General features: G+C 55.1%; 191 protein-coding genes, 1 pseudogene and 2 riboswitches (1 of these 194 only partly in view). Of the genes and pseudogenes, 130 read left to right on the forward strand and 62 right to left on the reverse strand.

Annotated features, from left to right (window positions below):
* Positions 1 to 348: 348 nt before the first annotated feature.
* From N909_RS0117490 to N909_RS24875, 18 genes are all read left to right on the forward strand, one after another.
* Positions 349 to 591: a hypothetical protein gene (locus N909_RS0117490; RefSeq protein WP_029917429.1), complete on the forward strand. Its 243-nt coding sequence runs from the start codon at positions 349 to 351 to the stop codon at positions 589 to 591.
* Between the two features lie 155 nt (positions 592 to 746).
* Positions 747 to 2,003: an HlyC/CorC family transporter gene (locus tag N909_RS0117495; RefSeq protein ID WP_029917430.1), complete on the forward strand. Its 1,257-nt coding sequence runs from the start codon at positions 747 to 749 to the stop codon at positions 2,001 to 2,003.
* A 661-nt stretch (positions 2,004 to 2,664) separates the two neighbouring features.
* Positions 2,665 to 3,108 (forward strand): division/cell wall cluster transcriptional repressor MraZ, encoded by a 444-nt coding sequence (gene mraZ / locus N909_RS0117505; RefSeq protein WP_036684112.1) that lies wholly within the window; start codon positions 2,665 to 2,667, stop codon positions 3,106 to 3,108.
* Between the two features lie 2 nt (positions 3,109 to 3,110).
* A complete protein-coding gene (gene rsmH, locus N909_RS0117510) occupies positions 3,111 to 4,052 on the forward strand; it encodes a 16S rRNA (cytosine(1402)-N(4))-methyltransferase RsmH (protein WP_029917433.1) in 942 nt (313 codons plus the stop codon).
* A gap of 38 nt (positions 4,053 to 4,090) precedes the next feature.
* Entirely contained in the window at positions 4,091 to 4,408 is a 318-nt protein-coding gene (ftsL, locus tag N909_RS0117515) for a cell division protein FtsL (RefSeq protein ID WP_162179138.1), read from the forward strand.
* 1 nt (position 4,409) lies between these two features.
* Entirely contained in the window at positions 4,410 to 6,365 is a 1,956-nt protein-coding gene (locus N909_RS0117520; protein WP_029917435.1) for a penicillin-binding protein, read from the forward strand.
* Between the two features lie 28 nt (positions 6,366 to 6,393).
* Positions 6,394 to 7,911 (forward strand): UDP-N-acetylmuramoyl-L-alanyl-D-glutamate--2,6-diaminopimelate ligase, encoded by a 1,518-nt coding sequence (locus tag N909_RS0117525; protein ID WP_029917436.1) that lies wholly within the window; start codon positions 6,394 to 6,396, stop codon positions 7,909 to 7,911.
* A gap of 1 nt (position 7,912) precedes the next feature.
* Positions 7,913 to 9,307, forward strand: a complete 1,395-nt coding sequence (locus N909_RS0117530) for a UDP-N-acetylmuramoyl-tripeptide--D-alanyl-D-alanine ligase (protein ID WP_029917437.1) — start codon at positions 7,913 to 7,915, stop codon at positions 9,305 to 9,307.
* A 3-nt stretch (positions 9,308 to 9,310) separates the two neighbouring features.
* Positions 9,311 to 10,387: a phospho-N-acetylmuramoyl-pentapeptide-transferase gene (mraY, locus tag N909_RS0117535; protein ID WP_029917438.1), complete on the forward strand. Its 1,077-nt coding sequence runs from the start codon at positions 9,311 to 9,313 to the stop codon at positions 10,385 to 10,387.
* Positions 10,384 to 11,745, forward strand: coding sequence for a UDP-N-acetylmuramoyl-L-alanine--D-glutamate ligase (gene murD / locus N909_RS0117540; RefSeq protein ID WP_029917439.1), 1,362 nt, complete (start codon positions 10,384 to 10,386; stop codon positions 11,743 to 11,745). Before mraY ends, murD begins: the two co-directional genes overlap by 4 nt.
* Positions 11,742 to 12,845 carry a putative lipid II flippase FtsW gene (gene ftsW, locus N909_RS0117545; protein ID WP_029917440.1) on the forward strand — a complete coding sequence of 368 codons (1,104 nt, stop codon included), beginning with the start codon at positions 11,742 to 11,744 and terminating at the stop codon, positions 12,843 to 12,845. The genes murD and ftsW overlap by 4 nt, the downstream gene beginning before the upstream one ends.
* Positions 12,842 to 13,918: an undecaprenyldiphospho-muramoylpentapeptide beta-N-acetylglucosaminyltransferase gene (murG, locus tag N909_RS0117550; RefSeq protein WP_029917441.1), complete on the forward strand. Its 1,077-nt coding sequence runs from the start codon at positions 12,842 to 12,844 to the stop codon at positions 13,916 to 13,918. Before ftsW ends, murG begins: the two co-directional genes overlap by 4 nt.
* Before the next feature lie 15 nt (positions 13,919 to 13,933).
* Positions 13,934 to 15,322: a UDP-N-acetylmuramate--L-alanine ligase gene (murC, locus tag N909_RS0117555; RefSeq protein ID WP_029917442.1), complete on the forward strand. Its 1,389-nt coding sequence runs from the start codon at positions 13,934 to 13,936 to the stop codon at positions 15,320 to 15,322.
* Positions 15,315 to 16,250, forward strand: coding sequence for a D-alanine--D-alanine ligase (locus N909_RS0117560; protein ID WP_245613630.1), 936 nt, complete (start codon positions 15,315 to 15,317; stop codon positions 16,248 to 16,250). Before murC ends, N909_RS0117560 begins: the two co-directional genes overlap by 8 nt.
* An 11-nt stretch (positions 16,251 to 16,261) precedes the next feature.
* Positions 16,262 to 17,110: a cell division protein FtsQ/DivIB gene (locus tag N909_RS0117565; protein ID WP_029917444.1), complete on the forward strand. Its 849-nt coding sequence runs from the start codon at positions 16,262 to 16,264 to the stop codon at positions 17,108 to 17,110.
* A gap of 15 nt (positions 17,111 to 17,125) precedes the next feature.
* Positions 17,126 to 18,355, forward strand: a complete 1,230-nt coding sequence (gene ftsA / locus N909_RS0117570; RefSeq protein WP_029917445.1) for a cell division protein FtsA — start codon at positions 17,126 to 17,128, stop codon at positions 18,353 to 18,355.
* A gap of 143 nt (positions 18,356 to 18,498) precedes the next feature.
* Positions 18,499 to 19,683 (forward strand): cell division protein FtsZ, encoded by a 1,185-nt coding sequence (gene ftsZ, locus N909_RS0117575; protein ID WP_029917446.1) that lies wholly within the window; start codon positions 18,499 to 18,501, stop codon positions 19,681 to 19,683.
* Between the two features lie 331 nt (positions 19,684 to 20,014).
* The gene (locus tag N909_RS24875) at positions 20,015 to 22,633 is read left to right on the forward strand and encodes a response regulator (RefSeq protein ID WP_051689924.1); all 2,619 of its coding nucleotides are present in this window, start codon (positions 20,015 to 20,017) and stop codon (positions 22,631 to 22,633) included.
* Positions 22,634 to 22,639: 6 nt separating this feature from the next.
* On the opposite strand, the gene pdxH is transcribed toward N909_RS24875, so the two are convergent.
* Entirely contained in the window at positions 22,640 to 23,260 is a 621-nt protein-coding gene (gene pdxH / locus N909_RS0117585) for a pyridoxamine 5'-phosphate oxidase (protein ID WP_029917448.1), read from the reverse strand.
* A gap of 397 nt (positions 23,261 to 23,657) precedes the next feature.
* Positions 23,658 to 24,008, reverse strand: a complete 351-nt coding sequence (locus tag N909_RS0117590) for a cupin domain-containing protein (RefSeq protein ID WP_084167802.1) — start codon at positions 24,006 to 24,008, stop codon at positions 23,658 to 23,660.
* Positions 24,009 to 24,252: 244 nt separating this feature from the next.
* Between N909_RS0117590 and N909_RS0117595 the strand changes: the two genes are divergently transcribed.
* Positions 24,253 to 24,981, forward strand: coding sequence for a hypothetical protein (locus N909_RS0117595; protein WP_029917450.1), 729 nt, complete (start codon positions 24,253 to 24,255; stop codon positions 24,979 to 24,981).
* A gap of 9 nt (positions 24,982 to 24,990) precedes the next feature.
* Here the strand turns inward: N909_RS0117595 and N909_RS0117600 are convergent, their stop codons facing one another.
* From N909_RS0117600 to N909_RS0117620, 5 genes are all read right to left on the reverse strand, one after another.
* Positions 24,991 to 26,982, reverse strand: coding sequence for a CHASE2 domain-containing protein (locus N909_RS0117600; RefSeq protein WP_051689925.1), 1,992 nt, complete (start codon positions 26,980 to 26,982; stop codon positions 24,991 to 24,993).
* Positions 26,983 to 26,992: 10 nt separating this feature from the next.
* Positions 26,993 to 27,580 (reverse strand): OmpA family protein, encoded by a 588-nt coding sequence (locus N909_RS0117605; RefSeq protein WP_051689926.1) that lies wholly within the window; start codon positions 27,578 to 27,580, stop codon positions 26,993 to 26,995.
* A gap of 8 nt (positions 27,581 to 27,588) precedes the next feature.
* Positions 27,589 to 28,020: a FecR family protein gene (locus N909_RS0117610; RefSeq protein ID WP_051689927.1), complete on the reverse strand. Its 432-nt coding sequence runs from the start codon at positions 28,018 to 28,020 to the stop codon at positions 27,589 to 27,591.
* Positions 28,021 to 28,355: 335 nt separating this feature from the next.
* The gene (locus N909_RS0117615; protein WP_029917454.1) at positions 28,356 to 28,832 is read right to left on the reverse strand and encodes a ribonuclease HI; all 477 of its coding nucleotides are present in this window, start codon (positions 28,830 to 28,832) and stop codon (positions 28,356 to 28,358) included.
* Between the two features lie 3 nt (positions 28,833 to 28,835).
* Positions 28,836 to 29,081 (reverse strand): VF530 family protein, encoded by a 246-nt coding sequence (locus N909_RS0117620; protein WP_029917455.1) that lies wholly within the window; start codon positions 29,079 to 29,081, stop codon positions 28,836 to 28,838.
* A gap of 209 nt (positions 29,082 to 29,290) precedes the next feature.
* On the opposite strand from N909_RS0117620, the gene N909_RS0117625 reads away from it, so the two are divergent.
* The 4 genes from N909_RS0117625 to N909_RS0117640 all read left to right on the forward strand — a co-directional run bounded on the left by N909_RS0117625 (position 29,291) and on the right by N909_RS0117640 (position 35,469).
* On the forward strand, positions 29,291 to 31,237 hold the full coding sequence (locus N909_RS0117625) for an FAD-dependent oxidoreductase (protein ID WP_029917456.1): 1,947 nt from the start codon (positions 29,291 to 29,293) through the stop codon (positions 31,235 to 31,237).
* 116 nt (positions 31,238 to 31,353) lie between these two features.
* Positions 31,354 to 31,842, forward strand: a complete 489-nt coding sequence (locus N909_RS0117630) for a MarR family winged helix-turn-helix transcriptional regulator (protein WP_051689928.1) — start codon at positions 31,354 to 31,356, stop codon at positions 31,840 to 31,842.
* The gene (locus N909_RS0117635) at positions 31,839 to 33,608 is read left to right on the forward strand and encodes an ABC transporter ATP-binding protein (RefSeq protein WP_029917458.1); all 1,770 of its coding nucleotides are present in this window, start codon (positions 31,839 to 31,841) and stop codon (positions 33,606 to 33,608) included. Before N909_RS0117630 ends, N909_RS0117635 begins: the two co-directional genes overlap by 4 nt.
* Positions 33,601 to 35,469 carry an ABC transporter ATP-binding protein gene (locus tag N909_RS0117640; protein WP_063336438.1) on the forward strand — a complete coding sequence of 623 codons (1,869 nt, stop codon included), beginning with the start codon at positions 33,601 to 33,603 and terminating at the stop codon, positions 35,467 to 35,469. Before N909_RS0117635 ends, N909_RS0117640 begins: the two co-directional genes overlap by 8 nt.
* Here the strand turns inward: N909_RS0117640 and N909_RS0117645 are convergent.
* The 4 genes from N909_RS0117645 to N909_RS0117660 all read right to left on the reverse strand — a co-directional run bounded on the left by N909_RS0117645 (position 35,466) and on the right by N909_RS0117660 (position 38,239).
* Positions 35,466 to 35,738 (reverse strand): hypothetical protein, encoded by a 273-nt coding sequence (locus N909_RS0117645; RefSeq protein ID WP_155006001.1) that lies wholly within the window; start codon positions 35,736 to 35,738, stop codon positions 35,466 to 35,468. The genes N909_RS0117640 and N909_RS0117645 overlap by 4 nt on opposite strands.
* Positions 35,739 to 36,488: 750 nt before the next feature.
* On the reverse strand, positions 36,489 to 36,836 hold the full coding sequence (locus N909_RS24025; protein WP_051689929.1) for a hypothetical protein: 348 nt from the start codon (positions 36,834 to 36,836) through the stop codon (positions 36,489 to 36,491).
* Positions 36,833 to 37,192 carry a hypothetical protein gene (locus N909_RS0117655; RefSeq protein ID WP_029917462.1) on the reverse strand — a complete coding sequence of 120 codons (360 nt, stop codon included), beginning with the start codon at positions 37,190 to 37,192 and terminating at the stop codon, positions 36,833 to 36,835. Before N909_RS0117655 ends, N909_RS24025 begins: the two co-directional genes overlap by 4 nt.
* Before the next feature lie 195 nt (positions 37,193 to 37,387).
* Entirely contained in the window at positions 37,388 to 38,239 is an 852-nt protein-coding gene (locus N909_RS0117660) for an SDR family oxidoreductase (RefSeq protein WP_029917463.1), read from the reverse strand.
* Between the two features lie 704 nt (positions 38,240 to 38,943).
* Between N909_RS0117660 and N909_RS0117665 the strand changes: the two genes are divergently transcribed.
* The 6 genes from N909_RS0117665 to N909_RS0117690 all read left to right on the forward strand — a co-directional run bounded on the left by N909_RS0117665 (position 38,944) and on the right by N909_RS0117690 (position 49,623).
* On the forward strand, positions 38,944 to 40,146 hold the full coding sequence (locus tag N909_RS0117665) for a permease (protein ID WP_029917464.1): 1,203 nt from the start codon (positions 38,944 to 38,946) through the stop codon (positions 40,144 to 40,146).
* Between the two features lie 155 nt (positions 40,147 to 40,301).
* Positions 40,302 to 42,524 (forward strand): hybrid sensor histidine kinase/response regulator, encoded by a 2,223-nt coding sequence (locus N909_RS0117670; RefSeq protein WP_051689930.1) that lies wholly within the window; start codon positions 40,302 to 40,304, stop codon positions 42,522 to 42,524.
* 459 nt (positions 42,525 to 42,983) lie between these two features.
* Positions 42,984 to 44,516, forward strand: coding sequence for a DUF2235 domain-containing protein (locus N909_RS0117675; RefSeq protein ID WP_029917466.1), 1,533 nt, complete (start codon positions 42,984 to 42,986; stop codon positions 44,514 to 44,516).
* Between the two features lie 32 nt (positions 44,517 to 44,548).
* Entirely contained in the window at positions 44,549 to 44,794 is a 246-nt protein-coding gene (locus tag N909_RS0117680) for an endonuclease (RefSeq protein ID WP_029917467.1), read from the forward strand.
* Between the two features lie 104 nt (positions 44,795 to 44,898).
* Entirely contained in the window at positions 44,899 to 47,760 is a 2,862-nt protein-coding gene (locus N909_RS0117685; RefSeq protein WP_029917468.1) for a tetratricopeptide repeat protein, read from the forward strand.
* 513 nt (positions 47,761 to 48,273) lie between these two features.
* Entirely contained in the window at positions 48,274 to 49,623 is a 1,350-nt protein-coding gene (locus N909_RS0117690; protein WP_029917469.1) for a hypothetical protein, read from the forward strand.
* 507 nt (positions 49,624 to 50,130) lie between these two features.
* Here the strand turns inward: N909_RS0117690 and N909_RS24030 are convergent.
* The 11 genes from N909_RS24030 to N909_RS0117750 form a co-directional block, all read right to left on the reverse strand.
* Positions 50,131 to 51,492 (reverse strand): HAMP domain-containing sensor histidine kinase, encoded by a 1,362-nt coding sequence (locus tag N909_RS24030; protein WP_051689931.1) that lies wholly within the window; start codon positions 51,490 to 51,492, stop codon positions 50,131 to 50,133.
* The gene (locus tag N909_RS0117700; RefSeq protein ID WP_029917471.1) at positions 51,489 to 52,196 is read right to left on the reverse strand and encodes a response regulator; all 708 of its coding nucleotides are present in this window, start codon (positions 52,194 to 52,196) and stop codon (positions 51,489 to 51,491) included. Before N909_RS0117700 ends, N909_RS24030 begins: the two co-directional genes overlap by 4 nt.
* Positions 52,186 to 52,467 carry a hypothetical protein gene (locus N909_RS0117705; protein ID WP_051689932.1) on the reverse strand — a complete coding sequence of 94 codons (282 nt, stop codon included), beginning with the start codon at positions 52,465 to 52,467 and terminating at the stop codon, positions 52,186 to 52,188. The genes N909_RS0117700 and N909_RS0117705 overlap by 11 nt, the downstream gene beginning before the upstream one ends.
* A gap of 4 nt (positions 52,468 to 52,471) precedes the next feature.
* On the reverse strand, positions 52,472 to 52,852 hold the full coding sequence (locus tag N909_RS0117710) for a PAS domain-containing protein (RefSeq protein WP_029917473.1): 381 nt from the start codon (positions 52,850 to 52,852) through the stop codon (positions 52,472 to 52,474).
* A 4-nt stretch (positions 52,853 to 52,856) separates the two neighbouring features.
* Positions 52,857 to 53,318, reverse strand: coding sequence for a DUF1499 domain-containing protein (locus N909_RS0117715; protein WP_084167806.1), 462 nt, complete (start codon positions 53,316 to 53,318; stop codon positions 52,857 to 52,859).
* 36 nt (positions 53,319 to 53,354) lie between these two features.
* On the reverse strand, positions 53,355 to 53,801 hold the full coding sequence (locus tag N909_RS0117720; protein WP_029917475.1) for a Spy/CpxP family protein refolding chaperone: 447 nt from the start codon (positions 53,799 to 53,801) through the stop codon (positions 53,355 to 53,357).
* Positions 53,802 to 54,242: 441 nt separating this feature from the next.
* Positions 54,243 to 55,148, reverse strand: coding sequence for a hypothetical protein (locus tag N909_RS0117725; RefSeq protein WP_155006002.1), 906 nt, complete (start codon positions 55,146 to 55,148; stop codon positions 54,243 to 54,245).
* 65 nt (positions 55,149 to 55,213) lie between these two features.
* Entirely contained in the window at positions 55,214 to 56,233 is a 1,020-nt protein-coding gene (locus tag N909_RS0117730; RefSeq protein ID WP_029917477.1) for a PKD domain-containing protein, read from the reverse strand.
* Positions 56,234 to 56,439: 206 nt separating this feature from the next.
* Positions 56,440 to 57,138: a site-2 protease family protein gene (locus tag N909_RS0117735; protein WP_029917478.1), complete on the reverse strand. Its 699-nt coding sequence runs from the start codon at positions 57,136 to 57,138 to the stop codon at positions 56,440 to 56,442.
* A gap of 386 nt (positions 57,139 to 57,524) precedes the next feature.
* Positions 57,525 to 58,121, reverse strand: coding sequence for a hypothetical protein (locus tag N909_RS0117740; protein WP_155006003.1), 597 nt, complete (start codon positions 58,119 to 58,121; stop codon positions 57,525 to 57,527).
* A 469-nt stretch (positions 58,122 to 58,590) separates the two neighbouring features.
* Complete coding sequence (locus N909_RS0117750) at positions 58,591 to 59,376, reverse strand: IclR family transcriptional regulator (RefSeq protein ID WP_029917480.1); 786 nt, start codon at positions 59,374 to 59,376, stop codon at positions 58,591 to 58,593.
* 242 nt (positions 59,377 to 59,618) lie between these two features.
* Here N909_RS0117750 and N909_RS0117755 point away from each other — a divergent pair, with 242 nt between their 5' ends.
* From N909_RS0117755 to N909_RS0117790, 8 genes are all read left to right on the forward strand, one after another.
* Positions 59,619 to 60,899 carry an aconitase X gene (locus tag N909_RS0117755; RefSeq protein WP_051689933.1) on the forward strand — a complete coding sequence of 427 codons (1,281 nt, stop codon included), beginning with the start codon at positions 59,619 to 59,621 and terminating at the stop codon, positions 60,897 to 60,899.
* Positions 60,899 to 61,312: an aconitase X swivel domain-containing protein gene (locus N909_RS0117760; protein WP_162179139.1), complete on the forward strand. Its 414-nt coding sequence runs from the start codon at positions 60,899 to 60,901 to the stop codon at positions 61,310 to 61,312. Before N909_RS0117755 ends, N909_RS0117760 begins: the two co-directional genes overlap by 1 nt.
* A gap of 62 nt (positions 61,313 to 61,374) precedes the next feature.
* Complete coding sequence (locus N909_RS0117765) at positions 61,375 to 62,304, forward strand: ketopantoate reductase family protein (protein WP_029917483.1); 930 nt, start codon at positions 61,375 to 61,377, stop codon at positions 62,302 to 62,304.
* Positions 62,305 to 62,318: 14 nt separating this feature from the next.
* Positions 62,319 to 62,657: a cupin domain-containing protein gene (locus tag N909_RS0117770; protein ID WP_051689934.1), complete on the forward strand. Its 339-nt coding sequence runs from the start codon at positions 62,319 to 62,321 to the stop codon at positions 62,655 to 62,657.
* Between the two features lie 24 nt (positions 62,658 to 62,681).
* A complete protein-coding gene (locus N909_RS0117775; RefSeq protein ID WP_029917485.1) occupies positions 62,682 to 63,131 on the forward strand; it encodes a type II 3-dehydroquinate dehydratase in 450 nt (149 codons plus the stop codon).
* A gap of 36 nt (positions 63,132 to 63,167) precedes the next feature.
* The gene (locus N909_RS0117780; RefSeq protein ID WP_029917486.1) at positions 63,168 to 64,226 is read left to right on the forward strand and encodes a Gfo/Idh/MocA family protein; all 1,059 of its coding nucleotides are present in this window, start codon (positions 63,168 to 63,170) and stop codon (positions 64,224 to 64,226) included.
* Positions 64,227 to 64,688: 462 nt separating this feature from the next.
* Positions 64,689 to 65,705, forward strand: coding sequence for a TRAP transporter substrate-binding protein (locus tag N909_RS0117785; RefSeq protein WP_029917487.1), 1,017 nt, complete (start codon positions 64,689 to 64,691; stop codon positions 65,703 to 65,705).
* Positions 65,706 to 66,130: 425 nt separating this feature from the next.
* Positions 66,131 to 67,516: a metallophosphoesterase family protein gene (locus tag N909_RS0117790; RefSeq protein ID WP_029917488.1), complete on the forward strand. Its 1,386-nt coding sequence runs from the start codon at positions 66,131 to 66,133 to the stop codon at positions 67,514 to 67,516.
* A gap of 69 nt (positions 67,517 to 67,585) precedes the next feature.
* On the opposite strand, the gene N909_RS0117795 is transcribed toward N909_RS0117790, so the two are convergent.
* The 8 genes from N909_RS0117795 to coxB form a co-directional block, all read right to left on the reverse strand.
* A complete protein-coding gene (locus N909_RS0117795; RefSeq protein WP_051689935.1) occupies positions 67,586 to 69,544 on the reverse strand; it encodes a hybrid sensor histidine kinase/response regulator in 1,959 nt (652 codons plus the stop codon).
* A gap of 624 nt (positions 69,545 to 70,168) precedes the next feature.
* On the reverse strand, positions 70,169 to 71,560 hold the full coding sequence (locus N909_RS0117810; RefSeq protein ID WP_029917490.1) for a cytochrome b N-terminal domain-containing protein: 1,392 nt from the start codon (positions 71,558 to 71,560) through the stop codon (positions 70,169 to 70,171).
* A 29-nt stretch (positions 71,561 to 71,589) separates the two neighbouring features.
* Entirely contained in the window at positions 71,590 to 72,099 is a 510-nt protein-coding gene (locus N909_RS0117815) for a QcrA and Rieske domain-containing protein (protein ID WP_029917491.1), read from the reverse strand.
* Complete coding sequence (locus tag N909_RS24035) at positions 72,096 to 72,344, reverse strand: hypothetical protein (protein WP_036684118.1); 249 nt, start codon at positions 72,342 to 72,344, stop codon at positions 72,096 to 72,098. Before N909_RS24035 ends, N909_RS0117815 begins: the two co-directional genes overlap by 4 nt.
* Before the next feature lie 18 nt (positions 72,345 to 72,362).
* Positions 72,363 to 73,172, reverse strand: a complete 810-nt coding sequence (locus tag N909_RS0117825) for a cytochrome c oxidase assembly protein (RefSeq protein ID WP_051689936.1) — start codon at positions 73,170 to 73,172, stop codon at positions 72,363 to 72,365.
* On the reverse strand, positions 73,169 to 73,723 hold the full coding sequence (locus N909_RS0117830) for a cytochrome c oxidase subunit 3 (protein WP_029917493.1): 555 nt from the start codon (positions 73,721 to 73,723) through the stop codon (positions 73,169 to 73,171). The genes N909_RS0117825 and N909_RS0117830 overlap by 4 nt, the downstream gene beginning before the upstream one ends.
* The gene (gene ctaD / locus N909_RS0117835; protein WP_211253993.1) at positions 73,720 to 75,408 is read right to left on the reverse strand and encodes a cytochrome c oxidase subunit I; all 1,689 of its coding nucleotides are present in this window, start codon (positions 75,406 to 75,408) and stop codon (positions 73,720 to 73,722) included. The genes N909_RS0117830 and ctaD overlap by 4 nt, the downstream gene beginning before the upstream one ends.
* Positions 75,405 to 76,337 (reverse strand): cytochrome c oxidase subunit II, encoded by a 933-nt coding sequence (coxB, locus tag N909_RS0117840; RefSeq protein WP_029917495.1) that lies wholly within the window; start codon positions 76,335 to 76,337, stop codon positions 75,405 to 75,407. Before coxB ends, ctaD begins: the two co-directional genes overlap by 4 nt.
* A gap of 783 nt (positions 76,338 to 77,120) precedes the next feature.
* Between coxB and N909_RS0117845 the strand changes: the two genes are divergently transcribed.
* From N909_RS0117845 to N909_RS24040, 4 genes are all read left to right on the forward strand, one after another.
* Positions 77,121 to 78,116: an aldo/keto reductase gene (locus N909_RS0117845; protein WP_029917496.1), complete on the forward strand. Its 996-nt coding sequence runs from the start codon at positions 77,121 to 77,123 to the stop codon at positions 78,114 to 78,116.
* A gap of 249 nt (positions 78,117 to 78,365) precedes the next feature.
* Complete coding sequence (locus tag N909_RS0117850; protein WP_029917497.1) at positions 78,366 to 78,782, forward strand: bacteriohemerythrin; 417 nt, start codon at positions 78,366 to 78,368, stop codon at positions 78,780 to 78,782.
* 58 nt (positions 78,783 to 78,840) lie between these two features.
* Positions 78,841 to 79,941: a sensor domain-containing diguanylate cyclase gene (locus tag N909_RS0117855; RefSeq protein ID WP_029917498.1), complete on the forward strand. Its 1,101-nt coding sequence runs from the start codon at positions 78,841 to 78,843 to the stop codon at positions 79,939 to 79,941.
* A 329-nt stretch (positions 79,942 to 80,270) separates the two neighbouring features.
* Positions 80,271 to 82,382 carry an immunoglobulin-like domain-containing protein gene (locus N909_RS24040; protein ID WP_211253994.1) on the forward strand — a complete coding sequence of 704 codons (2,112 nt, stop codon included), beginning with the start codon at positions 80,271 to 80,273 and terminating at the stop codon, positions 82,380 to 82,382.
* Between the two features lie 15 nt (positions 82,383 to 82,397).
* Here the strand turns inward: N909_RS24040 and N909_RS0117865 are convergent, their stop codons facing one another.
* Both N909_RS0117865 and N909_RS0117870 read right to left on the reverse strand, forming a co-directional pair.
* Positions 82,398 to 82,991, reverse strand: a complete 594-nt coding sequence (locus N909_RS0117865) for a class I SAM-dependent methyltransferase (RefSeq protein WP_063336453.1) — start codon at positions 82,989 to 82,991, stop codon at positions 82,398 to 82,400.
* Between the two features lie 271 nt (positions 82,992 to 83,262).
* On the reverse strand, positions 83,263 to 85,584 hold the full coding sequence (locus N909_RS0117870; protein ID WP_084167810.1) for a methyl-accepting chemotaxis protein: 2,322 nt from the start codon (positions 85,582 to 85,584) through the stop codon (positions 83,263 to 83,265).
* Positions 85,585 to 86,242: 658 nt separating this feature from the next.
* On the opposite strand from N909_RS0117870, the gene ilvB reads away from it, so the two are divergent.
* The 4 genes from ilvB to N909_RS0117890 all read left to right on the forward strand — a co-directional run bounded on the left by ilvB (position 86,243) and on the right by N909_RS0117890 (position 92,823).
* Positions 86,243 to 88,015 (forward strand): biosynthetic-type acetolactate synthase large subunit, encoded by a 1,773-nt coding sequence (gene ilvB, locus N909_RS0117875; RefSeq protein ID WP_029917501.1) that lies wholly within the window; start codon positions 86,243 to 86,245, stop codon positions 88,013 to 88,015.
* On the forward strand, positions 88,012 to 88,482 hold the full coding sequence (gene ilvN, locus N909_RS0117880; protein WP_029917502.1) for an acetolactate synthase small subunit: 471 nt from the start codon (positions 88,012 to 88,014) through the stop codon (positions 88,480 to 88,482). Before ilvB ends, ilvN begins: the two co-directional genes overlap by 4 nt.
* Before the next feature lie 67 nt (positions 88,483 to 88,549).
* Entirely contained in the window at positions 88,550 to 90,253 is a 1,704-nt protein-coding gene (gene ilvD / locus N909_RS0117885; protein ID WP_029917503.1) for a dihydroxy-acid dehydratase, read from the forward strand.
* Positions 90,254 to 90,525: 272 nt separating this feature from the next.
* A complete protein-coding gene (locus N909_RS0117890; protein WP_029917504.1) occupies positions 90,526 to 92,823 on the forward strand; it encodes an ATP-binding response regulator in 2,298 nt (765 codons plus the stop codon).
* A gap of 51 nt (positions 92,824 to 92,874) precedes the next feature.
* Here N909_RS0117890 and metC read toward each other — a convergent pair whose 3' ends face one another.
* Complete coding sequence (gene metC / locus N909_RS0117895; protein ID WP_029917505.1) at positions 92,875 to 94,041, reverse strand: cystathionine beta-lyase; 1,167 nt, start codon at positions 94,039 to 94,041, stop codon at positions 92,875 to 92,877.
* A gap of 605 nt (positions 94,042 to 94,646) precedes the next feature.
* Between metC and N909_RS0117900 the strand changes: the two genes are divergently transcribed.
* Complete coding sequence (locus N909_RS0117900) at positions 94,647 to 95,720, forward strand: peptidase M42 (protein ID WP_029917506.1); 1,074 nt, start codon at positions 94,647 to 94,649, stop codon at positions 95,718 to 95,720.
* Positions 95,721 to 95,757: 37 nt separating this feature from the next.
* Positions 95,758 to 96,108: a DMT family protein gene (locus N909_RS0117905; protein WP_029917507.1), complete on the forward strand. Its 351-nt coding sequence runs from the start codon at positions 95,758 to 95,760 to the stop codon at positions 96,106 to 96,108.
* Positions 96,109 to 96,139: 31 nt separating this feature from the next.
* Here N909_RS0117905 and N909_RS0117910 read toward each other — a convergent pair whose 3' ends face one another.
* The 5 genes from N909_RS0117910 to N909_RS0117930 form a co-directional block, all read right to left on the reverse strand.
* Entirely contained in the window at positions 96,140 to 96,358 is a 219-nt protein-coding gene (locus N909_RS0117910; RefSeq protein ID WP_029917508.1) for a hypothetical protein, read from the reverse strand.
* Between the two features lie 176 nt (positions 96,359 to 96,534).
* On the reverse strand, positions 96,535 to 97,446 hold the full coding sequence (locus tag N909_RS0117915; protein ID WP_029917509.1) for a patatin-like phospholipase family protein: 912 nt from the start codon (positions 97,444 to 97,446) through the stop codon (positions 96,535 to 96,537).
* A gap of 94 nt (positions 97,447 to 97,540) precedes the next feature.
* Positions 97,541 to 98,269, reverse strand: a complete 729-nt coding sequence (locus tag N909_RS0117920; RefSeq protein WP_029917510.1) for a TerC family protein — start codon at positions 98,267 to 98,269, stop codon at positions 97,541 to 97,543.
* A 315-nt stretch (positions 98,270 to 98,584) separates the two neighbouring features.
* Positions 98,585 to 98,866 (reverse strand): peptidylprolyl isomerase, encoded by a 282-nt coding sequence (locus N909_RS0117925; protein ID WP_029917511.1) that lies wholly within the window; start codon positions 98,864 to 98,866, stop codon positions 98,585 to 98,587.
* A gap of 98 nt (positions 98,867 to 98,964) precedes the next feature.
* Positions 98,965 to 100,179, reverse strand: a complete 1,215-nt coding sequence (locus N909_RS0117930) for a BaiN/RdsA family NAD(P)/FAD-dependent oxidoreductase (RefSeq protein WP_029917512.1) — start codon at positions 100,177 to 100,179, stop codon at positions 98,965 to 98,967.
* Between the two features lie 177 nt (positions 100,180 to 100,356).
* On the opposite strand from N909_RS0117930, the gene N909_RS0117935 reads away from it, so the two are divergent.
* On the forward strand, positions 100,357 to 100,836 hold the full coding sequence (locus tag N909_RS0117935; RefSeq protein ID WP_029917513.1) for a YchJ family protein: 480 nt from the start codon (positions 100,357 to 100,359) through the stop codon (positions 100,834 to 100,836).
* A 233-nt stretch (positions 100,837 to 101,069) separates the two neighbouring features.
* Complete coding sequence (locus N909_RS0117940; protein ID WP_029917514.1) at positions 101,070 to 101,264, forward strand: hypothetical protein; 195 nt, start codon at positions 101,070 to 101,072, stop codon at positions 101,262 to 101,264.
* A 65-nt stretch (positions 101,265 to 101,329) separates the two neighbouring features.
* On the opposite strand, the gene N909_RS0117945 is transcribed toward N909_RS0117940, so the two are convergent.
* Together N909_RS0117945 and N909_RS0117950 are read right to left on the reverse strand one after the other, a co-directional pair.
* Positions 101,330 to 102,814: a DUF2779 domain-containing protein gene (locus tag N909_RS0117945; RefSeq protein WP_029917515.1), complete on the reverse strand. Its 1,485-nt coding sequence runs from the start codon at positions 102,812 to 102,814 to the stop codon at positions 101,330 to 101,332.
* A 120-nt stretch (positions 102,815 to 102,934) separates the two neighbouring features.
* Positions 102,935 to 103,858, reverse strand: coding sequence for a LysR family transcriptional regulator (locus N909_RS0117950; RefSeq protein ID WP_051689939.1), 924 nt, complete (start codon positions 103,856 to 103,858; stop codon positions 102,935 to 102,937).
* Between the two features lie 107 nt (positions 103,859 to 103,965).
* Between N909_RS0117950 and N909_RS0117955 the strand changes: the two genes are divergently transcribed.
* Positions 103,966 to 104,979 (forward strand): NAD(P)H-dependent amine dehydrogenase family protein, encoded by a 1,014-nt coding sequence (locus tag N909_RS0117955; protein ID WP_029917517.1) that lies wholly within the window; start codon positions 103,966 to 103,968, stop codon positions 104,977 to 104,979.
* A gap of 84 nt (positions 104,980 to 105,063) precedes the next feature.
* On the opposite strand, the gene N909_RS0117960 is transcribed toward N909_RS0117955, so the two are convergent.
* From N909_RS0117960 to leuC, 3 genes are read right to left on the reverse strand one after another with little or no spacing between them, the layout of a single operon-like run.
* Positions 105,064 to 107,913: an FAD-binding and (Fe-S)-binding domain-containing protein gene (locus N909_RS0117960; RefSeq protein WP_029917518.1), complete on the reverse strand. Its 2,850-nt coding sequence runs from the start codon at positions 107,911 to 107,913 to the stop codon at positions 105,064 to 105,066.
* 30 nt (positions 107,914 to 107,943) lie between these two features.
* On the reverse strand, positions 107,944 to 108,585 hold the full coding sequence (gene leuD, locus N909_RS0117965) for a 3-isopropylmalate dehydratase small subunit (RefSeq protein WP_029917519.1): 642 nt from the start codon (positions 108,583 to 108,585) through the stop codon (positions 107,944 to 107,946).
* Positions 108,585 to 109,994 (reverse strand): 3-isopropylmalate dehydratase large subunit, encoded by a 1,410-nt coding sequence (leuC, locus tag N909_RS0117970; protein WP_029917520.1) that lies wholly within the window; start codon positions 109,992 to 109,994, stop codon positions 108,585 to 108,587. The genes leuD and leuC overlap by 1 nt, the downstream gene beginning before the upstream one ends.
* 192 nt (positions 109,995 to 110,186) lie before the next feature.
* On the opposite strand from leuC, the gene fabI reads away from it, so the two are divergent.
* From fabI to N909_RS0118010, 8 genes are all read left to right on the forward strand, one after another.
* Positions 110,187 to 110,954 (forward strand): enoyl-ACP reductase FabI, encoded by a 768-nt coding sequence (fabI, locus tag N909_RS0117975; RefSeq protein WP_029917521.1) that lies wholly within the window; start codon positions 110,187 to 110,189, stop codon positions 110,952 to 110,954.
* Positions 110,955 to 111,080: 126 nt separating this feature from the next.
* Positions 111,081 to 112,742, forward strand: a complete 1,662-nt coding sequence (gene hflX / locus N909_RS0117980) for a GTPase HflX (protein ID WP_029917522.1) — start codon at positions 111,081 to 111,083, stop codon at positions 112,740 to 112,742.
* A 68-nt stretch (positions 112,743 to 112,810) separates the two neighbouring features.
* Complete coding sequence (locus N909_RS0117985) at positions 112,811 to 114,448, forward strand: LysM peptidoglycan-binding domain-containing protein (protein WP_051689940.1); 1,638 nt, start codon at positions 112,811 to 112,813, stop codon at positions 114,446 to 114,448.
* A 128-nt stretch (positions 114,449 to 114,576) separates the two neighbouring features.
* Entirely contained in the window at positions 114,577 to 115,302 is a 726-nt protein-coding gene (locus N909_RS0117990; protein ID WP_029917524.1) for a tetratricopeptide repeat protein, read from the forward strand.
* 5 nt (positions 115,303 to 115,307) lie between these two features.
* Complete coding sequence (locus N909_RS0117995; protein WP_029917525.1) at positions 115,308 to 115,997, forward strand: Smr/MutS family protein; 690 nt, start codon at positions 115,308 to 115,310, stop codon at positions 115,995 to 115,997.
* Positions 115,998 to 116,130: 133 nt separating this feature from the next.
* Positions 116,131 to 116,622, forward strand: coding sequence for a hypothetical protein (locus N909_RS24880; RefSeq protein ID WP_051689941.1), 492 nt, complete (start codon positions 116,131 to 116,133; stop codon positions 116,620 to 116,622).
* Between the two features lie 534 nt (positions 116,623 to 117,156).
* Positions 117,157 to 118,116: a cysteine synthase A gene (gene cysK / locus N909_RS0118005; protein WP_029917527.1), complete on the forward strand. Its 960-nt coding sequence runs from the start codon at positions 117,157 to 117,159 to the stop codon at positions 118,114 to 118,116.
* A gap of 127 nt (positions 118,117 to 118,243) precedes the next feature.
* Complete coding sequence (locus N909_RS0118010; protein WP_029917528.1) at positions 118,244 to 120,046, forward strand: dynamin family protein; 1,803 nt, start codon at positions 118,244 to 118,246, stop codon at positions 120,044 to 120,046.
* 181 nt (positions 120,047 to 120,227) lie between these two features.
* Here the strand turns inward: N909_RS0118010 and N909_RS25795 are convergent, their stop codons facing one another.
* Both N909_RS25795 and N909_RS0118020 read right to left on the reverse strand, forming a co-directional pair.
* Positions 120,228 to 120,398: a hypothetical protein gene (locus N909_RS25795; RefSeq protein WP_155006005.1), complete on the reverse strand. Its 171-nt coding sequence runs from the start codon at positions 120,396 to 120,398 to the stop codon at positions 120,228 to 120,230.
* A 222-nt stretch (positions 120,399 to 120,620) separates the two neighbouring features.
* Entirely contained in the window at positions 120,621 to 123,344 is a 2,724-nt protein-coding gene (locus tag N909_RS0118020) for an Rne/Rng family ribonuclease (protein WP_063336440.1), read from the reverse strand.
* Between the two features lie 516 nt (positions 123,345 to 123,860).
* Here N909_RS0118020 and N909_RS0118025 point away from each other — a divergent pair.
* The 15 genes from N909_RS0118025 (at position 123,861) to N909_RS0118095 (ending at position 143,244) form a co-directional block, all read left to right on the forward strand.
* Positions 123,861 to 125,144: a TolC family protein gene (locus N909_RS0118025; RefSeq protein WP_029917530.1), complete on the forward strand. Its 1,284-nt coding sequence runs from the start codon at positions 123,861 to 123,863 to the stop codon at positions 125,142 to 125,144.
* Between the two features lie 6 nt (positions 125,145 to 125,150).
* Positions 125,151 to 126,659, forward strand: a complete 1,509-nt coding sequence (locus tag N909_RS0118030) for an efflux RND transporter periplasmic adaptor subunit (protein ID WP_051689943.1) — start codon at positions 125,151 to 125,153, stop codon at positions 126,657 to 126,659.
* 82 nt (positions 126,660 to 126,741) lie between these two features.
* A complete protein-coding gene (locus N909_RS0118035; protein ID WP_029917532.1) occupies positions 126,742 to 130,020 on the forward strand; it encodes an efflux RND transporter permease subunit in 3,279 nt (1,092 codons plus the stop codon).
* Positions 130,021 to 130,159: 139 nt separating this feature from the next.
* Positions 130,160 to 130,636: a hypothetical protein gene (locus N909_RS24885; RefSeq protein ID WP_051689944.1), complete on the forward strand. Its 477-nt coding sequence runs from the start codon at positions 130,160 to 130,162 to the stop codon at positions 130,634 to 130,636.
* Between the two features lie 212 nt (positions 130,637 to 130,848).
* On the forward strand, positions 130,849 to 131,544 hold the full coding sequence (locus tag N909_RS0118045; RefSeq protein WP_029917534.1) for a cytidylate kinase-like family protein: 696 nt from the start codon (positions 130,849 to 130,851) through the stop codon (positions 131,542 to 131,544).
* Positions 131,545 to 131,940: 396 nt separating this feature from the next.
* On the forward strand, positions 131,941 to 133,863 hold the full coding sequence (locus tag N909_RS0118050; protein ID WP_029917535.1) for an ABC-F family ATP-binding cassette domain-containing protein: 1,923 nt from the start codon (positions 131,941 to 131,943) through the stop codon (positions 133,861 to 133,863).
* 224 nt (positions 133,864 to 134,087) lie between these two features.
* On the forward strand, positions 134,088 to 135,053 hold the full coding sequence (locus tag N909_RS0118055) for a DUF4388 domain-containing protein (RefSeq protein WP_029917536.1): 966 nt from the start codon (positions 134,088 to 134,090) through the stop codon (positions 135,051 to 135,053).
* A gap of 216 nt (positions 135,054 to 135,269) precedes the next feature.
* Positions 135,270 to 136,376, forward strand: a complete 1,107-nt coding sequence (locus N909_RS0118060; RefSeq protein WP_425415857.1) for a branched-chain amino acid ABC transporter substrate-binding protein — start codon at positions 135,270 to 135,272, stop codon at positions 136,374 to 136,376.
* Between the two features lie 176 nt (positions 136,377 to 136,552).
* A complete protein-coding gene (locus N909_RS0118065) occupies positions 136,553 to 137,455 on the forward strand; it encodes a branched-chain amino acid ABC transporter permease (RefSeq protein ID WP_029917538.1) in 903 nt (300 codons plus the stop codon).
* Positions 137,456 to 137,469: 14 nt separating this feature from the next.
* Positions 137,470 to 138,903: an ABC transporter permease subunit gene (locus N909_RS0118070; protein ID WP_425415858.1), complete on the forward strand. Its 1,434-nt coding sequence runs from the start codon at positions 137,470 to 137,472 to the stop codon at positions 138,901 to 138,903.
* Positions 138,896 to 139,696, forward strand: coding sequence for an ABC transporter ATP-binding protein (locus tag N909_RS0118075; RefSeq protein ID WP_029917540.1), 801 nt, complete (start codon positions 138,896 to 138,898; stop codon positions 139,694 to 139,696). The genes N909_RS0118070 and N909_RS0118075 overlap by 8 nt, the downstream gene beginning before the upstream one ends.
* Complete coding sequence (locus N909_RS0118080; protein ID WP_029917541.1) at positions 139,689 to 140,396, forward strand: ABC transporter ATP-binding protein; 708 nt, start codon at positions 139,689 to 139,691, stop codon at positions 140,394 to 140,396. Before N909_RS0118075 ends, N909_RS0118080 begins: the two co-directional genes overlap by 8 nt.
* Positions 140,397 to 140,589: 193 nt before the next feature.
* Entirely contained in the window at positions 140,590 to 141,915 is a 1,326-nt protein-coding gene (locus N909_RS0118085; RefSeq protein ID WP_029917542.1) for a sensor domain-containing diguanylate cyclase, read from the forward strand.
* Entirely contained in the window at positions 141,912 to 142,328 is a 417-nt protein-coding gene (locus N909_RS0118090; RefSeq protein WP_029917543.1) for a hypothetical protein, read from the forward strand. The genes N909_RS0118085 and N909_RS0118090 overlap by 4 nt, the downstream gene beginning before the upstream one ends.
* Positions 142,303 to 143,244, forward strand: a complete 942-nt coding sequence (locus N909_RS0118095; protein WP_211253995.1) for a DMT family transporter — start codon at positions 142,303 to 142,305, stop codon at positions 143,242 to 143,244. Before N909_RS0118090 ends, N909_RS0118095 begins: the two co-directional genes overlap by 26 nt.
* Positions 143,245 to 143,301: 57 nt before the next feature.
* On the opposite strand, the gene N909_RS0118100 is transcribed toward N909_RS0118095, so the two are convergent.
* The 3 genes from N909_RS0118100 to N909_RS26505 form a co-directional block, all read right to left on the reverse strand.
* Positions 143,302 to 145,455 (reverse strand): 3'-5' exonuclease, encoded by a 2,154-nt coding sequence (locus N909_RS0118100; RefSeq protein ID WP_051689946.1) that lies wholly within the window; start codon positions 145,453 to 145,455, stop codon positions 143,302 to 143,304.
* Between the two features lie 482 nt (positions 145,456 to 145,937).
* Positions 145,938 to 146,819: a phosphoribosylaminoimidazolesuccinocarboxamide synthase gene (locus N909_RS0118105; RefSeq protein WP_029917546.1), complete on the reverse strand. Its 882-nt coding sequence runs from the start codon at positions 146,817 to 146,819 to the stop codon at positions 145,938 to 145,940.
* On the reverse strand, positions 146,816 to 148,774 hold the full coding sequence (locus N909_RS26505) for a SurA N-terminal domain-containing protein (RefSeq protein ID WP_029917547.1): 1,959 nt from the start codon (positions 148,772 to 148,774) through the stop codon (positions 146,816 to 146,818). The genes N909_RS0118105 and N909_RS26505 overlap by 4 nt, the downstream gene beginning before the upstream one ends.
* A gap of 203 nt (positions 148,775 to 148,977) precedes the next feature.
* Between N909_RS26505 and N909_RS0118115 the strand changes: the two genes are divergently transcribed.
* The 5 genes from N909_RS0118115 to rodA all read left to right on the forward strand — a co-directional run bounded on the left by N909_RS0118115 (position 148,978) and on the right by rodA (position 154,452).
* Positions 148,978 to 150,027 (forward strand): rod shape-determining protein, encoded by a 1,050-nt coding sequence (locus tag N909_RS0118115; protein WP_029917548.1) that lies wholly within the window; start codon positions 148,978 to 148,980, stop codon positions 150,025 to 150,027.
* Positions 150,028 to 150,150: 123 nt separating this feature from the next.
* Positions 150,151 to 150,969 (forward strand): rod shape-determining protein MreC, encoded by an 819-nt coding sequence (gene mreC / locus N909_RS0118120; protein WP_029917549.1) that lies wholly within the window; start codon positions 150,151 to 150,153, stop codon positions 150,967 to 150,969.
* Complete coding sequence (gene mreD, locus N909_RS0118125) at positions 150,966 to 151,502, forward strand: rod shape-determining protein MreD (RefSeq protein WP_029917550.1); 537 nt, start codon at positions 150,966 to 150,968, stop codon at positions 151,500 to 151,502. The genes mreC and mreD overlap by 4 nt, the downstream gene beginning before the upstream one ends.
* On the forward strand, positions 151,492 to 153,351 hold the full coding sequence (gene mrdA / locus N909_RS0118130) for a penicillin-binding protein 2 (RefSeq protein ID WP_029917551.1): 1,860 nt from the start codon (positions 151,492 to 151,494) through the stop codon (positions 153,349 to 153,351). The genes mreD and mrdA overlap by 11 nt, the downstream gene beginning before the upstream one ends.
* A 3-nt stretch (positions 153,352 to 153,354) precedes the next feature.
* On the forward strand, positions 153,355 to 154,452 hold the full coding sequence (gene rodA, locus N909_RS0118135; RefSeq protein ID WP_029917552.1) for a rod shape-determining protein RodA: 1,098 nt from the start codon (positions 153,355 to 153,357) through the stop codon (positions 154,450 to 154,452).
* Between the two features lie 34 nt (positions 154,453 to 154,486).
* On the opposite strand, the gene N909_RS0118140 is transcribed toward rodA, so the two are convergent.
* On the reverse strand, positions 154,487 to 155,800 hold the full coding sequence (locus N909_RS0118140) for a replication-associated recombination protein A (protein WP_029917553.1): 1,314 nt from the start codon (positions 155,798 to 155,800) through the stop codon (positions 154,487 to 154,489).
* A 185-nt stretch (positions 155,801 to 155,985) separates the two neighbouring features.
* On the opposite strand from N909_RS0118140, the gene N909_RS0118145 reads away from it, so the two are divergent.
* From N909_RS0118145 to N909_RS0118195, 11 genes are all read left to right on the forward strand, one after another.
* A complete protein-coding gene (locus N909_RS0118145) occupies positions 155,986 to 156,840 on the forward strand; it encodes an NAD(+)/NADH kinase (protein ID WP_029917554.1) in 855 nt (284 codons plus the stop codon).
* A gap of 98 nt (positions 156,841 to 156,938) precedes the next feature.
* Positions 156,939 to 158,615, forward strand: a complete 1,677-nt coding sequence (gene recN, locus N909_RS0118150; protein ID WP_029917555.1) for a DNA repair protein RecN — start codon at positions 156,939 to 156,941, stop codon at positions 158,613 to 158,615.
* A gap of 26 nt (positions 158,616 to 158,641) precedes the next feature.
* Positions 158,642 to 159,097 carry an N-acetyltransferase gene (locus N909_RS0118155; RefSeq protein ID WP_029917556.1) on the forward strand — a complete coding sequence of 152 codons (456 nt, stop codon included), beginning with the start codon at positions 158,642 to 158,644 and terminating at the stop codon, positions 159,095 to 159,097.
* Positions 159,098 to 159,151: 54 nt separating this feature from the next.
* Entirely contained in the window at positions 159,152 to 159,535 is a 384-nt protein-coding gene (locus tag N909_RS0118160) for a hypothetical protein (protein ID WP_029917557.1), read from the forward strand.
* A gap of 3 nt (positions 159,536 to 159,538) precedes the next feature.
* Positions 159,539 to 160,405, forward strand: coding sequence for a M23 family metallopeptidase (locus N909_RS26080; RefSeq protein WP_051689947.1), 867 nt, complete (start codon positions 159,539 to 159,541; stop codon positions 160,403 to 160,405).
* Positions 160,406 to 160,689: 284 nt separating this feature from the next.
* Positions 160,690 to 163,380, forward strand: coding sequence for a preprotein translocase subunit SecA (gene secA / locus N909_RS0118170; RefSeq protein WP_029917559.1), 2,691 nt, complete (start codon positions 160,690 to 160,692; stop codon positions 163,378 to 163,380).
* 28 nt (positions 163,381 to 163,408) lie between these two features.
* The gene (locus N909_RS0118175; RefSeq protein WP_029917560.1) at positions 163,409 to 165,124 is read left to right on the forward strand and encodes a response regulator; all 1,716 of its coding nucleotides are present in this window, start codon (positions 163,409 to 163,411) and stop codon (positions 165,122 to 165,124) included.
* Positions 165,117 to 166,304: a bifunctional glutamate N-acetyltransferase/amino-acid acetyltransferase ArgJ gene (gene argJ, locus N909_RS0118180; RefSeq protein ID WP_029917561.1), complete on the forward strand. Its 1,188-nt coding sequence runs from the start codon at positions 165,117 to 165,119 to the stop codon at positions 166,302 to 166,304. The genes N909_RS0118175 and argJ overlap by 8 nt, the downstream gene beginning before the upstream one ends.
* Entirely contained in the window at positions 166,304 to 166,975 is a 672-nt protein-coding gene (deoC, locus tag N909_RS0118185; protein WP_029917562.1) for a deoxyribose-phosphate aldolase, read from the forward strand. The genes argJ and deoC overlap by 1 nt, the downstream gene beginning before the upstream one ends.
* Positions 166,968 to 168,137, forward strand: coding sequence for a phosphopentomutase (locus N909_RS0118190; protein ID WP_029917563.1), 1,170 nt, complete (start codon positions 166,968 to 166,970; stop codon positions 168,135 to 168,137). Before deoC ends, N909_RS0118190 begins: the two co-directional genes overlap by 8 nt.
* 41 nt (positions 168,138 to 168,178) lie before the next feature.
* Complete coding sequence (locus N909_RS0118195) at positions 168,179 to 168,565, forward strand: DUF2914 domain-containing protein (RefSeq protein WP_029917564.1); 387 nt, start codon at positions 168,179 to 168,181, stop codon at positions 168,563 to 168,565.
* Positions 168,566 to 168,677: 112 nt separating this feature from the next.
* Here the strand turns inward: N909_RS0118195 and N909_RS0118200 are convergent, their stop codons facing one another.
* Positions 168,678 to 169,100 carry a Ros/MucR family transcriptional regulator gene (locus N909_RS0118200; RefSeq protein WP_029917565.1) on the reverse strand — a complete coding sequence of 141 codons (423 nt, stop codon included), beginning with the start codon at positions 169,098 to 169,100 and terminating at the stop codon, positions 168,678 to 168,680.
* 214 nt (positions 169,101 to 169,314) lie between these two features.
* Between N909_RS0118200 and N909_RS0118205 the strand changes: the two genes are divergently transcribed.
* From N909_RS0118205 to N909_RS0118240, 8 genes are all read left to right on the forward strand, one after another.
* Positions 169,315 to 170,355, forward strand: a complete 1,041-nt coding sequence (locus N909_RS0118205) for a deoxyguanosinetriphosphate triphosphohydrolase (protein ID WP_029917566.1) — start codon at positions 169,315 to 169,317, stop codon at positions 170,353 to 170,355.
* A 179-nt stretch (positions 170,356 to 170,534) separates the two neighbouring features.
* Complete coding sequence (locus tag N909_RS0118210) at positions 170,535 to 170,987, forward strand: chemotaxis protein CheW (protein WP_029917567.1); 453 nt, start codon at positions 170,535 to 170,537, stop codon at positions 170,985 to 170,987.
* Entirely contained in the window at positions 170,984 to 171,445 is a 462-nt protein-coding gene (locus tag N909_RS0118215) for a chemotaxis protein CheW (protein ID WP_029917568.1), read from the forward strand. Before N909_RS0118210 ends, N909_RS0118215 begins: the two co-directional genes overlap by 4 nt.
* On the forward strand, positions 171,442 to 173,265 hold the full coding sequence (locus N909_RS24890) for a response regulator (RefSeq protein ID WP_029917569.1): 1,824 nt from the start codon (positions 171,442 to 171,444) through the stop codon (positions 173,263 to 173,265). The genes N909_RS0118215 and N909_RS24890 overlap by 4 nt, the downstream gene beginning before the upstream one ends.
* 141 nt (positions 173,266 to 173,406) lie before the next feature.
* A complete protein-coding gene (locus N909_RS0118225; protein ID WP_029917570.1) occupies positions 173,407 to 176,064 on the forward strand; it encodes a valine--tRNA ligase in 2,658 nt (885 codons plus the stop codon).
* Positions 176,065 to 176,458: 394 nt separating this feature from the next.
* A complete protein-coding gene (locus N909_RS0118230) occupies positions 176,459 to 177,133 on the forward strand; it encodes a succinate dehydrogenase cytochrome b subunit (protein WP_029917571.1) in 675 nt (224 codons plus the stop codon).
* A gap of 10 nt (positions 177,134 to 177,143) precedes the next feature.
* Positions 177,144 to 179,060, forward strand: a complete 1,917-nt coding sequence (locus N909_RS0118235) for a fumarate reductase/succinate dehydrogenase flavoprotein subunit (protein WP_029917572.1) — start codon at positions 177,144 to 177,146, stop codon at positions 179,058 to 179,060.
* Positions 179,060 to 179,812 carry a succinate dehydrogenase/fumarate reductase iron-sulfur subunit gene (locus N909_RS0118240; protein WP_029917573.1) on the forward strand — a complete coding sequence of 251 codons (753 nt, stop codon included), beginning with the start codon at positions 179,060 to 179,062 and terminating at the stop codon, positions 179,810 to 179,812. Before N909_RS0118235 ends, N909_RS0118240 begins: the two co-directional genes overlap by 1 nt.
* A 113-nt stretch (positions 179,813 to 179,925) precedes the next feature.
* Here the strand turns inward: N909_RS0118240 and N909_RS0118245 are convergent, their stop codons facing one another.
* Both N909_RS0118245 and N909_RS0118250 read right to left on the reverse strand, forming a co-directional pair.
* Positions 179,926 to 180,522 carry a 50S ribosomal protein L11 methyltransferase gene (locus tag N909_RS0118245; RefSeq protein WP_051689948.1) on the reverse strand — a complete coding sequence of 199 codons (597 nt, stop codon included), beginning with the start codon at positions 180,520 to 180,522 and terminating at the stop codon, positions 179,926 to 179,928.
* Between the two features lie 11 nt (positions 180,523 to 180,533).
* Entirely contained in the window at positions 180,534 to 181,475 is a 942-nt protein-coding gene (locus N909_RS0118250) for an AEC family transporter (RefSeq protein ID WP_029917575.1), read from the reverse strand.
* Positions 181,476 to 181,837: 362 nt separating this feature from the next.
* Here N909_RS0118250 and N909_RS0118255 point away from each other — a divergent pair, with 362 nt between their 5' ends.
* From N909_RS0118255 to N909_RS0118310, 11 genes are all read left to right on the forward strand, one after another.
* Positions 181,838 to 182,947: a sensor histidine kinase gene (locus tag N909_RS0118255; RefSeq protein ID WP_029917576.1), complete on the forward strand. Its 1,110-nt coding sequence runs from the start codon at positions 181,838 to 181,840 to the stop codon at positions 182,945 to 182,947.
* Positions 182,948 to 182,973: 26 nt separating this feature from the next.
* Complete coding sequence (locus N909_RS0118260; protein WP_029917577.1) at positions 182,974 to 184,317, forward strand: sigma-54-dependent transcriptional regulator; 1,344 nt, start codon at positions 182,974 to 182,976, stop codon at positions 184,315 to 184,317.
* An 18-nt stretch (positions 184,318 to 184,335) separates the two neighbouring features.
* Positions 184,336 to 185,643: a trypsin-like peptidase domain-containing protein gene (locus N909_RS0118265; RefSeq protein WP_029917578.1), complete on the forward strand. Its 1,308-nt coding sequence runs from the start codon at positions 184,336 to 184,338 to the stop codon at positions 185,641 to 185,643.
* 29 nt (positions 185,644 to 185,672) lie between these two features.
* Positions 185,673 to 186,239 (forward strand): TlpA disulfide reductase family protein, encoded by a 567-nt coding sequence (locus N909_RS0118270; RefSeq protein WP_051689949.1) that lies wholly within the window; start codon positions 185,673 to 185,675, stop codon positions 186,237 to 186,239.
* 6 nt (positions 186,240 to 186,245) lie between these two features.
* The gene (locus N909_RS0118275) at positions 186,246 to 186,998 is read left to right on the forward strand and encodes a cytochrome c biogenesis CcdA family protein (protein WP_029917580.1); all 753 of its coding nucleotides are present in this window, start codon (positions 186,246 to 186,248) and stop codon (positions 186,996 to 186,998) included.
* Positions 186,999 to 187,088: 90 nt separating this feature from the next.
* The gene (locus tag N909_RS0118280; protein WP_029917581.1) at positions 187,089 to 187,526 is read left to right on the forward strand and encodes a Fur family transcriptional regulator; all 438 of its coding nucleotides are present in this window, start codon (positions 187,089 to 187,091) and stop codon (positions 187,524 to 187,526) included.
* Positions 187,527 to 187,569: 43 nt separating this feature from the next.
* Positions 187,570 to 189,531 (forward strand): ferrous iron transport protein B, encoded by a 1,962-nt coding sequence (gene feoB / locus N909_RS0118285; protein WP_029917582.1) that lies wholly within the window; start codon positions 187,570 to 187,572, stop codon positions 189,529 to 189,531.
* Positions 189,532 to 189,711: 180 nt separating this feature from the next.
* Positions 189,712 to 190,365: a metal-dependent transcriptional regulator gene (locus N909_RS0118295; RefSeq protein ID WP_029917583.1), complete on the forward strand. Its 654-nt coding sequence runs from the start codon at positions 189,712 to 189,714 to the stop codon at positions 190,363 to 190,365.
* A 66-nt stretch (positions 190,366 to 190,431) separates the two neighbouring features.
* Positions 190,432 to 190,998, forward strand: a complete 567-nt coding sequence (locus N909_RS0118300; RefSeq protein ID WP_029917584.1) for a DNA-3-methyladenine glycosylase I — start codon at positions 190,432 to 190,434, stop codon at positions 190,996 to 190,998.
* A gap of 24 nt (positions 190,999 to 191,022) precedes the next feature.
* The gene (locus tag N909_RS0118305; RefSeq protein WP_051689950.1) at positions 191,023 to 191,640 is read left to right on the forward strand and encodes a dienelactone hydrolase family protein; all 618 of its coding nucleotides are present in this window, start codon (positions 191,023 to 191,025) and stop codon (positions 191,638 to 191,640) included.
* A 185-nt stretch (positions 191,641 to 191,825) separates the two neighbouring features.
* Positions 191,826 to 192,365: a DUF3750 domain-containing protein gene (locus N909_RS0118310; RefSeq protein ID WP_029917586.1), complete on the forward strand. Its 540-nt coding sequence runs from the start codon at positions 191,826 to 191,828 to the stop codon at positions 192,363 to 192,365.
* Positions 192,366 to 192,562: 197 nt separating this feature from the next.
* Here N909_RS0118310 and N909_RS0118315 read toward each other — a convergent pair whose 3' ends face one another.
* On the reverse strand, positions 192,563 to 193,840 hold the full coding sequence (locus N909_RS0118315) for a hypothetical protein (RefSeq protein ID WP_029917587.1): 1,278 nt from the start codon (positions 193,838 to 193,840) through the stop codon (positions 192,563 to 192,565).
* 490 nt (positions 193,841 to 194,330) lie between these two features.
* Between N909_RS0118315 and prfB the strand changes: the two genes are divergently transcribed.
* The 3 genes from prfB to guaA all read left to right on the forward strand — a co-directional run bounded on the left by prfB (position 194,331) and on the right by guaA (position 198,585).
* A protein-coding gene (gene prfB, locus N909_RS0118320; protein ID WP_245613633.1) for a peptide chain release factor 2 occupies positions 194,331 to 195,426 on the forward strand; the annotation gives its coding sequence in 2 pieces (ribosomal slippage) (positions 194,331 to 194,399 and positions 194,401 to 195,426; 1,095 coding nt in all).
* Positions 195,427 to 195,551: 125 nt separating this feature from the next.
* The gene (gene guaB / locus N909_RS0118325; protein WP_029917589.1) at positions 195,552 to 197,021 is read left to right on the forward strand and encodes an IMP dehydrogenase; all 1,470 of its coding nucleotides are present in this window, start codon (positions 195,552 to 195,554) and stop codon (positions 197,019 to 197,021) included.
* Between the two features lie 4 nt (positions 197,022 to 197,025).
* Positions 197,026 to 198,585 (forward strand): glutamine-hydrolyzing GMP synthase, encoded by a 1,560-nt coding sequence (gene guaA, locus N909_RS0118330; protein ID WP_029917590.1) that lies wholly within the window; start codon positions 197,026 to 197,028, stop codon positions 198,583 to 198,585.
* Between the two features lie 162 nt (positions 198,586 to 198,747).
* Here the strand turns inward: guaA and N909_RS0118335 are convergent, their stop codons facing one another.
* Complete coding sequence (locus N909_RS0118335) at positions 198,748 to 200,538, reverse strand: methyl-accepting chemotaxis protein (protein ID WP_029917591.1); 1,791 nt, start codon at positions 200,536 to 200,538, stop codon at positions 198,748 to 198,750.
* Between the two features lie 217 nt (positions 200,539 to 200,755).
* Here N909_RS0118335 and N909_RS0118340 point away from each other — a divergent pair, with 217 nt between their 5' ends.
* The 5 genes from N909_RS0118340 (at position 200,756) to N909_RS0118360 (ending at position 204,536) form a co-directional block, all read left to right on the forward strand.
* Positions 200,756 to 201,262, forward strand: a complete 507-nt coding sequence (locus N909_RS0118340) for a nitrous oxide reductase accessory protein NosL (protein WP_029917592.1) — start codon at positions 200,756 to 200,758, stop codon at positions 201,260 to 201,262.
* 31 nt (positions 201,263 to 201,293) lie between these two features.
* Positions 201,294 to 201,614 (forward strand): hypothetical protein, encoded by a 321-nt coding sequence (locus tag N909_RS0118345; RefSeq protein ID WP_063336441.1) that lies wholly within the window; start codon positions 201,294 to 201,296, stop codon positions 201,612 to 201,614.
* Positions 201,615 to 201,685: 71 nt separating this feature from the next.
* Positions 201,686 to 202,843: an ABC transporter permease gene (locus N909_RS0118350; RefSeq protein ID WP_029917594.1), complete on the forward strand. Its 1,158-nt coding sequence runs from the start codon at positions 201,686 to 201,688 to the stop codon at positions 202,841 to 202,843.
* The gene (locus N909_RS0118355; RefSeq protein ID WP_155006008.1) at positions 202,843 to 203,532 is read left to right on the forward strand and encodes an ABC transporter ATP-binding protein; all 690 of its coding nucleotides are present in this window, start codon (positions 202,843 to 202,845) and stop codon (positions 203,530 to 203,532) included. Before N909_RS0118350 ends, N909_RS0118355 begins: the two co-directional genes overlap by 1 nt.
* The gene (locus N909_RS0118360; protein ID WP_029917596.1) at positions 203,529 to 204,536 is read left to right on the forward strand and encodes a hypothetical protein; all 1,008 of its coding nucleotides are present in this window, start codon (positions 203,529 to 203,531) and stop codon (positions 204,534 to 204,536) included. The genes N909_RS0118355 and N909_RS0118360 overlap by 4 nt, the downstream gene beginning before the upstream one ends.
* 66 nt (positions 204,537 to 204,602) lie before the next feature.
* Here N909_RS0118360 and N909_RS0118365 read toward each other — a convergent pair whose 3' ends face one another.
* Positions 204,603 to 204,989 carry a YajD family HNH nuclease gene (locus tag N909_RS0118365; protein ID WP_051689951.1) on the reverse strand — a complete coding sequence of 129 codons (387 nt, stop codon included), beginning with the start codon at positions 204,987 to 204,989 and terminating at the stop codon, positions 204,603 to 204,605.
* A 386-nt stretch (positions 204,990 to 205,375) separates the two neighbouring features.
* Between N909_RS0118365 and N909_RS0118375 the strand changes: the two genes are divergently transcribed.
* The gene (locus tag N909_RS0118375; protein WP_029917598.1) at positions 205,376 to 205,918 is read left to right on the forward strand and encodes a hypothetical protein; all 543 of its coding nucleotides are present in this window, start codon (positions 205,376 to 205,378) and stop codon (positions 205,916 to 205,918) included.
* Between the two features lie 107 nt (positions 205,919 to 206,025).
* Here N909_RS0118375 and N909_RS0118380 read toward each other — a convergent pair whose 3' ends face one another.
* The gene (locus tag N909_RS0118380; RefSeq protein ID WP_029917599.1) at positions 206,026 to 207,546 is read right to left on the reverse strand and encodes an acyl-CoA dehydrogenase family protein; all 1,521 of its coding nucleotides are present in this window, start codon (positions 207,544 to 207,546) and stop codon (positions 206,026 to 206,028) included.
* A gap of 341 nt (positions 207,547 to 207,887) precedes the next feature.
* The gene (gene ilvC, locus N909_RS0118385) at positions 207,888 to 209,360 is read right to left on the reverse strand and encodes a ketol-acid reductoisomerase (protein ID WP_029917600.1); all 1,473 of its coding nucleotides are present in this window, start codon (positions 209,358 to 209,360) and stop codon (positions 207,888 to 207,890) included.
* A 159-nt stretch (positions 209,361 to 209,519) separates the two neighbouring features.
* Here ilvC and ilvY point away from each other — a divergent pair, with 159 nt between their 5' ends.
* Positions 209,520 to 210,410 (forward strand): HTH-type transcriptional activator IlvY, encoded by an 891-nt coding sequence (gene ilvY, locus N909_RS0118390; protein ID WP_029917601.1) that lies wholly within the window; start codon positions 209,520 to 209,522, stop codon positions 210,408 to 210,410.
* Between the two features lie 19 nt (positions 210,411 to 210,429).
* On the opposite strand, the pseudogene N909_RS26590 reads toward ilvY, so the two are convergent.
* A pseudogene (locus N909_RS26590) lies at positions 210,430 to 210,612 on the reverse strand (Rdx family protein); the annotation flags it as partial.
* Between the two features lie 56 nt (positions 210,613 to 210,668).
* A complete protein-coding gene (locus N909_RS0118400; RefSeq protein WP_245613634.1) occupies positions 210,669 to 211,340 on the reverse strand; it encodes a 3'-5' exonuclease in 672 nt (223 codons plus the stop codon).
* Positions 211,341 to 211,545: 205 nt separating this feature from the next.
* Here N909_RS0118400 and N909_RS0118405 point away from each other — a divergent pair, with 205 nt between their 5' ends.
* The 5 genes from N909_RS0118405 to N909_RS24895 all read left to right on the forward strand — a co-directional run bounded on the left by N909_RS0118405 (position 211,546) and on the right by N909_RS24895 (position 218,728).
* Positions 211,546 to 212,556: a helix-turn-helix transcriptional regulator gene (locus tag N909_RS0118405; RefSeq protein WP_029917603.1), complete on the forward strand. Its 1,011-nt coding sequence runs from the start codon at positions 211,546 to 211,548 to the stop codon at positions 212,554 to 212,556.
* Between the two features lie 69 nt (positions 212,557 to 212,625).
* Positions 212,626 to 213,003, forward strand: a complete 378-nt coding sequence (locus N909_RS0118410; RefSeq protein ID WP_029917604.1) for a hypothetical protein — start codon at positions 212,626 to 212,628, stop codon at positions 213,001 to 213,003.
* 42 nt (positions 213,004 to 213,045) lie between these two features.
* Entirely contained in the window at positions 213,046 to 213,630 is a 585-nt protein-coding gene (locus tag N909_RS0118415) for a Maf family protein (protein WP_029917605.1), read from the forward strand.
* A gap of 101 nt (positions 213,631 to 213,731) precedes the next feature.
* Positions 213,732 to 213,812, forward strand: a riboswitch (cyclic di-GMP riboswitch).
* A gap of 147 nt (positions 213,813 to 213,959) precedes the next feature.
* A riboswitch (cyclic di-GMP riboswitch) is annotated at positions 213,960 to 214,039 on the forward strand.
* A gap of 116 nt (positions 214,040 to 214,155) precedes the next feature.
* Complete coding sequence (locus N909_RS0118425; RefSeq protein ID WP_029917607.1) at positions 214,156 to 217,452, forward strand: putative Ig domain-containing protein; 3,297 nt, start codon at positions 214,156 to 214,158, stop codon at positions 217,450 to 217,452.
* A 16-nt stretch (positions 217,453 to 217,468) separates the two neighbouring features.
* Positions 217,469 to 218,728, forward strand: a complete 1,260-nt coding sequence (locus N909_RS24895; RefSeq protein WP_051689953.1) for an Ig-like domain-containing domain — start codon at positions 217,469 to 217,471, stop codon at positions 218,726 to 218,728.
* 59 nt (positions 218,729 to 218,787) lie between these two features.
* On the opposite strand, the gene N909_RS0118435 is transcribed toward N909_RS24895, so the two are convergent.
* The 3 genes from N909_RS0118435 to N909_RS25805 form a co-directional block, all read right to left on the reverse strand.
* A complete protein-coding gene (locus tag N909_RS0118435; RefSeq protein WP_029917609.1) occupies positions 218,788 to 220,092 on the reverse strand; it encodes a DUF3422 family protein in 1,305 nt (434 codons plus the stop codon).
* A gap of 76 nt (positions 220,093 to 220,168) precedes the next feature.
* Positions 220,169 to 221,206, reverse strand: a complete 1,038-nt coding sequence (locus N909_RS0118440; RefSeq protein WP_029917610.1) for a GMP reductase — start codon at positions 221,204 to 221,206, stop codon at positions 220,169 to 220,171.
* Positions 221,207 to 221,313: 107 nt separating this feature from the next.
* A complete protein-coding gene (locus tag N909_RS25805; protein WP_155006009.1) occupies positions 221,314 to 221,460 on the reverse strand; it encodes a hypothetical protein in 147 nt (48 codons plus the stop codon).
* 54 nt (positions 221,461 to 221,514) lie between these two features.
* Between N909_RS25805 and dnaE the strand changes: the two genes are divergently transcribed.
* From dnaE to N909_RS0118475, 7 genes are all read left to right on the forward strand, one after another.
* Entirely contained in the window at positions 221,515 to 224,985 is a 3,471-nt protein-coding gene (gene dnaE, locus N909_RS0118445; protein WP_029917611.1) for a DNA polymerase III subunit alpha, read from the forward strand.
* Positions 224,986 to 225,118: 133 nt separating this feature from the next.
* Positions 225,119 to 226,081 carry an acetyl-CoA carboxylase carboxyl transferase subunit alpha gene (accA, locus tag N909_RS0118450; protein ID WP_029917612.1) on the forward strand — a complete coding sequence of 321 codons (963 nt, stop codon included), beginning with the start codon at positions 225,119 to 225,121 and terminating at the stop codon, positions 226,079 to 226,081.
* A gap of 5 nt (positions 226,082 to 226,086) precedes the next feature.
* Positions 226,087 to 226,851, forward strand: coding sequence for a septal ring lytic transglycosylase RlpA family protein (locus N909_RS0118455; RefSeq protein ID WP_029917613.1), 765 nt, complete (start codon positions 226,087 to 226,089; stop codon positions 226,849 to 226,851).
* A 313-nt stretch (positions 226,852 to 227,164) separates the two neighbouring features.
* Positions 227,165 to 227,365 (forward strand): cold-shock protein, encoded by a 201-nt coding sequence (locus N909_RS0118460; RefSeq protein ID WP_029917614.1) that lies wholly within the window; start codon positions 227,165 to 227,167, stop codon positions 227,363 to 227,365.
* A gap of 212 nt (positions 227,366 to 227,577) precedes the next feature.
* Complete coding sequence (locus tag N909_RS0118465; protein WP_029917615.1) at positions 227,578 to 228,519, forward strand: AAA family ATPase; 942 nt, start codon at positions 227,578 to 227,580, stop codon at positions 228,517 to 228,519.
* Positions 228,520 to 228,539: 20 nt separating this feature from the next.
* Positions 228,540 to 229,391 carry a DUF58 domain-containing protein gene (locus N909_RS0118470; protein WP_051689954.1) on the forward strand — a complete coding sequence of 284 codons (852 nt, stop codon included), beginning with the start codon at positions 228,540 to 228,542 and terminating at the stop codon, positions 229,389 to 229,391.
* Positions 229,366 to 230,686, forward strand: the 5' portion of a protein-coding gene (locus N909_RS0118475) for a transglutaminase TgpA family protein (RefSeq protein ID WP_029917617.1). Its footprint extends 587 nt past the window's final position; 1,321 of the gene's 1,908 nt are visible here — the first part of the coding sequence; the start codon lies at positions 229,366 to 229,368; its stop codon lies off the right edge, out of view. The genes N909_RS0118470 and N909_RS0118475 overlap by 26 nt, the downstream gene beginning before the upstream one ends.

The raw sequence follows: 230,686 nt of genomic DNA on the forward strand, positions 1-230,686 counted from the left end.
GCGCCATTGCTGGGCTCGGCTATTTGGGCAGGGATGGGAACGGAAGCGTTAGCATCTCCGATGAATTGCTATGTGGAGCACAAATCGGCGCAGCATGAGCCCCTGACAAAATCAAGCCTTTTGACGGGGCGACAAGCTGTGGGGAAGGTTGATGCGACAGCTCTGCGTAGGTGGCTTGGGTATGCCTTTATCCGTTGCCGATGATGTTGTTCGTCAAGTACCGGATACTGTCCCATTCACCCAGCGCCCCACCAATCCCGCAGCCCCTGCCTCCGCCGATACGAGAAGCCCGCTTCTCGTTCAGGCGCATTCGACGACGGTCCGGCCAGCAGCGGCCAGGATCCGTGCGTGAATGCTACGCTGACCAACCCTGCCGAAACACCAGTGACCAACACAAACATAGCCGGCTTCCGGAACAAACGAAATTCCCGAGAAATTAAAAAGGCCATTTTTTGCTTCCTTTTTGTTGGCCTGGACAAAAAGGAAGGCGGCAGCGGGGCCGCGACTTTGATTTTACTGGTGATATTGCAAGTCCACATAGCAAGAAAACTCAAAGTTGTCGCATGTCAATTTCCAGCTTTCTTTTGCTGAAAAAAGAAAAAACCGAAAGTCTTCAAAAACTTCCACTTTTATGAGAATTGCGCTAAACTTCGCCCCACTTGTGATGTTTTTGCTATGCTTTATTTCATGCTGAAAAATCAGCAAATATGTCGTTCATTGGACATGGATAAATTCCCGGGGGAAGGATGACTCAAGAAACAACCTGGAGGCTGCTGGCTCTGCTGGCATTATTGTGTTTTTCCGGATTTTTCTCCGGTTCTGAAACTGCACTGCTTGCTCTTGATAAACTGCGGGTTCGTTTTCTCCAGCAAAAGGAATACCCCGGAGCCGATAAGCTTGCCAAACTGCTGGATAACCCGGATCGCCTGCTCAGCGGGATTCTGGTTGGCAACAACCTGGTCAATATTGCCGCTTCGGTCATTGCCACCGGGCTGTTTGTTACCTGGTTCGGGGACAATGGGGAACTGTTGACCGTGTTGATCCTGACGCCGGTGTTGTTGATTTTTTCCGAGGTCTGCCCCAAAACCTATTCCGCCCAATATCCGGAAAAGGTGTCCTTTATTGTTCTCAACCCGATTCGTTTGCTCATCTGGGTTCTGGCCCCGATCATTTTTGTGGTCTCATCCCTGTCACGACTGCTGACCAGCTTTATGCGCAACAGTAACCCGGAGAGCCTGTCGGTATCGGAGGACGAGATTCGGGCCATGATTCAGGTCGGAGAAGAGTCGGGGGTGGTCGCGGCCGAACAGCGGCGGATGCTGCACGGCATTTTCGACCTTTCCGAAACCCGGGTTCGTGACGTCATGATCCCGCGAACCGAGGTGGTCGGCATCGACATCTCCGGCAATTTTCAGGAAGTCCTCGCCATTGTCCGTGACGCTCGCCATTCCCGCTTTCCGGTTTACAGCGAAAGCCTCGACAGTATTGTCGGGGTGGTGCATTCCAAGGATATTCTCAGTTATGTCGGCCAGACCGAGCAATTTTCTCTTAAAGACCTGTGCCGCGCGCCCTATTATGTTCCGGAGTCGAAACGGATCGCGGTTCTGTTACAGAGCTTTCGGAAAAAACGTGAGCATCTGGCCATTGTCGTGGATGAATATGGCGGCGTTGAAGGACTCGTGACTTTGGAAGATGTGGTGGAGGAGATCGTCGGCGAAATTCATGATGAGTACGACGTTGCCGAAGTCGATTTCAGGGAGCTGGGCAAAGGTCACTACCTGCTCGATGCCTCCATGCCGCTGCGTGAGGTGAACAAACGCTTTAACCTGAACCTTCCGGAAGAACATGTGACCACCCTGGCCGGCCATCTGTTGCAGATTATGGGGAAAATCCCGGTCGAGGGGGACTCCTGTGAAGAGGGGACCCTGCTGTTTAGGGTGAGAAGGATGGAAGATCGGCGGATTGAAGAGGTTGAAATGCTGATTTCCGATGCCAAAGTCTAGTGTCCCGTACGGCTAGTTCTCTATCCCAATTCCGGTCATTTTTGCCGCTGTCTACGTTCTGCCTTCTCGGCTTAGCCCCAGCTAGGCCTGCGGCGGCACGCCTTGACAGCAACAAAAATGACTCAAAATTAATTCAAATAACTAACCAAACGGGACACTAGCGGCCCGTTGAAGGGCCGGTTGCAGGACCCCGGTTAGCGCGATGGCCGCGCTTTTCCCTTTGTGAAATGAAATGTTGAACGAACTTTTTTTGACGAAACAAGCAGACCCGCACCCGTTACAGCCTTGTCTCAGCCGGTCGGTCCGTTTGCTGATCGTGTCCGCCCTGGATTTTCTCGTTCCCGTTATAAAGACGTTCGCTTTCGCTGCTCTCACAACAATCGGGAGTAAGGCATTTCCGGCCGCCGGCATATTCTCCCACAGGCTTACGTTCCTCAAATAACCCCTCTATTGTTTCTTGGCCTGTTCTCATTTCCTTATAAATATTGGATAGTTCTGAGAAAGACCCCGGCTACGCTCTGTTCGGTATGGACAAGTCCTTGTGATATCATGTTTTTTCCGCTCTGAAAGATTATCCCAGGCGAGTGTTTCCCCTTGACAGTCCTTGACCGGCCAGCTATATTTTTTCAAACTGGTGTCAAACAGTGTCAATGGGTGTCATATGAAGTTCTCCGGTGAATATAATGTCAGTATCGACTTGAAGGGCAGGATCAGTGTTCCTGCTTCCTTCAGGGAAGAACTGCGTGACACCTATGCCAGCGACGGCCTGTTCGTGACGAAGTATAAAAACGGCTTGGTCGCGTATCCACCGAAGCGCTGGGACGAAATTTGCGCCAAAGTTTTTGCCATGGAGCCGGGGCCTTTGCGCGAGGCGAATCTGCGCAATCGGATTGCCCCTGCCAAAGAATGCACTTTCAATGCTCAGGGGAGGATTCAGATCCCCCAATCCCTGCGTGAACATGCCGGGCTGGATAAGGATGTCGTGGTTATCGGCATGTTTGAAAAAATTGAAATATGGAGTCAGCAGGCCCACGCCCAGATTGCCGCAGCGTCCGAAGCGCTGTTGGATGAGGACGCGCAAGGGCAGGCGGATCTGGGCTTTTAACTATGGCTGATAGCGATTTCGGTCACCTCTCAGTCATGCCGGCCGAAGTCCTGCACTGGTTGCAACCCCAAGTTGACGGCTGCTATCTGGATGGGACCCTGGGCGGAGCAGGGCATTCCCGCTTGATTCTGGAAGCAGCCGCCGGCATCCGCCTGATCGGTCTGGATCGTGACCCTGCTGCATTAGCCGAAGCTGCACGGGTGCTTGAGCCGTTTGCCGGCCAGATCAGTTTGCACCATGCGACCTATGATCAAGCCGGTGCGGTTCTGCAGCAGCTCGGGATCGCGGCGCTGGATGGCATGCTGCTCGACCTGGGGGTCTCCTCCTATCAGCTGGATACGCCGGAACGTGGGTTCTCCTTTCGTTTCGATGCTCCGCTGGATATGCGGATGGACCCGACCTGCGGTAAAACCGCGGCCGATGTCATCAACCAGGCGGAGGAAGCTGAGCTGGTCCAGATCTTTTTTGCTTATGGCGAAGAGCGGTTCAGTCGGCGTATCGCCGGGGCCATTGTCCGTCGTCGGCAACAGGAACCATTGACCCGTACCAGCGAATTGGCCGAGCTGGTCCGCAATGTGGTGCCGGGAGGTCGCAAGCCGAGCCGGATTCATCCGGCAACACGAGTTTTCCAGGCTTTGCGGATTTTTGTCAATGATGAATTGGGGCAGGTCGAGCGTGGTCTGGAAGCGGGGATTGAACTCCTGAAACCGGGCGGGCGGCTGGTTGTGATCAGTTTTCATTCCCTGGAAGACCGGATTGTCAAAAGACTGTTCCGGGACAAGGCAAAAGGCTGCATCTGCCCGCCGCGGTTGCCGGTTTGCCAATGCAATAAGACGCCTGAGGTAAAGGTTTTGACCCGCAAGGGGATCAAGGCCCAAGAGGAAGAAATTGAAATCAATGCCCGCTCGCGAAGTGCAGTTTTAAGAGCGATTGAACGTTGCTGATCACCCCACGGGGTCAGTTTATGGAAAAGGGGGTCAGAATGCCACAGGCACTGCCACAATCAGTTGTCAGAATAAACGATTTTTCTTTTCAGCGGCCTCGGCTGTTTCCGGTCTTTGTGGCCATCGTCCTGGTGTCACTGCTGGCCTTGTTGTTTGTCTGGTCGAGAATTCATGCCATCAATCTTGAATACGATATCTCCAGTCTGGAACGGGACATTCGGGCGCAACAGCAGCAGATCAAGGAATTGAGGCTGGAAACCGCCTTTTTATCAAGAGACGAACGGATCGAAAAACTGGCGCGAACCAAATTGGGCCTGCGCTATCCAGCTCCCGGGCAGGTCATCAGGGTCGAATGATATGGCGTTGACGGAAAGTGGAATTCAGCTGCGCATCCGCATTTTTGGGGTGGCATTTATCCTGGCATTCCTGGTGATTGCCGGGCGCGCCTGTTTTCTGCAGATCGTCCATGCCCCGGAACTTCAAGAACGGGCCGAACAACAACGTCAACAGGTGGTCAAACTGGCGCCGGAGCGGGGGAGCATTTATGATCGCAACGGCGATCCCCTGGCGGTGAGCCTGGCTGCCGAGTCGCTCTATGCCGATCCCAAGCTGGTCAAGAATCCGCAGGAGACGGCTACCAAGCTGGCCAAGCTGTTGGACAGTAACGAATCGGAACTGGTTCGACTGCTGTCGGAAAAGAAACGTTTTGTCTGGTTGCAGCGCAAATTGGATCCGCAGCTGGCCAAGCAGGTCCGGGAGCTGAAACTGGCCGGACTGCATTTTGTTCCGGAGCGCAAGCGTTATTACCCGCAGGCGAGTACTGCAGCGCACGTTCTTGGTTTTACCGGGCTGGATCCGAAAGGGCTTGAGGGGATCGAGCTTGAATACGATGGCGTGCTGCAGGGGGAGCCGGGCATGCTGGTCTCCTCCCGCGATGCCCGTGGTCGCGGCCTGGCTTCGGAAGGGCAGCTGGTGCAGGGCGGGAAGCCCGGCAATAACCTGTTTCTGACCCTCGACCGTTCCCTGCAGTTTGTGGCCGAAAAGGAGTTGGACCGGGCGGTGCGCGAATCCGGAGCGATCGGCGGAACCGTGATTATGCTCGAGCCGGCCAGCGGCAGGATTCTGGCCCTGGCGAGCCAGCCTGACTACAACCCCAATATGCCGGGGAAGTATCGCCCTGCAGCCCGGCGTAATCGGGCTGTTTGCGATGTTTTCGAGCCCGGCTCCGCGTTTAAGCCGATTATCCTGGCCAGCGCTCTGGAAGAGGGGGTGATTCATCCCGGGCAGCAGATTTATTGTGAAAAAGGGCGTTATTCGGTCGGCGGGAAAATTATCCGTGACCACAACAAAAGGTATACCAACCTGACCATTGAAAAAATTCTCAAGGTCAGCAGCAATATCGGCTTTGCCAAAATCGGCAAGGCCCTGGAACGGGAGCGGGCCTATTCTTATATCCGTGATTTCGGTTTCGGGGAACCAACCGGCGTCGATCTGCCCGGCGAGGTTAGCGGCCTGTTGAAAAAGCCGTCACGCTGGTTCGAAATCGACCTGGCGGCGATTTCTTTCGGTCAGGCGATCAGCGTCACTCCGATTCAGCTGGCGGCGGCCACCGCGGCGATTGCCAACGGTGGCCTGTTGATGAAGCCGTATCTAGTGGAAAAGATTACCGATGCCGATGGCCAGGTGATCCGCCAGCAGCTGCCGGAAGTGCGGCGGCGGGTGATTTCGGAAGAGACCGCCCGTGAAGTGCGCAGGATGATGGTGAGCGTGACCGAGCCCGGCGGGACCGGGACCAGGGCGGCGATTCCCGGCTACGAAGTCGCCGGCAAAACCGGCACGGCCCAAAAGGTCGACCCGGTTGCCGGTGGCTATTCCATCGATAAGAGCGTCTCTTCCTTTATCGGCTTTGTCCCGGCGGATAATCCGGCGATTGTCATGCTGGTCTCGGTCGACGAGCCGAAAGGGACCGATTACGGTGGCGTCATTGCCGCCCCGGTATTTGCGCATATCGCCAGCCAGGCTTTGAACCACCTCAATGTCTTGCCGAAGGGGTCGGTAGAGAATCTGGCTCAGGGCGAGCAGGATGTGGAGCCGCTGCCCGATCTTGCGCCGCTGCTGCCGGATGTCGCCGATAATGACGGACTACGGATGCCGAACTTTTACGGCATGAGCTATCGGCAGGTTCTGCGAACCATGGCCGAACTGAAACTGAATTTGAAATTATCCGGGAGCGGGCAGGCCGTCAATCAGTTCCCCGCACCCGGTAAAACCATCCCGTACGGGAAAGAAGCCTGGGTCAAGTTTGGGGCCTGAGCCAGAGAACCATCGACAAGGACAGCATATGACTTTGGAAAAATTACTGAGCGCTGTTCAACCATCGGCTGTTAACGGCCCAATGGACCAGTCTGTCTCCGGCCTGGCCTATGATTCCCGTCGGGTGGAGCCGGGATACCTGTTTTTTGCCCTGCCCGGTGTCAAAGTCGACGGTTTCGAGTTTATCCCCCAGGCGCTACAAAACGGAGCGACGGTCATTATCGCTGAACGCGAATGGCCGGATCTGCCCGCCGGGTGCTGCGCGGTGACGGTTACCGATGCGCGCCTGGCCATGGCCAAAATGAGTGCGGTTTTCTATGCCCAGCCGAGTTGCGGGGTGCCGGTCATCGGTGTCACCGGGACCAATGGAAAAACCACCATTACCTATCTTCTGGAAGCGATTCTTAAACAGGGTGGCTACCGGCCGGCGGTTTTCGGAACCATTGACTATCGTTATGCCGAGCAGCGCCACAGCTCGTCACATACCACGCCCGAGTCCCTTGAGCTGATTCGCATGATGAGGGAATTTCGCGATTTGGGAGCCGATGCCTTTATTCTCGAGGCCTCCTCTCATGCCCTGGAACAGCATCGGGTCGATGGTATTGAATTCGATGCGGCGGTTTTTACTAATCTGACCGCCGAACATCTCGACTACCATCATAATCTGGAAAATTATTTCGCCAGTAAAAAACGGCTCTTTACCGAATTGCTGGGCAGTGGCAAGGCGCTTATCAACGCTGACGATTCCTTTGGCGCGCGGCTGTTACAAGAAGATTGTTCCCGTTTCGCTTACGGCCGACAGGCCGATGCAGACTTGCACCCGCTGGACATCACCGTGGACCGCAATGGGATTCACGGAGTGTTTGCCGGCCGGCATGGCCAAGTGGCGGTGAACAGTGCCCTGATCGGCGATTTTAACGTCAGCAATCTGCTTGCCGCAGTGGCAGCCGCACAGGAGCTGGGGATCCCCAATCCGGTGATTGAGCGCGGAATTGAAGCGATGTCCCAGGTTCCCGGCCGGGTCGAAGTTGTGGCTAACGACAAAGGGGTGCTGGCGCTGGTGGATTACGCCCATACCGGCGATGCTCTGGAGCAGGTCCTCAAGACCCTGCAGACCTTGGAGCATAAGCGGCTGATTACTGTGGTCGGCTGTGGTGGTGATCGCGACCCGTCCAAACGCCCGGTCATGGCGCAGGCTGCGGTTGGTTATTCCGATGTCGCGATCTTTACCTCGGACAATCCCCGGACCGAAGATCCGCTGAAAATTCTCGAACAAATCAAAGCGGGAGCGGTTGCCGCCGGCAGTGTCGAGTTGTCGCGGGACGAAGCAATGGCGGGAACGCGCGGTTTTGTGATGATCCCGGAGCGGCGCCCTGCGATTGAATTTGCCTGTCGGCTTGCTGCCGCCGGGGACCTGCTGCTGGTTGCCGGCAAGGGGCATGAGGATTATCAGATCCTTGGTACCACCAAGATCCATTTTGATGACCGTGAAGAGCTGAAGCGGGCTTTCGACGTCCCTGAACAGCCCGAGTCTGGAGGAGCCTGAGATGTTCGATCTCGAGCGGATAGCCCGGATCACCGGAGGGGTGTGGTCAGGAAAGAAGGGTCCCTGCAGTTTGAGCGGGGTCTCCACAGATAGCCGCAATATGGTTCCCGGAGCGCTGTTCGTGCCGTTACGGGGAGAGCACTTTGACGGACATGATTACCTGAGCCAGGCGGTCAAAAACGGCGCGGCGGCCTGTTTGAGCGAAGAAGTGGTCGAAGGGCTCAGCGTCCCCGTGGTGCGGGTTGCGAATACCCTCACCGCGCTTGGCGATATTGCCGCGGCTTGGCGCCTGCAGTTGCGTGGCCCGTTGGTGGCGGTGACCGGTTCGGCTGGCAAAACCACCACCAAGGAAATGCTTGCGAGCATTATGGGGCGGCTCGGCCCGGGGTTGAAGACCGCAGGCAACTTCAACAACCTGATCGGCCTGCCGCTGACCCTGTTACGGTTGACCGAGCAGGATCAGTGGGCGGTAATCGAAATGGGCACCAGTGCGCTGGGGGAAATCGAACGGTTGACCGCGATTGCCCAGCCCTCCATGGGGATCATTACCAATATCGGCCCGGCGCATCTGGAAACCCTACACGGACTGGACGGTGTTTCCCGCGCCAAGGGCGAATTGTTTGCCGGGCTGCAGGGCGGAACCGCCATCATTAATCTGGACGATTCCCGGGTGGCCGGGTTACCGGTGGCCAATGGCGTGAAAAAACTGACCTACGGACTGTCTGCGGCGGCTGATGTGCGAGCTGCAGATATTACGGTGGATGCGGCCGCGGTCAGTTTTGAGCTGCAGTTCAAAGGTCAGCGGCAGCTGATTCATCTGCCCGTCCCGGGGCGGCATAACGTTCATAATGCCCTGGCGGCTGCTGCGGCGGCTATTGAATTGTCGGTGTCCCTGCCTGAAATTGCCGCCGGGCTGGCTGCTTTTGTTCCGGTGCAGGGGCGGATGAATCTTGCTGCGCTGCCCTGCGGCGGACTGTTGCTGGATGACAGTTATAATTCCAACCCGATGTCGGCTCAGGCGGCCCTGGAGGCGCTGAGCGAATTGAAGGGGCAGGGTCGACGGGTGGCGGTGTTGGGCGATATGCTGGAATTAGGGGATATTTCAGAACAGATGCATGAACAGCTTGGTGGCAGCGCGGCACGGACCGCCGAACTGCTGCTCGCGGTCGGACGTTACGCTCCTGCCTTGGCGCGGGGGGCCAGTCAGGCCGGCATGGCAAAAGATCGTATCATTGTGCTGGCCGATGCGGCAGCAGCCATCAACTATATCAATGAGCAGCGGCGACCGGGAGACCGAATTCTGGTCAAGGGGTCACGGGGAGTCCAGTTGGATCGCGTCAGTGCAGCATTGAAAAATACGGCAGAGCAATCCGCCGCTGAGCAGAAAGGAAGCTGACAGGTGCTATATCACCTTCTCTATCCTCTTCATACCGAATATTCGGTGCTGTATGTGTTTCGCTACATCACCTTCCGGACGATCTATGCAACGATTACGGCGCTGCTGATCTCGTTCATGATCGGTCCCTGGTTGATCTCCACTCTGCAGCGCCTGCAGATCGGCCAGTCGATCCGCAAAGTGGGACCGGAATCGCACTTTGTCAAAGAGGGAACCCCAACTATGGGTGGTTCGCTGATTCTGCTGGCGATCATTCTGCCGACCCTGCTCTGGGCCGATCTGTCCAATCTCTACATCTGGGTAACCCTGTTGGTCACGGCTGGTTACGGAGCCGTCGGTTTCATCGACGATTACCTCAAGGTCGTGCGCAAAAACAGCGACGGGATTTCGGCCCGGCAGAAGATGTTCTGGCAGATCGTCATCGCCCTGATCGCAGCGCTGCTGCTCTATTTCAGTAACGGCTTCGAAACCCATTTGAGCGTACCGTTTTTTAAAAACGTTAACCCGGATCTGGGGATCTTCTATATCCCCTTTGCGGTGCTGGTCATGGTTGGGGCCAGCAATGCGGTCAACCTGACGGACGGGCTTGACGGCCTGGCCATCGGGCCGATGATTATCGCCGCGGCGACTTTTTTGCTCCTCGCTTACCTGGCCGGGAATGCCCGGTTGTCGGAGTATCTGCAGATTACCGGAATTCCGGGGGCCGGGGAACTGGCCATCCTCTGCGGCGCGATGATCGGCGCCGGACTCGGTTTTCTCTGGTTTAACAGCTATCCCGCCCAGGTCTTCATGGGGGATGTCGGCAGCCTGTCGCTGGGGGGAGCCCTCGGGGTGATTGCCGTGATTACCAAAAACGAATTCCTGCTGGTTATTGTCGGCGGGATTTTTGTGATTGAGGCACTGTCGGTGATTGTCCAGGTGACCTCATTCCGTTACTGGCGGCGGCGGGTGTTCCGCATGGCGCCGATTCACCATCATTTTGAATTGAAAGGTTGGCCGGAGCCCAAGATCATAGTCCGCTTCTGGATTATCAGTATCATTCTGGCTCTGGTGGCTCTGTCGACGCTGAAACTGAGATGAAACAAGACTTTTTCAACACACGTGTCGTGGTTATCGGGGCTGGCCTGAGCGGTCAGGCCCTGGTGCGCTTTCTGGCTGAGCGGGGTGCCATGGTTGCCCTGTCCGATCAACGGCGTCACGACCAATTGGCCGGGCTGGAGACGCTGCAGGATCTGCCGGTACGCCTGGACCTGGGTGGTCACGACCTGTCCCTGTTCGAACAGGCCGACCTGGTCGCGGTCAGCCCCGGCGTGCCGCTGACCTGCCCGCCGCTGCAGCGGGCTGCCTCCTGCAATATTCCCCTGCTCGGCGAGGTTGAAATCGCGGCCCGGGAAATCGACGTACCGATTATCGGTGTCACCGGAACCAACGGCAAATCGACCACCACCAGCCTGCTCGGTGAAATCCTGCAGGCCTGGGGGCAGCGGACTTTTGTCGGCGGTAATCTGGGCACGCCCCTGGTGCAGGCCTGCCGGGACGATTATGACCGGGTCGTGGTGGAGTTGTCCTCCTTTCAGTTGGAAACAATCGATCACTTTCACCCGGCTATCGGCCTGCTGTTGAATCTGAGCCCCGATCATCTCGACCGCTATGCGGATCTGGAGAGCTACTACCGGGCCAAGCTGAGGCTGTTCAAGAACATGACAGTGGCCGACTTCGCGGTGCTCAATGCCGATGATCCGGAGGTCTGCCGGTTGGCTGAGGACATTGCCGCCACCAAGGTCTGGTTTTCGGCCCGTGGACGCATGGTTGACGGGATGGTTCGGTTGGGCGAACGGCTGGTCTGGAACTGGCAGGGTGCCAGCGTGGAACTGCCCCTGCAGCCGTTGCAGCTGAGCGGCGAACATAACATCGAAAATGCCATGGCCGCCATGGTTGCCGCCCTGCTGCAAGGGTGCCCGGCCGAGGTCGCCTGGCAGGCGGTCTGCGCTTTCCCCGGTCTGGAGCACCGCATGCAGCTGGTGCGGACCCTCAACGGCGTGCGTTGGATTAATGACTCGAAAGGGACCAATGTTGGCAGCGTGGTCAAAAGCCTGGCCGGTTTACAACCGGGCGCAACGCTGATTGCCGGAGGCAAGGATAAGGGCGGTTCCTATGCGCCGTTACGACCGCTGCTGGAAGCCAAAATCAAGCATCTGATCCTGATCGGCGAGGCGGCGCGGAAAATGGCGGAGGAACTGGTGGGAACCTGCACCATCCGCATGGCCGCGGACCTGCCCACGGCGGTGCGCATGGCCCATGTTTTGACTGAGCCCGGTCATGAAGTGCTGCTGTCGCCGGCTTGCTCCAGTTATGACATGTTCCACAGCTACGAGGAACGCGGCCACGAGTTTGCGCGGCTGGTCTGCCAGCTGCCGGAAACGGAGACTTTCTCATGATGCTGCGCCGCGATGTCGATACCTCATTGCTGGTTCTGACCGTCGCACTGACCTGCATCGGCGTGGTGATGATCTATTCCTCCTCGGCGATTATGGCTGAAGAGCGCTTTCATGATGGCTTTTACTTTCTCAAACGGCAGCTGGTTTATACCCTGGTCGGCTTTATCCTGATGGCTGCGGCGACCTATTTCAAATACCAGAACTGGCGCAAACTGGCGGTGCCGGCGCTGTTGGGGAGCATTTTCCTGCTGCTGTTGCTGTTTATCCCAGGGGTCGGCGTGCGGGTTGGCGGCGCTCTGCGCTGGCTGCGGATTCCCGGCCTGACCCTGCAGCCTGCGGAATTGGTCAAATTGTCGATGGTGCTGTACCTGGCCCATTCGCTGACCCGGAAAAAAGAAAAGGTCCGCTCTTTGAGCAAAGGCTATCTGCCTTACATGATCGTCCTTGGACTGCTCTTGGCGATGCTGCTGAAACAGCCGGACCTGGGCAGCGCCATGATCATCGCTGGGGTGGCCCTTGGTATGCTGATTGTCGCCGGGGTGCGCTGGCAGTACATCGGGCTGACCGTGCTGATGTCCCTGCCGGTTCTCTACTTCCTGGTCATGCAGGTCGATTATCGGCGGCGGCGGATTCTGGCTTTCCTCAACCCCTGGGAAGATCCTTTCGACACCGGGTTCCAGATCATTCAGAGCCTGGTCGCTTTCGGCAATGGCGGGATCTTTGGGCAGGGCCTGGGGATCGGTGAACAGAAGCTGTTTTACCTCCCGGAGGCCCATACCGATTTCATCTTTTCGGTGATCGGTGAAGAATTGGGCCTGGTCGGGGTGCTGGTGGTCGCGGCGTTGTTTTTGACGATGGTGCTGTGTGGCATTCGCATCGCGCTGAAATGCACCGATCCTTTCGGACGCAATCTCGCCTTTGGGCTGACGCTGCTCCTCGGATTGGAGGCGTTTGTTAATCTATCGGTCTGCATGGGCTTGCTGCCGACCAAGGGGTTGGCCCTGCCGTTTATTTCCTACGGTGGTACCAGCCTGGTGGTCTGCCTGGTTTCGGTCGGCATTTTGTTGAATATCTCTTCGAGCACGGGAGGCCAACCATGAAACTGCTGCTGGCCGGAGGAGGCACCGGGGGGCACTTGTTTCCGGCCGTGGCACTGGCCCAGCACCTGCTCGACCAGGAGCCTGACAGCCAGGTCCTGTTTGTCGGCACCAGTCAGGGGTTGGAACAGCGGATGCTGCCGAAACTCGGGTTGCCGCTGGCCACCGTTGACATGGTCGGCGTGGTCGGGCGGGGCTGGCAGGGACGCTTTGAAATGATTCCCAAGTTGCTGAAAAGTTTCCGCCAGGCACGGCGGATTTTGCGGGATTTCAACCCGGATCTGGTGATCGGGGTCGGCGGCTATGCCTCGGTGCCGGTCCTGCTGGCGGCGAAGACCGGTGGCATTCCCTACCTGATTCATGAGCAGAATGCTTTGCCGGGGCTCAGTAACCGCTTGCTGGGCAAAGGGGCCAGACGCATTTGCCTGTCGTTTCAGGAAAGTGCGGGCAGCTTTCCGGCCGAGCGCGTGGTGGTGACCGGTAATCCGTTGCGCCAGGGGTTGGAAGATGTTCCGGCGCTGCTGCCCGAACCCGGCAAGCTGCTGATTTTCGGCGGTAGCCGTGGCGCTCGCGCCATCAATCAGACGGTTATGGCCATGTTGCCGTTAATGAAGGAGTGGCCGGGTCGCCCGGAGTTTCTGCATCAGACCGGAGAAGAGGATTTTGCCCAGGTTCGCCAGGCCTATCAGGACGCCGGACTTGATCCGGCTCAGGTGATTCCGTTCATTGACGATATGGCGGCAGCCTATCGGGACGCCAGCCTGGTGGTCTGTCGGGCCGGCGCCACCACGCTGGCCGAACTGGCAGCGACCGGCCGTCCGGCGATCCTGATCCCGTTTCCGTTTGCGGCGGCGGATCACCAGACCTCGAATGCCCGCGCTTTTGACCGCAAAGGAGCGGCCGAGCTGTTGCCCCAGACCGAACTGAACGCCGAAACCCTGGCCATGAGAGTGCAGATTCTGTTTAACGACCGGGAACGTCTGCAGTTGATGGCTGAGAACAGCCGTTTGCTCGGCAGCCCGGGGGCGGCACAGCGCATCCTGACGGAATGCCGCAAGTTGTTGGAACGTAAATGAGAAGGAGACCGGTTCATGTACGGACGGATTAAAAAAATACATTTTGTCGGCATCGGCGGTATCGGCATGAGCGGAATCGCCGAGTTGCTGCTCAACCAGGGCTATCATGTGTCCGGTTCAGACCTGCGCGATTCCGATACGACCCGCAGACTTGCCGAACTGGGCGGGGAGATCGTCATCGGCCACCAGGCCGAAAATGTCCATGATGTCGATGTGGTGGTGACCTCCACCGCGGTCAAGGCCACCAATCCGGAGGTCGTGGAAGCCAACCGGCAGCATGTCGCAGTGATTCCGCGGGCGGAGATGCTGGCGGAACTGATGCGCATGAAGTACGGCATCGCCATCGCCGGAACCCACGGCAAGACCACCACCACCAGTATGATGTCGGTGGTGCTGCATCATGCCGGGATCGATCCCACAGCGGTCATCGGCGGCAAGCTGGATGTGTTCGGCTCCAACGCCAAATTGGGACGGGGCAAGTTCCTGGTTGCGGAGGCGGACGAGTCGGACGGGTCGTTCATGCACCTGTCGCCAACCATTGCCGTGGTGACCAATATTGATGCCGATCACCTCGATTTTTATTCGGGAATTGACGAGATTAAGCAGATTTTTATCAATTTCATCAACAAGGTGCCGTTTTACGGTCGGGCAGTGTTGTGTCTGGAAGACCGCAACGTGCAGGAGATCCTGCCCGAGGTCAAGAAACGTTACACGACCTACGGATTTACGCCGCAGGCCGACTTTTACGCCGACGACATCCGTCATCGCCAGGGGCGAACCAGTTTCAACGCTTTTTACAAAGGGCAGGAGTTGGGGCGAATTTCTTTCCGCATGCCGGGGCGGCACAATGTTCTCAACGCCCTGGCGGTTATCGCCGTTGCCCATGAACTGGAGATCCCTTTTCAGACCGTTATCGGCGGGTTCCGCAACTTCGGCGGATTGCAGCGGCGGTTTCAGCTGCGCGAAGAAGTCAACGGGGTCATGCTGATCGACGATTACGGCCATCATCCGGCTGAAATCCGCGCTACCCTCGGGGCGGCCAAGAGTGGCTGGAATAAACGAATCATCGCAGTGTTTCAACCCCATCGCTTCAGTCGAACCGCGGCACTATTCGAAGATTTTCTGACCGCGTTCTATCAGGCCGACCATCTGGTGGTCACCGATGTCTATGCGGCCGGGGAGGATCCGATTGAAGGAGCGACCGGCGCTGCCCTGGCCGCCGGCATAGCCGACCACGGCCACAAAGAGGTGACCTACCTGGCGTCTCTGGAAGAGGTCAGTGACCATGTCGCCGGACTGGTTGAAGCGGGGGATATGGTGGTGACTCTGGGGGCGGGCAACGTCAACCAGGTTTGCGCCCTGGTGGCCGAGCGGCTCAGGAACAAGGAGACCCGTTTTGAATGAGTTGAACACCGGCCGCATGCGTGGCAAGAAGATCGGCGTGCTGCTGGGGGGCTTGTCCGCAGAACGCGAAATATCGCTGAAAACCGGAACCGCCGCATTAACTGCGCTGCGTGAATTGGGCTACGATGCCGTGCCCATCGACGCCGGCACCGACCTGCCCGAACAACTTCGCCAAAGCGGGGTTGAGGTCGCCTTTATCGCTCTGCACGGCCGCTTCGGTGAAGACGGCCGGGTTCAGGGTCTGCTGGAGATGATGCAGATTCCCTACACGGGGAGCGGGGTCATGGCCTCCAGCATCGCCATTGACAAAGTGGTGACCAAGCAGCTGTTGCTCTTTCATGAGCTGCCCACGCCGGGGTTTGATTTTATCCGCCCCGGAGATTCGATTGCCGATCTGCAGGCGCGTTGTCAGCAGCTGCCGTTGATCGTCAAACCTTCACGAGAGGGATCGACCATCGGCATCACCATCGCCCGGACCGCAGACGTGCTTCGGCAGGGGATTGCTGCTGCTGCCGAACTCGACGGAACCGTGCTGGTGGAAGATTTCATCGACGGGGATGAGCTGACCGTATCGGTGCTGAATGGCAAAGCCCTGCCGATCATCAAGATCGTTCCCAAGAGCGGTTTTTATGATTACCAGGCCAAGTATTTCTCCGGCGATACCGCCTATCTGCTGCCCGCACCCATTGATGCGGAAGTTTATCAGCAGGTCCAGCGGGCCGCCGAAGCCGCTTATCGGGCCCTCGGTTGTCGAGGTGCCGCCCGGGTCGATTTCATGCTGCGGGAGCGTGAATACTATTGCATCGAAGTCAATACCATTCCGGGGATGACCGAAACCAGCCTGCTGCCCAAGGCCGCTGCGGCCGCGGGGATCGCCTTTCCGCAGCTGGTTGAAATGTTGTTGGACGACGCGGATCTGGACAAATAAGAGTTGAGACCATGCGTGATCTGAAAAGTCATCAACAGAAGACCAGGAAAGTGCGCAGGAATCGCCGCAAGCAGGAGCGCAAGCCCCTCGAAGTGCGTAAATTCCTGCATCGCGCTTTACGTGTCGGGGTGGCCCTGTTCAGCGCCGCTTTAGTGGTGGTGGGCGGGTTCTTCCTGGTCCAGCTGCTGATGGCTTCGGACATGTTTCGCATCGACACTATCGATGTGACCGGCAATACCCGGCTGACTCGGGAACAGATCGTGCTGTTGTCGGATATTGAGCCCGGGGTCAATACTTTCAGCCTGGATCTGGGCATGATCGGGCACAAAATCGAGGAAAACCCCTGGGTAAAGCAAGCCCGGGTGCAGCGGATTTTTCCGCGCCAGGTCAAAATTACCCTGGTTGAACGTAAGCCGGTGGCGATTATCAACCTCGGCTACCTGTATTACCTTGATGACCATGGCGAGATTTTCAAGGTCCTGGACAGCAGCGACCAACTGGATTTTCCGGTGGTGACGGGATTCGATTATGAGCGTGCCCAGCAGCATGAAACTGAATATGCCCAGTTGCTGAAGCAGATTGTGACGCTGATTGCCGATCTGAAGCAACGCAAGACCCTCAATCTGGCACAGGTCTCGGAAATTCACCGGACCGCTGAAAACGGTCTGACCCTGTTGACCATGAACGGCGGCGTCGCCATTAAGCTGGGCTGGGACCATTTTGCCAGGAAGATCGATCGCCTGGAACAGATTTATGCCCAGCTGCAGCCCAAGCTGCCGATCCTCGATTACATAGATCTCAATGTTGATGAAAAAGTCATTGTTCGAATACAACGGTCGAAAACTTCGGCCAAAAGCTGATACCAAGGGGGTGTCATGAGCAAGAAAACTGAAAATTTGATCGTCGGCCTGGATATCGGGACCACCAAGATCTGTTGCATTGTCGGCAACATGACGGAGGACGGTCTGGAGATTGTCGGTATCGGTACCAGCCCGTCAAAGGGATTGCGCAAAGGTGTGGTCATCAATATTGAAAGTACTGTCGCCGCAATCCAGAAAGCGATTCGCGAAGCTGAACTGATGGCCGGCTGCGAGATCAAATCGGTTTACGCAGGAATTGCCGGCGGTCACATCAAGGGGCTCAATTCCCAAGGGGTGATTGCCATCAAGAACCGCGAGGTCACCACCGAAGATTTGCAGCGGGTTATCGATGCGGCAAAAGCGATAGCGATACCGATGGACCGCGAAGTTCTGCATATTCTGCCCCAGGAATTCATCATCGATGATCAGGACGGCATCCGCGAACCCTTGGGGATGAGCGGGGTCCGCCTGGAAGCCAAGGTCCATATCGTGACCGGTGCGGTGGCCAGCGCCCAGAATATCATTAAGAGCTGTAACCGGGCCGGGGCGGATGTCGCCGATATCGTTCTGGAGCAACTGGCCAGCAGCGAGGCGGTGCTCTCCCCGGATGAAAAGGAGCTCGGGGTGGCCCTGGTTGATATCGGCGGCGGAACCGCCGACATCGCCATCTTCTCGGAAGGGGCGATCAAGCATACCTCGGTCCTCTCCATCGGCGGCGACCACCTGACCAATGACATCGCCGTCGGCCTGCGCACCCCCATGGCGGAAGCTGAGAAGATCAAACAGGCTTATGGCTGCTGCCTGACCTCCATGGTCGGCAAGGATGAAACCATCGAAGTCCCTTCGGTGGGCGGGCGCGAACCACGCATTCTGTCCCGGCAGCTGCTGGCCGAGATCCTTGAGCCGCGGGTGGAAGAAATCTTTTCCCTGGTCAACCGGGAGATTATCAAGAGCGGTTACGAGGATCTGATCGCTTCCGGCGTGGTCATCACCGGCGGCAGTGCCATTCTGCCGGGGATGCCGGAGCTGGCCGAACAGGTCTTCAATCTTCCGGTGCGGCGTGGAAAACCCTTGAATATCGGTGGGTTGGTTGATGTTGTTGCCTCGCCCATCTATGCCACCGGAGTCGGCCTGGTCAAGCATGGCAGCATGAACACCAAGGTGCAGACCTTCAAAGCGGGTGATGCCAACCTGTTTGAGCGGGTTTCACGCCGGATGAAGGAATGGTTCAGTGAGTTTTTCTGATAAATAATTATTATATAATTACTTGTCTATTTAGTTGAATTTTGGTAACTTATAGTAACTTGTATATAACCAGTTTTCGGGGTCGCGGAGAAACCGGAAACACAGCAACAGGGGAGGGCATTATGCCTAATCAAGAGGGAGTCATGTTTCAGTTTGAAGAGAATCTCGATCAGGTTGCGAGAATCAAAGTGATCGGCGTCGGTGGTGGCGGAGGCAATGCCGTTAACACCATGATCCGCTGCAAGGTCGACGGGGTCGAATTTCTTGCGGCCAACACCGATGCACAAGCGCTCCGCAAAAGCGAAGCGTCCATGAAAATTCAGCTTGGTTCCGGACTGACCAAAGGGCTCGGAGCGGGCGCCAATCCGGAAATCGGTCGTCAGGCTGCGGAGGAGGACCTGTCCCGCCTGGTCGAATTGTTCACCGGTGCCGATATGATCTTTGTTGCTGCCGGGATGGGCGGTGGGACCGGAACCGGTGCCGCACCGGTCATTGCCAAGGCTGCCAAAGAGGCCGGGGCGCTGACCGTTGGGGTGGTGACCAAACCCTTCTCCCGGGAAGGTCGGCAACGCATGCAGCGCGCCGATGAAGGGATCGCCCAATTGCGTGAGGTGGTTGATTCGCTGGTGGTGATTCCCAACGATCGCCTGCTCGGCCTGGCTGGTAAAAACATGAGCATCCTGGATGCCTTCAAGCCCGCCGACGATGTGCTGCGGCAGGCGGTGCAGGGGATTTCAGATCTGATTACCACCGAAGGCCTGATCAACGTCGACTTTGCCGACGTGCGCACCGTCATGAGTAACCGCGGTATGGCCATGATGGGGATCGGTATGGCCGAAGGCGAACGCCGCGCTGCCGAAGCCGCCCACAGTGCCATCAGCAGCCCGTTGTTGGAAGAGGTCGATATCTCCGGCGCCATGGGTGTGCTGGTCAATATCTCCGGTTCGTCCAACATGACCATGGAAGAATTTGAAGAAGCCTCCACCATCATTCATGAAAAAGTCCACGAAGACGCCAATATCATTGTCGGTCTGGTCATCGACGAAAGCCTTGGCGATAACATCAAGATCACCGCGATAGCGACCGGTTTCGGCGACCCTCAGGAAGAAAAGAAGAAGGTCTCCGACATCATTGATCAACGTGCCCAGATGTTGGCCCAGGCCAGCAGCAAGATCGATCTTGACATCCCGACCCATATTCGTAATCAACAACCGACCGGCGTCCCTTACGGCCGCAGGACCCGCGATCTGCCCAGCCAGCCGCGTGATCTGTTTGTTGACGACGAGCAGTTTGATATCCCGACCTTTCTCAGACGTCGGGTTGATTGATTCGTCCCGTTTTTTACATCGATCCTGTTATTTTCTGCACTGCCTTGCAGATGCATTGAAAGAGTATTGCCTCTGTCATGAACGCCGGTTCTCCGCCCGGCAGATGTACAGCAGTCTGTACATTGTTATGTACTCCCGACGACTCCCTCGTCCAAGGGGCCATTGTGGCCCCTTTTCTTTTTTTCTGTGCAATGGTTTAATATAAGCGTCTTGTCTGCTCGATGCCCACTTGGCCGTTCTCCAGGTGAGAGGAACGGATGTTCCACGGCGATCTGTTGCTACGCCCTGATCATTCAAGGGAAGCTCTTATATTGTTCTGATGGGAGGGAACATGGCGTTTCAGTTTCAACGACGAAACGACGACCCATGGATCAAACGGTTTGCGATGATTTGGGGGGTGTGCCTGGTTCTGATCGGCTTGGGCACCTGGGGATTATACAATTCCCTCTATCGCCAGGAGCTGATCCAACTCAAGGCCGAGTTGACCCGGAATCTTGATCTCAGTGAATTTTACCTCAAAAAAGAGTTGCACGACTTAACCGGTGACCTTGCGTTGCTTTCGTCCAGCAGCGTTTTAAGGACCTATCTCGATAGCCCCTCCTTCGTTGCCCGCCACAATCTGGAAACCCGTTTCAGCGATTTTGTCAACCTGCGCCACCATTACGACCAGATCCGTTTGTTAGCCCCGGACGGTATGGAAGTGATCAGGGTGAACGCCCTGCCGGGGAAGGCGGTCATTGTTGGGGATGAAGAACTGCAGGACAAATCGCAACGCTATTACTTCCGGCAGGCCATCGCCTTACCCCCGGGGGTTTTCTATGCTTCCCCCCTGGACTTGAGCGTAGAAAATGGAGCGATCGAACTCCCCTACAAGCCGATGATCCGGGTGGCTATGAAGCTCATCGACACCCGCAATCAGGTTGCCGGAGTGCTGGTGTTAAACTACCTGGCTGAAAACCTGCTGCAAGGGCTGAACGATATTTTTCCGACCAGTCAGGGGCAGGTTCAGCTCATTAACGGAGAAGGCTTCTATCTCAAGGGGCCCACTCAGGAAAAAGAGTGGGGCTTCATGCTGCCGACACGGCGGGAGTTCAATTTGGCCACAGAAGAACCGGACCTGTGGGCACAGATTAATGCCTCACCCCGCGGCTACTTTTTCAGTGAGCAGAGGCTCTCCGCCTTTCTGTCAGTCAATAGCGCCCAATTCCTCTTTAACCCCCGCATTGAAGAAGTCGCGCCGCAATCAGTTGAGCAACGCTGGACTCTGCTGGAGCGGCTGCCGCCTGGAACCATGCCCCGACTGATGGCTTCCCATGTCCATTCATTGAGGCTCGGCGTGGCAATTCTGGCCGCCATCAGCCTGCTGGGAGCTTATCTCTATGCCCGGGCGGCCCGGTTGCGCGATCAGTTCAATCGCCAATCCGGGCAACTGGTCGCGGCTCTCGATGAATGCCCTCTCGGTCTTGCCATTGCAGGGAAAAACGGCACTATCGATTATGTCAATCAGGGGCTGATGAGTCTGACCGGAAAATCGTCTGCAGAGCTGTTGGGGAAAGGGATATTTGAGCTTGGGGACGCAATTCTCCCCAACGATCAGGCCTCTTCCATTCGGGCGGCCATTGACAACGAGCTGTCCTGGACCGGTCGGTTCAGCGCTACGGGAACGGATCAGGCGACCCTGGAGAAAGAATTGATCTTGTCCCCCCTGGCCCGTGACAAGAAGGATGCCGGCCGGCTGATTCTGATTTTGCGGGATGTGACCCGTGAGGCCGAACTGGAATTCCAGCTGCGGCAGTCGCAGAAGATGGAAACCATCGGCACTATGGCTGGTGGAATTGCTCACAATTTCAATAATAATCTGGCGATTATCCTCGGCAACCTGGAATTGGCTCAACTCAAGATGCAGCGGAATACTGTCGGCACGGAGCATCTGCGCAATGCGTTCATCGCGGCTCAGAGAGCCAGTGACCTGGTCAGAAAAATCATGACCTACAGCCGCAAGGAGCCGCCCCGCTTCCTTCCGGTCCAGTTTTCCAAATGTCTTGCCGAGACGCTGCAGCTGTTAAGATCAACCCTTCCTTCCTCGGTGAAGATTGATACCCACATCGAACTCAAGGATCAGACAATCTATGTGAACGCTGATGCCAATCAACTTCAGGAAGCGATTATCAATATCTGCACCAATGCCGTTTATGCCATGGGGGAAAAAGGCACCCTGACAATTTCATTTAAACGGATTGAACTGCAGCAGGAACAGATTCCGGACCGGTTTAACGCGACCCCGGGGCATTTTGTGCGGCTTGGGATCGAAGATACCGGTTGCGGGATGTCCGCCGCAACAATCGAAAAAATATTTGATCCGTTCTTTACCACCAAAGGAGCGGCAGATGGGACCGGCCTCGGCTTGTCGACGGTTCTCGGCACCGTTAAAAAACATCGCGGATTCATCCAGGTGAAAAGCCGGCCCGGACATGGGACCAGGTTTGAGCTGTTTTTCCCGACCGGCCCAACACCGTTGGAGCAAACAGAAGTGGTGGAAGAAGAATTGCTCGGGGGGACGGAATCCATCCTGATCGTCGATGATGAGGAACTGCTGGTGCAGACTTTTTCCATGACCTTGGGGGCCATGGGCTACCAGGTGGCGGCGGAGACCGATAGCATTGCCGCCTTGGACCGGGTCAGCCGGGAGCGGGATAAATATTCCCTGGTGATTACCGACCAGACCATGCCCAAGTTGACCGGGGTGGAGTTACTTGCCGAATTTCATAAAATCAAGCCCGATCTTCCCATCCTGCTGCTGACCGGCTACAGTTCCAAGCTCACCGAAGCAGAAGCACTGAAGCTGGGCTTCGCCGGCTATCTGACCAAACCTTTGCCCTTGCCAAGGCTGTTGCAGGCGATCCGGGAGGTTTTGGACCGGAAACCCGTGGCCAATTTGGCCGAACCGTAGAGCGTTTCAGGGTGCCAGGCGCTCGATCACCCAACCGTTAGGTTTGAAGCGGCGATAGCGCAGCCGGTCATGCAGGCGATGGGCACCCTGTTGCCAGAATTCCAGAATCTGCGGAACCACTCGGTAGCCGCCCCAGTGCTGCGGACGAGGGACGTCCCGCCCCGCAAATTGCTGTTCCACTATGCTGAATTCCTGCTCTAAATATTGCCGGCTGGCAATGACCTGACTTTGCGCTGAGGCATGGGCTTCGAGCTGATGACCCCTGGGCCGGCTGGCAAAGTAATGGTCCGACTCGGCCAGGCTGAGTAGTTCCACGGTCCCTTCAATACGCACTTGTCGGGCCAACTCCGGCCAGTAAAAGACCAGCGCGGCAAACGGGTTTTCACCCAGCTGCTGCCCCTTACGGCTGTGATAATTGCTGAAAAAGGCAAACCCGCGCTCGTCGAGCCCCCGCAGCAGAACAATTCGCGCCGCAGGTTTTCCGTCACGGTCCGCCGTTGCCAAAGTCATCGCATTGGCCAGTTCAATACCGGCCTGCTCTGCGTCCGTCAGCCAGCGGCGAAACTGTTGAAACGGATCAGCATCTAGCCGCTGGCGGTGCAGAGGAGAGGATAGTTGTTCGGTCATGATATTGCCTCAGCTTCCTGATTGGGATGTGTGTTTACCAGTATAAACCAAGAGGACGGCGGGCGGCGCCACTGTCTTGGCTTTGGTTGTAGGGTTTTGAAGATTTTTGGCATGGCCGGATACGATCGTTGGGCAACAAGAAAAATCGGCGGGTCTCGTCCCAGCATCCTTTCTTTGATCGCGAAATTGACTATGGGATTGTCTCACCCCCATCCCGACCTTCCCCCATCAAGGGGGAAGGAGAACAACCTGCTTCAGTTAATAAAAAAGAAATGCTTGCCGGTTTTTTCCCCCTTAGCAAAGGGGGACTAAGGGGGATTTGGATTTTGCTGTGAGACCGAAACCCCAACGTTAATCAACGAAAGAAACCGGCCTTGTCCCGCCAAATATCCCCCCCTTACGCTACCTTCTTCCTGAACATGGTCAGCAGCATCTTGAACTTTTTCACCGCTTTGACCGCATGAGGGACTCCGCCGGGCATCAGCACGATTTCTCCAGTTTTGACCTGACAGACCTTGCCGCCGATGGTGATCTCCGCTGCTCCGTCCAGCACCTGAATGAACGCGTTGTAAGGGACGGTATGCTCGGAGAGGGCTTGCCCCTCGTCAAAGCTGAATATGGTCAGGGTGCCGCTGTCGTTCTGCAGCAGGGTCCGGCTGACCACGGATCCTTTTTGATATTCGGTCATTGACACCAGCAGTTCCGGGTTGGCTCCGTCGATGGTGAGTTTGTCGGCATCATTGCTCATGGTTAGCTCCTTTGCTTGGGGATCAGGATTTCTGTAACTATAACAAGTTTTGTCATCTTTGGCAGCGCAGGTTAGTGTCAAACTCGGCGGCAAGCATATTTGCCGCCCGGAACATGACGCGGGCTTCGCTGACTTTCAATTTAGCTAAAAAACTTCATCCTTCCTGCCGATAGAGAGGAAGGCATGGATAGCGGTTTTTCGTCATGAACTGACAAGGCCGGCCGTACAGGAAAGGAAACAGGTCATGAATATTCAATCCACCACCGGTTATGGTCTCTACAATTCGGTCAGCACTCTGTCGGGCAGGTCAGCGGACGCGTACGCCGCTGGCAACAGCGCCGCGGCCGCACCCAAGGGGACGGATAGCACCTCCATTTCACCGGAGGCCCGTAAGTTGCTTGCGGCTCAGGAGGCGGCGGAAGAGGGCGCTGTTGCTGCCGACGCAACGACCATGAATACCGACCGGGGCTGGGTCGGGGTTGATCTCAATGATTATTTTTCGGGGATGGACAGTATCAGTTTTAAAGACTCGGAACTGCCCCCGTTGTTGCTGCCGACCCAGAAAAACGTCGCTGCTTTGAGCGAACATATCTCCAGCGGCATGTCAGGGTTACTGGCAAAATACCAAATCCCTTCCGCACCGGACAGTATCAGCTACGATTCGCAAGGAGCCATGGAGCTGCCTGACGACTATCCTTATAGCTCACAATTCCAGCAGATGCTCGACGACAATCCCGCCATGGAGAAAGAACTCCGTACCGTCAATGCCCTGGCCTCCCACCTGGCAGGAATGAGAGATTCGCTGGCCTTCCAGGATGAATACCGGGCTGCTTCAGGGCAGGCGGAGATCGACGCCGTCATCGCCAAATACAGCTACCTGTTTTCCAGCCAACGTTCTGACAGCGATATCTCCCTGGAATTCTCGGCCGATGGACGATTGGCCGTGAAGGCCGATGGTGAGGCCCTGGTCTGACGATCGGTTTTAATACTGTGGCATTGATGTCCGTTTCAGGTGCAGGGCGTTGATATCCACCGTTTCCTTGTAGCGTTGGGCAATATCCCGGAATTGTTCCTTCAGTTCCATGAAGGCGGCAATGATCTGGGGATCAAAATGTTTTTCGCTGTCGGCCAGGATGATCTTTTCGGCTTTTTCAAAGGGGAGGGGCTCTTTGTAGCAGCGCCGGCTGATCAACGCATCATAGACGTCGGCCAGCGCCATCATCCGTCCCTCCAAAGGGATATTCTCACCTTTTAACCCTAACGGGTATCCGCTTCCATCCCACTTTTCATGATGACTGTAGGCGATGTTTGAAGCGATCGCCAGGAATTCATTGGTTTTGTTGTAGCTGTTGATGGCATTTTCAATGATTGTTCGGCCGATCTCAACATGGCTGCGCATGATTTCCGCTTCCTGTTCAGTCAGGCGTTCCGGTTTTTGCAGGATCACGTCAGGGATGCCAACCTTGCCGATATCATGCAGCGGCGCAGCCCGATAGAGCAAGTCAAGGATATGCGGGGTCAGGTAACTTTTATAGGCCGGGATATGACTCAGGTATTCGGCCAGGAGACGGATGTATTCTTTGGTTCTGATAATGTGGGAACCGGTTTCGACATCGCGGCTCTCGGCGACCATGGTCATGCTGTCGATGGTTGCGGAATGGGCTTCCCCGAGGTCCTCAAGAAAGCGTTTGCGCTCCACATAATGGAGCACGGCAAAAAACAGGGAGATGAAAAAAAACAGGATGGAGAAGGGCGTGAGAAAATAGCCGATCGAGAGATAGACACCATTCTGTAACTGATCCCAGGCGACAATAAGTGCGGCGGTGGCAGTGGCCAGATAGATTATCCAGGAAGTCAGATAATGCCGTTCAACGACCAGCCCGACCACGAACAGGGAACAGAAAAAGGAGAGTAGCAGGGAGAACATCTTTGACCGTTCGGGCTGATAAAGAATCTGCTCGTGGAGCAGGTTCTCCAACAGTGCGGCGTGGACAAAGACCCCGGGGATGATATCTCCCCGTGGAGTCATATACTGGTCGAACAGCCCGGCAGCCGTTGCCCCGATGAAAACGAATTTTCCGCTCAGCAGCGATGGGGCCAGCTTACCGGCCAACAGATCGGCAAAGGAGACCCTGGTAAAGGCCTGTTGCGGGTAGAGCAGGTTGAACACCTCGCCGTTGCGGCTTAAGGGGATGTCCCGGTCGGCGAAGGCGATGGAGGCCGCGGCCCAGCGGTGCCGAGGCGGCTGAATCTGCAACTCCGGCTCGACCTGGCGGAGCATGGCCAGAGCCAGGTTGGGCAGCGCCCGTCCCTGATAGGCCATGAGCAGGGGTTGCCGCCTGAACACCCCGTCCATATCGATCGTCGCGTTGATATAGCCGAACCCGGCTGCGGACTGCTGCAGCACCGGCGTGTTCAGCAGTAATCCTTTGATTCGGGGGAGCTCCAGGGTGGCGGGAAGGCGCAGAAAAATGTCTTGCCGGAGCGGCCTGGGCGGATTGGTCGGCGTTGTCACCGCGGCCGCAAAAAGAGGCAGTACGACCGGTCCGCTGGCCAGGACATGGGCAAGAATCCGGTCGTGGTCGAACAGTGCCTCGGGGAGCCCGTCGATGCCAATGGCAAGGCCCATGCGTTGCTGGTAAAAGCGAATGATCTGCTCCGGCGATGTTCGATCCGGCTCTGGAAAAATAATGTCCAGGCCGACGGCGGCGGGGCGTTGTTCGAGGATCTCTTCGAGCCCTTTCGCCAGCAGGATGCGCGGCCAGGGCCATTGCCCGAGCTGCCGGAGACTGGCTTCATCGATTTCTACCACCACCGTGGCATTGGTGGTCTGATCAAAGGGGGCGGTACGGCCGGCCGAGAGCAGGTCAAACAGCCGAAAATCAAAAAACGGAATGCTGCCGCTGGAATAGATCAGCAGGTGCATGCCGAGGGTGATAAGCAGGATCGTGGAGGTTTTGGCAAAAACACTCATCTACGCCACCTTAACGGATCAGAATTTCGACCCTGCGATTGCGCGGTTCCGGAACGTCGTCAGCGGTCGGAATAAGGGGATCCTCCTCGCCGTAAGATTCGACAATGATCGTTGAAATATCCAGCTTCTGGGTGTAGAGCCAGTCCCGGATCTGGCGGGCTCTGCGCAATGACAGGTCGATGTTGTAGGCTTTTGTGCCGGTTCGGTCGGCATGCCCGATCACATTGACGTCACAGGGGATTCGCTCCTTGATGGCGCTGCTGATGGCCGGCAGTTGGCGTTGCGAGGCGGCGGTCAGGCTGGTGGAGTCGGTTTCAAAGTAGAGCAGGAAGGAGATCGGCGCTTTTGGGGCGGCGGCTAGCAGGGTGCCGTAGGTCTGTTGCACCTGTTGCGGGCTGATGGGCTTGACCGCCGAGGATCCGGTTGCCGAAATATCCAGGTAGGTGTTTTTTTTATCCAGAACCTGCTGCCCCTGCTTGGTGATGATCACCACCGCGTTTTGGGCTTTGCCGTTGTCCAGTAAAATCACGCGACTGCTGGAACAGGCAGTCAAGCTCAGGGTGGCAAACAGGATAGACGCATAAAAAAGAATTTTCATGACGTTGTCTACCTCACTTCAACCAGGAATCTGGTGCCGCGGATACCGATGGACCCGCCGGGGACCTCCAGGCTGAATTTGTCCGGCGCAAGGGTGCCGATCTTCCCGGTTTCAAACAGGGTTGTTCCTTTGCTCAGGTCTAAATTGAATTTGAACTTGCTTTCAATGGGCTTGAACTCAAAGGCGGTGATGCGGAGCAGGCTGTTCTCTTCCAGCGTGAGCACGCTGCCGTCATGAAAGATCACGCCGATTCGGCTGCCTGCGGCCGTGATCAGGATATCGCCGGCTTCCAGGTTGTTGCTTGGCTGGGCCGGCAGCAGCTGGCCGGCGCGCTTGATGGAGACGGAACCCTGAACATGTTTGATGATGGCGATATCTTCAGCTGTCGCCTGACCGGAAAAAAACAACAGACCGATCAGGACCATGAACCAACGTGCCATTTTCCCCCTCCTGCCGATATGAGTGGAATGATCCTGGAGGTAGCGGAGCCTCTTTGCTGTGGAGATCTGCCAGTTCGCGGTGAGCAGCGCCGTGGAGTTGTGGTGAGCCGGTTGTGGAGCTGGCCGTTGTTTATGTCGGGGCTGCCGTTCCTGGCAGCGGATCGTCATTGATCCCGAGCACGCCCAGCCATAAGTTCAACAGGCTATTTTACAACAGCCCGGCAGCGGATGCTTTTTGCTTTCAATTTATTCAGTTTACCATGCCCTGCTCCAACGCCAACCCCGGCGCGGGAAATTTCCCGATCGGCCAGCTGCTCCACGGCCGGTGTGTCGAATCAATCGGCCCGGCGCAGGGCCAGCCTGGCGGCCCGGTCGACCAGGCTGAAGAGTTGGTCAAGCAGGTTCCGCTGGGCGGCGGGGGGATGGCCGGGTTGTTTAATAAAGGTACAGTCCCGCGCAGAAATGAGTGGATAAAGCTCCCGATAAAGCTGGGCGTTGTTGAGGGGCCTGCCGCTTCTGGCGCAGAAATCCCGCTTGCGCAGGCGGTCCTCTCTTGCTAACAGTCCGGCCACATTCCGGGAATCGGTATGGATGAATAAGGGGCAGGTGGTGACGGGCAACTCCTGCAGGGCCCAGAGCAAGGTTTGCAGCTCCAGCCGGGTGGAAGAGGTCTCGGAGAAGCGTCTGGTCCGCACCCGGTCCTGCAGCCCGGCGCTGGTCAGCGGCAGGCTGGTCAGAAGCAGGCAGGCTCCAAAGCCGATTTTGCTGCGGGGATCGACACTGCCGTCGATAAACAGGTGCAGTGCAGACACGGCCTACTCAGTGGTCAAAAGCGAGTCATCCCGGCAGGCCAAGTAGAGATCCTCCACTTGCTTGCGTGCCCAAGGGGTACGGCGGAGGAATTTGAGGCTTGATTTGACCGAGGGATCGTTATTGAAACAGCGGATACTGATTAACTGTCCCAACTCTTCCCAACCGTAATAACCGACCAGACGAAGAACGATCTGTTCCAGGGTGATGCCGTGCAAGGGGTCGTTGCTTTGCTGTTTAGCTGGATTCACTGGTCTATCTTTCTGGGTTAAAAGGAGCCGCGAGTGTATGTCGGTTGCCCCGGAGGACGCAAGCCTTATTGCTGAAAATTCAAGTCGTTGTGAATTTTTTGCTGTATTCTTTCCCATTCCCTGTTAAATTTCCCCATATATAATGTATTGCTGATATTTCCTCAAGGCACCTGTCATCCTCGTTAAGCCAGATCGATAAGGAGGCCTGAATGGAACGGAAATTCCCCCATCTTTGTCAACCTCTGATCCTTGGCAAAGTGACTTTGCGCAACCGCATGTTTTCTGCTCCCATGGGGGGCACGGATATCACGGCCGACTGCTGTATCGGTCGTGGCTCCACAGCTTTTTACGAACTCAGGGCCAAAGGCGGAGCGGCGGCGGTGACGGTCAGCGAGCTGATGGTGCATCCGCAAACCGACGGCTCCCATGCCTTCCATATCGACCTGGCCACCCCGGGTTCCCTGGCAGGCTTCGCCTATACGGCAGACGCCATCCGCCGCCATGGGGCCATCCCCAGTGTGGAACTCTCTCATTCCGGTCAGTTCGCGGGAACCTACCTGATCGATAAGGGGCGTAAGGGTTCGCTGGTCCAGTATGGACCGAGCGACGGGGTCAGGGCCGACGGCATCCCGGTCAAAGCGCTGAGCCACGAACTGATCGCGGCCATTGTCGAGGCGTACGGCGAAGCAGCGGCCCTGGTCAAACGGGCCGGATTCGAAATGGTCATGGTCCACGGCGGCCACGGCTGGCTGATCAACCAGTTTCTTTCCCCCTATTTCAATAAGCGCAATGATGAATATGGCGGCTCCCTCGAAAACCGGGTACGCTTCGCCGGTGAGGTCCTCGACAGCGTCCGCGCGCGGGTCGGGGTGGGTTTTCCCATTGAGTTCCGGATGAGCGGTTCGGAACTGTTCCCCGGCGGCTATACCATTGCCGACGGCATCGAAATCGCCAAACTCCTCGAAACGAAAATCGATCTGCTCCATGTCTCCGCCGGGACCTACCAGCGCGGTTTTGCCCAAACCCACCCCTCCATGTTCCTGCCCCACGGCAGCAATGTTCACTTGGCGGCGGCCATTAAACCCCATGTCCGGGTGCCGGTCGCGACCATCGGCGGGCTGAACGATCCGGCCATGATGGAAGAGATCATCGCCAGCGGAAAAGCCGATGTGGTGGAAATGGCCCGGGCACTGCTGGCCGATCATGAATTGCCCAGAAAGGTCATGCTCAATCAGGATGAGCGGATTGTCCATTGTCTGCGCTGTTTTACCTGCATGGCTGAACGGGCGGTCACCGCCACCCGCCGCTGCGCCGTCAATCCGCTCATCGGCCGCGAGTTGGATGGGATCGAGCTTCACCCCAGCCCGCGGCCGCGCAAGGTGCTGGTGGCCGGGGGTGGTCCCGGCGGCCTGGAAGCGGCGCTCACCGCGGCCCGGCGCGGCCACCGGACCATCCTCTGTGAAAAGACCGCCAGGGTCGGCGGCATTCTGAACTGCGAGAGTGCGCTCCCCTTTAAGCGTGAGATGTATGAACTCGGGGCGACCCTTGGCCGGCTGGCGGAACTGGCCGGGGTTGAGATCCGCTGCAATACCACGGTGACCCGGGAGTATGTGGAGGCGGAACAGGTGGATGCCCTGATTGTGGCCATCGGTTCCGAGCCGTTGCTGCCGCCGGTGGTGGGTCTTGCCGCGCCCCAGGTGATGACGGTGAACGAGTATCATCTGCGCCAGGACGAAGTCCGGGATCAGGTCGTGGTTATTGGCGGCGGCCTGTCGGGGTGCGAACTGGCACTGCATCTGGCCAGGCAGGGGAAACAGGTGACCCTGGTGGAGATGCGGGCCGAGCTGGCCGTTGACAGCAATATCAGGCACCGGCCGATTCTTCTGGCGGAACTGGAGCCGCTGGTGACGATCCACCTGAATATGCGCGCGGTCGAAGTGACCGCGGAAGGTGTTCTCTGCGCCGATGCCCAGGGGCAGCCGCAACTGATCGCCGCAGCAAGCGTGATCTGTGCGGTCGGCCAGCGGTCCCGCCGGGAAGAGGCCGCAGCCTTGCTGGATGCCGCTCCCGAGGTGCGGCTGATCGGTGATTGCGTACAGCCGGCTAACATTACCACCGCCATTTACCACGGCTATCATGCCGGGCTTGACCTGTGACCGCGGCACTGTCCTGAACTCAGGCAGGTTTGTTGACGCACCTGCTTGACTCCTTCGGAATCGGAGAGTATATTAGCTAGCTAATTGTTAGTTAGCTAATATATAGGAAAAGTGCAATGACAACTCCACCCGAAGATTATCAACAAGACGTCACCCTGGGCCAGCTGCTGGGCCGGGTCTGCCGATTGGTCGGCCGCAGCCGGCGCATGAAGCTGGAAAGTATCGGCCTCCACCATGCCCAGGGCATGATTCTGGCGCAACTCTGGCATCACCACGATGGCATGTCTCAGCGGGCGCTGGCCCAGGGGCTGCATATTGCCCCGCCGACGGCCAGCAATACCCTGCAACGGATGGAGCGGGACGGCTGGATCGAACGCCGCCGGGACCAGGACGATCAGCGCGTGGTCAGGGTTTATCTGACCGATAAGTCCCGCAGCCTGCACCAGGAGGCCCACGCGTCCTTCCGCGAGCTGGATCAGGAAATGAGCTCGGTCCTGAGCGTAGAAGAACAGGAAATATTCCGGGAATCCCTACTCAAAGTCCATCGTTACCTGAACCAAGCCTTGCCCCAAACGCCGGATAATCCGGGGACGGAGGGGGCATGAAATCCCTGTTAAGGTTATATGGATTTTTGCGCCCTTATCGGCGTGCGTCCTATGCGGCTCTGCTGCTGTTGTTTGCCATGGTAGCGGCGGATCTGCTCATTCCTCATCTGACCCAGCGCATCATTGACCAGGGGATCGCCGCCGGCAACCTGCAGGTGGTCATTTCCACGGCCCTGCTCATGACCGGTGCCGCGCTGGCATCGGCCTGTTTCGCCATCGCCAACAACTATCTTTCTGTCAGCGTGGCCATGAACTTTGGTGCCGACCTGCGCAGCGCCTTGCTCCGTCGGGTCCAGACCTTTTCTTTCGCCACTCTGGACACCCTGCAGACCGGCAAGCTGATCGTCCGTTCGACCAGCGATGTCAATGCCGTGCAGATGATCGTCATGCTCTCCCTGAGGATTTTGACCCGCGCGCCGATCTGGGCGGTTGGCGCAATTATCCTGCTGATTGTCACCAGCCCCCAGCTGTCCTTGATCATGGCCCTGTTCGTGCCGCTGATCATGGTCCTGGTCTGGCTCTTTGCCCGACGCAGTCAGCCCATGTTTCTGCGCGTCCAGCAGTTGCTCGATCGGCTCAATGTGGTTCTGCAGGAGAATCTGGCCGGGGTCCGGGTGGTTAAGGCTTTTGTGCGCAGCAGCCATGAATCGAAGCGCTTCGATGCCGCCAATGAGGCCCTCACCGAAGGGACCATCGGGGTCGCCCGGCTGATGGCGGTGTTTTCCCCGCTGATGCTGCTGATCCTCAACCTGGCGATTGTCGGCGCGGTCTGGCTCGGCGGCAAAACCGCCATTGCCGGCGGGATGACGGTCGGGGAAGTGGTCGCCTCCATCAATTACCTGTCCTTTGCCCTGTTCCCGATCCTCATGCTCACCGCCATGCTCGGGCCGGTCTCAGCGGCCGACGCTTCGGCGCGGCGGATTCTCGAAGTCCTCGATGCCGAGGCCCAGCCGCGGGCCACCACCTCGGCCGTGTTAGCGGCGCAACCCCGTGGGCGGATTGCCTTTGAGCAGGTCAGCTTCTGTTATCCCGGGGAGCATGCAGAACCGGCTTTGACCGACATCTCCTTTGTGGCAGAAGCGGGCGAGACCCTGGCCATTGTCGGCGCTACCGGAGCGGGAAAATCGACCCTGATTCACTTGATCCCGCGTTTTTACGATGTCAGTGCCGGGCGGGTGACTTTTGACGGTGTCGATGTCCGCGACCTTGAACTGACCACTTTGCGCCGTGCCATCGGCATCGCTCTGCAGGAATCCGTTCTGTTCAGCGGCACCATTGCCGACAATATCCGCTATGGCAACCGGGCGGCCAGTGACGCAGAGGTGCAAGCCGCGGCCGAGGCGGCCCAGGCCGCCGAATTCATCGACGAACTCCCGGACGGCTACCAGACTCTGGTCGGTCAGCGTGGCGTGACCCTGTCCGGCGGCCAGCGCCAGCGCCTCGCCATTGCCCGGGCGCTGCTGGTCAAGCCGCAGGTCCTGATCCTGGACGATTCCACCAGCGCCCTTGATGTCGAGACCGAAGTGCGGCTGCAGGATGCACTCGATCGCCTGATCGCCGAGACGAACCATGCCACCACCCGGATCATCGTGGCCCAGCGCATCAGCACCGTGCTGCTGGCGGACAAGATCGTGGTCCTTGACCAGGGACGGGTCAGCGCCATCGGTAATCACCAACAACTGCTTGCCAGCAGTGAGGTCTATCGGGATATCTATCGGTCCCAGCTGGGTGAGCCGGCGGCCGTAACAGGAGGTGCCAATGGCTGAACAACGCACCGCATCAGTACGAATGAGCGGCATGCCCGGCCCGGGCGGCCGCGGCCCCGGCCGCCATAACATCGAACGGGCCAAAGACACCCGCCAGACCCTGCGGCGCCTGATGAACTACCTGCAACCCGAACGCGGCGCCATTATTCTGGTCGCGCTGATCGCCTTTTGCGGAACCGTCCTGGCGTTGACCGGTCCCTATCTGATGGGGCGGGCCATCGACCAGCTGCCGGGGCGTAATCTTCCCGCCTTGCTGCAGATGACCCTGTTCATGCTGGCCGCCTATGCTCTGGCGTCCGGCGCGCAGGCGGTGCAGGGGCTGCTGCTGGCCGGCATCTCCCAGCGGGCCATGCGCAAATTGCGCGCCGAGCTCTTCGACCGGCTGCAGACTTTTTCCCTGCGCTTCTTCGATACCCGTCAGCAGGGGGACCTGATGAGCAGGCTGACCAATGACATGGATGCCATCAGCCGGGTCCTCACCGACAACGCCGCGCAGTTCTTTACCGGGCTGCTGACCCTGGTCGGGATCCTCGGCATCATTTTCGTACTCAGCCCCTGGCTGGCCCTCGGTTCGATGATCGCCTTTCCGCTGATGATCGGCCTGGTCGGCACGGTCGGCAGCAAGACCCGTGCGGCGTTTCGCAGTTATCAGGAACGTCTCGGCGGACTCAATGCGGTCCTTGAAGAAACCTATAGCGGTCAGCGGGTGGTGCTCGCCTTCGGCCAGGAAGACTATGTTTTGAACCGTTTTGACCAGGCCAATGAAGAGGTGCGTACGGTTGGCGTCAAGGCCATGACCCTGGCCCTGCTGGTCATGCCGATGATGGGCATCCTCTCCAATCTGAATGTCGCCATCCTCTGCGGACTGGGCGGCTGGCTGGCCATCAAGGGGCTGGTCAGTATTGGCACCATCGCAGCTTTCATCACCTATTCGCGGCGGTTTGCCGAACCTCTGCGCCAGCTTGGCAACCTTTATAACCAGGTGCAGGGAGCTTTGGCCGGGGCCGAACGGATTTTCAACCTGCTCGATACTGCTTCGGAACAGGGGGATGCTCCGACTGCACCGGAGCTACCACGGGTGGCCGGAGAGGTCGAGTTCGACCATCTCAGCTTCGCCTACCAGCCCGACACACCGGTGCTGCAGGATATCTCCCTCCATGCACGGCCCGGTCAGCGCATCGCCCTGGTCGGGCATACCGGGGCCGGCAAGACCACCATCGTCAACCTGCTGTCGCGTTTTTACGACCCCCAGCAGGGGACGATCCGCATCGACGGGATCGATATCAGTACGGTTTCGCGTGACAGCCTGCGCCGCCAGCTCGGCGTGGTCCTGCAACAGTCCTTTTTGTTCAGCGAATCGGTGCTGGAAAACATCCGCTACGGCCGTCTCGACGCCAGCGACGAAGAGGTCATGACCGCGGCCCGGTTGGCCCATGCCGACGGTTTTATCCGCCGCTTGCCGCAAGGCTACGACACGCTGCTCTCCGAACGCGGCGGCAATCTTTCCGAAGGGCAGCGCCAGCTGGTCACCATCGCCCGCGCAATCCTTGCCGACCCGGCTATCCTGATCCTCGACGAAGCGACCAGTTCGGTCGATACCCGCACCGAAGCACGGATTCAAAAAGCTTTGCAGGAACTGATGACGGGGCGCACCAGCTTTGTGATCGCCCACCGCCTGTCGACCATCGCCACGGCCGACCAGGTGATCGTCATCGACCAGGGGCGGATCATCGAGCAAGGGACCCACGATACGCTGCTCGCCCGGCAGGGGACTTATCATCGTTTGTATGTCAGTCAGTTCCGGGGGCAGACGGCAGGGGCAGGGAAGGGCACGGAGCGGAGTGTCCAGGCCGGCCGCTAGCTTTGGCTTTTGGTTTTCTGCGTCAACCCAGGGGGATCAGCGGTCGGTGTGGGGCAGGTTTTGTGCACTGCCAACACCGCCCTGATGGTGGTGGCCAACAGCCGCAAGGCGACCAGCAGTTGCGCGATAACCAGCAAAAAGCAAAAGCCGATAAACAGCAACAGCAGGATATGGTCTGAGGTGTGGGCCTCGCCGGGAACGGCAGCTACAGGGGTGAGCAACATGAGGTGGAGGAGCAGCGACGATGGATCTGACAGGATTGGAAACATGGCCTTATCCTTTTGGTTCCGGGTTGCTTCAAGTCCGTTATCATCCCTCCTGCAATAAGCGGAATACTCTTTGAAACATCCCTTTTCCCAGGATTCTTGCAACGGATCAGGCGGCAGTTTTTCGGCAGACCACAGGGGCTTCATGCCAGGCATTGCATATTTTCAACAACCGCACCGCTTCGTTGGCTGTTAGCGTCAGGGGCAGCCTGTTCAATAACGGTCGTAATCTCTTCAGCAGTGAGTCGTCCACAGGTTTTCTCTTCTTGATAAAGCATTCCCCGTGCCATATCCGGTAAAAATCAATTAAAAGATCTAAGTGTATTGATATTGTTACAGAATGATCCGTCATTGAGCTGTGATCGGCCCTGTTGCCGCTGTCTCTTTTTGAGTCTGCAGAACATTTTCGGCCAGCCCGGCGAATCGGCAAAAGATCGCTGCAGGGGAATGCAACTTATGAGGATGACACGCAGTTTCCAGGCAGGCAAGAGAACTGGGCGCAGCAAGAACTTACCCGGGATGCCGTCAGGATTCTTTAACCGGTTGTTTTTATTGCGGAGCCGGGGCGGAGAACGGTGCTGTATTAGGATGCTATTGATGATTGTCAAAATGAGACAAATTCGGGAAGGATTCGCCGGGGCGGCTGTCTCCCCGGCTTGAGGTCGTGAGCGTCCGGCTCCTTGTGTCACGGCGACGACAGGGGCGGTGCAAGCTGATCTTCCCCTGCCGTCGGTCCGTGAACGGTGCAAGCGATTACTTATAGGGATATGCCGTGGCCACGAGCCTGGTGGTGTAAACCGTGCCGACCAGGGCATAGGTCCAGGATTCTTCGACCTTGACGTCGCTGATGTAATCTCCCCCGGCCTGGGCGCGCAGTTGCTGCAGGGCCCGTTCGTGACGGTCGTTGATGCTGATGGGGATGAACAGCAGCAATTGCAAGCCACTGGCCGAAGCTGAGATAGCGCGGCCACGGGTCATATCGACACTGTCCAGGCTGACCTGATGGTTGGCTGCGGTCAAGGGGGCCGGCCTGCCCGTACAGCCGGCCAGCGCCAGGCTGGTCAGTAATACCGCAAAGATAAGGGATCGTTTCATCATCATGGGGTGACTTCCTTTATGGCATCGCCGGTCAGGGTTACTTTTCGTGCAGTTCCGATCAGCCACCAGTACCAATCTTCCTGGTAGGTGACATTGATCAGCCCGGTCGCGCCCGGGGCTTTGCTCAGGGCATCCTGATAAGCGCGTTCAACCCGCGAATTGATCCCCATGGGGACAAAGTAATAGGCGGTACTCAGAATGCCGAGAGAACCGGTTGCCGTGCCGCTGACCGGTCCCAGGTTTTCATAATGGGCCGGTGGGGTGGGGCTGACCGTGACCAGGTGGGACGAACAGCCGGTCAGGGCAAGTACTCCCGCGAGCAGGAACAGGAGCCAGGTGTAGACTTTGTTTTTCTTCATGAAACCCTCCATTGGTGTGACCGACAGGGATTGGTTAAGCTGCCGGGTGATGAAAGAATTATAGCTGATTTTCAGGGGCCTGAAACAACGCCGGGCCTAAATAAATAGAGTCGGCAAAGCTACCGTTGCGACCCCGGGTCCCCGCATTTTGCGAGCTCCGGCGAGGCGATCATGATTGTAAGCTGAATCTTAATTCTATTGATTTTTCAGAGTCGCGAAGAAGTCCTTGATGCGGTGGCTGCCGTATTCCGGGGCGAGCATGTCCATGGCCATGACGGTGAGGAAAAATTCCAACGGGCCGTAGGTCTTGGCGGGAGTGAAGATTTTTGCCAGGCGCAGCACCGCGACTCTGAGCCAGTCGGGGATGCAGGTTATCTTCGGCGGTTTCCCAGCAACGGCAAATGCGCGTAGGGCGATCTCCCGCTGGCTGAGGGTTTCCGGGCCGCCGATTGCGATCTCCTCTTCACTGCCGTTGATCGCTGCCACGCAGCACCGGGCCAGGTCCGCGCCGTGAATCGGGTTGGCCCGCAGCTCGCCGCTGCCGAACAGGTAGATGCGCCCTTGCTGCGCCATCCTGAAAAATTCCGCCATGTCAGAGAAAAATCCGTTGGGCCGGACGATGCAATAATCCAACCCCGACTTGCGCAGCTCGGCGACAAACCGCTCCTTGGCCGCGCAGATCTGCAAATGGCGCAGCTTTTCCCCGTTGAGAACCGAGACATAAATAAACTTTTTAACGCCGTTTTTTTTTGCTTCCGCGAGCAGATTCAGATTGGCCTGGTAATCGACATCCATATAGCTCAGTCCGTCCTTCTGGCGGGTGATGCCGACCGTGGAAATCACCGTATCCATCCCTTGGCAGCAGCCCTGCAAGGTGGCCGGTTCGGTCAGCTCCGCCGCGAAGATGTCATCGACGCTGACCCCTTTGTTTTTAAGTTTGGCCGGGTTACGGACAATGGCCCGGCAGAAGCAGGAGCTGTGTTGCAGCTCGGCGGCGATATAGCCTCCCAGGTAGCCGGTGGCCCCGGCCAGTAAGACTCTATTCATGGTAGATGCTGATCCTTTGTTGCGCAGGCTGCTGGCATAGCGTCTGCTGAACCCGTGGTTGAGCGAGCAGAATCGATGGAAATCTGTTCCTTGTTTTTTGTGAGATGGAGACCTGCGCTAATGGCGCTTGTTTAAGCAACTATGTAGTAACCTCGGGACTGTCCCCAGGGCCATCGGGGGCTGTCCCAAGAGTTTGCGAGCCATGAAACTGTCGCGGTTAACACTGCAAAGACCTGGGACAGCCCCCGTGCGGGGACAGTCCCGGTTTTGCTGCCATCGCCCCTTAAACTAGCGCAATTCGGGACATGGACGTTTTCCCCCCGGGGTTGAAACAGTCTGTGGCTGGATTCCTAAGCAATTTGTCCGGGGCGGCAGGAGTTCGCCAGCAAATGTTCAAAGCCGCTGTTGTGTCGCGCCGGCTTGTCCCCTGCTCAAGGTGTAGCCCGTCAGTTCCGGTCTGTCAATGCCCGACTGTGTGCCCCCTGGATGGCTGATTCGTAGCTCGCTGTCGTCCGGGTATTATCCATGACAACAGGTCCGCCCAGGTGGTTATGTCCGGCCCGGTTCATGGCAGTGACTGACCCTGGTTCGCAGGGGGGGCTGCCTCGACATTAGCGGTATTTATGTTAGGGTAAAAAGAAAGGAGGGGAAAATAACCGCCCCGAAACTTTGAATATGATCACGGAATTTAAGGATTTTTTATCATGACAGATAATTTCTGGCAGCTTTATGGAGAGGCGGTCATGACCGCTTTTGGTTTCTTCTGGAAAGCTGGCTGGGCATTTGTCTTCGGTTACTTTGTCAGCAGTATGATTCAGGTGTTTGTACCCAAAGGCCGCCTGACGCCCTATATGGGAAATCCCGGCTTCAAGAGCCTGTCGCTATCGACCTTCTTCGGGGCGATCTCTTCGTCCTGCTCTTTTGCCGCCCTGGCCACCGCGCGCTCACTTCTCCTGAAGGGGGCTCACTTTATCGCCGCGGTCGCCTTCATGTTCGCCTCCACGAATCTCGTCATCGAACTCGGGATTCTTATCCTGATCTTCCTCGGCTGGCAATTCCTCGCCGCGGAAATCATCGGTGGTCTGTTGTTGATCGCTATCAGCAGTCTGTTGATTCGGCTGACCTTCCCCAAGAAATGGGTCGAGCAGGCCAAAGAGCGTATTGAAGAGGAGGACGACGAAGAACAGGATTTCGACTGGAAAGAGCGGATGCGCAGTGCCGAAGGGTGGCGCTTGGTCGGCCACAAGTTTGTCATGGAGTGGCAGATGGTTTGGGAGGAGATCTTGATCGGTTTCACCATTGCCGGGTTTGTGGCGGTTTTCGTTCCGGATACGCTGTGGGCAAAAATCTTCCTGATGGACGCGGCAAGTTCAGCCCCCGAATGGCTGCGGGCGGTGGAAAATGCCCTGGTGGCCCCCTTTGTTGCGGCGCTTACTTTTATCGGTTCCATGGGCAATATCCCCCTGGCCACGGTACTCAACGCCAATGGGGTGCTGTTTGCCGGGATCATGGGTTTTATCTATTCCGATCTGATGGTGCCGCCGCTGGTTGCGGTCAATGCCCGGTATTACGGCTGGCGTCTCGCCCTGTATATCGCCGGCATTATGTATGTCGCGATTACCATGACCGCGCTGATCCTCCATTTTCTTTTCCTGGCCCTGCAGATAACCCCGGAGAGTGCGCGCGCTGTGGAGGATGTCGCTCAGTTCAAGCTTGATTACACATTCTGGCTGAACCTGCTCTTTATCGGCGTGACGGGTTGGCTGATTGCACTGCATCGGAGGCATGTCAAAAAACAGGATATGAGCGGCATGGATCACGGCTCTGGTTTTTCGCTGAAACGGGTTCTGGTCTATGGCTGTCTGCTCATTCTGGCGGGAGGCTTGTTCAGTCGGGTTGTCTTCTGATTCTTGCTCAGCCCAGCTCTTTTTCAACCGTCTGCAGGAAATGATCGCTATATTTCATATATACTGTAACTATGCCTCGACCAAGCCGGGGATAGTCGATTTTTAGAGAACTTTCGATCCATTGACTTTGATCCCTAAAAGGAAAAGGGACCATCATGGCACAGTCGAAGGACAGGAATAGCGCTCAGCAATGGGGCGACTCCCTGCTGAAACGTCGCAGTTTTGCCATTACTCCGGGACGGTTCGCGCTGATTTACGCTGCCTGCGGAGTTGCCTGGATTGTCCTTTCCGATCTGTTGGTATTGTTCGTTGTCATCGATCAGGTCGATGCTTTTATCGTCGAGACGATCAAAGGGCTGGCTTATGTCACTCTGACCGCAGCCCTGGTCTACTGGCTGGCCGGTCGCGCGCAGCAGCAAATCATCAAGGTCCAGACCGCAGAAGAGCTGAAAAACACCCAACACCTCCTCGGCGTTATCCTGTCCAGTCTTGGCGAAGCCGTACTCCTGATCAATCCGGACAACCGGACCATTGTCGAGTGCAACCCTGCCGCCGAAAAACTGTTCGGCTATCGGCGCAACGAATTACTCGGCCTGAACACCCGCATCCTTCATGAAAACGTTCAGTCTTACGAAGAGTTCAGCCGTGTCGGCGAACCGGAGCTGACCAGACAAGGGGTCTACCAGGCGGAAATCCGCATGAAACGCAAGGATTCGACTCTGATCGATACGCAAGTCACGGTAACGACGATCAATGAAAAAACGGGTTGGCAGGGCGGGGTCATCAGTATTATTCATGATATGACCGAGCAAAAAAGTACCGAACAAAGGTTAAAGGAAAGTCGTAATCAGTATTTGGATATCGTTGAAGGGACACCGGATCTCATCACCAGGGTTGATAGCGATGGGCGGGTGCTGTTTGTAAACCATGCCGCAAACAAATTTTTCGGCTTGAACCCGCAGGAGTGTATCGGCCGGTTTGCTTTCGACTTTCTGCACCCGGATGACCGGGCCAGGACAATGGCGGCGTTTTCACGCTGGCTTGAAAGCAAGCAGAAAACCTTTTCTTTCGAAAACCGCCTGAAGAGTCTCACCGGCCAGGTTTATTTCATGGAATGGTCCATTCGGGCCGAGTATGACGATAACGGTCAAGTCTGTGGCTTTGCCAGTACGGCCAGGGATGTCACGGAAAAAAGGTGTGCGGAGGCAGAGCACGGCAAGCTGCAGGATCAACTTCTGCAGGCTCAGAAAATGGAATCGGTTGGCCAGTTGGCCGGCGGGATCGCCCATGATTTTAACAACATGCTCAGTGTCATCATCGGCCATGCCGAAATCGCCCTGCGCCGATCGGATCAGGACAGCCGCATCTATAATAACCTCAAAGAGATCCGGACCGCAGCCAAACGTTCCGCGGACCTGACCCGGCAGTTGCTGACCTATGCGCGCAAACAGACCATCCAGCCGAAATTGCTGGATGTTAACGCACTGGTGAGCGGGATGTTGAACATCCTGCGGCGGCTTATCGGCGAAAATATCGAGGTCATCTGGAACCCAGCCGCAGAGCTCTGGCCGGTCAAAATCGATCCGACTCAGTTCGATCAAATCCTCACCAACCTGTGCCTGAACGCCCGGGATGCCATCAGCGGGACCGGGCAAATCATGATTCAGACGAAAAACGTCATCCTCGGCCAAAAGGATCAGGACTCCCATCCGGAAATTGTCATTGGAGACTATGTGCGCCTTTCGGTTCAGGATAATGGCTGTGGCATGGATCCCGAAACCTTGGCGCATATTTTCGAGCCGTTTTTCACGACCAAAGATCCCGGTATCGGCACCGGCTTGGGGCTCGCCACGGTCCTGGGCGCAGTCAAGCAGCATAAAGGGTACGTTTACGCCTCCAGCGAACCTGGCCAGTGGACCATTTTCAATGTTTATCTGCCCCGCGCAGAAGGTGTCGTGCAGATTGAAACCAGTCCGTTGGATCGCCCGGTCCGCGAGGGGTCGGAAACCGTTCTGCTGGTTGAAGATGATCCCATGCTGCTCAACCTGCTGAAATCCATCCTGGAAGAGAATGGTTATACCGTCCTCGCCGCAACCAATCCGGCTGCCGCCTTGTCGCTGGCCCGCGAATATCAGGGATCGATCCTCCTGCTGCTTTCCGATTTGATCATGCCGGTGATGAACGGCCGGCAATTGTTCGAGAAACTACATCCCCTGCGGCCTGAGATGAAAGTTCTGTTCATGTCCGGCTATTCCGACGATATTATTTCCAGCCAGGGGGTGATTCATGAACATATCCATGTCCTGCAAAAACCCATTGAGACCGACTTGCTGATCAGTACCGTGCGCAACATCCTGGACGCTCCGGCCAGCAACTGAGTTGTTTTGAGGCAACGTCCTGTTTTAGAAAGTTTTTCTTGCCGCTCCGCAGGTGATGATTTATTGTTCCAGTACGCTAGTTTGAAACGAGGGACTTTCAGTCCAAGCTTTTCAAGCTCTATGAATTGATTCCTTCCCCCTTGATGGGGGAAGGTTAGGATGGGGGTGAAAATGCTGGCCAGTTTCCCCTCACCCCAACCCTCTCCCACGAGGGAAGAGGGGGCTATCTCAGGGCCTTTCAGCCTCGTCCCTCTGCACATTCAGTACATAGTCGTTTAGTGTCACGACAGGTTTTGCAGCAGTTATTAAGCGGGAGGGGGATGTATATGGGATCAACTCCTTGGATTCAAAACGCCACAGCATATGCCGGGTCAGGTGCTGTGGCGTTTGCTATTTTGAGCAGACAACAAGACAGACGTTGAGCGAGCGGGCAAGGATCACATATTTAAAGGGGGGACGATGAAGCACCTGATTGTTTGTTGTGACGGCACCTGGAACAATCCTCTGCAGGAAGAGAACGGCGTGCCTGCGCCGACCAATGTGTTCAAGTTGTATAACGCCCTGGCCGAAGCCAGCCAGGGCTGCGAGCAGCTGAAATACTACCATCCCGGTGTCGGCGGGGAGGGCGGGTTGGTCTCGTCCATTGTCGGTGGCGCGTTCGGGGCCGGGATCAGTCGGCATATCTGTAACGCCTATCACTGGCTGGCCGAAAACTACCTCGAAGGGGATCAGATCTACCTGTTCGGTTTCAGCCGCGGCGCGTTCACCGCCCGCAGTTTGGGTGGTTTTCTGGGCAAAGGGCTGCTCAATCTGGACAAGATCGATTCCAAAGAGGGCTGGGAACGCGTTCATACCGCCTATGAAAAAGGTTATCGGAAATGCAAGGAGAACTGGGCCAAAACCGACTGGGCGTTTTTCCACGCCGGTCAGCCCGCGCCGATCCGCTTGATCGGGGTCTGGGACACGGTCGGCGCCCTCGGTATTCCCGACGATCTGGAAATCCTTAACTTTTTCGATGATAAGGACAAGTGGGAATTCCATGACACGGAGCTGGGCGCCCACGTGCAGATCGCCCGTCATGCCATGGCCATCGATGAAATCCGTTCCAGCTTCAGCGTGACCCGCTGGTCCAAAACAGCCCCGACCACAGATGCCAAAGAAATCTGGTTTCCCGGGGTGCATTCTGATGTTGGTGGCGGTTACGCGGACTGCGACCTGTCCAACGGGGCGCTGTTGTGGATGATGCAGGAAGCGCAGAGCGCCGGGCTGAAATTCCGCTCCGACGCCATCGCCCTGATTAAAGCCGATCCTCTGGGCGTCATGCACAATTCCTACAAAGGGGCCTTTGCCATGCTGCGCTCCCGTCCGCGCAATATCCCGGCGCTCGATCAGGCCAATGCGACGGCGTTTCATTCCAGTGCGCTGCTCCGTCAGAAGATTTCGCCTGTCACGTATCCGGCCTATCACCCCACCAAAATCCTCGCCCTCGGTGAATCTGTTGCCATAGACATTTATGCCGCCGAGCGCTGGAACAACACCGGCCTTTATCTGGAAAAAGGGCACAAATATCAGTTTTCCGCCACCGGGGAATGGAAAGACAGCAAGGATGTCTGCGACTGGAAAGGCACCCAGAACGACGACCTGACCAAAGGGGATATCGTCCGGTTGGGGTCGTCCTTCCTGGGACTGTTCGAGGGAGCCTTCAAAAAGGTCAGCAAGAATGATTCCTTCGACATGCTCTGGACCAAGCGGGTTGAAAGCCTCAAATGGTTCGTGATGGTCGGAGCCATTGCCAACGATTCCGGCAAACAGAAGTCCGTCAAACAAGACGGCAGCCCAACCCCGCATCAGTACGTCGACCTGACCAAATACCAGAACAAACCCCTTGAAATCAGCGCGCCGGGTTATCTCTACTGCTTCCCCAATGATGTCTGGAGCCTTTATGACAATAACCGGGGGAGTGTGAGGTTGGTGGTTGAGCGGGTGGGGTGAGCTGCCAGTTCTCAATTTAGTAGGCCTGCAATATGGACATTGCCGACCGCAAAGCCGAACTGTCGGAGAATATCCGTGGCGATATTGCCCTGATTTATTTTTATATGAATGATGCCTATCCGGGGCGGGGGATTATCAGCGGTAAGAACCGCAAACTGTTTGAGGCTTGGGATAAACAGGACCCGGTTGACGCCTGGGAGTGTGAGCGGGAAAGGCGGATTCAGAAAGTGCAGGGGAATGGGACTCAGTTTGTGATGGATAGATGCTTGAGTAAATGAACGGGGTTTGCAAGTAATAAGGATGAATTTCTTTATTTATCAAATTTATAATATGTGAAATATTAGAGTTTAATATATTTTTTAATATGATTTATGGAGGGGCTATGTCAATTGAGCAATGGCTGATGAGTCCTGAGCGCCGTGAGCTGCTGGCATGGATAGGCTCTTTTGTTATAGGAGTCCCAACCGCGATTTATTCTATTTATAAATTTCTGAAAAAGTTTAAACTCACCACCTCTGATTCAAAATCTTTAGATTCTGGATTTCCTTCGTTCATTATTGATAGCGCGACAATTTACAACATCGTCAACAATAATGTTTCTCCAGAGTCATTTCAGACTTTAGTCGAAGAGCTCGGTGTTACCAAGGCAGCGCTGAAAAAATTCTTTGAGATCATTCAAGAGGAACATGTTTCTCCCGAGGATCTCAACAGCACCTTGTGCCGGATTGCTCAGAGTTTTCATGAGCTGAAAATAAAGCTGGCTTCTTTTACCTCAGACGACCCGGAAGTCAACACCCTAAAACAACAAGCATCTAACGCTTTGGAAGCCGGACAGTTTTTGAAGGCCGAAGATCTTCTAAACCAGGCTAGTGACTGTGACGTTAAAAAAGCAATGGAAATTCAAAAGATTGCTCACAAGAAGTTATTGTCTGCGGCAGAAAGTAAGGCCGAGAACGCCCAACTGAAGAATTCTCAATTCCAATATGCTGTTGCTGCCGAATATTATCGGCAGGCGGTGGAACTGCTTCCCTCGGGGGAAGATAAAATTTTGGCCTCTTATCTCAATCTTGAAGGAATGTCTCTCTATAACCTCGGCAATTACGATAGTGCCAACCAGAAGTTGTCTAAGGCTGTCGACCTAATGAAGGAAGCTTTTGGCGAAGAACATCTATGTTCCCTGACCTGTATGAACAACCTTGCGGAAACATTGCGAGCCCAAGGGGACTTGAAAGGTGCCCGTACGCTTCAAGAGCAAGTTCTGGAGGTGAGTCGGCGGACCCTGAGCGAGGAGCATCCAGATAGTCTGATCAGTATGAACAACCTGGCGTTAACACTGCAGGCCTTGGGAGACTTGCGTGGTGCCCGTAAACTTCAGGAGCAGGTACTGGAGGTGAGCCGACGGTTCTTAGGCAGGGAACACCCGGATAACCTGAGGAATATTAACAACCTTGCGGAGACATTGCGAGCCCAAGGGGACTTGAGAGGTGCCCGTACGCTTCAAGAGCAAGTGGTGGAGGTGAGCCGGCGGACCCTGGGCGAGGAGCATCCGGATAGTCTAAGAAATATGAACAACCTGGCGTTAACACTGCAGGCCTTGGGGGACTTGAACGGTGCCCGTAAACTTCAGGAGCAAGTGTTGGAGGTGAGCCAGCGGACTCTGGGTGAGGAGCATCCGGATACCCTGAGGGATATTAACAACCTTGCGGAGACATTGCGAGCCCAAGGGGACTTGAAAGGTGCCCGTACGCTTCAAGAGCAAGTGGTGGAGGTGAGTCGGCGGACCCTGGGTGTGGAACACCCATTCTCTCTGACCGGTATGAACAACCTGGCGTTAACACTGCAGGCCTTGGGGGACTTGAGAGGTGCCCGTAAACTTCAGGAGCAAGTGCTGGAGGTGAGCCAGAGGACCCTGGGCGAGGAGCATCCGGATTGCCTGAGAAATATGAACAACCTGGCGTTAACACTGCAGGCCCTAGGAGACTTGAACGGTGCTCGCGAGCTCCAAGAACAGGTGCTGGAGGTGAGTCGGCGGCTCTTGGGCGAAGTGCACCCGTTCACTCTGACCAGTATGGGCAACCTAACATTAACGTTTAGAGCTCAAGGGGACTTGAACGGTGCTCGCGAGCTCCAAGAACAGGTGCTGGAGGTGAGTCGGCGGACCCTGGGCGAAGTGCACCCATTCACTCTGAGCGGTATGAACAACCTGGCGTTAACACTGCAGGCCCTGGGGGACTTGAACGGCGCTCGCGAGCTACAAGAACAGGTGTTGGAGGGAAGTCGGCGGACCTTGGGCGAGGAGCATCCGGATACCCTGGGGCATATGAACAACCTGGCATTAACACTGCAAGCCCAAGGGGACTTGAACGGTGCCCATAAGCTTCAAAAGCAGGTACTGGAGGTGAGTCGGCGGACCCTGGGTGTGGAACACCCATTCACTCTGACCGGTATGAATAACCTGGCGGAAATGCTTCGGGCACAAGGGGATCTAAATAGTGCTCGCGAGGTTTTTGAGCGGGCGCTGGAGGTGAGCCAGCGGACCCTGGGCGAGGAGCATCCGGATAGCCTGAGGCTTATGAACAACTTGGCGTTAACACTGCAAGCCCAAGGGGATTTGAACCGTGCCCGTAAGCTTCAAAAGCAGGGACTAGAAGTGAGTCGACGACTATTGGGTGGGGATCACCCGGATACCCTGAAACATATGAACAACTTGGCGGAAACTCTGCGAGCCCAGGGGGATTTGAACGGTGCACGGGACCTTCAGGAACAGGTACTGGAGGTGAGTCGGCGGCTCTTGGGCGAAGTGCACCCATTCACTCTGACCGGTATGAACAACCTGGCGTTGACACTGCATGCCCAATGGGATTTGAACTGTGCTCGCAGTCTCCAGGAAAAGGTGCTAGAGGTGAGTCGGCGACTATTGGGCGGGGATCACCCGGATACCCTGAAACATATGAACAACTTGGCGGAAACTTTGCGAGCCCAGGGGCTTTTAAACGGTGCACGGGACCTTCAGGAACACGTATTGGAAGTGAGCGGGCGGACCCTGGGCGAAGAGCACCCAAGTACCCTCATCAGCATAGGAAACTTGGCAAATTCTCTTTGGGGGTTAGGGGAATGTAACGCTGCTATCTCATTGATGGAGCAAACGATGTATGTGTTAGCCAAAAAACTCGGTGATGATCATCCAATCACAAAAAATTCAAAAGAAACTTTAGTCATTTGGAAAAAAGAACTTAATCAGTAACCCCTTTTCCTCATTGACCCCTTACTCGGAGCCGTGCGTCATGGCCCTTTGATTCTTTCAAGCCCAGCCCCCGATATCTCTGTCCCTGCCTGTACTCATCACTGGATCAGGCCGAAAGCCCCAACTCCTCAAAAAGCATAAGGTTCCTACCGTAGAAACTCGAACATAAAGGGAACTTGATCGGTTCGGTGAGACCGACCCGGAATCGGTAGTATGGATAGGATTCTCCCCTCTTTACAGACCATATTTTGATCGACAGTAGCAGCGCGTATCTGTATGTTTATTCAAGTAAGATTTTTGAAAAGTGTGAGGGGGATACCGGGAAGCTGATTCTAGCAGTTTGCCTATTTGCATGTCTGGTTTCTGTGTCGTCGTATTTCCTCTCCTTTAATTTTTCTGAGTATTTGAGTCCGGCCTTGTTGGTGGCAAGTTTAGCAGGGTGGCTATAGGCCTTATTCTGCGGGCGCAATGTTTGTCCTTTCCTACTTTCTTCTTCAGAGAGGAGCATCCACGATGACAGGAATTTTGCGACGAGTGATTTTAATCGGGATTTTAATCTCCAGTTTCCTGCTGGCCAGTTGCGGCGAAAACAGCAGCAAAGATAGTGCAGGGCATACTGGATGGGGAACTCCTGCTACGATTACTGATGGCAGTGGGAACGCTAGTTGGCCGAGTATTGTCATGGACAGCGCTGGCAACGCCATTGTTGTCTGGCGGCAATATGATGGTTCTGTTAATAGCCTGTGGTCCAACCGCTACGATGCTGCCACCTCGTCCTGGGGAACTGCAGAGCTGATAGAAGCCAACAGCGCAAATACCTTCTCTTTCAAGCTTGCCATGGACAGTTCCGGAAACGCCATGGCTGTTTGGCTGCAATATGATGGCCCTACTTCTTATAGCCTTTGGGCCAATTACTACGATAGGACGGCCTTGTCCTGGGGAACAGCGGTCGAGATTGAGGGGTATAACGCAAGTTGGAGCGCTCCTAAGTTAGCTATGGATAATGATGACAATGCTCTGGTGGTCTGGGAAGAATATGACGGTTTCAATTATAGCCTTCGTGTCAGTCGTTACGATGCCGCAACTGCCTCTTGGGGAGCGATTGAAGTCGGCGGAAGTGGTGTCGGCGAGGTCGACGATCTCAAGATTGCCACAGACGGTGCTGGAAATGCCATTGTGCTGTGGCGGCAAATTGACGGTTTAGGCAATACAATTTGGAGCAGTCGCTACAATGCCGGAACCCTATCCTGGGGATCGCAGGACAAAGTAGCGACTGACGGCGGACCGGTGTGGGACTGCCAGCTGGCGGTTGATGAAGCGGGTAATGCCATTGCGGTCTGGGTGCACAAGGAAACCACTGGTGATTTACTTTGGGTCAGCCACTTCGATGTGACGACACTCTCTTGGGGAGGGGCTGAGGAGATAAAGAGTCGCAATAATGAAGGGGTGGAGTATCCGCAGGTTGCCATGGACGATGCTGGAAATGGCATTGTTGCCTGGCGGCAATATACCGCAGCAACTGATAGTATCAAAACTCGTTATTACAATGCAGTCACTTCATCCTGGGAAAGGGTCGCAGATATAAAAACAAGCAGTACTGAACTTACCGATTTCCCACAGATCGCCTTCAATGCGGGAGGCGGCATTGCCGTCTGGGAGCAGTCGGACGGTGCAGTTTCTACTCTGTGGACTAATCGCTTTAATACTGCAACTCTGACCTGGGGAGAGGCGGAAGCGATTACAAACGCTAATGACGAGGCCTATTTCCCACAAATTGCTATGGATAGCAACGGCAATGCCATCGTTGTCTGGGTTCATTCGGATGGTGCTGTTGATAATATTTGGGTGAGTCACTCGGAATGATGCTTTTCACGCAGGAGAAATAACTCCATTTTTTTTGCAGATGTAGTTTCTTAACAGAAAATATAAAACAGCCGCGACTTGTATGATTTAGAAAACCTGCGAGTCGCGGCTGTTTTGCATGCCGTTGGTGGTCAGTTTAAGCTATTTACTACTGTCGCTTGGTGCAAAGCGCAACTCACTGATCCAAGTTGCCGAAATCTCCGGCCTGCCCGAACCCCTGTGAGCGTACATCTTTCGCATAGGGTTTCCGTTTAACAGAAAGCTGTGGAAGACAGCTGTTTGGATCCCAAACTGGATTTTTAAGGGCTTTCCGGATCAATCCTTTGCATAAGGAGGCTTCGCTCTTCAGTCAGCCCAAGCATGCTCCTATTTTTAATTCTCTTTATTGGCACCCAAAAACTCAGAGTAAGCGACATCGTCAGCTAAAATGTGGCTTACCCACCATTTTTTGAGGTAATCGAAAAGCTTTTGGGTTGTGTTTTCGTTTGAACACGGCCTTGTCTCGCGTTAAGCGCTCTTTGGAATTTTTGCGGCGTGAGATAGCGGAGCTGTAAACTGGAAGCTCAATCCTTTCTCTTTGTTCTTCTTGACGCTTATTTTTCCCCCGTGCGCAATGATAATGCGTTTGCAGAGTGCCAGACCGAGGCCTGTCCCGCCACTTTTCCGGCAGCGACTGCGATCAGCCCTGAAAAAGGGCTCGAACAGGCGCTGCAGATCGGCATCCTCAACTCCGTCTCCACGGTCTTTTACACAAACGGAAAAATGCGTTGCTGATGCTGAGACATCCATGACGACGGGGTCGTTACGGCTGTTGTATTTTACGGCATTATCCAGCAGGTTGTCGCAGACCCGATTCAACAGTTCCGCGTCGATCTCAGCCGTCGGCAAGGATGGCTCCAGTTGGAGCTGAAATTGGGCATTCGGGTGATGGCGAAAAAAACGTTCCTCGACTGCATGAAAAAAATCATCAAGAAAAACGTTTCTTAACTTGAGAGGAAAATTGCCCCGATTTTCTCCGAGATCAAGTCTGGCACTGGTCAGAACGTTTTCAATCAGAATCTCCAGTTCTGACAGGTCCTCCCCGATGTCGCGCAGCCTCTTCAACATACGCCCGGAGTCGCCCGGTGATTCTTCGCACAATTCAAGGGCTACCCGCAGACGAGCCAAAGGAGTCCTGATTTCATGGGAAATATTGGCAAACAGCTCTTTTTCACTGTTGATGCGTTCCTCCAGGTTTCCCGCCATTTCATCAAGAGCAAGCGCAAGCTCACCAACCTCGTCTTTTCGGCGCAGACCACTACGTGTACTGAGATGACCTGCTGCAAGAGATCGCGACGTTGCCGTTAGGCGTTCCAGGGGGCGTGTCAATGCCCTTGTCAATAGCCATGACAAGATTGCAACAACCAGCAAAACGGTTGATATGGCAATTAGAAAGCTTAAGCCTCCGGAGCCTCGTCCCTCGATGAGCAGATAACTGGTTCCGTCGTTCAGGGAGACTGACTGTACCCAGCCGTCATCCTGGTGAATCGGGTGCCAGCCTCCGACTTTCTCCAGTTGTTCGGGTTTTAGGGCAGGCGGAAGCGAGTCTCCAACTGTTGCAATCTGTTGCCCGGCTGATGAGTAGATGACCAGACTTCGATTGAGAGCTGTGCTTATTCGCTGCAGCGTCCGTTGCAACTTTTGAGGATCATTGAATACTGCTTCGATGTCTGCTTTGAGGAGTTTTTGCAGTTGTTCGGGGCGACCATGAAACCTTGATTCCGGCTGAACGAAGACGGTCACCAGAGATACCGCAAGGGTGACCAGAACCAGCAAAAGCAGGCTGTTGAGATAGATTTTCCAGAACATGCGCTTGGGTATGAGAGTCATGTCGTTTCCGGAATCATATACTGATAGCCAACGCTTCGCACAGTACGAATGCGCTGCGGATGACGGGAGTTGTCACCAAGCTTCTGACGCAGCCTTGAAATATGAACATCGATGGAACGGTCGAATGCCTCATCGGCGTTACCCCGGGCCAGTTCCATCAGCCGGTCCCGTGACAGGACCTGTCCGGCACGTTCGGCCAGTGCCTGCAGCAGGGCGAATTCATAGCTTGTCAAGTCAAGTGGCCGCCCCAATAAGCGTGCCGACAATGACCCCGGATCAAGAGTCAGATCTCCAACAGTGACAACGGCGGTGCGCGGCCCACTCTGTCCACGTGCGCGACGCACCGTCGAGCGGATTCTGGCGAGCAGTTCACGGGGAGAGAAAGGCTTGTGAATATAGTCGTCCGCACCAATCTCCAGGCCAAGAACCCGGTCGGCTTCCTCTCCCCTGGCGGTAATCATAATAACGGGAACGTCCGAGTGTTCCCGCAACCGCTGGCAGACGGAGATACCGTCCCGGTCAGGAAGCATGAGGTCAAGCAGAATCAGGTCGAATCGATGCCTGAGGGCCTGTTGTAAGCCCTGCTCGCCATTTTCTTCAAGCGTGACGATGATGCCATGACCTTCAAGGTATTCCCGGGTCAGATCCGCCAGGCGGGGATCATCTTCAATCAGCAGCAGATCGATAAGCGCATCAGATTTCATAGCCGTTATCCGCCGATTTCCTTTTTGTAAGAGTCTTTATGAGGCCACCGAGCAACTGCCCGGTAACCACGCCCATCATAGCAAGGACAGTGAAACCTGTCTCCAGGGGAGATTTTGCCTGAAGATAGAGAATGACCGGCAGCGACAGTAGCGAATAGTAGAACCAGCCGAATGTGAATGCTTTTTGTCCTCTACGCATATAGCCGAGGGGGATATTCGCGCCGCTGGCGATAAACAGGTAAAAAAAAGTCGCAACCCCTCCGTCTGGCATTTGATTATTGTCCTTTCATTGATTCCGGGAACATTTTGTCGGAAGCGTAGGGAGTAATATCGATGCCGAAGTGAATATAGAGGTCGGGCTCGCCCGCCAGTGGGATCCAGTAGGTGTCAAGAACCATACCGACCATATTGACATACTCGACTGACCTCTCTGTCCTGTTGCCCTTCAGGGCAAAATTGGCGAGGCAATTCTGATGAGCCTCTTTCGGGCCCCTGTCACTGCAGCGAGTTCCAGGAATACACCCCATCGGCTCGGCTGCCTTATTCACTGCGATAACAGTCCGGTCCTTGTGGACCAGGATAACCGGAGCAGTAAAATTGTCCCAGTAGAGATGAAAATGTTTGATAATATCTTGACTGATCTGGGTGTGGTCCATCGTGTTAATCCTCCTGTTGCTGTTCGTTAAGTAGGTTTCTCAGCCGCTCGATCCTTTTACGGTTCGCCCCGAGGTCACTGTAGCCAAGCCGGGATGCCGAGCGCACATGAATCATTTTTTTATCCGGGAAATAAAACTCAACATCATCGACAAATCCCATGATCGCAGACTTGAATTCGGCATGGATGTAGTCTTTGCGCTGTTCGACCACAGTAACCCGAGGGGATGAAGCCAGGATTCTGTCAATGCTGGCCAAAGCCGTTTCTTTTGTGCCGTGGTAAGTCAGGGGGCCGATATAGTGTTTCTCGTCTTGCTGATCAGCCTGGCTGCTCACGCAATTTGGGGAATCAGGGCAATGTGCTAGACGGCCATTATTTACGCCGAGATTCGACGGAATTTTTCCCGAACATCCGAAAATGCTTCCCAAAATCATAAGTTCAATTGCTCCTGCGAGTAGTTTTTTCATAGGCTATGGATTTCCTGATGATCCGCTTCCGAAGGCTTATTCTAAGTTGTCATGAGCCTTATGATATTTTCGCTTAAGCTCTTTTCGCTGCTCCGGTGACAGGACCGCATTGATCTCAAGCATGTGGTCAATGGTGCGATGGAAAAAGGCTGTCATTTGCTCTGATTTTTCGTCGATCTGACTGTGTAAGCGGGCTGCATCCGGCTGATCGCTGAACAGACTGTCCAGGGTTTTGTTATGGTGAAATGAATTATTCCGGTACATTGATTTCGCGTCTTTCTGGATTTCACTTACGATGGCATGGATTTTGTCTTTCTGATCCGCCGTCGCGTCGATGCTGCTCAGGACATGCTCAACATGTTTTTCCAGTTTTTTCGCTATCCGGTCCGGATCGGGAGCGCGGTGTCGGTGGCATCCTGTCAGCAGCAGGCTCGAGACAACGATCGTAACGGCAATCAGGTAGCGAACATTTGTCTTTTTCATGAATTCTCTTCTCCTTGGCTAGATGTCGTTTTTTGTCTGTCATTTGGTGCTGATTAATCTAGCGATGTTTTATTGCCTGCTTTTGACGGAACTGTGAAGAAGTATGAAGCTGTTGATTATTTCGAAACGTATTTTGTCAGTCTCTCGGGATGTTTTCTGAAAAGGGGTGGGGGAGAAGTGCGTTGTTTCACGATTGGTCTGGTGATCAAGGGGAGTGAGCGCGTTGCTTGACTAAAAGGCTTGGCTCGGGCCCCTGTCCAAAGGCCAGGGGCGGATTTGATCCCTATGGATTGCTACAATAAATCGATTTGAAATCCCTCGGCATCAGTGCTGTACGAGTTCACGTTTCACTCTGTCGGGTACCATAATAAAAACGGCTACTTAATTTTATTGTTGAGTAGCCGTTTTTCGTTGATTGTGTGGGTTCAGGTAGACTTTAAACTAGATATTAACAGGAATAAATCTGCCGTTTTCTTGGATCCTTCTGCAGTTTCTGATGATTTTGAGAGCCGTATTGAGAGCAAAGCCTGCGCTTGGCGCAAATGCCCCAGGCCCTTCATAGAACATTCCTGTTTCTTTCCACTGCCGTTCCTTCAATTTTAAATCACTTGGCAGCTGGTTGATATACTCTTTCCCATGAGCCAGTTTATTGCGGATTTGAACAAATTTTTGGACACTCGAAAAATCTGCCTCCATTATTGATTTTAATTTCTGAGAAAAATGAGCTTCAGTAATTTTGCTCCATGAATCTGGGCGCCCTTTTGACGGCTCTTGATCCGTTAAATTTTCCAAGAAAAGATCTACAGCATTAAGGGCCATTATCACGGTCAAGTGGGGTGCTTTGTAAATTGAGAGTTTTGCTCTTAGGAGCATTTCCTTCCATGGCGGAAGTGGTACCTGTCCTGTTGGTTTTCCTTCAATGGTTAGTAACCCATTAATACTATTTGTGCTGTTGTCTGGGTTTGGAGCGATAGAAACCATCACATATTTCTGCTGTATGAATTTGGTAGTGATTCCTCCGGCAAGAAACTTAGCTCCATTAAAAAATCCTGTCTCTATAGAGTAGACCTCATCGAAAGTATCTTTTATGTCAACCAAATTAGTCTGCCCACTATCACATGAAAATGGTTTGCATACTTTTTTTCCTTCAGCCCATAAGGCAAAGGCACCACTTGTTGACGAGGCAAACATCTCATCTATTGCTGTGGCTATTTCATAGTCTTTTTGGCATGAGAGACAATTGACCGTTCCCCAATACCCTGCCCTTGTAATTTTTTCGAGCATTAGAGAATCCCCTCCATGACAGTATGGACATGAAATGAGTGGGGTGTCTAATAAGGTTTGCATTCGAAGCCTCCTTTTTAGCAAATGAAGAGTCCACCCGGACCATCCATCCGCAGGCGGGCAACTGGTTAAAGCTGGATATAGTACATTTCCAGCTGTTGGGTCGCGTTGTTCGGGACCCAGAAAATATTGCTATTGCCAGACCAACCGCCTCTGTTCCCGATGTCGGTTGTTGCTTCGTGGAGGAGACTTTTGTCGACTGTATCGACAATATTCGGATAGCCGTTTTTGATGGCTATAAGGACATCTGAGGTGCTATCCCAGTCGAGATCAAGGGTGGAGTTGACCGTTTGCCAAAGGTCGGGAATGGTATCAACAATATTCCCTGACGTGTCGAAGCTGGACAGGGCTGTTCCGTCTGATGCTCCACTCCATAGATTGATTCCGTCCCAGGCCAGTCCCTCGCAAATACCCGTGTCGGTTGTTGGGCAGTTGATTCGTTTTGAGGTCAAACCTGTGGCAGGGTCGATCTTGTAGATATAGTGATCGCTTGTTGTCCAGATCGCCGAACCGACACAAACGATTTCACTGCCACTGTTGATGTCGGTTTGGTTGTTGGGTGCCCTGGACAGAACATCTCCTGTGCCCGGGTCGATTTCCAGCCATTCGCTCAAGGCGGTATCATCCCCGGCAAGCATGATGAGGGTTTGCTCTGCCTCGTTAAAGCAGACATCGCCGACCGTTGTGATGCCATCAGGAAAAGCGAGAGTCGTTGCAAGTTTGGTCACCCGATATTTTTCTGAATCAACGCCTGCTTGAGTGACTGTCAGGGTTATTGTTTCGGAATCGCTCCACCTGTCATTGCTGACCGTGACTGTGATGACATAGCGGCCAGGTTTGTCCGGGGTGAAGGTGGCGACTTTGGAACTTGAATTTTCAATCGTTGCTTCGCTGCCAAACGGAGCGCTGTCAATGGTCCACTTGTAGTTTGATGTGCGGTCCAGTTCAGTATCCCTTGCATCAAGTTTGACCTGCTCCCCAACTGTTGCTGTGGTTGGTATGCTGGTATGGACAACTGGTTTTGGATCACCGCAACTGGCAAGAATGAGAAAAAGCAGTCCGATGAGAAGTGTTTTGAAGAATTGCATTGTCCCCCCTTTGGGAATTTAAGCCTTTCCGGCAATTGTAATGCTGATAATGCTGACAAGTCCAAGCCCTTTATTGACCTGGTCGGCACGAATTGTTTTGATGTCGCTTTGGGCTTGGGCTGTGGTTCTGTTATGTGTGTGGCTTTTTGTCAAAGTTTGCGCAGCTTACTTTCAAAATTATTTCAAATAACTAACCAAAAGGGACACTAGTGGTATCCCGCCCCCGGATAGAGCAAGTTAAGGAATACGGTATGTATTGGGTCAAATATGTACCCGAATACTTCCCAAGCAACAAACAAGCCCATGAATAACATAGGAGTATTATGTATAAAGTCCAGGTAGCTTATAGCTTTTTCCTTACTGATGAACAGAGGGATAATGCCACTGCCGTCCAGTGGTGGTAGGGGGATAAGATTGAAGATGCAAAGCATGATATTCAAAGTAAATGTTATGCTGAGAAGCACCGCTACTGCGTGGAGAGGTCCGTCTTGGTACGAAGAAGTTACTTGAGTAAAGTTGATATAATCAGGTGCATAAAACCAATCCAAAGCTATTCCAATGCGGATGGCCAGTCCGGTCATTAATACTAATAAAAGATTTGACAGCGGCCCGGCCAGTGACGTAACCGCCGAGCGGTCAGGATAGGTTCTTGCCCAGTCACGGTCGTAAGGGGCGCTTGTCCAGCCGATCATCCAGCCACTGACCAAAAACGAAAGGATCGGCACGACAATTGTGCCGATTGGCTCCCGCTTGATATGTGGTATTGGGTCAAGGGTCACCTGCCCACCATCATAGGCTGTGTTGTCTCCAAGCTTTAGAGCAGTAAAAGCATGTGATGCTTCGTGTACAACCATTGAAAAGATAAAGGCCAGATACCATAAAAGGCCTTCTGCTAGATTGCCCATACCCACCTCCTGGCTACGTCTAATTTATGCTGGAACGGTCTTTACTGGCAGGTTGTTGAAAAAGTCCATCCTTAGCCTTTTTCAAGCCCGGTGGAGAAAAGTGCGATTTTCTCCACCTTACAAAATCAATGACTTACAAGGCCGCCATTGATTTTGATCGCCCGTCCATGGGCTCATCAGGCTGTTTTTTAACAGCCTGCTAGTCACGAAATCAGTCAGGTCCGAATTGTCCCATTGGGGTTGCCGAAATTTTCGGCCTGCCCGAACTCTTTTTTGGGGGACAGGCTGCAACTATTGACTGACGGGCTGAAAAAAGTCTTCTCTTTCGGCCTATAAACAAAGGCGGTGGCTTGGTCTCTTGCGCTTTCCTGTCAAGTCGTTAAAGACTATTTTTTTTCGACGACTTTTTCATTCTGCGCGCATATTGATTTAACTGTCGTTGTAAAATCCTCAACTGTATCTTTATTCTCATTGATGAATTTTTCTTGAGAGCTTATGTATCCAATAGGCTTATACATTTCTATCGATAAAATTTTGTCATGACTAATATAACGGTAGGATTTTCCTCGTAAGTAGCTGTTAAGATTTTCTTCAAAGATATCTACAGAACAAAATCCATTACTTTTTTGATCAATGTAAATATTATCTTTTGTTCTACTTGAATCTGCTCTAGTGAAATAATACCTAATGTCAATGAGCTTTGATTTGTTTATATATATAATTATTTTTTTCTCTTTTGATATTAGTTCGTTTGTTGTTGTTTTCTCTTGCTCAAAATAATCAGTTTTTGTTGATTTGTATTCGACATTGAAAGGGAAAATAATTTCTGTTCTTGGAATCGTGCTGTCAATATATTTATTGCCATTGATAACTTCAGGTTTTTGAATATTGGCTGCGCACGAGGGAAGGAAGGGTAGGGTCATTAAAAGAAAAATAGGGAAAAATTTCACTGGTTCCTCCGCAGGTAAGGGATTTTCGGTCATGTAAGCTGATACTCGGTGTGTGATGAAATATTCTCAGGCCCTGGCTTTTCTATGGAGTCCTCAATTTTGAATGATTGAACGCCACTCAATTCTTGAATTCGATATTTCGGTTGATTGTTGCTATGACGGGGTGTGTTGAATAAATCATCAGAAAATCGCCCCCTCAACAATTTAAATGATTTTATACCAAATTTGGATGGCGGAGGAAGCAAATTCTCCTCATTGAATTTGCGAGTGATGCTTACGCGTTGGCTGAATGAGGTGTTCAAAAATCGGAAATTTTGTTTAGAAGCGATTCTTCCGACTGATTCCAAAGGTTTTCATAACGAGGCCGATTTGCAATAGATTGGCTGAGAATTTTTGCAGGCGTTTCCGCATCAAAAGGTCTGATTCTTGACAACACTGAGGCTGAAATCACTATTTTACCTTCCAGTGCTGTTCACCATCCGATAAATTCCAGTAACACCGGTCATATTTCCCCCAGACGATAGGATATCTGTTTCGTTGCGTCGGTCAGTTCATGACAAAGATTTTCCAACTGATCGTTGGCAAAACGATGTGCCAGGCCGACGATGGCAAGGGATGCTTTGATCTGATTGTTGTGATCGAAGATCGGTGCGCTGATGGCTGAAATCCCCTGCTCGCGTTCCTGATCATTAATGGCATAGCCATATTCACGCGCAAATACAAGCTCTTCCATGATTTTCTGTGGGTCGGTAATTGTGGTCGGGGTAAACCGTACCGGTTTTGCTTTGGCCAGAATTTTTTCGGCAAAGGAATCGGGCGAATACGCCATCAGGACTCGTCCGGCTGCTGTCGTATAGAGTTCTTCGACATCCCCCTCATTAATAACGTAAGCAAATCGACTGGGTCCAAGCTCACGGGCCAGGCAGATGCAGCGGTGCCTGTCAAGCACATACAGGGTTGATGATAATTGGGTCCTCATCGACAACTCTGCCATGATTGGTGTGGCAATCGCTTTCAGCGTGTTTGTTTTTTCATAGACCTTGCCAAGAACCATGACTTTTGGGCCGAGACGATAATTATTCTGTGCTGTTCGTGCCAGGTAACCAAGAGCGATCAACGTTTTGCAGAGCCGATGAACGCGGCTTTTGAAATACCCGGTACGCTGACCGATCTGCTGAAGGGTCAGTTCTGTTTCCTGGCCGTTAAAACATTCGAGAATCGCCATTGTGGTGACCACCGTATTGACCAGCTCAGGTGCTTTGTCCGGTTGTTTCTCTCTCTGTTCCATCTGATTTGTCCCATCACAATTCGACATCTGATAAAGCGGCTTACCGAAGCGGTCTGTCCTCTGATCGGATGCACTGCATCGTGATCTCTAAAACAATTAGTAAACTGTGCTGAAAAAAGCAACTGTTCTAATATAGTTAACGCAAAAAATTATATTGGAATGGAAATTGTGTTCTTGTAAAAGAGATCAAGCCAACCGGTTACGGTGATTGGTCTGGTCTTTACTGGCAAGGAGATACGCAGATGTTGAAATTAAAAGCGGATGAATTGGCAATGCTGGAAGGGAAACAAGGCAAGGCGACCCAGAAAGCAATGGAACTGCTGGTGAAGTATGCAGAGGGTCTCGGCGCAGAAGATTTCGTCAATACCAACAATGTCACGATCATTCCCGGGTCTGTTCCTGATGTGAAAATCGTTCGGCAAGTGGTTCCTTCGATGGATATCGATGAGATCGCATCGCGCTTCCTGCTTGACAGTGATGAGCGGGTGGTCGTTGACAAGGTCAAGGCTTTTACGACCACCAATGCCACTTGGCGGGATCAGGATTACCCTGACATTCAAAAAGGCAGCCGGGATCATTGCAATTTGCTGCAGCAATTGGCCGAGTACTGCAAGCGGGTGGGGATGATTCACCTGGCCACCTGCACGCCCTACCAGGTCGGCAATATTCCTGTCCGGGGCGAGCACATCGCCTGGACGGAATCATCGGCGATAGCCTATAGCAACTCGGTGATCGGTTCGCGGACCAATATTGAAGGGCTGCATAGCACTTTTGCTGCAGCAATTACCGGAAAAATCCCCAAGTGGGGCCTGCATCTCGATGAAAATCGTTACGGATCAGTGTTGATTGACGTTCAGGTTGATATGGCCAACCTGCGCGAGTGGTATCTGCTGGGCTATTACGTCGCCAGCAAGGTGGGGCTTGATCTGCCGATTTATCAGAATATCAACGATCGCCCTGACTTGACCAAGCTGATGGCATTGTGTGCTGCTGGAATTTCGGGCGGCAGTATCGTCATGCATCACCTGGTTGGTATCACCCCCGAAGCACCGACGGTTGAGACTGCCAGTGGCGGTCGGAAACTGAAATACGAACTCTGCTTCGGTGAGGCTGAGCGGCGGGAAGCTTACGAAAAACTCAACCGGACCAAGAAGGACGATGTCGAAATCGTGGCCTTGGGCTGCCCTCACTGCACTCTTGAGTACCTGCGTAAAATTGCCGAAATGCTCGACGGCAAAAAAATCAACGGCAACACCAAGCTGTACCTGACGACCAACAGCATGATCAAGGCGATGGCTGACATCCAGGGGTATACCAACTCCATTGAATCTGCGGGCGGGGTCATCATGCAGGATTCCTGCTGCCTGGAACTGGCCCTTGATCCCGACACGGTCTTTGTCACCAACTCGGCCAAGATGGCGCATTATGCACCGGGCGCAACCGGATTGAAGAATACCTGGTTCGGTACCCTGGAGGAATGTATCGACGCGGCGCTAACCGGGAAATGGAGAGGAGAACTGTGATGGAAAAGATCGTATTGAAGGGGCGCAAGGTTCATGGCGGCAGTGCCGAAGGGGAAGCTCTGGTGGCCAAGGCCCCCTTGGGTGGGTTCGGAACCTTCAACCTGAATAACGGTGATGTGGTCGACCTGAATCATGAATGGTTCGGCAAAAATGTCGCCGGGAAAGTGTTGGTATTTACCACTGCTTCCGGTTCTTCAGCCTGGACCATTGCTCATCAGGCGCTGCGTTACACCGGCTGTGCTCCGGCAGCCTATGTGGTCCGCAACAGCAACCCGCAAACCGCTCTCGGCTCTGTTGTCGCCCGGATTCCCTGTGTTACGGATTTTGATCAGGACCCGACGGAAGTCATTAAGGATGGTGACAGGGTCAGGGTCGATGCCGAAACCGGGACAGTAGAAATCATTAAAAAGTAGCTGGCTGCCTCTTGAGGCGCGGTCAGGTCATTTGGGATAAGCCGGGAAGGTGGAAGGGAACGATGAAAAAAATCGCGATTCTGGGCTGTGGCGCCCTGGGGAGCACTTTTGGGGGGCTGTTAACGGAGGCCGGTTTTGATGTCGCGCTGGTGAACCTGAAAACTGACCACACCGATGCCATGGAAAAAGCCGGATTGATCTTTGTGGAGAATGATCAGCAGCGGACAGTCCCGGTCAAGGTTTATACCGATGCTGCCAAAGCCGGCCCGGTGGACCTGATTATTGTCCTGGTGAAATCCAACTTTACCAGGGCGGCGATTGAAGGTGCCAGGGCTCTCATCGGTCCCGACACAGTGGCCATGTCCTTGCAGAACGGCCTCGGCAATGAGGAAGTGCTGGAAGACTTTTTGGGCAAGGGGCGTGTGTTGGGTGGCAAAACCTATGTCGGTGGCACCCTGTTGGCTCCCGGCAAAGTCAAAATCGGGGTCAAGGGGAAGAAAACCCTGATCGGTGAATTTGATGGGACGATCTCCGCGCGGGCTGAGCTGATCCGCACCCTGTTTAGCCAAGCCGGGCTTGCCACTGACGTCATCAAGGATATCCGCACCCTGACTTGGCAAAAGCTGCTGGTCAATGTTGCCACCGGAGCCGTCTGCGGCATTACCCGGTTGACCTACGGTCCGTTGCAGCAGAGTACCGAGGTCATGGACTGTGCGATGGCGGCAGTCGCGGAAGCGTTGGCGGTGGCCAGGGCCTCCGGAATCATCCTTGAGGTCAATCATCCCCGCGAAGTTCTTGGCCAGGCGGTTGCCGGTCTCCCCGCAGATTTTAAGACCTCGATTCTTCAGGATGTTGAACGCGGGACCCCATGTGAAGTTGATTTTATTAATGGAGCGGTCGTTCGCGCAGGAGAAAAGCTCGGTATCCCGACCCCGGTGAACCGGGCCCTGGTGGCCCTGCTTAAAGGGATTGAGCTGCAACAAAAACAATAAGGAGAAAACGACAAGTGAATACCAACAGACTCCGTGACAATCAGATTGTCCAGGTTTCTCCGGTGAAAACCCGGCGGATTGTCCATACCGACAACCTGATGATGGCGATCTGGGATTTTTCCGATGGTCCATGGGAAACTCCTGAACCATACCATTCCCATCCCCAGGACCAGATTGTTTATCTGGCGGATGGCGAGGTTGAGTTTTTTATCGAGGAGGAATCCTGTCTCCTGTCAGCCGGAGACACCGTTGCCGTGCCGGGGGGACTGCCACACACCGTAAGACTGCTGACCGAAAAGGTCCGTCTGGTAGATACCTGGACTCCTCTTCGGCAGGAATTTCTGGAAAGCTGACGTTGATCTTTAAGGGAGGAAACAATGGCAAAAATTTTGTTAATGCACGGTATCAATCACCAGATGTTCGGCAAACGCGACCCCAAACATTATGGCACCATTACGCTGCAGGAGATTGAACAAAAAGCGACGGCCTGGGCCAGGGAACTCGGTCATGAACTTGATTGTTTCCAGACCGATCATGAAGGCGAAATGGCCATCAAAATTCATCAGGCCTTTCTGGGGGATATCGATGCCATTGTTATTAACGCCGGCGCCTGGACCCACTACAGCTATGGCATCCTCGACGCCCTGAATATTTTTAAGGACAAAGGTCCGATTATCGAGACCCACATGTCCAATGTTCATTCCCGTGAAGAGTTCCGTCATAAGTCCGTGTTTGCGACGGCTGTGGTCGGTCAGATCTGCGGTTTTGGCGTCACCACCTACAAGATGGGGCTGGTCGCCGCAGACAGTATTCTCAAAGGCGAATAGCCAGAATCAAGTATGTAAAGCTGAAGAGGGCAAACTATGGAAAAGGTCAGGATTGGACTTATAGGTGGCGGCTGGATTTCAGCAAAGCATATCGAGGCCTCCAAACATGTCAGTAACGGTCAATTGGTGGCGTTGTGTGATATCGATCCGTCACGCAAGGTGCTGGCAGATGCACTTGGCATTCCTTTTTTTACTGATTACCGGGAACTGTTGTCGCAGGCAGAGGTCGAAGGGGTTATTGATGCCACCCCAAATCCCATGCATTCCATTATCGGCGGCGAATGCGCCGAGCGCGGTATTCATGTCCTGACCGAGAAGCCGGTGACGGCAACCCTTAAGGAGGGCAAGGCTTTGGTCGAAACCGTCAGGCAGAGCGGGATTCATCTGCTGGTCGGACATCATCGTCGCCATTTTCCCCTGGTGAAGAGAGCCCGGGAGATTGTCCGTGGCGGCGAACTGGGGCAGTTGGTCGGGGTCTCCATCATCTGGGCCCTCATGAAGGGGGATGCTTATTACCTTCCGGAATGGCGCTCATTGCCCGGGGGCGGTCCGGTGATGTGCAACATGATTCATGAAATCGACAACCTGCGTTACATCTGTGGTGATATTTTCGAATTGACTGCCAGAACCAAGCGCCTTGTGCGTAAGGGCCAGGTTGAAGATACCATTTCCATGAACTTCGAAATGACCTGTGGCGCGCTCGGGGCGGCTGTGGTTTCCGATACCACCCCGGCCCCCTGGTCTTATGAACTCAGTTCCGGGGAGAACCCGGATTTCTTCAAGAACCAACAGAATTGTTATCATTATCTGGGGTCCAAAGCCTCCTTGTCGTTCCCTGACCTGCATCTTTACAGTTATGCCCATGGCAGCACGAAAGGCTGGTGGGAGCCCCTGATGGTGCGCTCGGAAACGGTCCCCTATTTTTGCCCCTACACCGCCCAGCTTGAACATTTCTGTCGGGTTATTCAAGGCCGGGAAGAGCCGATCATCAATGCCGCAGATGCCCTGCTGACTCTGGCCACAACCTTGTCCGTTCTCGAATCGAGTGAAACCGGCCGCACGGTATCCCCACGGGAGTTACTTGAAAACAGCTAGTGTCCCGTACGGTTAGTTCTATATCCCAATTCTGGCCATTTTTGCCGCTGTCTACGTTCTGCTTTCTCGGCTTAGCTCAAGCTAGGTCTGCGGCAGCACGCCTTGACAGCAACAAAAATGACTCAAAATTAATTTAAACAACTAACCAAACGGGACACTCGTTGCCATCCGGAAACTCCGCAGGGCAACGGCTAAGTTTTCAGGTTGGAAACGAGTAATTTTTCGTTGTAGCAAGGAAATCAAGGGGGGACGCGGAGGCGTAGTCCTTTACGCCGCACAAGAAGACCCGCGGATTGACACCGCCGCAGCGGAAAAGCGCCGTTTCCGGATGAAAACCAGCTAGCCATCGCATTACGTGCCATCGAAAGGAGGTTGCCAGAATTGGAGGGTGAGAAGGTTGTATGACCTTCGCAGAAGGATGAAGTTTTATTATCGTTTTTTAACCGAACCCAGGAGAAAGCAATGAGAAAGAATATTTTTACCAAGCTGATTGTTTTTGCAGTGGCTGCCGCGCTTTTGGCTCCAATGACAGCTTTTGCTGCAGATATTAACAAGCATACGTTTAAATTTGCCTTTCAGAACTCCAAAGAGCACCCACAGGGGCAAGGTGTCGCTAAATTTGCAGAACTTGTTGAGCAAAAAAGTAACGGTAAAATGACGGTAAAACTATATCCGAGCGGTATGCTCGGCGGCGATCTGCAGACCGTTTCGGCTCTTCAGGGCGGAACTATTGACTTCACAGTTTTAAATGCCGGTTTGCTGGTCGGAATCGTACCTGGATTCGGTATTTTTGATTTTCCCTTCATGTTCAATGACGAACAAGAAGCTGATGCGGTTGTTGATGGCAGCTTCGGAAAAATGATGTTTGACAAACTACCGGCCAAAGGCCTGGTGGGACTGGGCTACTGGGAACTTGGTTTTCGTAACGTGACCAATAACGTTCATCCTATCACCAAACTGGAAGACTTCGCCGGGATCAAGCTGCGCGTTCTTCAATCTCCGGTCTTTATCGATACCTTCAATACCTTGGGATGCAACACGGTTCCGCTGCCCTGGCCGGAGGTTTACACCGCGCTTGAACAGCACGTTGTCGATGGCCAGGAAAACCCAGTGACGAATGTCCAGTTTGCAAGTCTCTTTGAGGTCCAAAAATACTTTTCTTTCACCAAACACATTTACTCTCCCCAATCATCTCTGGTCAGTAAGAAAACCTGGGACAAATTGACCGATGCGGAGAGGGCAATCATTGTTGAGGCTGAGCAGGAGGCCAAGCTTTTCCAACGCAAGGCCAATCGGGCTCAAATGGATAAATCGCTTGAGTTTGTTAAAACTAAAATGGCCGTCAATGAAATCGCTCCTGCCGAGATGGATCGCATCCGTGCCGCAGCTAAACCGGTTATTGAGAAAAACACTCCCAAAGTCGGACAAGACGTTGTCGATGCTTTCAATGCCGCCATTGCGAAGGTTCGGGGCAAATAAAATAGCAAGCTAATGCAGGTCAAAGAGCGGGGATGTAACACCCCCGCTCTTTTCAGTTCATGAATTTATTGTCAATAAGCAACATGAATGAATCCATTCATGTTGTCGCGAGTTATGCCTTACAGCAACACACTCTCATGAAAAAACCACTATTTATTCATCGGATCAATCGCGAGCCCCGTTCAATTCATGCTGATAACGAGGAGCGGGATGGGAGTGCTCCATGGTCAGGTCACGTCCTCTCTATGCCCCTTCATATTTCCCGCCTGACAAACGTTGCTGCATTGTTCATTAAAAATTAACTCTTGAGCAACGAACCGCTAACACAAATACATAGAATCTACATGTTCAATACCAAGACGTGACAACGCCGTCTTTGGTGATTTTGGACCGCGATGTGAATTCATTTATTTGTGGAGGAAAAGATGGCTGAAATGCGCGATTCGATCAAGATAACCAGGCGGGATTTTATTAAAAAGACCACCTCGACAATGATTGTTCTTTCGCTGGGATCTTATCTCACGGGATGTGCCTCGGATGATGATTCGGACAAGACGTTTTCTGGTGCTGACTTTGCGGTGATTTCCGATCCCCATGTTTATGACACGGCTTTGGGGACCGAGGGCGAGGCCTGGCAGCAGTATCTTATGTCAGACCGAAAGCTGCTGGCGGAAAGCGAAGCCATTTTAGCGGCCGCGGTTGAGCAGATTCTTGCCGCGACGCCACGGGTGAAATTTGTCATCGTGTCCGGGGACCTGACGAAAGATGGTGAAAAGCAGTGTCATGACCTGTTTGCCTCGTACATGGACCGCTTGCGCGACCAGGGGATCAAGGTTCTGGTCATTCCCGGCAATCACGACATCAACAACCCGCACGCCCACGCCTTTAGCGCTGAAGGGGTGACCGCGGTCGCCAGTGTGACCCCGGAAGAGTTTACCTCAATCTATTCGGCAATGGGGTATGCCGATGCCGTTGCCAGAGATGACCATTCCTTGAGCTACATTGCCGAGCCGGTCTCCGGGCTGTGGGTGTTCTGCCTGGACTCCTGTCAATATGCCAGCAATTATGAAAACGGTTATCCGGAAACCAGCGGCGCATTTTCCGCAGAAACTCTTGCCTGGATTGCCGAAAACATCGAAAAGGCGAAAAACCAGCATAAAACGATCATCGGAACCATGCACCATGGCATTCTTGAACATTTCACAGGCCAATCCCAATTGACCGGGTTAGGGGACGAGTATGTGGTGAATAACTGGCATACGATTTCGGAAACCTTCGCCATTGCAGGTTTGAGTCTGGTTTTTACCGGACACTATCATGCCCAGGATGCGGTTGAACGTAAATTCGAAGATGGGTCTTTCATTTTCGATGTGGAAACCGGGTCCCTGGTCACCTACCCGAATCCGGTCCGGTTTGTCTCGATTGGTGCTGATGACACAGTTGCGATTTCCACAGAGGTTGTGACTGAAATCGATTATAATACCGGTGGTGAACCCTTCCCCGATTACGCCCACGATTACCTGGTCAACGGTCTGACTCTGCAGGCCCCTTACTATTTGGTCAACGGCTTCGGTGTTGCTGAGGCGACGGCAACGGAAATGGCTCCGTACCTGGTTCGAGGCATGGTTGCCCATTATAGCGGAGATGAATCACCCACGGCGGATGATTTGCTCGCGGTGCAAACCTATATGGCTGATTCCGATCCCACCATTGCGACCGTAGGGAGCATCTTGGGGTCGCTGTGGGCTGACCTTGAACCATCGGATACCAACTTCAGCTTTAGTCTTGAAGACGGTATGGTCGAAGGCTAGTGCCTGACCGGGCGGCGTGAATGCTGGCAAAGGAAATGCCGGCAGTTCAACCTTTACTCTGCGAATCCTTTATTCTTCATTCAGGACTTCCCTGATCTTTTTGGTCAGGGAGGCCATGGAGATCGGTTTCTGCAGAAAATTCAGCCCTTCTTCAATCACTCCCTTGTTGGAAATGATATCTGCTGGATACCCGGATAGAAAAAGGACTTTCATGTCCGGTCTGATGGCGTGAAGCTTGTGACTTAATTCCCAGCCATTGACTTCCGGCATGATGATATCAGTGATGAGTAAATGAATGGGGCCTCTATGGGCTTGAGCCAGGGAGATAGCCTTGTCCGCGGTTTTCGCTTCTAAAACCTGATATCCGCACTGCTCCAACATTGTGGACTCCAGCTTAAGGAGCATTTCTTCATCTTCAACAAGCAGGATCGTTTCGCTTCCCCGATAATCAAGTGCTTGGGTATTTCTGATCTCTGCTTCATTGGTTTCAGAACAGCGCGGAAAAAAAATACAGAAGGCTGAGCCACGGCCAGGCTCGCTGCGCACGTCGATAAACCCATCATTCTGTTTTACCGCTCCGTACACGGTCGCCAGCCCAAGTCCGGTTCCGGCCCCGATTCCTTTGGTTGTGAAAAAGGGCTCAAAAATATGTTTCAGGGTCTCTTTGTCCATGCCACAGCCGTCATCGCTGACACAAATTTGAACGTATTCCCCGGCCGGGAGTTTAAACTCCTTAAACGTTTTCGGATGGTCTCCGGGCGTGAGGTTTTGAGTTGATATGCTGATGCCTCCGGTATCGCTGATGGCATCACGGGCATTGACGCACAGGTTGGCGAGAATCTGGTCCACCTGGGAGGGGTCCACTTTGATCTGCCATAGGTTTGGCGCGGGCTTCCAGGAGAGCTGGATATTCTCGCCAATAAGCCTTTGCAGCATTTTGAGGGTGGCGGGGATGACTTCATTTAAGTCAATGATCTGCGGTGTTATGGTTTGCTTGCGGGCAAAGGTGAGCAGTTGCTTGGTCAGGTCGGCGGAATGGTTGGCGGCTTTCTGGATTTCAGTGAGATTGGCGAGAACCGGTTCAGAGCGGAGGGATTTTTTCATTGCCAGTTCACTGTGGCCAAGAATAACCCCCAACATATTGTTGAAGTCGTGGGCGATTCCTCCGGCCAGTTGACCGATCGATTCGATCTTTTGGGTCTGCTGGAGATGGCTTTCCAGCTCATGGCGTTTTTCTTCGGCGCGTCTTAATTCAGTGATATCGCGGCCAACGCCCAGTACGCCGATGATAATCCCGTTGGCGTCATACATGGGAACTTTGGTGGTTAACAGCAGGATCCGCTCCCCGGTATCGGCCAGAGTGATCCATTCCTCGTTAGTGGTCGGCTTGCCAGCCTGCATGGCCAGCTTGTCATTGAAACGGAAAAAATCAGCCAATTCCTTGTCGACAAAGTCATAATCTGTTTTGCCGATGATATCCGCTTCCCTGGCGCCATAGAAGCGTTCAAAGGTGGTATTGCACGACAGGAAAACACCATCGGCATCTTTGAGCCAAATTAAATCGGGGATAGTATCCAGAAGTGCCCGGAAGCGGTTTTTACTTTCGAGCAGTTCGGCTTCATACGTTTTGCGGTTGGAGATATCCCGGACAAAAGCTGTATGGAAAATTTGTCCACTTAAGTACACTTGTTTGACGATCACTTCAACCGGGAAGATGATGCCGTCTTTGCGGCGGTGAGTTGTCTCGATGGTTGCGCTTTGGACCGTTTTCAGGTTTTCCCAGTGCTCATGCCAGCGGTCTCTGGGATAGTCGGGGTCGACTTCCCATAAGTGCATGGACAACAGTTCTTCCCGCGAATAACCAAGGGACTCGCAAGCAGCTTTATTCACATAACAGAAATGACCATCCGCAGCCATCCAGAAGACAGCTTCCGGAGATATCTCTATAGCATGAATGAAAAAATCATGATTGTTTTGAATAAATCCAGATTCCAAAGCGGGAAGGGCATCATTTGTTCTGTTCGGCATGTTTAATCCTGGGCGGAAAAATAGCTCTCAATGATTGATGACGCTCTATTTTTCTATGACGACGACGGTCTGTTGCTGCTAGCGTTTCAAATCATCTGTTTGCAAAACATCCCCCCTGGGTCAATGTGGAATTATTCATCTAAATATATTGTCATAGAAGAAGTCAAGTTTTAGAGAGGTCGGCCGCGGATGAATTAATTTCTGAGGCTAACTCAGTAGATTGCTGTTAACGTTTGCCTTATCTTAACTCTGCGGGTTTCTTGACTTGGAAGCCATTGCCGCGTAAGTTGCCAAAGATTGAAACCGTTGCGAAGGAGGGGGCCTGCGATAATGAGTCACTTGAATTGGTGGATGCCGGTTAAGTGGCTTTTTTTGTGGAACCTCCACACCAAACAAGTGTTCCCTGGTCTCCCTAACCAAACCGGAGCGCGGCTTAAGGCCGTGGACGCAGGCGTGGAGCAGTGGTCAGATTGACAGTTGTTACTGGTTGGATTGATCCTGGCGAATATTTTTCCCCACCGCTTTTTTTGACGAGGTCGTGACCAGAGCAGGCCTTGCAAGATGAGCCTGAGCTGGTGACCAATGGCCGTCAGCAGGGGGCCGGGAACCCCTCGGCAGTCCGGTTTATTGCCTGCTCTGAAGAAACGCCACGAGGTCCTCGACGTCCTTGGCTTTCAGGATGCCGCCGTAGGCCGGCATGTTGTAGCCGCCGTTAAGAATCCGGATTGTCATCTGCTGAGCGGTGAGTCGGTTGCCCACCGTGGTCAGGTTCGGTCCGCGCCGGCCGCCCTGGTCGGAAATGGTGTGGCAGTAAAGGCAACCCCGCTTCGAAAAGGCCAGGCCGCCTCTGGCAACAGGGCCACTGCTGGTGCCGATGACCGTTGCGCTCAGTGGTTTGGCGTTGAAATCAGGGGACCAGTCGGCCTGCAGACCGGCGAGCCAGAGCGCTCCCATGGCGGAAAGAATCAGGAGCAGCGAACAAAGCGCCCAGGGCCGATTAAGGGGATGTCTGTCGCCGCTGTTGGCGACCAGCGGCAGCAACAGCAGAACCAGGAAGCCGAGCAACGGTGCGAGCAGAATGACGTAGTTTTCGAGCCCGTGAGGTAACAGGGCAAGGACTGCGAAATACCACATGAAGTACCAATCCGGCCGGGGCTGGGCATGCAGCAGGCTCGGATCTGGCGGTACCCCGATATCTGGCGGACCAACAGCGAAGGCCAGGCTGATGATTGCGATAATCACCAAAACGCCGAAAACCGCGTCCCGCCAGACCGCTGCCGGCCAGAAGGGTTCGCCGCTGTTGCTGAGCAGTTCCTGATACCATTGCCGGTAGCTGGCCGGGTCGACCGGGCGATTGCGCTCAGGCGGTTCGGAAATTCCGTTGCGCAGAACCAGGTAAAGATGAAGTCCGACGACCATGAGCAGCAACCCTGGCAGCACAAAAACATGCAGGGCGAAAAAACGGCTCAGGGTGTCGGCGCCGACGTTTGGTCCCCCCAACAGAAAATGGCCGATCTGGCTGCCGATAAGGGGTGTCCGGCCCGCCTGCTCGGCTCCGACCACCAGTGACCAGAGGGCGTTTTGATCCCAACGCAGGATCTGCCCGGTGAACCCCATCCCAAGAGTTGCAAAGAGCAGAATCGTGCCGCTGATCCAGTTCATCTCGCGCGGGAATTTATAGGAACCGGTCAAGAATATGCGGATGGCATGCAATCCCACCAGTAACACCATGGCCGATGCTCCGAAAAAGTGCGCGCCGCGTAAAAAATGACCAAAAGGGGCCTGCTCGGTGATGTATTGCAGGCTCTGATAAGCCTGCCCCGATGACGGGATATAGATGGTGGCCAATGCGATGCCGGTTACGACTTGAATCATGAAGGCCAACAGGGTAGCGCTGCCGAAGATGTAACTCCACCCTGTTTTCGGCGGGACGGGATGCAACAGCATGGGCCTGATCATTTGCCAGAGCCCGGTACGGTCCTCAAGCCAGTTAGCGATGCTCCTCAACAGTTTCATAGTGTCTGACTCCTGGTCCGGTTTCTGTCTCAGGTGATGGGCAGGGGGCGGGTCTGGATTTCGACCTGTCCATTTTGAATTCGGGTCTCGAAGCGTTTTAGCGGCTGCGGTGGCGGCCCGCCGGCAACCTCGCCGTTACCGTAGTAAACGCCACCGTGGCAAGGGCACATGAACAGCTCGGCCTCCGGTTCCCAGCGGACCGGGCAGCCCAGATGAGAACAGTTGACGTCGAAAGCGACAAATTGCTGTTCGTCTTCCCGGCGCAGCCAGGTGGCTGTTTTGCCGACCACCCCGGCCCAGGGTAAGGCCTGTGGGTCGTTGAAGGTCACCTTGACGGTCTCTCCAATTCGGAAACTGTCCGGCGCTCCTATCCCAACCCAGCTGGACGGGCGCTTACGTAGCAGCGGACCGAGCAAGAAGCCGATCACCGGAGTCCCGGCCAGGAGCGCTCCCAAGCCGCCAAGGGCGATCGAGAGAATGCCAAGGGCTCGCCGTCGCGCTGTCAGATCTTTATTGTCATGGTCAGTTGAGGAGGTCATTTGCGCAGCTCCTGGATCCATTGGAAGATGCTCAAAGCACATAACAACAAGCCGACAACGACAAAGACCCAGGACGTTAGAATCCCCCACAGGCCGATGGTGGCGGCCAGGGCCAAGACCATTGGCCAAGCGGTTGGAGGTGGAATAACCGCAGGTTTGGCATCGCACCATTCCGGTACAGGTTCGGCGCTGCCGTCTTGCCGGCTCTTTTGACCAGACTCGTGTTTATTCCTCTTGGACAGCATAACGCTTGATCCTCCTTTTCAGAAAGAAGCCTGCCTGTTCACTCCGCTGCGCTCCTCCCCGGCGGCGTACCAGCGCGTCAGCACCCCGAGGATGGCAGTGAGGAAGATAAGACTGCCCCCGACCCACATGAGTACGCCCCCCAATTGCTGGTCGGCGAGAGGAGAAAGTCCCCAGCTGTTTCGCAGCAAAGGCAGAATGCCGAGGGTATCATCGGGATGTTGATAGCCGAGGTAGATCAGCTGCGGGGCAAAGGTGAGGATAATGCCCAGCAGGCTGTTTGCCAGTGCGCCGGTAAAAAGATAGACCAGAGCATAAAACGTATTCAGTGCCCGGGACGCCGCCGGTCCGAACACCGGCCACCAGAAGATGGTGCCGGTTACCAAGAAACACAGGTGCTCAAATATATGGACATGCTCGTTGCTCAGGGTCGCGGCATAGAGGATCGGCAGGTGCCAGATCCACAAGGTTGCAATCCCCAGCAGCCAAGCGACCGGCGGTCGGCCGAGAATCCCCTCGATTCGGGCCGGCAAAGCTTTTTGGAGGAAGTGCCGGGTCGGATCCGCAGGAAGGCCGAGCAGCAGCAGCGGCGGAACAATCAGGTCGAGCAGCAGATGCTGGATCATGTGCGCGCTGAACAGATAATCGTCGCTGAGAATGTCCAGTGGCGACATGAGCGCGACCACGGTAGCGAGCGTCCCGAGCAGGAACCAGATGAATCGGCGTGGCGGATGCAGCCTGGTCAGTGCCAGATAGAGGATCCCCAGCCCCAGCGAACCGATCAGAACCGAGGGGTAAAAAGACCAGGCGCTGAGGAGTCGTGCCATCATAAAGCGGCCCAAAGGTAGACCACGGCAAAGATCACCACCCAGACGACATCGACGAAGTGCCAATACAGCGAGATAGACTCCGTGGCGGTTGGCGCTGGTTCCGTCTCCCGGCCAAAAACGGCCAGGCACCAGAGGATGGTCAGTAACAGCAGGCCGATGAAGACATGCAGCCCGTGGAACCCGGTCAGCGTGAAAAAGGTCGTCCCGAACAGGCTCCGCCCGATGGTGATGTGCTGCAGCAGCAGGTCTTTATATTCCAGCCCCTGGCCAACCAGGAAGATCGCGCCCAGGACAATCGTGAGCAGTAACCAGAACGCGCCGCGCCGTCGGTTTTGCGGCAGGCTGCGCCCGGCCCGCCAGACACTGAAACTGCTGGCAAACAGGAAGATCGAGTAGACGGAGGTTTTGCCGATGTGCAGTTGTCCGACACCTGCAGCCCCGCCGGCGGTTCCTTTGCTGTGGAAGAAAGCGTAGGCAATCACCAGCATCAGGAAGAAAATCACCTCCGAGGCGATGAAGAGCAGCATGGCCATTTTGTTCTTGTCCATCATCGGCTTGCTCCTCCCGCTTCATGTTCGGCTTCCAGCCGGGCTTCGGGTAAATCGGGATGCAGCTGATCCCAGAGCGGCCGGCGGTTGCGGATATAGGGAACCTTGTCAAAGTTGTGCGGCGGCGGGGGAGAGGAGGTTGCCCATTCCAGGGTCCAGCCTTCCCAGGGGTTGTCACTGGCTTGTTCCCCGCGATACAGGCTCACTATGAGGTTGGCAAAGAAGATCAGCAGGGACAGCATCAGGACTGCCGCCGAGCAGGAGGAGAGCATATTCATCGGGGCCAGGTAAGGGATGTCTGCCGGATAGGTGAAGACCCGGCGCGGCATGCCGAACAGCCCCATCAGGTGCATGACGAAGAAGGTGCCGTTAAAGCCGATGATCATCAGCCAGAAGTGCGCCCGCCCCAGCTTTTCGGAGAGGAAATGTCCGGTCATTTTCGGATACCAGTAATAGATGCCGGAAATGATTCCGAACAGCATCCCGCCCAACAGCACATAATGAAAATGGGCGACGACAAAATAACTGTCGGTCAGCTGCCAGTCGATGGGGACCGCGGCGAAGGCAACACCGCTTAAGCCGCCGATGGTGAACTGAATCAGGAAGGCGGTCGCGAACAGCATCGACGTGGTGAAGCGAATCGAGCCGCCCCACATGGTCGCGATCCAGTTGAAAATTTTGATGCCCGTCGGCACTGCAATCAACATGCTGGCCCCGGCAAAGACGTAGTAGACGGGAAATCCCAGCCCGGTTGCAAACATGTGGTGAGCCCAGACAGCAAAGCTGAGAAAAGCAATGGCGACCGTTGAGCCGGCCAGAAATCCGTAGCCGTAGATCGGTTTGCGGGCAAAGACCGGGATGACTTCGGAAATGATCCCGAAGACCGGCAGGATCAGGATATAGACTTCCGGGTGCCCGAAAAACCAGAAGTAGTGCTGCCAGAGCAAGGCTGAGCCCCCCTTGGCGCTCACAAAAAAGAGCGCGTCGAGTTGCCGGTCGGCAAAGAGCATCACCAGCGCAGTGTTCAACGCGGGCAGGGCGAAGAGGATTAAAAAGGAATTGATCGTGGTCATCCAGACGAAGAGCGGTAACCGGCGAAAATTCATACCCGGTGCCCGCAGGGTGAAGACCGTCACAATAACGTTGATGGCGGTGGCGATGGAGCCGGCCCCGGTCAGTAGCAGGGCGATGACCCAGTAGTCCTGGCCGCTGTTGAAAAGATAGGCTTTTTCATTGAGTGGGGCGTAGGCAAACCATCCGGCAAGGGGAGCGCTTCCTGACATGAAGCTGAAATAAAGGAGAAACCCGCCGAACAGAAAAATCCAGAAGCCGAAAGCGTTGAGGCGGGGGAAGGCCATGTCCCGGGCTCCGATCATCAGGGGCACAAAATAGACGGATAACCCAAGCATCAACGGCATTCCGACCAGGAAGATCATGGTTGTGCCGTGCATAGTGAAGATCTGGCTGTAGCTGTCCGGTGACAGAAACGTATTCTCCGGCACCGCCAGCTGAATTCGGATCAGGGTTGCCTCGACCAGTCCCAGCAGCAAAAAGAGTAAGGCCCCGAGCAGGTACATGATGCCGATCTGTTTGTGGTCCACGGAACTGACCCAGCTGAGCAGCCCTCGGTATTCCGGGATTGTTCGGATGGAACGCGGGACAGCTTGTGCCTGGCTCATTTGATTCATTGCAACTCCTCGAGATAGGCCGTCAGGGCGGTGAGTTCCGCCGGTTCAAGTTGAAGATCCGGCATATGGCAGCCGGGTTTGAATTTTTGGGGATCGGCAATCCAGGCTTCAAGATTGCCGGGGGAATTGTCAAAGACCCCGGCTGCGAGGGTCTGGCGACTGCCGATATGCGTCAGGTCGGGGCCAATGTCTTTGTCCGCTGGTGTGCCGGCGATCCGATGGCAGCTGCTGCAGGGACGACTCATGAACACATTGTAGCCTTTGACGGCAAGCGGTTCGGTCGGTTTGGCGGGAATGGCCAGTTGTTTCTTTTGCCATTGACTGAATTCTTCCGGAGTCTGCGCAACAACCCTGATCCGCATCCAGGCATGCTCCACCCCGCAGTATTCGGCGCAGGTGCCCAGATAAAGCCCCGGTTGGTCTGCCGCGATCCAGGCAAAGTTTTTCCGGGCGGGGATTGCGTCGATTTTGCGCGCCAGTTGGGGGACCCAGAAGTCGTGAACGACATCCGCAGAGGTGACGCTGAACAGAAGATTTTTATCGATTGGGATATGCAACTCATTGGCAGTGATGACCCCGGATTCGGGGTAGCTGAATTCCCACCACCACTGGTGCGCAACCACCTGGATGTCTGGCGGTCGGTTTAGCGGCGGCGGATCCACAGCGTGCATGGTTCTGACCGAAAGAAAGAACATGACCGTAACGATCAGCAGCGGGATCACCGTCCAGGTGATCTCAAGCTTGGTATTGCCGAAATCTTGGGTGGGAACCGGGTCGCCGGGTCGCCGCCGGAAGCGCACAGCGCTGTAAAGAACCAGGCCTGCCACAACCAGGAGGATGATAGCCGATATTATCAAGACGATCTGAAAGAGAAAATTGATATCCCGGGCTTGCAGGGAGGCGGGAATCAAAGGCGAAGGTATGTTCATTTGTGCCCTTTTCCTTTCAACTGACAGATTTTCTCAATGCACCATTTCCGGGATTTCGCCTCTTTCGCGGAGGGATCCCCGGTAAGATCTGTGGCGCATGGCAGCAATCGAATGACACGTCAGGCCTGCCATGTCCTCGTCACGTTATTTCCGAGTGTCCTGTGCGTGATTTGTTTCGATAATTCTGAGGCGTTTTGGTTCCTGGCCTGGTGGACAAATACTGACCTGGCTTGAGCCAAGTCGAGCCGGAGCAACGTTGCCAGTCAGCAAAAGAACCGGAATGAACGAAAGCGATTATCCGCACAGTACGTTAGGTCAATTTTGGAGAAGCAAAAAACAATTTGACAACCGGTAAGATGAATTCCCCTTTTTAAAAAGAACCGATTGATATGAAAAGTCTAACTCGACAGTTTGAGTCTTCAAGGAGGTGAGCAAATTAAGTCTATAAAATATGTCATTTTTAACTATAGGCGTTATCGTTGCGTGCCGAGTCTGTTATGCGGAGAAAAGATTGCCTTTACCCATTTTGGATTTGGAAAGGATATGTTAGAGGAAAAAGGGGGGAAGATTTTTCAAATTAATGCGAGCTTTTCACATCGCAAGGAGTGGTGGTCAATTCATGGAAGAAGGGGCCTTGGCAAGCTGTAATCTCAAACTTGCTGCTGTTGAGATTTCATAGTCTACGGGTATGCTTGTGGCGTGATGGCCTAGTCGTGTTCTGGTGCGGCTCGCGAACCAACTGCTTAGAGTCAGAGCACAGTATTCGTTCTAAGGAGAGAAACTATGACATCGATAAAACGTAAGTTGGGTTCCCAGGGGCTGGAAGTGAGCGCCATCGGTCTTGGGTGCATGCCCATGAGCCAGTCCTACGGCCCGGCGGATGAGCAGGAATCTATCGCCACTTTGCACCGGGCCATTGAGTTGGGCTGCAACTTTTTCGATACCGCCGAGGTCTACGGACCGTTTGCCAATGAGGAACTGCTTGGCCGGGCTTTTAAGGACCGGCGCGATAAAGTGCTGATTGCCACCAAGTTCGGCTATAAGTTTGCGGACGGTAAGCGGGTCGGCAAAGAGACCAACAGTAGCCCGGCCGGTATCCGCAAGGCAGTGGAGGGTTCGCTGCGCCGGTTGCAGACCGATCATATCGATCTGCTCTATCAGCACCGGGTTGATCGGGCTGTGCCCATGGAAGATGTCGCCGGCACGGTCGGTGAGCTGGTCAAAGAGGGTAAGGCTCGCTACTTCGGACTTTCCGAGGCCGGGGTCGCCAACATCCGCCGTGCTCACGCCGTTTTTCCGGTCTCGGCCCTGCAGAGTGAATATTCCCTATGGGAACGGAATCTTGAGCCGGAGATCATTCCACTGCTGAAGGAACTGGGCATCGGTCTGGTGCCGTTCAGCCCCCTAGGGCGGGGGTTTCTGACCGGAACCGCCAAACGGGCGGAAGAGTATCCGGCCACGGATCACCGCCACGGTGATGCCCGCTACCAGGGGAAGAACTTCGATACTAACCAGAAGGCCGCGGCCATCGTGCAGTATCTTGCCAATGAAATGGGGGTGATTTCAGGGCAAGTGGCGCTGGCCTGGCTGCTTGGCAAAGGGGAGAACATCGTGCCGATTCCCGGGACCAAGCGCCGTTCCCACCTGGAGGAAAATCTGGCTGCGGTCAACCTGCGCCTTGATGGCGAGCAAATGGCGCGTCTTGATATCGCCCTGGATCCGCGACATATTGTCGGACAGCGTTATCCGGATGACGGCATGGCGACCATTGACCGCTGAGCCATGATCTGTGCGGAATCCGGGCAACCAGCCTGTTGTCTTTTTGATTGAGACATGAAGAAATCCTGCTAACGGGTCGATAAGAGAAACAGGTTCCCCTACCATTGGCTGCGGATGTACCTTAATCGCAACAGGACGACCTTGAAGATTAGACTTTAACGATCTGTTAATCAGATCGAGTTAGCCGCTATTGAAAACCGGGTTTGGGAAATTCAATCTTCTTGCAAAGGCTGGAATCGGGAGTTTTCTATGACAATTATCGGCTGGAAAGAAGTTTATGAGACGGGGATTTTGGCCCTGGATAACGAGCATCGCGAACTTGTGGCCGCGGTGAATCAGCTATTTGAAGCAGTTCGGGATAAGCGCGGAGATGAAGTGTTGACTGAAACCCTGGGCAAGCTTGAAGATTACGTGCTCAAGCACTTCAAGAATGAAGAAAGGTTGTTGGAGCAATATAAATATCCCGATATCGAAAATCATCGGCAGGCTCATGCCGAATTGATGGCAGCGGTTGTGGAAATGAAAGAGCGATCCTCTGCGGAGAAGGAAACTCTGGCTAAAGATCTTCTTAAACTCCTGAGGATATGGATTTTGGATCACATTGTTGAAGTTGATAAAAAATACGGCCCCTTTTTGGAGGCCCGTGCCGGTCGGTTCGTAAAATAGGAATAACAACAGCTCAGAGCTTGAGCGTCATCCCCGGATTTTCTGGAAGAGGGTTGTTATGGATCTTTTTCAATGGAACGAAGCGTTCGAAATCGGATTTTCTACCATCGATGAGCAACATCACCACTTATTTGATGTCACGAATCAATTTGGAGTTCTGCTCGCAAAGGATGGTGTTATCCCTCAAGACACCGATGCTCTTTTGGAAGAGTTGCTTTCCTATACGACGTATCACTTTAGAGAGGAAGAAGAACTCATGCTGCGAGCCGGTGTTGATAGCAGACACATACAGCGGCATCAACAAAAGCACAAACAGTTCTTCCAGGATGTTTTTCTTCAGCGAAGGCAATGGTCCCCAGGCACTCTCCTGATTGAGAAAGGCCTTTTTGAATACCTGATTAATTGGCTTATTTATCATATTCTTGGCTGCGATAGGAACATGGCTCGGCAGATTGGTATGATAGAAAAAGGTGCTTCTGCGGCCGACGCTTATCAAGCAGAAGAACAAGGGCTGGATGTTGCGACTCAAACTCTTTTAAAAGCCCTCACTCATCTGTTCAATCAGGTTTCGGATCGTAACAGGCAGTTAGGTGAATTTAACCAGACTCTGGAGTTGAAAGTTGAAGAAAGGACAAAAGCTTTATTCGAGGCCAACCAAAGACTGGAAAAATTGTCAATTACGGATGCTCTTACCGGTTTAACGAATCGGCGCTTTGCAATGCAGACCTTAACCTCTCTCTGGAAGACCTCCAAGGCCATGGATCTTGGTTGCATGCTGGTTGACGCTGATAATTTCAAGGAAATCAACGATACCTACGGGCATGATGCTGGGGATGTTGTTTTGCGGGAACTGGCAAAAAAACTGCAGGATGCGATGCGGACTGATGATATCGTCTGCAGGCTGGGCGGTGATGAATTTTTGATCATCTGCCCGAACACGGATGCGAAAGGTTTAATACATGTCGCCAATCAGATGCATGCGCAGGTTATCGGTCAGGATATTTCCTTTCAAGGCGGGGTTTGGCAGGGCAGTATCAGTGTTGGTCTTGCATTGAAAACTGCAGCAATGGAGACACCGGAAGATTTAATCAAAGAGGCGGATAATGGTGTTTATGCCTCTAAGAAATCCGGTAGAAACTGCATCCGTTGGATCCGTTAATAGTTTTCCCTCTCTGAGGGTATTTGATGTCAGGCCTCTTGCCGGGCGAGCTCTTTTTATTATAGATCTGTTCTCCCTCAAATGATTTCTGGTCATTTGTTCGCTATCAATACTGCGCAAAAATTTCGGGACCGGTTCACCTATGTGACAATATTTTCCGATAGTATCAAGAAAAAAAATTGATTATCTGCTATACGGATAGTCAGTATCTGTTTTGAACCCTGCCGATCTTTCGCAACTGCGACTGCCGGCTGATCGTAGCAACCCTAAATGAAAAGTGGATGACTGCCATGACTCGACCTGCCAGAACTCAACTCCGATGGGGCATATTGCCATTTCATAAATTTCCACCCGTGACCCGGCTGCTCGGCTTGGCTTGCGCGCTGTTGCTTTTGCTGACGGCTTGCAGCGGCGGCGGGTCGGGCAACTCGGATCCGCCCGATGATGCGCCGGTCATCACCCTGCTCGGCAGCAGTGTCGAACGCCTGGCCCTGGGGGATTCTTATACCGATCCGGGCGCGACCGCCAGCGATGCGGAGGATGGTGACCTGAGCCAATGGATTGTCACCGATTCGACCCTTGATACGGCGGTGGCCGGAAGCTATCTGGTCCGCTATTCGGTGAGTGATTCGGCAGGGAATACGACCACGGCTGAACGGGTGATTTTCGTCCTTGATCTGTCTGTTGCAAATTTTGAGGTGTCATGGCTGGACGATTTCAGCCTGCCGCCTCAGGATAGCGACGGCTGGTCGATTCTGACCCCGTCGGCCGATTCGCGGCTGATCTATGTCTCCAGTTCGAGCGGAGATGACAATACGGCACAGGTCTACCTGCCCGCCGCGACCGAGATCGGCAGCGATCCTTTCAATCCTGCCGGTACGATCATGCCTTTTGCGACCATTCAGGCGGCCCAGGAACTGCTTCGGGATGGTTATCCCGATTATCTGCTCCTCAAACGAGGGGACAGCTGGACTCCCGGGCAAGGCGTGAGCCTGGGGAAAGGGCGTTCCGTCACCGAACGGATGGTGGTCGCGGCCTATGGTGACCTGTCCGCAGAGCGTCCGCTGGTGAAAAACAGCGGGGTTTACCTGAACCGAAGCGGCAATGCAGCGGTGATCGGCGTGCATTTCTACTCCGCCGATCGCAATCCCGCGGAGGCGGAGTTTGTCGGCTTTGACAGTGTTGACGCCGACAGCGGTATCAGCGCCACCCTGTACAGCAATACTGGCGGCCTGCTCATCGAGGATTGTCGGTTCGAATGGTTCAACAGCAATGTCGTGCAGTCTTATGCCTTCGACGCTGACGACAACCTGTTGCCGGTTGCCGACATCATCATCCGCCGCAATATTTTTACCGATAACTATTCGGTGACCTCCCACTCCCAGGGGCTCTATTCCGCCTATAGTTCGGTGCTGCTGGAAGAAAATATCTTCGATCATAACGGCTGGTATCAGCAGGGGGACGCCAGTACCAAGACCGCCGGTATGGCGACCATGTTCAATCACAATACCTATTTTACCGAGACTCGCAACACGGTGTTTCGGAACAATATTTTCCTGCGTGCCTCGAGTATCGGCACCAAGTTCACCTCCAATACCTCATCCGGCACCAATCAGATCAAGGCCTGGAATATCCTGGCCGATAATAATTTCTATGCCGAAGGGGAAATCGGCATCAGCCTGGGCGGCAACAGTGACCAGGACAATGGGCCGCGCTGGGAGAATATCCTGGTGACCGATAATGTCATGACCGGGATTGGCCGAACCTTTCCCACCAACCGGACCCTGGGGTGGGGGATTGAAATCAGCGACTGGCAGAGCGGCCTGGTGTTCGGGAATCTGCTGACCCATTGGGGGAAGGCGGGTGTCTATACCAATACCTGGGGCATCAAAAGCGGCGGCCACACCACGGATACCCTGTTCGATGCCAATATCATCTATGACCTGGTCAGCTCCCTCGGGTTGATGACCTTTACCGATGCGGGCGCGGAACAGACCGTGAGCGGTGCCCAGGATCGGATTGTGGTGCGCAATAACGAACTCGCTGCCCTGGAAGAAACCACCGGACGGCTGATCGACTATCCGCTGGCTCTGACCGACCAGGAGTTTGCCGATAACTATTACTCTTTTGCCAAGGACCAGGCGCAATGGTTTGCCGCCGGAGGGAGCAAAGTCAGCCTGAGCGATTTTCTCAGCCTGACCGCAGATACCACCTCCACCGCCGTGTTACGGGATTATGTCGATCCGGAGCGGAGCATCGGCAGTTATCTGGCGGAGCTCGGTTACGCCAGTGGCCTGAGCGAGGCCACGGAAGTCGAGGCCCTGGTCGAACGGCTGAACCAGCAACGCAAAGGGAACTGGGACAGTCATTTGAGCGCCACGGCCATTAACGGCTATTTCCGTAGCGGATTCTGTCTCAATGGGAACAGTTTGTGCCGGTGATGGTTGCTGTCGGGTTCAGCCCTTGGTAAACAGAACCAGCTCTCTGGAGGACAGTTTCGTCAGGCCGACCTGCTGAAATCCGTATGGTTTGATTTCCGCCGCAATGGTGGTCGGGGTCAGGCGCAAATGCAGGGGTAGGTCGGGGGTGGCCGCAGGTTTGGGGCTTTCGATGATACCCAGTCGGCCGTTTGGCCGCAGCGCCCGGTAGAGTTCCGGGAACAGCACTCCCCAGTGCTCATCCAGCCCGGGCATGTGCAATACGCCGGAAATCAGCACCGCATCGATTGAGCTGGCTGCCAGGGGCAGCGGCGCTCCCAGGTCGGCAATCAGGCTGGCGATGTTCGGACAATCGGCGGCCTGGCTGGCCTGGCGCAGTTGTTCAATCATCCGGGCGTCATGGTCCAGCCCAATGACCCGGCCGCTGGCACCGACCCATGCGGCCGCGAGCAGGGCATATTCTCCGGGTCCGCAGCCGGCATCCAGAAAACAATTGCCGGTTTTTAATCCCAACGCGGCGAAGACCAGCTCCGGGCTTTGCACCCCGAAACTGCCGGCGCCATCTCGCCGATAGCGCGGCGGCTGCAGGTCAAAACATTCTTTCCACTGCATTTTTTTAACCCTCAAGATTGGTCGTTGAACGGTCTTGTTTTCAAGCATGGAAAAGAAGATAAGCTTAATCCCGTTGGATTGCAAAAAAGAAGGATGTTCACCGTCTTTTACCCCTCTTCGGTTGATCATTTGGAGCAGGAAATTTGTCAGCTCTTTGATTCTGAAAGACCAACACCTGAAAAGGGTTCACCTTTGACCTTTGAAAAAAAAACGCTCCGGAAACTCCGGAGCGTTTTTATGTTCAACTGCAAGGCCTGCCTGAACTTGCGGGTCAGAATTTTCCGAATTCATCATCGTCAAGATTTATTTTAACACGCGAACTCTTTCCGACAGGTTCACCCCAGCCTAGGTTCATTGTTGGTTTGGGCTGGTTTTTGAGTTGAGGGGGGACCATTGGTGGAGCTTGTTTTTTCCTGCTCTTGGCCTGATCAAGGGTAAAGCGCTGGAGCATCTGTTGTAATTGGGCGGCCTGACCGGACAGCTCTTCGGCAGCGGCGGCGCTTTCCTCGGCACTGGCCGTATTTTGTTGAGCGACTTGATCGATATTGGTCAGCCCACTGGTGACTTGACCGATCTCCTGAGCTTGTTCGTTGGAGGCCTTGGCAATCTCCTTCAACAATTCCGCAACTTTGTTGGTGCCGCTCATAATTTCATTCAGGGCTGACGCCGTTTGTTCGGCCATTTTAACGCCCTGATCGGTAAGGGAAACGGAGCCTTCAATCAATTCGGAGGTTTCTTCTGCCGCTTTGGCACTGCGGGCAGCGAGATTTCTGACTTCCTCGGCCACGACCGCAAAACCTTTCCCATGTTGGCCGGCACGGGCCGCCTCTACCGCCGCATTCAATGCCAAGAGATTGGTCTGGAAGGCGATCTCATCAATGACCTTGATGATTTTACTAATATTTTGGCTCGCCTGGTTGATTTTATCCATGGCCTTAACCATCTCTGCCATACGGGTATTCCCGTTTTCAGCGGCTTGCTGCGAATCGGTCGATACCTTTGTCGCGGTTGTCGCGTTTTCAGCATTGATGCGGACCTGCGCCGCCATCTGATTCATTGATGCGGTGACTTCCTCAAGGGAACTGGCTGATTCAGTAGCGCCCTGAGAAAGAGCCTGGCTGGCATCGGCTATCTCCCCAGCTCCTGAAGCAATTTGCTCACCGGCAACCTGAATACTGCCGACCATTTCCTGAAGATTGGTCAGCATGGTTTGCAGAGCGTGACCGAGTTGATCACGCTCGGATGCAACTTTGACTGTTCTGGAAAGATCTCCTTGGGCAATGGCATCGGCGACCTCGGCTGTTGCTTGCAGCCCGTCAGCCATTTCATCAAGGGCTTGGGATAGCCGACCTACCTCGTCGGCAGATTTGAGATTGAGCCGTTTGCTGAAGTCTCCAAGTTTGATGGTATCGGCTAATTCTGCGGCGGCTCTGACCGGTCTGGCAATATTGCGGGCGGCCCACCAGAGAATCGCTAAGGCAACCAGAATGATAGTCAGGCCGACTCCGATTTGCCACATCGTATTGGTGTGCCCCCGTTGTTCCAGAGCTGTATTAAGGGCTTGAGCTTCCGCGAGAATGACATCCTTCTTGACTTTGACCAGAACCGACCAAGGCTTGCCCGTGGAACCAAGCTTGATAGGATAAAAAACATTAACATTGCCGGTTTGATCGTTAATGATGGTGTGTGCTTTGCCGTCACGAATGGTCGCAAGCGCCTCCTGTTTCCCCTCTTTTAAGACATTGTCAATACTTTTCCCTATCAGGTCAGGTGCTTCGCTGTCGGCGACGACCAACCCCATATCGCTCAGAATAATAATAGTGGCCTGGCCATTAAGAAGATCTTTGTCGACGTTTTCGCTGAGCTGCTGAACAAAGGACAGGTTATAATCGGCGCCAGCGACCCCATAGAACGTATCATTGACAATAATTGGAACCGACATGGTCGCGAGCCAGACCTGTTTTCCCTGGACGATGTAAGGGAGAGGTCCCAGGACGCTTTCTACTTTGTTGTCACGCGGGCCGATATACCAGCCCCCCTTGAGAACCCCGTTGGGATGCTTGTCCATGGTGTCATATTCGACGAGGGGTTGAACCGCAATTTTGCCACTGGCATCACGGGTCCAGTAGGGAGTGAACCGACCTGTCTCTTGGTTGTTCCCGTCAAGGCCATTTTTGTAATTATCATCGAGATCGTCGAGAGCATTAGGCTCCCAGCAGGAATAGGTTCCGTTGAACTTGGGATTCCCTTTCAAGACACTGAGTAATATCGCATTAAGTCCTGTTCGACTGAGCTGCAGGGTGGTCATGTCGTATTGATCTTTCGTTTTGGCAACTTCAAAAACATGGGCCATGGTCCTGGCAGCATCAAGGGCGAGCTCAAAATCAGATTGAATTTTTCCGGCTTGTTCCCCGGCAAGGGTCATCAGCCCCTCAAGGGCCATTTTTTTCTGTTGGCTTGAAACATTGTTGATCGTGAATTTTTGGGTGCGTTCTGAAGAGATCAGACTGTAGGTGACCAATGATCCGGCCGTTAGCAGGAGGCACGCTCCTGCCAATAGCGCGATTTTCATTTGAATGGACTTCAGTCTCATAAGAATCCTTTCTTTTGATATTTAAAACGTTGATGCGAACACAGTTTTATAAATTCATAATCATGAAAGATAGTTAATCCTTGGGTTTTTGTCAATGCTTTTTAATAGTTTCACATTAACTAAAACTATCTTTAAATATATTAAAGAGTTTCATTTTTAATCTCATCGGGTTGAAAACCAACTTGGAACCGGCGGAGTTAATACCCCGCTTTTGATACGGGATGATTTGTTGATATGAATGATGCAAATGACAAATAATCAGGTCCGTTGGCGACTTCAAATCGTGCTTGAGTTGTTCCGGATATTCAGGCTGGTTGCATCTGGAAACTCTGAATAACATAAGTTCAGTTTTCAGGTTGGAAGCGAGCAGTTTCCGAATATAACCAGGTGAGCTTCTTTTAGGGCCCTGGCTGTTCGGATATAACCTGCGGCGTTCTGGTAGTGTTTTTTTAAGCTAAAGCCGCCCGATTGATAAAAACAAAACGCTGTTAGTCAATTGTTTTATTCTGGAATGACGGTATGTTATAAGGGTGGAAAATAAAGGAGACAAAATATAACCAAATTTGTTATGATTTGTCTCCCTTTTCATATGCTGATTCGGAGCGGTTCGGCTTCGCGTTGCTCCACAGCCCTTTTTCAATTTGATGCAGAGGATGTTATGACCGGTAAACAATTGTTGCTGAAGGCACTCAAGGACAAGGGCGTCAAGTATATCTTCGGCTATATCGGCGGCGCGATCATGCCGTTTTTTGACGAGATGGAAAGACTTGGCCAATTCAAATTTATCATGGGACGGCATGAACAGGGCTCGGCGTTCATGGCCCAGGGGTTGACCCGGGCGTCCCTGTCGACGCCCGATCCGCAGGTCGGGGTCTGTGTCTCGACGTCGGGGCCGGGGGCGATGAATCTGGTCACCGGGATCGCCGATGCGCAGATGGATTCCGTAGCCATGGTCGCCATCACCGGCCAGGTGGCCACCGGGGTCATCGCCACCGATGCTTTCCAGGAGAGTGATGTGGTCGGCGTGATGATGCCGATCTGCAAGCAAACCTATATGCCCCTGACTGCCGAGGAGATCGAAAAGACGGTTCATGAAGGGTTCTACGTGGCCACGACCGGCCGTGGCGGGCCGGTGGTCATTGATGTGCCCAAGGATGTTCAGAATGAAGCGGTGGAGGATTCTTACAGCTTTGATCCGGCCAGTTTCAGGCCCGATCTGCCCGGTTACTTCTATACTCCGACCCCGGAACGGGAACCGGTCAAACGGGCTATCGAGCTGATCAACAAGAGCGAGCGGCCGGTCATGTTCTGCGGCCACGGGGTGATCAACAGCAATGCCGGGGAACTGCTTCAAAAGGTGGCTGAAAAGGTCAATATCCCGGTCGCTTTTACCCTGCACGGTCTTTCGGCCATGGCTGCAGACCATCCGTTGAGTCTTGGAATGATGGGCATGCATGGCACCGTGGAAGCCAACCGGGCGATCATGGAAGCCGATCTGCTGATTTCCTTCGGGATGCGTTTTGACGACCGGGTCACGGGCAAGCTCAATGAATATGCCCAGAACGCGGATGTCATCCATGTCGAGATCGATCCTTCGGAAATCGATAAAAACGTGCGCACCTCCATTGCGATCAATGCCGATGTCTATCGCACCCTCCATGTCATGCTCGGCGATCCGATGCTGACGTACAAACCGCGCCGTCGCTGGCTGGAGAAAATCGCCTCTTTCCGTTCGGTCATGGCTGAGGATACCCGGCGGGAGCTTGAGTACGGTCTTGGCGACGACGGCAAACTGCTGATGAAGACCGTGGTTCACCGGCTCTCCGAAATCACGGCCGGCAAAGACCTGGTGATCGCCGATGTCGGCCAGCACCAGATGATTTCGGCGCGCTATTACAACTTTCAGACCCGCAACAGCTGGTTCGCTTCGGGCGGTGCCGGGACCATGGGCTGTTCGCTGCCCATGGCTATTGGGGTTAAACTGGCCCGGCCGCTGGAACGGGTCTGGTCGATCAGCGGGGACGGCGGCTTCCAGATGAATCTCCAGGAACTCGGCACCATCATGGAGCAGCAGCTGGACGTCAAGATCATCATCCTCAACAACGGTTATCTGGGCATGGTTCGCCAGTGGCAGACTTTCTTTTTTGACGGCTGCTATGCGGGCACACCGATGCAAAGCCCGGATTTCGGGTATCTGGCCAAGGCTTACGGGATTCCCTATCGGAAAATCGAAAAACTGGCGGATGTTGTGCCGGCCCTTGAAGAGGCTGCTCACCATCAAGGCGCCATCATTCTGGAATTTGTCTGCGACCCGAGCGAGGTCGTATTGCCGATGATTCCCTCCGGCGGGGGATTCGAGGATATGATCGTTGAGCATCCGAGTAAGGCTGCTGCCGGTCAAGCTGCTGATAAGCAAGGGGAGGTGGCATGAAAAGGCGTACCATTCTGGCTTTTACTCTGGATCATCCCGGCGTTCTGAACAAGATTTCCATGCTGATCCGCAAGAAGATGTACAACGTGGACACCCTGACCGTCTGCCGCTCGAGGATTCCCGGCGTCAGCCGCATGACCATCACGCTGGAAGAGAATGACGAAGCCAAGGTCATCCAGGTCATCAAACAGCTGGAAAAATTCACCGAGGTTATCTCGGCCCGAGAGCTTGATACCGATCACAGCTACTGGCGGGAGGTCGCCATTGTCAAACTTGAAATCGAAGCGTCCCACCTGGAATCCTTTCACGGTCGCTATAATTTCGAGGTCCTGGAACAGAAAAGCGAAGATATCCATATCCTCCAGGTGGCCGGCTCGACCCGGCGGATCGATGCCTTCCTGGAGGAAGTCGGTCAGGAGCATGTGGTCGAAATCGCCCGCACCGGGGTGACCGCCATGGAGAAATAGCCGACAGGGGCAAACCTGCCGGCGGCGCCCACGGATGGGCGTTTTGACAACCTGCAGGGGGCAGTGTATGAAGAGACGCAGTCAACAGATCACCGGGCGGCCGGGTCAGGCTGACTGGTATGAACGGACCGCGGCCCGGACCATGTTACGGGCCGTCGGTTTCCGGGATGAGGATTTTTCCAAGCCTCTGGTGGCGGTGGCCGTACCCCACACCAACGGCACGCCCTGCAATGACCATATCCGCGAACTGGGCGATCTGGTGCAGCAGGAGATCGAAGCGGCCGGCGGTAAAGCCATCATTTTCGGCACCCCGGTGGTGTCCGACGGGATCTCCATGGGCACGGAAGCGATGAAATATTCGCTGGTCAGCCGCGAGGTGATTGCCGATTCCATTGAGCTGATGACCGAAGGTTACCAGGTGGACGCGGTGGTCACCCTGTCCGGCTGCGACAAGACCATTCCGGCTGCGTTGATGCCCATCGCCCGCAACGATCTGATCGGTCTGACTCTGTACGGCGGGAGCATTCTGCCCGGCCGCCACGCCGGCAAGGAGCTCAATATCGTCAGCTCCTTTGAGGGGATCGGCGCCCATGCCGCCGGCAAGATCGACGCCGAGGAACTCCGCCAGATCGAATGCCACGCCTGTCCGGGACCGGGCTCCTGCGGCGGGATGTACACCGCCAATACCATGGCCGCGGCCATTGAGGCCATGGGGATGAGCGTCCCCGGTTCGGCGGCCAACATGGCGGTGGATCGCGCTAATCGCCTCTCTGCTGACAAACGGGGGGATGTCAGGCGCAGCGTTCGGGCCCTGTTCGGTTTGCTCGAAAGGGGAGTGAGTGCCCGTCAGATCATGACCCGCCAGGCCTTCGAAAACGCCCTGACCCTGGTCTGGGCGCTGGGCGGTTCGACCAACGCCGTACTCCATCTGCTCGCCCTGGCCCGCGAAGCCGGTATCGAACTGACCCTCCGTGATATCAAAAGCCTCACCGCCGCCGTCCCTTTGCTGGGAAATTTCAAACCCTTCGGGCGCTACCTGATGAACGATCTGCATGCTCTGGGCGGCGTCCAGCCGGTACTGAAAATGCTCCTGGAGGCCGGTCTGCTGCATGCTGATTGCCTGACCGTGACCGGCCGGACCTTAGGTGAAAACTTGCAGGATGTTGCGCCGCTGCCCGGCGGGCAGGATGTGGTTTATCCCATGTCCAGCCCCTATGCCGGAGTCGGCCGGCACATCCGCATTCTCTATGGCAATCTGGCTGCTGACGGCTGTGTCCTCAAGCAGAGCGGCAAAGACCTGACCACTATGCGCGGCCCGGCTCGGGTCTTTGAACGTGAAGAAGAGGCCCTGCAGGCGATTTTGCAAGGGCGAATCAAACCGGGCGATATCATTGTCATTCGTTATGAAGGCCCTCAGGGCGGTCCGGGGATGCGGGAAATGCTGTCGCCTTCAGCGGCCCTGATGGGTGCCGGCCTTGGCGACAGCGTTGCTCTGCTTACCGACGGCCGGTTTTCCGGCGGCACTCATGGCATCATGATCGGTCATATGGCCCCGGAAGCCCAGATTGGCGGGACCCTGGCCCTGGTCCGAGAGGACGATCCCATCGAGATCAATCTGGAACATGACGAAGTCAATCTGCTGGTCGACGACCCAGACCTGGCTGCCCGGCGCGCCGCCTGGCAAGCACCCGCCCCACGCTACAGGCGTGGCGTGCTGGCCAAATATGCCCGTCTGGTTTCCTCGGCAGCGACTGGAGCTGTGACCAGCTGAATTCTTTTTTTTATTCCGATTTTCCCGCTCCTTCCTGTTTTTTAAATAACAGGTTTTTAGTAGTGGTTTCCCCTCTGCAGCAAGAGAGGGAAATCCACCTTTTTTATGGATTTTTCTTGAGGATATTCTTGGAATGATATAATCTTAAAAAATATTAAGAACTCTTCCCAGTTTCGGTTAGCCTAGCTGAGTGTTATTCCTGGTTTCAGGCGGCGGTGATGAGTGGACATGCACTATGGATTTTTCGATAGAGTGACTTCAGGGGGCAGGAAATGATGGTCGATAAGCCTTATCGACTCAGGTTCTGGGTGACGTTGGCACTTTTTGTGGTCGCCTTTATGGCCATTTCCGCGAGTATTTTTTACTCTTGCCGGAGGATGGCTATCGGTGAAGCGGAAAAAAACCTGTCCGGATTTCTGCTCAATTACAGTGCGACGCGCAACTTTGTTGAAGATGTCCAGAAGCAGGAAATTTACCGGCTGAAAAACGAACAACGGCTGTATCGGGAATATTTCTCGCCCAAGTTGCTTTCTGCAACCTATATCACTCGCCATATCAACAACCTGCAGAATCAGAATCGTCATAAGGCCGGTCTGGGTCAGGTCTATTTCAAGTTTGCCTCCCGTAACCCGCGTAACCCGCTGAATCTTGCCAGCGCTTTTGAATTAAAGTTGCTGGATGAATTCAATCAGGGTTTACGGAGTGAATATAAAGCTATTGTTGATCGTGGGCCGGAGAAGACTCTCTATTACGCCGTCCCCATCGACCGCAATCGGGAATCCTGCCTGCGCTGTCATGGCGACCCTGCTGACGCGCCCCTGGAACTGGTTGTTGCCTACGGCAGTACTGCCGGGTTCAATGAACAACTGGGCGAGATCCGGGCCCTGATGTCGGTTCATGTGCCCGTCGATCGGCTGCTGGTGGAAGCGAACCGGACGGCTGTCGTGCTGTCGGCCGTGGTGCTGCTGTTACTGACCGGGGCTTTCTGGGGAGTGCAACTGTTGTTCGGAAAAGCAGAGGCCCAGCAGGCGATCGCCGAAGAAAAATCCTCTTATCTGAATTCCGTCCTGCAATCGACCACGGATACGGCGATCATTGCCCTGGACAAGGACTGTAGTATCAAATATTTCAATCGGGCTGCAGAGCAGCTATGTGCCATTTCGGGTGCCGAAGCCCTCCATCGACAGCTTCCAGAACTGCCGGCCCTGGCTAACGAAAAAGCCGGCGAGCTGTTGCGTAATGCCCTTGAGATTGCCAATGAACGTGGCGTCTACCGGTTCCGGTTTACCCTGGAGGAGCACATTCTTGAAGCCCAGCTCTCGCAAATTCGGAGCTCGAAGGGGAATGGGGCCGGATTCCTTTTCCTGGGGCAGGACATCACCAACCGCATCATGGAGCAGCGCGAGCGGGAGGCGATTAAGGCCCGCCTGCAAAAGGCTGAGAAAACGGAATCAATCGGACTGTTGGCCGGCGGAGTTGCCCACGACCTGAACAACATTCTGTCCGGCATCATCAGTTACCCCGAACTGCTGCTGCTGCGGCTGCCCGAGGACAGCGAGCTGCGCGCCCCGATTACCGCCATCCAGCAGTCCGGACAGCGTGCCGCAGCAGTGGTTGCCGACCTGCTGACCGTGGCTCGCGGCGTGGCCTGTCAGAAAGAAACCGCAGAACTCAACGCCCTGGCCCGTGATTATCTGGATTCGCCGGAGTTCGGCAAACTGCAAACTTATCATCCGACGGTTCAGGCCGTGGTCGAATTGGCGGACCAGCCGTTGCATATTGTCTGTTCACCGATTCATATCCGCAAATGTCTGATGAACCTGATCAATAACGCTTTTGAGGCCAGCCCGGCGGAAGGAATCTGTCGCATTGTCAGCGGTTGGCGGCGCTTTGACCTTGCCGCCGCCCGGAAGAATTATCTGAGCGCCGGGGAGTATGCCTTTGTCTGTATCAGTAACAACGGCGAACCGATCCGCGAAAAAGACCTCAAACACATCTTCGAGCCGTTCTATTCGACCAAAAAACTGGGCCGCAGCGGCACCGGCCTCGGCCTGTCCGTGGTCTATAACACGGTCAAGGACCATCAAGGCTCGGTCATTGTCGACAGTCGCCCGGAAGAAACCTCTTTTACCATTTATTTTCCATTGACTTCGGCCAACCTGAAGACCACGGCAAGGGATATTTCCATGACGAGCCTGGACGGCAACCAGGAGGTTGTCCTGATTGTCGATGACGAGCCGCAGATCCGCGATATCGCCGAAAGAATGCTTCTGGAACTGAACTACGGCGTGGTCACTGCGGCTTCCGGTGAGGAGGCTCTGCAGTACCTGCAACGCAACAGCGTCGACCTGGTGCTGCTGGACATGCTCATGGCGCCGGGGATCAGCGGGCTGGCCACCTACCAGGCGCTGCTGAAAATCCATCCGGCACAAAAGACGATCATTGTCAGCGGTTTTTCCGACAATGAGGAGATCAATCAGGCTCTCAGCCTGGGGGCCAACGGCTTTTTAAGCAAACCCTACTCTCTGGAACAGCTGGGACAGGCTCTTGTGCAGGTGCTGCGAGCCTGATTTTTCTCTTGGTTGTTCGCCTGTCAGCGTGGCGTTGCCGTTCTCCGCTTGTTACAGCGCGGCCAACGCCTGGGTGATATCTTCTTTCAGGTCAGCAATTTCCTCCAGGCCGATATTGAGGCGGATCATCCAGCGGCCGTGATAGCGGGACAGCTCCGATTGGCCGAACCGACCGGCGGTCACCAGGCTTTTGAACCCGCCCCAGCTGTAGCCGATGCCGAACAACTGCAGCCTGTCAACAAAGCGGGCAACTGCCTGCTCGTCGTATCCCGCTTCCAAAACAAAAGAGAATATTCCCGATGAGCCGGTAAAGTCACGCTGCCAGAGCGCATGCTCGGGATGGTCGGGCAGGGCGGGGTGGAGCACCGTTTCGACTCCGCGTTGCCCCTGCAGCCAACTGGCGATGTCGCGGGCGGCCCTTTCGTGCTGCTGCAGTCTGACCGGCAGGGTTTTCAGCCCGCGCAGGGCCAGGTAACAGGCGTCCTGGGGGGCGACGATTTCCAGGGCACGGCACAGTTTCCGGAATTGTCCGGCGCACGGTTCCGTGACCGTGGCGGTGCCGAGCAGGACATCGCTGTGCCCGGAGATGTATTTGGTGACCGAGTGAATGGAGATATCGACCCCGTGCTGAAAGGGCTGGAAAAACAGCGGGGTCGCCCAGGTATTGTCGATGGCGGTGATAATCCCCCGGCGGCGGGCCACCGCGGTGATGGCCGGGACATCCTGAATTTCAAAGGTGTTTGAGCCGGGCGATTCCAACAGGATCAGCCGGGTTTGCGGGGTGATGTAGGCTTCGATGTCCGCTCCGGCATTGGCTGGAAAATAACTGGTGGTGACTCCGAACCGGTGCAGCAGGGTGGCCGCAAAACGGCGCACCGGGCCGTACACGCTGTTGCAGACCAGCAGATGATCGCCGCTGTTCAGGAAGGCCTGCAGGACGCTGGTGATGGCGAGCAGTCCGGAGGGAAAGGCTTTGGTGAGAAAGCCGCCTTCGAGCTCGGTCATGGCCTGCTCAAAGGCCTGTGAGGTCGGACTGCCGTCGGTGCCGTAAGTGAACCCCTCATACTGACCCTGTCCGGCGGCACGCAATTCGGCGTAGTTTTCGAACAATACCGTGGAGGCCTGGTAGAGCGGCGGATTGATGGAATGATAGCGGGCCAGGGAGTGACTGTCGCCGTTGTAGCCGCTGTTGATGATTTCCGTTGCTGTTTTTTTCATCTGCAAAACCTTTTAGCATCGAGCCGATTGCGGGAAAATATTGAAGCAAGGCTAAACCTTACTAAACCACTGAAAAATATTCAAGAGGTTTGTTCTTTTCTCTGCTGTGGTTTTGCCGTGGGGATTCTTTTCGCCTGCTGTTCCGAATGGCGCTCGTTTAAGCAACTTTGCAGTAAACTCGGGACTGTCCCCAGGGTCATCGGGGGCTGTCCCAAGAGTTTGCGAGCCATGAAACTGTCGCGGTTAGCACCGCAAAGACCTGGGGCAGCCCCCCGGGCGGGGACCGTCCCGGTTTTGCTGCCAGCGACTCTTAAACGAGCGTCATTCCCTGATGTCCCGATATTCTCCTAGTGCCCTGAGCGGTTAGTTCTATAGTCTAATTCTGGCCCTTTTTACTGCTGTCTACGTTCTGCCTTCTCGGCTTGGCAGCAGTAAAAATGACTCAGAATTTATACAAATAACTAACCGCACAGGACACTAGTAAAATCCAGCTTGACCTTTACTGCTAATTATAATATCTGCATGAATGAACTGCAGCCAGCGGGACAGGACCGTTGGCTGAGGTTCGTCAGTGCGGCGTGCAACGCCGCTGGAGGCAAGGCTGCATGGCTTTGGGTGAACAATTTGTTGATCTGTTGAAAGCATTGATTCGCCAGCCGAGCGTGGTCGGTGCCGAGCACTCTTTTTTTCGGGTCCTGCAGCGCGAACTGGAGGAACGGGGCGCCCGGGTATCCTGGTATGAAGGGGTGCTGGTGGCTCAGGGGAGCGAGCCCGATTCGGCCATGTTCTCAGCGCATATCGATCGCCACGGCTTGATCTGCACCGGGCCGAATGAGTTTCAGTATGCAGCCTTTGTCGCCGGCCGCCGCTCTGATCTGCTTGGTAACTCCGTCTCTGAAAAACTGATGCTGAAAATCGTGGATCGCTTTCAAGGTGTTCCGGTGGTGGCCTACGAACCCTGGTCCGGGGCCTACCGTGGCGCTGGGACCATCACCAATGCCCATATCTGTGAATATCGGAACAACCTGATTTTTGAAGTGGCCGGGCTGGAGCATCTGGTGGCCGGGACCCCGGTCGCGTTCAGCGATCGCCTGACCCTGCAGCAGGATATCCTCTCCGCCCAGCTCGATAACGTGCTGACCGCCGCGCACCTGGTGCATCTGTACAGTCTTGGTTTTAACGGCACGACGTTTTTCACCGCCCAGGAAGAATCGGGGAGCAGCTGGCGTTTTCTGCTGGAATGGTTCCGGCGCTTCAACGGTGCCACCAACCGCTTGATCGTGGTTGACACCAGCCCTTACCCGGATCGCTACAGCGCCGATCAGCAGCAGGTGGTGCTGCGCAAAAAAGACGCCAACGCCCAGTTCGATCCGGATACGACAGAACAGCTGGCCCAGTATTGCCGCAGCCTGGGGATTACTTATTCCTACAAGGATGCCTATATCGAGGCGCAGAACCTCCAGGCCGCAGCCAGCGGTCAGCAGGTCATGTCCCTTGGCAGCACCGAACTGGGCCGGATCATCGCGGCCTCCCACGGTTTTGTCCAGGGCACCACTTTACAGATTCCGACCTCGGCTTACCACACCATGCGCGAGTCTTCCGCCATGTCCGCCAACCATGCCTTCAGCCAGCTGTTGTTGCATGCTGCCAAAAATAAGCCAGCACTCGCCAGCTCCTGATTTTTCCTGACCCCTTGGGTTGAAAGTCCGTTACTCTATGCGCACCGTTTTGACCTCTGTCATGCTGCTGATGTGCAGCAATCTGTTCATGACCTTTGCCTGGTATGCCCACCTCAAGGAACTGAACAACAAGCCCTGGCTGTTGGCCGCCCTGGCCAGCTGGGGGATTGCCCTGCTGGAATACCTGCTGCAGGTTCCGGCCAACCGGATCGGCTACACGGTCCTGAATGTCGGCCAGCTGAAGATTCTCCAGGAGGTGATCACCCTGGCCGTGTTCGTGCCGTTTTCGGTGGTGTACCTGAAAGAACCGATCAAACTCGATTACCTGTGGGCCGGGTTGTGCATGCTCGGAGCGGTCTTCTTTATGTTCCGCAGCCGGTTTTTTTAAAGACCCGGAAAAAGGTTTGTCGTCATCCTGATCAGCTGCGGTGTTTTTCTTCCAGCAGGGGAAGGATGAATTTTTCGAAGGTCACCGTCTGCTTTGCGGTAAGCAGGCTGACGTCACCTTCGTTGTCGAGCAGGAAAGTGCCGACGCCGAGCACGGTTTTGGCCAGATAGCCGGTTCCTTCCACGGCTTTTTTGATCCGGTCCGGGCGATGGGTGATAAGCCAGTAGAGCCGGTTGAGGTCGATGTCCATATCATGTTCTCCACAATTGATGGTGGCTGTGCAGCGTTTCAAAAAGAGCTGTCGCAAAGCCTCATAGGGGTGTCGGCGGGACAAAGAGCAAAGCCTTGTTCCCCTGTGCGGGCGTTGCAGGCGGGAGTGTAGCCGGGAGCGCTGCTTACGGCAAGCAACATTTGCCAGGCGGCCGATCAGGATCTTCGCCAGGGGAACAGCCGTTTTTTCCAGCGAGCCCTACGCAGCATCTTCTGCAAGGGGTCGATCTCAGCGTTGACCTCATCCTCACCGCAGGCGATGGCCTGTTTCCAGGTGGTGAAATCCGCCCAGTGCTTGATGCCGTTTTTCGGGGAGAGCAGAAAATCGGCTGTTTTGATCTGTTCGTGATTGAGCACGGTTCGGGCCAGGTAATCGGCTCGGGCGATGACATCGATGGCGTTGCGGGGTGGGTCGAAGTTGCGCAGGTTGTCGCCGACATCCACGGCAATGACGAAGTCCGCCCCGAGCTCGCGGGCGGCCCGGATCGGCACGGTTTCGGCCCAGCCGCCGTCGATGAGCAGCTTGCCGTCGTGCTCAACCGGGTTGAGGACTCCGGGCATGGCGCAAGACGCGGCAATCGCCGGACGCAACGGACCCCGGTCAAGAATCACCGTTTGCCCCTGGATCAGATCGAGGGCAACGGCGGCGAAGGGGAGCCGGGTCTGTTCGATGTTTATATCCTCGACCAGAAATGAGTAGCTTCTGGCGGCCGTTTTGTCGCTGACCAGGGCGGTTTTGGTGATGGACAGGGCGTTGAAGACCCCGCGCCGGGCCAGCCGCCCGATTTCAGCCAGAATCCCCTGGTTATGGGCGTCGAGTTCTTTGAAAAACCTAAACCCCGATTCGGCGAACTCGGCACTGTTCACGTACGCTTCGAAACGGGCTTTGATGGTCTCCACGTCGGGCTGATAGGCGTACATGGCGCCGATAATGGCCCCCATGCTGGTGCCGGTGACAATATCGATGGGGATGCCGTGCCTGTTGAGTCCTTCGAGAACCCCGATGTGCGAAAAGGCTCTTGCCGCGCCCCCTCCGAGGGCCACGCCGACCCGAAACCTTTTGAACATAGTACCCTCCTGTTAAACAGATGATGACTCTATTCTGCCCCCAAACAAACCTTCAGGCAAGCACAGTCCGCAACCGGATCTGTGTCAGCCTTGTTTAACCCGTGCGTTTTTGGTCCAACTTGCGGCGGATGCGGATATTGAGCATTTCCACGCCGACGGAGAAGGCCATGGCAAAATAGATGTAGCCTTTGGGGACATGAACATCGAAACCTTCCACGAACAGCGTGACCCCGACCATAATCAGGAAAGACAAGGCCAGGATCTTGATGGTCGGGTGACTGTCGACAAATTCACCGATGGCAGCGGCGGCAAACAGCATCACGCCCACCGCGATCACGATGGCGATGGCCATCAGCGAGATGTGGTCGGCCAGGCCGATGGCCGTAATCACCGAGTCGAGGGAAAAAACGATATCGAGCAGGGCGATCTGGATCAGGGTGCGTACCACCGTGGCCTTGAAGTTCGGGGCGGCATCATTCTGCCCGGCCCCTTCCATGGTCGCGTGAATTTCGTGGGTTGCTTTGGCAAGCAGAAACAGCCCGCCGCAGATCAGAATCAGGTCGCGGCCGGAGATGGTAAAATGGAACAGGCTGAACCATGGCTCGGTCAGGCGCATGACCAGGGAGATGGAAAACAGCAAGGCCAGCCGGGTCAACATTGCCAGGCCCAGGCCGGCACGACGGGCAAAAGCGCGCTCAGCAGCCGGTAGCCGGCCGACCAGGATCGAGATGAAGATGATATTGTCGATGCCCAGGACAATCTCCAGCGCGGTCAGGGTGGCCAGCGCTATCCAGGCGGTAGGGGACAGTAACCATTCGAACATGGCGGCGACTCCGGTCGAAACGGGCTGAGAGGAAACTCCAACTAAAATATTCTAGTTTTCATCCGGAAACGGCCCTTTTCCGCTGTAGTGGTGTCAATCTGCGGGTTTTCTTGTGCGGCGTAAAGGACTACGCCTCCGCACAACCCCTTGATTTCCTTGGTATAACGAAAAATTGCTCGTTTCCAATCTGAAAACTTAGCCGTTGCCCTGCGGAGTTTCCGGATGGCAACTATTCTAGCATTTCGGCAGGCAGGCCGCAGGGGGGAGGAGGCAGTCGCCACTGAGCATGGGCGACTGCCGGTCGGACACGAATAATCAGTCGGTGCGGCTGGTGATTTCGATCAGATGATAGCCGAACTGGGTTTTGACCGGGCCGAGCACTTTGCCGACTTCACCGGAAAAAACCACTTCGTCGAATTCCCTGACCATCTGGCCGGGGCCGAATTCGCCCAGGGCGCCGCCCTGTTTTCCGGACGGGCACTTGGAATGAACCTTGGCCACTTCGGCGAAATCCTCGCCACCTTCGATCATTTTTTTGAGCGTGTTGCAATCTGCTTCGCTGGGCACCAGAATGTGCCGGGCGCTTGCTTTTGCCATGATGAATCTCCTTGTTGGTGAAAATTATAAAAAACCTAGTATGGGGTGATCGGCCATGATTTGTCCATGGTGAAGGACTAAAAATAGTCAATAACCGATCAGCGCAGCCTGGCCGCAATAAAGGCCGTGGTCCAGGCGGCCTGGAAGTTGAAACCGCCGGTGATGCCGTCGATATCGAGGACTTCGCCGGCAAAGTAGAGGTTTTTGCAGACCTTGCTCTGCATGCTGGCAATATCGATATCGTTCAGGCTAACCCCGCCGCAGGTGACGAACTCCTCCTTGAAGGAGGTTCGACCGGCGATCTCATAGCAGTCGTTGGTGAGCAGATTGAGCAGCCGATTTTGATCTGTCTTGCCCAGCTCGGCACATTTTTTGGAGCTGCTGATCGCCGCTTTGTCCAGTAGATAGCGCCAGAGCCGATCCGGCAGGGAGCAGGGATTGACATTGCTCAGCAGCTTTTTCGGCTGTTCGGCAAGCCCGGCGCTGAGCTGTTCCGCAACCCGCTCCTGATTGCGCTGCGCGGCCCAGTTGACCTGTAGGCGGCCATGATAGTTCTGTTCGCTCAGCCAGCGGGCGCCAAAAGCGGAAAGTTTGAGGATGGCGGGGCCGCTCATTCCCCAGTGGGTGATCAGCAACGGGCCGGCCGCTTTGAATCCGGTTCCCTGCAAAGCGACCTGGACCGGGTCAACTACCACGCCCATCAGCGTGGTAATCTTTTCCCGGGGCATGCTGAAAGAGAACAGCGACGGAACCGGCGGGATAATCCTGTGCCCGACCTGCTCCAACCAAGCCAGGTCGTTACGGCGTGGTGCGCCGCCGGTAGCGACAATCACTTTGGCAAAGGTGGCGGGTTTTCTCCTGGCGTCGCTGAAGCTCAGCTGCAGTTCATCCCCCAGTGGTCTGATCCCTGTGACGGGACATGCCGTTTCGATCCGGATCTGCAGGCGGGCTGCCTCTTCCAGAAAGCAGTCGATGATGGTCTGTGAGTTTTGCGAGCGGGGAAAGACGCAGTTGTCCTCCTGGGTGACCAGGGCCAGGTTGCGGGCTTCGAACCAGCGCATCAAGGCATGGTTGTCGAATTCCCGAAAGGCTTTTTTCAAGCTGTTCGCGCCACGGGGGTAGGCGGCACAAAGTTCTTTGAGGGTCCGGCAGGCATTGGTGACATTGCAGCGTCCACCGCCGGAAACCTTGACTTTGGCTAACGGATGGGACGATTTCTCAAAGATGACGACCTGGGCGGCCGGGTGATTTTCTTTGACGTTGAGTGCGGCGAAAAAGCCCGCCGCGCCACCGCCGATGATGGCAACCTTCACGGCAATCCTTTATCGATAAACTGAAGAATATTGACAAAATTTTAACGACTCGACACTATACCATTCTTTTGGGGCCGGACCGATGAAATCATCTGCCGGCCGATGACACCAGGATAAAATGTTCCGACCCGATCATGCTCGGGGCCGGCCAGATCAATTAGATGAAGGAGAACAACGATGAGTCATTGCCCCTGCGGAAGTGGTCAGGAATTCGCGGATTGCTGTGAACCGATAATCAGTGGAGCAAAAGCGGCGGAGACCGCTGAACAGTTGATGCGGGCCCGCTATACGGCCCATGACCAGGTTGCCGTGGATTTCCTGTACAGCAGCATCCACCCCGATCATCGCCAGGGATTCAATCATAACGGCACCAGGGACTGGGCGGAAAAATCCGACTGGCTGGGCCTGGAGGTCGTTGCCACCGAGGCCGGCGGGGCGGACGATGAGGAAGGGGAGGTCGAGTTCATCGCCCGCTATCGCCTCAACGACAGCACCCGCAACTATCATGAGCGCGGTCACTTCAAGCGCCAGGACGGGCAGTGGTTTTTTACCGACGGGGAGTTGGTCAAAGGGCAGCCCATCAAAGTGACCAAGATTGGCCGCAATGATCCCTGCCCCTGCGGCAGCGGCAAAAAATACAAGAAATGCTGCGGTTAGCAGCCGGTTGAAAAGTCCGTTTCGGGACATTCTCAGGCATGGTCGGGGAAAAGATATTTTTCCCGGCCTTGCCACCCTGTGTAAACCCCCGGCTTGCCTCTCCTTTCATCACCCTTCCGGAAAAATTCCCACCACCTCCCAAGTGCAGCAAAAGGTTTTATACTTAGGGAAAACCTTCCGGCCAACTTTCGCAATCTGCCTAAATGGCCGCTTATCCGCTGCAGGAGCAAACGATGATTAAAGTCAAAACCTTTGGAGAGCCGCTGGAGCCGTTTCATGTGCGCAAGGAACTGGATGATCTCGATCAGCGGGTCAATGAATTTATCGTCGAAAACGGGGTGAAAAAGGTTCTCTCCGTCAGCGACAGCGCCACCCATGAAAATGGCTCGACCATCGGCCTGATCAGGGTTCTGGTGTATGAAGTCTGAGCCCTGATCCCGGGGCCGCACAAACAGCGATCAAGCTCTGACCGGCGGCGGGAAAAGGTCGCCGGTCAGTGTCTTGCCAGGTTGCGCAGTTCCTGCAGGACTCTGACCATGGTCAGGCCGTTCTGTTCAGCATAGCTTAGCAATTCCCGCTGCAGCTGCTCTTGCTGAGCGGGATCGGTGCTTGCCTGGCAGGCCAGATAGGCGCGTTGCGCCGCCCCTTCATCGGTTAAGGCCGTGACCGGAGCGGGCAGGTCTATCCCCAGCGCCGGGAGCACATCGCTGAGGGTTTCGACGCTGTTCATGCGCCAGTCGTCAATCCAGCGGTTGCGAAACGGGGTCAGCAGGTCCTGCAGGTTGGCCAGACGTTGCTCAATGGCTGGGGCCAGCTCGGGATACCGGGTTGCCAGGTCGCTCAACAGGTTGCGGTCTACCGTCGGGTTGCAAGTTAAAACGCAGGCGCTGGCGGGAATAGCGGCCAACAGTTCCCTGGCGAGCTGAGAACGGGGATCGCGGCCGGGTTCGGCAAGGAAGCTGACCTGTTCCGGCGGGTCGTCCGGGGAGGATTGCCGGTGAACGGCGAACAGGAACGGCAGCGGCTGATAAGGGCGGGTGCCGGCAAATAACGGCAGCGCCGTGCTGACCCCGGTCAGATCGAGGCAACAGAGTGGATAGCGAATCCTGGCCAGAAACTCTTTTAGCCGCTGTTGATCGATGTTCCGGGTGCGGTTGAGAAATGCTTCCACCTGCTGGCGTTGGCGGGGTTCGAGCTCCGCCAGGGGCAGCTCTGCAAAGCTGCTCAGGCCGCGTCGGTAAAAAGCGAATTTGTCCGCTGCGTCGCCGGGCAGATCAAAGACTGACGGGGTTGGGACCTGCCGCCAACAGTAGGGGATGAACTCGCATTGATAAGGATCGGTGCAGTGCGGCCCGATGGGAATGGCCGGCTCCCGATATTCGCCCAGGGTCTGCCGGCATTCGATCACGATTTCGGGCAGGCTCTGCTGCCGGGCCTTGACCTTGGTCGTGATCTCTTCACTGTGAAAAAGCCGTTGAATCTCCAGCTCTTCGCCGCGGCAGTAGGACCTGTCGAGATGAATCAGAACCGCTTTAGAGACCTTGATCCCGCAACCGTTCAGGACGTAATGCTGAACCGCGACATCGTCAAGATGAACGGATTTGACGGCACTGCTCATTTTGACTTCGTGAAGCTGCCAGGAGTCGCCGTCACGGACCAGGATGTCGACCTTGATAAAGATGGCTGAAAAGGAGAAGGCCGCTTCATAAATGACCTCGACATCGCTGGCCAGCAGCTCTTTGGTTCGGGCCAGCTGGGCCGGGATGGAGAGCCCTTCGAAGGGCACTTCGCGCCCGCCCGGGTAGAGCTGGCGGGCAAGGATGCCGACCTCGGTGCCGGCGCTGAACAAAGCGTCCCGGGCTGGCTGTGGCGGCAGCTCGAAGGCGGGCGGATTCCTGGTCAGCCAGAGGGCCTTGCGGCATTGCAGGCCTTTGAGGATCAATGATTTACTCAGGCCGCTGGTATGGGAACGCGCCATCTGTACTCCCTCTATCGGGCTGTTGAAAAAGTCATGCCTTGGCCGATTTCAAGCTCGCCCATCCATGGCTTTGGAATGCTGTTGTTTTCAACCCCTTGCTGATTGCCAAATCGGGAAAAATTAACTGCCGGTTTCCTGCTCGTTGCCCCTCGACCCTTCCCAGGGGGGCCCGCCTCTGAATTCGTCGAGGAGAAAATTGATCGCCGCGGTCACGCGCCGGGGCTGGTTGCGGCCGCTCGGGTAAACGATCCAGACCGGGGTCAGAGCCTGACTCCAGTCCGGCAGTATTTCAATGATCCGTCCCTTTACCAAAGCCCGTTCGGCATAAAAACTGGCGGTGCGGACAATCCCGAGGCCGACTTCAGCGGCATAAATCAGGGCCTGCCCGCTTTTGCTGTGCCAACTGCCCTGAGGTTTGCAGGTAAACGTTTCCGCCCCCCGGCTCAATTGCCAGCGTTGGGCGGCTCCGCTCAGGCAATTGTGCCCGGCCAGCTGTTCCGGCCGGGTGATGATGCCATGTTGCTTGAGGTAGTACGGGCTGGCATAAAGCCCGTAGCGAAAGGTCGTCAGTTTACGGGCCAGCAGACTGGAATCGGGGAGCGGCCCCACCCGGATGGCAAAATCGAACCCTTCTGCAACGATATCAACCAATCGACTGGACATGTCAAGTTCGAGGCTGACCTCCTGATTCTGGGCGGCAAAGCGCGCCAGCGCCGGGGCTAGATACCATTCCCCGAGGCCGCCATCCACCAGCGTCACCCGAAGGTGCCCTTTGGGTGTTTCGCGAAAGTCGCGGACCCGGTCTTCGGCTTCCTGCAGCTGCGCGGCCACTTCGCGGGCGTAGCGGTAATAGATCTGCCCGGCTTCGGTCAGGGAGAGTTTGCGAGTCGTGCGCTGCAGCAGTCGTACACCGAGCCGGTCTTCGAGCTGGCTGACCCGTTGGCTGACATAGGCCTTGGACATTTCCAGGGCGTGCGCCGCAGCCGAGAAGCTGCCCGTTTCAATGACACGAACGAACTCCAACACCCCTTGCGTTTCTTTCATTGTTCATTCCTGTGAACAGTTCGTCTGCAAAACAGCCTCTAATACTCCTGTCTGATTGGTATTATCATGCATCGAATCGCTAATTCCAGAAAAAAGAGGAGTGAAAAATGGCAGAAACACTGCAATTTATCCAATTCGGATTAGGGCCCATCGGCCTGCAAACCGTCGGCTATCTGCTCGAACGCAGCAACGTTGAACTGGAAGCGGCCATCGATATCGATGCGGTCAAGGTCGGCCAGGATGTCGGGGTCCTGCTCGGATGCTCTGATCCCCTGGGGGTGAAGGTGTCGGACCGGGCCGAAGAGGTGCTCGCCTCGACCGCGGCCGACGTGGTGGTGCTGGCCACCCTGTCCTCCTTCGCCGCCCTGGAAGAACAGATCATGCTTTGCCTGCAATATGGCAAAAATGTCATTTCCTCCTGTGAAGAGCTCTCTTTCCCCTGGGCCGCTGATCCGCAGCGGGCCGCCCGCATCGATGCCGCGGCCAGGGCGGCCGGGGTGACCGTGCTCGGCAGCGGGGTCAATCCCGGCTTTGCCATGGATGCGCTGCCGCTGTTGCTAAGCAGCGCCTGCCGGCGGGTCGACGCCATCCATATCGGTCGACATCAGGATGCGGCCTTGCGCAGGTTGCCGTTTCAGCAGAAGATCGGGGCCGGGCTGAGCCTGGACACCTTTGCCCAACAGGTTGAGAACAAACGAATCCGTCATGTGGGTTTCCGGGAGTCGGTGGGGATGATCGCCCATGCATTAGGTTGGCAACTGGAGCGGGTGACCGAAGAGGTCAAACCGGCAGTGGCAGAGACCGATCTGGCCAGCCCGTTTCTGCAGGTCAAGAAAGGGGCTGCGGCCGGAGTGCTGCAGACGGCCACCGGCTATCTGGGGGATCAGCCAGTGATCACCCTGGAACTACAGGCTTACCTGGGTCATCCGCGACCGCGGGATTTTGTCTCCATCAGCGGTGAGCCGCCCCTCTATTCCGAGGTGGTCGGCGGTTTTCATGGTGATATCGCGACCTGCGCCATGATCGCCAACACGGTGCCCTTGGTCCGACGGGCCCCGGCGGGGCTGAAAACCATGCTCGATGTCGGTCTGCCATCTTGGTTTCAGGGCTGGCGGGGGTGAACTGTTCTACCGGCAGGAGTTGTCAATCCGGGGCCGTAACCGGCCAAAGCCCCTGCTGTGCTTGCAGCAGGGGCTTTGGCTTTTTTACTCGTCTGCCGGGGCTGTCGGTTTGGGCCGGCTGGCGGCGTCGACCAGATAGAGGATCGAGCGGTAGGGAATCTCGCTGTGCAAGGAGAGGCCGATTTCGCAGGTTTTACTGGTGGAGTACCCGGCTTCGCAGTCGCAGACGTGATCTCGCAACCCCTCCAGGGCCGATTCGTTCAGCTCCGGGTAATTAAAACCGCGATCGCCGGCAAAGCCGCAGCAGTAGATGTCGTCTGGAACGACCACTTCCTCGGCACAGGCCTTGGCGAGTTCGACCAGCTGCTTGTCCAGTCCCATTTTGCGGGCGCTGCAGGTGATATGCAGGGCGACCTTTTCCGGCTGCGGGGTGAACTCGAGTTTATCCATGAGGAACTGCAGGACGAATTCGATGGGTTCGTAAAGTTTGAGTTCCTTGGCCAGGGTGTCGCGCATGCGGATTAAGCAGGGGCTGGTGTCGCAGAGCACCGGGAGTTCACCGTTACGGGTCGCGGCCAGCAGAGCCCGGTTGAGTTCTGCGCTTTTTTGATCGGCCTGGCGGTGGAAGCCTTTGCTTTCAAAAGCCTGGCCGCAGCAGAGGTTGTCAAGGTTGGCGGGGTAGATGATCTGATAGCCGGCCTTTTTGAGCAGGGAGGCGGTTTTCTGCGGCAGCGCCATGCGCTCCGGTTCCTCCCGGGCGGGGCCGCCCATGCTCCGGCTCGGACAGGCCGGGAAGTACACGACCTGCAGGGGATGGTCGGCTTTGACCACTTCGCGCCTGATCCGGGGAGCCCCTTTCGGCATCTCCCGGTTCCACAGTGGCAGTTTGTTGAAGGTCAGGGTGCGCGCGTTCTGGGCGGCTTTCTCCATGAACTCCGTGCCGACCAGCTGGTGGATTTTGTCGACCCCGGTCAGGGTTTTGTTGATGGCTGCGGCCGTGGTTTTGAAGTGGTCGCCGACCCAGTCGGCCACGCGGTTGGCAAGATCGCCGTGGGCCTCTTCGCGCAGGGCTTTGATCATTTTGCCCGTATCGATGCCGACCGGGCAGCGGGTACTGCACATGCCGTCGGCGGCGCAGGTGTCCTGCCCCGGGTACTGATAAGCCTTGGTGAGTTTGTTCAGTTGGCTTTGCGGCACCGGTTTGAGGGCCTGGCGGGTCAGCTCGCGGCGGGCGACGATACGCTGGCGCGGGGTGAAGGTCAGATTCTTCGACGGGCAGACCGGTTCACAGAAACCGCATTCGATACATTTGTCGACCAGTTCGTGAGTGGCCGGCAAAGGTTTGAGGTTTTTCAGATGGGCTTCGGCATCCGCATTGAGGATGACGCCTGGATTGAGCAGCCCGGCCGGGTCGAGCAGGTTCTTGATCTCCTTCATCAACCCATAGGCGGCGGTGCCCCATTCCTTTTCCACAAAGGGGGCCATGTTGCGGCCGGTGCCGTGTTCCGCCTTGAGGGAACCGTCGTATTTATCGACCACCAGGGCGACCACATCGGTCATGAAATCGCGGTAGCGGATCACTTCGGCCTGGATGGAAAAGTCCTGGGTGAAGACGAAATGCAGGTTCCCTTCCAGGGCGTGACCGAAAATGATCGCCTCATTGTAGTGGTATTTCTGGAACAACTGCTGCAGATCGAGGGCGGCGGCAGCCAGGTGCTCATGAGGAAAGGCGACGTCTTCGATAATCACGGTGGTGCCGGTTTCCCGCACCGCTCCGACCGCCGGGAACAGCCCCTTGCGGATCTTCCAGTAGGTTTCGAATTCGGCCGGAATGTCGGTGAAGGCGATGGGCCTGACCGTGGGGATAGCGCGCAGGGCGGTGGTGATCTCCTTGATCTGGGTCTTGAGTTTGGCCGCCGAGGTGGCCCGGGTTTCGACCAGCAGGGCGGTGGTGCCCGGGGGGAGTTCGGCCAGGTAGGTGGGCATGCCCGGTTCCTGTTCCACCGAGGCCAGCGCGGCGCGGTCCATCAGCTCGGCGGCCGCAACCGGCAACCCTGAACGCAGGATCGGGATGGCGCTGCAGGCGGTGGCGACATCGGCAAACAGCATCAGCGCACTGGCTTTGTGGGCATGTTCGACCACGGTTTGGTAGATCACTTCGGAGATGAAGGCGAGGGTGCCTTCCGAGCCCACGATCAGATGCTGGAGGATCTCGAAGGGGTCTTTGAAATCGACCAGGGCGTTGAGGCTGTAGCCGGTGGTGTTTTTGATCTTGAACTTGTAGCGAATCCGCTCGGCGAGCTGTTCGTCGGCCATGACCCGTTCGCGCAGGTCGAGCAGTCCCTGCAGAACCTCCGGGTGGCTGCGCTGGAAGGCGGCTTTACTCTTGTCGTCGGCGGTATCGAGAATGGTGCCGTCGGCCAGCAGCAGGCGCAGGCTGGCCAGGGTCTGATAACTGTTCTGGGCCACCCCGCAGCACATGCCACTGGCGTTATTGGCCAGAATGCCGCCGATTTTGGCGGTGTCGATGGAGGCCGGGTCCGGGCCGATTTTTTTACCGAACTCAGCCAGGTAACGATTGGCATGGGTGCCGATGATACCGGGTTGCAGCTGGATCTTACGGGCTTTGTCGAAGATGCGATAGCGCTGCCAGTTCTTGCCCAGGCAGACCAGGATGCTGTCGGTAATCGCCTGGCCGGACAGGCTGGTTCCGGCGGCCCGGAAGGTGACCGGCAGGTTCCGCCTGGAGGCTTCCTGCAGGACCAGCCTGACCTCGCTCTCGTCGGCGACGGTGACGACGATTTTCGGGGTCAGCTGATAAAAGCTGGCATCGGTTCCGTAGGCGACCGTCAAAAGCGGGTCGGTGGTCAGGTTCTTGGCCGGTATCGTCTTCTTTATGGCATTGTAAAAATCCTGGTATTCGGCTGGCAGCACGACCTCCTCCTTTGCATAGTGAATGAAATGTCAGTCCCTGAACAGCCAGGGTGCTTCCTGGCGGTGGCGGGTTTCATAAGACCTGATCCGGTCAACGTTGGCCAGGGTCAGGGCGATATCGTCAAGGCCGTTTTGCAGGCAATGTTTGCGGAACGGGTCAAGCTCAAAGTTGAAAACCGTCCCGTCCGGGGTGGCCACTTCCTGCCGGTCCAGGTTGACGGTCAGCTGATAACCGCTGGTGGCTTTGACCGCGCTGAACAGTTGGGCGACCTGAGCAGAGGTCAGGACCACGGGCAGGATACCGTTTTTGAAACAGTTGTTGTAGAAAATATCGGCAAAACTGGGGGCAATAATGGCTTTGAAACCGAAATCAAGAAGGGCCCAGGGGGCATGCTCACGTGAGGAGCCGCAGCCGAAGTTGTCTTGGGCGAGCAGGATCCGCGCTCCCTGGTAGCGCGGCTGGTTGAGGACGAAATCCGGGTTGCGCGGCCGATCGCTGCAATCCATGCCCGGCTCGCCGTGATCCAGGTAGCGCCATTCATCGAACAGGTAGGGGCCAAACCCGGTCCGTTTGATCGATTTGAGGAACTGCTTGGGAATAATTGCATCGGTATCGACATTGGCGCGCTCAAGGGGCGCAACCAAGGCGGTTAAGGTGGTGAATTTTTCCATTATCTGACCTCCAGTTGACGGACATCGATGAAGTGGCCGACCACGGCCGCGGCCGCTGCCATGGCCGGGCTGACCAGATGGGTCCGGCCGCCCTGACCCTGCCGCCCTTCAAAGTTGCGGTTGGATGTCGAGGCGCAACGTTCGCCCGGGGCGAGGCGGTCGTTGTTCATGGCCAGGCACATGGAGCAGCCAGGTTCACGCCATTCAAAGCCGGCCTCGATGAAGATTTTATCCAGCCCTTCCTGTTCCGCCTGCTGACGGACCAGACCTGAGCCGGGGACGATCAGGGCCTGTTTGATATTGGCTGCAACCTTGCGTCCTTTGACGACGCTGGCGACGGCCCGCAGGTCTTCGATGCGGCCGTTGGTACAGGAGCCGATAAACACCTTGTCGGGCTGGATCTCGGTCATCGGTGTGCCGGGAGCCAGCCCCATGTAACGGAGCGCATTCTCGATGGCGCCGCGTTTGGTGGGGTCGGTTTCCGCGGCCGGGTCCGGGACTTTGCCGTCGATGGTGACCACCATCTCGGGCGAGGTTCCCCAGGTCACCTGGGGGAGCAGGTCGCGGGCGTCGATGCGGACGGTTTTGTCGAACTGCGCACCGGGGTCGCTGCGCAGCAGCTTCCAGGCGGCGACCGCCTGGTCCCAGAGTTCTCCGCTTGGGGCGAAGGGGCGCCCTTTGATATAGTCGATGGTGGTCTGGTCGACACCGATGATCCCGGCCCTGGCGCCGGCTTCGATGGCCATGTTGCAGACCGTCATGCGGCCTTCCATAGACAGCTTGCGGATGGCGCTGCCGCCGAACTCGATGGTGTAGCCGGTGCCGCCGGCGGTGCCGATGCGGCCGATGATGGCCAGGACGATGTCCTTGGCAGTCAGGCCCGGCGGCAGTTCGCCATCGACCTCGATGAGCATGCTTTTGGATTTTTTCTGAATCAGGCACTGAGTGGCGAGTACATGCTCCACCTCGGAGGTGCCGATACCGAAGGCCAGGGCGCCAAACGCGCCATGGGTGGCGGTGTGGGAGTCGCCGCAGACAATGGTCATGCCCGGCAGGGTGGCGCCCTGCTCGGGACCGATGACATGGACAATCCCCTGCCGCGGATCATCCATTTTGAACAGGGTGATGCCGAACTCGGCGCAGTTGCTCTCCAGGGTTTCCACCTGCAGGCGGGACACCGGGTCGCTGATGCCGGCGGCGCGGTTGTCGGTTGGCACATTGTGATCCGGGACTGCCAGGTTGGCGTCGATCCGCCAGGGCTTGCGGCTGGCCAAACGCAGCCCCTCAAAGGCCTGCGGGGAAGTGACTTCATGGAGCAGCTGCCGATCGATATAGAGCAGGCAGGTGCCGTTATCATCTTCATTCACGACATGGCTGCTCCAGAGTTTGTCATAAAGCGTCTGTTTCATTGAACACTCCTAAAATGCGGTTTTTATATCCTTTCCAGTCTAAATGATCTGCCTGTTTCTGGGTAGCCATGAAGCAAAAATACTTGTCGCCGGGCAGTAAAAAATGATGATAGCTTGCCTTTGTGAGGCTCTTTTGCTAAAAGGAAACGTTCAACTCAAATAGATTGTAAATGATCAAGGAGATAATTGCATATGGGACTTATGACAGGGAAGAAAGGCATTATTTTCGGAGTGGCCAACGATAAGAGCATCGCCTGGGGCATTGCTCAGCAACTCCGTGAAGCCGGGGCGGAACTCGCTTTTACTTATCTGAACGAAGCGTTGGAAAAAAGAGTTCGACCTTTGGCTGAAAGTCTGGATGCCAAGATTATCCTGCCGTGCGATGTGCAGAACGAAGAGGAAATGGTCGCAGTTTTCTCCGAGTTGGAAAAACAGTGGGGAAAAATCGATTTTGTCGTTCATGCTATTGCGTTTGCCAACCGTGAGGACCTGAAGCATCCCTTCAGTCAGACCAGCCGCGAAGGGTTCCGCATTGCCCTCGATATCAGTGCTTATTCCCTCGTCTCCATGACCCGCTGCGCGTTGCCGGTGCTGAAGCCGGGCGGCAGCATCGTCACCCTGACCTACCTTGGTTCGGTACGGGCCGTTCCCCAGTATAATGTCATGGGGGTTGCCAAGGCCGCCCTGGAGTCTTCGGTCCGTTACCTGGCCGCGGAGCTGGGCGAAAGTGGGATCCGCGTCAATGCCGTTTCGGCCGGTCCGATCAAGACCCTGGCCGCTTCCGGGATTGCCAGCTTCAAAGAAAAATTGCGAGTCGCTGAAGAACGCGCGCCGCTGAAACGTCTGGTGACCCAGGATGATGTCGGCAAGGCGACCCTTTACCTGCTCTCCGACCTGGCCACCGGGGTCACCGGGGAAATTCATTATGTGGACGGGGGCTTCAACTTTGCTGCCGGTTAACCTCCAGCCGCTGGGTTACGAATTGCGGGTCGGTCCGTCCGTCCGCGTCCTCTGGCGGGAATACATGACTCTGCTCAATCATGAAAGGCCCCGTACGGGGCCTTTCCTATTGCATGGATCGGCACGATGATCGAAGGCAAAACAACCGGGCTGAAAGCCAGCCAGATTCAGGCTCTGGAGCGGATCTACCGGCGCAAGATTTCCGCCGACGAGCTGATTACCAGCGAACTCGCCCGCTATCTCTGCGAGCTTTCTTTTGAGATTCAACGCCAGGTCGGGGTAGTCATCGACCGCTCCGGCACTATTCAGTATGTCATTGTCGGCGATGATCGGGAGATCGTCATTCCGGATCTCTCCCGTTTCAGTCTCGGCCGTAGCGGCCTGCGCGGTCTACGCTGCGTACATACCCACCTGAAGCAGGAACCCTTAAGCCGCGACGACTTAACCGACCTTGAGCTGCTGCGGCTGGATAGTATGGCCGCCATCGGGGTGCGTGATGATGGTCTGCCCGGCAATTTTGAATACGCTCACCTGCTGCCGACCAAGAAAAAAGCTCAGCTTGAAACCGTCACCCTGCGCGATTTTTATCGTCTCGATCTTGATTTCGGTGCATTTATTCAGGCCCTCGATCAGGAGATGGAGCGCCTTGCCGACGAGACCGTGGTCCTCGATGACGGGCGCGAACGGGCGCTGCTGATTTCGGTCGGGCAGGGTTCCCGGCGCCAGGTCGAAGATTCCCTCGACGAGCTGGAGGAACTGGCGCGCACCGCCGATCTGGCGGTCATCGACCGGATGATTCAACGGCCGCGGCAGATCAACCCGCGCTTCCTGGTCGGCGAAGGGAAATTGCGCGAGATCGTCATCAGCGCCCTGCAGCAGCGGGCCACCCTGCTGGTCTTTGATCAGGAGCTGACCCCGACCCAGATCCGTTCCATCTCGACCATCACCGAAATGAAGGTTATCGACCGCAGCCAGCTGATCCTCGATATCTTTGCCCGCAGAGCCCAGTCACGGGACGGCAAGGTCCAAGTGGAACTGGCCCAGCTCAAATATATTCTGCCCCGGTTGCGCGGCAAAGGGACGGCCATGTCCCGGTTGATGGGCGGCATCGGCGGTCGCGGACCCGGGGAAACCAAGCTGGAAATCGATCAGCGGCGCACCCGGGACAAGATCCGTCGGCTGGAAAAACAGCTCGATTCCCTCGGGCGGGGGCGGATGCAGCGGCGCCAGAAACGGATTCGCGCCGGGGTTCCCATTGTCTCCATCGTCGGCTATACCAATGCCGGCAAGTCGACCCTGCTCAACGCCCTGACCCAGAGTGAGGTGCTGACTGAAGACCTGCTTTTTGCGACTCTGGATACGGCCACGCGGCGGCTCCGTTTTCCCATGGATCGGGAGGTGATCATCACCGACACGGTCGGTTTTATTCGCGATCTGCCACCGAGTCTGCTCGGGGCCTTCAAGGCGACCCTGGAAGAACTGGAGGATGCCGATCTGCTGCTGCATCTGGTCGACCTGTCCAACCCGCGCTTCGATGAACAAATCACCGCAGTCGACAAAATCCTTGATGAACTGGAACTGGGGCGCCGGCAGCGCCTGCTGGTCTTTAATAAAATTGACAAGGTGCCGCCGGAGGATTTGCCACATCTCTGCCGACGTTATCAGGCGGTTGCTGTCTCAGCCTATGACCGCAAGACTTTTTCCGCTCTGCTGGAAGAGATGCAGCGCCGCTTCTGGCCGGAAGAGGACCTTCTGACCGGTGCCAGCTGCAAACTTGACATAAATTGAACTTTTCGCTAGTCTGCGAACACTTGCAATTTTAAATTTTATTAATAATGACGACCCGGAGGTCGTGAATGCTCAAGTTTTCTGCTGCTATTTCGGTGCTGATGCTCTTTCTGTTTGGTTGCCAACCGATGGTTCATCAGTCACCCCTCTCTTCAGAGAGCCCGATTGCCCGGTCCGCTACGCCACTGCAGGGCCCGACCGAAGGGTCCTCCCCGGAGTCCGCAACAGATCCCGTAGCGGTTTCCGCGTCCGTTATCCCTGACTTTGTGCTCCCTTCCGTGCCAAGCCTGCCGGAGGCGGTTGACGACTATCTGAGTGAAGAAGCGCCACTGCCGTACAACGGTGATTTTCCGCTCAGTCATCATGAGCGGGTCGATAACCTGATCGCCCGTTATACCGGGCCGCAGAAGAAGACCTTCAGTCGCTGGCTTGAGCGGGCCGGACGCTACATCCCCAAAATACAGATGGTTTTTGCCAGCGAAGGGATCCCTCTGGATCTCTCTTATCTGGCCATGATCGAATCGGGCTTCAATGTCCGGGCTTACAGCTGGGCCAATGCCGCAGGACCCTGGCAGTTTATCGAAAGCACCGGACGGCTGTACGGATTGCAGAACGACTGGTGGCAGGACGGCCGCCTTGATCTGGAAAAGTCGACCCGCGCCGCCGCCCAGCATCTCAAATATCTGCATGACCGGTTTGACGGCAACTGGTATCTGGCGGTCGCCGCCTACAATGCCGGCGGCGGCAAGGTCCGCCAGGCGATCAAGGCCAGTCAGAGCACGGATTTCTGGACCCTGGTGGATGGCAATGTCCTGCGCGAGGAGACCAAAAACTATCTGCCCAAGCTGCTCGCCACCCTGGAGATTGTCAAAGATCTTGATGAGTACGGCTTCAGCGATCTCGATTTCGATGAGCCCCTCGCCTATGAAACCATCACCCTGGCGTCGAGCACCGACCTGGAAATCATTGCCGGTTTCGCCGGGGTCAGCTACGAGGAACTCAAGGAGCTGAACCCGGAACTCAAGCGCTGGTGTACTCCGCCGGGCGTCAAGAACTACCCGCTGCATGTTCCTTTTGGCAGCGCGCGACAGATCAGCGCCCTGTATGCCGAGCTGCCAACCGATCAGCGTGCCCGCTATCATCGTCATCAGATCAAGGCCGGCGATACCCTGCGGGCCCTGGCCCGGGAATACCATATCCAGGTCGACGATATCATCGCGCTGAACAATATCAAAAATCCCCGCGCGATTCAGATCGGCACCAACCTGATTCTGCCCCTTAAGGAAGGTTATACCAGGCTGCCCGTCAATGAGTTGGCCGACTCCTATGTTCGCAGCCGCAGGAAAACCTACCAGGTGCGCTCCGGGGACAGCCTCTGGTCCATTGCCCGGCGCTTCTCCGTGACCGAAAAAGAACTGCGGGTCTGGAATAAGCTCGGCTGGAGCAATATGCTCAAGCCCGGCCAGCTTCTGGCCGTTTCCAAACCGGGCGCGGTCCGCATCGCCCAGCAGTCCCGCACCACCAGCAAAGGGCCAATCCGTAAACTGGTCTATAAAGTCATGCCCGGCGACACCCTGTGGGGCATCAGCCGTCAGTTTGATGTCGATACCGAACAGATCATGCGCTGGAATGAGCTGTCCAAAGAGCATGTGCTGCAGCCCGGGCAGAAGTTGACACTGATGGTTGCTTCCAGCCGTCAGGGGTAAGATCGACTTTCGGCGTTCTTTGCCTTTCGATTGTTTTGACATTTTGAGCACAGATTGTTAAAGTTCAGCGCCGTCCGCGTCTTCGGGACGGCGCGTCTGTTGACACTCTGTTAAAAAGGATCGGTGCCATGCTCAATATAATCATTTCGTTTGCCTGCGCAGTGTTGACCTCGGCTCTTATGCTGAGATTCGTCACCCAGAATACCTGGCTTGCGGCAGGAGCTTCCCTGCTGGTGTTTCTTGGCGTATTTTTGCTCATCGCCAGGACCGTGATGAAAAAAGTCGGTGCCGTGATGCAGGTTGCCCAGCGCGATGTCATGGCCAACCGCAGCGATAAGGCGATCAGGGAATTGAACGCGGCCATGAAATACGGCCCCTGGCAGTTCTATGTGAAACAGCAGGTTTATTCCCAGATCGGCAGCATTCACTATATCAAGCGCGAGTTCAATGAAGCGATCCCCTTCCTGCAGAAGGGTTTTGTCCGTAACTGGATGAGCATGTCGATGTTGGCGATTAGCTATATGAAAAAAAACAAGCCGGCGAAGATGAAGGACACCTTTGACCAGGCCATAACCGGCAGTCGGAAGGAGCCGATGGTCTATGCTCTCTATGCGTTTTGCCTGGAGCGAATCGGCGAACACTCGAAAGCCATGGACATTCTCAATAAAGGGATTTCCAAAACCGGTGGTGATGAGCGCCTTAAGGAAAATTTGGCGCTGCTCGAAGCCGGCAAGCGGATGAAGATGAAAGGCTTTGGCGATATGTGGTACCAGTTCCATCTGGAAAAGCAGGGCGCCATCATCAAGAAACAGACCAAAGCCCTGACCGGTCGCCGCAAGCAGATGATTCGGTAAAGGGCATGGCACGGAAAAAGAGTCAAAAGAATGTCCGTAAGAAAGACTTTGTCAGCAACCCCTTCAGCCATCTGAAGGGGTTTTCTGTTCCTGAGAGCGAGGCTTCGAAACAGCTGGAAACGCCAGCCCCGGATCTGCCGGTAGCGGAAGACGGGTTGTCTTTTCAGCAGGAAATGGCCCAGCTCGGGGTGAAACCGCTGGATCCCGAGGCCGCCTCTGCCCATGGTGCAGACCCTTCCGAAGAGGGTGAAGGAGCTGGCGGCGAACCCGCAGAACTCACCGAAGAGGAGCTTTTTCTGGCCGAAATGAGCCAGCTGCAGGTTCGCTTTGAAGACAGCTTCGTCGATGCAGAGGATGAACCGGCAGTGGCTTCTTCCCGTCGGCTCAAGCAGCTGAAACAGGGCAAAATAGTGCCGGACGCCACCCTTGATCTGCATGGGCTGACCCGTCCTGAGGTTGCTCCCAAATTTGACCGCTTTCTGCACAATGCTCGTCACCATCATTGGCAGACCCTGTTGGTGATTACCGGTAAAGGGCTGCACTCCGAGAGCGGGGAGGCCGTGCTGCGCCAGGAAGCGGAGCGTTACCTGGCCGGACCGGGCCGGGCCGAGGTTGCCGAATGGCATCAATCTCCCGCCCGCTACGGCGGGGCAGGGGCGCTGGTTCTGTTTCTGAAAAAGCAGATCATTACCTGACGCTGCCGAACAAACTCCTGTCTCAGCGGCCTTGGCCGATATTTTTTCATCTCCTTGTCAACCGATCCCGAGCTGCTGCGTTGAATGAGCTAAAGAAGGCAACATTCATTCAACAGACCGAAAGGAGAGGAAGATGAAAAGTGTTCTGAAGATGACCCCGCTGATCTGGATGGTGGCCCTGCTGTTTGTGCTGAGTCCGTTTACCCTGGACCTGTCGACCGGTACGCTGGCGGTCAAAGCGGCCTTTGCCAAAGGCGGTAACGGCGGCGGTGGAAATGGTGGTGGCGGTGACGGTGGCGGCAGTGGCGGTGGAAACGGCGGCGGCTCCGGCGACGGCGAGTGTGACGGTTCCGGTTCCGGGTCCGCAGGGTCCGCAGGTCAGGCCGGGTCCGCAGGTCAGGCCGGGTCCATGGAACAGGCCGGGAGCATGGGCCATATGGGACAAAACGCCAGCCAAGTGCAAAGCAAGCAGCAAACCCAACAGCAAAATACCTTTCAGCACAGCTATCGCCATCAAAATCGGGTCGATCAGCAGAACAATCAGGACTCGGTTGTTGATGAACCGACGACCACCGAGACTGGTGCTGAGGAGACAGGGACGGACTCGACCGTTAGTGCCTTATGAGGTTCTCCGCTTGACGGCTTTGCCGGATAGCTGATCAGTTCACAAGTTCAAGCCGCAGGAAGTTTTCATCCTGCGGCTTTTTTGTTTGTGTACCCGGCAGGCACGAGGGACGCAAGCGCAGTGCTTTTGTACAGCGGCTCAGCAGTCATCCCTGGCGCAGAGGAGTTTCCTGTCCTGGCTTGGAGGTGGGCTGCAAACCTCCAGCTGTCGTTCCGAGCGTTGTTCCCGTAAAGTGTCATTCCCCTCTCGGGTTGACTGCTCGGGCGCGTTTGACGAGCTTGCTTGTCTGGCCCACCTTGACGGCCGGACTGTCTCCACTCAGGCTTTGGCAAAGGCTGACCAGCGCTTAAGTTTCCCCTGGGCGGGCAACATGGGTTCAGCAGGGACAGATTTGGGTAAATTTATCGAGATTTAAAGACCGTGTTTGTTGACTGTTGTGCTGTATTAAATTATATTCCAAAGGCATGTTTATTGTGAGATTGGTGATTCAGCATAATTTAGCGTAAAAAGCCAAAACCAACAGGAGATACCGCTATGGCTCAGATTTTTGCAGATAACTCACTGTCGATTGGGAGGACCCCTTTGGTTCGTTTGAACCGGGTGATTGCTCCTGGGGGAGCCGAAGTTTTTGGCAAGATCGAAGGTCGCAATCCAGCCTATTCCGTGAAGTGTCGGATCGGCGCTGCGATGATCTGGGATGCTCTGGAAAAAGGGACTTTGAAGCCGGGGATGGAGATTATCGAACCGACCAGCGGGAACACCGGTATTGCGCTGGCTTTTGTGGCTGCGGCCAAGGGAATTCCCATCACCCTGACCATGCCCGAGACGATGAGTCTCGAACGCCGGAAAGTCCTCAAGGCGCTCGGTGCAAATCTGCTCCTGACTCCCAGCAGCAAAGGAATGTCAGGAGCGGTTAACGAAGCCGAAAGGCTTGCTGAAGAAGAGCCTGATCGCTATATCCTGTTGCATCAGTTCAAAAATCCGGCCAATCCGGCGATCCATGAAAAGACCACCGGCCCGGAAATCTGGCAGGATACGGATGGCCAGGTCGATGTTGTCATTGCCGGAGTCGGGACCGGCGGGACCATCAGCGGTATTACCCGCTACCTCAAAAAGACCTGTGGCAGGAATATCATCTCCGTTGCCGTCGAACCTGCGGACAGCCCAGTGATCAGCCAGCACCTGGCCGGGGAGATGCTGCAGCCCGGGCCGCACAAAATCCAAGGGATCGGTGCCGGCTTCATTCCCGACACCCTGGCCCTTGACCTGCTCGACCGGATTGAGACCGTCAGCAATGAAGAAGCGTATGAATATGCCCGGCGCCTGGCCAAGGAGGAGGGGATGCTCTCCGGCATTTCCTGTGGTGCGGCGACCGCGGTTGCGGCGCGGCTCTCCGCGCTGCCGGAATTTGTCGGCAAGAAAATTGTGGTCATCCTCCCGGATTCCGGTGAACGCTATTTAAGTAGCGATCTTTTCACCGACTCAGCGTCATAAAAAAGTCCTTCTACCCGCAGTCGGGCGGTTGAAAATATTCAGCTGCCCGACTGATCTATGCTAAGCTTTCAGTCTGTCTGCTTAAGCCCTGAACAATCTCAACCGTAGCAGTGAATGGAACAGGTGTATGCTGGAATCTTTACCGGAAAATCGAACCGGCGCGGATGGACCTGACGCCGGTCTGGCCGATTTGCTGAACCGTGCCCTGACCTGTCTGGACAGTCTCGGCGATGACTATACGGATTATCGTGCCGGCCTTGAAGAACTGCAGCAGCGGTTGTCTTCGGGGCGGTTTCGACTCGCGGTGCTGGGCCAATTCAAGCGGGGTAAGAGCACTCTGCTCAATGCTTTGCTCGGCGAGAACCTGTTGCCGACGGATATCCTGCCGGTGACGGCCATTCCGACCTATATCCTGCCGGGGGAGCGTCTGGAAGCCGAGGTTTTTTTCGAAGCGGAAGAGCGTTCCCCGATCCGCTTTGTTCCGTCTGCAGAACGATCGTTGGCCGATTTTTTAGGCGAATATGTCACCGAGGCCGGGAATCCGAACAACCGGCTGCAGGTCGATCGGGTCGAAATCAACCATCCAGCGCCGCTATTGCAGCAAGGGGTCGTGCTCATCGATACCCCCGGCATCGGTTCGACGCATCGGCATAATACCGAAGTGGCTTATCGGATTCTGCCGCAATGTGACGCGGCCCTGTTTCTGGTCTCCCCCGATCCTCCCATTACCGAAGCTGAACTTGAATATCTCATGGACATTCATCAAAGCCTGCCGCGGACCTTTTTTCTCCTCAACAAGGTCGATTTTCTGGATGAGCAGGAACGGCTGGCCTCGTTGCAGTTTCTGTCCGAACAATTGTGTCCCATCTGCCAGGGAGTGCCGCAGATCCTCGATATCTCGGCCCGGAAAGGGCTGAAAGCACGCCTTGACGAAGACCCCGAGGGGTGGAAGAAAAGCGGGATGCGGCGGGTGGAAAAGAGCCTGGTCGAATTCTTCGCCCATGAGAAAAAACAGGTTTTTTGCGAGTCTCTGCAGCGCCGGGTGCATGATCAATTGAATAACCTGCATCTGCAACTGCAGCTTTCCCTCAGCGCCCTGCTGCTGCCGGAAACGGAGCTGAAGGAAAAAATAGCGCAATTTCGACAATCGCTGCCGGCCATTGAGCGGGAAAAGCAGGCTGCCGAAGATATCCTCTCCGGGGATCATGACCGCATCGTGACTCGCCTGAATGAGGAGGTTGCGCAGATCCGGGCGCGTGCACGGGAGGCGATTCTCGCGCGGTTGGAGAGCCAGTTCCTGACCCTGGCGGACACCGAAGAACTGGAGCGGGTTTGCAGGGATATCTTAAAGGACGAAATCCCGGTTTTTTTTGCGCCGGAAATGCGCAAGGTGGGGCAAATCATTCAGCAGGAGGCTATCCAGCTATTGACCCTCCATCAGCGGCGTTGCGACGAGCTGATCGAAAAAGTGCGCCAGCTTGCCGCCGAGTTATTTGCCATCCCCTACCAGGCCCCTGCGGCCCGGCAGTCCTATCTTTCCTATGAGACGCCAAGCTGGAGCAGTCAGCTGTTTATTTCGGATATGGACCCGCTCGGGCAGAAGCTTTCCCGTAAATTTCTCACTCGCAAGTACCGGCATCGTAAAACCGTCAAGCGCTTGCGCGAGGAGGGAACCAGGCTGCTCGGCCTCAATGTCGAGCAGATCAGCTGGACCTTGCGGCGCGGCATTGATGAGAGCTTTCGCAAATATCAGGCCCAATTAGGGGAGCAGCTCGACAAGACGATCCGCGCTACCCGCGAGGCCATGGAGATCGCTCTGAATAAGAATGAATCTTTGGCATCCATTAATGCTGCCCGGGAGATCCGTTTGGGCAAAGCCATAAAAACCCTGGGTGAGTTGTTGCTTGCCGTCAGGAAGGAGTCCTGCTGATTGTTCAGATTTCTGGCCAGAAAATTCAGGCATTTTTCTGGGCTGGGTGAGGGCGAAGCCGTGCTGTTTGGATTAGTCTGGCAAGCGGTCGTTGGCTACCATGACCACTCGGCCGGACGCGTTGGTTGGTGCCGTCAGTTGGTCCTGCAAGAGTGTTCCGGAATTGCTGCAGGCGGTCGGTTTACAGGTCTGACATGGATTCACGGTCCTTCAATAGTTCCATCTCCCGATAAATGACCGCCTCCAGTTCCTTAATCAGTTTTTTGATCTCCTTTTCATTGACTGATTCCGTAAACCCCATGCCGATCAGCATGTCACAAAGATTTCTCAGCCGTACAATACTGTCTTTCATATCATCCTCGCGTTTTCAAGGTGTTTGCTGCAAGCTTGGTCCTTTTGAAAAGACTATCATATTTCCGGATGGTTGGCTGTTGATGGGGCGGTCGGACAGTTGCGGTCTGCCCGGAAGGAGATCGACAGCTCAACTTTTTTGCGGGGGACTGGGAAACAGCGGAGGATGGATCCTCGGTTACCAAAAAAGCCGGATCATATTGATCCGGCTTTGGTTTGCTGGTTATTCGGTGACGGGTTTGACGTCCGTGTCGCTAGACACTTTTTTGCGGGGAGCCCGTCGCGGTGCGCGTTTGGGTTTGCTTTCCTCCCCTGACGCAGCTTCGCCGGAGGCTGAGCTGCCCGCCTCTTGATCAGTTGCGGGCGTGGCTTTTTTCCTGGTTCTCCGCGGCGTTTTTTTCTCTGCGTCCGCAGCTGCGGCAGCTGGTTCGGAGTCCGACTTGGCCTTGGGCGCCGCTCGCCGAGTCCGCCGCGGCGGTTTTTCCGCCTCTGCCTGAGGGCTCTGTTCGACCACGCTTGAGGCTGGTGCCGGGTCCGCTTTGGCGGGAGCAGGCTGAGTGGCTTGCTGCGCTTCGCCGGAAGTTTTCTGCGCGGCCGGTTTGGCTGTGCTGCGCTGAGTTCGCCGTTGCGGTTTTTCGCTGACCGGCGGTTCCGTTTGCGGAGACTCCACCGGTTTTGTCGGGTTCTCGGCCGGCTCTGCTGTTTTCTGTTGCTGGGCAGTTTCTCCGGTCGCCTGCTCAACGGGTTTCTTGGCCCGTGGTTTCCGGGGCCGCCGTTTCGGTTTCGCAGTGGCAGGCGTTTCAGCCGGCTCCGCTGGCGTTACGGGGGCGGTTTCAGTATTGGTCGGGACCGGCTCTGGCTGCTGCGCAACGACCGGTGCCGAAGCGACGGGCTGAGACTCTACCGCTGGGGCCGGCTTTTCGGCCACGGCAGCGCTGGCCACCGGCTCCACTGGCCCGACCGGGGTCGATTGAGCTCCGGTCGTTTTTTTTGTCGGCCGACGCGTCCGGCGCCGGGGTTTCTTTTCGGCGGCGGCGGGTTCGGTGGTTGGCTTGCTCTCCCCAGCCGCAGGGGCTGGCGAGGTGGCTTCCCGGGTCGGGCTGCTTTGCTCCGGCTGAGGCTGGCTGTCGGCCTGCGCAGCAACCGGCAACTCTGTCGCTTGGGGCTGAGCGGTCTCCGCCTCTGCGGGGGTAGCCGAGTCGGTCGCAGTTTCCTGTGCAGCGGGCGGCTGACTGGTCTGCTGTTCCTGATTTGTTTTGGCGGCGGAAGATTTCCTCCGGCGTCTGCGCCGTTTCTTTTTGGGCGCTTCGCTGTTCACCGATTCTTCCGCGGACTCTTGGGGAGCGGGACTGTCCTCCTCCAACTCCTCCTCTTGCGCCTGGTTGCGCATTTCATCCTGTTGGGCGGCCAGGGCGACCTCGATCTGGTTGGCATGGGAAATGGGCGCGATATCTTTACTATCGTCCGGTTCTTTATCTTTTTTCCGCAGCTCAATTTCGATTTCGCCGGGCAGCAGAGTGCTTGATCCGAGGATCGCGATGCGCATACCGAGCTGCTGTTCCAGTTCGTTGATGGTTGCGCGTTTGCGGTTGAGCAGATAGTTGGCGACATCCATGGGGACCTCGGCTTCGATCAGAGCGATCTGGCCTTTGGATGCTGCCGTGTGAATCTGCCGCAGCAGGGCAACCGACTGGGCTTCGACACTTTTGACCTTGCCGATCCCTTTGCAATGGGGGCACTCGATAAAGGAACCGACACTCAATACCGGTTTGAGTCGCTGCCGACTCATTTCGAGCAGGCCAAACTGGCTGATCCGGCCGACCGAGACCTTGGCTTTGTCGTCCTTGAGGGCTTTGCGCAGTTCCTGCTCGACTTCGCGGATATTTTTGCGGTCGCGCATGTCGATGAAATCGATGACGATCAGCCCGCCCAGGTCACGCAACCGCAGTTGCCGACCGACTTCGGCGGCAGCTTCCAGGTTGGTTTTCAGCGCCGTGGCTTCAATTCCGCTTTCACTGGCCATTTTGCCGGAGTTGACATCAATGGCCACCAGCGCTTCGGTCTGGTCAATGACGATGGAACCGCCGGAAGGCAGGGGGATCTGGTTTTTTGCCAGGCCATCGATCTGCTCTTCGATCTGGTAGCGGGAAAAGATCGGTCGTCTTTCCCGGTGCTGTTTGACCAGGTTGCCGAGTTCCGGCATGACCAGGGCGAAAAAATCCCTGGCATCGCGGAAAACCGTCTGATCGTCGATGAGAACTTCATCCATGTCGGTGCTGAAATAATCACGGATGGAACGGATGGCGAGGTTGGATTCCTGATAGAGCTGGGCTGGCGCCTTGATCTGGTCCTTACGCGCGGTGATTCCTTCAAACAGGCGCACCAGGTAATCGAAATCACGCTTGAGTTCTTCTTTATCCTTGCCGATGCCGGCGGTGCGGACGATGTAACCCATCCGTTCGGGAAGATCCAGTTCCGCCATGGTTTTTTTGAGTTTTTTACGTTCACTGTCTTCGGCGATTTTACGCGAGACACCCTTGGTCGTACTGTCCGGCATCAGGACCATGTAACGGCCCGGAATCGACAGAAAGGTGGTCAGTGCCGCACCTTTACTGCCGCGTTCCTCTTTGACGATCTGCACCAGGATTTCCTGGCCGCGTTTGAGAATGTCGGCGATTCTGGGGCGGTGTTTGGAATCCTCCCGCGTCGGGTAGAGGTTGGGGTGAATCTCCCCAATCTGCAGGAACCCGAGCTTTTCGGCGCCATAATCAACAAAAGCGGCCTGTAATCCGGTTTCGACCCGAACCACGACCGCTTTATAAATGTTACCTTTGCTTTGTTCCTGACCGGCGAGCTCAATATCGAGATCGCTGAGAATCCCGTCAACAACGATCGCCACCCGATTTTCCTCCGGGTGGGAGGCGTTGATCAGCATCTTTTTACTCATTAATATTAAACCTTTCCGTCCGCATTTTCGCGGCACTTTCCGGAGCCCTGCCGGTGCAGACCTCACCGCTTGCGCGGGGTCCACATCCTGCGGGCCTTCCGGTTAAATTGATTGTGGACGACAGCCCGGCAGAGAACCGGGAGCGTCAAAACTTGTTCTGCTTATATTTATCCGGCCTCAACGCTGTAATTGCGGTGGCTCGGCTAAATCCTTATTTACGGGCAAACTATAACAGAGAAACGGTTTTAGTGATATTTCAAATTCACATTAAATTCACTTTTCCTGTCTTTTTCATCTGCCATACCCGCAAGTTCCCATAAAAAAAGCAGGAACTTTGCTATAGAGGCTGAAGAATATTCTACACCAGAGGGAGAATATTATCCATTTTGCCCCCTGGCCGGGCTGGCACGGGCGATGAATCGGCCGGTTTTTCGCGTTGAGCGCGTTTGGCATGAATGCTGCTGAACTACGCTTCGATTGACCGCAAACCCTCTTTCAGGAGCCTTCGTTGAGCCGATGACCGATACCGCCAGAACCCTTCCTTTGTTGATCCTGATCAGCCTGCTGTTTATTTCGCCTGCTTTTGCTGCCAGTTCCCAGTTGGAACAACTGTTGCGTGAGGCTGACGCCAATAATCCTTCGCTGCAGGTGGCCAAAGAACAGATTCAGGTCGCAGACAGTAAGATCGATCAGGCGACCGCCCTGGCTGACCCGCAGCTGGGGGTGTCTTTCTCCAGTTATCCCATCAACCAGCTGCGTAGCGACGTGACGCCGATGACCGGAAACGAAATCCGCCTCTCCCAGATGTTGCCGTTCCCCGGCAAACTGGACGCCAAAGGGCGGATTGCCGCTGAAAAGAGCCACTGGTTTGAACACGCCTATCAGGACGCCCGGTTGCAACTGCGGCGTCAGGTCAAGGATGCCTGGTACCGGTTTTTGTTCCAGCGACAAGCCATTGATCTGACCGAGCATAACCTGCAGTTGCTGGATGATTTCATCAAACTGACTGAAACCCGTTACGAGGTCGGTAAAGGGTTACAGCAGAATGTTCTCAAGGCGCAGCTGCAGCGTTCGAAACAGATGGATATCCTGTTCAATCTACAGCAGCAGCAAACCGCGACCCTGGCCGAACTGAACAGCCTGGCCGGGCGGGCCACGGACCAACCGCTTGAGGTCGATTCCGACCTGAGCCCTTCGACAGTGTCTTTCGATCTGACTGCATTGCAACAAGCCGCAGAGGGGAACCGGCCGCTGTTCGCTTCCTACCGCGCGTTGATTGAACAGTACAAGGCGAGCCGGGAACTGGCCAAGCTTGATTACAAGCCTGATTTTACCCCCTGGGTCAGTTATCGCTGGCGGGATAACGGCCTGGCTGACGGCGGCACCGATTTTATCAGCGCCGGCATCAGCTTCAATCTGCCGGTGCCGAACAAAAGGCGCCAGGCGGCCGTTGCCGAGGCGGATTCTTCCCTGCGTATGGCCTATCAGCAGCGCAATCAATTTAAAAACAAGGTCGATCTGACCATTCACCGGGCCCTGAGTCAATTTGAGCAGGACAGCCGACTGGCGGAGCTTTACCAGGGCGGGATCATCCCGCAGGCCAAACAGACTTTTCAAGCGACGTTGAGTGCTTATCAGGTCGACAAGGTCGATTTTCTTGACCTGCTTGATTCAGTGATGAGTCTCTATCGCTACCAGATCGATTATGCCCGTACCCTCAGCGACCAGCAGCGCAGTCAGGCCGAAATCGAGGCGGCTGCCGGTCTTGAGGCTGCCCAGCTCATTCCAGGCAAAGGATAGAATTCAATGAAGACAGCCACCAAACCACCCCTGCTTCTGCTGTTGACCGCTGTGCTTACCGGAGCGCTCTGGTTGGGAGCCGATTTAAGTTTGCGGAGTTTCCCCTGGTCCGGGCCGGAACACGTCCATGCCGCCGACCAGAAGTATACCTGCGGGATGCATCCGATGATTATCGTCGATGAACCGGGCAACTGCCCCATCTGCGGCATGGCCCTGGTTCCGCTGAAAGTAGATACCGCCGGCGGAAGCGGCGCCAAACCGAGCGCGGAACGGAAAATCAAATACTGGCAGGCGCCGATGGATCCGACTTATATCCGCAATGAACCGGGCAAATCCCCCATGGGGATGGATCTGGTGCCGGTCTATGAAGATGAAGCAACCGGCGGGGCCATGATCACCATCGACCCGACCACCATCCAGAACATGGGCGTCAGAACCGCGCCGGTGACCCGGGGGGATCTGTCGCGCACCATCCGGACTGTCGGGGTGATCAGTTCCGAAGAGCCAAAACAGTATGTGATCAATGCCAAAATAGCCGGCTGGGTGGAAAAGCTGTACGTGGCAGAGACCGGACAGCAGGTTAAAAAAGGGCAGAAACTGCTGGAAATCTACAGCCCTGAACTGGTCACCGCGCAGCAGGAGCTGCTGCTGGCGCTGGAAAATTACCGGTCACTGAAAGACAGCAGTTTTCCACAGATATCGACCAGCGCCAAGAGCCTGCTGGAGGCCTCGCGGAAACGGCTGCAACTCTGGGATGTCAGTCGCAGGCAGATCGAGCGGCTGGAACAGAGCGGCACGGTCAGCAAAACCCTCACCCTCTATGCGCCCTATGACGGAATCGTGACGACCAAGATGGTCACTGAAGGGATGTATGTCAAGCCGGGCATGGTCCTGCTCAATATGGCCGATCTGTCCAAGGTCTGGGTGTTGGCCGACCTCTATGAATATCAGCTGCCCTGGGTCAAGGAAGGGCAGCGGGCCAAAGTGGTTCTGCCCTATGTTGAAGGGCGCAGTTTTGAGGCCCATGTCAGTTACCTCTATCCCTATGTCGAGGGCAAAACCCGGACCGTCAAGGCGCGCCTGGAACTGGATAATGCCGATCTGGAGCTGCGCCCCGAGATGTACGTGACCGTCTACCTGACCGGGGAAAAAGTGAAAAATGCGCTGCTGGTGCCCCAGGAAGCCGTGCTGTATTCCGGTGAAAAAGAGACGGTTTTCGTGGCGCTGAAAGGGGGACGTTTTGAACCACGGCGGGTGAAAACCGGGTTGCAGGGCGAAGACGGCCACGTGGAAGTGACCCAGGGACTGTTCGCCGGCGAGCAGGTGGTGACCAGCGCCCAGTTTATGCTCGATTCGGAAAGCAAGCTGCGGGAAGCGATCCAGAAAATGATGCAGCCGACCCGGGCTGAGTCGCCGGATGATAAAGCCGCTGCCGATCCTGAGAGCCTGTTTGATGATGCCGCCGGCGGAGAGGCTGGCAAAACGACCGGAAAAGCGTTGGACGATCTGTTTTGAGCATCTTCTTCCCAGAGTGCGCAAGTGAAAAGTTTCTTTGCCATGACGTTACTGTGCCATCAATTTTATAGAGGATAGGACCATGCTGGAAAAAATCATCGAATGGTCGATTAAAAATAAATTCATCGTTCTGCTGTTGACCTTCTTTGCCATTGTCGGTGGTCTCTATGCCCTCAAGAATACGCCGCTGGATGCGATTCCGGATCTGTCCGATGTCCAGGTGATCGTATTTACCGAATATCCGGGGCAGGCCCCGCAGGTGGTGGAGGACCAGGTCACCTACCCGCTGACCACTCAGATGCTGGCGGTGCCGCAGGCCAAGACCGTGCGCGGTTATTCCTTTTTCGGGTTGTCCTTTGTCTACATCATCTTTGAGGACGGGACCGATCTGTACTGGGCACGCTCGCGGGTGCTCGAATATCTGAACTATGCGGCCGGCAAGCTGCCCAAAGGGGTGACGCCGAGCCTGGGGCCGGATGCCACCGGGGTCGGCTGGATTTATGAATATGCCCTGGAGAGTGACAACCACGATCTGCAGCAGCTGCGTTCGATTCAAGACTGGTATCTGCGCTATGAACTGACTTCCGTGGACGGGGTGTCCGAGGTCGCCTCCCTGGGTGGCTACGTCAAGCAGTATCAGGTCGAAGTCGATCCGGATCGGCTGCTCGCCTATCATGTCGGGATACCGCAGATCCGCCGGGCGATTCAAAAGAGCAATAACGATGTCGGCGGCCGCCTGGTCGAGATGGCCGAGACCGAATTCATGGTCAGAGGTCTCGGCTATATCAAATCGGTCAAGGACCTGGAGTCGGTGGTGGTCGGCACGGACGGGAAGGGGACGCCGATCCTCCTGCGCGATGTCGGCCGGGTCAGCATCGGCCCGGAACTGCGCCGTGGGGTGGCCGAACTGGACGGACAAGGGGAGACGGTCGGCGGTGTCATTGTCATGCGCTACGGTGAAAACGCGCTGAAGACCATCGAAAACGTCAAGCGCAAGCTGGAACAGCTCAAGGCCGGTTTACCCAAAGGGGTCAGAATCAAAACGGTCTATGACCGCAGCGGCCTGATCGAGCACTCCGTCGATACGCTGAAGGAGAAGCTGATCGAGGAAAGCATTGTGGTGGCCGTGGTCACCGCGCTGTTCCTGTTTCACCTGCCCAGTTCCCTGGTCGCCATCTTTACCCTGCCGGTGGCGATCCTGATCTCTTTTATCATCATGGGCTGGCAGGGGATCAATGCCAATATCATGAGTCTGGGCGGGATCGCCATTGCCATCGGCGCGATGATCGACGCAGCCATCATCATGATCGAGAATGCCCACAAGCACCTGGAGCATGATCGCGGCCGGTTACCGCACTGGGAGATCATCACCAATGCCTCGAAGGAGGTCGGACCGGCCCTGTTCTATTCCCTGCTGGTGATCACGGTCTCCTTTTTCCCGGTCTTTTCCCTGGGCGAACAGTCGGGGCGGATGTTCAAACCCCTCGCCTATACCAAAACCTATGCGATGGGCGCTGCTGCGCTCCTGTCCATCACCATTGTCCCGGTGCTGATGGGCTGGTTTATTCGCGGCAAGATTCCCGATGAAGAGAAAAACCCCATCAACCGGGTGCTGATCAGGTTTTACCATCCGGTGGTCGATTTTGTGCTGCGCTGGCGCAAGTTTGTGCTGCTGGCGGCGATTCTGGTCACTGCTTCGATCTTTGTGCCGCTCAAGCAGATGGGCTCCGAGTTTATGCCACCTTTGTATGAAGGGGATCTGCTCTACATGCCGACTACGCTGCCGGGAATTTCCATTTCCAAAGCGCGTGAGCTGCTGCAACAGACCGACCGCATTATCCGCCAGTTCCCTGAAGTGGAAACGGTCTTCGGCAAGGTCGGGCGGGCGGAAAGTGCCACTGACCCGGCGCCGCTGTCCATGCTGGAAACCACGATCACCCTCAAGCCGGAAGAACAGTGGCGAACGGTGCCGAAAAAGCGCTTTTATTCCGACTGGCCGGATGCGTTCGACTGGGCCAAGTCTGCCCTGCGCAAGGTCTGGCCCGAACAAGGGCCGATCAGCGTCGATGAGTTGATTACCGAACTCAACAATGCCATCCAGTTTCCCGGTTTGACCAATGCCTGGACCATGCCGATTAAAACCCGTATCGACATGCTGTCGACGGGCATCAAGACCCCGGTCGGGATCAAGGTCATGGGGGACGATCTGGAAACCCTCTCCCACATCGGTGAGCAGATCGAGGCTGTGCTCCGTGATGTCCCGGGCACCTTGAGTGCCTTTTCCGAACGGGTGGTCGGCGGGAACTATTTTGATTTCGATATCGACCGGGATGCTGTTGCCCGCTACGGCCTGACCGTCGGCGATGTGCAGGATACCATCCAGTCGGCCATCGGTGGGATGAATGTATCGCAGACCGTGGAAGGGCTGGAACGTTACCCCATCAACATTCGTTATGCGCGGGATTACCGCAACGACCTGCAGTCCCTGCGGCGGGTGCTGATTCCGACCCCGACCGGCCAGCAGATTCCCATCGCGCAGGTTGCCAACATCAAAATCCGTAAGGGACCGCCCGGCATCAAGAGTGAAAACGCCCGGCGGACCGCCTGGGTCTTTGTCGACCTGAAGGGAATCGATGTCGGCACCTATGTCCGCCAGGCCCAGCAGGTGGTGGAGGAGAAAGTCAAGCTGCCGCCGGGGTATAACCTGATCTGGAGCGGGCAGTACGAATATATGCAGGCGGCGGCAGCCAAGTTGAAGGTGGTTATTCCCCTGACCCTGTTGATCATCTTCGTGATCATCTACATGAACACCAAATCGATGATCAAAACCCTGATTATCTTTGTCGCGCTGCCGTTATCCCTGGTGGGCTGCTTTTGGTATCTTTACCTGCTGGGTTATAATATGTCCGTGGCGGTTTGGGTCGGGATTATCGCTCTGGCCGGGATTTCCGCGGAGACCGGCGTGGTCATGCTGCTCTATCTGGACCTGGCCTTCGAACTTTGGAAAGAACAGGGGCGGATGAACACCCGTGGTGACCTGGTGCAGGCCATTCATCATGGCGCCGTGAAACGGATTCGACCGAAGATCATGACCATCTGCGTCATTATTGCCGGACTGGTGCCGATTATGTGGAGCCATGGGGCCGGTGCCGACGTGATGAAACGGATTGCCGCGCCCATGGTCGGTGGGGTGATTACCTCAGGTGTTATGGAACTGCTGGTCTTCCCGGTCATTTATTTCATGTGGCGCAGCATGAAGCTGAACAAGGATATGCAGCCGAGTGCGGTGGGTGAACCGGTGGAAGGTGGCACTTATATCAGCCGGCCAAGCCGGGAAGAGGTTGATACCAATTATGAATGATGCAGGGCGGGCAGTTGGGAGAACCGCCTGCTGAGCCCAGGGCGGGTGAGCAGGACCGATGACTTTTGCAAGGACCGGTTAACGGGATATTTTCAATGCGTACTGAAAACGCAAACCAACCACAAACAGGAGAAAAATTATGAACAAACGAATGCTGACCATGGTGACTGTGTTGATTTTTTCTGTTGTTGCGCTGCCTCTGAGTGCTTTGGCCATGAAGGATATGAACCATGGCAGTGATATGAAAATGACCGGCGGCATGGCCATGAGCGACGATATGATCATGCTCCATGGCGATGAAGTCGATGGGGTTACGGTCACCGCCCACCTGATGGATGTCAAAAAAGCGATGGCTGAACACGGTATTGCCATGACCCACCATCTGATGGCCGGGTTCAAGGATGCCAGCGGCAATCCGGTGACCGGCGGGCAAGCAGCCGTGAAGATCGAAAAGCCGGACGGCAGCATCAGCGGTCCGTTTTCAATGATGGCCATGGATGGAGAGTTCGGTGCCGATGTTAACCTCGATCAGCCGGGAATGTATCGCTTTATTGTCGGCACCAAGCTGGCTGACGGCCAGAAACGGACCTTTCATCTTCAGCATGAGCTGAAATAAGCCGCACGCTCTTTTCCGCACCATCTATCAGCTGTTTTTGTCAAAGCCCCTGCGTTTACGCGGGGGCTTTTTTGCACAGGCATGCCCAAAGTCCAGTTATCCGCTATACTTTAATCAATGCTTGGAAAAGCGCTTGCAGAGCCCGTGGATGGGCGATCAGAGGTCATGATCGGTCCATACCTGGAGACCCCACAGCCATAAAGGAGACAGCGATGGTACTCAAAAACTTCTGGACTCCGCAAATCGAAGCAAAATTACACGCCTGGCACCAGATGCAACAGGTTGCCAATATTGAAAAACCAGCGCCCTGTTTCACCATTGCCCGGGAGTTCGGTTGCCAGGCCTATCCGTTGGCGGAGGAATTAACCCGCCGCCTGAATGCGCGGGTGGCCGGAGACCCTTGGGTCATTATCGGCCGGCAGATTCTTGACGAAGTTGCCCGTCTGACCGGCTATACGGTTGAACAGATAGAAAAATCCCAGGATACGCCGTCGGCCCTCAAAGCGATTTTCGCCATGTTTCTCGATCCGTCCACGGCTGAAGAGACCGAAGTTTTTACCCATATGCGCACCGTGATCCGGGGGTTTGCCCGGCGTGGCAATTGCGTCCTGGTTGGCCGCGGCGCAACCTGTGTCACCCAGGATCTGCCCAATTGTATCCATCTACGCCTGGTTGCCCCCTATCAGTTCCGGCTGGAAAAGATCATGCGGACGCACAGCCTCAACGAAACGGAGGCCAGGCGCTTCATCGATCTGCATCAGCAGCAGCGGGATGATTTCGTGCGCCGGTTCGCCTGCGACAATATCGACGATGCCATGCTCTATCATCTGGTGATCAACAACAGCCGCATCAGTATCGAAGATATGGCCGCCCTTGCCGAGTTCTGGATGATTCGCCACACCACCTGAGTGCCGTTGGCGAAAGGAAAGGCTTTCCTGCCACCAACAACAGGCGGCGCTGGTGGGCAAGAGTCCGACCGGGAACTGTTGCGAGTCGGGTGATTGCCCCGCGCTTGGAACCTCGCCGGGTGGCCGCCTGCCATTGCCTTTGCTCGCTTTTCCATGGGCTCGAGAAATCGTTGCAACCGTCTGTTGCTCCCGACCCATAACCGGGTGGGGCGTTTTTTTGTCCGCTCTGCTTTTGCCGGGACCGCTGTTGTGCTATAAGTAGTCCCGTTTGCAAAAGTTCCGGATTTTTATCCCTTTGGACAACACCACTCGCCCACCGATTTTCAGTTGACAGCCGAAGTCATGCCCGACTGGAAGAGGATCGTCAGGGTGCTGAATTAACAGGTTTAAGCTCAGATGCTGCAGTTAAAGAATATCGACAAGTTTTTTGCCGATCGACAGATTTTTAAAAATATCGACTGGCATATTCATGCCACGGACCGAATCGGGCTGTGTGGTGAAAACGGGGCCGGGAAATCGACTCTGCTCAAGCTGCTGGCCGGAATGGTCGACTGCGACGGTGGCACACTGCAGATGGCGAAGGGGACCACCTTCGGCTATCTGCCCCAGGACGGCCTGGTCCACCGTGGCCGGCTGCTGTTTGAAGAAGCGCAGAGCGCCCTGGCCGATCTGCAGCAGATCGAACTGGAGTTGCGGCGCCTGGAGCACCAGATTGCCGCCAGCGCCGATCCTGTGGAACTGGAACGCTATGCCGAGTTGCAAAACCAGTTCGAGCAACGGGGCGGTTACCGGATGGAGGCCGAGGTTGGCCGGGTGCTACACGGGCTAGGCTTCAGCGAAGAGGATTTTTCCAAGCCCTGCGAGACCTTTTCCGGCGGCTGGCAAATGCGTATAGCCCTGGCCAAGTTGCTGCTCCAGCAGCCCAACCTGTTGCTGCTGGACGAACCGACCAACCATTTGGATCTGCCCGCCCGGGACTGGCTGGAAGATTACCTGCTGAACTATCCCCATGGTGTGGTGCTGGTTTCCCATGACCGTTTTTTCCTGGATACGGTGGTCAACCGGATTGTCGAAATCTGGAACGGTGAATTGACCGAATACCCCGGCAATTACAGCCGTTATGTTCAGGCCAGGGACGAGCGGGTGGCTGCTCTGAAAGCGGCCAAGCAGCAGCAGGACGAAGAAATCGCCCGGGTCGAGGCGTTCATCAACCGGTTTCGTTACCAGGCCAACAAAGCCTCCCAGGTGCAGAGCCGGATCAAACAGCTGGAAAAAATCGACCGGATTTCCCTGCCGCCGGAGCGCAAAAAAATCGGCTTCAGTTTCCCGCCGCCGCCCAAGGGCGGGCGCACGGCAATGAACCTGGAAAAAGCCAGTCAACGTTACGGCGACAAACAGGTTCTCAATCAGGTCGATGTGCTGATCGAGCAGGGTGAACGGGTTGCCCTGGTGGGCCCGAACGGGGCCGGTAAATCGACCCTGATGAGATTGCTGGCCGGCGTTGAAGCCCCTTCCGCAGGGCGCCGGACGGAAGGGCATAATCTGGCGCTGGCCTATTTTGCCCAGGACCAGGCTGCCGAGTTGAACCCGCAGCGGACCGTTTACAGTGAACTGTCAGCCGATTCACCGGTGCCCATGGTGCCGAAACTCAGGAATATCCTGGGAGCGTTTCTGTTCTCGGGAGACGATATCGAAAAGCCGGTCAGAGTCCTCTCCGGGGGGGAACGGAACCGCCTGGCCCTGGCCAAGTTGTTGTTGCGGCCCGCCAATCTGCTGCTCCTGGATGAGCCGACCAACCATCTCGATTTGCAGTCCAAGGAAGTGCTCCTTGAATCCCTGAAAAAATATTCCGGGACGATCGTATTTGTTTCCCACGACCGCTATTTTGTCGATCAGCTTGCCAGCCGGGTGCTGGAAGTTGGCGGTGGCAAGGTCGAGTCTTATTTCGGTAACTATGAAGATTTTCTGCGCGCCAAGCAGAATCTTGGCGACAGCAGTCATAGCGATAAGCGGGTCGAGCAGCAACTTGAGCGGGGGGCGGACCCGGTGTCCGCGGATAAAGAAGCCCGAATCCAGGAGCATCAGGCCCGTAAGGAAAAGCAGCGCCGTGAACAGAAACGGCAGCGCGACCTGGCAGAGGTCGAAGCGGTGATCGAACAGCTGGAAGATTCCCTGGGCCGGCTGGAAAAGGTGATGGCTGACCCGGAGCTGTATCAGGATCAGGAGCGCTGGCGCACGGTCAGCGCCGAGCACCGCGCTTTGCAAGAGCAACAGGAAACGGCCTACCTGAAGTGGGAAGAGCTGCAGGATCCGCAGTGAACTCGGAAGATGTGGTGGTCTGGCTGCTTCAATAGCACTAAAAAGACCACGAAGAATCTGTTTGGTTGACAGTTTTCGTCGTTATTTACTAAATTATGATGGTTTTACACCAGCTGAGCTGAATGTCCTGGCGCTTTCAGGAATTCTGTTGATCTGATCATGGGGGGACAGGGGAGCTGCGTTGCGGTTTTCCTGCCGGTTTTTTGTCTTTGGAGTATACGTCAATGATTCATCTGCCGCGCGGTGTGCCGGTTCGTCAGAACGTCAATCCGGCCAGAATCAATCTGCCGGAAGCGATGGGGAAATTGCGTGGTGGCAGTTTTTCGGGGTATCTGTCTTTTCAGTCCCAACTCGGGTCCGGGGTCATTCTGTTCCAATCCGGGAGGCTGATCAGCGCTTTTTTCATTGATCGGGAAGAAAATCGGCGACTGATCGCTTACGATGCCATTGCCCGGATTTTCCATATTTCCATTCTCGGCCATGCCACCCTCAATATCTATCGCATGTCTGACGACCTGGTGCTTTATCTCCATGCCTTGCTCCACGGGCGCTATTTGCATAAGCAAAAGCCTCTTCAGGAGATCGATGTGCGGGCCCTGCTGGATGATATTCGGCAGAATGAACTGAGCGTCTGTATTCGGGTCTTCAGTCAGGATAAGACAGCTCTGGTGTTTTATGAAGAGGGTTTTGCGCTGGGGTTTTTTCATGAGGGTGGACAGGACCTGCAGGCGACGGCTGATCTTTCCGCCTCGGTCGCTGCATTGCCCGGGGCCATCCTCGATGTTCTGGAAATCCAGAGTACCGACCAACTCGTTCTGGCCGACCTGATGGGGTCTGCCGACCTGCATCCGATTTGGCAGCGCACCCGGAAAAACCTTCTTGAGGAACAGAATAAACGTGAGCAGAGCGCCATGCGTTCTTCCCAGGAAGCGCAGCAGCGACAGCGCCAACAGGTTCAAAACCTGATGAAAACCGTTGCCGGGACCTACCTTGGCAAGTTCGGGGTGACCCAGGTTGAAAAAGCTTTTGCCGTGGTCGGACCAACGGTCCAAGAAACTGAAATTGAACAGTTCTATCTTGAGCTGCAACGTTTGGCCCGGTTGGTGGCCAGTCAGGCAAAAATCAACGAGATGGTTCTGGAAATGCGCGCTCGGATGAAGGCAAACGAAGTTTCCGAAGCCCGTTCATAAGCCCTGACCCCGGGATTGGCGCTGACCGATTTCGTCTTGCGGCGGCAATGGTTTTTTAAGGCAGAGCCTGCACTGGCCAGCGCTTCCGCCTTTTAGCTAGAATAAAGCTTTATTCTTGACCGCTGTCCGGTGTTTAGATTATACCTAAAAAATTCTGTACATTAATTTAGCTATTCTCCTTCAACCAAACTTTCAGGAGGCACACTCATGAAGAAAATGACTGTCTTGCTTTCAACTCTTGCTCTGCTGCTGAGCATGACTGCAACAGGCTTTGCTGCCGACACCATCAAACTGGGTGTAGCAGGGCCTCATAGTGGTGACCTGGCTCCTTATGGCATTCCGGCTATGCGCGCGGCTCAACTGGTGGTCAAGCAGGTCAATGCCAATGGCGGTATTCTCGGTAAGCAGGTTGAACTGCTGATTCAGGATGATCAATGTAAACCGGAGATTGCTACCAATACCGCAACCAAACTGGTCACCGACGGTGCCAATGTTGTGCTTGGCCACATCTGTTCCGGCGCAACCAAGGCTGCCCTGGGCATTTACAAAGACGCCAAAATTCCGGTCATGTCTCCTTCCGCAACCAACCCGCCGCTGACCCAGAGTGGTGACTATCCGAACTTTTTCCGGACCATCGCTTCCGACGACATGCAGGCTAAAATGGCCGTCGATTTTGCGCTGAACAAGCTCGGTGTCAAGAAAATCGCCATCCTGCATGACAAAGGTGACTACGGTAAAGGTTTTGCCGAGTTCGCCAAAAAATTTGTGGAAGAATCAGGCAAGGCTGAAATTGTCCTGTTCGAAGGAATTACTCCCGGCGCCATGGATTACAGCTCAATTATTCAGAAAGTTCGCCGCAACGATGCCGAGGCCCTGATTTTCGGTGGTTATCATCCGGAAGCCTCCAAACTGGTTTCCCAGTTGGCCCGCAAGCGCGTCAAAGCGGCTTTTATCTCCGATGACGGCGTCAAAGACGACAGTTTCCTGAAAGTTGCCGGTAGCGCTGCAGAAGGCGCTTACATGACCGGTCCGCGCGACCTTTCCAAGATTCCGCTGAACGCTGAAGCCGTTGCCCAGTTCAAAGCTGAATACGGTTCCGAGCCGGGTGCATTCTTCCAGGAAGGCTATGCTGCCGCCCTGGCGTTGCTGAATGCCATCCAGAAAGCCGGTAGCACCGACTATGATGCCGTCACCAATGCGCTGCGTACCCAATATGTCGAAACTCCGGTCGGCAAGATCAAATTCGACGCCAAAGGTGATGCCGAAGGCGTTGGCTTCTCTGTTTACACTGTGAAAAACGGTAAATTCGTTGAGCTGCAATAGAGGCCGCGCGCTGTTACTGCGGTCTGTCGAGTAAACCCCTTCAGGGGGCTGGTCCGTAACCAGCCCCCTGAACTTTGTTGCTGCCGCGGCTTTCGGCCCGGTTTCAGCTGGGTCTCTGTCACACAGGTCGGTCTTTTGCAGGGCGGCCGCTTGCCATATTCAATCGGTTGGAAATTATGGACTATTTTTTGGAACTGTTCTTCGGGGGGCTGACACGGGGTAGCATTTATGCCCTGATCGCTTTGGGATATACCATGGTTTACGGTATCATCCAGTTGATCAATTTCGCTCACGGCGAAATCTATATGATCGGGGCCTTTGTCGCGCTTATCGTAGCCGGTGTCTGTACTATTTATGGCCTCAGCGGGGTGTCTATTCTGATCCTGGCCGGGATTGTCGCAGTCATCTATGCCAGTGCCTACGGCTATACCCTTGAGAAAATCGCTTATCGGCCATTACGGGATGCACCGCGGTTGTCACCGCTGATCAGTGCCATCGGCATGTCGATCTTCCTGCAGAACTATGTCCTGCTTGCCCAGACTCCTGATTTTCTGCCTTTCCCACGGTTGATTCCCGAATTCGCTTTTATGGAACCGGTCGCCTATATTCTCGGTTCGCCGGAACTGGTCATTCTGGTCACCACGCTGGTGACCATGATCCTGCTGACCCTGCTGATCAAAAAAACCAAGATCGGCAAGGCGATGCGAGCAACTCAGCAGGATATGAATATGGCGCGCTTGGTCGGGGTGAGTGTCGACCGCATCATTTCCCTGACTTTTGTGATCGGGTCGGCTCTGGCGGCCATCGGCGGGGTGCTGGTTGCCTCCTACATTGGCCAGGTCAATTTTTATATCGGCTTTTTGGCCGGGGTCAAAGCCTTCACCGCAGCGGTGCTCGGCGGCATCGGTTCCATCTCCGGCGCCGTGCTCGGCGGCCTGATCCTGGGCTGGGCGGAAAGTTTTGCAGCAGGGTATATCTCCAGTGACTATGAGGATGTTTTTACCTTCGGGCTACTGGTTCTGATCCTGATCCTGCGTCCTTCCGGAATCCTCGGTAAATCCACCAAGCAGAAAGTTTAAGGGTGACAGCTATGGTGCAGAATTTGAAACAATCAATTTTGGTTTCGGTGTGGTTTGTCTTCCTGACCTTTCCGCTAATGGTGGTCCGGGTCAACACGATGGACAATATCGTTGTCTGGCGCTGGGAAAGCCTGGTCTGGGTGGCTTATGAGGCTTTTGTCCTGTCCTACTTCTGGCGTTTTCTCATGCAGAGAAAAGCTGTCAGGGAAAAGGCGTTGGCCGCTAACGACAATTTAGTTGAATTGATTAAAAACGATTCCCTGGTCCAGAATAACTTTATTTTTGTTCTGCTGGTCCTGCTGCAGATCGTGCCGGCGTTTTTTTACTCATTTGTTCTGCCGTGGAGTTATCTGTTCGGTTTCTTTCTGCTTGCTTTCCTGCTCGCCGTTGGTATCCGCAAGTACCAGTATCGCAAGGGGCTGGGTTCTTTTGCCCGTGTCGATGAAGCCGTTTCCGACAAACCGCGCTTGAACTTGCTGGAAAACCACAGTTTCAGGATCCGGGCGCAGCTGGTTATTTTGACGATTTCCCTGATTTTTCCTCTGGTGGTGGATACCTATCAGAGCAATATCATGATTTCGGCGCTGATTTATGTGGTGCTCGGTCTGGGGTTGAATATCAGCGTTGGCCTGGCTGGCCTGCTGGATCTCGGCTACGTGGCTTTTTTCGGGGTCGGGGCATATTCCTATGCCCTGCTCAATCATCATTTTGGTCTGGGGTTCTGGGTGACCCTGCCCATCGGCGGCCTCCTCGGCTGTCTGTTCGGGGTTCTGCTCGGGTTTCCGATCCTGCGCCTGCGTGGTGACTATCTGGCCATCGTGACTCTTGGCTTCGGTATGATCTTCAAAGTGGTCATGGAAAACTGGGATGCGCTCTCCTTCGGACCGAGCGGCATCGCCAACATTGACAAACCAGGTCTGTTCGGCATCGATATGGACCTGGCCGGTTCGACCGTCTACATCTACTACATCATGATCGCTTTGGTGGTGTTTACCATTATCGTCACCAACCGCCTCAAGAACAGCCGGATCGGTCGGGCCTGGATTGCCCTGCGCGAGGACGAGATCGCCTGTGTCGCCATGGGGATCGACATGGCCCGGACCAAGCTGTCAGCCTATGCGTTGGGAGCTTTTTGGGCTGGCATGGTCGGGGTCCTGTTTGCAGCCAAGACAACCTTTATCAACCCCGCCAGCTTTACCTTTATGGAATCGGCGATCATTTTGTCCATCGTTGTGCTTGGCGGGATGGGCTCCATCCTCGGGGTGATTCTGGGTGCGTTTATCCTGATTTTGCTGCCGGAATATCTGCGCGCTTTTTCTGAATACCGGATGCTGGTGTTCGGCGCCTCCATGACCTTGATGATGATCTTCCGGCCGCAGGGGTTGATCAGTAATCTTCGCCAGACTTATCAATACAAAGGTTCGAAGGAAATGAGCGACAATGGCTGATAAAAAACATAAACTTCTCGAGGTCAAAAGCCTGACCATGGACTTTGGCGGGCTGCGGGCTGTGGATAGCGTCTCCCTGGAAGTTCACGAAGGGGAAATTGCCGCCCTGATCGGTCCCAACGGCGCCGGCAAAACGACTTTTTTCAACTGCGTCACCGGAATTTATACCCCGACCAAAGGGGATATCCTCCTCCACCCGAAGGGGCTGCCGACGCGCAGGCTGAACGGACTCAAACCGAACAGGGTGACGGAGATGGGGCTGGCGAGAACCTTTCAGAATATTCGCCTGTTCCCCGATATGACCGTGCTGGAGAATGTCATGATCGGCCGTCATTGCCGGACCTCCTCCGGAATTTTTCGTTCCATCCTGCGTGGCAGCGGGGTGCGCGAAGAAGAACAGCAGATTGTGGAATCGAGCTACCAGCTGCTGGAAAAGGTTGGCCTGGATCGGTTTGCCAACGAATTTTCCAAAAATCTTCCTTATGGTGCGCAGCGGCGGCTTGAGATCGCCCGGGCCATGGCTACCGAACCGTTCCTCTTGTTGCTGGATGAACCGGCTGCCGGGATGAACCCCCACGAGACTTCAGAGTTGGATCACCTGATCTGTAAAATCAGCGAAGAAGATAATATTGCGATTCTGTTGATTGAACACGATATGAAGTTGGTCATGAATATCTCCAATCCCATCTATGTCATGGAATACGGCAAGAAGATAGCCGAAGGAAGTCCGCAGCAGATCAAGGATAATCCAAAGGTTATCGAAGCTTATCTGGGAGAAGAGACCGATGCTTAAAATCAACAATATTCAGACTTATTACGGCAATATTCAGGCTCTTAAGGATGTTTCCATCGAAGTGCAGGAAGGAGAAATCGTTGCCCTGATCGGTGCCAACGGGGCCGGCAAAACCACCACCCTGATGTCGATCTGTGGCATTACCCCCCCACGTTCCGGGGAAATCCTGTTGGATGGCGATCCGATTCAGAACCTGAGTGCCGAAAAAATCGTCCACAAGGGGATTATTCAGGTTCCGGAAGGGCGGCGGATTTTTCCGGATCTGACCGTGCAGGAGAATCTCGAAATGGGGGCCTTTCTGCGCAACAATAAGAAACTGATCCAGCAGGACATGAACTATGTCATGACCCTGTTTCCGATCCTCGAGAAGCGCCGTAACCAGCCCGGCGGGACCCTGTCCGGCGGCGAGCAGCAGATGTTGGCTATTTCCAGGGCTTTGATGGCGAGACCCCGAGTTCTGCTGTTGGACGAGCCGTCTCTCGGTCTGGCGCCATTGATTATCAAGCAGATTTTTGAAATCATCCGCCACATCAACAAAGAGAACAATACCACGATCTTCCTGGTGGAACAGAATGCCAACCAGGCCTTGAAGCTGGCCCATCGTGGCTATGTCATGGAAAACGGACGGATCACGCTGGTCGACTCGGCTGCCAATCTGCTCGACAATGAAGATGTCAAAAAGGCTTACCTCGGCATGTGATGGGAGCCTTTGGCCAAATAAGTAAAAAAATGCTTGGCGGGGGATAGCCTTGGCCATGAAACTAAATAAAGCGCCCTGCACGGGTGCTTTATTGTATTTTATCCTCATCAATCCTGTATAATTGACCGGATACATGGCCTTTCTTTCCGTGCGGCCCGGTTTTGCTGATCAGTAAATGGGAGCTGATGAACCCATGCGGAATTTATTCTCAACCGTGACCAAAAAAATGATCATCGGTTACCTGGTGATCGTTGTTTTTAGCCTTTCAGCAGTCGGTTTTGCTTTGTTCCGTTTGCATGAGCAAACCCGTGCCACTGAGCAACTGGTCAATGTCGAGTTCAGGATGTTTGAACTTGTCCGCGACCTGCAGCAGAACCTCCTCGCCCAGGAAAACATCGAAAAGCAACTACTGATTTTGCGTGACCCAACCCTGAAGGAATTACGGCTGAACCGGAGCCAGGAATTTACCCGCCTGGCCGTTGCTCTCAACCGACCGCCGTTAAGTGACGAAGTCCGCACCCTCATCGATCTGGTTGAAAAATACCGACTGGGTGAAAACCAGCTCTCCGACGCCTTGTTCTGGGACAACTGGACTAACGCAGAGACGATCGCCAATGATACGACGGTTCCGCTGCGGGTGCAGATCCTCAATTATCTGGTGGAATTCAGACAGCGGAAACAACAGGAGATCAATACCGGCCTGGCGCGACTGTCTGAGCGTACCGGGGATGCCTTTCAAACTACGGCGCTGTTGACTCTGATTGGCATCTGTCTGTCTGCGCCGGTTTCGTTGACGGTGATGCTCAGTATCCATCGTTCGGTCAGGGCTCTGAAAAAAGCGACGCAGAAGATCTCGGCTGGCAGTTTCGAGCATCAGCCGGATTTGAAAGGCGGCGATGAATTCGCCCAGCTGGCCAACGATTTCCGGATGATGGGGCAGAAACTGCGTGAGCTTGAGCAGTTGCGCCTGGATGCCAACCCCTTGACCCAATTGCCGGGCAACCTGGCCATCGATCGTGAAATCGAGCGCCGTATTACCGGCAAAGAACCCTTTTCTCATCTCTATATCGATCTGGATAATTTCAAGGCTTACAGTGATCGCTATGGCTATAAGGCCGGCAGTGATGTGCTGGCTATGGTGGGTAACCTGCTCAAGGATGTGGTCAATGAGTTCGGAACCGGGGAGGATCTGGTCGGACACATCGGCGGGGATGATTATGTGATCCTGACCGATTTGATCTCCGGCGAATTGCTGGCGCAGCAAATTGTTAAAAAGTTTGAGGAAACCATCCCTGAGCACTATAATGCCAAAGATCGTGCTGCCGGTAATTTTATTGGCAAGGATCGCTATGGAATTAAGCGGACCTTTCCGCTGATGACTATTTCAATTGCTGTGATTCCTTCGACCCATTATGAGTATCCTTCGCGTCTGGCCATCAGTCAGGATTGTGCCAGATTGAAAGAATATCTGAAAATTCAGGAAGGCAGCAATTATATGCTGGAGAAACGTAAAGAGTGAAAAAACAGCTGATTTTATTGCCCCTTCTAGTTGTCCTGTCAGGTTGTGCCACATTGTTCCCCGAGCCGAAAATAAGGGCGGCGAAGGATCTGGTCGCTTTTGAGCAGGCCTTCTCACAGTTCGAAACAATGCACTCCACCGCGGAGTTGGAAAGCTTTGTGGCCATTTATCCGAACAGTCCCTGGGCGGCGCGGGCCAATTCGGTTTTGAACTGCGTCGACGACCTCGAACAGCGTAATGCCAGGGTGCAAAAGCTGCAGGCTGCCAACCAGGAACTGGAGAATAAGATCAGCCAGTTGAAAAAGCAGCACAAGGAGCAGCTTACCGAACTGCAAAATGAAAATGGCCAACTGACGGAAACAATCGAACAGCTCAAAGGTTCTCTGATTGAACTTGAGCAGAGACCGCAATAAGCGGATGTCCTCCCGTCCCGTCGATTCCTCCCTCAATGCAGACCTGTCGAGCGGTTTTACCTTTGTCTACAGTGCTGTGTTCTTGATGTCGCTGAACGGTTTGTTTGCCAAAGTTATTCCTTTGGATGCAGCCTCTATTACAGCTCTGCGCAGTTTTATCGCTGTTGTCGGACTGGGCCTGTTCGGTCTGATAAGAAACAGGCGTTATCGCCTGCCCTCAATGGCTCACCTGGTGGGAGTCTATGGCCTGGGGGTTCTGCTCGGTATCCATTGGGTGACGTTTTTCCATTCCATGCAGGTTTCTACGGTGGCGGTCGGTATGCTGTCCTTGTTCAGCTTTCCCATCCTGACCATCCTGGTGGAACCGTTATTCAGCAGGGAACGCCTGGCGGGTGGCGATATTGTTGCCGGGATACTGGTTCTGGCAGGGTTGAGTGTCATGGTCAGTCAGGATCTGGCCGATCTTCATGGCCCGATTTTGTCTGGGGTTTTCTGGGGCGTGGGCTCCGCTTTTCTGTTCGCCACCCGTAACCTGGTGCAGAAATATTTCTTTCAGGATGTGACCAGCGATACGCTTCTTTTTCATCAGGGGATTGCCATCGCGGTCATGTTGCTCCCCTTCCTCGGTGTCCGGCAGACAGCCATCCTGCCGCTCTCCGGCATCGTCAATCTGTTGCTCCTCGGTATCCTCTGTACGGCCGGTGCCCATACCTTCTATGCCGCAAGCCTGAAACGCCTGCCGGCCAAGTCCGTGGCGTTGATCGGCTGCCTGCAACCGGTTCTGGCGACCCTGTTCGCCTGGCTGGTCATTCAGGAGACTCCGCAGCTGAATGTGCTGTTCGGTGGCGCAATCATTCTCAGTGTAGCCGCTTATGAGTCCGCCGGGAAAAGAAGTCGTCCCCTCCTCAGGCGTTGAATGTTTTTCGGCCCGTCAGATCCGGTTGAAGACTGTGCGCAGCGAGATAGTCGTAACTCAGTAGGCGAACCGGGCGAAAGGGGAGTGCGAGGAGGCGGCGAGGGCATCGCTCAGGGTGTGGATGCCATGGGCTTCGAGCAGCGGGATCAATTTCAACAGAACCTCCCCGGTGACAATGGCATCCCCAAGCGCGGTATGGCGGCCGACAATGGTCACGTTCAGCCGCGCCGCCAGTTCTTCCAGGGAGTGGGAATCCTGATTGGGATGAACGATGGAGGAGAGGAGCAGGGTATCGATGACCGGATTGGCAAAGACCAGTCCGGTTTTTTCTTCCTGCAGTTGCAGAAAGCGCATGTCAAAAGCCGCGTTGTGCGCAACCAATACCGAATTTTCCGCAAATTGATGAAAGTGGGGCAGGACTTTGTCAATGGTCGGCTGTCCTTTGAGCAGCTTCGGTTCGATGCCGTGGATTGCCACCGATTCCGGCGGGACAAAGCGTTTCGGATCAACCAGTTGGTCGATCACCTCATGGTAGAGCAACTGGCCATTAACAATGCGAATGGCGCCCAGTTGGATGATTTCGTCCCCTTGCGACGGGTTGAGACCAGTGGTTTCGGTATCAAAGACGACATAGGTCAATTTGTTGAGAGGGACCTGCCCCAGTTCGTCCAGGTCCCCCCGGTTGAACAGGTCGAATTCGTAGGAGACGGGACGGTGTTCCACCTCGCTCTGCAGAGCCAGACGGCGGTCCTGATCAAGGGGCGGCAGGACAATCATCACCCCGGCGCAGCGGCGGTCGTCCGCGCTTAAAAATGACATCCTGCCGGCCATCTTTTCAATGGCCTGCCTGAAGTTAAGCAGGCGGCCTTTGTCATCACTGATCAACGGGGTTGACAGCCAGCTCTCCAGAAGATTCCGGCTGACATTGATTCCGGGCCAGGACAGCACCAGTTCGATGTCGTTTTTATCATTACTGGTAATGGTCAGCAGCAGTTCAGCAACGCTGGTCTGGGTCTGCAACAAGCCGCCAAGGTGACCAAAGGCCTGTACCATGGAGTAGCTGTCAACCTGCAACCAGAGGCCTTTTGGGGCCAGCGGTGTGGTTTTGAATTCAAACCGTTCCGACAGGTTTTTGCTGATTACGTCAAGCAGGTTGTCGGCGAGGATATTTTCACTTTTGGTCAGCTCGTGCTGATGAAAGGCGTAGCTGGTCCTGGCCTCATGAACCTTCTGTTCCAGGATTTGGGAACTGAAATCGATTTTCTGCCGATAGCGCTGCAGGTCTTCGGCGCTGAGTTGGGGCTGGGCCAGGATGGTCCCGATGGATTCACGGATTTCCCCCAGGTATTTCTGCTGGTCGTCGATTAACGATTGAATCAGGGCGTCACGCCGGTTGTCGGCCTCGATTTGCTGGGTCATGTCTTCCAGGGTGAGGACGATGCCGGAGATCTGACGTTGGGAGGATTGTTCGGTGAAAAAGGGCGCCATATTGACCCGCAGGTAGTGATCATGCCGCAGGCTCATCATGGTGCTGTTGACCAGTTTGCTGCGTCCTGATTGGTGGCACTTGTGCAGCATCTCCAGGCCGTGGACAATCGGGTCGCGATCCAGAATGCTGAAGATGGAACGGCCCAGGCCGAGAATGCCACTACGCTGAGCGGCAGCACCGGTCTGATCCGTCTTAAGCATGTCCTGGGCCTGCTGGTTGTAGAGCAGGACCTGACCGTCGGTGTTGCAGACAATGACTCCGTGGGGGAGTTCCGACATCAGGGCGGCCAACCGGGTCCGCTCTTCGTTGATGGTGGCCTGGGCAACGGCAATTTTCCCGGAGACGTCCTGCTTCAGTTCGGCAAAGGCATCGGCGGATTGGTTGATGATCTGGCTGAGATATTCGATCTCCTTGGAGGCCGTTTTCAGGTGGATACGATGTTCCGGGTTGACCGAGGAGATGATGCGGGCACTCTCCGCCAGCTTCAGGGTCGGGATGATGTAGTCATTGAACAGCAGGTTGACCAGAGCGCCGATAATGAAAAGAATGGTGATTGTTCCGAGCAGGGGGAAGGGGACCAGTTTGCTGAACATTTCCCCCAGCGCCTCCTGCTGGGCATCATTGAGACTGGCCCAGGAGCCGATCAGGCTGGCAGCGATAATGCTGGTGACCGCAAAGTATATCGCACCGAGAAAAATCCAGTATTTAAAACTCGGTTTCATATATCAGGAGTCCTGCTGTCCCGACGTGTTAAAAAAGTTGAAAGTTTGTTCAATGGCTGCTTTTAAGGGACGTTGGTGGTTTGCTGGTTAACTTTATAGTGGCCCGGCATGCCTGTTGAATTTTTGCATCAGGAAGAATATAGGACAAAAAATGGTTGAAGGCAAACATTGTTGTATTTTTGATTTTCTGGGGCTGGTCGGGAGGCAGGAGGGATTTATATTGTTCCTTAGGTGGATCAACCTGTAGTTTCGGTCTAACGACAAAATCGCAAGATCAAAATCAAGACCGCAAGGTCGCGGCCCCGCTCGCCGCCACCCTTTTTGTCCAGGCCAACAAAAAGGGTGCAAAAAATGGCCTTTTGGTTGTTCGGGATGTTCGTTTATTCCGGGAATGAATCAGAGATGCACTGGCTGGCGCCAACAAGAAAGCCGCTGCGGGGTTCGCAACGGCTTTCTTGTCGATTGATCTTTTGGGAACGCGCTTAAGCGGTCAGCCGCTTGAGGGCTTCCAGGTATTTCTCTCCGGTCTTGCGGACGATTTCTTCCGGAAGCTGCGGAGCCGGAGCTTTTTTGCCCCAGTCGAGGGTTTCCAGATAGTCGCGCAGGAACTGTTTGTCGAAGCTCGGCTGCGGGCCGCCTGGCTGATACTGATCCTTGGGCCAGAACCGTGAAGAGTCGGGGGTCAGGGCTTCGTCGATCCAGATCAGCTGGCCGTCCATCATCCCGAACTCGAACTTGGTATCGGCAATGATGATCCCTTTGGTTGCGGCCAGATCACGGGCGCGCTCATAGATGGCGATGCTGATGTCGCGGACCTGCTCGGCGATTTCCTTGCCACAAAGCTCAACGGCTTTGTCGAAAGAGATGTTCTCGTCGTGTTCACCCAGTTCGGCTTTGGTCGAGGGGGTGAACAGGGTCTCGGGGAGCTTGTCGCTCTGGACCAGACCGGTCGGAAGGGGGATACTGCACAGCGATCCCTGGCTCTGGTACTCTTTCCAGCCGCTGCCGGAAAGATAGCCGCGGACGATGCACTCGATGGGTAGCGGCTGAGCTTTTTTGGTCAGCATGCTGCGGCCTTCGAGCTGATCCCGGTACTGATGGGTGATCGCCGGGAAGTCATCGACATTGGTCGAGATCAGATGATTGGGGATCAGGTCGGCCATCTGCTCAAACCAGAATTTGGAAATTTCCGTGAGGACATAGCCCTTTTGCGGAATGCCTTCGCCCATGATGACGTCGAAGGCGGAAATCCGATCGCTGGTCACGATGAGCAGGTGCTCGCCGAGGTCGTAAATATCCCTGACCTTGCCGCGATTAATCAGCTTCAGTTCAGGACAATCGGTTTGGGTGAGAACGGATATCATGATTGCTTACTCCCATTTTTAAATGCTTCCATGAGGTCGGGAACCATGATGTTGATCTCGGCCTGTTGGAGGAGCTGGTTCAGTTTTTCGTTGACCATATGGTCTTTTTTCTCGGACAGCAGGCGTTCTTTAAGTTGGCTGCGGTCCTGTTCAGTCAGTGCCGAGAAATCTGCCACCTTGGCATCTTTGAGGCTGGCGACCAGGTATTTGTCGCCGATGGTGTAGACCTGAGGCATGATCGGCTCTGCCTCAGTCAGTTTGAAGGCGGCCGTTGCCACTTCTTCGGAAGCGCCGATGCGCGGTACGAAGCCGCCAAAGCCGCGGTTGAAGTCACCGGTTTCCTCAAGGGAGAGTTTCAGGTCGGCAGCAGCGGCGCGCAGGCTTTTTTTGTCTTTGGCTTCAGCCAGCAATTTGTCAGCAAGTTCCTTGGCCAGGGACTGGGCTTGTTCGGTACGGTAGGCTGCTTCGACCGCAGGTTTGACTTCTGCCAGTTCGGGCAGGCGGCTTTCCTGGCGGTCCTTGAGCATGAACAGGAAGACTCCCTGGGTGGTCTGGATCGGATGGGCCAGCTCTCCTTCCTGAAGGGCGAAGGCGGCCTGGGTTATCTCGGGGACCTTGCCGATGCCGTCAATAGCTTCGTTGCGGGAAAAATAACCGGTTTCCTTGATGCCGAGGTCGTTGGCTTTGGCTGCAGCTTCAAGGTCGCCGCTTTTGCGGTTGATATTGTAAGCGTCCATGGCTTTTTCATAGGCCATTTGCCGGGCTTTTTCCAGAGTCAGGCCCTTTTTGACCTGGTCGATGACATCAACCAGGGGCTTGACGCCGGACTCGGTGTGACTGTTCACCTTGATGATGTGGAAGCCGAAGGGGGTTCTGACCACATCGCTCAACTGGCCCGGTTGCAGGGCAAAGGCGGCATCTTCAAAGGCCGGAACCATGACTCCGCGGCCGAAGGTGCCGAGGTCGCCACCGTTGGCGGCGCTGCTTTTGTCGTCGGAGTGGGTTTTGGCCAGTTTGGCAAAATCTGCACCTTCGTGGAGTTGTTTGAGCAGGTCCTCGGCCAGTTGGCGGCGCTTGGTGACCGTTTCCTCATCGGCATCCTTGGGCACTTTGATGAGGATGTGCGCGGCGTTGACCTGTTCCTTGATTTCAAACTGGTCCAGATTGCGGCGGTAGAAGCGATCAAGATCGTCCTGGCTGAAAGAAGCGATCTTGTCTTCGTAGCGAGCGGGGTCGAACTGCAGATAGCGCAGGGAGATTTTTTCCGGAATCTGGAACTGCTCGCGATGACCGGCAAAGTAGTCCTGCAGCCCCTGATCGGTGACTTTGACTTTACTTTCCACCAGGGCCGGGGTCAGCCAGACAAAATTGAGATTGATCTTATCGTTCTCTTTGTGAAAGGCGGCCTCGAGGTCGGCATCGCTGACTTCCGCGCCCTGTTGCAGTTTTTCGCGGACTTTCTGGGTCAGCAGCTGACGGCGCTGGGCGGCTTCGAACTGCTCGGGGGTCATCCGCTGATATTTGAGGACCTGTAGGTAACGATCCCGGTTGAACTGCCCGTTCAGCTGAAAAGCGTCATATTTGGAGATGCTGTCGATCAGCTCCTGTTTGCTGACTTCAAGACCGAGCTTGTCGGCCTGTTGCACGAGCAGTTGTTCTTCTACCAGCTGTTGCATCGCCTGTTTGGGCAGGTTGAGCTGTTTTTCCAGGGTGGAGTTGAAACTCCCTTGATAGATGCTCTGGTAAAGATTATAGAGCTGGCTGTAAGCGGTTTGGAAATCGGCATAGCTGATTTCGTCACCATTGACCGTCGCCGCTATGTCGCCACGTTGGGTATTCCCTTTGCGAGATGGCGCGGTCAACATCGTGTAACCGATGACGAAACTCAGGATGATCAAACCGAAAGCTATTTTGATCAGGATCGATTTTTGCTTGGTTCTGACAAAGTCAAGCATCGCGGCGAAACTCCTCTTGTAATTATTGATGTTTCAGAGAAAAAACAGGATGGCATGTTAGACCAGCAATTCGTTGCAATGCAATCCTTTTTTGAGAGATTATCTATTGCTTAAAGGTGGGACTGTTTGTTAGAGTGGCGAAGCTTTTTCAGAATACTTCAATTGACCAATTCATGCTGTTTTCAGCGTTGACAGGACGTGACATGTTTAATGTTTTTAATGCCGTTTGGGGTCTGTTCTCCAATGATTTAGCGATCGATTTGGGAACGGCCAACACACTGGTATATATGAAAGGTAAAGGCATTGTGGTCAGCGAACCTTCGGTGGTCGCGGTCAAGACCGGTGCCGCCGGACAGCGCAAGGTTCTTGCTGTTGGTAAGGATGCTAAGGAGATGCTGGGCCGTACTCCGGGCAGCATTGTCGCTATCCGCCCCATGAAAGATGGCGTTATCGCCGATTTTGACTACACCGAAGAGATGTTGCGCTATTTTATCCGCAAGGTCCACAACCGGAAAAACCTGGTTCGGCCGCGGATTGTCATCTGTGTTCCTTCCGGGATTACCCAAGTGGAAAAACGTGCGGTCAGGGAATCGGCTGAATCGGCCGGAGCCCGAGAAGTTTACCTGATCGAAGAACCGATGGCGGCTGCCATTGGTGCCGGGTTGCCGATTACCGAAGCTTCCGGCAATATGATTGTCGATATCGGTGGCGGCACCACTGAAGTGGCGGTGATCTCCCTGGCTGGAATCGTTTATGCCCAGAGCGTCCGGGTCGGCGGTGACAAACTGGATGAAGCCATTGTTCAGTATATGAAGCGCAAATATAACCTGCTCATCGGTGAGCGGACCGCGGAAGCCGTGAAAATAGGGATCGGCAGTGTCTATGCCGCACCGGGGGAAGAGGTTGTGTCCATGGAAATAAAAGGGCGTGATCTGGTCAGTGGCATTCCGAAAACCATGGAAGTCGGCTCCGATGAAATTCGCGATGCCATGTCCGAACCGGTCAACACCATTGTCGAAGCGGTTCGTATCGCTTTGGAACGAACTCCGCCGGAGTTGGCAGCTGACATCGTCGATAAGGGGATTGTTCTGGCCGGCGGCGGTGCTTATCTGAAAAATCTTGATATTCTGTTGCGCGAAGAGACCGGTCTGCCGGTGGTGGTCGCCGAAGAGCCGTTGTCCTGTGTCGTGCTCGGCTCCGGAGCGGTGCTTGACCAGTTGGACCTGCTGCGCCAGGTGGCGGTCGCGTCCTGATCGCTTGGCTTTTGAGCGGTATGCTTTTGGTTACGAACAGGGAGGATCTGCCGATCCTCCCTGTTTTGTTGCGACTTTCACCCTCCCCGAGTCCTGCTTTCCCGATTCCGGCTGGAGCGGAATATGCGTGAACTGTTCAGACGTTACAAGTTATTGCTGCTGGCAGTCGTGCTGCTCATGGCTACAGTATTGCTCTATTCCTATAACCTCCGTCACAAGTCAACCACGACCTTTTTTGAACGTGCGGTACTGACCTTTGCCGAACCCTTCCAATCCGGCATTGACCAAGCTGTTGATGCGGTCCGCAATGTCTGGAAAAACTATCTTTGGCTGATCGATGCCCGGCAGCGCAATATCGCGTTGCTGCAGGAAAACCGTGAGCTGAAAGCCAAGCTGCTGCAGGTCGAAGAAATTTCCCAGCAGAATCAGCGGCTGCGTGCACTGCTGGCGTTCGTAGATGACCTTGATCGCCCGGCGTTGCCGGCCCAGGTGATCGGCGAGGATGCCAGCAACTGGGCGCGCACCATCGTTATCGACAAAGGGACCAAGGCCGGCCTGAGCAATGGCCTGCCGGTGGTGGCTGCCGAAGGGGTGGTCGGGCGGATCATCAAGATTTCCCAGAACAGCGCCCGGGTGTTGCTGATCACCGATGCGTCTTCGGCGGTTGCCGCATTGATTCAACGGACCCGCACCCGCGGGGTGGCACGTGGTCAGGGGCAGGATCTGTCCGTCGAGTATGCTTTGCGGACCGCCGATATTGAGGTCGGGGACCTGCTGGTGACCTCCGGCATGGGCGGGATCTTTCCCAAAGGACTGCCGCTGGGGAAAGTCGCGGATATCGAAAAGGGGCAGTTCGGGCTGTTTCAGCAAGTCAAGGTCGAGACCATGGTCGATTTTTCCCACCTGGAAGAGGTTCTGGTCATCGTGGGGAAAGACCAATGAGACGGTTTCTGCTCTATCTGTTGATCGGGATCTTTTTTGCCCTGTTGCAGAGCAGTGTCCTGCCGCTGTTTTTTGCGCCGAACTGGCGTCCGAACCTGATTCTAATTCTGGTGTTGTTCCTCAGCTTTCACGAAAGCCTGCCTCTGGCTGTCTTTGGCGGGATGTTTTTGGGGGCCATCCAGGACAGCTTCTGCGGTCCCAGTCTCGGCCTCTATGTTTCCGCGGACCTGGCCATCGTCATGCTGACCAAGCTGGTGGCGGAACAGTTGAATGTTGAAAGCCCGCCGCTGTTGCTATTGCTGGTTGCTGCCGGAACCCTGGTGCAGAATGCTTTGCTCGGCTTCTTCCTGACCGCTTTTGCCGACACCGAGCCGGTCATCTCGATTCTGTTGCCAGCGATACCGCAGCAGTTGCTTGCTAACCTGGTGTTTTCTGCGCTGCTGTTGGTTGTTTATCTGCGTCTGTTGAAGTGGTTCGGATACCGGGGCGGTCTGGGCAGTTTGCTGTATCAGGGGAAGCACTATGGGCATTGATCAGAAATGGATCGAGTTGCCCACGGTGCAGCGCCGGTTCCTGTTTTATTCCGTGGCCGCGACCCTGGTTTTTCTGCTCTTGGCGCTAAGGCTCTGGTATCTGCAGGTGATCAGCTATGAGGAACTGCAGGAGCGTTCGGTTCGTAACCGGACCCGGGTGGTGACTCTCAATGCGCCGCGCGGCCCGATTTACGACCGTAATTCCGTATTGCTGGTCGACAATCGCCCCTCCTTCGAAATCTCCGTGATGCGCCAGGATGTTGAAAACCGTGATCTGCTCCTGGAGCGATTGTCAACGCTGCTCGATATCAAGGTCGAGGAATTGCAGGAGCGCTGGGAGCAGGGCCGGAGCTTTCCCATCTATCGACCGGTTACCCTGGCCACCGATGTCAGCCGGGAGGCCATGGAGCGGGTCCAGGAACACAGTGTTGACCTGCCCGGGGTGCTCACCGAAGTTCAACCGATCCGGGATTATCTGGACGGCGGCACCTCCGCTCACCTGATTGGCTACTTAGGGGAAATCACCGAGGATGAGCTCAGGGAAGAGGGGGATACTTATAATTACCGCGGTGGCGATCTGATCGGCAAGACCGCTCTGGAGAAAACCTTTGAACCCTATTTGCGTGGCACCAAGGGACGGCGACTGGTTGAAGTTGATGTGCAGGGCAAGCTGCTGCGTCAGCTGCAGGTTGAACCGCCCAAACCGGGCAACAAGGTTTTCCTGACCATTGATGAAGAATTGCAAAAGGCGGCGGATGAGGCCTTTGGCGATCAGTCCGGGGCTGCTGTTGCGCTGGATGTCAAGACCGGTGATATCCTGGCCATGGTCAGCCGCCCGACCTTTAATCCGGCGCTGTTCGCACGTGGTATCGCTGGCGACGAATGGCGCGCCTTGGCCCAGGACAAACGCCATCCGCTGCAGAACAAGGTCATTGCCGGGCAATACCCGCCTGGTTCGACCTTTAAGATTGTCGTTGCCCTGGCAGCCTTGCATGAGGGGGTGGTCGGGACCAAGCGGACCATTGACTGCAAAGGGGATTTCGAGGTCGGCGGATCCCGGTTCCGCTGCTGGAAAAAACGCGGCCACGGTCCGACGGATCTGAACAAGGCTCTGCGCGAGAGCTGCGATGTGTGGTTTTATCAGGTCGGCCTGGAGTTGGGTATCGATAAATTGTCCAAGGCAGCCAAGGAATTCGGGTTGGGTTCGCCGGTGGGATATCCGCTGCCGGGCGAGCGTCCCGGGGTCATGCCGTCACAAGAATGGAAACAGAAGAACTTTCATAAATCCTGGTACGCCGGGGAAACGGTCATCGCCTCCATCGGGCAGGGCTTTGTCCTGGCCACTCCGCTGCAACTGGCGGTGATGACCGCAGCGGTCGCCAACGGGGGCAAGGTGCTGCAACCCCAAGTGATCCGCAAAGTTGAAGACTGGGACGGAAACATCCTGCTGCAGCCGCAACCCAACGTGGTGCGCCAGCTCGATTATTCCGTGGCCGATATGAAGGCCGTCAGGGATGGCTTGGTCGCGGTGGTCAACAGCCCCCGCGGGACCGGCAAGGCCGCATACCTGGATGACGTTACCGTGGCTGGAAAAACCGGAACCTCTCAGGTTGTCAGGCGCAAGTCGGACGAAGAAGAAGAGGAAGAAATTAATGACGAAGTCCCTTACCGATTTCGCCCCCATGCTCTGTTTGTCGCTTATGCTCCGGCTGAAAACCCGGAGATCGCAGTGGCTGTCGTCGTCGAGCATGGCCAGTCTGGGGGGAAGGCCGCCGGGCCGATCGCCCGCAGTATTATTCAGCGTTACCATGAACTGAAACAGCAAGCCGTTGCAAAGCAGGGAGAGTGATACGTGTTTGATCGTCGCCTGGTCACGAGTTTCGACTGGATCCTGTTGCTGACGGTACTGGCCCTGGCCGGTATCGGCATTGTGAACCTTTACAGCGCGACCGCCAGCTGGCCGGAGGTGTCCACTCCGCTCTATCTGAAACAGGCGATCTGGCTATGCGGGGGGCTGCTGATTTCGCTGTCCCTGTGTCTGTTTGACTACCGCCATCTGCAATATTTTTCGGTCCATTTCTATGTCCTCAGTGTCTGCCTGCTGATTTTCGTTGAAGCCATGGGGCGAACCTCCATGGGCGCGACCCGCTGGATTCATCTGGGTTTTTTCAATCTGCAGCCGAGCGAGGTTATTAAGATTGCGATTATCCTGCTGCTGGCCAAGATTCTGGCGCAGACGGCGACCCCCCTGGGATTCGGGCTGTTTGAACTGTGGAAGCCGGCGCTGTGGATTCTGGTTCCGGTGGTGCTGATTCTGAAACAGCCGGACCTGGGGACGGCCACCATTGTGGTGTTTATTGCCGGAACCATGTTGCTGTTCGCCGGGCTCCGCAAAGGGGCGGTGATTTCCCTGGGGATACTGGGTGTCCTGGCGTCGGTCGGAGGATGGTTCGGCCTGCATGATTACCAGCGGGCGCGGATCCGAACCTTTCTTAACCCCGAAGCTGACCCGCTGGGAACCGGCTATCACATCATTCAGTCCAAGATCGCAGTTGGCAGTGGCGGCTTTTTTGGCAAGGGGTTTATTCAGGGCAGTCAGTCGCAGCTGTCGTTTCTGCCTGAGCGGCATACCGATTTCGCGTTTTCAGTGTTTGCTGAAGAGTGGGGTTTTATCGGTAGCGTTTCGCTGCTGGTGCTCTACCTGTTCCTGGTGGTTTGGGGGCTCTATATCGCCCGTCGGGCGAATGATCGGTTTGGCCTGTTTTTAGCGGTCGGGGTAACCGCCATGAACTTTTGGCATATCGTGGTCAACCTGGGGATGGTTATCGGTCTGCTGCCGGTGGTGGGGGTGCCGCTGCCGCTGTTCTCCTATGGTGGCACCAGTATGGTGACGACCATGATCGGCATCGGCCTGTTGATGAATGTGAGTATGCGCAGATTCATGTTCTGAGGGCGGCCGCCGTTCGCACCGAACCGCCCTCCCGTTATTGTCTAGTGCGGTTTTTTCCTGCCTTCAACAGGTGCATGCGTTCACCGATTATCTTTTCATAGCCCCGCTCCGTCGGCTGATAGTAGACGGTTCCGGCCAGTTGGTCGGGGAGGTGGGTCTGGTCGGCGTAACCGTCTTTGAAATCGTGGGCGTATTTGTAACCCTTGCCGTAATCGAGCTCTTTCATGAGCTTGGTCGGGGCGTTGCGGATATGCTTTGGCACAGCCAGCGCTCCGGATTTGCGGACCTCGGCAAGCGCCTGGTTGATTCCCTGATAACTGGCGTTGCTTTTCGGTGCGGTGGCCAGATAAGTCACCGCCTGGGCCAGGGTAATGCGAGCTTCGGGCAGGCCGACAAAGTGTACCGCCTGCTGCACGGCCACGGCCAGCTGCAATGCCCGTGGGTCGGCATTGCCGATATCTTCCGAGGCCAGAATGATCATTCGGCGGACGATGAAGAGGGGATCTTCACCGGCTTCCAACATTCGGGCCAGCCAGTAGAGGGCCGCATCCGGATCTGAACCGCGGATACTTTTTATAAACGCCGAAATGACATTGTAATGTTCCTCTGCCCCTTTATCGTAAAGCAGGGCTTTCTTCTGCATCGCCTCCTGGACGACCGGCAAGGTAATCTTCCGCTTCCCGGCGGTCGCCGCCGCAACCTCCAGGGTTCCCAGGGCGATCCTGGCATCGCCATCAGCCTGTTCGGCCAGGAAATCGAGGGCGGCATCCTCAATCTCCATGTTTCTCGGCCCCAGCCCGCGGCTGTCGGTCAGCGCCCGTTGCAGGAGCTGCTTCAGATCCTCGGCGGCCAGCGGCTCAAGGACAAAAACCCGCGAGCGTGACAGCAGTGCCGAGTTGATCTCGAAACTCGGGTTTTCCGTGGTCGCCCCGATCAGGGTGACATCACCCTTTTCCACTGCAGGCAGAAAGGCATCCTGCTGGGCTTTATTGAAGCGGTGAATCTCATCGACGAACAGCAGGGTTTTGCGGCGGTGGTAATTGCGTTGTTGTTTGGCTTCGGCGATGATCTCCCTGACTTCCTTGATACTGCCGAGTACCGCGGAAAAGAACACAAAGCGGCTGCTGGTGCGGTTGGCGATGACCTGGCCGAGGGTGGTTTTCCCGGTGCCCGGGGGGCCCCAGAAGATCACTGATGACAATTGATCCTGTTCGATCAATTGGCGCAGCAGCTTGCCTTCGCCCAACAGGTGCTGCTGGCCGACGATCTCTTCCAGGCTGCGTGGGCGCATCCGTTCGGCCAGAGGGGTGTTGACGGCAGTACCGGCCGACTGTTCAAAAAGGTCCATAACGGCTCCCGAATAATAAATTAAGCGGTTACTCTAGCATGCGTGGGGACGCTTCTCAACCAGGGAACGAACGCAATTGCGATGGACTTTGCTATGGTCTTATGATAGATGTCAAAACTTTCGTAACGCTCTTTTTTCGTGAAGTATGCCGTATCGGCACCAGTTTCTACGCGGGCGGATCAATGTTGAAAAAAGTCGGCATTTATGCCAAGAAAAACCACCCCGATGTCGAAAAAATAGTCTTTGATATTCGTGATCGTCTCAATCGCGATGATATTACCGTTCTGCTGGAAGACAGCGTTGCCGAATTGATCGGCCAGGTGAACGGTTTTTCCGGTGATGAAATTCCTGACCTGGTGGACCTGGTTATTGTGCTGGGTGGCGATGGAACCCTGATCTCCGTCGCCAGGCAGATCGGCGAACGGCGGGTGCCGATCGTCGGAGTCAATCTCGGGCGGCTCGGTTTTTTAACTGAAATCACCCGGGACGAATTACCCGGCATGCTTGATCGGCTGGTGACCGGAGAATATAAAATCTCCGAGCGGATGATGCTCGACTCTTTCATCTATCGTAACGGTCAGCAGATCGGTAAATATACGGTTCTCAACGATATCGTTATCAATAAGGGTGCCCTGGCCCGGATCATCGATATGGACGCCTCCATTGACGGGCGGCACCTCTGTACCTATAAAGCCGACGGGCTGATTATCGCCACTCCGACCGGTTCAACCGGGTACAGTCTGGCGGCAGGCGGGCCGATCATTTTTCCGGAGATCAATAGCCTGCTGATTTCGCCGATCTGTCCACATATGCTGACCAACCGCCCGGTGGTGGTCTGGAGTCGGTCGGTCATCAATATCGAAGTGAAATTTCAGGATGATGTGGTGTTCTTTACCGCCGATGGCCAGGTTGGCCGTAAGCTATTGCCGGGGGACCGGGTTGAGGTGCGCCGATCGGAGTCGCGGACCTTGCTGGTCAGAAGCCCGAGCAAGGATTATTTCGAAATTTTGCGCACCAAGCTGAGTTGGGGGGAACGCTAGGGACTGTTTGCTGAGGTTGTTGAAATGCCCCAGAATGAACTTATTTCAGCAACCTGATCGGCAAACAGAGCCATTTCGCAGGGGTGATAGCTGCAGTTATGCTGACAGATCTGATTATCAAAAATTTTGCAATTATTGAAAATCTTCATGTGAGTTTCAGCACTGGCTTTAATGTTCTGACCGGAGAAACCGGGGCCGGAAAGTCAATCATCCTGGATGCCGTCGGACTGCTCCTGGGAGGTCGGGCTCGAGGGGATGTCATCCGTTCCGGAGCTGAAGAAGCGTCGGTCGAAGCGGTTTTTGCCCTGGCCCCGAATCATCCGGTTGCGGCCCGGCTGGCCGCCGCCGGGCTGGACGAAGGCGATGAACTGCTGGTTCGGCGAATTGTCTCCAAGTCCGGGAAAAACCGGGTTTTCGTCAACGGGTCAGCGGTGCCGCTGGGGCAACTGCGCGAGTTGACCGGTGGGCTGGTCAATATTTACGGACAGCATGAACATCAGAATTTGCAACGGGTTGAAAGCCATCTGGAACTGCTCGATCAGTTTGCCGGTCTTGCTGATGTACTGAATACGTATCGGGACAATTACCTGGCCTATCTGGCTATTGAGAAGGAACTGTCCCGCCTTGACCTGGCGGAACGGGAGCGCCGGCAGCGGCTGGATATGCTCGCCTTTCAGAAGCAGGAGCTGGATAGTGCCGCGTTGCAGGTGGATGAAGATCGGGAGTTGGAGCAGGAACGCGGCATTCTGCTCAACGCTGAAAAATTGCTCAGTGCGACCCGGGGCGGTTATGAAATTCTTTACGAAGGACCACAGGCGGTCTGTGACCGAGTCGCCGGGATTATCGCCAAGCTTGAGCCGTTGCGGGATATTGATCCGGCTTTCGTCCCTGTCCTGGAGTCCTTGAACGGGAGTCTCTATGCCTTGGAGGACGTTGCCGGTGTCCTCAGGGATTATGCCGATAAACTAGATTTTGAGCCCTCCCGCCAGGAACAGGTCGAGGAGCGTCTGGCACTGCTGAAGGGGTTGAAACGGAAATATGCGCCGACGGTTGAGGCGTTGATCGAGTTTCGTGATCGTATCGGCCAGGAGTATGACCGTCTCAACCGCTCGGAAGAAGAGCGCCGGGAACTAACCGAGCAATTGCAACAACAGGAAATCAAAGTTCGTCAGGCGGGCGAGGCCCTGTCCCTGCGCCGCAAGACAGCCGCGGACAGGTTGGCGCGGGAGGTTGAGCGTGAGTTGGCCGAACTGGCGATGCCCAACGCAAAGTTCAGCATGCGTTTTGACGCGCTTGCCGAGCCCGGGTCGGATGGGCTGGAAAAGGGAGAATTCTTTCTTGCCGCCAATCCAGGTGAAGCAGCCCAGCCGTTGGCCAAAGTTGCCTCGGGCGGGGAATTGTCGCGGATCATGCTGGCGCTCAGACGAAGTGCTCCGGAAGGAGATAGTGTCGGCACTCTGATTTTCGATGAGGTCGATGCCGGCATCGGCGGAGAAGCGGCGACTGCCGTCGGCGAGAAGATCAGCCGGCTTGGGCACGATCTGCAGGTGCTCTGTGTGACCCACCTGCCACAGGTCGCTGCTTTTGCCGATCAGCATTACCAGGTGCTGAAAAAATCGGATGCAAAGCGCACGACAACCGAACTGCAGTTGCTCGGTGCAGATGCCCGAGTGGCGGAAATGGCCCGGATGCTGGCTGGCGCCCAGGTCGGTGAACAGACCCTCAACCATGCCCGCGAACTGATCAGCCGATCACGTGCGCTGGTCGAACAATGACCAAGTTGAATGTGGAGATAGAATAGATGATCCGCCATGCTCGGATACCGGATGCCCGTGCCATCCATCAGTTGCTGTTGGCTTTTGCCAAAGATGGTCAGTTGCTGGGCCGGTCTTTGGCCGATATTTACGATGCGATCCGGGATTTTTACGTTTTTGAACAGGATGGCCAGCTTCTTGGTACCGGGGCTCTGGCCATCTGTTGGGAAGACCTGGCTGAAATTCGTTCCCTGGCCGTGGTGCAGGGACGACAAGGCCAGGGGATCGGCCGGAAGATTGTCGAAGCCTGTCTGGCTGAAGCCGCCGACCTTGGTTTGAAAAGAGTTTTCGCCCTGACCTATCAGCCTGAGTTTTTCAAGCGGATGGGGTTTGCTGACATCGAAAAATCCGAATTGCCGCAGAAGGTTTGGGGGGATTGTATCAAGTGCGTAAAATTCCCGGATTGCGATGAATATGCGCTGGCGATAAATCTATTGGATTAGCAGCGCTTTTATGTTATTAGTTGTTTGTAATTTTTAAGCAGGAGCCATTATTCGGTGTTTGAAGAGCCTTTTAAAAAGTGCGGCAGCTGTGGTGTCAGTTGGCCGACAAGGGTCGCTTTTGTCAGTGATCCCCAGGTTCTTCTGGTGGGTTACCAGCCGAATTTTGTTTTTTTGGAAAAGGGTCTGTTCCTGTTTAACCATACCTGCGAAAGCACCCTCTCCATCAATGTGGCGGCTTTTTCCGACCTCTATGACGGCCCCATGTTTGTGGAGAAAAGAACCGGTCAGCCGGGCTGTCCCGGCTACTGTCTGCACCGCACTGAACTGCGACCCTGTCCGGAACAATGTGAATGTGCCTATGTCAGGCATGTTCTCGACTACCTGCAGCATGTCCCGAAGCTAGCCGCTCCGGGAGTGGTCGAGGGAGAAATGGAATAGGTTTTGGCGAAGCGCTTTTCTGTCATACTGCTGTCCGAGGACGGTACTCAACTGAAGCACCTGCACGTGCGCAAGGGCCTGTTCTCCTGCGGTGTCGGTTTTGCTGTGGTTGCGCTCGGGCTGCTGGGTTTTTTCGCCTATAACTACTTCACCGCCACCATCGACCGGGCGGAGCTGTTTCGCCTGCGGGCGGAAAACAGTGAACAGCGCCAGAACCTGCAGCGTCTTGTCGTTGATCTTAACGAACTGCATGCCGATCTGGACAACCTCGCCACAACCGAGGCGCGGGTGCGTCAGCTGGCCAGCCTTGACGCCGAACCGGAGGGGCTTCCCGTTGCTGTCGGTGGTTTGCCGGATGCTGACCAGGTCGAAAGCGTGAGCGATATTCAACGGCAGATCAACAAGCTGCAGATAGAAATTGAACTGCGGCGGCAGAGTCAGGAAGATGCCCGCAATCTGCTCAACGATGAGGTCTCCCTCAGCCGGGCAACCCCCGAAGGCTGGCCGGCCAAAGGCTGGCTGACCTCCTATTTCGGTAAACGCAAATCACCTTTCACCGGGCGGATGGCCATGCACGAAGGACTCGATATCGCGGCTAACGTCGGTACACCGGTCTTTGCAACCGCCGACGGTGTGGTGGCCCGGGTGGCTTATACGCCGGGCTACGGCAAAATTCTGGTGATTGATCACGGCTACGGGTATCAAACCATTTTTGGCCATAATTCCAAAATCCTGGTCAAAGCCGGGCAACGAATCAAGCGTGGAGAGAAGGTCTCTCTGGTCGGCAATACCGGGCGGTCCACCGGACCCCACCTGCACTACGAATTGCGTTTGAACGGAATCCCCATTGATCCGCGTCAGACCCTCTGACTTCGGTCTGCGGCTCGGCAGTGACCGGTCCGCTCTTCCTTCGCGCAGTTCTTTTCTCATATCGGCTCAGCAGGCTGCCTGCAACGCCTGATAATCTAAGCGTTTTAGCATTTCATTAATACTTGTGAGCCCTTCTTCCACTGTGATACTATGCCGTCCGGTGTGCTGTTATCGGCCGCATTGTGTTTGTCCGGATACCCCGAATGAATACCGCTCGTCTTGTTAACCAAAGCTGATTCATGGAGAGCTGGCTGTCTCCAGGAATTTCGGAGTTTTATAAAGCAATGATTGGTAGTCTTGTAAAGAAAATTGTCGGCAGTAAAAACGAGAGAGACCTGAAAAAACTACAGCCCGCAGTGCAGAAGATTAACGACCTGGAAGCGGATTTTGAAAAACTCAGTGATGCAGAGCTGCAAGCTAAGACAGAACATTTTCGTGGTCGACTGACCGCGGGAGAAACCCTTGATGATTTGCTCCCGGAAGCTTTTGCCGTGGTGCGCGAAGCCAGTAAGCGGGTGCTCGGTCTGCGTCATTTCGATGTCCAGTTGATCGGCGGGATGGTTCTGAATTCCGGCAAAATAGCCGAGATGAAAACCGGTGAGGGAAAGACCCTGATGGCCACCTTGCCCATTTACCTGAACGCCCTCAGTGGCAAAGGGGTGCATGTCGTCACGGTCAACGATTACCTGGCCAAGCGTGACGCCGAATGGATGGGCAATGTCTACCGTTTTCTCGGCCTGACGGTCGACTGCGTGGTCCACGGCTTGTCGGACAGTCAGCGCAAATTGGCCTATGCCGCGGATATCACCTACGGGACCAACAACGAATTCGGGTTTGATTATCTGCGCGACAACATGAAGTTTGACCTGGCCGAATATGTTCAGCGCGACCTGCATTATGCGATTGTCGATGAGGTCGACTCGATCCTGATCGATGAAGCCAGGACTCCGTTGATTATTTCGGGGCCGAGCGAAGCCTCCAGTGAGCTTTATTTCACCGTCGACAGGATCATTCCGAAGCTGGAAAAAGGTGAAGTCATCGAGGAGCGCGACGGGAAAATCGGCCAGACCGTCAAACACTATACCGGTGATTACACGGTCGATGAAAAAGCCAAGTCATCGTCCCTGACCGAAGAGGGGGTCAGTAAGGTCGAAAAGCTGCTCAATGTGAGCAATCTCTACGAACCGCGCAATATCGAACTGCTACACCATGTTAATCAGGCTCTCAAGGCCCACGCCCTGTTCAAAAAAGACGTCGATTACGTCGTCAAAGACGGCGAAGTCCAGATCGTCGATGAATTCACCGGGCGGCTGATGCCGGGCCGGCGCTGGAGTGACGGCCTCCACCAGGCCGTTGAAGCCAAAGAAGGGGTCAAGATCGCCAGCGAAAATCAGACCCTGGCCACGATTACCTTCCAGAATTACTTCCGCATGTACGACAAACTGGCCGGCATGACCGGTACTGCGGAGACCGAAGCGACCGAATTCCGGGAAATCTACGGGCTCGACGTGGTTGTCATCCCGACCAACCGACCGATGCAGCGCCAGGACAATGCTGATGTTATCTACAAAACCGAGAAGGAAAAATTCCTTGCGGTTATCGAGGACATCATCGAATGCCATAAGCAGGGGCAGCCGGTCCTGGTCGGCACCATCAGCATCGATAAGTCCGAGGTGCTGTCGGCCCTGCTCAAAAAACGGGGCGTCCCCCATAACGTGCTGAACGCCAAGCAGCACGAAAGAGAAGCGTTTATCGTCGCCCAGGCCGGGCGCAAGGGATCGGTGACCATTGCCACCAACATGGCCGGCCGGGGAACCGATATCGTCCTCGGCGGCAACCCGGAGATGATGGCCCGTAGCGAAGCGGCTGCAGCGGAAGATCCCGAAGCGCGTTTTGTCGAGTTGCTGCCGGAATACCAGCAACGCTGCAAACAGGAGAAAGAAGATGTTCTGGCCGCCGGGGGGCTCTACATCCTCGGGACCGAGCGGCATGAATCACGGCGTATCGACAATCAGTTAAGAGGGCGTTCCGGTCGGCAGGGGGATCCGGGCAAGAGCCGTTTTTATCTGAGTCTGGAAGATGACCTGCTGCGGATTTTCGGTTCCCAGCGGGTGGCCTTTGTGATGGATAAACTGAAAATTCCCGAAGGCGAACCTATTGAACATGGAATCATCAGCAAGGCGATCGAAAATGCGCAGAAGAAAGTCGAAGGGCATAACTTCGATATTCGTAAGCACCTGATCGAATATGATGATGTCATGAATAAGCAGCGCGAAGTCATCTATACCCAGCGTCGGGAAGTCCTGGCCGGCGAAGATCTGCACGGGACTTACCATGGGATTATCGATGAAACGGTTGAAGACATGATCGCGTCCTTCTGTCCTGAGAAAACTCCGGGATCGGAATGGGACTGGAAACGGTTGACTGAAGACTTCATTAATCAGTTCAATTTCATGCCCGATTTCAGTGCTATCGATCGTACTACCTGTCGTCACGAAGAGTTGGATGCTTCTTTCAAGGAGCAGGCCAGGAGGCGCCTGCAGGAAAAGGAAGAGGACTTTACCCCGCCGGTGATGCTGCAACTGATGCGGATTCTGCTGCTACAAACCATCGATTCGCAGTGGAAAGACCATCTGCTGTCCATTGATCATCTCAAAGAGGGGATCGGCCTGCGCGGTTATGGCCAGAAAAATCCCAAAGAAGAATACAAGCGTGAAGCCTATGGTCTGTTCATGGAGATGATGGGGCGGGTACGGGCCGAAGTCCTGCAGAAAATGTTCAGAATCCAGCTGGCCAGAGAAGAAGATGTGGAGCAGATGGAAGCCGAACAGAAGCGCCAGAAAATTTCCCTGAATAAGGTTGGCGGTGAGGAACAGAGCAAAAAACCGACCGTACGTGATGAGGACAAGGTCGGCAGGAACGATCCTTGCCCCTGTGGGAGCGGTAAAAAATATAAAAAGTGTTGTGGGCGTTGATTTTTTGGTTTGAATCGAGATGGAGGCAATGACGGAAATTCATGAGCAAAAAAAACCGGCCATTCTGCTGATTGATGATGTTCCGTTGATCCTGGATCTGCTGGAAGATATTCTGGAGAGTCTGGAATATCCGATTTTGCGCCTTGAAACAGGCCTTCCGGCAATGCAGGTCCTGGACCGGGAAGATATTGCCCTGGTTTTTTGCGATGTTTCCCTGCCTGATATCAGCGGGGTGGATGTCTTGCGGATGATCAAGCAGCACACGCCGGAAATCCAGGTCGTGATGATTTCCGGGCAGCAGGATTTTAATGTCGCCCGGCAGGTGTTGCGTGAACGCGCTCTGGATTATCTGGTCAAGCCGTTTGATCATACCGAAGTTCTGACTGTGGCGCGGCAGGGGCTGGCTTCTTATTATCAGGCTGTTCATCAGGAGCAGGTCCGGATTGAGGCCCAGCGGCGCATGGCCGATCTGGTGCTCCTGAAAAAGGTCGGTGAAACAGCGAGTTCCGGTAACGATTTGCAGGAACTGTTTGACCAGATCCTCGACTCGATTGTCCATTCCGCTGAAGTCGAAGTTGCTTCTTTGATGTTGCTTCAGAATGACGGTTGTCTGCATATTGCTTCGTCCTGCGGTATCCCCGATCAGATTGTCAATACCACCCGGGTCGCCTCCGGGGAAGGCGTCTCCGGGCACGTGCTGGCCACCGGGGAGCCGGTGTTGCTGACCAATATTGATCAGGACAGCCGCTTTGTCAGCATGTCCGGCGGGAAAAAGTACAAAAACCAATCGCTGCTTTCGGTGCCGATCTATGTCCGGGAAGAACTGGTCGGGGTCATCAATGTCAATAACAAGAAATCCGGACAGCCGTTTGATCTCGAAGACCAGAACCTGCTGGTGGCGATTGCCAACCAGGTTGCCCTGGCCATGGAAAACTTTGAGCTGATCAACAGTCTGCGCCAACAGGCGCTGGTGCTTGAGCGTACCAATGCCGATCTGGTCAGGATGAACCGGGCCAGAACTCGTCTGGTCTGTAACCTGTCTCACGAGCTGAAAACTCCCCTCACTTCAATCATGGGTTATATCGACCTGACCCTGTCATTTTTCAATAAACTTGGTGAAGCGGAGATCAGGGACAATCTGAGTCAGGTTCAAGATGAGGGGAAACGCCTGGAACGGTTGATTACCGGGATGCTGCGACTGTTTTCCATTGAGTCTGAACGGGAAATCTGGCGCTGGAAATCCTTTGGAGTTCCCTGGCCCATTGCCGATGCCTTCCAGTTGTACCGGGCCAAAATGAATGAACGTGGTCTGCTGACGGAAATCGATATCGAAGACGATCTGCCGGAGATCTACGGGGACCAGGAAAAGTTCAGTATGGCGTTCAACTGCTTGATTGATAACGCTGTCAAGTTCAACCGTGACGGTGGGAAAGTCAGTGTAAAAGCGGCGGCGCGAACTTTTGAGGATCTTGAATATGTCTGTCTGCAGGTTTTCAACGAGGGGCAGGCCGTGCCGTTGGATGCCCATGAGACGATTTTCAGTTCCTACACCCAGCTTGGCGATATCGATACGGAAAAGCCCCACGGGGTAGGGATCGGCCTGGCGCTGGTCAAAGTTGTCGTCGACCGCATGCTGGGGGATATCTATCTGGAAGAAGTGGCCGGGGAGGGGACCTGTTTTGGGCTCCTGCTGCCGACTGAGCAAACTTATAATATACGGAAAGAAAAGGTTGACAATGAGTGATATCGATATCCCGACCGGATTCAGGTTTGCGGGAATTGCTAGTGGCATCAAAAAAGCGGGCAAACTGGATCTTGCGCTGATCGTATCTGATCAACCGGCCACCTGTGCCGGCGTTTTTACCCGCAATAAAGTCGTGGCCGCGCCGGTGTTGTTGACCCGGCCGAAAGTTGCCGCAGGGCAATGTCAGGCGATACTGGTCAATAGCGGTAATGCCAACGCCTGCACCGGGGCTCCGGGCGAAGAGGTGGCCAGGACCACGGCCGGCCTGGTGGCCGCGGCAATGAATATTTCCGAAGATTTGGTTGCGCTGGCTTCAACCGGGGTCATCGGTGTGCCGTTGCCGATCGAGCCTTTTCAGCAGGGGCTTCCTGCGTTGGTTGGTGCACTGAAAAATGATCAGCCCGAAGTGGTCGCCAAAGCGATTATGACCACCGATGCGTTCAGTAAAATGGCTTCTGCAAAACAGGACGCCCCGGAATACCGGCTTCTCGGCATGGCCAAAGGGGCCGGGATGATCCACCCGAACATGGCGACCATGCTCGGCTTTGTGCTGACCGATGCCCGGGTTGAGCCAGAGTTTCTGCGCACGGCTTTGCGCACGGCCGTGGATCGGAGTTTTAACTGCATCACCGTCGATGGGGACACCTCGACCAACGATACGGTTTTGCTGCTTGCTAACGGGGAGGCCGGTGGGCCCGAAATCAAGGCAGGAAGTGCCGAGGGAGAGGTCTTTTTAGCTCATCTGGAACGGGTTCTCCTTGATCTGGCCAAAATGATCGTTCGCGATGGTGAAGGGGGGACCAAGCTGGTGCGGGTAAGGGTTGTCGGCGCTGTCGATGAGGACTCCGCCCGGACGGCGGCGCGTTCGGTTGCCACATCGTCCTTGGTGAAGACCGCTTTTTTCGGCGAAGATGCCAACTGGGGGCGCATCATTGCCGCGGTCGGGTACTCCGGGATCGATGTCGACCCGAATCGGATCGATATCGATTTCAATGCCGTTGCCGTGACCAGGAACGGTCTGTCGACCGGCCCAGCGCTGGAGGCGGAAGCGAGTGAGGTTCTCAAGCTTGATGAGTTCACCGTTACCATTGATCTGCATCAAGGGGCTGCCGAATTCAGTTACTATACGTCCGATCTGACCTATGATTATGTCAAGATCAATGCCGATTATCGGAGCTGATGGACCTGCTGTCAAATCCTGCCGCATTGATTGATCAGACCCTGTTGCTGCCGACCGCGACCGCCGGGCAGATCGAAGCTCTTTGTGAAGAGGCTGTCGAATACGGGTTTGCGACAGTCTGCATCCCCCCGGTATTTGTCCCTCTTGCCGCCGATCGTCTGTATGGTTCAACCGTCGGGGTCTGTTCCGTGGTTGGTTTTCCGTGTGGCTATAACAGTTCGCGGCAAAAGGTTCAGGAAGCCGCCGATCTGGTTGCGGCCGGAGCTGTCGAAGTCGACATGGTGATTGCCCTCGGACCGTTGCTGGAGGGCAGCCTGGCACAGGTCGAAGAAGAGATAGCCCAAGTAGTGCTGGCGGCCCGAGAGGGACGGGTCAAGGTGATTCTGGAATGCTGTTACCTGACCGATCCGTTGATTATGCGGGCGACGGAGGCGGCCGTTCGCGGCGGAGCTGCTTTTGTCAAGACGTCGACCGGTTTCGGTCCGGCCGGGGCTGTTGTTGCTGACGTGCAGGCTATGGTGACCGCCGCCGCCGGCCGGATCAAAGTCAAAGCCGCCGGAGGAATCCGCACATTTGATCAGTATCTGCAGTTCGTTGCTGCCGGTGCTGAGCGGATCGGGACCAGTGCCGGGACATCCATTGTCAAGGAATGGCTGGCGCGCTGTGTTTAAAAGGATTCTGCTCATTGTACTTGACGGAGTCGGAGTCGGCGCTTTGCCTGATGCTGCGACTTATGGTGATCAGGGGGCTGCGACCCTGCAGCATGTGGCTGAGGCGAGCGGGGGAGTGTGTTTGCCCAATCTGGAGCGTTTGGGGCTGGCCAATATTGTCCCGGTCAAAGGTTTGCAGCCGGTCGACGCCCCTGCAGGCTGCTGGGGGAAAATGGCTCAGAAAAGTGCCGGCAAGGATTCCGTGACCGGGCATTGGGAGCTCGGAGGTGTTGTTCTTGAACAACCTTTTTCCGTGTTTCCAGAAGGTTTCCCGCCAGAGATTATCAGTGCTTTCAGCCGTATTGCCGGCCGTCCTCCGTTAGGCAACGTAGCTGCCAGTGGTACCGAGATCCTGCGTGACCTTGGTGAAGAGCACTTGGCTACTGGGCGGCCGATTGTTTATACCAGCAGCGATTCGGTATTTCAGATCGCTGCTCATGAAGATATTATTTCCCCCGCGACCCTTTATGATCTGTGTCGGCAGATGACATCGGTCTTGAAACCGTATAATGTCTGTCGCGTAATTGCCCGCCCCTTTACCGGATCATGTTCAGACAACTTCCAACGGACTTGTGGTCGCCATGATTTCCCTCGCAAACCAGACCGGCCGACTCTGCTGCAATTATTGCAGAGCCATGGCGTTTATACCTGCGGTATCGGTAAAATTCGCGATTTGTTTGCCGGGGAAGGACTGACCGAAGCGCTGACAACCCGGCACAACGCAGATGGTATGGAACAAACCATTGCAGCGTTGGCTAAAATAAATCAGGGCCTGGTCATGACCAATCTGGTAGATTTTGATATGCTGTATGGGCATCGGCTGGATGCTGACGGATTTGCCGATGCTCTTGAAGAATTCGACGGTTGGCTCCCGAAGTTGTATCGCTCCATGCAGGAGGATGATCTGGTTATTATTACTGCCGATCACGGCTGTGATCCGACCTTTCCTGGAACCGACCACACCCGGGAGTATGTTCCTCTTTTGGCTTGGAGTCCGTCCCAGGTTCGGCCTGGCCCGCTAGGTGTCCGCACGACCTTCGCTGATGTCGGTGCGACCATAGCGCAAAATTTCACCATAGAATTCGAGCAGGGCACCAGCTTCTGCTCTGAACTGTTGAGGTAAACAGACCTTTGCTGCTTGAGACCGGAATAAGGAGGTCAAAAATGTTAAAGCACGTCTTCTTGCTGTCAATCTTTCTCTGCTGCCTGAGTACTCCGGTTTTAGCGGCCGGTTTGCAGGTCGCCGATGCCGCCATTACCACGGCTATTGAAAATCAGATGCCGGTGGACAGGATTGAAACATTTCCCGCTGATTATGGAAAACTTTTTTGTTTTACGCGGATAACCGGTGCCGAAAAGGATACCCAGATTACCCATGTATGGTATTTTCAAAATGATGAACTGGCGCGGGTGATTCTGCCGGTACGTTCAGCCGACTGGCGGACTTATTCCTCCAAACGGTTCCTGCCGCAGTGGGCCGGAGACTGGCGGGTTGTTGTGCTTGATGAGCAGCAGAATGAAATCGCCTCAATTCCTTTCCGGCTGGAATAGCCACAGCCATAAACAAAAAGGCGACCGTTTCTGGTCGCCTTTTTGTTTAATGATCAAGTTCGGCTATGGGCTTGGTTCAGTCTCCTGCAAGCAGTCCGAACGACGCAGGGGGTTACTTTTTCTTACGAGCTGCACGAGCCTTGGCCAGGTTGTCGGCCAGACCGCGATCAACAGCCATCTGCCGGCGGCTTTCAGAGTAATTTTTGGCGGCCAGGGACTGGGTGCGAGGAATATCAAACTGCTTGCGGTACTCGCTTGCACTCATCTCATGGGCTGTTTTGAGGTGGCGTGAAAGGGTTTTGAAGCCTTTGCCACAGATCATGCAAAAGATTTTGTCTTTACCGAAGGCTTTTTTTCTGCTGACTGCCGGGGACTCTTCCGCAACTTCAGCTGTTTCGATGGTCTCACCTTTTTCGAGAGCAGCAAGGGCTGAATGGACTTCGGTTAACTCGGTGATTAATTCGTCTTTTGACATTGGAGTCGTTGACGCGTGGGCCGCAATAATTTCAGCCGCCATTTCCATGATTGTTGCCATAAAAATATCCTCCTATCAGGTTAACTGGCAAAATTAATGTTCTTACAAACCGCTTTCTTTTAACAAGAAAGAGTATTTAAATAAAACAGATATAAATGCAAAAGCAAGAATAAAATAGGATTGTTGTTTGCTTTCTATTACTTCCTGTGTTGTTTCTGGTGAAACATGAGGGTAGCTTTTGGAAACATTTATTTGCAACGAAAAGGAAGTCGCAATGGATATAAGGCAGTCTTTGGAACAGTTTGAACTTCAGACTCTTTCGCCTGGAGCCTGCTTCAGTGTTCATAGCCGGGGAAGGAAATATCCTTCTAAAATCTGTTCAATAAGAACGGTTTTTCAGCATGATCGTGACCGTATTCTGCATTGTAAAGCGTTCAGGAGGCTGAAATATAAAACGCAGGTTTTTCTTTCTCCGGAAGGAGATCATTATCGAACCCGTCTGAGTCATACCCTCGAGGTTTCTCAGGTTGCAAGAACAGTCGCACGCGCCTTGCGTTTGAATGAGGATTTGACTGAAGCTATTTCCCTTGCCCATGATCTGGGTCATACTCCATTCGGTCATGCTGGGGAGCGTGCACTCAATGAACTTGTGCCGGGCGGATTTCATCATGCCAGGCAGAGCCTGCGGGTGGTGGAAACCTTGGAGCGGGACGGAAGAGGGTTGAATCTTACTTTTGAAGTCAGGGATGGTATCCGCAAACATTCCAAAGGGAAGGGCGGCCTACTTTCCCCGGGGCCTGATTATTGTGCAGCCACCCTGGAAGGACAGGTTGTTCGCCTGGCGGATATTATCGCCTATGTCAGTCATGATCTCGATGATGCCATTCGGGGGCAGGTGATTGCCCATGATGAAGTCCCTGGCACCATCGTCAAGGTGGTCGGCGCCCGTCATTCGACCCGGATCGATCGCATGGTTCGGGATCTGATTGGTGAATCCTTGCGTCAGGAGTGTTCCCGTATCAGTCTGTCTGCGGAGATGGAAGAGGCGATTCAGGAGTTAAGGACCTGGCTGTTCGGGCATGTTTATCAGGTGGATTGTGTTCAGGCAGAATTTTCCAAGGCGGCCCGGTTGTTGCGGGAATTGTATTGCTATTTCACGCAGAATGAAGACCGCTTTCTGTTCTATGGCGGACGGCGCCATCCGGGCGACCGGCTTGAGATATCGGTCGCCGATTTTATCGCTGGTATGACTGATCGCTTTGCTTTGTCTCTTTATCGTGAGCTGTTTTTACCACAGCCGTGGAAGAATATCTGATTTTGGGGGTCTTCAAAAGCTGCTATCGGGCGCTTGATAGCGTCGCTCGATTCATTTAATAATGTGTAGTAACTTATTGGAAATAATTGATAAATGCTTGACAGTTTTTAATCTTTATGCTAGTTTTTCTTCGGTTTCCTTGAAAAATCAAGGGGTTCCAGGGTTGGTTCGAGGATTTTATGGCGCATGTTGGTGACAGGGTTCTGGTTTTTCGACTCGGCGGGATCGGATTTATTCTTGATCTCAGAAGTGTCGTTGAAGTCCAGGGACCCCTATCCGCACAGCTTGATGTGAGTCGGAGTGATATCAACCAGGGAATTGTCGCGGCGATGGTGTTTCGTGGGGCCTGGCTACCCGTTGTCGACCCGGCCGCCAAACTGGGAATCCCCGCTGCGGTCAGAATGAAGGATCAAGTCGCTGTGGTGTTGAACAGTCTGGAAGGGAGTTGGGCTATTCTGGTCGATGCCGTTGATGAGTTGTCGGCAGCGGACAGCTTTGCCTCGTGTGACATCCCTTTTTTGCTGAAGGCTTCGGCCTGCAGCGGGTATTCGCAACTCAAATTGCGCAATGCAGAACCTTTTGTTGTCTTTGACCCGGAATTGTTTTACGGCAGTCCGGCCATGCAAGCATGAGCCGGTTTGGTCTTTTCAGCGCAGGGGCGTTGTCTTTTGCCATTCCGCTGTTGCAGATTAAAAAGATTCTCCAGGATAGTCGTTCGTTTGCCTTGCCTTGCCTGCCTGCGGCGGTGACCGGCGTTCTGGTTGACGAGGATCGGCCGGTTCCGGTTCTGGATGTCGAACTGCTGCATGATAACAGCACTTGTGGTGAGAAGTCATATCATTATCACGTTCTTGTCGAGTCGGAATATGGTACTCTTGCCTTGCCGGCAGATTTGTCCGTGAGAATAGTTTCTGAGCAAAAAGGAACGATCACGACAGCCTTAAAAGACTATCCCCCCTGGGTTGTTGGGATATTTTATTGTCAGGAAATGAAACATCTTATTTTGAACATCGATTTTTTGGCTATAGAGATGACCCAGGGATTCTGGCGTTCAACGTCTGAAGCCGATGCTGCGAGGAGACATCAATGACAAAAAAAATACTGTTGGCTGATGATAGTATTACCATCCGCAAGGTTGTCGGTATTATCTTTGCCACAGAAGATTATCAACTTTTGATGACTGATAACGGCGATGACGCGCTGAAAATGGTTCAGGATGAAGCGCCCGATCTGGTCATTGCAGATATTTCGATGCCGGGCAAAGACGGCTTTGAACTCTGTCGGGAGATTAAGTCAACTGCCGCTTCGGCGACAATCTCGGTGATGTTGCTGCCCGGGGCTTTCGACCATTTTGATGAAGCCAAGGCTGAAGAGGTCTATGCGGACGGCTGGCTGACCAAGCCTTTTGAGTCGCAGGCCCTGCTCGATAAGGTTGCCCAACTGCTGGCAGCAGAGCCAAGGTTGATGCCCGGCGTTGCCGGGGCACCGGTTGTTGAGGACCAAAGCAGCGACGAGGTGGTGGTCGATGATTTTGCCCTTGGTCTTGACGCTGTTGAGGATTTGGCTGAGGACGAGGCTGTGGAAGCCGCGGATTCGGCCGATGACCTCTGGGATTCTGTCTCTTTTGCCGACGACGAGCTTGAGGACGCAGGTGTTTCGGACTCCGACGAGGAACCTCTTGCCGATAGCGCCCCGGATCTGGACCTGTCCGCGGAAATTGCTACCGAAGAAGATCCTTTTGTCGAATCTGGTGCCGACGTTGATCCTTTTGTGGCCGATGTCGCACCTGCTCAAGCTGCGCCACCGGTCGATGCTGTTGCCCCTGTCGCTGAGGAAACCCCGGCTGCGGATACGGCAGAAGACGCTTTTTCCGCTTTTGACGAAGATGATTTGCCCCTGGATGATGCCGGGAATATCGATTTCGGTGCTCCGGAGAGCGATCTGCTCGATCTGTCCGCCGACGAGAATGATGCTGTGGATAGCGCGGACGAAGTCGATTTTTCACAATACTCGGATCCTGACAGCTTCGTGCCCGCAGCTGAATCCGAAGATGATTTTGTGCCGGAGACGGTGGACGAAGAGGTCTTCGAAAGTGATGCTCTGGAATTGCTGGAAGAAGATGTTGAGCCTCTGGAAGAAGAGGATGGCGATTTCTTTACCAGCGCAGTTGAACCTTCTGCTGAAGTGGAGACTGTCGAACTTGAGTCGAAATCGGAGCCGGAAGCTGCCCCCGTCGCTTTTGCCGTTGATGAAATGGTGAGCGCCCCGCCGGCCGAGTCGGCTCCGGAAGTGGCGGTCGCGGTTGAGGAAGAGCTTGAACCTGAACCTGCGGAGGAGATTCTTGATCTGTCTGAGGAAGAGATCCTGGACCTGTCCGAAGATGAGATTCTGGAGGACGAGGCCGGCAGCGTTTTTGCTTCCGTCGACACTGAGGCCTTTGCGCCGGAAGAGGAGACGACTGTCGAGGACGAGGAAACCTTCACCTTTGACAGCGAACCCGCCCTGGATTCTGCTATGGCGGAGGAGCCCTTCTCTGCGCCAGAAGAAATCTACGATCTTGACAGCGAAGTCGAAGAGGACGAGGTCGAGGCAGCAGAGACGGACAGTTTCTATCTTGACGAAACCGAGCCGGAACCGGCAGTTGCGTCGCCATTGTCATCTGAAGAGGTCGAAGCGGAACGCCCCGTGGTGGAAACCCCGCCGGCGGCACCGGTTGCCCAGCTTGAGCAGCAGTTGCGGGATCTTCCTGAAGAGGAGTTGAAAGAAATCGTCAGCAGGGTTGCTGCTCCCATTATCGAAAAGCTTGCCGGGGAACTGCTCGAGCAGATTGCCTGGGAGGTGGTCCCCGATCTTGCCGAAGTGATGATCCGTGAGGAGATCCGCAAGATCAAACAGGACACTGCCGAATAGGCTCCTGTTGCACAACGCTTCCTACCGGGGGAGCAGGGAAGGCTTGACTTCCTTGTTCCCCCAATTTATTGTCCCCGCAGTAATAGAAAGTGAAAAATCTTAAATAAATCCAACTTTGTATATCGAAGGGTTTCAGCAGCAATGAATACGCAACTGCCAAAAGGGTATGATCCGCTGCAGGTTGAACAAAAATGGTTCGCTACCTGGGAAAAAAGCGGAGTTTTTCACGCCGACGAGACATCGCTCAAGCCTCCTTATTCTATCGTTATCCCCCCTCCGAATGTCACCGGTGTCCTGCACATGGGGCATGCCCTGAACAATACCCTGCAGGATATCCTTTGCCGCTGGAAAAGAATGTGCGGCTATGAAGTCCTGTGGATGCCGGGAACCGATCACGCCGGGATTGCCACCCAGAACGTGGTTGAGAAACAGCTGGCTGCAGAAGGGAAAGATCGGCACGACCTCGGGCGGGACGCTTTTATCGAACGGGTCTGGAAGTGGCGTGAAGAATCCGGCGGGCAGATCATCAACCAGCTCAAAAGGTTGGGTGCTTCGTGCGACTGGGAACGGGAACGCTTCACCATGGATGAAGGCCTGTCCAAGGCCGTGCGTGAAGTCTTTGTCAAGCTCTACGAAGAAGGTCTGATCTACCGGGACAATCGGTTGATCAACTGGTGCCCGCGTTGTCACACCGCCCTGTCCGATCTTGAAGTTGAGCATGAGGATCGCAAAGGCCATCTCTGGCATCTGCGCTACCCCGTCATCGGGACCGACCGGCAGCTGATCGTCGCGACGACACGTCCCGAAACCATGCTTGGTGATACCGCTGTGGCTGTTCATCCCGAAGACGAGCGTTATCGGGATCTGATCGGCCAAAAGGTCCTGCTGCCGCTGGTCAATCGGGAGATCCCGATTATCGCCGATGAGTACGTTGATAAAGAGTTCGGCAGCGGCGCGGTTAAAATTACCCCGGCTCACGATTTTAACGACTTTGAAATCGGTAAACGGCACCAGCTTGAATTCATCAATGTCCTGGATGAATCGGGCCTGATCAACGAAAACGGCGGGGCCTATCAGGGGCTGGAGCGCTATGCCGCCCGTGACAAGGTGGTCGCCGATCTGCAGGAGCTGGGGCTGCTTGAGCAGGTTGAGGATTATGCCAACGCGGTGGGGGAATGTTATCGTTGCCGAACCACCATTGAACCCTATATGAGCAAACAATGGTATGTCGCGGTCAAGCCCCTCGCCGCCGAAGCGATCAAGGCCGTTGAAGAAGGGCAGACCAAAATCTTGCCCCTGCAGTGGGAAAAGACCTATTACGAGTGGATGTATAATATTCAGGATTGGTGTGTCAGTCGGCAGATCTGGTGGGGACATCGGATTCCGGCCTGGTTCTGTGACGAGTGCGGGGAGATCACTGTATCTCGTGAAGATGTCACCACCTGCAGCCACTGCGGCAGCTCTCAGCTGACCCAGGAAACCGATGTCCTTGATACCTGGTTCTCTTCGGCTCTCTGGCCGTTTACCACCATGGGCTGGCCGGAGCAGACCCGCACCCTGGAAAAATTTTACCCCACGGCCTGTCTGGTGACCGGCTTCGATATCCTCTTTTTCTGGGTTGCCCGGATGATGATGATGGGGCTTAAGTTCAGGGATCAGGTTCCGTTCAAGGAAGTTTACATCCATGCCCTGGTCCGCGATGGACAGGGACAGAAAATGAGTAAAAGCAAAGGGAACGTGATCGACCCCCTGACCGTGGTCGATGAGTACGGCGCCGATGCTTTCCGCTTTACCCTGTGCGCTTTTGCAGCCATGGGGCGCGATATCAAATTGTCTACGGAACGGATCGGCGGCTACCGGAATTTTGTCAATAAACTGTGGAACGCCAGCCGGTTTGCGCTGATGAATCTGGAAGATTTCGCGGCTGAGGGCTGTGCTCTCGATGGTGAGCAGCTGACCCAGGCTGACCAATGGATTCTGCAGCGTTTTGCCGCCGCCGCCGAAGGTGTCAATCAGGCCCTGGCGGACTATCGGTTTAACGAAGCGGCGTCCGTCCTCTACGCTTTTACCTGGCACGAGTTCTGCGACTGGTATGTCGAATTGAGCAAGGAGAGTCTCTACGGCGAAAATATCCAGGCTCGCCAGACCACCCAAAAAGTGCTGTTCTCAGTGCTGGAAGGGCTGCTCAGAATGCTTCATCCGATCCTGCCTTTTGTGACCGAGGAGATCTGGCATGCGTTGCCCGGAGAGCGTCCTTCGGCAACCATCATGACCGCCGCCTACCCGCAGGGAGCAATTATCGAAACCGATGCGGCCGCGGTTGCCGAGATGGAACTGGTCATGGATGTGATCAAGGCGATCCGTAATGTGCGTGGTGAGCTGGAGGTCCCGCCCGGCCGTAAAATCAAAGTTGTGCTCGATTGTAAGACTGCCGCGGCTCTGGCGGCCATACGGGCTGGTGAAAGTTACATCACTTCGCTGGCCAGGGTTGATGAGCTGGTTGCCGGAGTTGCTATTGAACATCCCCGTCAGGCGTCGACTCAGGTTGCCGGCGATGTCGAGGTGTTGCTGCCGCTCGCCGGGCTGATCGATATTGCCGAAGAAGAAGCCCGTCTTGGTAAAGAGATTGTCAAGACGCAAAAGGATGTCGATTTCTTTACCAAAAAATTGTCGAATCAGAAGTTTGTCGCCAACGCCCCCGCAGAGGTATTGGAGAAGGATCGCGCCAAATTAGCTGCAGCCCAGGAAAAGATTGCCATTTTGCAGCATAGTCTGGACAAGATTATCGCCTTGAAATAATTGCTAAAATGCCGTTTTGAACAACTTTTCCCGAGCTCTGGTATAGCAGAGGCGGGGGGTGAAGGGGGTGGTAGGCGAGACATTAGAAATTGTCTATGTATGGTTTTTTTTATTTAATTTTATAACGATGTTTAGTATACAGTATACGATTTAAAATTGTTACTGCAGGCTCTGCCGGCCTTCCATGGCGGGTTGTATCTGGCACCGAAAGGATGTCAATTATGAACTGGAGGATTAGATCCTGGAGAGGGCCGCCTGGCTCGTGCTGCAAAGTACGGTACCAGGAAGAAAGGAGGGCTGGGCCGTGAAGTTAGATCAATACCTGTTCTGCTGATTGAATCCGGAAGAGACGTCCTGATTAACAATCACATCATTTTCTCGAGGGATAAGAATTATGAATCTGTTTACTAGCACTGTAGGAAGAAAGGTTCTGATGGCGGTGACCGGCCTGTTGCTGGTTCTGTTTGTCACTGTCCATCTCCTTGGTAACCTGTCGGTTTTTGCCGGACCTGACGGTATCAATGCCTATGCCAAGCATCTGCACGATCTCGGTCCGTTGGTCTGGATCTTCCGTTTGGTGATGCTGGGGCTGTTTGCCATTCATATTACTTTTGGCATTCAACTTTACCTGGAAAACCGTAACGCCAACCCTGAGCAATATGCTGTTCAGAAGACCCTGGTGACGACCTTTTCCGCCAAAACCATGGTCTTCACCGGGCTGATCATCCTGGTTTTCCTGATTTATCACCTGCTGCACTTCACTGTCCAGGTGACCAATCCTGCAATTTCTGCCAGTCATCTGCCGCTGGATGCTGCCATGCGTCCCGACGTGTTCTCGATGGTGGTGTTGAGCTTCCAGAAGGTTTTCATCTCCGTGGTTTATATCATTGCCATGATTGCCCTGCTGCTCCACCTGAGCCATGGAATTTCCAGTTGGGTGCAAACCCTCGGTTGGAGCACCGGACCGAGTCAGGACAAGGTGAGACCCTTCGGTAAATTTCTGGCTATCGTGTATGGTCTGGCCTATATCGCCATTCCTTTGTTTATTCTCGCTCGCATTGTGAAATAGGGGGCTTATTGTGATTCTCGACGGAAAAGCACCTACCGGACCAATTGAAACGTCATGGGACAGACATCGTTTCGACATGAAGCTGGTCAATCCGGCTAACAAACGTAAATTCAAAATTCTCGTTGTAGGAACCGGCCTCGCCGGCGGCGCAGCTGCTGCGACCCTGGGCGAACTCGGCTACAACGTGGAAGCCTTCTGTTATCAGGACAGCCCGCGTCGCGCCCACAGTATCGCTGCTCAGGGCGGGATCAATGCGGCGAAGAACTACCCGAGTGACGGCGACAGCATCTATCGCCTGTTTTACGATACCGTCAAAGGCGGGGACTTCCGCGCCCGTGAAGCTGACGTCTGGCGTCTGGCCCAGGTCTCCAATAATATTATTGACCAGTGTGTCGCTCAGGGCGTGCCTTTTGCCCGCGACTATGCCGGTTACCTGGACAACCGCTCCTTTGGTGGCGCCCAGGTCTCCCGGACCTTTTATGCCCGCGGTCAGACCGGTCAGCAGTTGCTGCTCGGTGCCTATTCGGCCCTGTCCCGGCAGATCAAGAACAAGACCGTCAAGATGTTTGCCCGCCGCGAAATGCTCGACTTGGTGGTGGTCGACGGGGTGGCCAAAGGGATTACCTGCCGTAATCTGATTACCGGTGAAATCGAATCTTACTGGGGCGATGCCGTCATCCTCGCCACCGGCGGTTTTGTCAACGTCTTCTACCTGTCCACCAATGCCATGGGCTGCAGTGCCACGGCGATCTGGAAAGCAACCAAAAAGGGCGCCTACATGGCCAACCCCTGCTACACCCAGATCCACCCGACCTGTATCCCTCAGCATGGTGACAAGCAGTCCAAACTGACCCTGATGTCCGAGTCCCTCCGGAACGACGGCCGGGTCTGGGTTCCCAAACGGGCTGAGGATTGCGGTAAGCACCCGAACCAGATTGCCGAGGAAGATCGCGATTACTATCTGGAGCGGAAATACCCCTCCTTCGGCAACCTGGCCCCGCGCGATATCGCTTCGCGTGCCGCCAAGGAACAATGCGACGATGGGCGCGGTGTCGGCGACACCAAGCGCGGCGTTTATCTCGACTTCCAAGCGGCCATTGATCGGGTCGGCCAACCACTGATCCAACAACGGTATGGCAACCTGTTCGACATGTATGAAAAGATCACGGATGAAAACGGCTATGAGCGGCCGATGCGGATCTATCCGGCCCCCCACTATTCCATGGGTGGACTCTGGGTTGATTACCACTGCATGAGCAATATCCCCGGTCTGTTTGTCCTGGGTGAAGCTAACTTCTCCGTTCACGGTGCTAACCGGCTCGGCGCTTCGGCCCTGATGCAGGGACTTGCTGACGGCTATTTCGTCATTCCCTACACCATCGCCCAGTACATGGCGTCTATCACTCCGGGGCAAATCAAGGAAGATCATCCCGAGTTCAAGAAGTCGGCTGAAGAGGTCAAAGGGCAGATCGACAAAATGCTGTCGATCAAAGGCAAGAAAACCGTCGGCGAACTTCACCGTGAGCTGGGTAGCGTCATGTGGGAAGATGTCGGCATGGCAAGAAGCGACGCCAGCCTCAAGCATGCTCTCCAGCGGATTCCGGAAATCCGCGATGAATTCTGGAACAATGTCAACGTCACCGGCACAGCGGGCGAGTTGAACCAACAGCTCGAAAATGCCGGCCGCTTGGCTGATTTCCTTGAATTCGCCGAGATGATGACCAAAGATGCCCTCCATCGTGAGGAATCCTGCGGTGGTCACTTCCGTACTGAGCATCAAACCGAGGATGGCGAGGCAATGCGTGACGATGAGAATTTCTGTTACGCTGCTGCCTGGGAGTTCAAGGGGGTTGACAACGAACCTGAGTTGCACAAGGAACCCTTGAAATTTGAAAACGTCAAACTTGCCGTGAGGAGTTACAAATAATGAACCTTACATTGCATGTATGGCGCCAGAAGGGGCCACAAGATAAAGGAAAACTGGAAACCTATCAAGCCAAGGACGTCAGCCCGGATGAGTCGTTCCTGGAAATGCTTGACGAGGTCAACGATCATCTGATCAAGTCCGGGAAAGACCCGATCGCCTTCGATCACGATTGCCGTGAAGGGATCTGCGGGATGTGTTCGCAGGTCATCAATGGCCGTCCCCACGGTCAACAGGAACTGACGACCGTCTGCCAGCTGCATATGCGCCAGTTCAAAGACGGTGATGAAATTTTCATCGAGCCCTGGCGGGCACGCGCTTTCCCGATCATTAAGGACCTGATCGTGGACCGGAGCGCCCTCGATGCCGTGATGCAGGCTGGCGGCTATGCCTCCTGTCATACCGGCGGGGTCGCCGATGCCAATGATCTGCTGATCGGCAAACCGGTGGCCGACTACGCCATGGACGCGGCAGAGTGTATTGGCTGCGGCGCCTGCGTCGCCGCCTGCCCCAACAGCTCGGCCATGCTGTTCACCAGTGCCAAGGTCGCTCAGCTGGCGGTCTTGCCCCAAGGGAAGCCGGAAGCCAGACGTCGGGTGCAGGCCATGACCAAGGCGATTCTGGACGAAGGCTTCGGTAACTGTACCAACCATTATGAATGTGAAGCTGCCTGCCCGAAAGGGATCAGCGTCAAGTTCATCGCCAAACTCAACCGGGAATACATCAAGTCTATGGTCCCGAGTTCGGCGGAATAAAATCAATATCGATTTGACATATCTTGTCAGTGAGGCGGATCATTTTTTTGATCCGCCTCTTTTTTTTGCTCCGCGACCAGCCTGACCTGCATTTCGGATATTTTCAGCAGTCGCTAGCCTTTTTGCAGCAGTAGGGTCGTATAGTCTTCCAACCAGAGATTTTTCAGGGTCTTGCAGCCCAGCTGCTGATATCTGCTGCGGATATCAAAATTATCCTCCCAGGGAATACCGGACAGCAGCAAGTAGGCGTCTGGAGCGCAACGGTTAGTCAGGTCTGTCGCCGAGGCCAGCAGGATATCGCTATAGATGTTGGCGAGAACCAGGTTGAAGGCGGTTTCCTGCAGCTCTTCAAGGCGGCCGCAAAAGTGGTTGACCTGTCTCGACAAGCCGTTGATGAGACAATTACGGCGGCCGCTCTCAATGGCGGCCTGGTCAATGTCGACACAATAGGCCTCTGCGGCTCCGAAGAGGAGTGCGGTAATGCTCAGCAAGCCGGTACCGCTGCCAAAATCAAGCACTTTATCACCCGGGGCCACCAGCCCGGATTCGAGCAATTCCAGGCAGCTGCGGGTGGTTTCATGTTCTCCTGAGCCGAAGGCGCCGCGCTCCAGAATGATCGAGATCCCGGAAACCGGCTCGGGCGCCGAGTCTTCGGGTGACCGAATGGTGATCCTGCGGCCGATGGTCAATGGTTGATAATTATCCCGCATCAGAGTTGCCTTTAGAGAAGTCCGGTTCCCTTAAAGATCAGCAGCATCAGCGTATAACTGAAGGCTGAACCGAGGGTTGACATCATCACAATAGACCCGGCCAGTTCCGCATCCCCTTTGAGCTGATGGGCCATAATGTAGGTTGCAGTGGCGGCTGGCGTCCCGGCCAGAATTATACCGATCCCCAGGTCGGTGCCGGTTACGCCGAAGATAACCAGAATTCCGGCCGCGAGCAGGGGCAGACCGATCAGTTTGATGATGCTGGCCAGTCCTGCCAACTGCAGGTCTCCTTTTAACCGTTGCAGGGAGAAGGAACCGCCAATAGCGATCAGGGCCAGGGGGAGGGTGAGCCCGGCCGTGATGCCCAGGGCACGATCCAGGATCAGAGGCATGGGGATTTTTAAAAAACTCCAGCCGATGCCGAGAAAGGACGCCAGGATCAAAGGATCAAGGAGGATTTTACGCAACCAGGTTAAGCGATTCCTGCCCTGGGTTCCCGGTTGTGGCAGGAGCAGGGAGAGAATTGCAAACAGATTCAGGACCGGCACCAGAAAGCCCATCAGAATACCGGCGTTGGTCAGGCCGGTTTCGCCGTAGGCGTTCAGGCTGATGGCCAAGCCGATATAGGCCAGGTTGCCGCGGAAGGTTCCCTGACAGAAACTTCCTTTGGTCGGAGCGGAATAGCGGCGCAGGGTACTGAAGGAAAAAGACAGGGCAAAGGCCAACAAAATAGCCAACATCGAACCGGCGATCAGGGCCGGGTTGAAAAAGGCTGCAAATTCCGCCTTGGAGATTTTATAAAACAGCAGCAAGGGCAGAAAGATAACATAGACCAGCCGATTGGTCCGATGGAGAAACTGGTCGTCGAGCAGGCCGGTTTTTTTAAGCAGGGCTCCCAGGCTGATGACTAGAAACACCGGGATGACAATCGTGACAGTTTCGATCAGCAGCATGTTTCCTCCCTGAATTCGCAAGGATAGCCTAGATTGTTAGAGCTGTCTATATGGATCATTTGCCGTTGACTGTGTGGTCCGGAGTGGTGCTAGTGTCCCGTACGGTTAGTTCTCTATCCCAATTCCGGTCATTTTTGCCGCTGTCTACGTTCTGCCTTCCCAGCTAGGCCTGCGGCGGCACGCCTTGACAGCAACAAAAATGACTCAAAATTAATTCAAATAACTAACCAAACGGGACACTAGCAGCGTGGTTACGTCTGCTTAGCACTTCCGGTAGACAGTCGTAGCTATGAAGTGTAGAATATTCGACAAATAACTTTGGAAAAGTGATTGTTATTGTCATGAATTGGAGTCGGGCTGCCATGGCCATTGCTATTAGAAAACAGGATCGATTCAGACTGGGGTTGCTGATTCTGCTGGTTGGCTCAGTGACTGCCCTGCATTATCTGACCGCAACCCATTACATGCAGTTTCATGACATCTATCGCCGACTCTATTACCTGCCCATCATCCTGGGCGGACTCTGGTACGGCATTCCCGGCGGGGCCGGGGTGGCGATTCTGGTTTCGGTCATCTACGCCCCGCATGTGCTTTATCAATGGGGGCATATGCCCGCCGACAATCTCGAAAAATACCTCGAGATTCTGCTTTATAACCTGATCGGCTTCGTGACCGGATTTCTGTCGTCGAGAATCTTTGCCGAGCGCCGCCAGGTCGAGGAAAACATGCAGCGTCTGCAGGAGAGTTATGCCAAATTGCGCGAACAGGCGGATCTGATCATGGAGATCGAGGATCAGTTGCGGCAGGCGGACCGGTTGACCGCACTTGGCGAATTATCCGCAGGAATGGCCCATGAAATTCGTAATCCCCTTGGGTCGATTCGCGGGACCGCAGAAATTCTCAAGGATGCGCTGCCCGCTGACAGCCGTTACGGTGAGTTTGGAGAGATCCTGATCAGTGAAGTGGAACGGTTGAACAAAGTGGTCGAGGACTTTTTAAGTTTCGCCCGTTCCGAACAAACCGAAACCGAAGATTTCGACCCTAACAGCGTGCTCAGGGAAGTCCTCCAGTTCAGTCGTCAACAGCTTAAACGGCAACGCACTGAGATTGAATGGCAGGAGGTCGCCTTGCCACGGGTGGTTGGCAACGCCGGTCAGTTCAAACAGGTTTTTCTTAATTTAATTTTGAATGCCTTGCAGGCCATGGGGGATAAAGGGCGGATTCGGATCAACGGGGCGCTTGACGACAAAGGACGGGTTGTGCTGAGTTTTCAGGACAGCGGCCCGGGGATTGCAGCTGAGAATCTGGACAAAGTGTTCAACCCGTTTTTTACCACCAAATCCGACGGTACCGGGCTAGGTCTGGCTATCACCTATCGCATCGTGCAAAATCATGGCGGCCGTATCAGTGTCGCCAACGTACCTGCCGGGGGCGCGGAATTCAGGCTGGAACTGCAACCGGCCATGCGTTAACGCAAGTTTTTGTGGAGAAACTCACCTTGAAACAAATACTGTTGATTGATGATGACAATTCTTTACGCCGGGTCATGGAATTTCAGCTGCAGGAGGCCGGTTACCAGGTGCTCACGGCCCGGGACGGACAGCAGGGGCTGGTCGCCTTCCGCCAGCATCGGCCACCGCTGGTGATTACGGATGTGCAGATGCCGGGGATCAGTGGCTACGATGTTCTTCAGGAAGTGCTCAGCCTCGAACCACAGACCCTGGTGATCATCGTGACTGCATTCAGTACGGTGGAGCAAGCGGTCGACGCAATGAAGGTTGGGGCCTATGATTACCTGGCAAAACCGTTCAGCCGTGACCAACTCTGTCTGACCGTGGCCAAGGCCTTCGAATTTCGGAACCTCAAACAGGAGAACAGCGCCCTGCGCGACGTTCTGGCGGCGCGGGATGATTCATTACGGATTATCGGTGAATCCAGCGCGATGACGCAGTTGCTGCAACGGGTTGAGAAGGTGGCCGTCAGCCAGGCTTCGATCCTGATCAGCGGGGAAAGCGGCACCGGTAAGGAGGTCATTGCCCAGACTATTCACCAACGCTCTGAGCGCCATGCCGGTCCCTTTATTGCGGTCAATTGCGCCGCCATCCCCAAAGATCTTATCGAGAGTGAGCTGTTCGGGCATATCAAGGGCTCTTTTACCGGCGCGGTGAAGGATCGAAAGGGCAAATTCAGTCTTGCCGATAAGGGGACCCTGTTCCTGGATGAGATCGGAGAGCTGCCCGTCGATCTGCAGCCGAAACTCCTGCGAGCACTCCAGGAGCAGCAGATCGAGCCGGTGGGAGGGACCACTGAACAGGTTGATGTGCGGGTGGTCGCCGCCACCAACCGCAATCTTGAAGAGGCCATGGCCGCCGGGACTTTCCGCGATGACCTCTATTACCGACTGGCGGTTGTGCCGCTGGAATTACCGCCCCTGCGGCAACGGAAGGAGGACATACCGCTGTTTGTTCAGTATTTTTTGAACAAGCAGCAGGCCGGAGCCCAGGTCAGGATGACCGACCAGGTCCTGCAGAGCCTGCAGAAGTACGATTGGCCGGGTAATGTCCGCGAGTTGGAAAATGTTGTTGAACAGATGTTGATCCTGCGCAATTCCGATGTTATCGATCTGGCCGATCTGCCGGAGCGGATCGGCCGACCGGCGGGCCGGGGCAAGGGGGTGTTGAACCTGCCGGAAGAGGGGTACTCCCTGGAGGAACTGGAAAAGGAAGCGGTTGTCGAGGCGCTGCGGCGCTGCCAGGGGAATAAAAGCAAGGCCGCCAATTTTTTACGGATTCCTCGGCACACCCTATTGTATCGTTTGGAAAAATACCATATTGAAGCCTAACCAGTCAGGTGTCGGACTATGATTTTACGTCGATTTATGCTGCCGTTTCTTGTTATCCTGCTCTGTCAACCAGCTCTTGCCGCCAACCGGCGGACCGCAGTGGTTGATGCCGTGGCCAAGGCCCGTGTCGCGGTCGTGAACATTCGGACCGAAAAGATTGTGCAGCATGGCAACAACCCGTTTTTCGGCTTTGGGGATTCGATTTTTGACCAGTTTTTCCGGGAGCTGATGCCGTCGCAAAGCTACCGCACCCAGGCCCTCGGTTCCGGGGTGATTATCGATGCACAGGGGCACATCCTGACCAATGCCCACGTGGTCGATAAAGCCTCCAAAATCTATGTGGCCCTGTCGGAAAACAGTCGGGAACTGGAAGCAAAACTGATCGGCAAGGATACGCGGATTGACCTGGCCGTATTGAAGATTGTCGAACCGGGGCCCTATCCCTTTTTGGCGCCGGGGCGTTCCGACGACCTGATGCTCGGAGAGACGGTCATCGCCATCGGTAACCCCCTGGGGCTGGGGCATTCCATCACCACCGGTATTGTCAGCTCTCTCAAGCGGAGAATTCAGCTCAGCGAGCAGCTCTCTTCAGTCTTTATCCAGACCGATGCGCTGATCAACCCTGGCAACTCCGGTGGTCCCTTGATCAATGTCAACGGGGAACTGATCGGTATCAATACGGCGATTGCCAGGCAGGCTCAGGGGATCGGCTTCTCCATCCCCATCGATATCGCCAAGCGGGTGCTGGCCGATTTGATCGAATACGGTCGGGTCCGGCGCGGTTTTCTCGGCCTGATTGTCGGCGAAGTCAGTCCCGCGTTCGTGCGGTCCTATGGCAACGGCGGGGTGCTGGTGGATGATGTGCTCCCCCAGTCTCCGGCGGAGCAGGCCGGACTGCAGGCCGCTGACGTCATCCTGTCCATCGACGGTATTCCGCTGGCTTCACCAGCGCAATATCATTCTCTGGTGCAGACCTATACCCCGGGTGACGGTTTTGAGATCTCCCTGTTGCGCGGCCTGAAAGAGCATTCTGTCAAAGTTGTGCTATCGCCCTTGCCCGAAGGATATGAATTATCATATACTCGCAGAGTTTTCGGATTCGGTCTGGAACAAAGCAGCAGGGGGATGCTGATCGACCGGGTTGATAACGGCACACCCGCTGACCGGGTCGGCCTCAAGCGGGGCGATCTGGTCGTCAAAATAGATGATGTCACAATCAAGACCCTGGAGGATTTCAACCAGGCGATGGAAGATCGTCTGGGGCAAAAACCGCTGACCTTTACCGTGGTCAGGGACCAGGTTGCTTATCTGGTGGAACTGCCGTGAAGATTCTCACACAAATAATGGGAGAGAACATGCTGAAAATCGGATCCAAAGGACTTGGCTTGGTCCTGGCCTGCGTATTTGCCGGGGTGTTGCTCGCCGGTTGCAACAACGAATCATCCTCCGAGAAGGAAGGCGAGGCTCAGGCTGCCCCGGCGGCTCCAGCGGGGATGATCGGTCTGCCGGCTCCGGATTTCACCCTGACCGATATGCAGGGGCAGCAGGTCAGTCTGTCGCAGTTCCGGGGGAAGATCGTTATCCTTAATTTCTGGGCAACCTGGTGTCCTCCCTGCGTCGAAGAGATGCCTTCCATGGAGCAGCTTTACCGGGAATTCAAAGATAAGGACCTGGTCGTGCTCGCAGTCAATGTCGAGAGCAGCGGCCAGGAAGCGGTCGGCGAGTTTCTGGCCAAGAAGCCATACAGCTTCAAGATTCTGCTCGATCCCGATGCCGAAATCCAAAACACTTATGGCGTGTTTCGCCTGCCGGAAAGTTTCCTGATCGATCGTAACGGAATTGTTGTGGAAAAGGTCATCGGCGGGCGCAATTGGCGACTGGGCGATCTGTACGAAAAAATTTCCTTCCTGGTAAAGGGGTGATCGGCTATGGGAGGCGGCGCCGATATCACCATCTGGATCGCTTTTTCTGCGGGGGTGTTGTCCTACTTTTCCCCCTGTGTACTGCCCCTGATTCCTTCATACCTGACCTATATCTCCGGGTTGTCCTTCGGCCAGCTGAAGGAAGAACACCCCGGAGCACAGGTGCGGCTGACCATTCTTGCCCACTCGCTGATGTTCATCACCGGGTTCTCGCTGGTGTTCATCGCCCTCGGTGCCCTGGCCGGACTGGCTTCCGCGTCCTTTGAGCTGCATCTGCGCGACAGTCTGGGGATTATTCAGAAAATCGGCGGGGTGCTGATTTTCCTGTTCGGCATCCATCTCAGCGGGCTGTTTCATTTCGGTATCCTGCTCGGTGAGAAACGGGTCCAACTCCGCAATAAACCGGCCGGCTTCATCGGGACCCTGTTGGTCGGTATCGCCTTTGCCGCCGGCTGGACCCCCTGTATCGGACCGATTCTCGGAGCCATTCTGACCATCGCCGCCGGCAGCTCGGGCGGGGCCGGCAAAGGGGTGCTGCTGCTTAGTGTCTATTCCGCAGGGCTGGGGGTTCCATTCCTGATCTCAGGTCTGCTGTTCCACGCTTTTCTCAACTTTTTCGACCGTTTCAAAAAGCATATCCGCATTGTCGAAATCCTCACCGGCGGCTTACTCATGGTCGCTGGCATTTTGTTGTTTTTTGACCTTTTGACCCCCATCACCAGCTTTCTGTACCGGACCTTTCCCATGTCCCTGGGATAGGTTCCGGCAGGAATAAAAGCTTGATATTTGCGCGTCTTTCCTTTAGTTTTCTGAAAGTCATTTTCAATATTTAAAAAAGGAGGTGCGACGATGGACAGGGTAGCCGTTTTCAACGAATACGTGCGGCAGAAAGGCCTTAAAAATACCAGCCAGCGGATGACAATCCTGGAGACATTCCTCAATTCCAAGTCCCATTATTCCACCGAAGAACTTTATCTGAAACTGCGCAAGAAAAATCCCAAGATCGGTTACGCAACCGTGCATCGGACCCTGAAATTGTTTGCCGAATGTGGGATTGCCACGGAGCTGAACTTCGGTGATGGTCAGGCTCGTTTTGAACCGGTGCATGACGAACAGCACCACGACCATCTGGTCTGTACCCGCTGCGGCAACATCATCGAATTTGAAGAGCCGAGGATTGAAGTGTTGCAGGAAGAGATCGGCCGAAAATATGATTTCAGGATTGAAAATCATCGCCACGAACTTTATGGCGTTTGCGCTGAATGTTCAGCCAAGAAGAAAAACTGAAACTCGATGAAAAATTCCCGCGTATCGGAAAGTCCTTGTTGTTATGTCAGACATGCCATCATCCGCCCCTAAGGTTGTCCTGGTCGGCAACCCGAATGTGGGCAAAAGTGTTCTTTTTAATGTTCTTACCGGCGCCTATACGACCGTATCAAATTATCCCGGAACCTCGGTTGAGGTATCCACTGGCCATTGCCTGATAGACGGCACCCGTTACGAAATCCTCGATACCCCCGGCATGTATTCAATGATGCCGATTACCGAAGAGGAACGGGTTGCGCGCAAGATCCTGCTGACCGATGATCCCCATGCGGTCATTCATGTGCTCGATGCCCGTAATCTGGAGCGGATGCTGCCGATGACCCTGCAGCTGATCGAAGCCGGCCTCCCGGTGATTCTGGTGGTCAACATCCTGGATGAGGCCAAGCGTCTGGGCATGCAGATCGATCTGGAACTGCTCCAGGAAAACCTCGGCGTGCCGGTTATCGGCGCGGTGATGAAACGTAGAGTCGGCCTCGACGAGCTGCGTCAGGCCATCGCCCAGTACGCCATGGTGCCACATAAACCTTTTATCTATGCGCAGGATCTGGAGAAGGATATTCATGACCTGGTCGGGCTGATCAATAATGGCGATTATCGCTTGAGTCGCCGGGCCACCAGCCTGCTCTTGCTGCAGCGGGATGAGGAGATTGAACAGTTGGTCGCCAGCAAAGAGAGCGCTGCCGATTTTGAGCTGCTGCGGGAACGAATTCGCGAAATCTCTTTCCGCCGGCGGGCCGACCTGCATCTGCAGATCAGTCTCGAACGCCGGAAAGTCTGTCGGCAGATGCTCGACGGGGTGGTGGTCGAAAAAGAAAAGAACGGCGAAACCTTCAGCGAAAAATTATCCCGCTGGATGGTCAACCCGATCAGCGGAACTCCGATCCTGCTCCTGGTGGTTTATTTCGGTCTGTTTCGCTTTGTCGGTGGTTTCGGGGCCGGTACCCTGGTCGATTTTCTGGAAGGGACCCTGTTTGAGGGGTATATCAACCCGCCGGTGATCGCTTTCGTCCAAAATCATGTCTCCGCCCATTGGTTGTTCGAGCTGCTGGCCGGTGAGTACGGTCTCTGGACCCTCGGTATCCGTTATGCCGTGGCCCTGGTTCTGCCGATTGTTGGTTCCTTCTTCCTGGTCTTTTCCCTGCTTGAAGATACCGGCTACTTCCCTCGTCTGGCGCTGCTGGTTGATCGCCTGTTCAAGCGGATTGGCTTGTCCGGCCGGGCGGTGATTCCAATTATTCTCGGTTTCGGCTGCGATACCATGGCGACCCTGGTCACCCGGACTCTGGAGACCAAGCGCGAACGGGTTATTGCCACTCTGCTGCTGGCGCTGGCCATCCCCTGCAGCGCCCAGCTCGGGGTTATCCTCGGCCTGCTTTCGGTGGCACCCGGAGCACTCTTGGTCTGGGCCTGTTTTCTGTTGCTGGTTTTTCTGCTGATCGGATTTCTGGCGGCGCACTTGCTTCCCGGTGACAGTCCGGTATTTTATATGGAAATACCTCCGCTTCGGTTGCCTCAGCTGCGTAACGTGGTTATCAAAACCCTGACCCGGATGCAGAGTTACTTTATCGAGATCCTGCCGTTGTTTCTGATCGCGTCGGTGATCCTCTGGGCCGGGAAAATGACCGGCCTGCTCGAGGCCTTGATTAATGCCCTGGCTCCGTTTGTGCGCGCCATCGGTCTGCCGGTCGAGGCAACCACGGCCTTTGTGTTCGGGTTTTTCCGGCGCGATTTCGGAGCGGCCGGTCTTTACGACCTGCAGACTTCGGGGTTGTTGTCCGTTGAACAGCTGACTGTTGCAGCGGTCACCCTGACCCTGTTTGTCCCTTGCGTCGCCCAGTTCCTGGTCATGGGGAAGGAGCGGGGCGTCAAAGTCGCCCTTGGCATCTTGGTTTTTGTGACCCTGTTGGCTTTTTCATCCGGTTGGGTGCTCAATAAAATCCTTCTCGGAACAGGCTTTCTGACATGATTTGCGGCTTTTGCCATAAAGAAATTCCGGAACAGGTCGGCGCTCCTGAAGGCGCTAAGTCCTGTGGTCATTGCTTCGGCGGCTGTCATAAGATCCACTGCCCATATTGCGGTTACGCCAATCCGGCCCCGGGAAAATTTTTCAATCGGCTGTTACGAAAACAGGAAAGGGATAAGTGAGATGGATAGACTTTCCGAAAAAGCGGAAGAAATTCTCGAGTCTCTCTGGGTTTTAACCGTCGAAGGGGATAGTGTCGGCTGCCTGCAATCCGCCCTTGATGTCGGCACGGATTCCGAGGAACTGAAGGAACTTTTGCAGCGAGCCTATGTGGAAGTCCGCGATGATCGGGTGTATCTGCGTAAAGAGGGTTATGCCGAGGCCCGGATGACGGTGCGCAGGCATCGTCTGGCCGAGCGTCTGACCATGGATATCCTCGGTATCGAAGGGGATGAGGCCAATGAGCAGGCCTGCGCCTTTGAGCACCTGCTGCGGCAGGGGGTCGACACCAAGCTCTGTACCCTGTTGAATCACCCCACCAAGTGCCCTCATGGCAACCCGATTCCACCCGGCGATTGCTGTGTCGAGGCCCGCCAGGCGGGTGAGCCCGGGATTGTTGCCATGACCGAACTGAAATCCGGCGAACTCGGAGAGATTGCCTATCTGTCGGCCAGTGATGACAAAAAAATGCAGAAGCTCATGAGTATGGGGGTGCTGCCCGGGAGTCAGCTGCTGCTGATGCAGAAGTTTCCCAGTTATATTTTCAAGGTCGGGCACTCGCAATTTGCCATTGATGATATTCTGGCCCGGGAGATTCATATCCGTCGGCCGCAATAATAGCACTTTGACCGTTTCGGTTTGGCGTCCGGCCAATATTCAATTGCTCAGGAAGGTGATTTCGCCATGAAACAGCGTTGTGCCTGGTGTTCGGAAGATCCCCTGTATCTTGATTACCATGATCAGGAGTGGGGGGTGCCCCAGTTTGACGAAGTGAAACTCTTTGAAAAACTCTGCCTGGAAGGGGCTCAGGCCGGACTGAGTTGGCTGACCATTCTGAAAAAACGGGAAAGCTACCGGGCCGCTTTTGATGGCTTCCTGTGGGAGAAGATCGCCCGCTACGATGAAAACGATGTCACCAGGCTGCTGGCTGACGTGGGGATTGTGCGCAATCGCCTCAAAGTTCGGGCGGCGATCAAAAATGCCCGTGCGGTGATGACCCTGAAAGAGCAGGGCGATTCCTTCGCCGATTTTCTGTGGCGCTATGTTGATGGCCGACCCCGGCAGAACGCCTGGAAAACCATGGCCGAGGTCCCGGCTCAGACCAAAGAGTCACAGCAGATGAGCAAGGATCTGAAAGCTCTCGGCTTTACCTTTGTCGGCCCGACCATCTGCTATGCCTTCATGCAGTCTGTCGGCATGGTCAACGATCATACTGTTGACTGCTTCCGCTACCCGGAACTGAGGCGCTGATCTGTTGCTCTGCTCCCAATTGTCATGCAACTGTTTGTAATCAGCGATATCTTTGGTGCAACTCCGGCCCTGGCTGAGCTTGTTGCGGGTTTAGCAGATTGTTATCGGCAGGTGCTGATTATCGATCCTTATGGCGGCGTTGACATGGCCTTTCCCAACGAAGCTGAGGCCTACGGTTATTTCCAACAGCATGGCGGTCCAGGTCAGCTGTTGGAACAGGTCAAAACGCAGCTCAGGGCAACGGCTTCCCCCTTTGACCTTCTCGGTTTCAGCGTCGGCGCAACCTGCGCCTGGCAGGTCTCTGCTTGTCATGAGTTCAAGCAGCTTCGGCACTGTTCCTGCTTCTATGGATCAAGAATCCGTGACCATCTGGACAGCCAACCGCAATGCCCGACCAGCCTTGTCTTCCCTTGCCGGGAAAAGTCCTTTGCGATTGACCCGTTTATCGACGCTTTGCAAAACAAACCAAATACCACGGCGATCAAAACCGAATATCTGCACGGCTTTATGAATTCCCTTTCGCAGAATTATTCAGCGCATGGCTATCGCTTTTATTTAAACTGGCTGCGCGAAAAAGCCGCTCAATTGCCCATTGCGGGGCCTGCGCGGGAAGCGGTCGGTCCTCACCGTGTTTCCTGTTAATCGAGCGGTTGCCGATTTTCGACCATTTTCCTTTCCGTTTTGGTCTGCTTCTCCTGAAAGTTGTTGAAAAAGTCCCTTCTGGGTACAGCCCTTTTCAGCGGGCCGCTCCGGTCGTTATAATAGTTTCAAATCGATTGCTGTCCAACGCTGGGATGGCCATGTTTTCCTTGCTCAGGAGAAGAACTATGAGTTCTCCATATCGTTGGTGTCTGCTGTTATTGGTAGTTGCCCTTGCGGCGGGTTGTTCATCAAACAATGACTGGCGTACGGCCAGTCGTCAGTCAGCCGGACTGGCGCCCGAGCCAGCCACAACCAAAGAAGCTGTGCTGCAGGTTTATGGTGCTGACGCCTGGGGTTGGCGTGGATTGTTCGCTATTCACACCTGGATCGCGGCCAAGAAGACCGGTGAAGATACTTACACCGTCTATGATGTGGTCGGTTGGCGGGGGCGGCATGGCCAGCCGGTCATGCGCATCAGCCGAGGTGTTCCCGATCGCTATTGGTATGGGGCGCAGCCTCAGTTGCTGAAAGATTTGCGTGGTGCTCAGGTCGATCCGCTGATCGACGCCGTTGACCGGGCGGCCCGGGATTATCCCTGGAAAAACACCTATCAGGTTTTTCCGGGACCGAACAGCAACACCTTTACCGCCTGGATTGCCAAGGAGGTTCCACAGCTTAAGCTGGAATTGCCCTTCAAGGCCATCGGCAGCGGTTATGTCGACTGAGTATCGGGCTGTAGATGCAACGTCGTCGTTAAATTGACAATTTCCCATTTTGTGAAATACTTTGTGACGCAGGAAGGGAGTCCGGTCGAATCAGATTCTGGAGAGAGATGACGAACGAACTTGCCGACTCTTGATACGTCAGGCGAGAGAATGCCCAGCGGCTTCCTTCCTGCTGAATCCTGTCCGCCATATTCCCCTCAGCCGAACCAGACCCAGTTCAATCCCCCGGCAACCAGCCACATCGCAACCAGATATTTCCAATGCAGTTTGATGATTTCGGTGCTGCCGGCCTGGTAGCGACTGACCATGGCCAGACCGATTCCGGACAGCGGACTGCAACCGTTGGCCAGTCCCCAGACAAACAGGTACATGAAGGCCAGTTGGGTTGGTTCGACGTGCAGTGGGGCCAGGAACGGGCTGACCGAGGCGATACTGACCACAGGGTGGATTCCGATCAGGCAGAGTAGTGACATGACGCCACTGAGCAGCATGAACAGCTCTGGAGTAAATGCCGTGATATCGAAAGACAGGGTCTGGGGAAAGGTTTTAATTAAAGCTTCGATGCCGGTGGAGAAAACCCCGGCGACCAGGAACAGGGCATATTGGCTAGACGTGTTGGCCAGACGTTGGTTGACGAACTGAACGGCTTGCTTGCCGCGCGGTCGGACTTTCATGAATGCCAGCGCGCCGATGGGCGCGAGCAGGCTGATGATATAGAGGATGCCGATCCCGGGTGCCAGCCAATGGCCGATGAGCACAAAAATTGCCAGGAACATCGGCATGATCAGGCTTTCGAAGGTCAGAGGATAGCCTTCAAAATCATCCCCTGCCAGTTTGTAGGCGTCACGGTAGGTGAGCAGAAACATCGGCAGGGTCAGCAGCAGCCCCGGGAGCATGGTTTTTTGCCATTCCGCGCCCGGGGCGTAGGTCATGGCGACCCCGGTGGCGACAAAGAACGGTGACCAGAAGGCCGCGGTGCTGAAGCTGCGCATGGCCAGCTGGACCTGGGCTTTAGTCAGCTTGCCGGAACGCATCAGGCGGTCGCCGACCACGAAAACAATGGAGAGATTGATCACCGCCCCGAGCAGGTGGCAGGTCAACATGGTTGAGAGGATCCCTTTGCGGCCACGCGGTAGTGTAGACTTTTGTTCGATGGGATTAGCCAGGGACAGAAAGGAGACCGCCCCAAGCATGGTTACCAGGGGGATGTTGCGGGACAGCAATGTGACGATATTGATCGAGGTGCCTTTCAGCAGGGCTGTGCCGAGCATGGCCAGGCCACAGAATAGCAGACAGAGCGTTTGTTGTTTGGCGGTCCGGCCCAGTTGCGGCCAGCATGCCAGAACCGCGGACCAGCCGCAGGCGGCAGGGACCAGGGTTGGCAGCGGAGTGACCACGGTGAGCAGGGATAAGAAGCAACTGAGAGCAATGAGCCAGCCGATCAGTGCGGTACGTTGTTGCGGTGTGATGGACATAGTGGCGGTCCTTGGATATTTCTGGATTGAGCCGGGATACGGATCAGCCGATTTGTTATGAACAGTGTTGCGGCGATACGGCGGGACTAGCAGGTCATTGAAAAGGTCCGTGGCGGAACTTCTCACACACGGTGGTGGAGAACGCGATTTTTCTCACCGTGTAAAATCAATTAGTTAACAAGCCGTCATTGATTTTGATCGCTTATCCATTGCTTGGCAGGCTGTTTTATAAGGGCCTGCCAGGCCTGCGGGTGTCGTCAGGATACTGTCCGAATAGGCAGTCTTTGCGACCGAAATAGCAACATACTATGCCTGATTCTGTGGTGATCGTCCAGTCTTCAATCGAATTGAGAGGAGTTTGACCGAAAAGAAATAGAAAATATTGCAAACGAGGCTGTTTTTTGCCGATGGCTTGAGCTATACTGCTCGGCTATTCACATGAACCCAAACTTATTATCAATAGATCCAGATCTAAATACAGGAGTAGAGCATGTTTCGTGAGCCGAAAGAAAGCGTCAAGGAATTGCAGGGGAAACTTCAGGAACTATGGAGGTATCTTTGACGTCCCTGGCAAAATAGAGCGGGTTGCCGAATTAGAGGCGGAGATTGCCCGTCCGGAGTTCTGGAACCGGGGCGATGCCGCCCAGGAGCTGCTGAAAGAGCGGACCCGGCTGCAGAAGGTTGTTCAGGACTGTAGCTCTGCCAAGCGGCAGCTTGAAGATATCCAGGTGCTGATTGAGCTGGGCGAAGAAGGGGAGGATGAAGAGACGCTGGCGGAAGTGCAGGAACTGCTTCCCGAAGTGACCCAACTCATCGATCGGATGGAGTTTGCGCGGATGCTGTCCGGCGAACATGATGCCAACAACGCCACCCTGAGTATCAATGCTGGGGCGGGTGGCACCGAAGCCCAGGATTGGGCGGATATGCTGCTGCGCATGTACGTCCGCTATTGTGAGCGGAAAGGGTTCAAAGTCGAGTTTACCGAATATCAGGCCGGCGACGATGCCGGTTTGAAAAGCGCCACTTTTACTGTTGAAGGCGACTATGCCTACGGCTACCTGAAAGCGGAAAGCGGAATCCATCGTTTGGTGCGGATTTCCCCCTTCGACGCCAATTCACGTCGTCATACCTCCTTCTGTTCCGTGTTTGTCTTTCCTGAACTGGATGATTCCGTCGAGGTCGAGATCGAAGACAAGGATATCAAGGTCGATACGTTCCGGGCCAGCGGCGCAGGTGGCCAGCACATCAATAAGACCGATTCGGCCATCCGGATCACCCATATTCCGACCGGAATTGTGGTCGCCTGCCAGAATCAGCGTTCCCAGCACAGCAACCGGGCGACTGCGTTGAAACAGCTCAAGGCACGCTTGTATGAACTGGAAATTCGCAAAAAAGAAGAGGAAGCCGCGGCTTTCTCCGAGGAGAAGAAAGAGATCGGTTGGGGTAGTCAGATTCGTTCTTATGTTCTTCATCCTTACCGCATGGTCAAGGATCATCGAACCGGTCACGAAACCGGGAACACGGATGCCGTTCTTGACGGCGATCTGGACGGCTTCATAGAAGCCTACCTGTTGCAGGGAAAATAGACATCGGAAGAATTCAATTACGGCGCTTGCCCTCTGGGTAAGCGCCGTAATTGATTGACTTGCGATCATCTTTTGAATAAGCTTATCGGTTAAATATTTATCTTCCTCCAGTAGAAGGAGCAGTCATGCAAGATGCTGAAATTCCCATAGGTTTAACTTTTGACGACGTATTGCTGGTGCCGGCCCATTCCCAGGTGCTACCAAAAGAAGTCGATCTGACCACCCAACTGACCAGAACCATCAAACTGAATATCCCACTGCTCTCCGCAGCCATGGATACCGTGACCGAATCACGGGCCGCGATCTGCATGGCGCGCGAAGGAGGGCTCGGGATTATCCATAAGAATATGAGTCCGACCGCTCAGGCGACAGAAGTCGACCAGGTCAAAAAATCGGAAAGCGGGATGATTGTCGATCCGATTACCATGGAGCCTGATCAGAAAATCTACGAAGCGCTCAAGGTGATGGAAAAATACCGGATCTCCGGTGTCCCGGTGACTAAAAACGGTAAGCTGGTTGGCATCATGACCAACCGCGATCTGCGTTTTGAAACCAACGTCGACCAACCGATCTCCAATGTCATGACCAAGGAGAACCTGGTCACGGTGCCGCCCGGAACCACCCTGGAAGAGGCCAAGTACCATTTGCATAAGCATCGTATCGAAAAACTGCTGGTGGTTGACGACAAAGGCGTTCTCAAAGGCCTGATCACCATCAAGGATATTGAAAAGGTGCGCAAGTACCCCTCGGCCTGTAAAGATGATCTGGGCCGGTTGCGGGTCGGTGCAGCGGTTGGAGTCGGTGCCGATCTGGATGAACGCGCGGCCGCTCTGGTCAAGGCCGGGGTTGACCTGCTGGTGATCGATACCGCCCATGGTCACAGCCAGGGAGTGCTCGACACCATCGCCCGGATCCGCAAAGAATATCCGCAAGTCCAGTTAATGGCCGGAAATATTGCCACTGCCGCTGCTGCCCAGGCGTTGGTGGATGCCGGGGTCGACGCTATCAAGGTCGGTATCGGGCCGGGTTCGATCTGCACCACCCGGGTTGTGGCCGGGGTTGGTGTCCCACAGATTACCGCAATTCAACAGGTTGCCAAAGTGGCCCGTGCCGCCGGTATCCCACTGATCGCCGATGGCGGTATCAAATTTTCCGGGGATCTGCCGAAAGCTGTCGCTGCCGGTGCCGATGTTATCATGATCGGCTCCCTGTTTGCCGGCACCGAAGAGTCGCCCGGTGAAACCATCCTCTATCAGGGGCGGACCTACAAATCCTATCGCGGCATGGGCAGCATGGGAGCCATGAAACAGGGGAGCAAGGATCGCTATTTCCAGGCCGACGAAGAAGATGTCAAGCTGGTCCCGGAAGGGATCGAAGGACGGGTGCCGTATCGTGGGCCCCTCTCGGACAATATCCATCAGCTGATCGGTGGCCTGCGCTCGGGAATGGGCTATACCGGCTGTCGCACCATTAAAGATCTGCAGCAAAAGGGCCAGTTCGTGCGGATCACCAATGCCGGACTGCGGGAGTCTCATGTTCATGACGTGACCATCACCCAGGAGGCGCCCAACTACCGCATGGAAAGGAACAACTGAGTCCATGGCTGATATTCATCGTGAAAAGATCCTGATTCTGGACTTTGGTTCCCAGTATACCCAGCTGATTGCCCGCCGGGTTCGTGAATGTCACGTTTACTGTGAACTGCATCCTTTTGATATGAGCCTGGACGAGATCAAGGCCTTCGGCGCCCAGGGGATTATCCTCTCCGGGGGGCCGAAATCGGTCTATGAAGAGGGCGCCCCGGCGATAACCGAGGAGCTGTTCGAACTCGGGATTCCGATCCTTGGCATCTGCTACGGGATGCAGCTGATCTGCCGGCACTTCGGTGGTGAGGTGGTCCCGGCCGGCAAGCGCGAGTACGGTCACGCGGAACTGGCTGTCAAGGGAGTGCCCGGGCCGTTGTTCGAAGGTTTTTTTGTCGACGGGAAAAGTTCGGTGTGGATGAGTCACGGCGATCATGTCGCCACTATTCCGGATAACTTCGAGGTTGTTGCCGAGACGGGCAACGCCCCGGTCTGCGCCATTCAGAACGTGGCCCGCAAGCTCTATGGGGTGCAATTCCACCCGGAAGTCAATCACACCCCGCAGGGAGCGCAGCTGGTCAACACCTTTGTACGCAAGATCTGCGGCTGTGCCGGACAGTGGACCCCCGGGAAAATCATCGAGGACGCCGTGGCCCGCATCCGCGAACAGGTCGGGTCCGATCAGGTTATTCTCGGCCTGTCGGGGGGCGTCGATTCTTCGGTTGCTGCAGCTTTGATTCATCGTGCCATCGGTGATCAGCTGCACTGTGTCTTTGTCGATAACGGTCTGTTGCGGCTGGACGAAGGGGACCAGGTCATGGCGACCTTTGCCGGCAACCTGGGGGTCAAGGTGACCCGGGTTAATGCGCAGCAACGTTTTTATTCAGCTTTGACAGGGGTTGCCGATCCGGAGCAGAAGCGGAAGATCATCGGCAACCTGTTCGTTGATATCTTCGAGGAAGAGTCGAACAATATCACCGACGCTACCTGGCTGGCCCAGGGGACCATCTATCCGGATGTTATCGAATCCGCCGGCGCCAAAACGGGTAAGGCCCACAACATCAAAAGCCACCACAATGTCGGCGGCCTGCCCGATTACATGAAGTTGAAACTGCTGGAACCGTTGCGGGAACTGTTCAAGGACGAAGTCAGAACCGTCGGTGAAGAGCTCGGTCTGCCAAAACAGATGGTCTGGCGCCATCCCTTCCCGGGTCCCGGCCTCGGGGTGCGGGTGTTGGGGGAAGTCAAGGAAGAGTACTGCGACATCCTGCGGCAGGCCGATGCCATCTATATCGACGAGCTGTACCGCAGCGGTCATTACCACAAGATCAGCCAGGCCTTTGCGGTGTTCCTGCCGGTCAAATCAGTGGGGGTCATGGGCGACGGCCGGACTTACGAATATGTCATTGCCCTGCGCGCGGTCGAGACCAAAGACTTCATGACCGCGGGCTGGTATCCCATGCCCTATGCGGATCTGGCGCGGATCAGCAACCGCATCATCAACGAGGTCAAAGGGGTTAACCGGGTGACCTATGATATCTCCAGCAAGCCGCCGGCAACCATCGAGTGGGAATAACCGGTTGGTGAAACGGTTTTACCTGAAACCTTAGGGAAGGCTCTTGGTCGAGCGTTCCCCTGGCTGCGGCGATGGCTATACAAAAGGCCGACTGAAGGAAACCCTTCAGTCGGCCTTTTGTTTTGGCGAGTATCTTTGTTGCCTTTGTGCGCTGTCTGCCGGTCAACTCTGCAGGACATGGGGGGAAAAGCCGAGCCGGATCGCGCCCCAGTGGCGGCCCTGAATATGGATCGGCATGGACAGGTCACTGAGGACCTCCCCGGTGTCGCGCATATAAGTCTGGAGCAGGAAGTTTTCCTTGCTGCGGGCGCTGCGCAGCCCGGTGGTGTCGTTAAAAATTCTTTTTTCCCGGCTGTAATGGATGTCCTGCTCGGGGTCTCCGGTCAGGGGCTTGGAAAACACGCTGTTGTGGGTCGGCCCATAGCCGTTGGCGTCGACGCAGATGGCAAAAATACCTTCCGGAAGCCGACTGAGAGTCCGGTCATAGAGTGGCTGCAATTGCCTGGCGAATTCCTGATCGTATGCGGTGCGATACTTGGGAGGGTGGGTGCCAGGAATCGCCTGATAGGCCGTATCGAAAACATGACAGCCCCGGGTCGCGAGATTGTCGATCTGCTCGGTTGCTCCGGTCTGAAAATCGCGAGCCAATTGGAGAATCTGCTCGAAAGCTCCCTCACCGGTGATAAAACGGGCCACCAGCTGTTGCATCGATTCGCTGGTGTCCTGCAGGTCGATCGCGATCTGTTTTGAGGCTTCCGTCTGTTCCCTGACGGTCTGACTGAGGTCGCAGATGGACGAGACTTTTTCGTGGGTCTGCTGGTTGGCGGCGGAAATTTCCTCGACCGAGGCGGTGATATGCGACAGCCGGCCGTAATTTTCATCAAACTCTTTGATCAGGTTCTGATAGTTATTGCTGGTCATGCTGGACACTTCCATGGTCCGCTCGGCGGCGCGGTTGATGTCGCTTGCTTCTCCTAACGCACTGTCGATACTGGCGAGGATGTCGTTGATCTGCCCGGCAATTTGCTCGCTGGCTTTATTGGCCTGCTCGGCCAGTTTTTTAACTTCTGTGGCGACCACGGAGAAACCTTTGCCGGCCTGACCGGCGCGGGCGGCTTCGACTGCTGCATTCAGCGACAACAACCCGGTCTGGAAAGAAATCCCCTGGATAATCGAGATGATTTTGCCGATGTCCCGTGATTTGTCCCCCATGGACTGGATGGTCTGATCGTGACGTTTGATCTGGGTCAGCATGTCTTGCATATTTTGATTGACCGACTGCAGTTCACCCAACGCGTCACGGGCGGAATTGAGACTTTCCGAAGTGGATGAGGCCACTTGCTGAGCGTGGTCCGAAATTGTTCCGAGGGTCTGGGTTGCTTCCTGGCTGTTGGCGAAGACGACTTGTGACAACTCTCCCTGGCTGGTGGCCTGGCCGCTGACATTTTGCACCTGATGGACAACCGTGGTTGCGCCGACCGCAACATTGATGCCCAGGTTGCGAAGGTGGTGAACGGTCTGTCTGAGCTGGTCGAGAAATTGATTGTAGTTGGTGGCCAGATCGCGGAATTCATCGTACGTATTGATTTCAAGGCGGTTGCCAAGATTGATTTCTCCGGTGTTCATGGCCTGGAGCTGAGCGTTGAGATCGCGGACCGGCCTGACCACCAGGTAGCGTAGAAAGAGCAGGGTGCCAATCATGGCCAGGATGGACAGAATCAACAAAATCAATGCTTGCAGGATGGTTCGCTCGGCAATGGCTGAGACGTTGGCAACGGTTTGCGATGATGCCGAGAGGAGTATGGCCTGGATCTGGCGGATATTGAAATAAACGGAAATAAAGAGAATTAGCTGGAGGACAAACAGGAAGCTGACATTGCCGATCAGTTTACGCGTAAGTGACTGGAAAAAATTTTTCTCCAGAGTGACATAAATGCTGCGAAAAATCTGCATGAAGGTTATCCTTATGAGTGACAACATTAACAGGGGATTTTTCTATAACGGTGTTCTTTAGTAAAAATTAATAATAGTTATTTTCTAACGAATGTCAATCACAAATCTGGATGTGGTCCGCTGCCGATTTGTTTGGTGCGGAAAGGTTTTTGCAGAAAATAACCTTTCCGCATGGTCAGATGGGTTATGCCAATTCTTATTCTGCCGGGAGAAATTCATGAAAAAGGTCGCCATGTTGTCATTGCTCTCATGTTTGCTGCTGGTTTTTGTCGGCCACGCGGAAACCCTGCCCGATCAGCATCAGCATCCTTCCTGCAGTTATTGTGGAATGGATCGGGTCAAGTTTGCTCAGAGCAGAATGTTGGTTGAATATGCAGACGGCTCGGCGGTTGGAACTTGCAGTATCCACTGTATGGCCGTCGAGTTTGCCAATGCCATTGATAAAATGCCGGCTCGGCTGCTGGTGGCCGATTACAACTCCCGGCAGTTGATTGATGCGCAAAATGCGGTCTGGGTGATCGGCGGGGATCAGCGCGGAGTGATGACCGCCCGACCCAAATGGGCTTTTGCCGAACAGCCTGCGGCGGAGGACTTTATCGCCGCCCATGGCGGCTCTCTGGCGACCTTTGAGCAGGCGATGACGTTCAGCTATGAAGATATGTACGCAGACACCATCCGCATCCGGAAAATGCGGGCGATGAAAAAACATCAACACATGAATTGAGCAAAATCGAGGGCGGGGCAGGTTTTCTCTGATGATACGCAGCTTCTGTTACTTCAGCTTCATGATTCTGTTGTCCGCCCTGCTGATTGGCCTGTTGGGTTATGGGGACCGCGTTGTCGGGGTTCCTTCCGGGTCGCGACAGCAGCGGGAGGCTGTGGTCCGGGTGCTCGGGTTGACGGATCTGGCGCTCTGCAGTGAAGCGCGCTATACGCGCAACCCGACCCAGGCCGATCTGTTCTCCGCCTTTCAGGATTACCCCGGAGCCTTTGAGCATTTCCCGACCGGGGCGATCATTTTACCGGATCCGGTCGGCTTTACCAGCCGAGTCCTGTTCCGGCAAGCCAAGCCCTGAGCCGCTGTTGATCGTCAGTCTGCAGTGACCCCGGACGATCATTTCCTTCATCATAGCGGAGACCTGAAGCGATGCGTCGCCAGCTGAAAATCCTCGAATACACCCTGTCCAGCCTGTGGCGCCGGAAGTTCAAGAACCTCTCCCTGATTGCGGTCTATTCCCTGACCATTGCCGCGCTGGGCTCGGTCCTGCTCCTCACCCATGCCCTTAAGCAGGAAGCCGCAACCAGCCTGTCCGCGGCTCCCGAACTGGTGGTGCAGCGGGTTGCCGGCGGCCGGCATGAGCTGATTCCGGTCAGCTATGCCGCAACCATCGCCGCCCTGCCGGGGGTGACCAAAGTGACTCCTCGGGTCTGGGGATATTTCTATGATTCCCTCATCAAAGCTAATCTGACCCTCCTCGGCATTGGCGAAGAATCAGGCCGGCTCGAGTTGCTGGATGGTCGCTTGCCGAGCACGGAGCAGGAATGTGCCATCGGTGACGGGGTCCGGCAGGCCTTCGGACCGGGGCTGAATGATCTCCTGGTGCTGGAAGATAGCGGTAGCCGCCGCGTTGAATACCGGATAGTCGGGGTGTTTGCCAGCGCTTCCAACCTGCTGACCAACGACTTGGTGGTCTTGACCGAACCCGCGATCCGGAAATTCTTCCTGATCGCACCCGACATGGCCACCGATCTCGCTGTGGCGGTTCCCAATCCACGGGAGATAAAAACCCTGGCCAAAAAGATCAAATACCATCTGCCCGACACCCGGCCGATCAGTCGTGCGGAAATCCTGCATACCTATGATTCCCTGTTCAACTGGCGCAGCGGTATGCTGCTGGCCGTGGCTGCGGCTGCGCTGTTGGCGTTCTGCATTCTGGCCTGGGACAAGGCCACCGGGATCAGCGTGGAGGAAAAACAGGAAATCGGCATTCTGAAAGCCCTGGGCTGGGAAACGGCGGATGTGCTGACCAGTAAATTCTGGGAAGGGCTGGTGATCTCCCTGACGGCCTTTGTCATCGGCCTGCTGGCGGCCTGGATTCATGTTTTTCTTTTCAAGGCGCCGGCTTTAACCCCGCTGCTGAAAGGCTGGTCAGTGCTGTTTCCGGACTTTCAGCTCAATCCGAGCGTTGATCTCTACCAGGTGTGTGTCCTGGCGTTTCTGACGATTATCCCGTATCTGGCCTGTACCATGGTGCCGGCCTGGAAAACCGCGGACAGCGATCCGGAACAGGTGATGAGGAACTGATGGCTTTGCTGCAAATCACGGATCTGAACAAGATTTATCATCGCCGCCGGCCCGACGAAATGACCGCCTTGGCCGACATTTCGCTGACGATAGAGCCCGGTGAGGCGGTGGCTCTGACCGGGCCGAGCGGTTCGGGCAAAACGACTTTGCTCAGCCTGCTCGGATGCATGGCGCGGCCGACCTCCGGGGATATTTTTCTCCATGAGCGCAATATCGCCCGCCTGCCCGAGCGGTTTCTGGCCAGGATCCGGCGGGAGTCGTTCGGTTTTGTTTTCCAGCACTACCAGCTGCTGCGCGATGTCAATGTCCTGGAAAACGTAATGCTGCCCCTGTACCCGACCGAGCGCTCCTTTCGGGAGATGAAAGCTGCGGCCGGTGCGGTGCTGGAGCGCTTCGGGATGCTCTCCATGGCCGGGAAGAAAGTGAAACAGCTCTCCGGAGGCGAGCAGCAGCGGGTCGCCATCGCCCGGGCGCTGATCGCGCAGCCGGAGGTGATCATTGCGGATGAGCCCACCGCTCACCTCGATGGCGACCTGGCTCGGGAGCTGCTGCGGATTTTCCAGGATCTGCACAGCGAAGGGACAACGCTGATCATGGCCACCCATGACCCGTTGCTGGCCCAGGCCGCCTTTGTGCAGCATCGTATCCGTTTGCGTTTCGGGCGGATTGAAGAGGATCTCCTGCTGTGATTCTGCACCCCGGCATTCTGGCTCTCCTGGGGGGCTCGCTGGTGACTCTGCTGATCATGGTCGGCGCCAGCTGGCAAGCGGTGCGGATCTTACTGTTCTGGGATATCACCAGCAGTTCGGAAGAACAATTGCGCCTGGAGCGCAGAACCTGGCTGATTTCAACGCTGGTGAATTACGCACTGGGATTTCAGGTTTTTTCGGCGGTTCTGTTCGTGTTTACCGCCGACGATATCCATCGGCTGTTTGTCGGGGCCATGTGCGCCACAGGGTCCCTCAACGCCAACCTGGTCGGCTGGCTGGTCTTGTTGCTGAAGGGTTTTTTGCTGTTTGCCGCAGGGCTTTGGGTGTTGCTCAATCATCTCGATCAGAGTACCGAAGATTGCCCTCTGGTTCGCCCCAAGTATGCTGCGCTGCTGGTGCTGACCCCGCTGGTCGGGCTCGATTTGTATCTGCAGTGGCGCTACTTTTCCGGTTTGCAGCCGGCCGTGATCACGTCTTGCTGCGGTTCCCTGTTCAGTGACCAGGGGGAGTCGGTAGCCGCCGATCTGATTGCGCTGCCAGTGGGGCAGGCCATGACCCTGTTTGCCCTGGCCGTCGGCGGCTATCTGCTGTTGCTGGGCGCTTGCCTGCGCTTCCCATTCGGCATCCTGCGGCAGCTGTTGTTTGCGGCGGCGGTGCTGATGTTTTTTATCTCTCTTGGCGCAGTTATCTCTTTCATCTCTCTGTATATCTACCAAATGCCGACCCACCATTGCCCCTTCGACATGCTGCAAGGGCATTACGGCTATATCGGTTATCCCCTCTATGGCGGGCTATACCTGGCGACACTTTACGGAATGCTGCCGGGGATCTGCCAGCCGCTGCGCAAATATCCGAGCCTGCGGCGCGAGATCAACCGCCGCGAGCGCCATTGGCTGCTGACCGCAGCGCTGGGGATGCTGGTGTTCCTGGTGTTTTCCTGCTGGCAGATGGTCTTCGGTTCCTTGCGCCTGTTCGGTTATTAGACGGTTTTTGTACAACAGCCTGCCGAGCCCTTGGCGGGTGAGCAAGATGAATGACTATTTTCCGACTTATTGATTCTGCTTGCTGAGCTTTTCGGCAAGCGCGGCAAAGGGGGAGTGGACCAGCGTTTCCACGCGGCTGTTGTTTGTTTCCAGCTCTTCTCGATCTGCCTGGATGCCGCGGGTGTGTTCATGGTCATGACAGTAGAGACAGAGCAACTCCCAGTTGCTGCCGTCGGGCGGGTTGTTGTCATGATTATGGTCTTTATGGTGAACGGTCAGCTCACGCACTTTTTTACCCTCGAATTCCCGGCTGCAACGGGCGCAGACCCAGGGGAAAAGCTTCAGCGCCTGTTCACGGTATCCGGACTGGCGCTGTTTTTCTTCGGCTAAAAGAGTATTGAACAGGTGATCGCCGGCGGCGGGACTGAGCGGTTTCTTTTTGTCGTGACTCATGCCGATCTTCCTCTGCGGGTTCGTTGGTTAGACTGCTGTATGGCAACTATTATAGCGTTATGCCGCTTGAAATCCAGCCTGAAGAGCTTAATGCAGCACGGGACCGCCCATTCCTCATCAAACCCTAAACTGTCGCACATATGAATCTCACACAAAAACGATTAGTTAGTTTTCATCCGGAAACGGCCCTTTTCCGCTGTGGCGGTGTCAATCTGCGGGTTTTCTTGTGCGGCGTAAAGGACTACGCCTCCGCGCAACCCCTTGATGTCCTTGCCACAACGAAAAATTACTCGTTTCCAATCTGAAAACTTAATAATTGTCATCCAGAGTTTCCGGATGACAATTAGTTTGCGCAAATTCAAATCTTTCTAAAAAAGGAGCTTAACATGCGTAACTTGTGGTCTGTTGTGTTGGTCTTGGGGTTGTTCTTGGGCGGTTGTGCCGGAGTCTCCGGATCTGCTGCTACGGATACCCCGCAGCAGGTCGTGGCTGAAGACGGTCAGTTCTATGTCTATGCCTACGCCGGTCGGCATTATGTTGTCGGCAGTCAGGAAAGCGCCAAAAAATTTACCAAGAATAAAGTGGTGCCCTATACCAAAACCATTCTTGGCGCTGGCCCCCACGGCGAAACCGTGGTTTTTGAAGTTAACAAAAAGGACCCGGCTGATACCGAACGCTTGATCGAAACTTATCAGAAGACCCCATTCCTGGTTGCGGAAAAAGGGGATAATTATTCAGTCTTCAAGTACAACAGCCGTATTTACGTTATCGGCAACGCCAAAATCCGTGCTGCCTTTGAAAAACATCCCCATTTGCCTTACACCAAAACATTACTGGGCGCAGGACCCGGTGGAGAAACAGTGATTTTTGAAGTGGATAAGAAACACCCTGAGAATACCGAAAAACTTGTGAAAATGTACCGGGGCTGAAATCTTCATCCGGAAATAAGCCGGACTGTTTAAAAAAAACAAGAGCCCGCTCCCGGGTCAGGGGGCGGGCTCTTTGTGTGAACGACTTTGCAAAGAACCGAGACGGTTCAGGACTGGTAGCAGTTCAGCCAGGAGCTGTTTTCTTCGTAACCTTCATAGAAATTGTGCAGGTTGGAAAAATTGAAACTGCTGAACAGGGCGGTCAACTCCTGCTCAATATGGCTCAAAGAACTTTGGATCAGCTCTTTGTTAAAGGGGGTCTGCCCCAGTCTGATGACCTGGTCCATGGCGACGATCCGACTGACGACTTTGCCCAACTCGGTCAATTTACGCTGCGGAAGGTGGGTACGGACCGAAAAATCGAGAAGCTGCCTGAGGCGGTCGGCCGCCAGGACGGTCAACTCCATTCCTGACAACAGGGTCAGCAGATTGGCGTTTTTGGCGCGCTGCAACTGCTTCTGGATGGCTTCGCCGATCTGGATATACAGGATGTCGTTGGAGCCTTCAAAGATCTGAAAGGGGCGGCTGTCCACAATCGCCCGGCCGGCAATGTGATTGAGTCGGTAGCCCTTGGCGCCAACCAGTTGCAGCAGCGATTGGGCGGTTGACTGCATCAGGTCGGTCAAATAGGTTTTGACGGCGTTGGCTTCCAGTCCGTGGGGTGCCATATCGTTCTCAATACTGACTTTGTGGCTACTGTTCAGGCACATGGCGGAACACACGGTGAATGCCGACTGGAGGCGAGCCAGACGCTGTTGCACCTGATCGTAGGTGAACAGACTGCGGCCTCCGACCACCCGGTCCCGACAGTGGGCCACGGCCTCATCGAGCATGCGCTGAATAAACCCCATCCCCATGCCGGGGAACTGCATACGGCTGCGATGCAGCAGGTCGAGCATCATTTTAATCCCGCTGCTGTGCGGTTCAAGCTTCTGGACAACCGGAATTTTGACATCAACTTTATTGCGTCCGTAAGGGAGCATGTAGATGCCGAGGTTCTGATAAACTTCCTCCACCACAATGTGCTGATCCCGGGCGGCGACATCACAGATAAAAAAATCGATGTCGCGCATCAATTCGCCGCTTTCATTCTGCTGTCTGGCCGTTAGCAACCAGAAGTCAGCCCATCCGGTCAGTCCAGCCCAGTGCTTGGTGCCCTTCAGATGGTAGCGGTCACCGTGGCGGGTGTAACAGCTCTGCATGCGCAGGGCGTCGCTGCCATGCCCCGGTTCGGTGATCATCAGCCCGCCCATTTTGCGCTCGGCCAGGAATTTCTTCAGCAGTGGCAACTTGGCTTCATCCTGCGCGTACTTGATGACCGGCTGCAGAAACAGGGCCCAGTTGATGCCGAACCCCAGGGAGAGTGGCAACGATTCATAACTTGCCGCTGCGGTCAGTGCCAGCCCTTCGTGGCTGACTCCACCGCGCCCGCCGTAGCGTTGCGGGACATAGGTTGCCAGCGGATTGCCGGCCATGATTTCGCGCAGCACAAAAGGGGGCAGACCTCGCTGGGCGCTGATTTCGTTCAGATCGGTGCGGACATGAAACAGCTGCCGGAGTTTTTCTTTGAACTCTGCCAGAAACTGCGGAAAAGGCTTGTTTTCTACAGACGTGGAAGAATCAGGCATGACAGGACTCCTTGGTAATACCTTCACAGATCAACCGATCGGTCATGATTGAATACAATAGTTCATGTCTACCCGTACGTAAGACAAAAAGGCCCCGATGGGGAATCGGGGCCTTTTTGAATTATTGATAGTTGTTTGTGAATGTTAAAGACTTGATACTCTTTACTCCGCTAAACAAACGACTCAGATTGTTGTTGCTGCGGTGGCTCAGAAACGTTCATGTTTCCCTCCCTTGCAAGCATTTGTATAAATACTATCACCTCTGCTGTTGGCAAGACAAGGCCGGGGCGATTTTTTTTCGGCGCCGGTCAACGGGGGGCAGAACCCTTGAGCACATGTCCTCAGGCAATCGCTTTCATGCCTTGCATGGATGCCCGCAGAACCTCGCCGACCTCTTCGACCAGGTGGTTGCGGATTTCGGCATTCACCTGCACCAGGGTCTGGTTGTCGACTCCGGCATCGGCCTCGCTCAGCCCCTTGCCGATGACTTCGGTGTCAACGGTTGCCATGAAATCCTGCAGTAGCGGCAGGCAGGCGTGGTTGAACAGGTAGCAGCCGTATTCGGCGGTGTCCGAAATTACCCGGTTCATTTCGTAGAGTTTTTTCCGGGCGATGGTGTTGGCGATAAGGGGCGTTTCATGGAGTGATTCATAATAGGCCGATTCGGGCTCGATGCCTGCTTCCACCATGACCTCAAAAGCCAATTCGACCCCGGCTTTGACCATGGCGACCATGAGGATCCCTTTGTCGAAATACTCTTGCTCACTGATCTCGCCGGCGGCCTCGGTCTGTTCAAAAGCGCTTTTTGAGGTCTCTTCGCGCCAGGTCAGCAGTTTGACGTCGTCGTTGGCCCAGTCTTCCATCATGGTTTTGGAAAACTCGCCGGAGAGAATGTCGTCCATATGTTTTTCATAGAGCGGCCGCATGATCTCTTTCAGTTCCAGGGACAGTTCCTGGGCGCGGAGTTTGGCCGGGTTGGAGAGCCGGTCCATCATGTTGGTGATCCCGCCGTGCTTGAGCGCTTCAGTCACGGTTTCCCAGCCCTGTTGCACCAGTTTGGCGGCCCAGGGAGCATCGATGCCTGCACCAACCATTTTGTCGAAACAGAGCAGGGAGCCGACCTGAAGCATCCCGCAAAGGATGGTTTGTTCGCCCATCAAGTCCGATTTGACTTCGGCGATGAAGGAAGATTCCAGCACCCCGGCCCGGTCTCCGCCCTGTGCCGAGCAGAGTGCCTTGGCGATTTCCAGGCCGTCGCCGTTGGGATCGTTTTCACCGTGGACCGCGATCAGGGTCGGGACCCCGAAACCGCGCTTGTATTCTTCGCGCACCTCAGTGCCCGGGCATTTCGGGGCAACCATGATGACGGTCAGGTCTTTGCGGATCTGGGTGCCTTCCTCGACAATATTGAAGCCATGGGCGTAGGAAAAGGTCGCGCCCTGTTTCATCAACGGCACCACGGTTTTGACCACATCGCTATGTTGCTTGTCCGGGGCCAGGTTCATGACGATATCGGCGGTCGGCAGCATTTCTTCATAGGTACCGACTTTGAAGCCGTTTTCGGTAGCATTGATGTAGGACTGGCGTTTTTGCTCGATAGCTTCCTTGCGCAGGGTGTAGGAGACATCCAGGCCGCTGTCGCGCATGTTCAGCCCTTGATTCAGCCCTTGGGCACCGCAGCCGACAATGACAATTTTTTTTCCTTTGGCATATTCGCAGCCTGCGGAAAATTCTTCTGCTTCCATAAAGCGGCAGGTTGCCAGCTCTTGCAGTTGACGACGAAAGGGGAGGGAATTGAAATAATTTTGACCCATCTGTTTGCTCCTTGAACCTGTCTGAAGTTTAATATCTTGAATAAGCGAGTAGAAAAATGTTTTAGGAACTCTACCCTGAAATCTATGTTGCGTAAATTGATTTATTGTGTAGATTGTATTGCGTTTGTAGGAATATAAAGTTCTCCAACAGAGGCGGAAATGGATATTCGTGAACTTGAAATCTTTATCGCTGCTGCAGAGCAGCTCCATTTCGGCCGTGCCAGTCAGGTCTGCAACCTCAGCCCCTCGGCCCTGACCCGCACGGTGCAACGCTTGGAAGAGCAGTTGGGGCAGACCCTCTTCTTGCGCGATAACCGAACCGTGCAGCTGTCGGCAAGCGGCAAACGTTTTTATGCCTATGCCCGCCAGGCAGTGCAGGATTACACTGATTTTCAGGCTTCTCTGAACGGTTCCCAGCCGGTTTCAGGAGCCTTGTCGCTGTATGCTTCGATTACTGCCGTGTACAGTGTCCTGCCCGACCTGCTCGAATCTTTTCGCAAAACCTACCCCGAAGTCCATCTCGATTTAAAGACCGGCGCGGCTGAAAAAGCAGTGGCTCAGGTTGAAGCGGGGGAGATCGATATTGCCGTAGCCGCACTCCCGGACCGGCGTAGCGCCGGAATCGTCTTCCTGCCGATCATGACCACTGCGCTGGTTTTTATCGCCACCCGGGCCCAGGCGGAAGAACTGCAACGGCATCGGCAGGGGAGCTTCAATCTGCAGCAGCTGCCGCTGGTGCTGCCGGAATCCGGGCTGTCACGCCGCCGGTTGGAACAATGGCTGAAAAAAAATCGCGTGACTCCAAATATCAGCGCCGAAGTCTCCGGCAATGAAGCCATCATTCCCATGGTGCATCTTGGCGGGGGGATCGGGATTGTGCCACGCCTGGTGCTTGAGCGCAGCCCGTTTCGTGAAGAGGTTGTGGTCCTGGAACAGGCGCCTGAACTGGATCCTTATGTGGTCGGACTCTGTTCCAGCAAACGGAATCTGCAAAAACCAGCAGTCCAGGCCTTCTGGGGGCTGGCCGAGCTAAACTCTGCGCCAGCTTGAGCGACCCACGCCGGGGTCGTTAAAGCTGCTTGGCGGTGAGCATGGCCAGGATTTGGGAATCTGCAGGGAACTCTCCGGTGGCTCGTTTGGAATAGATCAGTGCGCGATCCACAACAATTTCAAACACGCCGCCGCTGGATTCAATCAATTCAACGTCGACGGCAAACTGCTGGGCGATCTTGGCCGCCAGACTGGCGGCGCGCGCACGATATCCTCAGCGATTGCAGTATTCGATGCTGATGTCCATTCTTCAGCTCCTCAGCCGAACAGGCTGCCGGTTTTGCCAACGGGATCAAGGCGGGTTTCCCGAGCTGTTTTTTCCAGGAATGCAGGAACCTCGTCCTTGTTCATCCGGGCTATTTTTTTCATCAGGTCAAAAGGCACCTCGGCCAGTTGATAAGTAGCCTTAAGGTCGGCGACGATGCTGTTCCACAGCTCGGCGGTCATCTCCGCATCGGCCAGGGCGCGGTGAAAACTGCCTTTGTTTTGGATCTGCTTGTAGCGCACCAGGGTTTCCAGCTTGTAGTTGATGACATCAGGATAAACCCGGCGTGCGATCTGCAACGTGCAGCCGAAATTGAAGGGGCGGCTTTTCCCGAGCAGGCTGAATTCCGCTTCCAGAAATTTCTGGTCAAAGGATGCGTTGTGGGCGACCAGGGGATAACTGCTGATAAAGCGGGCAAAATTCTCCATCACCAACTCCGCGGGCGGAGCCTCGACCAGCATGGTATTGGAAATACCGGTGATGGTTTCAATCTCCCTGGTGATCAGGAAGCCCGGATTGATAAGGCTTTGAAACCGGTCCAGAACCGTTCCGTCACCGAGTTTGACGGCGCCGATTTCAATGGCGCGATCACCACGATCCGGGTACATGCCGGTGGTCTCAAAGTCGAGAACAATGATTGTTTCGTTATGGTCGAAGAGGTTCAAAATAGCAAATCCTGATTTTATGGATGAATTCATTATCCTGACTGAGTATGATGCAGGATATTCCCGTGTGAAACCTGATTGGTTATGATTCTCCCTGAGAAGCTCTGTTCTGTCAATGTGCAGGCTGTTTTTTTGGTCTTTTTATCCATACTGCGAAATTTCGCAGATGCCAACTTTCGCTTCCTTTTGCCGTTGAGGTAAACCAGTGCCGGGTCGCAAAAACAAACCGGGGCGCGCGCCCAAAAAATACAGCCAGGCGGCCCGCCTGCATGACCTGATCCGAATTCTCGAGGCGCGCTACGGGGCCACCGTCGAGGAACTGGTGGAAGAGTGCCAGGTCACCAGGCGGACTATCTACCGCGATTTGCAGGCGGTCGTCGAAGCGGGTTATCCTCTGGTGACCGAGCGGCAGGCGGATGGGCGGGTGCTCTATCAATTTATTTCCGGGTTCAGCAAAATTCCGCCGATTACCTTCTCTCTGGAAGAGCTGATGACCCTGTATTTCTGCCGTGGACAGCTCGAATTTTTGCAGGGAACTCCTTTTCAGGATGATCTCGAAGCGATTTTCGCTAAGATCCGCTCCAGCCTGCCGCCCCGCAGCGTCGCTCATCTGGAGCGGATTGCCGAAGTTTCGGCACCGCGTTTTCGCGGCTTTAAGGATTATTCCGACAAGCATGATCTGCTCATAAATCTGCGCCAGGCTTTATTGCGGCAGCAACGTTGCGAAATTGTCTATCAGCCGGCAAAGCGTGACAGCACCCGTTACCTGATCGACCCGTATACCATGTTGTTTTTCAATAACGGACTCTATATCGGCGGTTTTGCCCACAATCGAAATGCCCTGCGCCTGTTTGCCGTGGATCGCATCGAAAGCCTGGCCGTGCTGGACGAGCGCTTTGAGGTTCCGGCGGATTACCGGGCTGAGCAGTTGACCGGCTCGGCCTTCGGGCTGATCAATGAAGGGGATTCGTTTCCGCTGGAGCTCTATTTCTCCAAAGAGATCGCTCATCTTATCGGGGAACGGATCTGGCATCCGGAACAGCAGCTGGAAGTCCACGACGACGGTGGGATCGGCCTGCGTTTCAGTGCGAGCGGCGAAAAAGAAATCCTTGCCTGGGTCTATTCTTTTCTCCCCCATGTGCGTGTCATCGCTCCTGAATCATTACGCCAGAAATTTTTAGCGGGGTTGCGGGCGGGCCTGGAATTGAGCGGATAGAGTTGTGTGACATATTCTGTCACAGCGACATTCTATGATCATCTCAACCTAAACAGACAGGAGGTTGTCATGATCTGGTTGTCAGCATTAAACGGAGTAGAGGGTTACAGTAGTTACTTCGATGTTCGTGAACTGGATATCCGCTGCCGCAATCGCACCTGCAGTGGCTTGGTCAGTGGGATTGTCGGGGTAGGATCCCTGGAGTTCTGGGGCGACGTCAGGGTTGGTAAAGAGGATTCCGTCCAACTCCTGCAGATCTACAACGACGATGGCATGATTGAAACGATTCCGGACGGGGTGGACCAACAGCTGTTGCAACATGAACTTCTGGCAGAGGTCAAGTCTCTGCTGCAAGGTTTTGAAAATGCTGAATTTACTCCGGTTCCACGAAGATGGCATCCCGGAGTTGCTGAAAAAACGCAAAAAGATTGTTGTCTCGCGGCCTGACCTTCGGTCTGATATCCGGGAAAGGGTCGCTGAAGGAAACAGATGAGAACGATTGTCCTGGCTTCAACCAGCCCTTACCGAAAAGAACTGCTGGCCCAACTGCAAATCCCTTTTACCTGTGCCGCTCCGGATTATACCGAAATCCTCGACGATAGCGTGGCTCCGGCACTGCTGGTCAGACATCTGGCGCTGGGAAAAGCGCAAAGTCTGCGGGAGCGGTTTCCCGATGCGTTGATTATCGGTTCGGACCAGATTTTTGTCGATCAGCGTGGCCGCCCCGTCGGCAAGCCAGGCTCGTTTCATAATGCTTTTCAGCAGCTCAAGCAGATGGTCGGTCGGACCCATTGTTTCTATACGGGCCTGGCCCTTGTCGATAGCAGGAACGACGCCATTCAAACCGATTATGCGACCTTTTCCGTCAGCATGAGGGCTTTGAGTGACGAGCAGATCAAGGCTTATCTGCGCCGCGAGGAGCCCTTTGACTGTGCCGGATCGTTTAAAATAGAAGGTCTTGGGATTGCCCTCATGGAAAAAATGGCCGGGCATGATTACAATGCACTGATCGGCTTGCCACTCATCAAGCTAGTGATGATGCTGGAGAATTCCGGAGTCGATGTCTTATCCTGACTGGGATGGTCAGAATAATGAGAAGTCTCTTATCTTTTGTGTTGATTTTTTTTTGTGGTAGCGTTATTGTCCTGTTACACAGTTTCGATAAAAAAAAATATTTACCGAAAGGGCAAAGCCGGAGCAATCCGGTGACGCAAAGCCAACGGGTCCTTCAGAGTAAGGATGGCCGGGTTGCCGAAGAAAATGCAGCTTTTAAGCTTTTATAGCTAGAAAAATGCTCATTTCGGCAGCGGAATGGGTATTTTTTTTGGGGAGGCAAGCGGTTGCCTCCGTTGAAAAACACCCAGCTCGTCAATTGTTGACGTGCTGAACATGACAGACAGATGTCTCCGAAAAGGCAAAACCGGAGTAATCCGGCGACGCAAAGCCACGGGTCCTTCAGAGTAAGGATGGCCGGGTTGCCGAAGAGAATGCAGTGCATTTTTTCCAGCTCCCCCGTCTATAAAATGCGCTCATCTCCGGCAACGAGGTGAGCGCATTTTTTGTTTGACTGCTTTCTTCAGGGCATCGGGGGAATACTAAATGAAAAGTCAATTCTGCAGAATGTCGGCTTGTGCCGGGCTATTGGTGCTTCTTTTTGCAACCACCGCTTTGGCCAAATCGGTCACCCTCTCCTGGGATCCCAGCCCCAGCAATATCACCGGTTATAAGATCTATTACGATACCCAGTCGGCCGAGACCCCGTTTGTCGGGATCGACGCTATCGAAGGAGATTCTCCGATCGATGTGGGGAATGTCCTGACCTATACGGTGACCGGTCTCTATGATGATGAAGACTATTATTTTGCGGTCACGGCTTATGATGGTTCCGGCAATGAAAGTACCTACTCGAATGTCGTGGTCAGTGCCGCGGTCGGAACCCAACCCCAGAACACGGCCCCGGTCCTGAACAGCATCGGCAGCAAAACCGTTGCCGAGGGGAGTCCCTTGGCGTTCACCGTCAGCGCCAGCGATGTTGACGGCGACAGTCTGAGCTACAGCGTCAGTGGATTACCGGTAGGGGCGAACTTTAACAGTTCGACCCGGGCCTTCAGTTGGACGCCGGGCTTTGGAGCGGCTGGAGACTATGCGGTCACCTTTACCGTGAATGACGGCAGTGCCACAGACAGCGAAACGGTGACAATCACCGTCAACAATGTCAACCAGGCTCCGGTCCTGAACAGCATCGGCGGCAAGATGGTCGCCGAGGGCAGTTTGCTGACATTCAAGGTCAGCGCCAGTGATGCCGACGGTGACAGTTTAAGCTACAGTGCCAGCGGGTTGCCCGTCGGGGCCAGCTTCAACAGTTCGACTCAAACTTTCAGCTGGACACCAGATTATACGGCCGCTGGAAGCTATGCGGTGACCTTCGCCGTGGCTGACGGACAGATCGTTGACAGTGAAACCGTAACCATCGTGGTTAATAACGTTAATCAGGCGCCGGTTCTCGGCAGCATCGGCAGCAAGATCGTTGCTGAAGGCAGCTTGCTGGCATTCTCAATCAGCGCCAGCGATGCTGATGGTGACAGCTTGAGCTACACTGCCAGCGGGCTGCCGAGCGGGGCGAGCTTCAACAGTTCGACCCGGACCTTCAGTTGGACCCCGAATTACACTTCCGCCGGCAGTTATACGGTGATCTTTGGCGTAAACGATGGCAGTGCGACGGACAACGAGACGGTGACAATCACCGTCAGCAATGTCAACCAGGCTCCGGTCCTGAACAGCATCGGCACCAAAACAGTTGCTGAGGGAAGTTCTTTGGCGTTCACCGTCAGTGCCAGCGATGTTGACGGCGACAGTCTGAGCTACAGCGCCAGTGGGCTGCCGGCCGGGGCGAGCTTCAACAGTTCGACCCGCACCTTCAGTTGGACGCCGGAATTTGCTGAAACGGAAAATACCCGTATCTTTGCCGTAGTTTTTGCGGCCAGTGATGGCCGGGCTGAGGACAGTGAGCTGGTGACCATCAACGTCACCAACGTCAACCGGGCACCGGTGCTCAGCGGTATCGGCAGTCAAAACCTGGCCGCCAACAGCGCTTTCAGCCTGACCATCAGTGGTAGTGATCCCGATAATAATGCGTTGACTTACAGTGCCGCCAACCTGCCGGCCGGGGCGACCTTTAACGCTAGCCTGAAAACTTTTAACTGGACCCCGAGTACTGCCCAGATCGGTAGTTATGCGATCACTTTCAGTGTCACTGACGGCAGCCTGAAGGACTCTGAAACAGTGACTATGGTGGTTTCTGATAACAACTCTGCACCGGTGATCAGCGGTCAGCCCGCCAGCACCATCATGGCGACCTATCTCTACTCGTTTACGCCACTGGCCAGTGATGCCGATGGTGACAAACTGACCTTCTCCATTACCGGGAAACCGTCCTGGGCTAGTTTCGACACTTCCAGTGGGCGGCTCTACGGTAGCCCGTCCGAAACCCAGACCGGAACTTACAGCGGCATTGTCATCGCCGTTTCGGATGGTGCCAAGAGTGCAGTTTTGCCGGCGTTCTCCATCGCCGTCAGTGCCTATGTACCTGTCGATACTGATCATGATGGTGTGCCGGACAGCATTGATGCGTTCCCCAATGACAGCAGCGAATGGCAGGATACGGACGGCGACCGGATCGGCAACGTCGCTGACCCCGATGATGATAATGACGGGGTTGCCGATATTTACGACGGGGCACCGCTGGACGCTTCTTCTTCCGCCTGGCATATCCTGGCACAGGCCGAAGCCGGAGGCTACATCAGTCCCGAGGGGGAAACCTATCTGGCTTACGGCGAATCCCAATCCTATCAGTTGACTCCCATGGCGGGTTATTACGTCAAAGACCTGCTGGTCAACGGTCGGTCGGTCGGAGCGGTCAGTACCTATGCCATTGACGGAATAGCGGAGCATTATGAGCTGAACGCTGTGTTTGAAGCCATCCCGACCGGGCTCAGCCTGAATCCCGTTGCTGAGGGGCTGGCCGGGATCGACCGCGTTGATGGTGGCGACGACAGCCATAACTATGTTGACGGCAAGCCGAAGCTGGCCCTTGACTACCGTTTCCATGTCACGTTGCGTGAGGCTTCGGTCACCGCAGACCAGCGGGTCGTTTATCTGGTCCTGGACAGCTATAAATACCGGATGAACCTCAGCAGCGGAGCCCTGGTCAACGGTGCCGAATACGCCCTTGTCTCCAGGCTCGGCCCAGCCTATGCACACAGCTTTTATTTCATTGTCGAAGATAGCGCCGGCCACCTACTGGGTCGCTATCCCACCAGCGGCAGTCTGGAAGGCCCGGTCGTCGAACTGTTGGACGGGCGGAACCTGGTTGCTGTTGCGGCCGATATCGACGCCAGAGCCTTGGATTCAGCCACTGCGTTCGGCAATAAGCAGGTGCAGGGCTGGTTGCCGGATGCAGGTCCGAAGGGGCAGTTCAAACTTGCTGATTCCATCGGCGCCATTCGCAGCGGCAACGGCTACGTTATCAAGCGTGCCGACAGCGGCACTTTGCCGGATTTGAGCGGCTATGGCCAAATCACTGATGAGATGATAGCCGTGCCGGTATTGCCGGGTTGGAATCTGATCGGCAACCCGTACGGCGGCGCTGTGGCCCTGGCTGATATCGATGTCCAGGTTGGGAGCGGGATCCCGGTGCCTTGGCTCAATGCCGTAGCCGAGAATATCGTCGTCGACGGTATCTATTCCTATCTGGGCGAAGACTGGGGTGGCACTAATGAGTTTGCCAGCGCCGCTTCGGCAGTCCCGGCACAATTGATCCCCTGGATCGGCTACTGGGTCTATGTCAATCCTTCCGATGATGCAGTCACCCTGCTGATTCCGAAGCCGTTACAGTAGTCTGAGGAGACAGATCATGATCTTGATTCACTCAAAAAGAACGATTCACTGTTTTCTTCTCGGCCTGTTACTATTGCTGGCCGCCGGTTGCAATAACGGCGGCGGCGGTGACAGTGGCGGCAGCAGTGGCATCCCTACAACAGATAATTCGACGGACACTCCGCCCGTATCGGGAGCATCTCTGAGCGGTCAGGTCGCCGATGGCTATCTGATCAAGGCACAGGTATTTCTGGATCGCAACGCCAACCGGATTCATGATAACGGCGAGCCAATGAGCTATACAGCTGAGAACGGCAGCTATGTACTCGCCGTTGAAGCCGGGGAGGGCGACCTGTATCCGGTTGTTGCCCGGGCTGAAGCCGGGGTGACCATTGATGCGGATAATGGCCTTTATCTCGAAGAGAGTTATGTCCTGGAATCGCCTCCGGGGCACTGGGTATTTGTTTCGCCCCTGACGACCTTGGTGAAATTGGAGCTGGATAAAAATCCGCTGATCAGTTTGCAGCAGGCTGTTTTGAGGGTTCGCAGCCAGGTGGGCATTGCCGATGAGGTGTCTCTTTTTGAAAATTACCTGACCAGCGCTCCGGGCAATGCGGTTCTGGCCGAGGAACTGGGACGAACCCATCGTGCAGCCCGGGCGATAGCCGGGTTGATGGGGCAGCTGCGCAGTCTGGTCGTTGAAAATCTGGGCCGGGAATTGAGTGCAACTGAAGAGGAAGCCGTTGCCTACCTGCTTAGCGATCGCATCCTCAGTCGCTCCGCCATGATTGAAGCAGCACTCAATCACGAACGCAACTATGGTGACGATCTGGATGTTGAGGGTTTGGTCAGTTCAATCCTGGCGATCATTGAAAATGAACCTATGGATGGGGAGGTGTTGGCGGACTATGCTGAGCGTATTGATCAGGGACTGGATAACTGGGATATGACCCCGCCGCAAATCCTCAGCAGTTCCCCAGCCCAAAGCTCGGTTGCATCAATCGCCACAACCATCACGGTTGCGTTTGACGAAGGGCTTGATGAGGCGGTCATTGAGCATGGCGGCCTTGCACTGACCGGACCGAACGGCGTTGTGGCCGGGTCTCTTGTTTATGATGCCGCCGGAAAGAAGCTCTCTTTCACTCCTGACCAATATCTGCTGCCCCATACCGACTACCAGGTGATTCTCAAAGCAGATCTGGCTGATGCCGTCGGCAACCGCTTGGGAGAAGAGAAATCCTGGAGTTTTGCCACCATCTTTGATCAGACCCCGCCCGCGCTCCCGGAATTTTTCTAACCGACAACGCAGCAAATGGACCAACCGGCCGGGAAAATCACCGGCCGGTTTTTTATTGCTCAGTCGCTTTGGGCTTGAATCAGTCTGCGTTTGATGCGCCTGGTGACAAACCAGGTGCCGAGCAGGACCAGCGGAATAAACGCGGCCAGGAGGGCACTTTTGTCAATTCCCCAGGTTTTTAGCGGCAGGCCGTTGAGCAGATAGCTGAGCAGCCCAACCGCATAATAGCTAATCGCGGCGATGGATAATCCTTCCACTGTTTCCTGTAGCCGAAACTGGAGTCTGCTGCGCCGGTTCATGGCTGTCAGCTGGGAACGGTTCTGTTCCTGAATAATAAGGTTGACCCGGGTTCTCATCAGGTCGCTGGCCCGTTCAATTCGTTTAGACAGGTCGTCCATCCAGAGTTGGACCGCTTCGCAGGTCCGCATGGCTGGATTGAGCCGGCGATTGATGAACTCGCCAATGGATAAAAAGCCTTCCAGGGGCTCCTCTTTCAGGCCCTCCAGCCGGTCCTTGACCAGTTGATAATAAGCCCGGCTGCCGGAAAAGCGACGGTTGGTTTCGGTCCGATAGGCTTCCAGCCGAGCCTGAACTCCGGTCAATATCTCAAGATGTTCGCGTTCGCTCCGGTCGGTATCAAGATCGGTGACCACAGTTAGAATATCCGCCAGCTTACGATCCATTTCCAGCAATTCCGGGCCGATCTTTTTGGCCATGGGCAATGAAATCAAGGCCAGCAAACGATAGGTTTCCAGGTCGGTCAGGCGACGATTGAGCTGACCAAGTTCTGCCAAACTCAGACCGTTGTGGCGGATGATGAAGCGACCGTGGCCATCACCATGCAGGCGAAAGGCCGAGAAGACCTGCGCTTTTTTTCCGTAGGCGTTGCTGGCCATGACCTGCTGCCCTTCAAAATAACGGCTCAGCGCCTGCGGCTCATAACTGAGCTGGCCGGTGTCGATGACGATGTGAAAAGCGGTGATCATCTGGCCTGGCAACTGACTGATCCAGTCGGCGGGGAGCAGTTTGATGGCGGTGAAATTGAAAGGTTCCTCTTCTGCCAGCGGCTGCATAATGGTCAGGGAGTAAAATTCGGCATGCAGCTCCCAGTGGACGGTGAAGTTGCCGAAATCTTCGTGAAAGGTGACGCTGTCCTGGGCAGGGATGTTGATCCCGTAACGGTGGCAGAGGTTGCAGAGCAGCTGATAGGATTGCTGCAGTTCTTCATTGTTGTTGCAGCAGGCCGCCAGGTGAGTGATCTGCTGGGGGCTGCCGAGGGCATAAAACGGACGAATGTGCAATTCGTTGTACAGGGCATCCCGGAGGGGATGGAAGTTGTATTCTGTCGGGCTGGTCGCGGGCATTCCTGAGTTCCTTACCTGGCAGTGGTTGGTACGGCTTGCGCCGAGGCAAGCAATGTCTTTACAGTAACATTTTCGGTCAGGAAAAGGTTCTGTTCTCTTGTTCCTGGACACGGATAAAGGTGGTGCGTTTAGTCAGCTCCTTAAGGGCGGCGGCACCGACATAGGTACAGGTAGAACGGACCCCGCCGAGAATGTCCTTGACCGTCTCTGCTACCGGTCCCCGATACGGGACCTCAACGGTTTTCCCTTCGGAGGCGCGATACTCGGCAACCCCTCCGGCATGCTTGCCCATGGCGGTTGTCGAGCTCATGCCGTAAAAAAGCTTGTACTGCTGCCCGTCACGCTGAATCAACTGCCCGCCGCTTTCATCATGTCCGGCCAGCATGCCGCCCAGCATGACGAAATCCGCGCCGCCGCCGAAGGCTTTGGAGACATCGCCGGCACAGACGCAACCGCCGTCGGAAATGATCCGTCCGCCCAGTCCGTGGGCGGCATCGGCACATTCGATAACCGCGGACAGCTGGGGATAACCGACGCCGGTTTTGACCCGGGTGGTACAGACCGAGCCGGGACCGATGCCGACCTTGACAATATCCGCGCCGGAGAGCAGCAGTTCCTCAACCATTTCCCCGGTCACCACATTGCCGGCCACGATGGTTTTGTCCGGGAAACTGTCCCTGCACTGTTTGACAAAGTCGACGAAGGCTTCCGCGTAACCGTTCGCGACATCGATACAGATGAACTCGATCAGGGGGTGGGCGGCGATGATCTGCTCAAGCAGTTTGAAATCGCTTTCCGCTGTGCCGGTGCTGGCCATAATGTGGTTGAAGATGGTTTTTTCTTTATCCTTGAGGAACTCATTCCACTGTTGCACACTGTAGTGTTTGTGGACGGCAGTCAGTAGGCCGAATTGCGCCAGGACTTCAGCTAGTTCAAAGGTGCCGACGGTATCCATGTTGGCGGCAATGACCGGGACCCCGGTCCAACTGCGGCGACTGTGCAGGAAGGTGAAGGTTCTTTCCAGTTTGACTTGAGCGCGGCTTTTCAAAGTCGAACGCTTGGGGCGAATGAGGACATCCTTGAAGCCCAGCTTCAGGTCGGTTTCGATACGCATAGTTATTTAGTCCTTTTCTGGCAGTGTCAGCTAAAACAGCTGCGCTGGTAAAACCGTCTGCCGCTGTCCGGCGAAGATCCTTCCGGCAACGGTGAGAGGGTGTTTTTCTAAACTGTAACTGATTTTCCAACACTGCGCAGCACAGTCCTTTCTTGACCGTCAATCTGCGCGGATGATAAGCTCAGCTCAAGTTTGGGTGCCGCTTCAGTCAGCAGGGAAACAGGTTCTCCCAACGGCACAAGAAGAACTTTCATCCGGCTCTTCCCGCCACTCATTTTTACTAAACTCTTCTGGAAATACAAGTATATATGGAACACTCCAATTTTGTTCACCTGCATCTGCACAGCCAATACAGCCTGCTTGACGGGGCGATCAAACTGAATGAACTGATCAATCGCGCCAAGGAATTCAAAATGCCGGCCGTGGCCATGACCGACCATGGCAACATGTTCGGCGCTGCAGAGTTTTACAGCAAAGCGATGGCCGCCGGCATCAAGCCGATCCTCGGTTGCGAGGTCTATGTGGCCCCGGGGTCCAGGTTTACCAAAGGGAACGCCAGGGGATCGTCGGAAGCCTCCTATCACCTGGTGCTGCTGTGCATGAACCTGGCCGGTTACAAGAATATCTGTCGGTTGATTTCCGCCGCCTACCGTGAGGGCTTCTATTACAAGCCGCGGATCGACTGGGAACTGCTGGCCGAGCATAATGAAGGATTGATGGCCCTGACGGCCTGTCTGGGCGGGGAACTGCCGACCCTGATCAATCTGAACCAGCCGGAAGAAGCTCTCAACCGGGCTCGGGAGATGGCGCAGATCTTCGACAACGAGCGACTTTATATCGAGCTGCAGGAGAATTACCTGCCGGAGCAGGCCAAAGCCAACGCCGGATTGATCCAGATCGCCAACGAACTGGACCTGCCCCTGGTGGCGACCAACGATTGTCATTATCTGAAAAAGGAAGACGCTTTTGCCCATGAGGTGCTGCTCTGTATCCAGACCGGCAAAACCATGGATGACCCAAATCGGATGCGTTTTCCTAATGACGAGTTCTATCTCAAGTCTTCCGAAGAGATGGCCGCGCTGTTTCCCAACCAACCCGAAGCCATTGCCAATACCATTCGAATTGCCGAGCGTTGCAATCTGGAGCTCGATTTCAAGACCTATCATTTTCCTCAATATGAAAAACCGCAGGATCAGACTCTTGACGAGGTCCTGGCGGATAAAAGCCGTACCGGCCTGGTCGAACGCCTTGCCGAGATCCGTAAGCTACGTGAATTGACGGATGAAGATGTCAAAATTTATGAGGCCCGTCTCGAGGAGGAGTTGACCTGTATCAAGCAGATGGGTTTCCCCGGTTATTTCCTGATCGTGGCCGATTTCATCAACTGGGGCAAGGATCACAACATCCCGGTCGGCCCGGGGCGTGGATCGGCGGCCGGCAGCCTGGTCGCCTTTGCCATCCGTATCACCGATATCGATCCGATCCCCTATAACCTGCTGTTCGAACGCTTTCTCAACCCCGAGCGGATCTCGATGCCTGATATCGACGTCGACTTCTGCATCTACGGCCGAGAGAAAGTCATCGAGTACGTGCGGGCCAAGTACGGGGCGGAAAATGTCGCCCAGATCATCACCTTCGGCACCATGCTGGCCAAAGGTGTGCTGCGTGACGTCGGTCGGGCCTTGAATATTCCTTACGGCGAAGTGGACAAAATCGCCAAGCTGGTTCCCAATGTCCTCGGCATTACCCTGAAGGATGCCATCGAGCAGGAACCGCAGCTTAAAAACCTCATCGAAAAGGATCCCAAGGTCAAGGAGCTGGTCAAAATTGCCCTGGCCCTGGAAGGGTTGACCCGCCACGCTTCGACTCATGCCGCCGGGGTGGTGGTGACGCCGAAACCGCTGCCGGAATACCTGCCCCTCTATGTTGATCCTAAATCCGGTGGTCAGGTGACGCAGTATCCGATGAGTTATGTGGAAAAGATCGGCTTGGTTAAGTTCGATTTCCTCGGTCTGAAAACCCTGACCGTTATCGAGAACGCGGTGCGCCTGATCCGGGCCGGCAAGGACCCGGCGTTCGACCTCAAGCTGGTGCGCGATGACGACCGGAAAACTTACGAGCTGCTCTCCCATGGGGAAACCACCGGGGTCTTCCAGCTCGAATCGAGCGGCATGAAAGAGTATCTGGTCAAATTGAAGCCGAGCTGTTTCGAGGATCTCATCGCTATGGTCGCCCTGTATCGGCCGGGCCCCCTCGGGTCAGGGATGGTCGACTCTTTTATCAAGCGTAAGCACGGGGTGGAAAAGTTCAAATACGATTTTCCCCAGCTGGAGCCGATTCTGAAAGATACCTACGGTGTCATCGTCTATCAGGAACAGGTCATGCTGATTGCCCAGACCCTGGCCAGGTACAGCCTGGGCGGAGCGGATCTGTTGCGCCGGGCAATGGGGAAGAAAAAGCCGGAAGAGATGGCCAAACAGAAGCAGATTTTCATGGCCGGGGCCAAAGAAAATCAGCTTGATCTGAAAAAGGCGGAGGCGGTCTTCGACCTGATGGAGAAGTTTGCGGCTTACGGCTTCAACAAGTCCCACTCTGCAGCCTACGCCCTGGTAGCTTATCATACCGCCTACCTCAAAGCCCATTATCCGGTTGAGTTCATGGCGGCGCTGCTCACCGAGGACATGGAGAATACCGACAAGGTTATTAAGAATATCAGCGAAGTTCGAGCTATGGGCATTGAAGTGCAGCCGCCGGATATCAATGCCTCCGACCGCTCCTTCACCGTTTCTGACGAAGCGATTCGTTTTGGCCTCGGCGCGGTGAAAGGGGTTGGCGCTTCGGCCCTGGAGTCGATCCTGCATGTGCGCAAGGAAGAGCCGTTTGCCTCGTTGCAGGACTTCTGTGAACGGGTTGACCTGCGCAAGGTGAATAAAAAGGTCGGCGAAGCATTGATCAAATGCGGCGCCTTCGATTCCCTGGGCGGGAAACGGGCCCAGTACCTGGCCGGCCTTGAAGAGTCAATGGAGATCGGTCAGCGGCTGCAGAAAGAACAGCAATCCGGGCAGGATTCTCTGTTTGGCAGTGAGGAGATACTCTCGGTCGGCGGGCACGGCTACGGAGTACTGCCGGACATTGCCGAATGGGATGAAAAAACCCTGTTGAGCTATGAAAAAGATGCTCTCGGGTTTTACGTCAGCGGGCACCCGTTGGCCCGTCACAGCGACGCCATCAAACGCTTCGCTACCTGTGAAGCCGCTGCCTTGCATGAGCGGACTGACAAGGAGAAGGTCCGGGTTTGCGGGATTGTCTCCGGAATCAAGGAACTGATCACCAAAAAAGGTGATCGCATGGCGTTTGTCTCCCTGGAGGATCTGAGCGGTTCCGTTGAAGTGGTGGTCTTCCCGGAAGTCTATGCTGCGGGTATGGAACTGCTCAAAGGGGAAGATCCGCTTTTGATCACCGGTGAACTGGATGTCGGGGAAGAGGCCTGCAAGGTGCTGGCAACGGAAGTTGCGCTGCTGAGCGAGGTGAAAAAAACGCTGGCCAGAACGGTGCATATCCGATTGACGACCCCGGGTCTTGGTGATATGCACATGCGTCAGTTGAAATCCATTGTCCAGAAATATCGCGGCGACTGTGAAGTGCGCTTGCACATTGTCATCCCGAATCGCAGCGAAACGGTCATCAAACTGCCTGAACAGCTGAAAATGGCAGCATCCGATGAAGCGATGGCTGATGCGGAAGCTCTGTTCGGGTATAATGTGATGAATTTTGAATAAATTCGCATGGAAACCGATTGGTTCCAGGGACTTATACTTGACCTGCCGGCTCGGAAGCTATACTGTGTTGCACTTCCGGAAACTCAGGATAAAGACCATGCACCGGCAACGTTAACGGGCAGGGAGGAATGCAATGAACCACTACCTCGATTTTGAAAAACCGATCGCCGAACTTGAAACAAAAATCGGCGAATTACGGGAATATTCCACTGATAATGTCGATTTTTCCAGCGAAATAAGTAAGTTGGAGAAAAAAGCCGACAAGCTGAAGAAAGAGATTTTTTCCAATCTGACGCGTTGGCAGCGGACCCAGTTGGCCAGGCATGCCAATCGTCCCTACAGCCTTGATTATATCGACCGCATTTTCACCGACTGGTTTGAAGTCCACGGTGACCGGAATTTCCGGGATGATCCCGCGTTGGTTTGCGGGTTTGCGCGAATTGAGGGTAAGCCCTGTTGCGTCATTGGACATCAAAAGGGGCGCAATACCAAAGAAAAGGTGATGCGCAATTTTGCCATGCCCAACCCGGAAGGGTATCGCAAGGCCTTACGGGTTATGCAGATGGCTGATCAGTTCGGCCTGCCGATCTTCACATTTGTCGATACCCCCGGAGCATTCCCAGGTATCGGTGCCGAAGAGCGTGGCCAAGCTGAAGCGATTGCGCGCAATCTGCGTGAAATGGCCATGCTGAAAGTCCCGGTCATCGTCACTGTGACCGGGGAAGGTGGGTCCGGCGGTGCTCTGGCCATCGCGGTCGGTAACCGTGTGCTGATGATGCAATATTCAGTTTATGCGGTTATTTCGCCGGAAGGCTGTGCGGCTATTCTCTGGGGAGATGGCAGCAAGGGTGCCCAAGCCGCTGAAGCCCTCAAATTGACGGCCCAGGATGTTGACAGTCTCAAGACGGTTATCGATGATGTTGTTCCGGAACCCCTCGGCGGGGCTCACCAGGATCATGATCAAGCCGCCGAGATCCTCAAAGAGTACCTTTTGAAGCATCTGACCGAGCTTGAAGAGTATTCACCCGAAGGCTTGGTCGAGCAACGCTACCAGCGGTTCCGGGCTATGACCGAGGTCGAGGAACCGAAGAAATAAGTTTTATGAAGCAGTTGCTCGGCGTGTGGAAATTATTTTTATTCCTGTCCTTGGCGATAATGCTCTCCAGTTGCGGCGGGGGGCACACCAGCAGAGTGATCGATTCGCCTGCCACCAGAGAGCTGCCCGGTTGGCAGAAGCCCTATGAGGTTGACGGTCAGCGTTATCAACCGCTGAGCAGTCACCAGGGCTTCCAGGAGCGCGGGGTTGCCAGTTGGTATGGGTCCAAATTCCACGGCCGGAAAACCAGTAACGGTGAAACTTATGACATGTATGGTCTGAGTGCCGCCCACAAAACCCTTCCCATGGGTGTTTATGTCAAGGTCACCCATCTGAAAACCGGAAAACAGATTATTGTCCGGGTCAACGATCGAGGGCCTTTTGTGGCCGGTCGGATCATCGATTTATCTTATGGCGCTGCCAAACAACTGGGGATTGTCGAAACAGGAACCGCTCCGGTCCAGGTTGAGGCTCTAGGTTATCGCCAGGTGGTGCAGGGGAAAACCAGTTATGTGGCCCCGGCCAGTTACGATGCCGGGAGTTTCGCCATCCAGATTGGGGCTTTTGCCAATGCTGATAACGCCTATAAACTGGCATCCCAAATGCAGGCAAAATATGGCAAAGCCGTGGTTGCGACAGCGCTTGTCAATGAGCGAAAATTGTATCGGGTCCGGGTCGGTGATTACAAATCTCTGCACCATGCGGAGTTGGCCGTCGCAGATTTTGTCGGTCGCGGATTTACCGGAAGTTTTGTGGTTGCCTTTAATTGAACCTTGTTTGATTTTTTAACAAAGAATTTCTGAAAAAATTACATCTTTTCGATGTTGAATGATTAAAGTATTGAATTTGTTGGTGAAAATATTTTTCAAAATATCATTAGTTGTGCATCTAATTACTTGCTTTTAAATCGGGTCCGTGATAGCGTTGCTTCTGCTTAAAGCCCAGTTTGTGTTGACTTTTTACTGCCAGACAGAGAAGACCCGCACAGACCAAGTTGGGCTGAGCGGTTTTTTTTAGCATGCAGATAAAACGCTGCATCACGTAAACATCCCCACAAGGGGACCCAAGCAAGGAGAAAGCAAGATGGCAGAAGGTACAGTCAAGTGGTTTAACGATTCAAAAGGTTTCGGTTTCATTGAGCAGGATAATGGTCCTGACGTTTTCGTGCATTTTTCAGCAATCAGCGGAGACGGCTTCAAATCTCTGGCGGAAGGCATGCGGGTCAGCTTTGACGTTGTTGAAGGTCAAAAAGGACCTCAAGCCAGCAACGTTTGTAAGCTCTAAAAATATAAAGAGCATAAAATTTCAAGGCCTCGCAGTTTTCTGCGGGGCCTTTTTTGGTTTTTCTTCTCGTCTTCCCATATCCGCTACTCAGCAGTTTTTTCCCAGTCGCCATCGCCGGGTCATGTCCGCTCCTGTTTGCTTTAGTCCTGAGGGCATTTTCACATTTGTTTCCAAATAACGTATAATGCTGACAACGACCGAAAAGGACCGGCATGGAACTTTACCAGCGCAAACAACTTCTTGAAATTGTTGACAGTCTTTCCCGTGACTATCTCCAGGGCAAATATCGGGCGATTCGTACGGCCCTGATCTGTTTATTGGCCGGCGGACACCTGTTAATCGAGGACCTGCCAGGGCTCGGCAAGACCAGCCTGGCTTTGGCGCTGGCCGGGACTCTGGACCTTGATTTCGGACGCATTCAATGCACCAGCGATCTGGTTCCTTCGGATATCACCGGGCTGTCCATCTTCGATCAAAAAAAGAACCATTTCCGTTTTGTCCGTGGCCCGATTTTCAATAATCTCCTGTTGGTTGATGAAATCAACCGAACCACCCCGAAAACCCAAAGCGCCATGCTTGAAGCGATGGAGGAGGCCCGGGTGACGGTGGAAGGGGAGACCTACCTTCTGCCCGATCCGTTTATGGTCATAGCGACCCAGAACCCGCTTGATCAGGTCGGCACCTTTCCGCTCCCCGAGGCCCAGCTTGACCGTTTCCTGCTCAAGACCGACATCGGCTACCCTCCAGCGGCACTGGAAAGGGAGATTATCCGGAACGGCAGTGCCCGGGATGCATTGACCACCATTCAGCCGCTGCTACAACCAGACAAGATCAGACAGACCCGGCAGTTTATCAGGGATGAGATCAAACTTCATAATCGGGTGGTGGATTACATTTATCAGCTGCTCGATGCCAGTCGTAACGAGCCGCGCATCCTCTCTGGAATTTCCACCAGAGGTGGGTTGAGCCTGGCCGCGGCGGCAAAGGTCGTCGCCTATCTCGAAGGCAGGGATTTTGTGATCCCGGAAGATGTTCAGCAAGTGGCCCCGGCGGTGGCAAGCCACCGGATCCTGCTGAACCCTGAATTTCAAATGCTGCGGAAAGAGGAGGTCCTCAAATCTTTGCTAGAAAAAGTCGCCGTTCCTATCGCCTGACTCTGACCCTCGCCGGTGGATTGTATATCCTGTTGACCCTGCTGCTCGGGTTCGCTGCAGTGAATACCGGTAACAACCTGCTTTATCTGTTGGTATCGGCATTGCTGGGTTTTATGGCTGTTTCAGGGCTGCTGGGGCAGCAAAACCTGCAACATGTTATGGTTTCATGTTTGCCGGGGCAGGAATTGTATGCTGGAATTCAGGGCTCTGCGACGGTTAAAGTGTTCAATCGGCACCGGTTCTGGCCGGTTTTTCTGATCAGGGTCGAGATTGCCGGGCATTCATTTCTAGCGCCGATTATTCCCGCCGGCCAGGGGGTGAGCGGACATATCCCTTTGACCATGGCTCGGCGTGGTTATCAGCCGTTGCCCGAACTACGCCTTAAGTCCTGCTTTCCGGTAAATTTTTTTGTTCGCTCCCGGCAATGGAGCGACGAACAGCAATTGCTGGTGTTCCCCACCCCGAGCACCACAACCCAGTCGTTGACCGAGGCTGCGAATCCAGCAGCCCGGGTCCAGGAATCCACGGCAAGAGGCTCCGAAGGCGATATCCACAGCATCGGTGACTACGTCCCCGGTGATCCTCTGAAAACAATCCACTGGAAATTGTCAGCCCGGCAGCAGAACCTGAAAATCAAACAGCTCAATCGTCCTCTTTCAGAAAGTGTTGTTATTGATCTTGCCGAGTTGCCGGGGGAGGTGGAAGCGCGGTTGAGTCAGGGAAGTTATTTGATTAATCATCACTATCGTCAAGGACGGGCCGTCGGCTTGCGGTTGGCGGACCGTTGCTGGGTGCCGGCCCTGGGTGACAGTCATAGGTACCGGTTATTGAAAGCGCTGGCTTTGTATGATCCGTCTCGCCAAAATTCTTGACTACCTGCTCTATGTCGGAGTCTTGGCGGCGCTCATTCCCGCGGCTCCATTTCTGCATTGGTGGGTGCTGGCCGTTCTGGGGAGTGGCTTTTTGTGGGCTGTCTCGCCGCTGCCCGTTGCGGGGCGATTGCCGCGGCTGGGCGTCGCCGGTCTGGTGCTCTGCCTGATCGGGATTCTGATCCCGCGCATGTCCAGAACTGAGATTGTTTTGCCGTTGGTGGAGATCCTCTGTCTGCTGTTGGCCGAACGGCTGATCGGCCCGAAATCTCCCCGTCATATTCTGCAGATTTTTTTACTCGCCCTGGTTGTGTTGGGGGCGTCCTCACTGTTGACCCTGAATATGGTCTATCTTGGCTGTCTGGTGACCCTGGTCACCAGCCTGACCATGGGATTGATCGTCCTGAGTTTTGTCGCGGCGGACAGCCGACTCAGCTTCAGCCGAAATGAATTCAGGCTCCTGGGAAAGGTGTTACTGATGCTGCCCGCCGGTTCCTTGCTCCTGATGGGGTTGCTGTTCTTCATTTTGCCGCGGACCCAGTTGCCACTATGGAATTTTCTCAATCCGCCAGCGCGTTCGACCATTGGTATGACCGACCGGATCCGGCCGGGGTCGGTTGCGGAGCTGGTTGGAAATAACCAGGTTGCTTTTCGGGCTGAAACCGAGCGTTTGCCGGTGGATAAGCTGTATTGGCGCGGGGTGGTGCTGAATCGTATCGCCGGGGCCTCCTGGCTGCGGACCGAACGGATTCCGCCGGAGGGTTATGTGTCGGGGAACGGGCCGCAGCAGCAGGTTGCCATGCAGCTGGAAGCCCAGGCGGATCGTTATCTGGTCAGCCTGGATCATAGCGCTGATCTCAATGGCTTGCGTTATGAACAGACTGCGGATGGGATCTTCCTGCGCCGGGGGCGGGACCGACGCCAGCAGGGGTACCTGATGAATTGGGCTGCGGACAGTCGCCGCCAGCTCCGAGGGAGTATGGAATTTTACCTGGCCCGACCTGACACCGTATCCTCGCGGCTCGCCGAGGTCGCAGCCGGGATCCGTGCCCTTCCGGCTGGTTTTGCGCAGAAGGTGCAGGCCTTGGAAGATTTTTTCCGGGCACAGCAGCTCAGCTATTCAGCCCAGAACATCGCTTTGACAGAGCAGCCGGTTGATTATTTCCTGTTTGAATCCAAGCGGGGCTACTGTGAGTATTTCGCCTCCTCCTTTGCCACCTTGCTGCGCTTGGCCGGGATTCCCAGCCGCTTGGTTGGCGGCTATTTGGGCGGGGACTACAACGAGTTGGGCGGATATT

Source organism: Pelobacter seleniigenes DSM 18267, assembly GCF_000711225.1.
Taxonomy (GTDB): Bacteria; Desulfobacterota; Desulfuromonadia; order Desulfuromonadales; family Geopsychrobacteraceae; genus Seleniibacterium; species Seleniibacterium seleniigenes.

Bases quoted from the DNA above. Each gene is read 5' to 3' on its own strand.
- N909_RS0117495 (WP_029917430.1), top strand. From the start codon at position 747: ATGACTCAAGAAACAACCTGGAGGCTGCTGGCTCTGCTGGCATTATTG.
- mraZ (WP_036684112.1), top strand. From the start codon at position 2,665: ATGAAGTTCTCCGGTGAATATAATGTCAGTATCGACTTGAAGGGCAGG.
- rsmH (WP_029917433.1), top strand. From the start codon at position 3,111: ATGGCTGATAGCGATTTCGGTCACCTCTCAGTCATGCCGGCCGAAGTC.
- ftsL (WP_162179138.1), top strand. From the start codon at position 4,091: ATGCCACAGGCACTGCCACAATCAGTTGTCAGAATAAACGATTTTTCT.
- N909_RS0117520 (WP_029917435.1), top strand. From the start codon at position 4,410: ATGGCGTTGACGGAAAGTGGAATTCAGCTGCGCATCCGCATTTTTGGG.
- N909_RS0117525 (WP_029917436.1), top strand. From the start codon at position 6,394: ATGACTTTGGAAAAATTACTGAGCGCTGTTCAACCATCGGCTGTTAAC.
- N909_RS0117530 (WP_029917437.1), top strand. From the start codon at position 7,913: ATGTTCGATCTCGAGCGGATAGCCCGGATCACCGGAGGGGTGTGGTCA.
- murD (WP_029917439.1), top strand. From the start codon at position 10,384: ATGAAACAAGACTTTTTCAACACACGTGTCGTGGTTATCGGGGCTGGC.
- ftsW (WP_029917440.1), top strand. From the start codon at position 11,742: ATGATGCTGCGCCGCGATGTCGATACCTCATTGCTGGTTCTGACCGTC.
- murG (WP_029917441.1), top strand. From the start codon at position 12,842: ATGAAACTGCTGCTGGCCGGAGGAGGCACCGGGGGGCACTTGTTTCCG.
- murC (WP_029917442.1), top strand. From the start codon at position 13,934: ATGTACGGACGGATTAAAAAAATACATTTTGTCGGCATCGGCGGTATC.
- N909_RS0117565 (WP_029917444.1), top strand. From the start codon at position 16,262: ATGCGTGATCTGAAAAGTCATCAACAGAAGACCAGGAAAGTGCGCAGG.
- ftsA (WP_029917445.1), top strand. From the start codon at position 17,126: ATGAGCAAGAAAACTGAAAATTTGATCGTCGGCCTGGATATCGGGACC.
- ftsZ (WP_029917446.1), top strand. From the start codon at position 18,499: ATGTTTCAGTTTGAAGAGAATCTCGATCAGGTTGCGAGAATCAAAGTG.
- N909_RS24875 (WP_051689924.1), top strand. From the start codon at position 20,015: ATGGCGTTTCAGTTTCAACGACGAAACGACGACCCATGGATCAAACGG.
- pdxH (WP_029917448.1), bottom strand. From the start codon at position 23,260: ATGACCGAACAACTATCCTCTCCTCTGCACCGCCAGCGGCTAGATGCT.
- N909_RS0117590 (WP_084167802.1), bottom strand. From the start codon at position 24,008: ATGAGCAATGATGCCGACAAACTCACCATCGACGGAGCCAACCCGGAA.
- N909_RS0117595 (WP_029917450.1), top strand. From the start codon at position 24,253: ATGAATATTCAATCCACCACCGGTTATGGTCTCTACAATTCGGTCAGC.
- N909_RS0117600 (WP_051689925.1), bottom strand. From the start codon at position 26,982: ATGAGTGTTTTTGCCAAAACCTCCACGATCCTGCTTATCACCCTCGGC.
- N909_RS0117605 (WP_051689926.1), bottom strand. From the start codon at position 27,580: ATGAAAATTCTTTTTTATGCGTCTATCCTGTTTGCCACCCTGAGCTTG.
- N909_RS0117610 (WP_051689927.1), bottom strand. From the start codon at position 28,020: ATGGCACGTTGGTTCATGGTCCTGATCGGTCTGTTGTTTTTTTCCGGT.
- N909_RS0117625 (WP_029917456.1), top strand. From the start codon at position 29,291: ATGGAACGGAAATTCCCCCATCTTTGTCAACCTCTGATCCTTGGCAAA.
- N909_RS0117630 (WP_051689928.1), top strand. From the start codon at position 31,354: ATGACAACTCCACCCGAAGATTATCAACAAGACGTCACCCTGGGCCAG.
- N909_RS0117635 (WP_029917458.1), top strand. From the start codon at position 31,839: ATGAAATCCCTGTTAAGGTTATATGGATTTTTGCGCCCTTATCGGCGT.
- N909_RS0117640 (WP_063336438.1), top strand. From the start codon at position 33,601: ATGGCTGAACAACGCACCGCATCAGTACGAATGAGCGGCATGCCCGGC.
- N909_RS0117645 (WP_155006001.1), bottom strand. From the start codon at position 35,738: ATGTTTCCAATCCTGTCAGATCCATCGTCGCTGCTCCTCCACCTCATG.
- N909_RS24025 (WP_051689929.1), bottom strand. From the start codon at position 36,836: ATGATGATGAAACGATCCCTTATCTTTGCGGTATTACTGACCAGCCTG.
- N909_RS0117655 (WP_029917462.1), bottom strand. From the start codon at position 37,192: ATGAAGAAAAACAAAGTCTACACCTGGCTCCTGTTCCTGCTCGCGGGA.
- N909_RS0117660 (WP_029917463.1), bottom strand. From the start codon at position 38,239: ATGAATAGAGTCTTACTGGCCGGGGCCACCGGCTACCTGGGAGGCTAT.
- N909_RS0117665 (WP_029917464.1), top strand. From the start codon at position 38,944: ATGACAGATAATTTCTGGCAGCTTTATGGAGAGGCGGTCATGACCGCT.
- N909_RS0117670 (WP_051689930.1), top strand. From the start codon at position 40,302: ATGGCACAGTCGAAGGACAGGAATAGCGCTCAGCAATGGGGCGACTCC.
- N909_RS0117675 (WP_029917466.1), top strand. From the start codon at position 42,984: ATGAAGCACCTGATTGTTTGTTGTGACGGCACCTGGAACAATCCTCTG.
- N909_RS0117680 (WP_029917467.1), top strand. From the start codon at position 44,549: ATGGACATTGCCGACCGCAAAGCCGAACTGTCGGAGAATATCCGTGGC.
- N909_RS0117685 (WP_029917468.1), top strand. From the start codon at position 44,899: ATGTCAATTGAGCAATGGCTGATGAGTCCTGAGCGCCGTGAGCTGCTG.
- N909_RS0117690 (WP_029917469.1), top strand. From the start codon at position 48,274: ATGACAGGAATTTTGCGACGAGTGATTTTAATCGGGATTTTAATCTCC.
- N909_RS24030 (WP_051689931.1), bottom strand. From the start codon at position 51,492: ATGACTCTCATACCCAAGCGCATGTTCTGGAAAATCTATCTCAACAGC.
- N909_RS0117700 (WP_029917471.1), bottom strand. From the start codon at position 52,196: ATGAAATCTGATGCGCTTATCGATCTGCTGCTGATTGAAGATGATCCC.
- N909_RS0117705 (WP_051689932.1), bottom strand. From the start codon at position 52,467: ATGCCAGACGGAGGGGTTGCGACTTTTTTTTACCTGTTTATCGCCAGC.
- N909_RS0117710 (WP_029917473.1), bottom strand. From the start codon at position 52,852: ATGGACCACACCCAGATCAGTCAAGATATTATCAAACATTTTCATCTC.
- N909_RS0117715 (WP_084167806.1), bottom strand. From the start codon at position 53,318: ATGAAAAAACTACTCGCAGGAGCAATTGAACTTATGATTTTGGGAAGC.
- N909_RS0117720 (WP_029917475.1), bottom strand. From the start codon at position 53,801: ATGAAAAAGACAAATGTTCGCTACCTGATTGCCGTTACGATCGTTGTC.
- N909_RS0117725 (WP_155006002.1), bottom strand. From the start codon at position 55,148: ATGCAAACCTTATTAGACACCCCACTCATTTCATGTCCATACTGTCAT.
- N909_RS0117730 (WP_029917477.1), bottom strand. From the start codon at position 56,233: ATGCAATTCTTCAAAACACTTCTCATCGGACTGCTTTTTCTCATTCTT.
- N909_RS0117735 (WP_029917478.1), bottom strand. From the start codon at position 57,138: ATGGGCAATCTAGCAGAAGGCCTTTTATGGTATCTGGCCTTTATCTTT.
- N909_RS0117740 (WP_155006003.1), bottom strand. From the start codon at position 58,121: ATGACCGAAAATCCCTTACCTGCGGAGGAACCAGTGAAATTTTTCCCT.
- N909_RS0117750 (WP_029917480.1), bottom strand. From the start codon at position 59,376: ATGGAACAGAGAGAGAAACAACCGGACAAAGCACCTGAGCTGGTCAAT.
- N909_RS0117755 (WP_051689933.1), top strand. From the start codon at position 59,619: ATGTTGAAATTAAAAGCGGATGAATTGGCAATGCTGGAAGGGAAACAA.
- N909_RS0117760 (WP_162179139.1), top strand. From the start codon at position 60,899: ATGGAAAAGATCGTATTGAAGGGGCGCAAGGTTCATGGCGGCAGTGCC.
- N909_RS0117765 (WP_029917483.1), top strand. From the start codon at position 61,375: ATGAAAAAAATCGCGATTCTGGGCTGTGGCGCCCTGGGGAGCACTTTT.
- N909_RS0117775 (WP_029917485.1), top strand. From the start codon at position 62,682: ATGGCAAAAATTTTGTTAATGCACGGTATCAATCACCAGATGTTCGGC.
- N909_RS0117780 (WP_029917486.1), top strand. From the start codon at position 63,168: ATGGAAAAGGTCAGGATTGGACTTATAGGTGGCGGCTGGATTTCAGCA.
- N909_RS0117785 (WP_029917487.1), top strand. From the start codon at position 64,689: ATGAGAAAGAATATTTTTACCAAGCTGATTGTTTTTGCAGTGGCTGCC.
- N909_RS0117790 (WP_029917488.1), top strand. From the start codon at position 66,131: ATGGCTGAAATGCGCGATTCGATCAAGATAACCAGGCGGGATTTTATT.
- N909_RS0117795 (WP_051689935.1), bottom strand. From the start codon at position 69,544: ATGCCGAACAGAACAAATGATGCCCTTCCCGCTTTGGAATCTGGATTT.
- N909_RS0117810 (WP_029917490.1), bottom strand. From the start codon at position 71,560: ATGAAACTGTTGAGGAGCATCGCTAACTGGCTTGAGGACCGTACCGGG.
- N909_RS0117815 (WP_029917491.1), bottom strand. From the start codon at position 72,099: ATGACCTCCTCAACTGACCATGACAATAAAGATCTGACAGCGCGACGG.
- N909_RS24035 (WP_036684118.1), bottom strand. From the start codon at position 72,344: ATGCTGTCCAAGAGGAATAAACACGAGTCTGGTCAAAAGAGCCGGCAA.
- N909_RS0117825 (WP_051689936.1), bottom strand. From the start codon at position 73,172: ATGATGGCACGACTCCTCAGCGCCTGGTCTTTTTACCCCTCGGTTCTG.
- N909_RS0117830 (WP_029917493.1), bottom strand. From the start codon at position 73,723: ATGATGGACAAGAACAAAATGGCCATGCTGCTCTTCATCGCCTCGGAG.
- ctaD (WP_211253993.1), bottom strand. From the start codon at position 75,408: ATGAATCAAATGAGCCAGGCACAAGCTGTCCCGCGTTCCATCCGAACA.
- coxB (WP_029917495.1), bottom strand. From the start codon at position 76,337: ATGAACATACCTTCGCCTTTGATTCCCGCCTCCCTGCAAGCCCGGGAT.
- N909_RS0117845 (WP_029917496.1), top strand. From the start codon at position 77,121: ATGACATCGATAAAACGTAAGTTGGGTTCCCAGGGGCTGGAAGTGAGC.
- N909_RS0117850 (WP_029917497.1), top strand. From the start codon at position 78,366: ATGACAATTATCGGCTGGAAAGAAGTTTATGAGACGGGGATTTTGGCC.
- N909_RS0117855 (WP_029917498.1), top strand. From the start codon at position 78,841: ATGGATCTTTTTCAATGGAACGAAGCGTTCGAAATCGGATTTTCTACC.
- N909_RS0117865 (WP_063336453.1), bottom strand. From the start codon at position 82,991: ATGCAGTGGAAAGAATGTTTTGACCTGCAGCCGCCGCGCTATCGGCGA.
- N909_RS0117870 (WP_084167810.1), bottom strand. From the start codon at position 85,584: ATGAGACTGAAGTCCATTCAAATGAAAATCGCGCTATTGGCAGGAGCG.
- ilvB (WP_029917501.1), top strand. From the start codon at position 86,243: ATGACCGGTAAACAATTGTTGCTGAAGGCACTCAAGGACAAGGGCGTC.
- ilvN (WP_029917502.1), top strand. From the start codon at position 88,012: ATGAAAAGGCGTACCATTCTGGCTTTTACTCTGGATCATCCCGGCGTT.
- ilvD (WP_029917503.1), top strand. From the start codon at position 88,550: ATGAAGAGACGCAGTCAACAGATCACCGGGCGGCCGGGTCAGGCTGAC.
- N909_RS0117890 (WP_029917504.1), top strand. From the start codon at position 90,526: ATGATGGTCGATAAGCCTTATCGACTCAGGTTCTGGGTGACGTTGGCA.
- metC (WP_029917505.1), bottom strand. From the start codon at position 94,041: ATGAAAAAAACAGCAACGGAAATCATCAACAGCGGCTACAACGGCGAC.
- N909_RS0117900 (WP_029917506.1), top strand. From the start codon at position 94,647: ATGGCTTTGGGTGAACAATTTGTTGATCTGTTGAAAGCATTGATTCGC.
- N909_RS0117905 (WP_029917507.1), top strand. From the start codon at position 95,758: ATGCGCACCGTTTTGACCTCTGTCATGCTGCTGATGTGCAGCAATCTG.
- N909_RS0117910 (WP_029917508.1), bottom strand. From the start codon at position 96,358: ATGGACATCGACCTCAACCGGCTCTACTGGCTTATCACCCATCGCCCG.
- N909_RS0117915 (WP_029917509.1), bottom strand. From the start codon at position 97,446: ATGTTCAAAAGGTTTCGGGTCGGCGTGGCCCTCGGAGGGGGCGCGGCA.
- N909_RS0117920 (WP_029917510.1), bottom strand. From the start codon at position 98,269: ATGTTCGAATGGTTACTGTCCCCTACCGCCTGGATAGCGCTGGCCACC.
- N909_RS0117925 (WP_029917511.1), bottom strand. From the start codon at position 98,866: ATGGCAAAAGCAAGCGCCCGGCACATTCTGGTGCCCAGCGAAGCAGAT.
- N909_RS0117935 (WP_029917513.1), top strand. From the start codon at position 100,357: ATGAGTCATTGCCCCTGCGGAAGTGGTCAGGAATTCGCGGATTGCTGT.
- N909_RS0117940 (WP_029917514.1), top strand. From the start codon at position 101,070: ATGATTAAAGTCAAAACCTTTGGAGAGCCGCTGGAGCCGTTTCATGTG.
- N909_RS0117945 (WP_029917515.1), bottom strand. From the start codon at position 102,814: ATGGCGCGTTCCCATACCAGCGGCCTGAGTAAATCATTGATCCTCAAA.
- N909_RS0117950 (WP_051689939.1), bottom strand. From the start codon at position 103,858: ATGAAAGAAACGCAAGGGGTGTTGGAGTTCGTTCGTGTCATTGAAACG.
- N909_RS0117955 (WP_029917517.1), top strand. From the start codon at position 103,966: ATGGCAGAAACACTGCAATTTATCCAATTCGGATTAGGGCCCATCGGC.
- leuD (WP_029917519.1), bottom strand. From the start codon at position 108,585: ATGGAAAAATTCACCACCTTAACCGCCTTGGTTGCGCCCCTTGAGCGC.
- leuC (WP_029917520.1), bottom strand. From the start codon at position 109,994: ATGAAACAGACGCTTTATGACAAACTCTGGAGCAGCCATGTCGTGAAT.
- fabI (WP_029917521.1), top strand. From the start codon at position 110,187: ATGGGACTTATGACAGGGAAGAAAGGCATTATTTTCGGAGTGGCCAAC.
- hflX (WP_029917522.1), top strand. From the start codon at position 111,081: ATGATCGAAGGCAAAACAACCGGGCTGAAAGCCAGCCAGATTCAGGCT.
- N909_RS0117985 (WP_051689940.1), top strand. From the start codon at position 112,811: ATGCTCAAGTTTTCTGCTGCTATTTCGGTGCTGATGCTCTTTCTGTTT.
- N909_RS0117990 (WP_029917524.1), top strand. From the start codon at position 114,577: ATGCTCAATATAATCATTTCGTTTGCCTGCGCAGTGTTGACCTCGGCT.
- N909_RS0117995 (WP_029917525.1), top strand. From the start codon at position 115,308: ATGGCACGGAAAAAGAGTCAAAAGAATGTCCGTAAGAAAGACTTTGTC.
- N909_RS24880 (WP_051689941.1), top strand. From the start codon at position 116,131: ATGAAAAGTGTTCTGAAGATGACCCCGCTGATCTGGATGGTGGCCCTG.
- cysK (WP_029917527.1), top strand. From the start codon at position 117,157: ATGGCTCAGATTTTTGCAGATAACTCACTGTCGATTGGGAGGACCCCT.
- N909_RS0118010 (WP_029917528.1), top strand. From the start codon at position 118,244: ATGCTGGAATCTTTACCGGAAAATCGAACCGGCGCGGATGGACCTGAC.
- N909_RS25795 (WP_155006005.1), bottom strand. From the start codon at position 120,398: ATGAAAGACAGTATTGTACGGCTGAGAAATCTTTGTGACATGCTGATC.
- N909_RS0118020 (WP_063336440.1), bottom strand. From the start codon at position 123,344: ATGAGTAAAAAGATGCTGATCAACGCCTCCCACCCGGAGGAAAATCGG.
- N909_RS0118025 (WP_029917530.1), top strand. From the start codon at position 123,861: ATGACCGATACCGCCAGAACCCTTCCTTTGTTGATCCTGATCAGCCTG.
- N909_RS0118030 (WP_051689943.1), top strand. From the start codon at position 125,151: ATGAAGACAGCCACCAAACCACCCCTGCTTCTGCTGTTGACCGCTGTG.
- N909_RS0118035 (WP_029917532.1), top strand. From the start codon at position 126,742: ATGCTGGAAAAAATCATCGAATGGTCGATTAAAAATAAATTCATCGTT.
- N909_RS24885 (WP_051689944.1), top strand. From the start codon at position 130,160: ATGAACAAACGAATGCTGACCATGGTGACTGTGTTGATTTTTTCTGTT.
- N909_RS0118045 (WP_029917534.1), top strand. From the start codon at position 130,849: ATGGTACTCAAAAACTTCTGGACTCCGCAAATCGAAGCAAAATTACAC.
- N909_RS0118050 (WP_029917535.1), top strand. From the start codon at position 131,941: ATGCTGCAGTTAAAGAATATCGACAAGTTTTTTGCCGATCGACAGATT.
- N909_RS0118055 (WP_029917536.1), top strand. From the start codon at position 134,088: ATGATTCATCTGCCGCGCGGTGTGCCGGTTCGTCAGAACGTCAATCCG.
- N909_RS0118060 (WP_425415857.1), top strand. From the start codon at position 135,270: ATGACTGTCTTGCTTTCAACTCTTGCTCTGCTGCTGAGCATGACTGCA.
- N909_RS0118065 (WP_029917538.1), top strand. From the start codon at position 136,553: ATGGACTATTTTTTGGAACTGTTCTTCGGGGGGCTGACACGGGGTAGC.
- N909_RS0118075 (WP_029917540.1), top strand. From the start codon at position 138,896: ATGGCTGATAAAAAACATAAACTTCTCGAGGTCAAAAGCCTGACCATG.
- N909_RS0118080 (WP_029917541.1), top strand. From the start codon at position 139,689: ATGCTTAAAATCAACAATATTCAGACTTATTACGGCAATATTCAGGCT.
- N909_RS0118085 (WP_029917542.1), top strand. From the start codon at position 140,590: ATGCGGAATTTATTCTCAACCGTGACCAAAAAAATGATCATCGGTTAC.
- N909_RS0118100 (WP_051689946.1), bottom strand. From the start codon at position 145,455: ATGAAACCGAGTTTTAAATACTGGATTTTTCTCGGTGCGATATACTTT.
- N909_RS0118105 (WP_029917546.1), bottom strand. From the start codon at position 146,819: ATGATATCCGTTCTCACCCAAACCGATTGTCCTGAACTGAAGCTGATT.
- N909_RS26505 (WP_029917547.1), bottom strand. From the start codon at position 148,774: ATGCTTGACTTTGTCAGAACCAAGCAAAAATCGATCCTGATCAAAATA.
- N909_RS0118115 (WP_029917548.1), top strand. From the start codon at position 148,978: ATGTTTAATGTTTTTAATGCCGTTTGGGGTCTGTTCTCCAATGATTTA.
- mreC (WP_029917549.1), top strand. From the start codon at position 150,151: ATGCGTGAACTGTTCAGACGTTACAAGTTATTGCTGCTGGCAGTCGTG.
- mreD (WP_029917550.1), top strand. From the start codon at position 150,966: ATGAGACGGTTTCTGCTCTATCTGTTGATCGGGATCTTTTTTGCCCTG.
- mrdA (WP_029917551.1), top strand. From the start codon at position 151,492: ATGGGCATTGATCAGAAATGGATCGAGTTGCCCACGGTGCAGCGCCGG.
- N909_RS0118140 (WP_029917553.1), bottom strand. From the start codon at position 155,800: ATGGACCTTTTTGAACAGTCGGCCGGTACTGCCGTCAACACCCCTCTG.
- recN (WP_029917555.1), top strand. From the start codon at position 156,939: ATGCTGACAGATCTGATTATCAAAAATTTTGCAATTATTGAAAATCTT.
- N909_RS0118155 (WP_029917556.1), top strand. From the start codon at position 158,642: ATGATCCGCCATGCTCGGATACCGGATGCCCGTGCCATCCATCAGTTG.
- secA (WP_029917559.1), top strand. From the start codon at position 160,690: ATGATTGGTAGTCTTGTAAAGAAAATTGTCGGCAGTAAAAACGAGAGA.
- N909_RS0118175 (WP_029917560.1), top strand. From the start codon at position 163,409: ATGACGGAAATTCATGAGCAAAAAAAACCGGCCATTCTGCTGATTGAT.
- argJ (WP_029917561.1), top strand. From the start codon at position 165,117: ATGAGTGATATCGATATCCCGACCGGATTCAGGTTTGCGGGAATTGCT.
- deoC (WP_029917562.1), top strand. From the start codon at position 166,304: ATGGACCTGCTGTCAAATCCTGCCGCATTGATTGATCAGACCCTGTTG.
- N909_RS0118195 (WP_029917564.1), top strand. From the start codon at position 168,179: ATGTTAAAGCACGTCTTCTTGCTGTCAATCTTTCTCTGCTGCCTGAGT.
- N909_RS0118200 (WP_029917565.1), bottom strand. From the start codon at position 169,100: ATGGCAACAATCATGGAAATGGCGGCTGAAATTATTGCGGCCCACGCG.
- N909_RS0118205 (WP_029917566.1), top strand. From the start codon at position 169,315: ATGGATATAAGGCAGTCTTTGGAACAGTTTGAACTTCAGACTCTTTCG.
- N909_RS0118210 (WP_029917567.1), top strand. From the start codon at position 170,535: ATGGCGCATGTTGGTGACAGGGTTCTGGTTTTTCGACTCGGCGGGATC.
- N909_RS0118215 (WP_029917568.1), top strand. From the start codon at position 170,984: ATGAGCCGGTTTGGTCTTTTCAGCGCAGGGGCGTTGTCTTTTGCCATT.
- N909_RS24890 (WP_029917569.1), top strand. From the start codon at position 171,442: ATGACAAAAAAAATACTGTTGGCTGATGATAGTATTACCATCCGCAAG.
- N909_RS0118225 (WP_029917570.1), top strand. From the start codon at position 173,407: ATGAATACGCAACTGCCAAAAGGGTATGATCCGCTGCAGGTTGAACAA.
- N909_RS0118230 (WP_029917571.1), top strand. From the start codon at position 176,459: ATGAATCTGTTTACTAGCACTGTAGGAAGAAAGGTTCTGATGGCGGTG.
- N909_RS0118240 (WP_029917573.1), top strand. From the start codon at position 179,060: ATGAACCTTACATTGCATGTATGGCGCCAGAAGGGGCCACAAGATAAA.
- N909_RS0118245 (WP_051689948.1), bottom strand. From the start codon at position 180,522: ATGCGGGATAATTATCAACCATTGACCATCGGCCGCAGGATCACCATT.
- N909_RS0118250 (WP_029917575.1), bottom strand. From the start codon at position 181,475: ATGCTGCTGATCGAAACTGTCACGATTGTCATCCCGGTGTTTCTAGTC.
- N909_RS0118255 (WP_029917576.1), top strand. From the start codon at position 181,838: ATGGCCATTGCTATTAGAAAACAGGATCGATTCAGACTGGGGTTGCTG.
- N909_RS0118265 (WP_029917578.1), top strand. From the start codon at position 184,336: ATGATTTTACGTCGATTTATGCTGCCGTTTCTTGTTATCCTGCTCTGT.
- N909_RS0118270 (WP_051689949.1), top strand. From the start codon at position 185,673: ATGCTGAAAATCGGATCCAAAGGACTTGGCTTGGTCCTGGCCTGCGTA.
- N909_RS0118275 (WP_029917580.1), top strand. From the start codon at position 186,246: ATGGGAGGCGGCGCCGATATCACCATCTGGATCGCTTTTTCTGCGGGG.
- N909_RS0118280 (WP_029917581.1), top strand. From the start codon at position 187,089: ATGGACAGGGTAGCCGTTTTCAACGAATACGTGCGGCAGAAAGGCCTT.
- feoB (WP_029917582.1), top strand. From the start codon at position 187,570: ATGTCAGACATGCCATCATCCGCCCCTAAGGTTGTCCTGGTCGGCAAC.
- N909_RS0118295 (WP_029917583.1), top strand. From the start codon at position 189,712: ATGGATAGACTTTCCGAAAAAGCGGAAGAAATTCTCGAGTCTCTCTGG.
- N909_RS0118300 (WP_029917584.1), top strand. From the start codon at position 190,432: ATGAAACAGCGTTGTGCCTGGTGTTCGGAAGATCCCCTGTATCTTGAT.
- N909_RS0118305 (WP_051689950.1), top strand. From the start codon at position 191,023: ATGCAACTGTTTGTAATCAGCGATATCTTTGGTGCAACTCCGGCCCTG.
- N909_RS0118310 (WP_029917586.1), top strand. From the start codon at position 191,826: ATGAGTTCTCCATATCGTTGGTGTCTGCTGTTATTGGTAGTTGCCCTT.
- N909_RS0118315 (WP_029917587.1), bottom strand. From the start codon at position 193,840: ATGTCCATCACACCGCAACAACGTACCGCACTGATCGGCTGGCTCATT.
- guaB (WP_029917589.1), top strand. From the start codon at position 195,552: ATGCAAGATGCTGAAATTCCCATAGGTTTAACTTTTGACGACGTATTG.
- guaA (WP_029917590.1), top strand. From the start codon at position 197,026: ATGGCTGATATTCATCGTGAAAAGATCCTGATTCTGGACTTTGGTTCC.
- N909_RS0118335 (WP_029917591.1), bottom strand. From the start codon at position 200,538: ATGCAGATTTTTCGCAGCATTTATGTCACTCTGGAGAAAAATTTTTTC.
- N909_RS0118340 (WP_029917592.1), top strand. From the start codon at position 200,756: ATGAAAAAGGTCGCCATGTTGTCATTGCTCTCATGTTTGCTGCTGGTT.
- N909_RS0118345 (WP_063336441.1), top strand. From the start codon at position 201,294: ATGATACGCAGCTTCTGTTACTTCAGCTTCATGATTCTGTTGTCCGCC.
- N909_RS0118350 (WP_029917594.1), top strand. From the start codon at position 201,686: ATGCGTCGCCAGCTGAAAATCCTCGAATACACCCTGTCCAGCCTGTGG.
- N909_RS0118355 (WP_155006008.1), top strand. From the start codon at position 202,843: ATGGCTTTGCTGCAAATCACGGATCTGAACAAGATTTATCATCGCCGC.
- N909_RS0118365 (WP_051689951.1), bottom strand. From the start codon at position 204,989: ATGAGTCACGACAAAAAGAAACCGCTCAGTCCCGCCGCCGGCGATCAC.
- N909_RS0118375 (WP_029917598.1), top strand. From the start codon at position 205,376: ATGCGTAACTTGTGGTCTGTTGTGTTGGTCTTGGGGTTGTTCTTGGGC.
- N909_RS0118380 (WP_029917599.1), bottom strand. From the start codon at position 207,546: ATGCCTGATTCTTCCACGTCTGTAGAAAACAAGCCTTTTCCGCAGTTT.
- ilvC (WP_029917600.1), bottom strand. From the start codon at position 209,360: ATGGGTCAAAATTATTTCAATTCCCTCCCCTTTCGTCGTCAACTGCAA.
- ilvY (WP_029917601.1), top strand. From the start codon at position 209,520: ATGGATATTCGTGAACTTGAAATCTTTATCGCTGCTGCAGAGCAGCTC.
- N909_RS0118410 (WP_029917604.1), top strand. From the start codon at position 212,626: ATGATCTGGTTGTCAGCATTAAACGGAGTAGAGGGTTACAGTAGTTAC.
- N909_RS0118415 (WP_029917605.1), top strand. From the start codon at position 213,046: ATGAGAACGATTGTCCTGGCTTCAACCAGCCCTTACCGAAAAGAACTG.
- N909_RS0118425 (WP_029917607.1), top strand. From the start codon at position 214,156: ATGAAAAGTCAATTCTGCAGAATGTCGGCTTGTGCCGGGCTATTGGTG.
- N909_RS24895 (WP_051689953.1), top strand. From the start codon at position 217,469: ATGATCTTGATTCACTCAAAAAGAACGATTCACTGTTTTCTTCTCGGC.
- N909_RS0118435 (WP_029917609.1), bottom strand. From the start codon at position 220,092: ATGCCCGCGACCAGCCCGACAGAATACAACTTCCATCCCCTCCGGGAT.
- N909_RS0118440 (WP_029917610.1), bottom strand. From the start codon at position 221,206: ATGCGTATCGAAACCGACCTGAAGCTGGGCTTCAAGGATGTCCTCATT.
- N909_RS25805 (WP_155006009.1), bottom strand. From the start codon at position 221,460: ATGAAAGTTCTTCTTGTGCCGTTGGGAGAACCTGTTTCCCTGCTGACT.
- dnaE (WP_029917611.1), top strand. From the start codon at position 221,515: ATGGAACACTCCAATTTTGTTCACCTGCATCTGCACAGCCAATACAGC.
- accA (WP_029917612.1), top strand. From the start codon at position 225,119: ATGAACCACTACCTCGATTTTGAAAAACCGATCGCCGAACTTGAAACA.
- N909_RS0118455 (WP_029917613.1), top strand. From the start codon at position 226,087: ATGAAGCAGTTGCTCGGCGTGTGGAAATTATTTTTATTCCTGTCCTTG.
- N909_RS0118460 (WP_029917614.1), top strand. From the start codon at position 227,165: ATGGCAGAAGGTACAGTCAAGTGGTTTAACGATTCAAAAGGTTTCGGT.
- N909_RS0118465 (WP_029917615.1), top strand. From the start codon at position 227,578: ATGGAACTTTACCAGCGCAAACAACTTCTTGAAATTGTTGACAGTCTT.